197 protein-coding genes (2 of these 197 running past the window's edge) are annotated in these 230,686 nt (G+C 68.8%); 73 read left to right on the top strand and 124 right to left on the bottom strand.

The features are described from left to right. The 3 genes in view from OX958_RS14795 to OX958_RS14785 are tightly spaced (each overlapping or abutting the next) and all read left to right on the top strand, a layout consistent with a single transcriptional unit that may run on beyond the window. Positions 1 to 1,704 carry the 3' portion of a DUF4135 domain-containing protein gene (locus tag OX958_RS14795; RefSeq protein WP_270138130.1) on the top strand. It extends 549 nt beyond the left edge of the window, so the window shows 1,704 of its 2,253 coding nt (coding positions 550-2,253); its start codon lies off the left edge, out of view; its stop codon occupies positions 1,702 to 1,704. Further along, on the top strand, positions 1,701 to 2,762 hold the full coding sequence (locus tag OX958_RS14790) for a hypothetical protein (RefSeq protein ID WP_270138128.1): 1,062 nt from the start codon (positions 1,701 to 1,703) through the stop codon (positions 2,760 to 2,762). Before OX958_RS14795 ends, OX958_RS14790 begins: the two co-directional genes overlap by 4 nt. Further along, positions 2,759 to 3,730, top strand: a complete 972-nt coding sequence (locus OX958_RS14785; protein WP_270138126.1) for a JmjC domain-containing protein — start codon at positions 2,759 to 2,761, stop codon at positions 3,728 to 3,730. The genes OX958_RS14790 and OX958_RS14785 overlap by 4 nt, the downstream gene beginning before the upstream one ends. 3 nt (positions 3,731 to 3,733) lie before the next feature. Here OX958_RS14785 and OX958_RS14780 read toward each other — a convergent pair whose 3' ends face one another. The 13 genes from OX958_RS14780 to OX958_RS14720 form a co-directional block, all read right to left on the bottom strand. Then, on the bottom strand, positions 3,734 to 4,453 hold the full coding sequence (locus tag OX958_RS14780; RefSeq protein WP_270138124.1) for a prepilin peptidase: 720 nt from the start codon (positions 4,451 to 4,453) through the stop codon (positions 3,734 to 3,736). Positions 4,454 to 4,513: 60 nt separating this feature from the next. Beyond that, entirely contained in the window at positions 4,514 to 5,557 is a 1,044-nt protein-coding gene (locus OX958_RS14775) for a DUF2330 domain-containing protein (protein ID WP_270138122.1), read from the bottom strand. Positions 5,558 to 5,587: 30 nt separating this feature from the next. Then, complete coding sequence (locus OX958_RS14770; RefSeq protein ID WP_270138120.1) at positions 5,588 to 7,057, bottom strand: FAD-binding oxidoreductase; 1,470 nt, start codon at positions 7,055 to 7,057, stop codon at positions 5,588 to 5,590. Next, positions 7,044 to 7,868, bottom strand: a complete 825-nt coding sequence (locus OX958_RS14765; protein ID WP_270138118.1) for a shikimate dehydrogenase — start codon at positions 7,866 to 7,868, stop codon at positions 7,044 to 7,046. Before OX958_RS14765 ends, OX958_RS14770 begins: the two co-directional genes overlap by 14 nt. A 4-nt stretch (positions 7,869 to 7,872) precedes the next feature. Further along, entirely contained in the window at positions 7,873 to 9,060 is a 1,188-nt protein-coding gene (gene mltG, locus OX958_RS14760) for an endolytic transglycosylase MltG (RefSeq protein ID WP_270138116.1), read from the bottom strand. Between the two features lie 11 nt (positions 9,061 to 9,071). Then, on the bottom strand, positions 9,072 to 9,530 hold the full coding sequence (gene ruvX, locus OX958_RS14755) for a Holliday junction resolvase RuvX (protein ID WP_270138114.1): 459 nt from the start codon (positions 9,528 to 9,530) through the stop codon (positions 9,072 to 9,074). 178 nt (positions 9,531 to 9,708) lie between these two features. Further along, positions 9,709 to 12,384 (bottom strand): alanine--tRNA ligase, encoded by a 2,676-nt coding sequence (gene alaS, locus OX958_RS14750; protein WP_270138112.1) that lies wholly within the window; start codon positions 12,382 to 12,384, stop codon positions 9,709 to 9,711. Positions 12,385 to 12,389: 5 nt separating this feature from the next. Continuing rightward, on the bottom strand, positions 12,390 to 12,644 hold the full coding sequence (locus OX958_RS14745; RefSeq protein ID WP_270138110.1) for a DUF6167 family protein: 255 nt from the start codon (positions 12,642 to 12,644) through the stop codon (positions 12,390 to 12,392). After that, positions 12,644 to 13,063: a DUF948 domain-containing protein gene (locus OX958_RS14740; RefSeq protein WP_270138108.1), complete on the bottom strand. Its 420-nt coding sequence runs from the start codon at positions 13,061 to 13,063 to the stop codon at positions 12,644 to 12,646. The genes OX958_RS14745 and OX958_RS14740 overlap by 1 nt, the downstream gene beginning before the upstream one ends. A gap of 424 nt (positions 13,064 to 13,487) precedes the next feature. Beyond that, positions 13,488 to 14,864 carry a replication-associated recombination protein A gene (locus tag OX958_RS14735; protein WP_270138106.1) on the bottom strand — a complete coding sequence of 459 codons (1,377 nt, stop codon included), beginning with the start codon at positions 14,862 to 14,864 and terminating at the stop codon, positions 13,488 to 13,490. 1,266 nt (positions 14,865 to 16,130) lie between these two features. Further along, positions 16,131 to 18,176: an HNH endonuclease signature motif containing protein gene (locus OX958_RS14730; protein ID WP_270138104.1), complete on the bottom strand. Its 2,046-nt coding sequence runs from the start codon at positions 18,174 to 18,176 to the stop codon at positions 16,131 to 16,133. Between the two features lie 178 nt (positions 18,177 to 18,354). Further along, entirely contained in the window at positions 18,355 to 20,811 is a 2,457-nt protein-coding gene (secA2, locus tag OX958_RS14725; RefSeq protein WP_270138102.1) for an accessory Sec system translocase SecA2, read from the bottom strand. A 146-nt stretch (positions 20,812 to 20,957) separates the two neighbouring features. Continuing rightward, entirely contained in the window at positions 20,958 to 21,755 is a 798-nt protein-coding gene (locus OX958_RS14720) for a GNAT family N-acetyltransferase (RefSeq protein ID WP_270138100.1), read from the bottom strand. A gap of 97 nt (positions 21,756 to 21,852) precedes the next feature. On the opposite strand from OX958_RS14720, the gene OX958_RS14715 reads away from it, so the two are divergent. Genes OX958_RS14715 through OX958_RS14700 form a run of 4 tightly spaced genes read left to right on the top strand, consistent with a single transcriptional unit; the run spans position 21,853 to position 25,078 of the window. After that, entirely contained in the window at positions 21,853 to 22,452 is a 600-nt protein-coding gene (locus OX958_RS14715; RefSeq protein ID WP_270138098.1) for an AMIN-like domain-containing (lipo)protein, read from the top strand. A gap of 36 nt (positions 22,453 to 22,488) precedes the next feature. Beyond that, a complete protein-coding gene (locus tag OX958_RS14710) occupies positions 22,489 to 23,247 on the top strand; it encodes a DeoR/GlpR family DNA-binding transcription regulator (RefSeq protein WP_270138096.1) in 759 nt (252 codons plus the stop codon). Continuing rightward, entirely contained in the window at positions 23,244 to 24,416 is a 1,173-nt protein-coding gene (locus OX958_RS14705; RefSeq protein WP_270138094.1) for an MFS transporter, read from the top strand. The genes OX958_RS14710 and OX958_RS14705 overlap by 4 nt, the downstream gene beginning before the upstream one ends. Positions 24,417 to 24,463: 47 nt before the next feature. Then, positions 24,464 to 25,078, top strand: a complete 615-nt coding sequence (locus OX958_RS14700; RefSeq protein ID WP_270138093.1) for an AMIN-like domain-containing (lipo)protein — start codon at positions 24,464 to 24,466, stop codon at positions 25,076 to 25,078. Between the two features lie 42 nt (positions 25,079 to 25,120). Here OX958_RS14700 and OX958_RS14695 read toward each other — a convergent pair whose 3' ends face one another. The 6 genes from OX958_RS14695 to OX958_RS14670 form a co-directional block, all read right to left on the bottom strand. Beyond that, positions 25,121 to 27,148 (bottom strand): GxGYxYP domain-containing protein, encoded by a 2,028-nt coding sequence (locus OX958_RS14695; RefSeq protein ID WP_270138091.1) that lies wholly within the window; start codon positions 27,146 to 27,148, stop codon positions 25,121 to 25,123. A gap of 159 nt (positions 27,149 to 27,307) precedes the next feature. Beyond that, positions 27,308 to 27,661, bottom strand: a complete 354-nt coding sequence (locus OX958_RS14690; protein WP_270138089.1) for a GntR family transcriptional regulator — start codon at positions 27,659 to 27,661, stop codon at positions 27,308 to 27,310. A gap of 215 nt (positions 27,662 to 27,876) precedes the next feature. Then, positions 27,877 to 28,842, bottom strand: a complete 966-nt coding sequence (locus tag OX958_RS14685) for a glycoside hydrolase family 19 protein (protein WP_270138087.1) — start codon at positions 28,840 to 28,842, stop codon at positions 27,877 to 27,879. A 169-nt stretch (positions 28,843 to 29,011) separates the two neighbouring features. Then, on the bottom strand, positions 29,012 to 30,820 hold the full coding sequence (aspS, locus tag OX958_RS14680) for an aspartate--tRNA ligase (RefSeq protein ID WP_270138085.1): 1,809 nt from the start codon (positions 30,818 to 30,820) through the stop codon (positions 29,012 to 29,014). Beyond that, the gene (gene hisS, locus OX958_RS14675; protein WP_270138084.1) at positions 30,817 to 32,172 is read right to left on the bottom strand and encodes a histidine--tRNA ligase; all 1,356 of its coding nucleotides are present in this window, start codon (positions 32,170 to 32,172) and stop codon (positions 30,817 to 30,819) included. Before hisS ends, aspS begins: the two co-directional genes overlap by 4 nt. Before the next feature lie 10 nt (positions 32,173 to 32,182). After that, positions 32,183 to 32,869: an MBL fold metallo-hydrolase gene (locus OX958_RS14670; protein WP_270138082.1), complete on the bottom strand. Its 687-nt coding sequence runs from the start codon at positions 32,867 to 32,869 to the stop codon at positions 32,183 to 32,185. Positions 32,870 to 33,145: 276 nt separating this feature from the next. On the opposite strand from OX958_RS14670, the gene OX958_RS14665 reads away from it, so the two are divergent. Continuing rightward, positions 33,146 to 34,372 carry a DUF349 domain-containing protein gene (locus tag OX958_RS14665; protein ID WP_270138080.1) on the top strand — a complete coding sequence of 409 codons (1,227 nt, stop codon included), beginning with the start codon at positions 33,146 to 33,148 and terminating at the stop codon, positions 34,370 to 34,372. Positions 34,373 to 34,625: 253 nt separating this feature from the next. Continuing rightward, positions 34,626 to 35,477 (top strand): hypothetical protein, encoded by an 852-nt coding sequence (locus tag OX958_RS14660; RefSeq protein WP_270138078.1) that lies wholly within the window; start codon positions 34,626 to 34,628, stop codon positions 35,475 to 35,477. A gap of 51 nt (positions 35,478 to 35,528) precedes the next feature. Here OX958_RS14660 and infA read toward each other — a convergent pair whose 3' ends face one another. The 19 genes from infA to OX958_RS14565 all read right to left on the bottom strand — a co-directional run bounded on the left by infA (position 35,529) and on the right by OX958_RS14565 (position 54,383). Next, the gene (gene infA / locus OX958_RS14655; RefSeq protein WP_270138076.1) at positions 35,529 to 35,753 is read right to left on the bottom strand and encodes a translation initiation factor IF-1; all 225 of its coding nucleotides are present in this window, start codon (positions 35,751 to 35,753) and stop codon (positions 35,529 to 35,531) included. 2 nt (positions 35,754 to 35,755) lie between these two features. Continuing rightward, entirely contained in the window at positions 35,756 to 36,553 is a 798-nt protein-coding gene (locus OX958_RS14650) for a GNAT family N-acetyltransferase (RefSeq protein WP_270138074.1), read from the bottom strand. A gap of 458 nt (positions 36,554 to 37,011) precedes the next feature. Beyond that, positions 37,012 to 37,719, bottom strand: coding sequence for a hypothetical protein (locus OX958_RS14645; RefSeq protein WP_270138072.1), 708 nt, complete (start codon positions 37,717 to 37,719; stop codon positions 37,012 to 37,014). A 229-nt stretch (positions 37,720 to 37,948) separates the two neighbouring features. Beyond that, the gene (locus tag OX958_RS14640; protein ID WP_442913276.1) at positions 37,949 to 40,339 is read right to left on the bottom strand and encodes a RelA/SpoT family protein; all 2,391 of its coding nucleotides are present in this window, start codon (positions 40,337 to 40,339) and stop codon (positions 37,949 to 37,951) included. Between the two features lie 119 nt (positions 40,340 to 40,458). Beyond that, complete coding sequence (locus tag OX958_RS14635) at positions 40,459 to 40,998, bottom strand: adenine phosphoribosyltransferase (RefSeq protein WP_270138070.1); 540 nt, start codon at positions 40,996 to 40,998, stop codon at positions 40,459 to 40,461. A 22-nt stretch (positions 40,999 to 41,020) separates the two neighbouring features. Next, a complete protein-coding gene (gene secF, locus OX958_RS14630) occupies positions 41,021 to 42,217 on the bottom strand; it encodes a protein translocase subunit SecF (protein WP_270138068.1) in 1,197 nt (398 codons plus the stop codon). Further along, on the bottom strand, positions 42,217 to 43,977 hold the full coding sequence (gene secD, locus OX958_RS14625; RefSeq protein WP_270138066.1) for a protein translocase subunit SecD: 1,761 nt from the start codon (positions 43,975 to 43,977) through the stop codon (positions 42,217 to 42,219). The genes secF and secD overlap by 1 nt, the downstream gene beginning before the upstream one ends. Positions 43,978 to 44,060: 83 nt before the next feature. Next, entirely contained in the window at positions 44,061 to 44,510 is a 450-nt protein-coding gene (gene yajC / locus OX958_RS14620) for a preprotein translocase subunit YajC (RefSeq protein ID WP_270138064.1), read from the bottom strand. Positions 44,511 to 44,716: 206 nt separating this feature from the next. After that, positions 44,717 to 45,769 carry a Holliday junction branch migration DNA helicase RuvB gene (gene ruvB / locus OX958_RS14615; protein WP_270138062.1) on the bottom strand — a complete coding sequence of 351 codons (1,053 nt, stop codon included), beginning with the start codon at positions 45,767 to 45,769 and terminating at the stop codon, positions 44,717 to 44,719. 153 nt (positions 45,770 to 45,922) lie between these two features. Next, complete coding sequence (gene ruvA / locus OX958_RS14610; protein ID WP_270138060.1) at positions 45,923 to 46,525, bottom strand: Holliday junction branch migration protein RuvA; 603 nt, start codon at positions 46,523 to 46,525, stop codon at positions 45,923 to 45,925. A 135-nt stretch (positions 46,526 to 46,660) separates the two neighbouring features. After that, on the bottom strand, positions 46,661 to 47,272 hold the full coding sequence (ruvC, locus tag OX958_RS14605; protein WP_270138058.1) for a crossover junction endodeoxyribonuclease RuvC: 612 nt from the start codon (positions 47,270 to 47,272) through the stop codon (positions 46,661 to 46,663). An 86-nt stretch (positions 47,273 to 47,358) separates the two neighbouring features. Then, positions 47,359 to 48,528, bottom strand: coding sequence for a GNAT family N-acetyltransferase (locus OX958_RS14600; protein ID WP_270138057.1), 1,170 nt, complete (start codon positions 48,526 to 48,528; stop codon positions 47,359 to 47,361). Between the two features lie 24 nt (positions 48,529 to 48,552). Next, positions 48,553 to 49,356 (bottom strand): CPBP family intramembrane glutamic endopeptidase, encoded by an 804-nt coding sequence (locus tag OX958_RS14595; protein ID WP_270138055.1) that lies wholly within the window; start codon positions 49,354 to 49,356, stop codon positions 48,553 to 48,555. Between the two features lie 27 nt (positions 49,357 to 49,383). Continuing rightward, the gene (locus OX958_RS14590) at positions 49,384 to 49,845 is read right to left on the bottom strand and encodes a hotdog fold domain-containing protein (protein ID WP_270138053.1); all 462 of its coding nucleotides are present in this window, start codon (positions 49,843 to 49,845) and stop codon (positions 49,384 to 49,386) included. Positions 49,846 to 50,005: 160 nt separating this feature from the next. Further along, positions 50,006 to 50,767, bottom strand: a complete 762-nt coding sequence (locus OX958_RS14585) for a YebC/PmpR family DNA-binding transcriptional regulator (protein ID WP_270138051.1) — start codon at positions 50,765 to 50,767, stop codon at positions 50,006 to 50,008. A 34-nt stretch (positions 50,768 to 50,801) separates the two neighbouring features. Next, the gene (gene pdxT, locus OX958_RS14580; protein WP_270139063.1) at positions 50,802 to 51,341 is read right to left on the bottom strand and encodes a pyridoxal 5'-phosphate synthase glutaminase subunit PdxT; all 540 of its coding nucleotides are present in this window, start codon (positions 51,339 to 51,341) and stop codon (positions 50,802 to 50,804) included. A 50-nt stretch (positions 51,342 to 51,391) separates the two neighbouring features. After that, complete coding sequence (locus OX958_RS14575; protein WP_270138049.1) at positions 51,392 to 51,991, bottom strand: DUF6891 domain-containing protein; 600 nt, start codon at positions 51,989 to 51,991, stop codon at positions 51,392 to 51,394. A 46-nt stretch (positions 51,992 to 52,037) separates the two neighbouring features. Further along, positions 52,038 to 52,886, bottom strand: coding sequence for a pyridoxal 5'-phosphate synthase lyase subunit PdxS (gene pdxS / locus OX958_RS14570; protein ID WP_270139061.1), 849 nt, complete (start codon positions 52,884 to 52,886; stop codon positions 52,038 to 52,040). A gap of 141 nt (positions 52,887 to 53,027) precedes the next feature. After that, the gene (locus tag OX958_RS14565) at positions 53,028 to 54,383 is read right to left on the bottom strand and encodes an aminotransferase-like domain-containing protein (protein ID WP_270138047.1); all 1,356 of its coding nucleotides are present in this window, start codon (positions 54,381 to 54,383) and stop codon (positions 53,028 to 53,030) included. 75 nt (positions 54,384 to 54,458) lie between these two features. On the opposite strand from OX958_RS14565, the gene OX958_RS14560 reads away from it, so the two are divergent. Continuing rightward, positions 54,459 to 56,111 carry a bifunctional 3'-5' exonuclease/DNA polymerase gene (locus tag OX958_RS14560; protein ID WP_270138046.1) on the top strand — a complete coding sequence of 551 codons (1,653 nt, stop codon included), beginning with the start codon at positions 54,459 to 54,461 and terminating at the stop codon, positions 56,109 to 56,111. Here OX958_RS14560 and OX958_RS14555 read toward each other — a convergent pair. Then, positions 56,093 to 57,079 (bottom strand): sigma-70 family RNA polymerase sigma factor, encoded by a 987-nt coding sequence (locus tag OX958_RS14555; RefSeq protein ID WP_270138044.1) that lies wholly within the window; start codon positions 57,077 to 57,079, stop codon positions 56,093 to 56,095. The genes OX958_RS14560 and OX958_RS14555 overlap by 19 nt on opposite strands. Continuing rightward, positions 57,079 to 57,564 carry a hypothetical protein gene (locus OX958_RS14550; protein ID WP_270138042.1) on the bottom strand — a complete coding sequence of 162 codons (486 nt, stop codon included), beginning with the start codon at positions 57,562 to 57,564 and terminating at the stop codon, positions 57,079 to 57,081. Before OX958_RS14550 ends, OX958_RS14555 begins: the two co-directional genes overlap by 1 nt. Before the next feature lie 86 nt (positions 57,565 to 57,650). Between OX958_RS14550 and OX958_RS14545 the strand changes: the two genes are divergently transcribed. Both OX958_RS14545 and OX958_RS14540 read left to right on the top strand, forming a co-directional pair. After that, entirely contained in the window at positions 57,651 to 58,457 is an 807-nt protein-coding gene (locus OX958_RS14545) for an S-methyl-5'-thioadenosine phosphorylase (protein ID WP_270138040.1), read from the top strand. Continuing rightward, a complete protein-coding gene (locus OX958_RS14540; protein ID WP_270138038.1) occupies positions 58,454 to 59,473 on the top strand; it encodes an NAD-dependent epimerase/dehydratase family protein in 1,020 nt (339 codons plus the stop codon). Before OX958_RS14545 ends, OX958_RS14540 begins: the two co-directional genes overlap by 4 nt. A gap of 9 nt (positions 59,474 to 59,482) precedes the next feature. Here the strand turns inward: OX958_RS14540 and OX958_RS14535 are convergent, their stop codons facing one another. Then, positions 59,483 to 60,625, bottom strand: coding sequence for a sensor histidine kinase (locus OX958_RS14535; RefSeq protein ID WP_270138036.1), 1,143 nt, complete (start codon positions 60,623 to 60,625; stop codon positions 59,483 to 59,485). Beyond that, complete coding sequence (locus OX958_RS14530) at positions 60,622 to 61,320, bottom strand: response regulator transcription factor (RefSeq protein WP_270138034.1); 699 nt, start codon at positions 61,318 to 61,320, stop codon at positions 60,622 to 60,624. The genes OX958_RS14535 and OX958_RS14530 overlap by 4 nt, the downstream gene beginning before the upstream one ends. Before the next feature lie 121 nt (positions 61,321 to 61,441). Between OX958_RS14530 and OX958_RS14525 the strand changes: the two genes are divergently transcribed. The 5 genes from OX958_RS14525 to OX958_RS14505 are packed head-to-tail and all read left to right on the top strand — an operon-like array spanning position 61,442 to position 65,886. Then, positions 61,442 to 62,107 carry a glycosyltransferase family 2 protein gene (locus OX958_RS14525; protein WP_270138032.1) on the top strand — a complete coding sequence of 222 codons (666 nt, stop codon included), beginning with the start codon at positions 61,442 to 61,444 and terminating at the stop codon, positions 62,105 to 62,107. Beyond that, the gene (locus OX958_RS14520; protein ID WP_270138030.1) at positions 62,104 to 63,381 is read left to right on the top strand and encodes a DUF2064 domain-containing protein; all 1,278 of its coding nucleotides are present in this window, start codon (positions 62,104 to 62,106) and stop codon (positions 63,379 to 63,381) included. Before OX958_RS14525 ends, OX958_RS14520 begins: the two co-directional genes overlap by 4 nt. Then, positions 63,378 to 64,757, top strand: coding sequence for a glycosyltransferase 87 family protein (locus OX958_RS14515; RefSeq protein WP_270138028.1), 1,380 nt, complete (start codon positions 63,378 to 63,380; stop codon positions 64,755 to 64,757). The genes OX958_RS14520 and OX958_RS14515 overlap by 4 nt, the downstream gene beginning before the upstream one ends. Positions 64,758 to 64,762: 5 nt before the next feature. Further along, complete coding sequence (locus tag OX958_RS14510; protein ID WP_270138026.1) at positions 64,763 to 65,626, top strand: ATP-grasp domain-containing protein; 864 nt, start codon at positions 64,763 to 64,765, stop codon at positions 65,624 to 65,626. 41 nt (positions 65,627 to 65,667) lie between these two features. Beyond that, complete coding sequence (locus tag OX958_RS14505; RefSeq protein WP_270138024.1) at positions 65,668 to 65,886, top strand: hypothetical protein; 219 nt, start codon at positions 65,668 to 65,670, stop codon at positions 65,884 to 65,886. Here the strand turns inward: OX958_RS14505 and OX958_RS14500 are convergent. Together OX958_RS14500 and OX958_RS14495 are read right to left on the bottom strand one after the other, a co-directional pair. Next, entirely contained in the window at positions 65,840 to 67,297 is a 1,458-nt protein-coding gene (locus OX958_RS14500; protein WP_270138022.1) for a glycosyltransferase family 87 protein, read from the bottom strand. The two genes, OX958_RS14505 and OX958_RS14500, sit on opposite strands and share 47 nt — an antisense overlap. 70 nt (positions 67,298 to 67,367) lie before the next feature. Then, positions 67,368 to 67,532, bottom strand: coding sequence for a hypothetical protein (locus OX958_RS14495; RefSeq protein WP_270138020.1), 165 nt, complete (start codon positions 67,530 to 67,532; stop codon positions 67,368 to 67,370). A gap of 49 nt (positions 67,533 to 67,581) precedes the next feature. On the opposite strand from OX958_RS14495, the gene OX958_RS14490 reads away from it, so the two are divergent. Together OX958_RS14490 and OX958_RS14485 are read left to right on the top strand one after the other, a co-directional pair. After that, on the top strand, positions 67,582 to 67,923 hold the full coding sequence (locus OX958_RS14490) for a PadR family transcriptional regulator (RefSeq protein ID WP_270138018.1): 342 nt from the start codon (positions 67,582 to 67,584) through the stop codon (positions 67,921 to 67,923). Continuing rightward, a complete protein-coding gene (locus OX958_RS14485) occupies positions 67,920 to 68,867 on the top strand; it encodes a permease prefix domain 1-containing protein (RefSeq protein ID WP_270138016.1) in 948 nt (315 codons plus the stop codon). Before OX958_RS14490 ends, OX958_RS14485 begins: the two co-directional genes overlap by 4 nt. A 59-nt stretch (positions 68,868 to 68,926) precedes the next feature. Here OX958_RS14485 and OX958_RS14480 read toward each other — a convergent pair whose 3' ends face one another. Genes OX958_RS14480 through OX958_RS14455 form a run of 6 tightly spaced genes read right to left on the bottom strand, consistent with a single transcriptional unit; the run spans position 68,927 to position 75,713 of the window. Then, the gene (locus tag OX958_RS14480) at positions 68,927 to 69,748 is read right to left on the bottom strand and encodes a bifunctional allantoicase/(S)-ureidoglycine aminohydrolase (RefSeq protein ID WP_270138014.1); all 822 of its coding nucleotides are present in this window, start codon (positions 69,746 to 69,748) and stop codon (positions 68,927 to 68,929) included. Next, on the bottom strand, positions 69,745 to 71,088 hold the full coding sequence (gene allB, locus OX958_RS14475) for an allantoinase AllB (protein ID WP_270138012.1): 1,344 nt from the start codon (positions 71,086 to 71,088) through the stop codon (positions 69,745 to 69,747). The genes OX958_RS14480 and allB overlap by 4 nt, the downstream gene beginning before the upstream one ends. A gap of 22 nt (positions 71,089 to 71,110) precedes the next feature. Beyond that, positions 71,111 to 72,229, bottom strand: a complete 1,119-nt coding sequence (locus tag OX958_RS14470) for a glycerate kinase (RefSeq protein ID WP_270138010.1) — start codon at positions 72,227 to 72,229, stop codon at positions 71,111 to 71,113. Next, on the bottom strand, positions 72,229 to 74,004 hold the full coding sequence (gene gcl / locus OX958_RS14465; protein WP_270138008.1) for a glyoxylate carboligase: 1,776 nt from the start codon (positions 74,002 to 74,004) through the stop codon (positions 72,229 to 72,231). The genes OX958_RS14470 and gcl overlap by 1 nt, the downstream gene beginning before the upstream one ends. After that, positions 74,004 to 74,888, bottom strand: a complete 885-nt coding sequence (locus OX958_RS14460) for a 2-hydroxy-3-oxopropionate reductase (protein WP_270138006.1) — start codon at positions 74,886 to 74,888, stop codon at positions 74,004 to 74,006. The genes gcl and OX958_RS14460 overlap by 1 nt, the downstream gene beginning before the upstream one ends. A 9-nt stretch (positions 74,889 to 74,897) precedes the next feature. Continuing rightward, positions 74,898 to 75,713, bottom strand: coding sequence for a hydroxypyruvate isomerase family protein (locus OX958_RS14455; protein WP_270138004.1), 816 nt, complete (start codon positions 75,711 to 75,713; stop codon positions 74,898 to 74,900). Between the two features lie 209 nt (positions 75,714 to 75,922). Between OX958_RS14455 and OX958_RS14450 the strand changes: the two genes are divergently transcribed. The 12 genes from OX958_RS14450 (at position 75,923) to OX958_RS14395 (ending at position 90,739) form a co-directional block, all read left to right on the top strand. Then, on the top strand, positions 75,923 to 77,455 hold the full coding sequence (locus OX958_RS14450; RefSeq protein ID WP_270138002.1) for a PucR family transcriptional regulator: 1,533 nt from the start codon (positions 75,923 to 75,925) through the stop codon (positions 77,453 to 77,455). 141 nt (positions 77,456 to 77,596) lie between these two features. Further along, positions 77,597 to 79,519, top strand: a complete 1,923-nt coding sequence (gene uraD, locus OX958_RS14445; protein WP_270138000.1) for a 2-oxo-4-hydroxy-4-carboxy-5-ureidoimidazoline decarboxylase — start codon at positions 77,597 to 77,599, stop codon at positions 79,517 to 79,519. Continuing rightward, complete coding sequence (locus OX958_RS14440) at positions 79,516 to 81,048, top strand: xanthine dehydrogenase small subunit (RefSeq protein ID WP_270137998.1); 1,533 nt, start codon at positions 79,516 to 79,518, stop codon at positions 81,046 to 81,048. The genes uraD (OX958_RS14445) and OX958_RS14440 overlap by 4 nt, the downstream gene beginning before the upstream one ends. Then, positions 81,045 to 83,405, top strand: coding sequence for a xanthine dehydrogenase molybdopterin binding subunit (gene xdhB, locus OX958_RS14435; protein WP_270137997.1), 2,361 nt, complete (start codon positions 81,045 to 81,047; stop codon positions 83,403 to 83,405). Before OX958_RS14440 ends, xdhB begins: the two co-directional genes overlap by 4 nt. Before the next feature lie 8 nt (positions 83,406 to 83,413). Next, positions 83,414 to 84,250 carry a xanthine dehydrogenase accessory protein XdhC gene (gene xdhC, locus OX958_RS14430; protein WP_270137995.1) on the top strand — a complete coding sequence of 279 codons (837 nt, stop codon included), beginning with the start codon at positions 83,414 to 83,416 and terminating at the stop codon, positions 84,248 to 84,250. Next, positions 84,247 to 85,530, top strand: a complete 1,284-nt coding sequence (gene guaD, locus OX958_RS14425) for a guanine deaminase (RefSeq protein ID WP_270137993.1) — start codon at positions 84,247 to 84,249, stop codon at positions 85,528 to 85,530. The genes xdhC and guaD overlap by 4 nt, the downstream gene beginning before the upstream one ends. Further along, positions 85,527 to 86,036, top strand: a complete 510-nt coding sequence (gene uraD, locus OX958_RS14420; RefSeq protein ID WP_270137991.1) for a 2-oxo-4-hydroxy-4-carboxy-5-ureidoimidazoline decarboxylase — start codon at positions 85,527 to 85,529, stop codon at positions 86,034 to 86,036. The genes guaD and uraD (OX958_RS14420) overlap by 4 nt, the downstream gene beginning before the upstream one ends. After that, a complete protein-coding gene (uraH, locus tag OX958_RS14415) occupies positions 86,033 to 86,377 on the top strand; it encodes a hydroxyisourate hydrolase (protein WP_270137989.1) in 345 nt (114 codons plus the stop codon). Before uraD (OX958_RS14420) ends, uraH begins: the two co-directional genes overlap by 4 nt. A gap of 4 nt (positions 86,378 to 86,381) precedes the next feature. Then, positions 86,382 to 87,287, top strand: a complete 906-nt coding sequence (pucL, locus tag OX958_RS14410; RefSeq protein ID WP_270137987.1) for a factor-independent urate hydroxylase — start codon at positions 86,382 to 86,384, stop codon at positions 87,285 to 87,287. Beyond that, positions 87,284 to 88,633 (top strand): 8-oxoguanine deaminase, encoded by a 1,350-nt coding sequence (locus OX958_RS14405; RefSeq protein WP_270137985.1) that lies wholly within the window; start codon positions 87,284 to 87,286, stop codon positions 88,631 to 88,633. The genes pucL and OX958_RS14405 overlap by 4 nt, the downstream gene beginning before the upstream one ends. A 20-nt stretch (positions 88,634 to 88,653) precedes the next feature. Continuing rightward, positions 88,654 to 89,904, top strand: a complete 1,251-nt coding sequence (locus OX958_RS14400; RefSeq protein ID WP_270137983.1) for a DUF6986 family protein — start codon at positions 88,654 to 88,656, stop codon at positions 89,902 to 89,904. 70 nt (positions 89,905 to 89,974) lie between these two features. After that, positions 89,975 to 90,739, top strand: coding sequence for an IclR family transcriptional regulator (locus OX958_RS14395; RefSeq protein WP_270137981.1), 765 nt, complete (start codon positions 89,975 to 89,977; stop codon positions 90,737 to 90,739). A gap of 18 nt (positions 90,740 to 90,757) precedes the next feature. On the opposite strand, the gene OX958_RS14390 is transcribed toward OX958_RS14395, so the two are convergent. Continuing rightward, positions 90,758 to 91,807 carry a lipoate--protein ligase family protein gene (locus OX958_RS14390; protein ID WP_270137979.1) on the bottom strand — a complete coding sequence of 350 codons (1,050 nt, stop codon included), beginning with the start codon at positions 91,805 to 91,807 and terminating at the stop codon, positions 90,758 to 90,760. 191 nt (positions 91,808 to 91,998) lie between these two features. On the opposite strand from OX958_RS14390, the gene OX958_RS14385 reads away from it, so the two are divergent. Next, positions 91,999 to 93,177 (top strand): hypothetical protein, encoded by a 1,179-nt coding sequence (locus OX958_RS14385; RefSeq protein WP_270137977.1) that lies wholly within the window; start codon positions 91,999 to 92,001, stop codon positions 93,175 to 93,177. 54 nt (positions 93,178 to 93,231) lie between these two features. Here OX958_RS14385 and OX958_RS14380 read toward each other — a convergent pair whose 3' ends face one another. The 5 genes from OX958_RS14380 to OX958_RS14360 are packed head-to-tail and all read right to left on the bottom strand — an operon-like array spanning position 93,232 to position 98,596. Further along, on the bottom strand, positions 93,232 to 94,008 hold the full coding sequence (locus tag OX958_RS14380) for an enoyl-CoA hydratase (RefSeq protein WP_270137975.1): 777 nt from the start codon (positions 94,006 to 94,008) through the stop codon (positions 93,232 to 93,234). Next, the gene (gene mmsB / locus OX958_RS14375; RefSeq protein WP_270137973.1) at positions 94,005 to 94,913 is read right to left on the bottom strand and encodes a 3-hydroxyisobutyrate dehydrogenase; all 909 of its coding nucleotides are present in this window, start codon (positions 94,911 to 94,913) and stop codon (positions 94,005 to 94,007) included. The genes OX958_RS14380 and mmsB overlap by 4 nt, the downstream gene beginning before the upstream one ends. Then, positions 94,910 to 95,953: an enoyl-CoA hydratase/isomerase family protein gene (locus OX958_RS14370; RefSeq protein WP_270137971.1), complete on the bottom strand. Its 1,044-nt coding sequence runs from the start codon at positions 95,951 to 95,953 to the stop codon at positions 94,910 to 94,912. The genes mmsB and OX958_RS14370 overlap by 4 nt, the downstream gene beginning before the upstream one ends. Then, positions 95,950 to 97,092, bottom strand: a complete 1,143-nt coding sequence (locus OX958_RS14365; RefSeq protein ID WP_270137969.1) for an acyl-CoA dehydrogenase family protein — start codon at positions 97,090 to 97,092, stop codon at positions 95,950 to 95,952. The genes OX958_RS14370 and OX958_RS14365 overlap by 4 nt, the downstream gene beginning before the upstream one ends. Positions 97,093 to 97,096: 4 nt before the next feature. Next, entirely contained in the window at positions 97,097 to 98,596 is a 1,500-nt protein-coding gene (locus OX958_RS14360; protein ID WP_270137967.1) for a CoA-acylating methylmalonate-semialdehyde dehydrogenase, read from the bottom strand. A 330-nt stretch (positions 98,597 to 98,926) separates the two neighbouring features. Here OX958_RS14360 and OX958_RS14355 point away from each other — a divergent pair, with 330 nt between their 5' ends. From OX958_RS14355 to OX958_RS14335, 5 genes are read left to right on the top strand one after another with little or no spacing between them, the layout of a single operon-like run. Beyond that, positions 98,927 to 100,501 carry an ABC transporter substrate-binding protein gene (locus tag OX958_RS14355; protein WP_270137965.1) on the top strand — a complete coding sequence of 525 codons (1,575 nt, stop codon included), beginning with the start codon at positions 98,927 to 98,929 and terminating at the stop codon, positions 100,499 to 100,501. Continuing rightward, positions 100,489 to 101,475: an ABC transporter permease gene (locus tag OX958_RS14350; protein WP_270137963.1), complete on the top strand. Its 987-nt coding sequence runs from the start codon at positions 100,489 to 100,491 to the stop codon at positions 101,473 to 101,475. Before OX958_RS14355 ends, OX958_RS14350 begins: the two co-directional genes overlap by 13 nt. Further along, positions 101,472 to 102,332 carry an ABC transporter permease gene (locus tag OX958_RS14345; RefSeq protein ID WP_270137961.1) on the top strand — a complete coding sequence of 287 codons (861 nt, stop codon included), beginning with the start codon at positions 101,472 to 101,474 and terminating at the stop codon, positions 102,330 to 102,332. The genes OX958_RS14350 and OX958_RS14345 overlap by 4 nt, the downstream gene beginning before the upstream one ends. Further along, on the top strand, positions 102,329 to 103,135 hold the full coding sequence (locus OX958_RS14340; protein ID WP_270137959.1) for an ATP-binding cassette domain-containing protein: 807 nt from the start codon (positions 102,329 to 102,331) through the stop codon (positions 103,133 to 103,135). Before OX958_RS14345 ends, OX958_RS14340 begins: the two co-directional genes overlap by 4 nt. After that, on the top strand, positions 103,129 to 103,725 hold the full coding sequence (locus tag OX958_RS14335) for an ABC transporter ATP-binding protein (protein ID WP_270137957.1): 597 nt from the start codon (positions 103,129 to 103,131) through the stop codon (positions 103,723 to 103,725). Before OX958_RS14340 ends, OX958_RS14335 begins: the two co-directional genes overlap by 7 nt. Before the next feature lie 60 nt (positions 103,726 to 103,785). Here OX958_RS14335 and OX958_RS14330 read toward each other — a convergent pair whose 3' ends face one another. The 4 genes from OX958_RS14330 to OX958_RS14315 all read right to left on the bottom strand — a co-directional run bounded on the left by OX958_RS14330 (position 103,786) and on the right by OX958_RS14315 (position 109,785). Further along, positions 103,786 to 107,253, bottom strand: coding sequence for a sugar-binding protein (locus tag OX958_RS14330; RefSeq protein WP_270137955.1), 3,468 nt, complete (start codon positions 107,251 to 107,253; stop codon positions 103,786 to 103,788). Between the two features lie 8 nt (positions 107,254 to 107,261). After that, entirely contained in the window at positions 107,262 to 108,326 is a 1,065-nt protein-coding gene (locus tag OX958_RS14325) for a LacI family DNA-binding transcriptional regulator (protein WP_270137953.1), read from the bottom strand. A gap of 107 nt (positions 108,327 to 108,433) precedes the next feature. After that, positions 108,434 to 108,976: an ester cyclase gene (locus tag OX958_RS14320; protein WP_270137952.1), complete on the bottom strand. Its 543-nt coding sequence runs from the start codon at positions 108,974 to 108,976 to the stop codon at positions 108,434 to 108,436. Between the two features lie 80 nt (positions 108,977 to 109,056). Next, positions 109,057 to 109,785, bottom strand: coding sequence for a GAF and ANTAR domain-containing protein (locus tag OX958_RS14315; RefSeq protein ID WP_270137950.1), 729 nt, complete (start codon positions 109,783 to 109,785; stop codon positions 109,057 to 109,059). A 201-nt stretch (positions 109,786 to 109,986) separates the two neighbouring features. Between OX958_RS14315 and OX958_RS14310 the strand changes: the two genes are divergently transcribed. Further along, positions 109,987 to 110,235 carry a hypothetical protein gene (locus tag OX958_RS14310; protein WP_270137948.1) on the top strand — a complete coding sequence of 83 codons (249 nt, stop codon included), beginning with the start codon at positions 109,987 to 109,989 and terminating at the stop codon, positions 110,233 to 110,235. A gap of 12 nt (positions 110,236 to 110,247) precedes the next feature. On the opposite strand, the gene OX958_RS14305 is transcribed toward OX958_RS14310, so the two are convergent. The 4 genes from OX958_RS14305 to sigK all read right to left on the bottom strand — a co-directional run bounded on the left by OX958_RS14305 (position 110,248) and on the right by sigK (position 113,924). Further along, a complete protein-coding gene (locus OX958_RS14305; RefSeq protein WP_270137946.1) occupies positions 110,248 to 111,660 on the bottom strand; it encodes a serine/threonine-protein kinase in 1,413 nt (470 codons plus the stop codon). 168 nt (positions 111,661 to 111,828) lie between these two features. Then, on the bottom strand, positions 111,829 to 112,437 hold the full coding sequence (locus OX958_RS14300; protein ID WP_270137944.1) for a flavodoxin family protein: 609 nt from the start codon (positions 112,435 to 112,437) through the stop codon (positions 111,829 to 111,831). 133 nt (positions 112,438 to 112,570) lie between these two features. Next, on the bottom strand, positions 112,571 to 113,323 hold the full coding sequence (locus OX958_RS14295) for an anti-sigma factor (RefSeq protein WP_270137942.1): 753 nt from the start codon (positions 113,321 to 113,323) through the stop codon (positions 112,571 to 112,573). Further along, on the bottom strand, positions 113,310 to 113,924 hold the full coding sequence (sigK, locus tag OX958_RS14290; protein WP_270137940.1) for an ECF RNA polymerase sigma factor SigK: 615 nt from the start codon (positions 113,922 to 113,924) through the stop codon (positions 113,310 to 113,312). Before sigK ends, OX958_RS14295 begins: the two co-directional genes overlap by 14 nt. 141 nt (positions 113,925 to 114,065) lie before the next feature. Here sigK and OX958_RS14285 point away from each other — a divergent pair, with 141 nt between their 5' ends. Both OX958_RS14285 and OX958_RS14280 read left to right on the top strand, forming a co-directional pair. Further along, positions 114,066 to 114,353: a hypothetical protein gene (locus OX958_RS14285; protein WP_270137938.1), complete on the top strand. Its 288-nt coding sequence runs from the start codon at positions 114,066 to 114,068 to the stop codon at positions 114,351 to 114,353. Between the two features lie 39 nt (positions 114,354 to 114,392). Then, positions 114,393 to 115,181, top strand: coding sequence for an SDR family NAD(P)-dependent oxidoreductase (locus tag OX958_RS14280; protein WP_270137936.1), 789 nt, complete (start codon positions 114,393 to 114,395; stop codon positions 115,179 to 115,181). Between the two features lie 3 nt (positions 115,182 to 115,184). Here OX958_RS14280 and OX958_RS14275 read toward each other — a convergent pair whose 3' ends face one another. Further along, positions 115,185 to 116,288, bottom strand: a complete 1,104-nt coding sequence (locus tag OX958_RS14275) for a spore photoproduct lyase family protein (protein ID WP_270137934.1) — start codon at positions 116,286 to 116,288, stop codon at positions 115,185 to 115,187. 79 nt (positions 116,289 to 116,367) lie between these two features. Next, complete coding sequence (locus OX958_RS14270; RefSeq protein WP_270137932.1) at positions 116,368 to 117,360, bottom strand: SDR family oxidoreductase; 993 nt, start codon at positions 117,358 to 117,360, stop codon at positions 116,368 to 116,370. 35 nt (positions 117,361 to 117,395) lie between these two features. On the opposite strand from OX958_RS14270, the gene OX958_RS14265 reads away from it, so the two are divergent. The 3 genes from OX958_RS14265 to OX958_RS14255 are packed head-to-tail and all read left to right on the top strand — an operon-like array spanning position 117,396 to position 119,904. After that, positions 117,396 to 117,893 carry a MerR family transcriptional regulator gene (locus OX958_RS14265; protein WP_270137930.1) on the top strand — a complete coding sequence of 166 codons (498 nt, stop codon included), beginning with the start codon at positions 117,396 to 117,398 and terminating at the stop codon, positions 117,891 to 117,893. Between the two features lie 37 nt (positions 117,894 to 117,930). Then, positions 117,931 to 118,524 carry a dihydrofolate reductase family protein gene (locus OX958_RS14260; protein ID WP_270137928.1) on the top strand — a complete coding sequence of 198 codons (594 nt, stop codon included), beginning with the start codon at positions 117,931 to 117,933 and terminating at the stop codon, positions 118,522 to 118,524. 39 nt (positions 118,525 to 118,563) lie between these two features. After that, positions 118,564 to 119,904: a cryptochrome/photolyase family protein gene (locus OX958_RS14255; RefSeq protein WP_270137926.1), complete on the top strand. Its 1,341-nt coding sequence runs from the start codon at positions 118,564 to 118,566 to the stop codon at positions 119,902 to 119,904. A 39-nt stretch (positions 119,905 to 119,943) separates the two neighbouring features. Here OX958_RS14255 and OX958_RS14250 read toward each other — a convergent pair whose 3' ends face one another. Next, positions 119,944 to 121,023, bottom strand: coding sequence for a 1-aminocyclopropane-1-carboxylate deaminase/D-cysteine desulfhydrase (locus OX958_RS14250; protein WP_270137924.1), 1,080 nt, complete (start codon positions 121,021 to 121,023; stop codon positions 119,944 to 119,946). 75 nt (positions 121,024 to 121,098) lie between these two features. On the opposite strand from OX958_RS14250, the gene OX958_RS14245 reads away from it, so the two are divergent. Further along, the gene (locus tag OX958_RS14245) at positions 121,099 to 121,983 is read left to right on the top strand and encodes a LysR family transcriptional regulator (protein ID WP_270137922.1); all 885 of its coding nucleotides are present in this window, start codon (positions 121,099 to 121,101) and stop codon (positions 121,981 to 121,983) included. 100 nt (positions 121,984 to 122,083) lie between these two features. Here OX958_RS14245 and OX958_RS14240 read toward each other — a convergent pair whose 3' ends face one another. Both OX958_RS14240 and OX958_RS14235 read right to left on the bottom strand, forming a co-directional pair. After that, positions 122,084 to 123,640 carry an alpha/beta hydrolase gene (locus tag OX958_RS14240; protein ID WP_270137920.1) on the bottom strand — a complete coding sequence of 519 codons (1,557 nt, stop codon included), beginning with the start codon at positions 123,638 to 123,640 and terminating at the stop codon, positions 122,084 to 122,086. Positions 123,641 to 123,651: 11 nt separating this feature from the next. Continuing rightward, positions 123,652 to 124,278 (bottom strand): TetR/AcrR family transcriptional regulator, encoded by a 627-nt coding sequence (locus OX958_RS14235; protein WP_270137918.1) that lies wholly within the window; start codon positions 124,276 to 124,278, stop codon positions 123,652 to 123,654. 13 nt (positions 124,279 to 124,291) lie between these two features. On the opposite strand from OX958_RS14235, the gene OX958_RS14230 reads away from it, so the two are divergent. From OX958_RS14230 to OX958_RS14215, 4 genes are all read left to right on the top strand, one after another. Beyond that, the gene (locus tag OX958_RS14230) at positions 124,292 to 125,869 is read left to right on the top strand and encodes an alpha/beta hydrolase (RefSeq protein WP_270137916.1); all 1,578 of its coding nucleotides are present in this window, start codon (positions 124,292 to 124,294) and stop codon (positions 125,867 to 125,869) included. A 136-nt stretch (positions 125,870 to 126,005) separates the two neighbouring features. Then, positions 126,006 to 126,950 (top strand): phosphotransferase family protein, encoded by a 945-nt coding sequence (locus OX958_RS14225; protein ID WP_270137914.1) that lies wholly within the window; start codon positions 126,006 to 126,008, stop codon positions 126,948 to 126,950. A gap of 80 nt (positions 126,951 to 127,030) precedes the next feature. Next, positions 127,031 to 127,933: an aminoglycoside phosphotransferase family protein gene (locus tag OX958_RS14220; RefSeq protein WP_270137912.1), complete on the top strand. Its 903-nt coding sequence runs from the start codon at positions 127,031 to 127,033 to the stop codon at positions 127,931 to 127,933. A gap of 245 nt (positions 127,934 to 128,178) precedes the next feature. Continuing rightward, positions 128,179 to 128,868: a GAF and ANTAR domain-containing protein gene (locus tag OX958_RS14215; protein ID WP_270137910.1), complete on the top strand. Its 690-nt coding sequence runs from the start codon at positions 128,179 to 128,181 to the stop codon at positions 128,866 to 128,868. Positions 128,869 to 128,928: 60 nt separating this feature from the next. On the opposite strand, the gene OX958_RS14210 is transcribed toward OX958_RS14215, so the two are convergent. Further along, on the bottom strand, positions 128,929 to 130,407 hold the full coding sequence (locus OX958_RS14210; RefSeq protein WP_270137908.1) for an aldehyde dehydrogenase family protein: 1,479 nt from the start codon (positions 130,405 to 130,407) through the stop codon (positions 128,929 to 128,931). Continuing rightward, the gene (locus OX958_RS14205; RefSeq protein WP_270137906.1) at positions 130,404 to 131,813 is read right to left on the bottom strand and encodes an FAD-binding oxidoreductase; all 1,410 of its coding nucleotides are present in this window, start codon (positions 131,811 to 131,813) and stop codon (positions 130,404 to 130,406) included. Before OX958_RS14205 ends, OX958_RS14210 begins: the two co-directional genes overlap by 4 nt. A 188-nt stretch (positions 131,814 to 132,001) precedes the next feature. On the opposite strand from OX958_RS14205, the gene OX958_RS14200 reads away from it, so the two are divergent. Continuing rightward, positions 132,002 to 133,159 (top strand): helix-turn-helix transcriptional regulator, encoded by a 1,158-nt coding sequence (locus OX958_RS14200; RefSeq protein WP_270137904.1) that lies wholly within the window; start codon positions 132,002 to 132,004, stop codon positions 133,157 to 133,159. A gap of 30 nt (positions 133,160 to 133,189) precedes the next feature. On the opposite strand, the gene OX958_RS14195 is transcribed toward OX958_RS14200, so the two are convergent. Beyond that, positions 133,190 to 134,422 (bottom strand): serine hydrolase domain-containing protein, encoded by a 1,233-nt coding sequence (locus tag OX958_RS14195; protein ID WP_270137902.1) that lies wholly within the window; start codon positions 134,420 to 134,422, stop codon positions 133,190 to 133,192. Between the two features lie 374 nt (positions 134,423 to 134,796). On the opposite strand from OX958_RS14195, the gene OX958_RS14190 reads away from it, so the two are divergent. Beyond that, positions 134,797 to 135,762: a hypothetical protein gene (locus OX958_RS14190; RefSeq protein ID WP_270137900.1), complete on the top strand. Its 966-nt coding sequence runs from the start codon at positions 134,797 to 134,799 to the stop codon at positions 135,760 to 135,762. A 124-nt stretch (positions 135,763 to 135,886) separates the two neighbouring features. Beyond that, on the top strand, positions 135,887 to 137,086 hold the full coding sequence (locus tag OX958_RS14185) for a hypothetical protein (RefSeq protein WP_270137898.1): 1,200 nt from the start codon (positions 135,887 to 135,889) through the stop codon (positions 137,084 to 137,086). Between the two features lie 36 nt (positions 137,087 to 137,122). On the opposite strand, the gene OX958_RS14180 is transcribed toward OX958_RS14185, so the two are convergent. The 5 genes from OX958_RS14180 to OX958_RS14160 all read right to left on the bottom strand — a co-directional run bounded on the left by OX958_RS14180 (position 137,123) and on the right by OX958_RS14160 (position 142,662). After that, positions 137,123 to 137,785 carry a response regulator transcription factor gene (locus OX958_RS14180; RefSeq protein ID WP_270137896.1) on the bottom strand — a complete coding sequence of 221 codons (663 nt, stop codon included), beginning with the start codon at positions 137,783 to 137,785 and terminating at the stop codon, positions 137,123 to 137,125. Beyond that, on the bottom strand, positions 137,782 to 138,939 hold the full coding sequence (locus OX958_RS14175; protein WP_270137894.1) for a sensor histidine kinase: 1,158 nt from the start codon (positions 138,937 to 138,939) through the stop codon (positions 137,782 to 137,784). The genes OX958_RS14180 and OX958_RS14175 overlap by 4 nt, the downstream gene beginning before the upstream one ends. Further along, a complete protein-coding gene (locus OX958_RS14170) occupies positions 138,936 to 141,041 on the bottom strand; it encodes an MMPL family transporter (RefSeq protein WP_270137892.1) in 2,106 nt (701 codons plus the stop codon). Before OX958_RS14170 ends, OX958_RS14175 begins: the two co-directional genes overlap by 4 nt. A gap of 214 nt (positions 141,042 to 141,255) precedes the next feature. Then, complete coding sequence (locus OX958_RS14165) at positions 141,256 to 142,251, bottom strand: IS481 family transposase (RefSeq protein ID WP_270133500.1); 996 nt, start codon at positions 142,249 to 142,251, stop codon at positions 141,256 to 141,258. 117 nt (positions 142,252 to 142,368) lie between these two features. Next, the gene (locus OX958_RS14160; RefSeq protein WP_270137890.1) at positions 142,369 to 142,662 is read right to left on the bottom strand and encodes an ANTAR domain-containing protein; all 294 of its coding nucleotides are present in this window, start codon (positions 142,660 to 142,662) and stop codon (positions 142,369 to 142,371) included. Positions 142,663 to 142,877: 215 nt separating this feature from the next. Between OX958_RS14160 and OX958_RS14155 the strand changes: the two genes are divergently transcribed. Then, the gene (locus tag OX958_RS14155; RefSeq protein ID WP_270137889.1) at positions 142,878 to 143,588 is read left to right on the top strand and encodes a GAF and ANTAR domain-containing protein; all 711 of its coding nucleotides are present in this window, start codon (positions 142,878 to 142,880) and stop codon (positions 143,586 to 143,588) included. A 46-nt stretch (positions 143,589 to 143,634) separates the two neighbouring features. On the opposite strand, the gene OX958_RS14150 is transcribed toward OX958_RS14155, so the two are convergent. Beyond that, on the bottom strand, positions 143,635 to 144,603 hold the full coding sequence (locus OX958_RS14150) for a helix-turn-helix transcriptional regulator (RefSeq protein ID WP_270137887.1): 969 nt from the start codon (positions 144,601 to 144,603) through the stop codon (positions 143,635 to 143,637). Between the two features lie 97 nt (positions 144,604 to 144,700). Here OX958_RS14150 and OX958_RS14145 point away from each other — a divergent pair, with 97 nt between their 5' ends. Continuing rightward, complete coding sequence (locus OX958_RS14145; protein WP_270137885.1) at positions 144,701 to 145,663, top strand: alpha/beta fold hydrolase; 963 nt, start codon at positions 144,701 to 144,703, stop codon at positions 145,661 to 145,663. On the opposite strand, the gene OX958_RS14140 is transcribed toward OX958_RS14145, so the two are convergent. Continuing rightward, positions 145,646 to 146,074: a hypothetical protein gene (locus tag OX958_RS14140; RefSeq protein WP_270137883.1), complete on the bottom strand. Its 429-nt coding sequence runs from the start codon at positions 146,072 to 146,074 to the stop codon at positions 145,646 to 145,648. The two genes, OX958_RS14145 and OX958_RS14140, sit on opposite strands and share 18 nt — an antisense overlap. Before the next feature lie 86 nt (positions 146,075 to 146,160). Continuing rightward, positions 146,161 to 147,165, bottom strand: coding sequence for a LacI family DNA-binding transcriptional regulator (locus tag OX958_RS14135; protein WP_270137881.1), 1,005 nt, complete (start codon positions 147,163 to 147,165; stop codon positions 146,161 to 146,163). Between the two features lie 171 nt (positions 147,166 to 147,336). Between OX958_RS14135 and OX958_RS14130 the strand changes: the two genes are divergently transcribed. Then, positions 147,337 to 149,538, top strand: a complete 2,202-nt coding sequence (locus tag OX958_RS14130) for an RICIN domain-containing protein (RefSeq protein ID WP_270137879.1) — start codon at positions 147,337 to 147,339, stop codon at positions 149,536 to 149,538. An 86-nt stretch (positions 149,539 to 149,624) separates the two neighbouring features. Here the strand turns inward: OX958_RS14130 and OX958_RS14125 are convergent, their stop codons facing one another. From OX958_RS14125 to OX958_RS14110, 4 genes are all read right to left on the bottom strand, one after another. Then, positions 149,625 to 151,049, bottom strand: coding sequence for an aminopeptidase P family protein (locus OX958_RS14125; RefSeq protein WP_270137877.1), 1,425 nt, complete (start codon positions 151,047 to 151,049; stop codon positions 149,625 to 149,627). Between the two features lie 458 nt (positions 151,050 to 151,507). Continuing rightward, positions 151,508 to 152,194 carry an HNH endonuclease family protein gene (locus tag OX958_RS14120; protein WP_270137876.1) on the bottom strand — a complete coding sequence of 229 codons (687 nt, stop codon included), beginning with the start codon at positions 152,192 to 152,194 and terminating at the stop codon, positions 151,508 to 151,510. An 85-nt stretch (positions 152,195 to 152,279) separates the two neighbouring features. Continuing rightward, positions 152,280 to 153,131: an ABC transporter permease gene (locus OX958_RS14115; protein WP_270137874.1), complete on the bottom strand. Its 852-nt coding sequence runs from the start codon at positions 153,129 to 153,131 to the stop codon at positions 152,280 to 152,282. Beyond that, positions 153,128 to 154,096 (bottom strand): ABC transporter ATP-binding protein, encoded by a 969-nt coding sequence (locus OX958_RS14110; protein WP_270137872.1) that lies wholly within the window; start codon positions 154,094 to 154,096, stop codon positions 153,128 to 153,130. The genes OX958_RS14115 and OX958_RS14110 overlap by 4 nt, the downstream gene beginning before the upstream one ends. Before the next feature lie 96 nt (positions 154,097 to 154,192). Between OX958_RS14110 and OX958_RS14105 the strand changes: the two genes are divergently transcribed. After that, positions 154,193 to 154,894 (top strand): TetR/AcrR family transcriptional regulator, encoded by a 702-nt coding sequence (locus tag OX958_RS14105; RefSeq protein ID WP_270137870.1) that lies wholly within the window; start codon positions 154,193 to 154,195, stop codon positions 154,892 to 154,894. A gap of 1 nt (position 154,895) precedes the next feature. On the opposite strand, the gene OX958_RS14100 is transcribed toward OX958_RS14105, so the two are convergent. The 4 genes from OX958_RS14100 to OX958_RS14085 are packed head-to-tail and all read right to left on the bottom strand — an operon-like array spanning position 154,896 to position 175,800. Then, positions 154,896 to 155,333 (bottom strand): putative immunity protein, encoded by a 438-nt coding sequence (locus OX958_RS14100; RefSeq protein WP_270137868.1) that lies wholly within the window; start codon positions 155,331 to 155,333, stop codon positions 154,896 to 154,898. Positions 155,334 to 155,393: 60 nt separating this feature from the next. After that, complete coding sequence (locus OX958_RS14095) at positions 155,394 to 155,615, bottom strand: MbtH family protein (RefSeq protein ID WP_270137866.1); 222 nt, start codon at positions 155,613 to 155,615, stop codon at positions 155,394 to 155,396. Continuing rightward, positions 155,612 to 164,896: a non-ribosomal peptide synthetase gene (locus OX958_RS14090; protein ID WP_270137864.1), complete on the bottom strand. Its 9,285-nt coding sequence runs from the start codon at positions 164,894 to 164,896 to the stop codon at positions 155,612 to 155,614. Before OX958_RS14090 ends, OX958_RS14095 begins: the two co-directional genes overlap by 4 nt. After that, the gene (locus tag OX958_RS14085; protein ID WP_270137862.1) at positions 164,893 to 175,800 is read right to left on the bottom strand and encodes a non-ribosomal peptide synthetase; all 10,908 of its coding nucleotides are present in this window, start codon (positions 175,798 to 175,800) and stop codon (positions 164,893 to 164,895) included. The genes OX958_RS14090 and OX958_RS14085 overlap by 4 nt, the downstream gene beginning before the upstream one ends. A gap of 589 nt (positions 175,801 to 176,389) precedes the next feature. Between OX958_RS14085 and OX958_RS14080 the strand changes: the two genes are divergently transcribed. Then, positions 176,390 to 176,872: a winged helix-turn-helix domain-containing protein gene (locus OX958_RS14080; protein ID WP_270137860.1), complete on the top strand. Its 483-nt coding sequence runs from the start codon at positions 176,390 to 176,392 to the stop codon at positions 176,870 to 176,872. 74 nt (positions 176,873 to 176,946) lie between these two features. Here OX958_RS14080 and OX958_RS14075 read toward each other — a convergent pair whose 3' ends face one another. From OX958_RS14075 to OX958_RS14060, 4 genes are all read right to left on the bottom strand, one after another. Next, positions 176,947 to 177,666 carry a tryptophan 2,3-dioxygenase family protein gene (locus OX958_RS14075; protein WP_270137858.1) on the bottom strand — a complete coding sequence of 240 codons (720 nt, stop codon included), beginning with the start codon at positions 177,664 to 177,666 and terminating at the stop codon, positions 176,947 to 176,949. Between the two features lie 4 nt (positions 177,667 to 177,670). After that, positions 177,671 to 178,900: a pyridoxal phosphate-dependent aminotransferase gene (locus tag OX958_RS14070; protein ID WP_270137856.1), complete on the bottom strand. Its 1,230-nt coding sequence runs from the start codon at positions 178,898 to 178,900 to the stop codon at positions 177,671 to 177,673. Positions 178,901 to 178,978: 78 nt separating this feature from the next. Next, positions 178,979 to 179,725, bottom strand: a complete 747-nt coding sequence (locus OX958_RS14065; RefSeq protein WP_270137854.1) for an SDR family NAD(P)-dependent oxidoreductase — start codon at positions 179,723 to 179,725, stop codon at positions 178,979 to 178,981. Beyond that, positions 179,722 to 180,495 carry a thioesterase II family protein gene (locus tag OX958_RS14060; RefSeq protein WP_270137852.1) on the bottom strand — a complete coding sequence of 258 codons (774 nt, stop codon included), beginning with the start codon at positions 180,493 to 180,495 and terminating at the stop codon, positions 179,722 to 179,724. The genes OX958_RS14065 and OX958_RS14060 overlap by 4 nt, the downstream gene beginning before the upstream one ends. A gap of 191 nt (positions 180,496 to 180,686) precedes the next feature. On the opposite strand from OX958_RS14060, the gene OX958_RS14055 reads away from it, so the two are divergent. Then, positions 180,687 to 181,883: a cytochrome P450 gene (locus OX958_RS14055; protein WP_270137850.1), complete on the top strand. Its 1,197-nt coding sequence runs from the start codon at positions 180,687 to 180,689 to the stop codon at positions 181,881 to 181,883. Positions 181,884 to 181,916: 33 nt separating this feature from the next. Here the strand turns inward: OX958_RS14055 and OX958_RS14050 are convergent, their stop codons facing one another. Then, the gene (locus tag OX958_RS14050; RefSeq protein ID WP_270137848.1) at positions 181,917 to 183,665 is read right to left on the bottom strand and encodes a non-ribosomal peptide synthetase; all 1,749 of its coding nucleotides are present in this window, start codon (positions 183,663 to 183,665) and stop codon (positions 181,917 to 181,919) included. Positions 183,666 to 183,921: 256 nt separating this feature from the next. On the opposite strand from OX958_RS14050, the gene OX958_RS14045 reads away from it, so the two are divergent. Genes OX958_RS14045 through OX958_RS14030 form a run of 4 tightly spaced genes read left to right on the top strand, consistent with a single transcriptional unit; the run spans position 183,922 to position 187,559 of the window. Further along, a complete protein-coding gene (locus tag OX958_RS14045) occupies positions 183,922 to 185,502 on the top strand; it encodes a (2,3-dihydroxybenzoyl)adenylate synthase (protein WP_270137846.1) in 1,581 nt (526 codons plus the stop codon). 30 nt (positions 185,503 to 185,532) lie between these two features. Further along, positions 185,533 to 186,600 carry an ornithine cyclodeaminase family protein gene (locus OX958_RS14040; RefSeq protein ID WP_270137844.1) on the top strand — a complete coding sequence of 356 codons (1,068 nt, stop codon included), beginning with the start codon at positions 185,533 to 185,535 and terminating at the stop codon, positions 186,598 to 186,600. 60 nt (positions 186,601 to 186,660) lie between these two features. Next, positions 186,661 to 187,095, top strand: a complete 435-nt coding sequence (locus OX958_RS14035) for a VOC family protein (protein ID WP_270137842.1) — start codon at positions 186,661 to 186,663, stop codon at positions 187,093 to 187,095. Further along, a complete protein-coding gene (locus OX958_RS14030; protein ID WP_270137840.1) occupies positions 187,092 to 187,559 on the top strand; it encodes a GntR family transcriptional regulator in 468 nt (155 codons plus the stop codon). Before OX958_RS14035 ends, OX958_RS14030 begins: the two co-directional genes overlap by 4 nt. Before the next feature lie 15 nt (positions 187,560 to 187,574). Here the strand turns inward: OX958_RS14030 and OX958_RS35355 are convergent, their stop codons facing one another. From OX958_RS35355 to OX958_RS13985, 10 genes are all read right to left on the bottom strand, one after another. Beyond that, complete coding sequence (locus tag OX958_RS35355; protein WP_442913272.1) at positions 187,575 to 187,805, bottom strand: RICIN domain-containing protein; 231 nt, start codon at positions 187,803 to 187,805, stop codon at positions 187,575 to 187,577. An 82-nt stretch (positions 187,806 to 187,887) separates the two neighbouring features. Continuing rightward, positions 187,888 to 189,102, bottom strand: a complete 1,215-nt coding sequence (locus OX958_RS14025; RefSeq protein ID WP_270137838.1) for an acyl-CoA dehydrogenase family protein — start codon at positions 189,100 to 189,102, stop codon at positions 187,888 to 187,890. Continuing rightward, on the bottom strand, positions 189,102 to 190,427 hold the full coding sequence (locus OX958_RS14020; RefSeq protein ID WP_270137836.1) for an acyl-CoA dehydrogenase family protein: 1,326 nt from the start codon (positions 190,425 to 190,427) through the stop codon (positions 189,102 to 189,104). The genes OX958_RS14025 and OX958_RS14020 overlap by 1 nt, the downstream gene beginning before the upstream one ends. Positions 190,428 to 190,563: 136 nt before the next feature. Continuing rightward, positions 190,564 to 191,817, bottom strand: coding sequence for an RNA polymerase sigma factor (locus tag OX958_RS14015; RefSeq protein WP_270137834.1), 1,254 nt, complete (start codon positions 191,815 to 191,817; stop codon positions 190,564 to 190,566). Between the two features lie 111 nt (positions 191,818 to 191,928). Beyond that, entirely contained in the window at positions 191,929 to 193,518 is a 1,590-nt protein-coding gene (locus OX958_RS14010) for a phytoene desaturase family protein (RefSeq protein ID WP_270137832.1), read from the bottom strand. A 220-nt stretch (positions 193,519 to 193,738) separates the two neighbouring features. Next, complete coding sequence (locus tag OX958_RS14005; RefSeq protein WP_270137830.1) at positions 193,739 to 195,730, bottom strand: SUMF1/EgtB/PvdO family nonheme iron enzyme; 1,992 nt, start codon at positions 195,728 to 195,730, stop codon at positions 193,739 to 193,741. Continuing rightward, a complete protein-coding gene (locus OX958_RS14000; RefSeq protein ID WP_270137828.1) occupies positions 195,727 to 196,611 on the bottom strand; it encodes a ribokinase in 885 nt (294 codons plus the stop codon). Before OX958_RS14000 ends, OX958_RS14005 begins: the two co-directional genes overlap by 4 nt. 670 nt (positions 196,612 to 197,281) lie before the next feature. Continuing rightward, positions 197,282 to 198,364 carry a potassium channel family protein gene (locus OX958_RS13995; protein WP_442913290.1) on the bottom strand — a complete coding sequence of 361 codons (1,083 nt, stop codon included), beginning with the start codon at positions 198,362 to 198,364 and terminating at the stop codon, positions 197,282 to 197,284. Then, positions 198,330 to 199,316 (bottom strand): GNAT family N-acetyltransferase, encoded by a 987-nt coding sequence (locus tag OX958_RS13990; RefSeq protein WP_270137824.1) that lies wholly within the window; start codon positions 199,314 to 199,316, stop codon positions 198,330 to 198,332. Before OX958_RS13990 ends, OX958_RS13995 begins: the two co-directional genes overlap by 35 nt. Before the next feature lie 98 nt (positions 199,317 to 199,414). Then, the gene (locus tag OX958_RS13985; RefSeq protein WP_270137822.1) at positions 199,415 to 199,810 is read right to left on the bottom strand and encodes a hypothetical protein; all 396 of its coding nucleotides are present in this window, start codon (positions 199,808 to 199,810) and stop codon (positions 199,415 to 199,417) included. Positions 199,811 to 199,887: 77 nt separating this feature from the next. Here OX958_RS13985 and OX958_RS13980 point away from each other — a divergent pair, with 77 nt between their 5' ends. The 4 genes from OX958_RS13980 (at position 199,888) to OX958_RS13965 (ending at position 206,322) form a co-directional block, all read left to right on the top strand. Next, positions 199,888 to 200,493 carry a hypothetical protein gene (locus OX958_RS13980; RefSeq protein ID WP_270137820.1) on the top strand — a complete coding sequence of 202 codons (606 nt, stop codon included), beginning with the start codon at positions 199,888 to 199,890 and terminating at the stop codon, positions 200,491 to 200,493. Between the two features lie 348 nt (positions 200,494 to 200,841). Beyond that, complete coding sequence (locus OX958_RS13975; protein WP_270137818.1) at positions 200,842 to 201,579, top strand: ABC transporter ATP-binding protein; 738 nt, start codon at positions 200,842 to 200,844, stop codon at positions 201,577 to 201,579. A 25-nt stretch (positions 201,580 to 201,604) separates the two neighbouring features. Next, positions 201,605 to 204,385 carry an ABC transporter permease gene (locus OX958_RS13970; protein WP_270137816.1) on the top strand — a complete coding sequence of 927 codons (2,781 nt, stop codon included), beginning with the start codon at positions 201,605 to 201,607 and terminating at the stop codon, positions 204,383 to 204,385. A gap of 149 nt (positions 204,386 to 204,534) precedes the next feature. Continuing rightward, positions 204,535 to 206,322: a glycerophosphodiester phosphodiesterase family protein gene (locus OX958_RS13965; RefSeq protein WP_270137814.1), complete on the top strand. Its 1,788-nt coding sequence runs from the start codon at positions 204,535 to 204,537 to the stop codon at positions 206,320 to 206,322. Positions 206,323 to 206,373: 51 nt separating this feature from the next. Here the strand turns inward: OX958_RS13965 and OX958_RS13960 are convergent, their stop codons facing one another. Then, positions 206,374 to 207,432: a carboxylate-amine ligase gene (locus tag OX958_RS13960; RefSeq protein WP_270137812.1), complete on the bottom strand. Its 1,059-nt coding sequence runs from the start codon at positions 207,430 to 207,432 to the stop codon at positions 206,374 to 206,376. Between the two features lie 81 nt (positions 207,433 to 207,513). On the opposite strand from OX958_RS13960, the gene OX958_RS13955 reads away from it, so the two are divergent. Further along, positions 207,514 to 208,251 (top strand): HipA family kinase, encoded by a 738-nt coding sequence (locus OX958_RS13955; RefSeq protein WP_270137810.1) that lies wholly within the window; start codon positions 207,514 to 207,516, stop codon positions 208,249 to 208,251. Next, positions 208,248 to 208,628: a DUF3037 domain-containing protein gene (locus tag OX958_RS13950; protein WP_270137808.1), complete on the top strand. Its 381-nt coding sequence runs from the start codon at positions 208,248 to 208,250 to the stop codon at positions 208,626 to 208,628. The genes OX958_RS13955 and OX958_RS13950 overlap by 4 nt, the downstream gene beginning before the upstream one ends. Before the next feature lie 9 nt (positions 208,629 to 208,637). Here OX958_RS13950 and pgm read toward each other — a convergent pair whose 3' ends face one another. Both pgm and OX958_RS13940 read right to left on the bottom strand, forming a co-directional pair. Beyond that, the gene (gene pgm / locus OX958_RS13945; protein WP_270137806.1) at positions 208,638 to 210,260 is read right to left on the bottom strand and encodes a phosphoglucomutase (alpha-D-glucose-1,6-bisphosphate-dependent); all 1,623 of its coding nucleotides are present in this window, start codon (positions 210,258 to 210,260) and stop codon (positions 208,638 to 208,640) included. Between the two features lie 73 nt (positions 210,261 to 210,333). Continuing rightward, on the bottom strand, positions 210,334 to 211,830 hold the full coding sequence (locus OX958_RS13940; RefSeq protein ID WP_270139059.1) for a fused MFS/spermidine synthase: 1,497 nt from the start codon (positions 211,828 to 211,830) through the stop codon (positions 210,334 to 210,336). A 121-nt stretch (positions 211,831 to 211,951) separates the two neighbouring features. Here OX958_RS13940 and OX958_RS13935 point away from each other — a divergent pair, with 121 nt between their 5' ends. Next, a complete protein-coding gene (locus OX958_RS13935; protein WP_270137804.1) occupies positions 211,952 to 212,845 on the top strand; it encodes a hypothetical protein in 894 nt (297 codons plus the stop codon). 10 nt (positions 212,846 to 212,855) lie between these two features. On the opposite strand, the gene OX958_RS13930 is transcribed toward OX958_RS13935, so the two are convergent. From OX958_RS13930 to OX958_RS13915, 4 genes are all read right to left on the bottom strand, one after another. Further along, entirely contained in the window at positions 212,856 to 213,218 is a 363-nt protein-coding gene (locus tag OX958_RS13930; RefSeq protein ID WP_270137802.1) for an MmcQ/YjbR family DNA-binding protein, read from the bottom strand. A gap of 44 nt (positions 213,219 to 213,262) precedes the next feature. Continuing rightward, positions 213,263 to 213,925, bottom strand: coding sequence for a response regulator (locus OX958_RS13925; RefSeq protein ID WP_270137800.1), 663 nt, complete (start codon positions 213,923 to 213,925; stop codon positions 213,263 to 213,265). Continuing rightward, a complete protein-coding gene (locus tag OX958_RS13920; protein ID WP_270137799.1) occupies positions 213,925 to 215,118 on the bottom strand; it encodes a sensor histidine kinase in 1,194 nt (397 codons plus the stop codon). Before OX958_RS13920 ends, OX958_RS13925 begins: the two co-directional genes overlap by 1 nt. 91 nt (positions 215,119 to 215,209) lie before the next feature. Beyond that, entirely contained in the window at positions 215,210 to 215,758 is a 549-nt protein-coding gene (locus tag OX958_RS13915; protein WP_270137798.1) for a hypothetical protein, read from the bottom strand. Between the two features lie 296 nt (positions 215,759 to 216,054). Here OX958_RS13915 and OX958_RS13910 point away from each other — a divergent pair, with 296 nt between their 5' ends. Beyond that, positions 216,055 to 216,624 (top strand): hypothetical protein, encoded by a 570-nt coding sequence (locus tag OX958_RS13910; protein WP_270137797.1) that lies wholly within the window; start codon positions 216,055 to 216,057, stop codon positions 216,622 to 216,624. 133 nt (positions 216,625 to 216,757) lie between these two features. Here OX958_RS13910 and OX958_RS13905 read toward each other — a convergent pair whose 3' ends face one another. Then, complete coding sequence (locus OX958_RS13905; protein WP_270137796.1) at positions 216,758 to 217,261, bottom strand: hypothetical protein; 504 nt, start codon at positions 217,259 to 217,261, stop codon at positions 216,758 to 216,760. Positions 217,262 to 218,124: 863 nt separating this feature from the next. On the opposite strand from OX958_RS13905, the gene OX958_RS13900 reads away from it, so the two are divergent. Both OX958_RS13900 and OX958_RS13895 read left to right on the top strand, forming a co-directional pair. Further along, positions 218,125 to 218,556 carry a hypothetical protein gene (locus OX958_RS13900; protein ID WP_270137795.1) on the top strand — a complete coding sequence of 144 codons (432 nt, stop codon included), beginning with the start codon at positions 218,125 to 218,127 and terminating at the stop codon, positions 218,554 to 218,556. 157 nt (positions 218,557 to 218,713) lie between these two features. Further along, the gene (locus tag OX958_RS13895; RefSeq protein WP_270137794.1) at positions 218,714 to 218,977 is read left to right on the top strand and encodes a hypothetical protein; all 264 of its coding nucleotides are present in this window, start codon (positions 218,714 to 218,716) and stop codon (positions 218,975 to 218,977) included. Between the two features lie 202 nt (positions 218,978 to 219,179). Here OX958_RS13895 and pyrE read toward each other — a convergent pair whose 3' ends face one another. Then, positions 219,180 to 219,713: an orotate phosphoribosyltransferase gene (gene pyrE / locus OX958_RS13890; protein ID WP_270137793.1), complete on the bottom strand. Its 534-nt coding sequence runs from the start codon at positions 219,711 to 219,713 to the stop codon at positions 219,180 to 219,182. Positions 219,714 to 219,769: 56 nt separating this feature from the next. Next, entirely contained in the window at positions 219,770 to 221,023 is a 1,254-nt protein-coding gene (locus tag OX958_RS13885; protein ID WP_270137792.1) for an exonuclease domain-containing protein, read from the bottom strand. A 175-nt stretch (positions 221,024 to 221,198) separates the two neighbouring features. Here OX958_RS13885 and OX958_RS13880 point away from each other — a divergent pair, with 175 nt between their 5' ends. Then, on the top strand, positions 221,199 to 221,861 hold the full coding sequence (locus OX958_RS13880) for a DUF6308 family protein (protein WP_270137791.1): 663 nt from the start codon (positions 221,199 to 221,201) through the stop codon (positions 221,859 to 221,861). 129 nt (positions 221,862 to 221,990) lie between these two features. Here the strand turns inward: OX958_RS13880 and OX958_RS13875 are convergent, their stop codons facing one another. Continuing rightward, positions 221,991 to 222,629 (bottom strand): hypothetical protein, encoded by a 639-nt coding sequence (locus OX958_RS13875; RefSeq protein WP_270137789.1) that lies wholly within the window; start codon positions 222,627 to 222,629, stop codon positions 221,991 to 221,993. Between the two features lie 18 nt (positions 222,630 to 222,647). Here OX958_RS13875 and OX958_RS13870 point away from each other — a divergent pair, with 18 nt between their 5' ends. Next, on the top strand, positions 222,648 to 222,803 hold the full coding sequence (locus OX958_RS13870; protein WP_270137787.1) for a hypothetical protein: 156 nt from the start codon (positions 222,648 to 222,650) through the stop codon (positions 222,801 to 222,803). Here the strand turns inward: OX958_RS13870 and OX958_RS13865 are convergent. The 10 genes from OX958_RS13865 to OX958_RS13820 form a co-directional block, all read right to left on the bottom strand. Next, positions 222,800 to 223,291 (bottom strand): metallophosphoesterase family protein, encoded by a 492-nt coding sequence (locus tag OX958_RS13865; protein WP_270137785.1) that lies wholly within the window; start codon positions 223,289 to 223,291, stop codon positions 222,800 to 222,802. The genes OX958_RS13870 and OX958_RS13865 overlap by 4 nt on opposite strands. Positions 223,292 to 223,295: 4 nt before the next feature. After that, positions 223,296 to 224,279, bottom strand: coding sequence for an oxidoreductase (locus OX958_RS13860; RefSeq protein WP_270137784.1), 984 nt, complete (start codon positions 224,277 to 224,279; stop codon positions 223,296 to 223,298). A gap of 106 nt (positions 224,280 to 224,385) precedes the next feature. Further along, the gene (locus OX958_RS13855) at positions 224,386 to 224,748 is read right to left on the bottom strand and encodes a hypothetical protein (protein ID WP_270137782.1); all 363 of its coding nucleotides are present in this window, start codon (positions 224,746 to 224,748) and stop codon (positions 224,386 to 224,388) included. Continuing rightward, positions 224,745 to 224,969 (bottom strand): hypothetical protein, encoded by a 225-nt coding sequence (locus OX958_RS13850; RefSeq protein ID WP_270137780.1) that lies wholly within the window; start codon positions 224,967 to 224,969, stop codon positions 224,745 to 224,747. The genes OX958_RS13855 and OX958_RS13850 overlap by 4 nt, the downstream gene beginning before the upstream one ends. Before the next feature lie 225 nt (positions 224,970 to 225,194). Beyond that, the gene (locus OX958_RS13845) at positions 225,195 to 225,665 is read right to left on the bottom strand and encodes a hypothetical protein (protein ID WP_270137778.1); all 471 of its coding nucleotides are present in this window, start codon (positions 225,663 to 225,665) and stop codon (positions 225,195 to 225,197) included. After that, positions 225,658 to 226,131 (bottom strand): hypothetical protein, encoded by a 474-nt coding sequence (locus tag OX958_RS13840; protein WP_270137776.1) that lies wholly within the window; start codon positions 226,129 to 226,131, stop codon positions 225,658 to 225,660. Before OX958_RS13840 ends, OX958_RS13845 begins: the two co-directional genes overlap by 8 nt. After that, positions 226,118 to 227,425 (bottom strand): hypothetical protein, encoded by a 1,308-nt coding sequence (locus tag OX958_RS13835; RefSeq protein WP_270137775.1) that lies wholly within the window; start codon positions 227,423 to 227,425, stop codon positions 226,118 to 226,120. Before OX958_RS13835 ends, OX958_RS13840 begins: the two co-directional genes overlap by 14 nt. A gap of 2 nt (positions 227,426 to 227,427) precedes the next feature. Next, on the bottom strand, positions 227,428 to 227,688 hold the full coding sequence (locus OX958_RS13830) for a hypothetical protein (protein WP_270137773.1): 261 nt from the start codon (positions 227,686 to 227,688) through the stop codon (positions 227,428 to 227,430). Positions 227,689 to 227,704: 16 nt separating this feature from the next. Further along, positions 227,705 to 228,385 carry a hypothetical protein gene (locus OX958_RS13825; protein WP_270137772.1) on the bottom strand — a complete coding sequence of 227 codons (681 nt, stop codon included), beginning with the start codon at positions 228,383 to 228,385 and terminating at the stop codon, positions 227,705 to 227,707. Further along, on the bottom strand, positions 228,382 to 230,686 hold the 3' portion of the coding sequence (locus OX958_RS13820) for an FtsK/SpoIIIE domain-containing protein (protein WP_270137770.1). The gene runs 455 nt beyond the window's last position; only the last 2,305 of its 2,760 coding nucleotides appear in the window; its start codon lies off the right edge, out of view; it ends in the stop codon at positions 228,382 to 228,384. The genes OX958_RS13825 and OX958_RS13820 overlap by 4 nt, the downstream gene beginning before the upstream one ends.

Genomic DNA, 230,686 nt, shown 5'->3' with positions numbered 1-230,686 from the left:
CCACGGCCCGCCGATGTCGACCGGCTCTTCCTTGCTCGGCAATCGTCCGTCTTCGCGCTGCTGAACGAGCTGCCACCGGCGTCAGGGTCGATCCTGCTGCCCTTGATGGAGCAGCTGCCCGGCGACGGAACCTACTCGTGGCAAGAGTGGATCGAGCCGCCGGCTCAGTGGGGAGTACTCCGACAGCGGGCCGGCAACTCGTTGTCCGGTGCGCGGCTCGACGACGCCGGGGTCTTCTGGCATCGGGCCGGTTCCCTGACGGCGGCCTGCTTCGGATTCGGCATCACCGACCTCGCCGAAGGCAACCTGGCCGTCGGTGTCCGGCCGGGGCAACCCCAACCGCTGATGTATCCGATCGACCTGGAACTGGCCCTGGTCGAGGTGCGCAGGCTGCCCGAGACCGGCCTGGTCGGCGGCCCGGATACTCCGCATCATCATGTCGGACTGGAGAGCGAGCCTCGCTTCTGCGCTCTGGACGGCCCGACTCTCTGCCTGGTCGAAGTCGGGACCGACGCGGCCGGGCGAGCGACTGCCCTTGCCACCCGGCCGCGGTCCGCGCCCTGGGCACGGCAAGAGACTCGGACGGTGGTCGCCGACCGAGAAGGACAGCTCGGGTACGGCGCCTACCCGACCCGGTTCCTCCGCGGCATGTTCGACGCCTGGACGCTGCTGGTCGGCAACGTGCCGAAGCTGCAGGCCGTCCTCGAGCAGCCGGCCACCACCCGGGTACTGCTCCGTTCCACCTCCGGCTACACCGAGCCTCTCGACGACTTCCTGCTGACCGGCGCCGCACCGCCGGACGACTTCATCCCGGCCGAGCGCGAACAGTTCCTGCGGTACGACGTCCCGTACTTCTACCGCTCCCTGCGAGGCGGCCCACTGAAGCACTGGGATCCAGCCACCGGCGCCTCAGTCGAAACAGGGCACGAAGTCCCACCGCCACTCGACTGGGCCGGCGGGCTCACCCTGTCCCGGCTGGGTGTCGCCCTTCGCGACGCCGTCACCCCGATCGCTGAGCAGCCGATCCAGCTCATCGACGAGCACGCCCACCTCGTCGTGCGCGATCCCGAACACGGCGCGGTCGGCTTCGACTGGCCAGAGGCGAACCGGCGATTCATCTACCAGTGGCACGGACAGAAGCTCAAGCTCCGACTGTCGGCACTCGACGAACTCGCCGCGATCCGCGAGCGTCTGCTGAAGGTCGACGCCGTCGATGCGAGCTGGCGCGGACCGTGGGCCGACGGCGCGTTCCAGGACGAGGCGATCGCCGAGCGGCTGGCCAAACTGACCACAGTCGCTTCGACCTGGCTGCGACAGGTGATCGAGCAGCACGGGTGGCCAGGGCCACTGCTCGTCGGCGAGGACGCCGCCGACGCGGCCTGCCGGCTCGTTCAGCATCTTGATGACCAGGCCGATTTCCAGCGGAGTTGCCTGGAGTTGCTGACCGCAGCGGTCGACGTACCCCGCTCGCAGGTCGCCTATCTCACCGACACCCTGCGGCTGGCCGAAGACCGGCCGCAGGTCTACGGCACCAAGTTCCGGACCGTGGACGGCCGGCTGGTGCCGTGCGCGCTGGAAGACCCCGGCACCGTCGACGAACGTCGTTCGGCTGTCGGTCTCGAGCCACTGGCCGCCTACGCCGCCCGGCTACAACAGCGGTTTCCACACGCGACGACGACAACCGAGATGGCGGAGGATGCATGACCGACTGGACGACGTACGTCGCACAGCCCTGGCAGACCACAGCCCTGCGCCTGCGGGGCGATGCCTCTCCGATCAGCGGGCAAGCGGCGTACGACGCGGTGGTCGCGGCGGCCGAACCTTTCCGGCACGGTTCGAGGTTCCGGACGCTGCCCGACGTCCGCTTTCTGCGTGCACCGGGACGGGTCGGCGTGCCAGGCGAGTTGCTCCCCGGACCTACTGACACGTCGCTGCAGGAGTACCTGGGCCGGGTCGGCGCCGAGCCGTTCGTGCTGGCCGTGCGGGAACCGTTGATGCTCGGCTACCCACTCTGGTCGCAGGTCCGCGCGTTGATCGAACCGCTCTGGCAACTGATCGGCGTACCGGTCGCGCCGGTGTCCTGCGACCTGGTGGTGTCCGGCGGGCTGCCCTGGCAGCAGAGCACGCCGGGCTATCACAGTCTGGTCTGGGCACTGGACGGCCAACTGACCGCGCAGGTGGACGGGGAAACTCTGACGGGTGAGGCAGGCGACCTCCTGTCCTGGCCGCCAGGTACTGCCGAGATCAGCGGTTCGGGCTGCCTGTGGCTGCGCTTGCTGCTGCCGACCGACGGCAAACTGGCGGCCGAAGAGGTCGTCAGACTCCTGATCGCGAATCTGGAGCGTCGACGCGGAACGGCTGCCGCCCCCTATCTGCCCCTGTCCGAGGCGGACCAGGTGATGTCGCCGTACCAGGAGACAGCGGCCAGGATGGCCGAGTTGAGTCACAGCCCGGCGATCGAGCGGAGTCTGCGGGTCCAGTGGGCCAAGCGGATCAGCGCGGGAGCTTTGGAGCCTGTGCCGGCGCCTCGGCGGTCCGACCTGGTGCCTGGGCAGCGGGTCCGGTCAGTCGCGCGGGTGTATCGGCAACCCGACGACGACAAGTTCCTGTGGGCCGTCAATGGGCACGCCTTCACCGTCGGCGGTGGTGACGAACTACTGGCCGAGTTGCGCGACGGTGAGTTCGCCGTCCGCGACGACGCCTACCTGCCTTTGGTGCGGAGACTGCATGCTCTGCGAGCCGTGGAGGTGGTGACTCCGTGAGCGAACTGGCGATCACGGACAAGCTGGACTGGGCCGAGTTCGCCCAGCTCTACTGGGATCGGCGTCCGGTTTTGATCCGTGGCGTGCAACCGCCGCCCTTCGTGGCCGAGGAGGTGTTCGCTGCCGCCGTCGGCGCGCAGGAAGCCGAGTACGGCGGACAACGGGCGCCGACGGCGCAGTTCACGATCGAGCGCACCGTGCACGGCGGGAACGACCTGCTGCTGCCGGCAGCGGCCGACCGGACTTTCGATCAGTACGAGGCCCGGTTGAAGCCGGTGCTGGACGACCGCGGCTACGCGCTGATCGTCAGCGTCCTGCACGCCTTCGACCGGGAAATGTGGCAGCGGGAACGGCAATTCTTCGCCAGCCTCTGGGAACAGGTCGGACTGCCGCTCACCGGCGCGATCACGACAATGTTCCACGGGAATTACGACAACAGCCCGGTCGGTGTGCACAAGGACCGCTTCGCGACCTTCATGTTCGGTCTGCGCGAACGCAAACGGATGCGCTTCTGGGCGGAACGGCCGTGGACCGATCCGGTCAGCACAGTAGTGGACTACCAGCGGTTCCTGCCCACGTCGTTCGCGGTCGAGGTCGAGCCCGGCGACCTGCTCTACTGGCCGTCGAGCTACTACCACGTCGGCGAGAACTGTGGGCCGACGCCGGCCACCAGCGTGAACATCGGCGTACCGCGCGACGAGCACAAGGTCGAGTACGAGCTGGAAGACCTGCTGGCCGATCTGGATCCCCGCCTGCTGATGGCCGCCGGAGAACGCCTGAAGGTCCTGGCCGAGGGCATCGAAGCGCCCGCGACGGTCGAGGTCCCGGCGAGCGGCGAACTGTCCGGCCGGTTGCCGGCAGCGTTCGAGCAGGCCTTGCGGAACTGCCGGGAGCTGTCCTTGCACCAGCGGGTCGAGGAGGTGTCCAGGCACCGCTGGGAGGCCGGCGGATTCTGGCCGAGGCCATGAACCTCAGCCGACGTACCAGCGGGCCAGTGGCTCACCGGCCAGTACGCCGACGAGCGCGCCGACCAGCATGAACGGGCCGAACGGGAACAACTGCTTGCGCTGGAACACCTTCGCCGCCGTGAGGACGATCCCGATCGCCGCACCGAGGAAGAACCCGCCGTACAGACCGAGGACGAACTCGCCCCAGCCCAGCCAGCCCAGAGCCATGCTCAGCAGGCCGGACAGCCGGACGTCACCGAACCCGACGCCTCGCTTGAACACCGACCAGAGCAGGTAGAACACCCCGAAACCGATCACCCCCGCGATCGCGGCCCGGCGCAGCGATCCCCACTCCCCTGTCATCAGCGCTGCCGCAACCAATGCGACACCGACCAGCAGGTACGTCGGCCAGATGATCGCCGACGGCAGGTATCTCGTCCGGGCATCGATGTAGCCGAGCACCGCTCCGGCAACCGCCAGCACCAGCCATGCGGCCAGCCCGGCCGAGGTGCCGAGCGTCCAGCCGAGCAGTCCACCGGCAACCGCCGCTGTCGCGCCACACCAGTACGCCGCCCTGGTGGCAAAGCCCTGCCCCGCCAGCTCGGCGTACAGCGGTTTGCTGTCGCCTTCCTCCAGCACAGGCTCGGGGATGCGGCGCATCAGCCACGGGCCGAGCACGAACGCGGCCGCTCCACAGAGCACCACACCGATCCCGGCGGCGATCACCGCGTTGTCACCCGACACGATCCAGGAGCCTAGACGATCAGGAGCTGCCGATGTCCGCCGATCGAGCGTGCCTGTGGATTACCGGCGACGCACCAGGCGGCGGGCGATCACAGCGGCGCCGACTCCGATCAGGAGCACTCCGCCGAAGAGCACCGCGGCCGTGCTCAGCAGACCGTCGTTCCTGGTCACATAGCGAACTCGCTGGAACTCGTCGTCGGTAGCGGCCTGGGTGAAGACGAAGTCGTCGGTGATGCGCTCGGGCTCGCGATAGGTCACCGAGTAGGCGGTGAGGAAGGAAGAGCGGGGCGCCGCCAGGGCCGGGGAGGTCTCGCCTTCGAGGCGGCCGGCATACAGCAGCTCGGGCTTCACGTTCGGGTCAGGCAGCTTCGAGGCGTCCACCCGGTACGGCGCGGCGACGTACACGGTCACCGTCTGCGCGGTCGTCGCGCCTTTGCTCAGCCGCATCGGGTAGACGATCCGCGGCGAGGCGAAGGTCAGGCGCAGCGGCGGGGTCGAGCCGGTCATCGGTGTGCCGACGTCCTGCGGGGCGAGCTTGACCGCGACGATCTCCCACTTCTCGGCCAGGTACGGCGTCAGGTTGGTGGCCAGGCTCGCGGGTGCGGCGTACCCGTTGCTGGTCAGCCAGGCGGTCACGTCCGTGCCGCTCGAGCCGCTCAGCCGGGCGACCTCGAACGGACCGACCCGCATCTGCTCGCGAACGTTCACGCCGGCCCCCGGAGCCGTCGGAGCACCACCCTCGCCGCGGCGGCTGCCCATGATGCCCAGATCGCGGAACGGCCAGTACGTCTTGCGGGTGACGACCTTCGGCCGGGTCATCGACTGCAGCCGGGAGAACAGGTCCTCGTCGCCGAGCTCCACCTTCGCGGCCGCCGGCACCGGCATGATCCAGGCGGCCTTGCGCGACTGGCCCTGCACCGACATCGAGAGCACGATCTCTTCCTGGCTGCCGTCGTGACGGACCAGCGCGTTCTCCCCGAACACCTTGGCGCGCGAGTCGGCGTCCGGCAGGTAGCCACCGCACGCGCACGCCCAGGCAGGCGAGACACCCGCCGCCAGGAACGCGAGAACCAGCACACCGGCCACCGACCGCCACAGCTTCATGGCCCGAAGGCTAGTGCCCCAACGGTCCGTTCAAGCGATCGTGTAGGCGTTGTGGAAGAAGTTGGTGGGGTCGTACTTCTTCCTCACCGCCTGCAGCCTGGCGTAGTTGGCGCCGTAGTACGTGCTGACCGAGCGGCCGGTCTCCACGTAGTTGACGTAGCCACCGGCCGTCGACGGGCGGACCGCCTTGTGGCCGTTGCTGATGAAGGTCTGCGCCGCCTTGAGCTGAGCCGAGGTCGGATGCGCGGCCAGCCCGGTGTACCACTGGACGACGCCGACCGCGGAGCGGTGACCCCACGAGGAGCCACCCGACGGGATCTTCGCCGACTGGCCGCCCAGCGGATCCAGGATCGCCGAAGCGGGGAGCTTCACCCGGGCAGCCGCCTTCACCGCGCCCAGCAGGGCGGTGATGGTCGGCGCGCTCATCGGCTTCAGGACGTCCGACCCGGCCAGGAAACCCTGACGGGGGCTGGTCGCGCCGCCACCGAGGTAGTTGACCGCCTCCATGTGGCTGCGGACCGCGAACGACCGGGTGGCCGCCTTGGAACCGACGTACGACTCCAGCTCCGCTGCCGCGGCCGCGCCGTTGCCGGTGGTGGAGATGCCGAGCACGTGGATCGAGAGCGTTCCGTTGCTCTTGGCATCGATGTGCAGATTGCCCCAGGAGGCGATCGGGGCCGCGACGGCGAACTTCTGCCAGCCGCGGACGACGTCCGCGGCCTTGGCTTCGGGCCAGGTCAGCCGGAAGAAGCCGAGCTTCGCTGCCGGGATCGTGATCAGCCGGAACGACGTGACGATGCCGAGGTTGCCGCCACCACCACCGCGCAGCGCCCAGAACAGGTCCGGGTCGGAGGTGGCGCTGACGTTGCGGGCGACACCATCGGCGGTGATCACGCCCAGCGACTGGATCCGGTCGCAGGTCAGGCCGAACGCCCGGGTGTGCACGCCCATACCCCCGCCGAGGGTGAGACCCGCGATCCCTACCGTCGGGCAGGTGCCGGTCGGCAGGGACTTGCCGTACTTGTCGAGGAACGCGTGCACGTCGTACAGCTTGGCGCCGGCACCGACGGTGAGCACGTTGCCCGAGTAGCTCATCGAGCGCATCGCGCTGACGTCCACCACCAGGCCCTTGCTGACCGTCGAGGCTCCGACGTACGAGTGGCCGCCGCTCTTCGGTACCGAGACAAGCTTGTTCTTGCGAGCGAAGTTGATCGCCTTCTGGACGTCGGTCGCGTTGGCCGTCCGCACCACGCCGGCCGGAGCGATCGTGTCCCATCGCGGGTTGAAGAGCTGCCGGACAGTCGGGTAGCCGGGCTTGCCCGGCAGGTACACGGTGCCTTTGATGCTCTTCTGGAAGCCGGCCCAGTCGGGCCCAGCGGTCGCGCCGGCGAGGTTGCCCGCCCCGGCACCGGCCGGCAACACCTCGGCAGCGCCGGTCAGGGCGAGCGCAGCGATTGCGCCGCCCGCCTTCAGGACGGTACGGCGGTCAACTGGGCTCACGATCGTTCAGCTCCTCGCGCGCGGCGGCTCTCATCGCCGCCAAGGGCGCAGGCGACCTTCCCGTCATCATCTCCACCTGAAGGGTCGCCTGATGCACGAGCAGGTCAAGGCCGTTCAACAGCTCTGTACCGATCCGGTGCGCCACCAGCGCGAGCTGCGTCGGCCACGGGTGGTAGGCCACGTCGAAGACCACCGGGGCCACCTGGGCGAAGTGCTCCGCCCACTGGTCGACCGCACCCCCGGGCAGAGTGGAGACGCACAGATCGAAGCCACCGATCTCCTCGACCTTGCCGAAGTCGGTGGCCGACGTCTTCAGTCCCAGCTCGGCCGCGAGATCCAGCAGCCGCTCGGCCTTCGCCAGATCGCGCACGACCAGCGTCACTTCGCTGACCTTCAGTCCCCGCAGCGCGGCCAGGGTCGACGCGGCGGTCGCTCCCCCACCCAGCACGACGGCGGTGTCCGCGGCGGTGATCCCCCGCTCGGCGAAGGCCGCGATCAGACCCGGTACGTCGGTGTTGTGCGCCGAGCGGGAGCCGTCGGCCTCGAACAGCATCGTGTTCGCCGCGCCGATCAGTTCGGCGACCGGATCGACGGTGTCGACGAGGTCGAGCGCGACCCGTTTCAGCGGCATCGTCAGGGACAGCCCACGGACGTCGTCGCCCAGCGTGCTCAGGAAAGACCGCAGTTCGTCCTCGGCCACCTCGTAGGCGTCGTAGCGCCAGTCGAGCCCGAGTTCGGCGTACGCCGCCCGGTGCATGGCCGGCGACAGCGAGTGCGCGATCGGCTGCCCGAGCACCGCACATCGGGTCATCGGCTCAGCACCGGCCCTTGTGCGCCTGGCACCACGCCTGCAGCTTCTCGACGTTCTTCTGGTGCTCCTCGCCGGTGGTCGCGAAGACCGTCTCACCGGTGTCGAGGTTGACCAGCGTGAAGTACTTCCAGCTGCCCGGCGTCGGGTTCAGCGCCGCGCTGAGCAGCTCCTTGCCCGGCGAGTTGATCGGCGTCGGCGGCAGCCCGCGGTTGAGGTAGGTGTTGTACGGCGACTCGGTGTCGCGCTGCTCCTTGGAGGTGAAGACCTTGCCGTCGCGGCCGGTGATGTAATGGATGGTGGAGTCCATCTGCAGCTTGGAGTTGGACTGCAGCCGGTTGTAGATCACCCTGGCGACCTTGCCGTAGTCCTGCTTGCGGTTGGTCTCGGCGCCGATGATGCTGGCCACGATCACCGCCTGGTACGGGTCGAGCTTCTTGCGCTTGGCCGTCGCGGTCAGGTTCAGCTCCGCCGCCGCCTTGGCGAAGCCGGCCGTCGCCATCCGCAGTACCAGGTTCGCGTTCGCGTCCTTGGGGATGTCGTAGGTGCCGGGCATCAGGAAGCCCTCGGGGTCGTTCTTCGCGTAGGCCGGCAGCTTGAGGGTCTGCGGGCGGTTCATCGCGGCCTGCGCGGCGCCGGCCGGAAGCTTGACCGCCTTGGCGTTCTGCAGGGCCTTGACGATCTCGGCCTTGGTCCGGCCGGGCGGGATGGTGAAGCGGGTGACCAGCACCGACTTGGCGGTGTCGAGCAGCAGCTCGAGCGCCGACTGGGCCGACATCTCCTTCTTCAGCGTGTACGTGTTGGCCTGGATCTTCTTCGAGCGCGGATCGTCCCGGGCGACCCGCTCGAAGGCCTTGGCACTCTTCACCACGCCCTTCTTCTCCAGCGTGTCGGCGATCGCCTGCGAGCTCTGCCCGGAGGCGATCTCCACGGTGACCGTCTCCGCCGTACCGGCGCCCTCGTAGTCGGGCGCTGCGAACACCTTCTCGATCGCGTCCCGGCCCTTGCCGAAGCCGATCACCAGACCGCCGATCAGGGCACCCACGACGACCAGGGAGACCAGGCCGGCGAAGCAGCCGAAGCCGCGCCGGGCCCGGGTCTTGCGCCGGTTCGCCCGGCGTTCGACCCGGCTCTCCGGCCGCAGGCCGAGGTGGTCGTTCAGGTCTTCGGTTCGATCGCCACGGTCTTCGTTCACCGATGTTCCGTTCACAGGGGCCTCCCGGGTGGGTTGCCGGTCTCACGCTCGAAGTCGAGCGCGTGTTGCAGAATCACGACCGCCGCGGCCTGGTCCACCACGGCCCGCCGCTTGGAGCCCTTCTTACCCCGTTCCCGCAGCATCCGCTCGGCGGTGACGGTGGTGAACCGTTCGTCCACCAGCCGCAGCTCCACCGTCGAGCTCACCTTCCGCAGCAGCTCGTCGAGCTGAGCCGCCGTCGTCCGGATCTTCACCGCCGCCGGCCCTTCGCCACCGGACAACGATCGCGGCAACCCGATCACCACCTCGAACGCCTCCAGTTCGGCCACCAGGCCGGCGATCCGCTCGAGAGCACCCGCTCCCGCCTTCACAGTCTCCACCGGCGTCGCAAGGATCCCGTGCGGATCGCTGCTGGCGACACCGATCCTGGCATCACCGACGTCGAGCGCGACCCGAACCCCGCGGCGCACTAGTTTGCCCCCACTGGGGGCCAACAGCACAACCGCGAACCGCGCACGAGCCTCGCCCCGCCCCGACCACAGCGCGGATCAGCAAGGAGGGTGGCTGCGGAGCGCGCACTCCTGCTGTTGACCGCGGCGCCGCGCTGCGGAGCAGCGCGGCGCGGCGTCGTCAGGGGGCGGGAGCGGTTCACGATCCGCCGGTGACCAGGTGACCGATGGCGTGTTCGACCGCGCTGAGGGCCTTGTCCGAGCCTGCCGGGTCGGTGCCGCCGCCCTGGGCGACGTCGTCCTTGCCGCCACCTCGGCCGCCGAGCTGCTCGGCCGCGGTACGGACCAGGTCGCCGGCCTTCAGGCGCCATTCGCGGGCGATGTCGTTCAGCGCGATCACCACCGCGGGCTTGCCGTCGTTGACGCTCAGCACGGCGACGACGGCCGGCTTGTCGGCAGGCATCCGGCCGCGGACGTCGAGCGCCAGCTTGCGCAGGTCACCGCCGTTCACGCCGTCCGGCGCCCGGTGACCGACGTACGCGACACCGAAGACATCCCGCGGCGCCTTCGCCAGCTCGGCCGCGGCGGCCAGCACCTGACCGGCGCGAACCTTCTCCAGCTCCTTCTCGGCGACCCGCAGCCGCTCGGCCAGGTCGGCCACCTTCGCCGGCAGTTCCTCCGGCCGCGTCTTCAGGTTCTCCGAGAGCAGCCGGACCAGCGCCCGCTCGCGGCCCAGGTAGTGCAGCGCGTCCATCCCGACGAACGCCTCCAGCCGGCGAACTCCCGCACCGACCGACGACTCGCTCGTCACGGTCAGCGCGCCGACCTGCGAGGAGTGCTTGACGTGCGTGCCACCGCAGAGCTCACGCGACCACGGACCGCCGATCTCGACCACCCGGACCGAGTCGTCGTAGGTCTCGCCGAACAGCGCCAGCGCACCCCACTCCCGTGCCTCGGGCAGCGACATGTACTGCGCGGAGACCGACAGGTCCTGCCGGACCGCGAGGTTGGCGACCTCCTCGATCTCGCTACGGGTCGCCTGGTCCAGCGCCGACGACCAGGCGAAGTCGAGCCGCAGGTAACCGGGCTTGTTGTACGAACCGCTCTGCAACGCCGTCGGGCCGAGCACCTGCCGCAGCGCCGCGTGCACCACGTGCGTGCCGGAGTGCGCCTGGCAAGCAGAGATCCGCCACTCCTTGTCGACCTGGGCGTGCACGTCCAGGCCTGGCCGGACGGCGCCCTCGACCACCTCGACGCGGTGCACGATCAGACCCTTGACCGGCCGCTGGACGTCCAGCACCTTCAGCTTGAATCCGTCGCCGACGATCAGACCCTCGTCGGCGATCTGACCACCCGACTCCGCGTAGAACGGGGTCTTCTCCAGCACCACCTCGACGGTCTCACCCTGCTCGGCGGCAGTGGCCACGACGCCGTCGCGCAGGACGCCGCGCAGCTGCGAGTCGGTGGCGAGTTCGTCGTACCCGGTGAACTCGGTGACGCCCTTCTCGCGCAGCTCCCGGTACCCCGAGGTGTCGGCGTGGCCGGCCTTCTTCGCCCGCGCGTCGGCCTTGGCCCGGTCGCGCTGTTCCTTCATCAGCGACCGGAAGCCGTCGGTGTCGACCTGCAGCCCCTGCTCGGAGGCCATCTCGACGGTGAGGTCGATCGGGAAGCCGTAGGTGTCGTGCAGCTGGAACGCCTGGTTGCCGGCCAGATGTGCGCCGCCCTGGGCCTTCACGTTCTTCACGGCCAGGTCGAAGATGCTCGTCCCGGCGGTGAGAGTACGCCGGAAGGCCTCCTCCTCGGCGTACGCGATCTGGCTGATCCGCGGGAAGTCGGCGGCCAGTTCGGGGTACGACTTCCTCATCTGCTCCAGGCTGGTCGGCAGCAGCTCGACCAGGCTCGGGTCCTCGTAGCCGAGCAGGCGCATCGACCGGATCGAGCGGCGCAGCAGCCGGCGCAGTACGTAGCCGCCTTGCTCGTTGCCCGGGGTGACGCCGTCGCCGATCAGCATCAGCGCGCTGCGGACGTGGTCCGCGATCACCCGGAAGCGCACGTCGTCGACCTGGTCGGCGCCGTACTTGCGGCCGCTCAGCTCCGACGCCTTCTCGATCACCGGGAAGATCTCGTCGATCTCGTACATGTTGTCGACGCCCTGCAGCAGGTACGCGACCCGCTCCAGGCCCAGCCCGGTGTCGATGTTCTTCTTCGGCAGCTCGCCGAGGATCGGGTAGCCCTCCTTGCCGCCGCCCTCACCGCGGACGTTCTGCATGAAGACCAGGTTCCAGAACTCCAGGTAGCGGTCGCCCGCCTCCCAGTCCCGGTCGGCGCCGAACTGCGGGCCGCGGTCGATCAGGATCTCCGAGCACGGGCCGCACGGACCCGGGATGCCCATCGACCAGAAGTTGTCCTTCATCCCGAGCCGGACGATCCGGTCGTCGGGCAGCCCGGCGACCCGCTTCCAGATGTCGATCGCCTCGTCGTCCTCGTAGTACACCGAGGCGTACAGGACGGACTCGTCGAAGCCGTAGCCGCCGTCGGCCTGCGACTTGGTGACCAGGTCCCAGGCGTACTGGACGGCCTGCTCCTTGAAGTAGTCACCGAAGGAGAAGTTGCCGTTCATCTGGAAGAACGTGCCGTGCCGGGTGGTCTTGCCGACCTCCTCGATGTCGAGGGTCCGGACACACTTCTGCACGCTGGTGGCGCGCTGGTACGGCGGCGTCTGCTGGCCGACGAAGTACGGCACGAACTGCGCCATCCCGGCCACGTTGAACAACAGGTTCGGGTCGGGCGAGGGCAGCGGCGCGCTCGGCACCACCGTGTGGTCGCGCTCCTCGAAGTAGTTCAGGAACCGCCGGCGAACTTCACTGGTCTCCATGGGTGTTACCGGTAGTCCTCACGCTGTGTTGAAGTGTTCTGGTCTGCTGCTGTGTCGATCCCGAGCGCGTCGCGCAGCTCGGTCTCCCGCTCGGCCATCCCGGCCCGCACCTCGTCGCCGAAGTGCCGGATCGCGCTGGCCACCTTCTCGGCCGACTGCTGCAGGCTGTCCGGCGCAAGCTGCTGGGCCCGCTTCTTCAGCCGGGTGACGGCGTAGACGCCGACCGCGACCCCGATGATCAGCCACAGGATCCGCTTCATCACACCTCACCCCGCTTCTTCGCCTTGCGATCGGCCTTCATCTCGTCCTTGACCCGGCGGGACACGTCCCGGCGCTGCCCCTCGCCCAGGGCCTTGCGCACGCCGTACGTGAACGCGGCCGCCTTCACCAGCGGACCGCCAGCGGTCGCCGCGAACAAAGACGCGAGGGCCGCCGCGTTGGTTGTCACGGTGGTGGCGTTGTCGGTGATCGTGTCCACCTTCGCCAGCTGCGCGTTCGTGGTGGCGACCGTGGTGGTCACCTCGCCGAGCAGCGGCACGCTGGAGTCCGAGACGCCCTTGACCATGATCCGCGTCTCGTCGAACACCTTGCCGAGCTTCAGGATCGGATAGGCCAGCAGGCCCACCAGGATGAGCAGCGCGCAGGCCGCTATCAGCCCCGCGACTTCACCGACGCTCATGATTACGATCCGCCTTCCGTTCGACTGGCCTGTCCCGAGACCCCGGGTACCCAGGGACCTTATCGCGCAACTAGCACAGTCCTGGCCGCAGGGACACCCTCTTTGCCCGATCAGCTACTCCGACCGACCAGTGCGCTGCGTCACCGGGTGGGAAATCCTCGGTGACGGTCTTGGGGAGTCGGTGTTCAGGGGTGGGGTGGGTGGGGATGGCGCCGGAGGTTGAGTCGTCGGAGTCGGAGTTGCTACCGGAGTTTGAGCTGCGACCGGACCGGAGCCGGAGCGGAGCCAGAGTCGAGGGCCGGAGCCGCGGCCAGGCCGGATGACCTGGACGAGAGCGATTCCCGAGCCGGTGAGGTTCCACGACTCGCAGGCTGGATCTGGCTCGGACGAGTTCCCGCCGATCGGCGAATGGATCGACCCGGGTTCAGCGCTTCCGGAGGATCTGCCGGATCTTCGTCAGCGCCTCGGCGTACGCCGCCTCGCCACCGCGCCGGGTCGGCTGGTAGTAGTCCACCTTGTCGACCACATCGGGCGCGTACTGCTGACCGACCACACCGCGCGGATCGTTGTGCGAATACTGGTACGACGCTCCGTGGCCGATCTTCTTGGCACCGGCATAGTGGGCATCGCGCAGATGCGACGGCACCGGCCCCACCTTGCCGGCCCGAACATCGGCGATCGCGGCGTCGATCGCCATGATGACGGCGTTCGACTTCGGCGCCAACGCGAGCGCGACGACGGCTTGGGCGAGATTGATCCGCGCCTCGGGCATGCCGATCAACTGCACCGCTTCGGCAGCCGCGACAGCGACCCCGAGCGCGGTCGGATCCCCCATCCCGATGTCCTCACTGGCCGAGATCACCAGCCGGCGCGCGATGAACCGCGGATCCTCACCGGCCTCGATCATCCGCGCCAGGTAGTGCATCGCGGCATCGACATCCGAGCCGCGGATCGACTTGATCAGCGCCGAAGCGACGTCGTAGTGCTGATCCCCGGCCCGGTCGTACCGCACAGCAGCGCGATCGACCGCGGTCTCCAGCGTCTTGAGGTCGATCACGGCAAGCTCCGCGTCCGGATCCTTGGCCCGCGCTCCCCCGGCAGCCGCCTCGAGATACGTCAGAGCCCGGCGAGCGTCACCGCCGGCCATCCGGAGCAAATGATCCTTCGCATCGTCGTCGAGGCTGTACGCCCCGTTGAGCCCCCGCTCGTCGGTCAGCGCCCGCTCGAGCAGGACGGCGATGTCGTCGTCGGTGAGGGATTCGAGAGTCAGCATCAACGAGCGGGACAGCAGCGGTGAGATGACGGAGAAGAACGGGTTCTCGGTGGTCGCGGCGACCAGCGTCACCCACCGGTTCTCCACCCCCGGCAACAACGCGTCCTGCTGAGCCTTGGTGAACCGGTGCACCTCGTCGATGAAGAGCACGGTCTCGACCGTGTCACCGATCCGCGCCAGGTCCCGCCGCGCCCCGTCGATCACCTGCCGGACGTCCTTCACCCCCGCCGTGACCGCCGACAGTTCCACGAACTTCCGGTTGGTCGCATGCGAAACCACCGCCGCGATCGTCGTCTTCCCCGTTCCCGGCGGCCCCCACAACAACAACGACATCGGCTGATCCCCCTCGACCAACCGCCGCAACGGCGACCCCGGCGACAACAGATGCTGCTGCCCGACCAACTCGTCCAGACTCCGCGGCCGCATCCGCACCGCCAACGGCGCCGAACTGTGATCGACATCAGCCAGACTCCCACCCCCACGACTACTTGCAGGAGCACCCGGCAGATCGAACAACCCATCAGTCACCCCGCGACCCTAACCGCCCCCACCGACACTGCCCACTTTCGGGAGGCTGGGTGAGTGAGCGGGGATGGTTCAGCTGGGTGGGCTCAAGTGCATGAGCTGTGAGCGAGGCCAAGTGATTGAGCTGCTCAGGTGAGCTCCGCTGGGTGGCTCAGGTGGGGTGACCGAATATGAGTGAGCTGAGGTAGGTGGTTTGGCCCGGTCAGGTCTGGGGCGGTTGGAGGGTACCGAGCGAGCTTCGCTGGCAGCCTGCTATGTGACTGAGCCTCGAGTCGGCAACTTGAAGGATCGCGCTTGAGGGACGCCCCAGCCCCACCCCGAACATGGCGCCGACTGCGGCGCCGAACGTAACCCTGGCCCGCAGCATCAATTGATTCACGAAGGCAGCACCAAGGCGGGGTACGCGGTCGGATCGATCCTGGCAAAAGATGCTTGAACTCCGCAGAAGAAATCCCGCCTGCACGCGCAGTACGACCTCACGCTGGGTCTCGCGGTACATCGGACCGGTCCCGCAGTAGGTCGTTTGCGGCGGGTCCGCACGGTGCGGCATCAGTTGAGGTTCTGCAGTACGGGGTTGACCGTGCCACCGGATCCCCAGTACGCCGGTCTCCGCGGTACGACGCCAAACCGGCAGCGCAGCACCAGGCCAGGTCAGCTCCTGCAGTACGACATCGCGCCGGCTCGCGCAGCACGAGGTCGGGCGTCGCGGCAGGTCGCGGTGCAGTTGCCCGCAGCAGCACATCACGTCGGGCTCCCCTCGGTACTACGTCGAGGCGGGCCCGGTAGTACGACGTCGCCCTGGAGTCGCTGCGCGACGTCAACACGGGTCGGGCGGAGCTGTCGTGGCAGGCCGAGGCCGGTACCGCGGGCGCAGTGCGACTTCAACACAGGTCCCGCGCAGTGCGAGGTCAGATCTTGTCCAGTAGTACGAGACACGCGTCGGGTTCCCGAGTCCGAGGTCGAACGGGGCGAAGTCAGGGGTCGAGGTCGGGTCTCGAAGCGCGCCGTCACGTCAGCAGTCGCAATACAACCTGCAACCGGGTTTCGCAGCACGACCTCCGGTCAGGTCCCGCAGCACGACCTCCGGTCAGGTCTCGCGATAAGACGTGGCGGCGGGTCCGGGCAGTAGGTCAGGTTGAGTCGCGGTACGACGTCACGCTGGGTGCGATTGGACGGGGTTGGTCCGGACCTTGACGTGGTTGGGCGTGGGCGATCAGCGTCCGCCAGGAGGTGGGCGCTGGGGCGGCCGGGGCCGTGGTGCGGTGGGGGTCACGGGCCGGTGGATGGGGTGCCGGATTCGCCCCAGGGGTTGAGGCGGGCTACAGCCTCCGGGGTGAGCCAGGACAGACCTGCGGCGGGCGAGGCTGTCAGCGGCGCGGTGACGGCGGGAGCGACTGCCGGGGGTGTCAACGGAGTTGAGGCAGCCGGGCCGGTGGCGGGTGTGCAAGCGGGGCTGGTCATCGGGGTGTCTGGGGTGGAGCCGGTGCCGGTGGGCGCACCGTCGGGGATGGAGCCAGCACACGTGGGCGCACTGCGTGGTGTGGAGCCGGTACACGTGGGCGCACTGCGTGGGGTGGAGCCGGTACACGTGGGTATGCCGTCTGGGGCGGGGCCGGTGCCGGTGCCGGTGGGCGCATCGTCTGGGGCGGAACCGGCACATGTGGGCGCACTGCCTGGGGCGGAACCGGGACGCGTTGGTGCGCTGTCTGGGGTGGAGCCTGTCGAGGTGGGCGCGCAGTCTGCCGCAGAGCAGGTGCAGGCGAGCGGGTTATCTGGGGTGGAGTCGGTGCAGGTGGGTGGGGTGTCTGCGGTGAAGCCGGTAGACGTGGACGCACTGTTTGAGGTGGAACCGGCGCACGTCGGCTCACTGCATGGGGTAGAGCCGGTACACGTGGGTGCGCCGTCTGGGGCGGAAGCTGCGCACGTCGGCGCACTGCCGGAGGCGGAACCAGGACGCGTTGGTGCTCTGTCTGGGGCGGAACCGGCACATGTGGGCGCGCAGTCTCGTGCAGAGCCGGTACAGGTGAGCGGGTTATCTGGGCTGGAGTCGGTGCAGGTGGGTGGGGTGCCTGCGGTGGAGTTGTTCCAGGTGAGTGGGGTGGTGGGGCCGGGGTCGGTCCAGGACGGGCGGGTGACGTGGACGACGTCGTCGGTGATGGTGATGGTCCAGTGGCCGTCGTGGACTGCGGTGTGGTGGGCGCCGCAGACCAGCACCAAGTTGGTGATCGAGGTGGAACCTCCGTTGGCCCAATGGATCAGGTGATGGGCATGGCAGTTCGACGGTGGGGCGTGGCAGATCACGCAGCCCTTGTCGCGCTTGTTCAACGCACGCCGGATGGCGCCAGTGACGAAACGCTGCTCGGTGCCTACATCGAGGGGCTGGGATTTCGAGCCGAGGACGATCGGCAACACGGCGGCTTCGCAGGCGAGGCGGCGGACGGCGGAGGCGGAGAGGTTGTGGCCGAAGACCAGTTCACCGGTCGCTCCGGTAGCTCTGGGGGCTCCGGCGGCAGCGTTCTGCAGGTCTGCGAAGTCGATAGTCACCGTCAAGTGCGGAACGCCGGGGATGCCGGGTGTGGCGGTGGCGCCGGCGGCGATTTCGAGGATGGTGGTGAGGGCGTCGGCCTGGCGCTTGTCGCGCGAGCGGGGGTCGCGTTCGCCGTCGATCGTCTTGTGGGGCTTGGCGAGGCGGTGGATCTGGGTTTTCAAGAGTTCGGCGTTTTCGGCGGCGAGGTAGCCGTTGAACTTGATGCCGCCGTCGACCGGGCGCAGATTGAGGCTCTCTTCCCGGTAGGGGTCGTTGGTGGGTTCGGGGCCGTCGGTGTCGAGGCGGGCGAGGACTTGGTGGCCGAAGTCGCGCAGCTCGATCGGGGTGAGGTGGTGGGCGGCGTTGATCAGCTGTTCTTCGGCGACTCGCAGGAGGTCGGCAGGGACTGTTGGTGGGGCTTTTTCGAGGGTGGTGATGATGGTTTGGGCGTGGGCGGCGCTCAAGACAGCAGAAGAGCCAGCAGCGTCGTCGGTGTCAGGGCTGGCAGGGGCGGTCAGGGCGGCGGTGACGGCTTCGTACCGCGGCAGCTTGGCAGCCAGCTTGAGGTTGCGGCGTAGTGGTCCGGGGTCGTGGCGGTGGCGTAGCGACAACAGCTCGGTGGTGTCTTTCGCGCCGAGGTCTTTGGCGAGGCCGCGGGATTCGATTTCGGCGCCGGCTCGCCAGTACCAGGTGAGCAGGGTGGACAGGGCAGCGTTGGCTGTGTCGAGAGTGGTCAGCAGGTCGCTGTCGCTCAGGTGGCACGGTGCCGGTAGCTGCGAGATGTCCATGCCGAAGACTCTAGACACCGCCACCGACAGTTTCTGAAGCCGAAAGCCCTTATAGATAAGGGGATCCGCGACCGATCAGATTCGGTCAAGTTGTCCACAAGCAAGCCGAAGTTGTGGACAAAGCAAGAGGCCGTTAGGCCAGGTGTGGTACCTGGTCTAACGGCCTCTTACCTATGGATCAGTCCTTGATGTCCTTCTTGTCGTCATCGGCTTCGCGGAGCTCCTCGGGGAGCTCGTCGTCGTCGAGGTCGCGCAGTTCCTCCGGCAGGTCGTCCTGGTCGAAGAGCTCGGCGGGGATCTCCTCGGCCTGCGCGCCGGACTCGGGCTTGATCGCGTTGCGGAGGCGGCCGAGGATCCGGTCGGCCTCGGTGCCGAAGGGGTTGTCGTTGACCAGGTAGGTCCAGGTCGCCGTCGGGCGCGGTACGCCGGAGGCTTCCTCGTCCAGGCCCTCGGCGGTGATCTCGGCTTCCTTGAAGGTCTCGGCGGCTTCCTTCCAGGCGTCGGCCACCAGGGTGTCGAAGGAGGCGATCGCCGACTTGTTGAACTCGTCGATCGGCTTCATGTGCACGATCCCGCCGGCCAGCGAGCGCAGGTGGATGCCTTCGCGCAGGTCGGCCAGGTAGGCGAGGTGGTCGGTCCACTTGCGGTCCAGGTGGTGCAGCGCGATCTTGCGGGCCGCTGCCTTGACCGTCTCCTCGTCGAACTCCTCGACCAGTTCGTCGTACCGCTCCTTGGCCAGCTCCGCCAGCCGCTCCGCGGCCAGGTCCTCGGTCAGGACCTTCTCGCGGGTGTCCAGCAGGATCGCTCGCTGCTGTCCGGTCAGGCGGTGGTACGACCAGGTCGTCCGGTGCAGTTCGGCGTTGGCGCCGTCGGCGACGCGCTGCGCGTGCTCCAGCGTTCCGATCGCCTTGCGGTCGGTCAGGCGGCCGTTCTGGTCAGGCGAGGGACGCAGGCCCGAGGTGACGGAGTACCGGGTGACCAGCTCGTCCGCGAGGCTCGCGAAGAACAGCGAACCGCCGGGGTCGCCCTGGCGTCCGGCGCGGCCACGCAGCTGGTCGTCCAGTCGGCTGGACGCGTGCAGGCCGGTGCCGATGACATAGAGCCCGCCCAGCTCCAGCGCGCGGTCCTTATCGTGCGACTCGTCCCGCCCGCCCAGCCGGATGTCGGTACCGCGGCCGGCCATCTGGGTCGAGACGGTCACCGTGCCCGGCACACCCGCTTCGGCGATGATCGCAGCTTCCTCGGCGTCGTTCTTGGCGTTCAGTACGACGTGCGGCACCTCGGCGGCCTCGAGCAGGTCGCTCAGCTGCTCGGACTCCTCGACGCTGTGCGTCCCGATCAGGATCGGCCGCCCGGTCTCGTGCACCTCGGCGATGTGCTCGACCAGTGCCTTGTTCTTCTGCGCGACGGTCAGGTAGAGCCGGTCCGGCTCGTCGACGCGGATGTTCGGCTTGTTCGGCGGGACGACCGCAACCTCGACCTTGTAGAACTCCTGCAGCTGCTCGCCGACGACGACCGCCGTACCGGTCATGCCGCACAGGGTCGGGTAGCTGCTGACCAGCGCCTGCACGGTGATGCTGTCGAGCACCTCACCGGAGTCGCTGACCGGCACGGCCTCCTTGGCCTCGACCGCGGCCTGCAGTCCGTCGGGCCAGCGCTGCAGCTTCGCGATTCGGCCGCGGTTGTTGTTGATCAGGCTGACCTTGCCGTCGCGGACCAGGTAGTCGACGTCGCGGCGCAGCAGCACCTCGGCGTGCAGCGCGACGTTGATCTGGGTCAGCCGGTCGAGGTTCTCCTCGTCGTACAGGTTGATGCCGTCGAGGTGCTCCTCGACCTTGTCCGTGCCCTTGTCGGTCAGCGCGACGGTCCGGCCGTCACCGTCGATCTCGTAGTCGATCCCGGCGCGCAGGGTGCGGACCAGCGCGACCACGTCGTCGTCGAGCTCCTCGGTCCGGGTCGCGCCGGCCAGCACCAGCGGCACCCGGGCCTCGTCGATCAGCACCGAGTCGGCCTCGTCCACCAGCGCCACGTCGGGCTTGACGGTGACCCGGTCGGCGACGTCGTCGACCAGCCGGTCCCGCAGTACGTCGAAGCCGAGCTCGCTGACCGGGGCGTAGCAGACGTCGGCCTGGTACGCCGCGCGGCGCTCCTCCGGCGTCGACGCCTGGCCGATGTGGCTGACCGTGACGCCGAGCAGCTCGTAGACCGGGCCCATCCACTCCGAGTCGCGCTGGGCCAGGTAGTCGTTGACCGCCATCACCTGGACGCGCCGGCCGCCGATCGCGTACCCGGCGGCGGCGAAGGCACCCGCCAGCGTCTTGCCCTCACCGGTCGCCATCTCGACGATCCGGCCCTGCAGCAGCGCGAGCGCGCCGACGATCTGGCCGTCGAAGGCCCGCTCCCCGATCGCCCGCCGACCGGCCTCCCGGGCGAGCGCGAGGAACTCGATCTGGTCGCCCTCTTCGAGGCCGCCGGTCGTCCGCATCTCGGTGACGACCTCGGTGAGTTCCTCGTCCGTGAGGTCCTGCAGCGAGTCCTCAGCCTCGCTGACCGCAGTGGTCAGCTTCTCGTACGGGCCGAGGTCGATCGAGCCGGGGCGCTGCAGGAGCCGGCGGAAGCGCGAGGTGAGTTTCATGGCCATGATCTCCGAAACGTACAACCTCTACAGGTCGTTCCGCTCACTGGGGCATGTCTTGCCGTCGCGTGCAGTAGCGAGGAGGTGCCGTGCCGAGTGCCGCGCAGCACGCACGCGACGGCAAGACATGCCCCTGCCTGGGCGTGTCAGGGCTTCCATTCGTACGGCGTGGTGGTGGTGACCGCGTGCAGCCCGAGTTTCTGCAGGATCGGGCGGGAGTCCGCCGAGGCGTCGACCCGGAGGAATTCGTAGCCACGGGCCTTCGCCTTCTTCGCCCGATGCACCAGGATCGCGCTGTACAGCCCCTGCCTGCGCCACTCGGGCAGCGTGCCGCCTCCCCACAGACTGGCGAACCCGGTCCCGGGGTGGAACCGGATCCAGGCCGCCGTCAGGGCCGGCCCGTCCGGTCCCCGCAGCGCGTCCTCGATCAGCGTGACCTCCAGCCGGTCGGGGAACATTCTGTACTCCGCGGCCAGCCGCTCCTCGATCCGCTCCAGCCCGTGGTGCCACAGCGAGTCCATCAGCACCGCGATCCGGTGGAAGTCGGCCGGCTCCTCCACGTCACGCATCCGCACCTTCGACGGCAGCGCGCCCGGCCGGGCCAGGATCGCGTCCACCTCACCGAGGATCAGCGTCTCGGACTCCGCCCGAATGAAACCGGCTTGCAACAGCCGCTCGCCCAGGTCCGCCGGCTCGTCGTAGGCGTAGGTCTTCCATTCGAACTCCAGCCCGCGCTCGCGGAAGAACGCGATCTGCGCGGCGATCACCGCGTCCGGGTCGTCGCCGAGCCCGCGCGGCGTCTCGACGAACCCGCCGCCACCCTCACCTTCGAAGTACGAACGGTGCACCAGCCCGTCCAGTTCCTGCTTCCAGCCCGGGATCGTGTCGGCGTCCGGCAACCGGATCCGGCGGTGGAAGACCTCTAGCAGCTCGTCAGGTGTCATCACCGGTCATCCTGGCGGCTTCCGCGTCAACCGTCATCCCCTTTTCGGCGTCTCATCAGTAGAGCCTCTTCACAGGCAGACGGAAGGGAAGAACGTCATGACCGAGCTCAGCACCGTTCGCCACCCCGTCCGCGGCGTGCTCGCCACTGTGGCGATCGCCGCCCTCACCACCGGCGCCGCGGTCGGCGTACCGGCGCAGGCGCAGGCAGCGCCCCTCGGCGCCGAACGGGCCGGGTGGTGCGCCACCACCTGGGGTTCATTGCCGGAGGCAAGCAAGACCTGGACCGGATCGACCGTGCGGAAGGTCCGGACCGGCCGGCACGGCTGCTTCGACCGCCTGGTGATCGATCTGGCCGGCAAGCGCGCCACCGGGTACCACGTCAGCTACGTCAAGGCCGCCACTCAGGACGGTTCCGGTGCGCCGATCCGCACGCGGGGCGGCGCAGTCCTGCAGGTCGCCGTCAACGCGCCGGCGTACGACGCGGCCGGGCGGCCGACGTACCGAATGAAGAACAAGCAGGAACTGGCGGCCGTGGCCGGCTACGACACGCTTCGCCAGGTGGCGTGGGGCGGGAGTTTCGAGGGCCGGACGACGCTGGCGGTCGGCGTTCGGGCTCGCCTGCCGTTCCGGACCTATGTCCTCGCCGGCCCCGGCAGCACCACCCGGCTCGTCATCGATGTGGCTCATCACTGGTGACTTGCAGGCGAACACCAGTCGTGTTCGAATGAACAAATGAACGGTGAGGAACGGCTGAGGTTCGTCGTCGAGGAGCTGGCCCGAGCCGGCCGGGTCGGCGTCTCCGAACTGGCGCGCGACACCGGAACCTCGGAGATGACGATCCGCCGCGACCTCGATCTGCTGCAGGGCCAAGGCCTGGTACGCCGGGTCCGCGGCGGCGCGGTCGGGGTCGCGTTGCGGGGCGAGGTGATCCCGTTCGCCCTGCGGGACAAGCAGGGCAGGGAGGTCAAACGACGACTCGGAGCAGCCGTCGCCGAGCTGATCAGCGACGGCGAGGCGGTCGCGCTGGACAACGGCACGACCTGCTTGGCCGTCGCCCGTGAGCTGGCCGGCCGCGCGATCACCGTGATGCCGCTGTCGTTGCACTCGGCCGTCGTTCTGGGCGAGGCGGCCCGGACGAAGCTGATCATGCCGGGCGGCGAGGTGAGCTCACCCGAGCTGGCGTCGTACGGCGCGGCGGCCGAGGCCGGCGTCCGGGGTATCCACTTCGACACCGCGGTGATCAGCAGTTGTGCCGCACTGCCCGCGCACGGTCTCACCACCAACACCCTTGCCGACGCCGCGATGAAACGCGCGCTGATCGAGTCCTCGGCCCGAGTGCTGCTGGCCGTCGAGTCGGCCAAGCTCGAACGCACCGCGATGGTGACGGTGGCCGCACTGGAAGCCGTCGACGTGCTCGTCACCGACGAGGCGGCCGACGACGAGGCGCTGGAGGCGTTCCGCCAGGCCGACGTCGAGATCAGGTTCGCATGATCACCACGTCCGCGAATCCGATGTCCACCCGGACCGCGGCGGCCGCGGTCTTCCTGCTGTTCGTCACCAACGGGATGCTGATCGGTGGCATCGGCGGCACGCTGCCCGCGCTGCGCGAACGGCTGGACATCGACGCCTCCGGGCTCTCCTTGCTGCTGTTCTGCCTGGCCTTCTCCGCCGTCGTGTCGATGCAGGTCGGCGGCCGGCTGGCCGACCGGATCGGGGCCCGCCCGGTCGCGCTGTGCACACTGACCCTGCTGGCCCTCGGGGTCGGCACCCTCGCGTTCACGACCTCGTTGCCCGGAGCAATCATCGCGATGGTGCTGGCCGGCCTCGGCAACGGGGCGATGGACGTCGCGATGAACTCCCTCGGCGTCGAGGTCGAGCAGGCCCGGCCGAAACCGATCATGAGCCGTTTCCACGCTTTCTGGAGCGTCGGCAACCTGCTCGCGGCCGGTACCGTCGTGCTGATCGCGCGGCTGTTCGGGAAGACCGGCGGGGCCAACGTCGGTCCCGCTCTCGGCACGCTCTGCGTCACCGGCCTGCTCTCGATCGCCGTCTGCTACCGGATCGTGCCGGCCGGCCGCCGGATCGAGCACACCACCGACGGCGTCCGGACCGCGATCCCCCGGCTGGCCTGGGCGCTCGGCCTGATGGCCTTCTGCTTCGGCCTGGCCGAAGGCACCGCCATCGACTGGTCGTCGGTCCACGTCACCGACGTCGCCAGGATCGACCCGTCCACCGGCGCCCTCGGCCTGGTCGCGGTCAGCGGCTTCATGGTGATCATCCGGCTGCTCGGCGACCGGGCGGTCTCCCGGATCGGCCGCCGGGCAGTCGTCCGGATCGGCTCCGTCACCGCGATCGGCGGGTATCTGCTGACCGTCCTGGTGCAGCCGCTTCCCCTGCTGCTGATCGGCTGGGCCCTGGTCGGCGTCGGCGTCGGCCTGGTCGCACCGCAGGTGTACGCCGTGGCCGGTCACGTCGGTGGCGGCCGCATGCTCGCAATCGTGGTGACCTTCGGGTACGCCGCCTTCCTGGTCGGCCCAGCCATCATCGGCCAACTCGTCGAGCACGTCGGTATCCAGCAGGCGATGATCCTGCCGCTGGCTCTGTCGGGCTGCCTGGTCTCCGTCTCCGTCGTGCTCCCCCGCGACGAACCGGCCCCGTAACTTTCGGCCCCCGGGACGCATCTAACAAGTGTCCTAAGGGGGGCATCGTGAAATGTGTTCACGCAGAAAGGGCCGACCACCACCACCTACCGATCCGCTCCGCATTCGCAGTACTGGCAGCACTCGCCTTCGCCGCAGTACCGGCGGGAGCGGTCGCTGCTCCAGCGCACGCCGACCGGACGACCACGACCGCCACGGCTGTCGCGGGCTGCCCGACAGGCTGGGGTTCATTGCCTGAGGCAAGCACCTTCGCCGGGGCCGGCTACCTGACGAACGTCCGGACCGGCCAGCACTCCTGCTTCGACCGGATCGTGTTCGACGTCCGGGGCAAGCCGTCCTGGTACCGCGTGCACTACGTCAAGGACATCGCCACCGTGGGCGAGGGCCGGGTGATCCCGGTGCGCGGCGGCGCCAAGTTGGAGATCGTCCTGTCGGTGCCGTCGTACGACGACAACGTCGCCACCTACCGTCCGGCGGACTACGACGAACTGACCGACGTGCAGGGCTACCGGACCTTCCGGCAGGTCGTGGACGCCGGCAGCTTCGAGGGGGAAACGGTGATCGGGGTCGGCGTCCGCGCCCGTCTGCCGTTCCGCGTCTTCACGCTGACCGGGCCGGGCACCACCGGCCGAGTCGTCGTCGACGTGGCGCATCGCTGGTAGAACAGCTGGGCCTGCCGCGTGCAGCGCGGCAGGCCCAGCCTGTCAGAGCACGCGGTCGAGCAGGTCGAAGAAGGTGTTCGCGAGCACGAGCTCGTACGGGTCGCCGAGCAGGGCGGCCAGTTCCGCGATGTCCGACGGGGTCCAGTTCCACGCATTGATCCCGCCGGAGATGAACAGCGGTTTCGTGCCGTCCCACTTCGCGACCTGGACATCGAGCGCGGCCTTGTACTCCGCTGCCTTGCCGGGCGCGCTCCACTGCCCGACGACGGGCAGACCACTCTGGCGGACCGTGAGCAGGTCGCCGTCCCAGGTCTGCATGATCCCCTTCAGCGGCGTGTGCTTGGCGAACCCGCGGGCGATCTCCTCCGACAGCAGCACCCACTGGTCGTTCTCGCGGTGGCTGTAGGAATACACCACGTCCAACCCGGTCCGGCGCAACTGCGAGCCGGTCAGCTTCAGGAACTGGGTGAACTCGCTCGGCACCCACGACCCGGGATACGTGTAGCCCGCACCAGAGGGACCGCAGACCAGCAGGTCGTTGGCCGTCGCGGTCCGCTGGAAGTGGCTGTACAGACCCGGTCCGGTCTCCAGCAGGAACGGGCTGATGGTCCAGTTCGCCGGCGCCTCACCACGCTTGGGATCGTCCCAGAGCTCACGCAGGTGCCGCTGGCAGTACTGGATGTTGTCGCCCTCGCCGAACGTCAGTGTCAGGTAGACCTTGTTCTTCGGCTTGTTGATCCGCCGAACCGGCCTGACCCGGTCCGAGATCGGCGCCGTGAAGCCGGCGTGGACCGTCCCGTTCATGTAGAAGTCGGCCGCGATCACCGGCGAACCACCCTGCGACGCAAGGTCGACCCCGTCCCACTCGCCGGAGACGTCGTTGGCGAACCAGCCCATGTACGGCGCCAGCGTCGGGTACTTGGCGAAGTGCTCGACCAGCAGCTCCCCGGTCTCGCCGCCCGGGGGCAGCCAGCTGACCAGCGCCTTGGTGGCGACCACGTAGTCCCGGAAGTACGCGAACGGCTCGATCCGGGTGGGCGAGGTGTCGGTCGCGGTCACCAGGTACTGGTTCCACATCGTCGCGGTGACCACCAGGGACGTCGTACCGGCAGGTGGTTCGAAGCGGTAGATGAAGTAGCCGCCGCCGTCGCTGAAGCGGTTGGCTTCACCGCCGATGGACGAGTTGACGCCGTCGAACAGGTACGGCTCCTCCTGCGGGGTACCGACCAGGAAGTGGGCGAGCTGGGCGCCGTTCGCCTTCACGGTGATCTCGGAGACCGAGCCGCCCCAGCCGTCGTCGGTGAACGAGTCCTGGAACCTGACGTAGACGGCTTCCTTGCCGAGTTTGGCCGACACGTCGAGCTCGTAGCTACCGCGGTTCGACGAGTCGCGGATCTGCCGGGTCTCGCGGGCGATCTCCTTCCACTGCACGTTTTCCACCGCGGCCACCCGGGTCGGCGGCAGGCCGGCCAGCAACCGGTGGGTGACTCGCGGGAACAGGTTCTCGAGCTGCCATCGGTAGGTCTTGACCCGGTCGTCGTCGAACTTTCCCCGCAGGTCCTTGACGATCCGCAGTCCGTGCGCCTTGGCCTGCGCCGCGTCGGCGACGACGGCGTTCTCCAACCCGGCCAGGGTGGTCGCTACGTTCAGCGAGTCCGGGACAGCGGGATCGTGGATGATCGCGCCGCGAACCCGGTGCCGGTACTTGGCCACCAGGTCCAAGGGGTTCGCGTACGTCGTCGTGGGCAGGTGCATGTCGGCCAGCCACTTCGCGTCCGGCGTACTCTGCGTGCCGGTGTCGAAGCTGAAGTAGAGCTCCGGCCTGGTGCGGTTGACGATGCCTTGCAAGGTCGTCAGCAGCGTCTGGTCGGCACCGTTGAGTTTGCTGACGTCGCCGTAGTGCAGGTGTTTCGGTTTCGCGAAGGCCGGCAGCAGCCGGCCACCGCCGCCACTCGGGCCCGTCAGGCCCGCCGCTCTTGTCGCCGCGTCCGCCGGGAGCCCGGGAAGCAGCCCGAACCCTCCTGCCGTGACTGCGCCGGTACCCGCCAGGAACGTTCGTCTCGAGACCATCGTGACCACTCCCCTGTCGCTGACATCGCTGTCAAATGACGGTGAGGTTAGCCAGCAATGCGGTGCGTGTCGAGAGCTCGGACAACGTTGTCGGCAGATTGCTTGGAATCGTTTCCGTCCGACCGCTGCGGAGACCGGAAGCGGCCAATGCCGGCGGAGCTACCAGGCCTCGTCGAGGATCCGCGTCGCCTCGGACAACGAGAGGTTGGCCCGGCGAGCGGCCCGGGCGAAGACGGTCGCCGCCGCCCGCGTCTCCTCGTCGTCCACCTGACTGCGCGCGGCGAGCACGAACGTCCCGTTCCGTCCCCGCGTCTCCACCAGCCGATCCGCCTCGAGTTCCTTGTACGCCCGGGCCACCGTATTGGTGGCCAACCCCAGATCCCCGGCCAGCTGCCGAACGGTCGGCAGCCGCGTCCCCTGGGCCAGCTCCCCGCGCCGAATCAACGCCTCGACCTGCTGCTTCACCTGCTCGTACGGCGGCGTGGCCGCGGCCGGCTCCACCGAGATGATCATCCGGCCCTCACCACATCCAGCGAAAACGTCATCCGAGCCAGCTTCCCGTAGTCGTTGTCCCCATTGGATTGACACAAATTACCAAGGGTCAAGCTTGCTGCAGCTCGGCCGAAGTACACCGCGGTGCAGGTCTTGAGCGGCGCCGAGTACGGGTAGCCTCCGAAAGCCGGCCGGACCCCAGAGGCGGCCGGCCGGCTTCCTTCGTTGAGGAGGGGTCAGCCGAGGCCGCCGCCCACCTTGATGAGGTTGTTGAACTCGGCGGTGCTGAGCTTGCTGGTGTCGCCGCTGAGGGCGGCGGACCGGACGCAGGTGATGCCGCCAGGGACCGAGCCGGTCAGGACCCGGATGGCGTTCTGGAAGGACACGCACCGGCGCTGGTCCTCGCTGCCGTCGCCTCGCGGGTAGCCGATCGCGGCATTGACCTTGGCCATGTTGAGCTGGTCCGCGAACGGGTTGATGTTGCGGGCCTGGGTCCAGTACCAGCGGGCGATCGGCGCGCTCCACTGCAGGGAGCGGGCCAGCTCGGGGTTGCCGAGCAGGTTGATCCCGAAGTACTGGCCGGCGGGGCCGTAGTTGAAGTCGCCGGTGAGCTGGATGTAGCCGCGACCGCCGTACAGGCGGGTGTCGCCGATCTCGCGGATGTTGTACTCCAGCCGGGACTCGTGCACGAGCGTCGCCAGGAAGGCGGCCTTCCGGTACGGCGTGTTGATGGCGGCGTCGCGCATCGCCTGGTTGAGCGACGGGAGTCCGGTCTGGACGAGTGACGGATTCGCGATCCGGCTGCCGAACATCGCCTGGACCTGCGCCAGGGTGATGTCACTCGGCGGGGGCGGGGTGCCGCCGCACTCGGCGACGCCGGGGAGCTTGTCTTGCGGAATCGCGACGTACGCGACGGTGACGTAGCCGCCGAGCGCCGGAACGTGCGCCCACCAACGGCTGGAGCCGCCGGAGACGGTGACGAGGTCGCCGTACTTCTGGCAGTCCACGTCGATCGAGGTCGGGCCGGGCAGGGTGCGGACGACCGGTGCGGACAGGTACGCGTCGGCGCGGACGTTCACTCCGGTCCCATAGGTCTGGAAGACGGCGGCGTGGGCCGGGGCGGCGGTGACGAGGCCACCGGCGGTGAGCCCGGCCAGAGCCAGGGCAGCGGTGACGAGGCGGCGGATTCTTCGCTTGAGCATGACGAACTCCCGGGGCGGGGCGGCATGGGCGGGTGTCGTGACAATTTGACGCAGCTCATCGCGACAGTGTCACTTTCCACCCAAAAGGCCGAATGCTCAAGCTTTTGCACACAGGTGGTAATGCCGTGGCAGCTATCTGCCACGGCAAACGAACCAACGGACTCCTGAGCTACTGCTTGGCTTCGGCCTTGACCTCGGCCTTGGCCTCGCCCTTGACCTCGGGCTTGGCGTCCACGCCGGCCTCCTTGCGCTGAGCCGGGGTGATCGGCGCCGGCGCCGCGGTCAGCGGGTCGAATCCGCCACCGGACTTCGGGAACGCGATCACGTCGCGGATCGACTCCGTGCCGGCCAGCAGCGCGGTGATCCGGTCCCAGCCGAACGCGATCCCGCCGTGCGGCGGGGCGCCGAACTTGAACGCGTCGAGCAGGAAGCCGAACTTCTCGGTCGCCTCCTCGTCGGTCAGGCCCATCACCTTGAAGACCCGCTTCTGCACGTCCTCGCGGTGGATACGGATCGACCCACCGCCGATCTCGTTGCCGTTGCAGACGATGTCGTACGCGTACGCCAGCGCGCTGCCCGGATCGGTGTCGAAGCTGTCCAGCGAGTCCGGCTTCGGCGACGTGAACGCGTGGTGCACCGCGGTCCACGCACCCGAACCGACCGCCACGTCACCAGCGGCCGTCGCGTCGTCGGCCGGCTCGAACAGCGGCGCGTCGACGACCCACACGAACGACCAGGCCGACTCGTCGATCAGCCCACCGCGCCGGCCGATCTCCAGCCGCGCCGCGCCGAGCAGCGCCCGCGACGACTTGACCGCGCCCGCGGCGAAGAAGATGCAGTCGCCCGGCTTCGCGCCGACGTGGTCGGCCAGCCCGGCGCGCTCCTCCTCGGACAGGTTCTTGGCGACCGGACCACCGAGCTCGCCGTCCTGGCCGACCAGCACGTAGGCCAGCCCTCGTGCGCCGCGCTGCTTGGCCCACTCCTGCCACGCGTCCAGCTGCTTGCGCGGCTGGTCGGCGCCACCCGGCATCACCACGGCGCCGACGTACTGCGCCTGGAAGACCCGGAACGGCGTGCTCTTGAAGTAGTCGGTGCACTCGACCAGCTCGAGGCCCATCCGCAGGTCGGGCTTGTCGCTGCCGAACCGGGCCATCGACTCGGCGTACGTCATCCGCTGGATCGGCGTCTGGATCTCGTGCCCGGCGAGCTTCCACAGCTCGGTCAGGATCTCCTCGGACAGCGCGATGATGTCGTCCTGGTCGACGAAGCTCATCTCGATGTCGAGCTGGGTGAACTCCGGCTGCCGGTCGGCACGGAAGTCCTCGTCGCGGTAGCAGCGCGCGATCTGGAAGTAGCGCTCCATCCCGGCCACCATCAGCAGCTGCTTGAACAGCTGCGGCGACTGCGGCAGCGCGTACCACGAGCCCGGCTGCAGGCGCGCCGGGACCAGGAAGTCACGCGCGCCTTCCGGTGTCGACTTGGTCAGGGTCGGCGTCTCGATCTCGACGAAGTCGTGCCTGTCCAGCACGTCGCGAGCCGTCTTGTTCACCTTGCTGCGCAGGCGAAGTACCGAGCCCGGGCCCTGACGGCGCAGGTCGAGGTACCGGTACTTGAGCCGGACCTCCTCGTTCACCGGGGTCGCGTGGTGCTCCTCCACCGGGAACGGCAGCGGCGCGGCCTCGGAGAGGACCTCGATCTGCTCGGTGATGATCTCGATCTCGCCGGTCGGCAGGTCCGGGTTCGCGTTGCCCTCGGGCCGGGCCGCGACCGTGCCGACGATCTTCAGGCAGTACTCCGAGCGCAGGCCGCTGGCGGCCTCCTCGTCCCGGATGACCACCTGGACGGTGCCGCTGGAGTCGCGCAGGTCGATGAAGGCCACACCACCGTGATCGCGCCGCCGCGCCACCCAGCCCGCCAACGTGACGGTCTGTCCGGTGTTCCCGGCTCGCAACGAGCCGGCGGAATGGGTACGGATCACGAGTTCTCCTGAGGGGTTTCGAGCTGCGGTGTTTCGATGCTGGGTCGTACGTCCTGCGCGGGCGGTGACCAGGTGGCCGGATCGGCCTGCACCTGCTCGCCGCTGCGGATGTCCTTCACTTCAGCGCCGACCTCGGTGGCGAACCACACGAACGGAATGCCACGCCGATCGGCGAACTTGATCTGCTTGCCGAACTTCGCCGCCGCCGGCGCCACCTCGACCGGGATCCCCCGGCCGCGCAACGTCGCCGCCGTCCGCATCGCGTCGGCCCGCTCGTCTTCGTTGTTCAGGGCAATCAATACCGCGGTCGGCGTACTGCGGGAGCCCTTGACCAGACCCTGGCTGATCAACCGGGTGATCAACCGGGAGACCCCGATCGAGATCCCCACGCCCGGGTACGTCGTCTTGCCGTCGCTGGCGAGCGAGTCGTAGCGACCGCCCGAGCAGATCGAGCCGTAGGACTCGTGCCCGATCAACTGAGTCTCGTAGACCGTGCCGGTGTAGTAGTCCAGGCCGCGGGCGATCTTCAGGTCGGCGACCAGCAGGCCGGGTGCGTGCTCGTTGGCCGCGGTCATGATCGCCGCCAGCCGCTCGAGCCCCTCGTCGAGGATCTCGTGCTCGACGCCCAGCGCCCGGACCTGCTCGACGAACGACGCGTCGGTGCTGGAGATCTCGGCCAGCCGGAGCACCTGCTTGGCCGTCTCCGGCGACAGGGCCGGACCGTTCTCGGCGGTCAGCAACTGGGTGACCTTGTCCGGGCCGATCTTGTCCAGCTTGTCGACGATCCGCAGTACCGAAGCGACGTCCTCGATGCCCAGGCCGCGGTAGAACCCCTCCGGGATCTGCCGGTTGTTGACCTGGATCCGGAACGGCGGGATCGGCAGCTTGCGGAAAGCGTCGGCGATGACGAGAGGCAGCTCGACCTCGTAGTGGAACGGCAGCGTGCCGTCGCCGACGATGTCGATGTCGGCCTGCGCGAACTCGCGGTACCGGCCCTCCTGCGGCCGCTCGCCGCGCCAGACCTTCTGGATCTGGTAGCGGCGGAACGGGAACGCGAGCTTGCCGGCGTTCTCCAGCACGTACCGCGCGAACGGCACGGTCAGGTCGAAGTGCAGGCCGAGCTCCGACTTCTCGTCGGCCGCGGCGCCCAGCCGGCGAACCGCGTAGATCTCCTTGTCGGCGTCCTCGCCCTGGTTCGACAGCCGCTCGACCGGCTCGACGGCGCGGGTCTCGATCGACGCGAAACCGTGCAGCTCGAAGGTCTGCCGGATCACGTCGAGGAAGTGCTGCTCGACGATCCGGTCGCCGGGAAGGAACTCGGGGAACCCGCTGATCGGACTGATCTTGCTCATGCGGCCTTGCTCATTTCTGTGTCTCCAGGTCCTGCAGGTAAGGATTGGTCGCCTTTTCCCGGCCGATCGTGGTCTGGCCACCATGACCGGGCAGCACGACGATCTCGTCGCGCATCGGCAGGATCTTGGTGGCCAGCGTCTGCAGCATCGCCGGATGGTCGCCGCCGGGCAGATCCGTCCGGCCGATCGACCCGGCGAACAGCACGTCGCCGGAGAACAGCACCGCGGGCACGTCCTCAGGACCGAGGTACGGCGTGGTGAAGGTGACCGAGCCGCGGGTGTGACCCGGGGTGTGGTCGACGGTCAGGTCCAGGCCCGCGAGCTCGAGCCGCTGACCGTCCACCAGCTCCTGGACGTCGTCGGGCTCGGCGAACTCGTGGTCGCCACCGAGCAGCATCCGGGCGCTCTCCTGGCTGATGCCGGCCATCGGGTCGGCCAGCAGGTGCCGGTCGTCCGCGTGGATCCAGGCGGTGCTGTCGTAGGCGCCGCAGACGGGCAGCACCGAGAACATGTGGTCGATGTGCCCGTGGGTGAGGAGCACCGCGACGGGCTTCAGCTTGTTCTCCCGGACCACCTGCTCGACCCCGGCGGTGGCGTCCTGCCCCGGGTCGATCACGATGCACTCCGTGCCCTGGCCGGTGGCGACGACGTAGCAGTTCGTACCCCACGACCCCGCGGGGAACCCGGCGATGAGCACGACAGACCTTCCTGGAGCGAACTGAGGGACCTGTCAAGGCTACCGGTGACGGCGTACGGAGTACGAACCGGATTGTCCGGCCCGATCACCGGCTGCTTGTTCTGTGTCCGATTGTGATCGCATTCCCGTTGCGCAGCGGCCAGGAGTTTGTGATTGTTCAGTGATACGCGTGGGGTCAGTTGCCGACGCGCCCGTCTGGGCCCTGTGCCGCCGGATGAACCGGCGACTGACCAGAATGGGAACGAGCGCAGTGCATACCGCCGGAAGGGGCGAGTTGTGGCCGAGGAGAGCTGGGGCCGGGTAGCCGACGACGGAACGGTCTTCGTCCGGACCAAGGACGGGGAGAGGGCGGTCGGCCAGTGGCCGGACGCGAACCCCGAGGAGGCACTCGCCTTCTACACCCGCCGGTACGACGCTCTCGCGTTCGAGGTGGAGCTGCTGGAGAAGCGGGTCCAGGCCGGTACCGTCTCGCCGGACGACGCGCGGGCCGCGGTGAAGAAGGTGACCGGCGCGATCGACGAGGCGCAGGCCGTCGGCGACCTGGACGGGCTGCGGGCCCGGCTGGAGGCGCTCACCCCGCTGGTCGCCCAGCAGCGCGAGAAGAAGAAGGCCGAGCGGGCCGCGAAGGTCGAGGAGGCCCGGGCCGCGAAGACCAAGATCGCGACCGAGGCCGAGACGATCGCCGCCGGCAGCGACTGGCGGCACGGCGTCACCCGGCTGCGCGAACTGCTGGACGAGTGGAAGGCGCTCCCCCGCCTCGACAAGTCGAGTGACGACGAGCTGTGGCACCGGTTCTCCTCCGCGCGGACGACGTACACCCGGCACCGCAAGCAGCACTTCTCCGAGCTGTCCTCCAAGCGTGACGAGGCGGCCGCGGTGAAGGAGCGGCTGGCGACCGAGGCCGAGGCGCTCTCGTCGAACACCGACTGGGGCCCGACGTCCGGCCGTTTCCGCGACCTGATGCGGCAGTGGAAGGCGGCCGGCCCGGCGCCGCGCGAGGTCGACGACAAGCTGTGGGCGCGGTTCCGCAGCGCGCAGGACGCGTTCTTCGGCGCCCGCGACGCGGTCCAGGCCGAGGAGAACGAGGAGCAGGTCGCCAACCAGGCGGCCAAGGAAGCGCTGCTGGTCGAGATCGAGGCGATCCTGCCGGTCACCGACGCCAAGGCCGCCCGCGAGCAGCTCCGCGACCTGCTCGACCGCTGGGACGCGATCGGCAAGATCCCGCGGGACTCGATGCGCTCGATCGACGGCCGGCTGCGCGCCGTCGAGCAGGCGGTCAAGTCCGCCGAGGACGACGTCTGGAAGAACAGCAACCCCGAGGCCCGGGCCCGCGCCGAGGCCACGGTGAAGCAGCTCCAGTCGCTGATCACCGACCTGGAGAAGCAGGCCGCCAAGCACGAGGCCCAAGGCAACACCCGCAAGGCCGCCGAAGCCCACGAAGCCATCGCCGCCCGCCGCGAATGGCTCACCCAGGCCCAGAACGCCCTCGCCGACTTCAGCTGAGCTCTGACAGCAGCCCGCCGCCCTGGTTCGCCAGGCAGGCGGGCTGCTTGCTGTCTGTGTGCCTGGCGGACGCGGCGGCAGGCGGGCGGACTGCTTCGCCTCCGCAGCCTGTGGACAACGCAGTGCCGGCAGGTTGACTGCCTCGCCGTCGCGTCCTGTGGACAACGCGGCGCCGGGCGGCTGGAGTGCTTCGCCTTCGCGTCCTGTGGACAACGCAAAGCACGGAAGGGCTGCCTTCGGCGATCCTGTGCCGATGTCGTTTCCACCGTTCTTCGCTGGCCTTCCGTTCCGCGGGAGGCAAGCCGGCAAGAAGCTGCAGTGGCTGCTGTCCTGCGACGAGATCCGCCACCTGCTGGCCGATGTCTACGTCGCCGTCGACACCCCTGACACCCCCGAGTTGCGGTCGGCCGCCGCCGCGCTCGTTCTCCCGGAAGGCGCGATCGCTTCCGGGCAACTCGCTGCCTGGATCCATGGGATTCCCACCACCGCGCTGCGTACCGACGACAAGGTGTCGATCCACTGGACGAGCGAGGCCGCAGACACAGTCCGGGTCGCCGGTCTGACGGTGGTCAGCCCGACAGCCACCGGCGTGGAGCTTGCACTCACCCTGCCTCGCCCGTTCGCGTTGTCGGCGGTCGACGCCCTCCTGCGCTCCGGCCGAGTCGAGCGCGCGGACCTCGAAGTACTCCTGGACGACTACGCCGGACATCGCGGCATCCCTCAGGCTCGCCAGATCTTCAAGTACGCCGACTCCCGAGCGGAGTCCCCAGGTGAGTCGTGGCTGCGGCTACGCCTCCTCGACGCCGGCTTCGGGCGACCCGAACTGCAGATGCGCATCAAAGGCCCTGACCGCGACTACCGGGTCGATGTCGCCTACCCCGATCCGGTGGACAACCGGCGGCTTGGCCTCGAGTACGACTCCGACCGCTGGCACTCCCGTGACCGCCAGCAGACCCGCGACGAGAAGCGGCGTACCGACCTGGCCGGCCTCGGCTGGCACATCATCCCCGTACACCGCCCGGACCTCTGGGGCTCGTACCCCGCCCTGGAGCTGGCCGTCGGCGCCTTCCTCTGCCGCTGGCCCCGACTCCCCCGGCGCTGGTGAGCAACCGGCCGCCGCGCTCGGCAGTGGTGGGCTGCCGAGCGCGGGGGCGGCTCAGTTGCGGTAGCGGAAGACGATCCGGCCTCGGGTCAGGTCGTAGGGGCTCAGCTCGACCAGGACGCGGTCCTCGGGGAGGATCTTGATGTAGTTCTTCCGGATCTTGCCGCTGATGTGGGCGAGCACCTGGTGGCCGTTGGCCAGTTCCACCCGGAAGTTGGCGTTGCGGAGGCACTCGACGACGGTGCCCTCGACCTCGATGGCGCCTGCTGTTCTAGCCATCGTCAGACCTTTCCCGGCCGGCTGACCAGTTCCACAGTGCTGCCCGTACGCCGGGCGCCCAGCCCCTCGAACAGCGCGAGCGCCGCCGTGTTGCCCTCGTCGATCTCAGCCGTAGCCGCCTCGAAACCGGCGCGGTGCAGGCTGTTCAACACCTGGCCCAGCAAGGCACGAGCGATGCCCTGCCGTTGATCGGCGGCAAGTACCGCGATCAGCCCGATGCGTGGACGCCGCGTCATCGTCGCGACCCGAACCAGCCCGACGTACCGGCCGTCCCGCAGTGCGACCGTGTACCTCGACGGATCCAACGGTCTCGTTCCGCCCTGCCAGGGCAGCACCTCCGCCGGCATCGTCGCCCAGCCAGCAGCCGCCTCGACCTCGGCACGAATGCTTTGATCCAACTCACGAGGCAGCCCCTCGACCACTTCGGCTCCGGCCACGAACGCGACGCCCGAGGGCCCAGCCGCAGCAAACCCCTCACCTGCCGGTACGACGAATTCCAGCTCACGACGCCAGGTCGCAAACCCAGCCCGCTCCCAACTTGCCAGCAGCGCACGGTCAGCCTCGTCGACCACCGTGTACAGCGGCATCACCTGGTCGGCCAGGATCGCCGCGACGAGCCGATCGAAGACATCAGCGCGCCAACTGTCGACGCTGACGAAGATCCGGCCGTCGAGCCGGCGGGAAGCGTGACCACGGCCGACGACGAGGTCGTTCTCCACCGCATGCCACTGGTTGTCCGCGACGCGCGAGACCGTCACCGCGTGGGCGCCGACGCCCGGACTGAAAGGCAAAGAGTTCATAGGTGTTTCCTTTCGGGAGTGCCGAACTTCTCGAGGCGCTCCCGCGACACCTACATCAGTCGCCCGCCCGTGACCACGCGAACCGGAGCACCCACTGCTCTACAACGTTCATCGGTTCTCACCTCCAGGCGTACAGTCACGGACCCTACGCACGCTACCAACCCCACCGCCATACCGGCCACCCGTTATTCCCTCCGCGGAGGTACCTCGGCTTCGGGTGAGTTACCCCTGTTCGAACCCGGGGTAACCCGCCACCCGCAGGGGCAACTCCTCGCCGAGGTACCTCCCTCGCCGAGGTACCTCCCTCGCCGAGGTATCTCCCTCGCCGAGGTACCTCGGGTCCGGGTGAGTTACCCCCTGTTCGAACCGGGGGTAGCTCACCGCCCGCGGGGGTAACTCGGGGTCGACCAGGCGAGGCGGAGCGGAGCCGCGAAGCGGGGCGGAGCGGGGCGAAGCCGTCAGGCGCGGTAGCCGGCGTGGATGTGGTCGTGGTGGGTCTGGTCGCTGAAGTAGGTGGCGCCTGGTAGTTGGTAGGGGCCGCCTACGTTGTGGGAGCCGGTGGCGGCTGAGGCGCGCATGTAGTTGGTGATCAGGGTGCGTGGGGTTGCGGGATCGACCACGGCTCGGCCGTTGATCTGCCAGGTGTCGAAGGCGCGGCCGCGGGGGTGGTCGCTGGGGCGGTTGGTGCCGAAGACGTTCAGGGGGTGGCCGGAGCGGATCACGCTGACGCCGATCGTGTAGGTCTTGGCGAGAGTGAGCATCGCCGTCAGGACCGTGTCCTGGATGGTTCCCGAGCGGATGTCGGCGGCCGAGGCGGGCGGCAGGAGGATGCGACCGCTGGCGAGCACTTGCTTCGCGGCCGCGGACAGTCGAGTGGTCGCCGCGCCTGGCTTGGCAGGGAACAGCTCAGTCACTCGCCACGTCTGACCTGACCTCGACAACCGTACGTCGACGGTGGTGCCGCCGGTGACTAGCTTGCCGTTGGCAACGGAGTACACGCGGCACGGGACGAGCACACTCGCGGTGTCGGCCAGCAGACCGCCGTACTGCGCGTCGATCACCTCTACCGCTGCGTTCGGGCGGCGCAGGAGCTTCTCGACCGCCTGAACGGCAACGAGTTTCGCCGATGGCTGGATCTCCCCACGACCCGGTCGCCAGAGGGCCACCTTCGGCAACGCAGGCGTCGAAGGCGAAGGGGCAGACGATGGAGTGATCGGCGAAGGACTGGCTGAAGGCGACGACGCGGTCGGGGCCGAAGGCGTCGGCGATGTAGACGGCGTACTGGCCGGCGGGTTGCCTCGGGACGCATCGTCCGAACTGCATCCGGCCAGCGCGCCCACGCCCAGCACCAGCAGGCCGCGGCGGGTCAGCCGCGGCCTTGCACTGAAAGGCCCGCTACTGGGTGACGCGGTAGACGTCGAAGACACCCTCTACTGAGCGGACCGCCTTCAGAACATGGCCCAGGTGCGTCGGATCGCCCATCTCGAAGGTGAAGCGGGACTTGGCGATCCGGTCACGAGTGGTGGTCAGCGCGGCGGACAGGATGTTCACGTGGTAGTCCGAGAGCACCCGGGTGATGTCGGAGAGCAGACGAGCCCGGTCGAGCGCCTCCACCTGGATGGCCACCAGGAAGACCGACTGGGCGGTCGGCGCCCACTCGACCTCGACGATGCGCTCCGGCTGGGTCTGCAGGTTCTCCACGTTGGCGCAGTCGGCCCGGTGCACCGAGACTCCGGCGCCGCGGGTGACCCAACCGATGATCTCGTCGCCCGGCACCGGCGTACAGCAGCGGGCGAGTTTGGACAGTACGTCGGTGGCGCCCTTGACGATGACACCGGCGTCGCCGCGCGCGGTCCGCTTGCGGCGCTCCCGCGTGGCCGGCAACCGCAGGCCCTCGGCAAGATCCTCCGCCGCGCCCTCTTCGCCGCCGTAGGTCTCGATCAACCGCCGTACGACGGCCTGCGCGCTCACGTGGCTCTCGCCGACCGCGGCGTACAGGCCGGTCACGTCGGGATAGCGCAGCGAGTTCGCGACCGCGGTCAGCGTCTCGTGCGACAGCAGGCGCTGCAGCGGCAGGCCCTCCTTGCGCAACTGCTTGGCGATCGCGTCCTTGCCGTGCTCGATCGCCTCGTCGCGACGCTCCTTGGAGAACCAGTGCTTGATCTTGTTCCGGGCACGCGGGCTCTTGACGAACATCAGCCAGTCGCGCGACGGACCGGCACCCTGCGCCTTCGAGGTGAACACCTCGACGACGTCGCCGTTCTCCAGCGTGCTCTCCAGCGGCACCAGCCGGCCGTTCACCCGGGCGCCGATACAGCGGTGCCCGACCTCGGTGTGGATCGCGTAGGCGAAGTCGACCGGCGACGAGCCGGTCGGCAGCGACATCACGTCACCGCGCGGGGTGAAGACGTAGACCTCGGAGTTGTTGATCTCGAACCGCAGCGAGTCGAGGAACTCCGACGGGTCGGAGGTCTCCCGCTGCCAGTCGACCAGTTGCCGGACCCACGGCATCTCGTTCGGCGCGCCGACCTCGGTGGTCGGCGGGGCGCCCACCTCGGGGGACGGCGCGTTCGGGTCCTCCTTGTACTTCCAGTGCGCGGCGATACCGTACTCCGCGCGCCGGTGCATCGAGAAGGACCGGATCTGCAGCTCCACCGGCTTGCCCTGCGGGCCGATCACCGTGGTGTGCAGCGACTGGTACATGTTGAACTTCGGCATCGCGATGTAGTCCTTGAACCGGCCGGGCACCGGGTTCCACCGGGCGTGCAGCACGCCCAGTCCGGCGTAACAGTCCCGGACCGACTCGACCAGCACGCGGATGCCGACCAGGTCGTAGATGTCGCCGAACTCGCGGCCGCGGACGATCATCTTCTGGTAGATCGAGTAGTAGTGCTTCGGCCGGCCGGTGACGGTCGCCTTCACCTTGGCGGCGCGCAGGTCCTCGTGCACCTGGTCGATCACCGAGGCGAGGTACTCGTCGCGGGACGGCGCGCGCTCGGCGACCAGCCGGACGATCTCGTCGTACACCTTCGGGTGCAGGGTCGAGAAGGACAGGTCCTCGAGCTCCCACTTGATCGTGTTCATCCCGAGCCGGTGCGCCAGCGGGGCGTAGATCTCGAGCGTCTCGCGGGCGATCCGCTCCTGCTTCTCCTGCCGCAGGAAGCCCAGCGTGCGCATGTTGTGCAGCCGGTCGGCGAGCTTGATCACCAGCACCCGGATGTCCTTGGCCATCGCGACGACCATCTTGCGGATCGTCTCGGCCTGCGCGGACTCGCCGTACTTGACCTTGTCCAGCTTGGTGACGCCGTCGACCAGCATCGCGATCTCTTCGCTGAAGTCCTTGGTCAGCTCGGCGATCGTGTAGTCGGTGTCCTCGACCGTGTCGTGCAGCAGGGCCGCGCACAGGGTCGGCGCGGTCATCCCCAGCTCGGCCAGGATGGTGGCCACCGCGAGCGGGTGCGTGATGTACGCGTCGCCGCTCTTGCGGAGCTGGCCGGTGTGATGCTTCTCGGCGGTGCGGTAGGCCCGCTCGATCATCGCCAGGTCGGCCTTGGGGTGGGTCGCGCGAACGACCCGGAAGAGCGGCTCCAGCATGGGCGCCCGGTTCGGGTGCCGGGTGCCGCCGAGCCGGGCCAGCCGGGCGCGAACCCGGGCCGGCGCGATCCTGGGCGGCTGCGCCGAAGGGGGCGGCGCGGCGGCTGGAGACGGCGAAGGACTGGCCACCGGGCGGCTCGCGGGAGCGCGCGGAGGCTCGAGCGGCACCACGTCCGGTACCGCTGAAGTCATCGCCGGGTCTTCACCCACGTCGTATCCCTCCGCCGACAGGCCACCAGTCTAGGGGGAACAAGCCAACCCGGTTGACCCGGCCTGTGGACAACACGCCGAATTGATGTAACCGCTTGACCTCAGACGGTGACGAGGGTGTCGACGCGCTCCCCGGCGAGCCGGTCACGGCCCGGCAGGAAGGACAGCTCGATCAGGACCGCGGTACCGGCTACTTCGGCACCGCAGCGGCGTACCAGGCGGAGGCAGGCCTCGACCGTGCCGCCGGTGGCGAGCACGTCGTCGATCACCAGCACCCGGTCCCCTGGCGCGAAGGCGTCCTGGTGCACCTCGATGGTCGCCTCGCCGTACTCCAGCGCGTAGGACTCCTCGTACGTCGCGGCCGGCAGCTTGCCCTTCTTGCGGACCGGAACGAAACCGGCGCCCAGGGCCAGCGCGACCGGAGCGGCCAGGATGAAGCCACGGGCTTCGATCCCGACCACCTTGTCGACCACCACGTTGCCGTCGGCATCCCGGCCGAAGGCGGCCAGCGCCTCCACCACCTGGCTGAAGCCACCGTGGTCCGCCAGCAGCGGGGTGATGTCCTTGAACATCACCCCCGCCTGCGGGTAGTCCGGGATGTCGCGAATGCCGTCTTTCAGTACCTCGTCCAGCGAGCGCATCAGCAGCCTTCCGCCCTGGCCGTCACTTACCGCGCTTGGAGCGCGGCTTCCGGGACGGTTGCGGGCGGCCGGCGCCACTTGTCGGCCGCACTGGGCGGCTCGACGCGGTCGGCGTACCGGCGGTCGCGCCCGACGACTTCGGCTTATCCTGCAGCCGCGAGACGTCCGTGGCGCTGCCTCCGCCTACCACCGCGCCGGCGGCGACCGGCGTACCGGCCTTGGCCTTGCTGGTGGAGGCGGCGCGCTTGGCGAGCACCCGGCGGCGCAGCGCCTGCATGCCCGGCTCGCGCTCCTTGAACTGGGCCAGCAGCGCCGGAGCGATGAAGATCGACGAGTACGCGCCGACGGCGATACCGACGAACAGGGCCAGCGACAGGTCCTTCAGCGGGCCGGTGCCCAGCACCACGGTGCCGACGACCAGGATCGAGCCGACCGGCATCAGCGCGATCAGCGTGGTGTTGATCGAGCGGACGATGGTCTGGTTGACGGCCAGGTTGGTCGCGTCGCTGTAGGTGTAGCGGTTCGATCCGGTGATGCCGCGGGTGTTCTCGCGGACCTTGTCGAACACCACGACGGTGTCGTACAGCGAGTACCCGAGGATCGTCAGGACGCCGATCACCGTGGCCGGCGTGACGTCGAAGCCGATCAGCGCGTAGATACCGACCGTGATGAACACGTCGTGGACCAGCGCGATGATGGCCGCCGCCGAGGCCTTGGGCTCACGGAAGTAGATCCAGATCACGCCGAAGACCAGGACCAGGAAGACGATCAGCGCCAGGATCGCCTTGTTGGCGATCTGGGAACCCCACGAGGCGCCGATCTGCGAGGTGCTGACCTGCGCGGTCGGCACATTCAGTTCCTTGGCGATCGCGTCGGTGACCCGGGCGATGTCGGCCTGGTCCAGCGGCTTGGTCTGGACCCGGATCTTCTCACCGCCGATGGTGGTGACGACCGGGTCGCCGAGGTCCTTGGCATTGGTCGCCTTCACCGCGCTGGAGACGTCGGCGATCGTGTCGTCGGTGATCTTGACGCTGCTGGTCTGGTACTCCACGCCACCCTTGAACTCGATGCCGAGCGCCAGACCGCGGGCGAACAGCGCACCGAGCGAGATCACCACCAGGGCGATCGAGACCGCGAACCAGATCTTGCGCTTGCCGATGAAGTCGTAGGAGATCTCACCGCGGTGCAGCCGGGCACCGATGGTTCCGAGCTTCGACATCAGACCTCGCCTCCCACGGGCTTGCGCGTCGACTTCGCCGCCGGCCGGTCGGCCGGCCGCATCTGACCGGGCAGCCGCTCGACGCCGAGGTGTTCGGGGTCGAGGCCGGACAGCTTGTGGCCGTGACCGAAGAAGTCGGTCCGGGCCAGCAGCGTCACCAGCGGCTTGGTGAAGACGAACACGATCACCAGGTCGATCAGCGTGGTCAGGCCGAGCGTGAACGCGAAGCCCTTCACGCTGCCTACGGCGAGGATGTAGAGCACCAGCGCGGCCAGCAGCGAGATCGAGTCGGCCGCGATGATGGTGTGCTTGGCACGGGCCCAGCCGGTCTCCACCGACGACCGCAGGCTGCGGCCCTCCCGGACCTCGTCGCGCAGCCGTTCGAAATAGATGACGAACGAGTCCGCGGTGATACCGATCGCGACGATCAGACCGGCGATACCGGACAGCGTCAGGGTGAAGCCCATCGTCTTGCCCAGCAGTACGACGCAGGCGTAGGTGAGCGCCGCGGCCGCGAGCAGCGACAGCACGACCACCAGGCCGAGGCCGCGGTAGTAGAGGAAGGAGAAGATGATCACCAGGCCGAGGCCGATCAGGCCCGCGGTGATACCGGCCGACAACTGGTCGCCACCGAGCTGCGGGGAGATCGTCGCGACCTCCGAGATGTCGAAGGAGACCGGCAGCGCGCCGTACTTGAGCACGTTGGCCAGGTCGCGGGCCTCGGACTCGGTGAACGAGCCGGTGATCTGCGCCTGCCCGCCCGGGATCGGCTGGGTGACGCTCGGGGTGGAGATGGCGACGCCGTCCAGCACGATCGCGAACAGGTTCGCGCCGGCGGGCTTCTTGGAGATCGCGGTGGTGGCGTTGAGGAACTTCTCGCCGCCCTCACCGGTGAACTTCAGGTCGACCTGCCAGCCCAGTCCGCCCTGCGGGATGCCGGCGGTGGCGTCGGAGAGCTCGGTGCCCTTGAGGATCGCCGGGCCGAGCAGGTACTTGGTGGACTTGTCCTTGCTGCAGGAGACGAGCGGCTTGCCCGGCTCGTCCTTCGGCGCGGGCTTGTCACAGGTGTAGGCGGCGAACGCGGCCTGGGTCGCGGCGTCCGGCTGGTAGTTCAGCGGGTCGCCGTTGTTGACCGGCGGCGCGGGCGGCGTGGCGGCCGGGGTCGACGGCACCGGAGCCGACGGCACCGGGGTGCTCGCCTTCGCCGGGGTCGGCGTCGGGGTGGCGGCGCCCAGCACGCTGCTCCAGGCGCGGCCGTTCGGCGTGGCGCTGGTCGACGGCTTCAGCGTGGTGCTCGGCTTCGGCGGCGTACTCGGCTTCGGCGTGGTCGACGGCTTGCCGGTCGGGGTCGCCGACGGCGGGGCGGTCGGTACCGGAGCACCGGCCTGGGCGTCGTAGACGGCCCGGAAGTACAGCAGCGCGGTCTGACCGACCTGGTCGACCAGACTGTCCTGGTTGGCACCCGGTACGGCGACGGTGATGTGGTCGCTGCCGGACGTGGCGATCTCGGCCTCACCGATACCGGCACCGTTCACCCGCTGCGAGATGATGTTCTTCGCCTCGGTCAACTGCTCGGCCGTCACGTCGCCGCCACCGGCCAGCGACTTCGCCGTCAGGGTGATGGTGGTGCCACCGCGCAGGTCCAGTCCCAGCTTGGGCTCCCAGGACTTCGCGATCGCCATGATCCCGAACAACAGGACCAGGACGACGCCCAGGATGATCAGGGTCCTCCCGGGGCGGGATGTCGTCGTCGTTGCCACGTCAGATTCTTCCTTGCGCTACTGGGCGCGCCCGAGCACCACCGCGGTGCTCGCGCGCCGTACGCCGATAGGACGGGGGTGGTTCAGTTCTCGCTGTGCGTGGGGGGCAGCTTGCCCTTGTCCTGCACCTTCTCGGTCCCGGTGCCCGGTACGTCGACGGTGTCCTTGGTCTCGGCCGGCTCCACCGCGATCTGGTCGGCGGCCTCGTCCACCGGCTCGTCGGCCACCGCGTCGTCGGTCTCCTCGGGGATGACCCGGCCGATCGCGGCCTTGACGAACTGCACCAGCACGCCGTCGGAGATCTCCAGCGTCACGTACTCGTCGTCGACCTCCTCGACGATGCCGACCTGACCACTGGTGGTGATCACCTTGGTGCCCGGCTGCAGAGCGGCGACCGTGTCGGCCTGCTTCTGGCGCTGCTTGCGCTGGCTGCGGCTCATGAACCAGATCATCCCGACAATCAGGATCAGCGGGAGCAGGAGCGTGATGCCCCCACCGCCGGAGGAGGCCATCGGTGCGGCGATCAAAACCATCGGGACTCAGAATCCTTCGTCGAAGATGTAAGGGTGCCCGGCACGCCCTGCGCAAAAGCCCAGGTCGCAGCGGGATGGCCCGGATACGGGCCACCGGGGAGTCTAACCCTGGGCGGCAACAAGTGCCGCATGACAGGGGGTCACGTTTGAGTTACTCGTCACCCCTCCAACGTCGGCGCGGGACGGTTCGTGCCCGGCCGGCCGGATCATTCGTCCTCGGTGTCGAAGAGCGTGTCGGCGAAGGTCGCGCCCTTCGGGACCGCCAGGCCGAGATGCCGCCAGGCCGCCGGCGTCGCGACGCGGCCACGCGGTGTTCTGGCCAGGTAGCCCGAGCGGACCAGGAACGGTTCGGCCACCTCTTCGACCGTCTCCCGCTCCTCGCCGACCGCGACCGCCAGGGTGGACAGGCCGACCGGTCCCCCGCCGAAGCGCCGGCAGAGCGCGTCCAGCACCGAGCGGTCGAGCCGGTCGAGCCCCATCCGGTCCACCTCGTACAGCTCGAGGGCGGCCTTCGACAGCGCGATCGTGACGATCCCGTCGGCCCGGACCTCGGCGAAGTCGCGGACCCGGCGGAGCAACCGGTTCGCGATCCGGGGGGTACCGCGGGACCGGGAGGCGATCTCGGCCGCGGCCTCCTTGGTGATGTCGACCTCCAGCAGGGCCGCCGACCGGTTGACGATCTTCTCCAGTTCGGCGGAGTCGTAGAACTCCAGGTGACCGGTGAAGCCGAACCTGTCCCGCAGCGGTCCGGGCAGCAGTCCGGCCCGGGTGGTCGCGCCGACCAGGGTGAACGGCGGGATCTCCAGCGGAATCGCGGTCGCGCCGGGGCCCTTGCCGACGATCACGTCGACGCGGAAGTCCTCCATCGCCATGTACAGCAGCTCTTCGGCCGGTCGGGACATCCGGTGGATCTCGTCGAGGAACAGCACTTCGCCCTCGTTCAGCCCGGACAGGATCGCGGCCAGGTCGCCCGCGTGCTGGATGGCCGGACCGCTGGTGATCCGCAACGGCGCCGAGAGCTCCGCGGCGATGATCATCGCGAGGGTGGTCTTGCCCAGGCCGGGCGGACCGGACAGCAGGACATGGTCGGGCGCGCGGTTGCGGCCACGAGCTGCGTGCAGGACGAGTTGCAGTTGCTCGCTGACCCGGCGCTGCCCGCCGAACTCGTCGAGTGTCCGCGGCCGCAGAGCGGACTCGATCTTGCGCTCGTCGAGGTCGAGCGCGTCCGCGGAAACCAGCGGCCTGACGTTGTCGTCCATTCGCTACCTCCCCACGATCGGAGCGGAACGCCCGGCGAACCGCTGGGTCGGCTTCACCTTCACGCCTTCGTGAGCGCGCGAAGGCGGCTTCGGCGACTCCGCCTCTCCGCTGCGGGCGCCATCAGGAGCAGAGCGCTGCGTCGGGGTCATCGATTACGCCTTCGAGAGCGCGCGAAGTGCGGCGCGGAGGAGGTCGGGAACGGACGGCTCGGCGGCGTCCGCGGCCAGCGGCGACACGGCGATGACGGCGTCGTCGGCATCTCGCGCCGACCAGCCGAGGCCGACGAGGGCGGAGTGCACCTGGTCGCGCCAGGCGTCGGTCACGGCCAGCGGACGGCCGGAGACGGTGCGCGAAGGGGCGCCGATCTTGTCCTTGAGCTCCAGCACGAGCCGCTGGGCGACCTTCTTGCCGACACCGGGGATCTTCACCAGCATGGCCAGGTCCTCGGCGGCGACCGCCTGCCGGAGCTGGTCCGGGCTCAGCACGGCGAGGGCAGCCTGCGCCAGCTTCGGGCCGACGCCCGACGCGGTCTGCAGCAGCTCGAACAGCTCCTTCTCGTCCGCGTCGGCGAAGCCGTAGAGGGTCAGGGAGTCCTCGCGCACGATCATCGAGGTGGCCAGCTTGAACTCCTGCCCGGGACGCAGTGTCGCCAGCGTGCCGGGGTGGCAGTAGACCTGCAGACCGATCCCACCAACCTCGATCACACAACTGTCCAGCCCGATCGCGGCCACCGGGCCACGCACGAACGCGATCATCGCTTGCCTCCTCGCCGGGCGCCGGGGGTTTCCCCGGCCGCCATCATCGCCGACCCCGCACGCCGCGCGAGCACAGCTCCGCCATCAGCCCTGCCCGACCGTTGCAACAGTGTGCTTCGTGGGCAGGTCTCGCTGTCACCGACGGCCCTTCGGTGCTGGTGCCGCCTGAGCCGCCACGGCCGCGCGCAGTCTAGCCACCTGCAGCCGCGACTGGGCTTGGGCCAGGGCTTCCAGGTTGCCGCGACTCACGGCTGCTTCCTGCAGCCGGCTGGTCACGCCACCGCGCCAGATATGACAGATCGCCAGCGCCAGCGCGTCTGCGGCGTCGGCGGGGGTCGGCCGCTCAGGAAGCTTCAGGATCCGGGTGACCATCGTGGTCACCTGGTCCTTGTCCGCTCGGCCCGAACCGGTCACCGCGGCCTTCACCTCCGACGGGGTGTGCAGCGCCACTGGCAGCCCACGTCGCGCGGCGACCACCATCGCGACGCCGGACGCCTGGGCGGTGCCCATCACGGTGCGCACGTTCGCCTGGGCGAAGACCCGCTCGATCGCGACCGCGTCGGGCCGGTGCTCGACGATCCACTCCTCCAACTGCGCCTCGATCTGGATCAGCCGCTTGGCGACGTCCAGATCGGCCGGCGTCCGGATCACGCCGACGGCAACCATCGTCGGTGGGCGCCCAGGCGTGCCCTCGACGACGCCGAGCCCACACCGGGTGAGTCCCGGGTCGACACCGAGTACGCGCACTGGATCACCTCCGAACGTTTGTTCGACAACCCTAGACGCCGCGCCCGGACCCCACGAAATCGACACTCCGCAGGCTGTGGACGACCTCAGAAGTAGTCGAGCATGTACGACGTCGCGCCCGCGAAGGCCGTATCGATCGCCCCGTCGCCGGCAGTCGCGCCGCCCCACGCCAGCCCAGCCCGGCGCATGGTGGCGAGCGGCGTACCGGAGTAGAGGGCGGACAAGCCACGGGAGCCGAGGCGCAGGACTTCACCGGTTGAGGTGGAGGGTGTGAGCGAGCCAGAGCCACCTGAGACAGACAGGTGCCAGCGTCCGGTATTGGCGGCGAGTTCCGAGTCGTCCAGCTCCAGGTCAACCTCCAGCGAGGCTCCCGGCGCAAAGCCGCGAGCAGAGATCGCCGCTGGGGCGTCGAGCAGCCGCAGCATCCAGTGCTCGATCACTGTGTTCTTGTCGGCTTCCTTGTTGACCAGTAGATGCGCGGGGTCGTCAGGAGACATATAGGCCTCGACATCTGCCGAGATGGAAGATCCGGAGCCCACTACCGACCACAGGGCACGCGCAGTGGCTTCAGAGCCGGCTACCAACTCCTCCACGCGCAGCTTGCCGCTCTGCCAGCCGTAGACGACGAAGCCGTCCTCAGCGAGGTAGCAGAAGCTGTTCTCCTCCCCCAGCCACTCGGCCACCTTGTCCTCCGGCCAGACCAGCGGCCCACTGATCCGGGCGGCAGCATGCAATTGCCCGACAAGCTCCAGGAACCGCTTGGCGTCGGCAGGACCGGCGCGGCGGACGCTGACCTCTTTGCCGCCGAGTGACCGCAGCTCTGCCGCCGGGAACGTGTAGCGGAAGCGACCGCCTGCGAACTCGTACCCGAGGTGCCGGTAGATCACAGTCGTCGCCGGGTAGAGCGCCGACAGCGGATAGCCGTGCTCGACGCTGCGAGCGAGCACCCCGCGCATCAGCTTGCTGCCGACCCCACGCCCCCGGTACTCCGGTGCGACCACGACTCCCGCCACTCCGCCCATCGGCACCTTGCGCCCACCCCACCACTGCTGGAACGCCCAGATCCGGGCCGCGGCGACCAGTTCGTCCCCGTCGACGACACCGACGATCCGCCCGTCGTCGATGAACCCCTGCACATCCGAGAGCCACTCCTCCCGGTCACCGGCGCTCAGCAGCCCGAAAGACCTCGACCGCACCCGGTACACGTCGTCGAGGTGCTTGCTCTCAACATCCACCAACCGCAAGTCGTCAGTCACGCCCAGACCCTACGACGCCACACCTCACACCAGCGACAGCATTAGCCCGACAGCGTTGATCGCCCCGTGCACGGTGATCAGCGGCCACATCAGCCGGTACCGGCTCCACAGGTATCCCAGGAACAGTCCTTGCACCCCCTGGTTGACCAGTACCGACGCCAGGTCGATCCCTAGCTCACCACGGCCCTGCAGCGCGATATGCCAGACCGCCCAGGCGATCGACGACAGCAGGATCGCCGGCCACGGACCGAGCAGCTGCTCCCACCTTGTCTGCAGCCAACGCCGGTAGAAGTACTCCTCAAGCACACTGTTGATGAAGAACACGCCTACGACGGTCAGTACGAGCTCGATCGCGGTCAGGTCCGGCTTGGCTGGTACGGGCACCGCCAGCGGGCCCACGTAGCTCAGCCCCAGGAACGTCGCCACCGGCAGTACCGGCGCCCAGCGGACCGAGGTCGGCCAGTCGGCCGTCGGTTTACCGCCCCACCAGCGGAACACAGCCAGTGGCACGGCAAGCAGCAAGAGCGCCTTCAGTACCTCGAAGAGCCCGAGCCCAAGCACCTTCAGCAGTACTGCGAAAGCCGCCGCACACCCCAGCAGGATCCAGGCCTGCCGCCGATCAGCCGACCCGCCAGGCGCCCGGTCGAGCCGCCACGGCAGCACTCTGATCAGCAAGATGCCGACAACCGCAGGGATCCACCGCGCCCACATCGGCTGGATGCTGTCGCTGTCGGCGGTGTACCGCACATCGGTGTTGCCGGTGACCACCAGCACCAGCGCAGAACCCACCAGTACTGCGATCCCGCCCGCCAGCACCCATCTCCGCATCGGCAGGAGTCTGTCAGCCGGCAGGGTCTACTTCTTGTCGGTGACCCAGAGATTGATAGTGCCCTGTACTACGACAGTCCCGTCGTCCCTGGTCGCCTTGACCTGGACCGGCACGTCCGGGCCGGCCGCCCAGGCAGCAGGGTCGGTCTCGGCGGAGCAGGTGAGGTCCGAGGTCGACTTGGCCAGGTAGGCGACCTCCATCCCCTTCGGCAGCCAACGCTTGCCGGCTGGGACGGTCGCCTCCGCCAGCGCGCCCATCGCGGCCTCCAACCCGTTGCAGACGGCGATCGCGTGCACGGTGCCGATGTGGTTCTGCACGGCCCGCCGCTTCGGCAGGACGAGCGACGCGTAGTTGGGGCTGACCTGCACGAACCGAGGCCGCACCGACCGGAAGTACGGCGCCTTCCAGGTGAACGCCACCGAGAACAGCCTGGTACCGCCGGGGAGACCGCGGAACTTCTCCCACATCGCCAACACCTGATTCGCCATACGGCAGATGTTACCCACCGGTCACTTACCCTGTCGATGCGTTCGGCGGCGGCACCCGCGCAACCGGGGTTACCTCCGCGACTGGTGGGCTACCCCAGGTTCGTACCGGGGGTAACTCACCTCAGCCGGGGGTAACCCACAGACTCCAGCCCGGCGTCGGTCAGCTGACCTCGGCCATGACCTCGTCGGAGACGTCGAAGTTGGCGAAGACGTTCTGGACGTCGTCGCTGTCCTCGAGAGCGTCGATCAGGCGGAAGATCTTGCCGGCGCCGTCGGCGTCCAGCTCGACCGTCATCGACGGGACGAAGGAGGCGTCGGCCGACTCGTAGTCGATCCCGGCGTCCTGCAGCGCGGTCCGGACCTTGACCAGGTCGCTGGACTCGCTGATCACCTCGAAGGACTCGCCGAGGTCGTTGACCTCGTCGGCGCCGGCCTCGAGCACGGCCTCCATCACGTCGTCCTCGGAGTACGACTTGCCGTCCTGCTCCTTGTTCACCACGATGACGCCCTTGCGGTGGAACAGGTACGCGACGCTGCCCGGGTCGGCCAGCGAGCCGCCGTTGCGGGTCATCGCGGTCCGGACGTCGGCCGCGGCCCGGTTGCGGTTGTCGGTCAGGCACTCGATCAGCATCGCGACGCCGTTCGGCCCGTAGCCCTCGTACGTGATCGACTGCCAGTCCGCGCCACCCGCCTCGGCGCCGGAGCCACGCTTGACCGCGCGGTCGATGTTGTCGTTGGGGACCGACGACTTCTTCGCCTTCTGGACCGCGTCGTACAGGGTCGGGTTGCCCGCGAGGTCACCGCCGCCCGTCCGGGCGGCCACCTCGATGTTCTTGATCAGCTTCGCGAAGAGCTTGGCGCGCCTCGAGTCGATGACCGCTTTCTTGTGCTTGGTGGTGGCCCACTTGGAATGGCCTGACATCGCGAACCCAACCCTTCTACCGCCTGCAACTGACCTAGAGGTCGCGCACCAGATCGGCGAAGTAGCCGTGCAGCCGAGCGTCACCGGTCATCTCCGGATGGAACGACGTGGCCAGCAGCCGATCGTGGCGAACCGCGACGATCCTACCCGCGCCCGGGCCGGACTCCACCGTGGACAGCACCTCGACGCCCAGACCGACCCGTTCGACCCACGGTGCCCGGATGAACACCGCGTGGTACGGCGTCTCGAAGGCGGCGAAGTCGAGCTCGGCCTCGAACGAGTCCACCTGCCGCCCGAACGCGTTCCGGCGGACCGTCACGTCCAGCCCGCCGAGGGTCTCCTGGCCGGTGATGCCGCCGGTGATCTCGTTCGCCAGCATGATCATCCCGGCGCAGGTGCCGAACACCGGCATCCCGTCCGCGATCCGCTTCCGCAGCGGCTCGAACAGCTCGAACGCGCGGGCCAGCTTGTCCATCGTGGTCGACTCGCCGCCGGGCAGCACCAGGCCATCGACCTCGGCCAGCTCCGCCGGCCGGCGGACCGGGCGCCCCTCGACGCCGACCGCGGCCAGCATCGCCAGGTGCTCCCGGACGTTGCCCTGCAGGGCGAAGACGCCGATGACGGTCACAGCCGTACCCTCCGTTGCCAGTCGATGGTCACTTCGATCCGGCCCTCGTCGAAGGTGGCCGGCAGGTTCCGCTCTCGCAGCAGAGCCAGAATGTCCTCCAGCAACGGCTCCCCCGGGGCCACGTTGGCGGTGTCGGGATGCCACACCTTGAGCTCGAGCATGCCGAAGTCGACGGCGTGCCAGACGTCGGTGTCGGTGAAGAACACCAACCCTTTCGGCTCGGCCGCGGACTCCAGTACTTCGCGCGCCGCGTGGTGATCCGACGTGTACCGCACGACGACCACACCCAGCGACTCCAGCTCAGCCAGTACTGCGTCCAGCCGATCCGGACCGGTCTCGTCGGGCCACCCGGCCGCGTCTGCCTCCAGGGCGGCCAGCGCGTCGTCGATCAGCTCCGGCACGAGCACCGCCGGGTCAGCCGCCGGGGCATCCTCAGCGACTGCCTCTGTAAGAGCAGAGGCGACAGCAGCACGATCGGCATAGCCGGAGCGGACCAGCACCCGAGCAAGCCCGCGCAGCTCACGCTCAACCCGCTCCCCCAGCCCGTACGCCGCCCGTGCGACCTGCTGCTCGTCGGGCGCCGCGCCGCTCGTCATCGGGAGAGCTCGCCGGTCGCAGACCGGCGAGCGTCCTCGACCTGGATCACCAGCCGCGCTCGGCGAGCCGGTGCGGCTGGGGGATCTCGTCGACGTTGATGCCGACCATGGCCTCGCCCAGGCCGCGGGAGACCTTGGCGAGCACGTCCGGGTCGTCGTAGAAGGTGGTGGCCTTCACGATCGCCTCGGCGCGCTGGGCCGGGTTGCCGGACTTGAAGATGCCGGAGCCGACGAAGACGCCCTCGGCGCCGAGCTGCATCATCATCGCGGCGTCGGCCGGGGTGGCGATACCGCCGGCGGTGAACAGCACCACCGGGAGCTTACCGGCCTCCGCGACCTCCTTGACCAGCTCGTACGGCGCCTGCAGTTCCTTGGCCGCGACGTACAGCTCGTCCTCGGGCAGGTTCTGCAGGTGGCGGAGCTGCTGGCGGATCTGGCGCATGTGGGTGGTCGCGTTGGAGACGTCACCGGTGCCGGCCTCGCCCTTGGAGCGGATCATCGCCGCGCCCTCGGTGATCCGGCGCAGCGCCTCGCCCAGGTTGGTCGCGCCGCAGACGAACGGAACGGTGAAGTTCCACTTGTCGATGTGGTTGGCGTAGTCGGCCGGGGTGAGCACCTCCGACTCGTCGACGTAGTCGACCCCGAGGCTCTGCAGCACCTGCGCCTCGACGAAGTGACCGATCCGGGCCTTGGCCATCACCGGGATCGACACCGTGTTGATGATGGATTCGATCATGTCCGGGTCGCTCATCCGGGAGACGCCGCCCTGAGCGCGGATGTCGGCCGGGACCCGCTCCAGTGCCATCACCGCGACGGCGCCGGCGTCCTCGGCGATCTTGGCCTGCTCGGCGGTGACGACGTCCATGATGACGCCGCCCTTGAGCATCTCGGCCATCCCGCGCTTGACCTTCGCGGTACCGGTCTGCGGGGTGTTGCCGGGCTGAGTCTCGGTCTGGGTCACTGCATCCTCCTGGTCGCGGTCTGGCACCTGTCCAGCGTAGGACGAGTGGACTGACAACCTTCAGTCCACCTCAAATCAACTGGACTGACTCAGCGCCTCGCCCAACCGGGCGACGACGAGCCGGAGAGTGGCCGGTGGAGCGGTGAACGGGATCCGGATGTGCCGCCGGTCCGTCCCGTCCGGCGTGAAGAGATCACCGGCCCCCAGCAACAACCCCTGCCCTCGGGCCGCCTCCAGCACCCGGCGGGCCCGTACTTCGGTGAGCTCCAGCCACAGCGTCATTCCACCGGTCGGAGTCGACCAGGCCACGCCGTCCAGCGTCTTCAGTCCTGTCTCCAGCGCCGCCAGGTTGGACCTGAGCCGCGTCTTGCGCCGGGAGATCACCCGGTCGAGCCGCTCGACGATCGCCTGTGCCAGCAGGTCGTCCAGCGCGCTCGGCGAGACCACACTGAGCTGGGCCGAGGTGTTGATCCGCCGCCGGAGCTGCCGGCCGGTTCTGACCCAGCCGACGCGCAGACCGCCCCACACCGTCTTGCTGAGCGACCCGACGCTGACAGTGCGGGGGTAGCGGCTCAGCGGATCGGCCTGCTCGCCACCAGCCAGCCACAGCGGCCGCATGGTCTCGTCGCTGATCAAAGCAGCGTCGTACCGCCGGGCGATCTCCACCACCGCCGTACGCCGATCCGCTGGGATGCTGAGCCCGGTCGGGTTGTGGTTGTCCGCCTGCAGGTAGATGACCTTCGGCTTGTGCCGCCTGCACAGGTGAGCGAGTTGATCCGTGTCCCAGACTCCGGCCGGCCATCCGACGACGTCCAGGCGGTGGCGGCGAAGCAGATCGAAGGCTGCCGGGTACGTCGGCGATTCGGTGATCGCCACGCCAGGGCCGAGGTCCAGGCCGGCCAGTGCGGCGTTCAACCCCGCTGCGGCTCCTACTGTCAGGGTGAGCTGGCCTGGCTCGGTCGGCACGCCCTCCAGCGTCAGCCGCTCCGCGAGCGCAGTACGGAGCTCCAGTGAACCGCCGGAAGGTGGACCGTCACCACCCATCGCCTGCGGGAGCCCATCGGCGATGATCTGCGCGGCAACCTCGGCTACGTCGTGCGGCGCCGCGGTAGTAGCGAACCGCAGGTCCAGCAGTGGCTGGTCACCTGCAGACACCGTCGATGCCGGAGCAATGGGATCCAGCAGCCGATCAAGCGGCCTGACGTGAGTGCCCGATCCCCGCTTGGTCTCCAGTACGCCGTCGGCGCGCAACTGATCCAGCGCCCGTACGACGGTCACCCGGCTGAGCCCGAGTCGCTCAGCCAGCACCCGCTCCGACGGCAGCCGGGAGCCGATCGACAGGTCGCCCCGCTCGATCCGGCGCAGCACCAGGGCCTCCACCTGCTCGGTCTTGGTCCCGTCCACCGGATCCAGATCGCTCCCCCGCCACATAAGTCCAGTGTCACATGATTGGTATGACTGGCTTGTCCGGCCGGTTTTGTCGGCGGCGGATGTGAGGATCGGGGAATGGACGAGCGGTGGGCGATCGCGCCGACGGAGGGCGGTGGGGCGCTGCTGGCCGCCCTGCAGCCGGACGGGCAGCCCGCCGGGCCGGTACTACGTGAGCCGGATCTCGCCGCAGCGGTGGCGTCGCGGCCGCAGGTGAGCAGGTGGGTGTGGCGGTCGACGCCGGAGATCTACTCGCGGTTGCTCGCCGCCGGCGTGCGGGTGGAGCGTTGTTACGACGTCGAGGCGGCAGAGGTGCTGCTGCTCGGGCACGCGGGGCGACTCGGGGAGCCTCGGTCGGCGGCGGCCGCGTGGGCCAGGTTGAGCGGCAAGCCGGTGCCTGCCGATCCACCGCTGCGGTCGACGATGCCGGGTGAGCAGTCGTCGTTGTTCGAGGTGCACGAGGAGCCGGTGCCCTTCGAGGCGCTGTTGCGGGTGTACGCCGACCAGCTCCGGCGGCACCAGCAGGCGGAGTACCCGGAGCGCATGCGGCTGCTGACCGCGTCCGAGTCGTCCGGGATGCTCGTCGCCGCCGAGATGGATCGCGCCGGGTTGCCCTGGAGCGAGCCGACGCATCGGGCGCTGCTGACCGAGTTGCTCGGCGAGCGGTTCGCGGGCAGTGGCGAGCCGCGGCGGCTGACCGAGCTGGCCGATCAGATCTCCGCTGCGTTCGGCCGGCGGGTTCGGCCCGACCTGCCCAACGACGTGCTGAAGGCCCTCAAGCAGGCAGGGTTCCAGGTCACTTCGACGAGGAAGTGGGAGCTCGAGCACCTCGACCATCCGGCCATCGCGCCGCTGCTGGAGTACAAGACGCTCTACCGGATCTACACCGCCAACGGCTGGACGTGGCTGGCCGACTGGATCCACGACGGACGGTTCCGGCCCGGCTTCATCCCCGGCGGCACGGTGTCCGGGCGCTGGATCACCAACGGCGGCGGCGGGCTGCAGATCCCGCGAGTGATTCGCCGGGCAGTGATCGCCGATCCGGGCTGGCGGCTGGTCGTGGCCGACGCCTCGCAGCTGGAGCCGCGGGTGCTGGCCGCGATCTCGCGCGACCGCGGGTTGATGGAGGTGGCCGGCGATTCGGGTGACCTCTACAAGGCCGTTTCCGACAAGGCGTTCTCGGGCGATCGGGCGAAGGCCAAGCTCGCGGTGCTCGGCGCTGTCTACGGGCAGACCTCGGGCGACGGGATGAAGAACCTGGCCGCGCTGCGGAAGCGGTTCCCCCAGGCCATCGGCTACGTCGACGACGCGGCACGGGCCGGCGAGGAAGGGCGGCTGGTGCGCACCTGGCTCGGCCGCACCTGTCCACCGTCCGGCGCGCCGATCGACGACGCCCTGCTGGAGGGCCCGTCGGAGGAGCGGCAACCCGATGCCCGGCACGCCCGGGCGCGCGGCCGCTTCACCCGCAACTTCGTCGTCCAGGGCAGCGCCGCCGACTGGGCGCTGCTGATGATGGCGGCACTGCGGCAGTCGATCACCGGCCTCGAGGCGGAGCTGGTCTTCTTCCAGCACGACGAGGTGATCGTGCACTGCCCCGCCGACGAGGCCGAGCAGGTCGCCGGGGCGATCCAGGCGGCCGGCGACCTGGCCGGCCGGATCACCTTCGGCGACACTCCGACCCGGTTTCCCTTCACCACCGCGATCGTGGAGTGCTACGCCGACGCCAAGTGATCAGGCAGCCCGTAGAGCGGGAAGTCGGTCACCTCGAAGGCGGTCATTTCGGCGATCAGCCCGTCCTCGATCCGAAACACGCCGACCCCGAACGGCCGGAAGACCGTGTCACCCGGCACCCGCAGATAGGAGGCCAGCGCCGGCTGCCGGTTGAAGCCGACGACCCGGTAGCGGAAGTCGCCCCGGTAGGCCAGCCCGTCCACCGACAGGTTGGCGGCCATGATCCGCTCGGCGTCGGCACGCCCCGAGAACCAGAACGGGTACGGCGGCATCGTGATCCGGATGTCCTCGTGCATCAACGCGGCCAGTCCCGACGGGTCCGCCCGCTCGAACGCGTCCATGTACTTCGCCAGCAGCGCCTGCTCCGCCGCGGACGGGTCCCCCACCGGCGCCCACTCGGTACGCCGGGCCGGCAGGTGCTCCCGCAGTACCGGACGGGCTCGTTGCAAGGCGCTGTTGACCGAGGCGACGCTGGAGTCGAGCAGGTCGGCCGTCTCCTTGGCGGACCAGCCGAGCACGTCGCGGAAGATCAGCACCGCGCGCTGCCGCGCCGGGAGGTGCTGGATGGCGATCAGGAACGCGAGTTCGATCGTCTCGCGGCGAACCGCTGCCGCGTCGGGCTCCTGACTGCGATCCAGCAGGATGTCCGGGAACGGCTGCAGCCAGGGCAGGTCGTCCCGCGCGACGGCCTCGCCGGTCGGCCAGGACGACGGTTCGAGCTGATGCGGCAGGACGCGTTGCGGGCGGCGTACGTCGTCGATGCAGGCGTTGGTGGCGATCTTGTAGAGCCAGGCGCGGAAGGAGGACCGCCCCTCGAAGTCCGCCCGCTTGCGCCAGGCCCGCAGGAAGGTCTCCTGGACCAGGTCCTCGGCGTCGTCGTACGAGCCGAGCATGCGGTAGCAGTGCACGCGTAGCTCGTACCGGTACCGCTCGGTCTGCTCAGCGAAGTCTTCCTCGGTCACGGTCATCAGCGGCCGTCCTCCAGTTCGATCGTGGCCGGGATCGGCGCGTGACCCGCCAGCCGGAGCCATCTGACCACCCGGCGCCGCCGCAACTCGCGGGTCGACACCACGATGTCGTTGTGGAAGCGCCTGGCGAGCTGCACCCGGCGAATCGCGGTACCGAGCTCTGTTCCCCACGGCTCCACGTCGGTAACGGTTGCCCCGATCGCGCGGGTCAACGCCGACTCGGCTCGCTCGCGCTCGTCGCTGGTCGCAGTACGGGCTCGGTGGGCTGCATCCAGCAACAATAGTGACGAGGCAGGGTCGAGTACGCCGCTGCCGGCCAGCTCGGCGACCACGGCCGAGCGGCGGGCGAGCTCGGTCTCCAGAGAGGCGCGGGCGGTGGCGACCCGGTGGTTCAGGCGGTCGAGGCGGCCCGCGGTCCAGCTGCAGTAGGCGCCGAGCACGAGCAGCAGCACTCCCACCAGGATCAGCACGCCCGAGACCGTCACGAGGCCATTCGACCACCCCTTACGGAGCGCTGACGGTCCGGGCGGATCGGGTAGCCGGCGGGTCGCGGTCTTCTAGGGTCGATCGCATGGCAGAAATCGGAGTACTCGGCGGGTCCGGCTTCTACTCGTTCCTGTCCGGCGCCCGGCCGGTCGAGGTCGAGACACCGTTCGGGCCGCCGAGCGAGCTGCCGCTGGTGGGCGTGGTGGGTGGGCGCGAGGTCGCCTTCATCCCACGGCACGGCGCGGACCATCGCTTCGCGCCGCATCGGGTCAACTACCGCGCCAACCTGTGGGCGTTGCGGTCGCTCGGCGTGCGGCAGGTGCTCGGTCCGTGCGCCGTCGGTTCGCTCCGCGCGGAGCTGACGCCGGGGACGATCGTCGTACCGGATCAGTACGTCGATCGCACCTGGGGCCGCGAGCACACCGTGTACGACGGTAGCGGTGCGGCGGCCGAGGCGACGCCGGTGGTGCACGTGTCGGTGGCCGACCCGTACTGCGCCGCCGGGCGGGCAGCAGTCATTGCGGCAGGCAACGAGGTGGTTGCCGACGGCACCATGGTGGTGATCAACGGGCCACGCTTCTCGACCCGTGCCGAGTCGCGCTGGCACGCCGCCCAGGGCTGGTCGGTGGTCGGGATGACCGGCGCGCCGGAAGCGTCGATCGCGCGGGAACTCGCTGTCTGCTACACCTCGATCGCCGTCGTCACCGACCATGATGCCGGTGTCGTGACCGGCGAAGGCGTGACGCAGGAGGAGGTCTTCGCGGTCTTCGGCCGCAGCATCGAGCGGCTGAGAGGTCTGCTGACGGAAGTGGTCGCCCGGCTCCCGAAGGCCGACGAGGACTGCGCCTGCAGACACGCCTTGGACGGCACCGCCGGAGAGGATCTCTGGTGAAGGTTCTGCTGACCGGCGGCGCCGGCTTCATCGGGCGGCATGTCCAGGCCCAGTTGCTGGCGGACGGGCACGAGGTCCGGGTGCTCGACTCGCTGCGCCCGGACGTCCATCACGTCAGGCCCTCCGTCGAGGGGTTGGTCGTCGGCGACATCCGCGACGCCGAGGCTGTGGACCAAGCGTTGCACGGCGTCGACACGGTCGTGCACCTGGCGGCGAAGGTCGGCCTCGGTGTCGACCTCGACGACATGGACGACTACGTGAGCACCAACAGCCTCGGCACCGCGGTACTCCTTCGCGCTCTCGGCCGGCATCGGATCGAGCGCTTCGTCTACGCCAGCTCGATGGTCGTCTACGGCGAGGGCCACTACGAGTGCGACCGTCACGGCGTCGTCGCTCCCGGCCCGCGGCGCGTGGAGGATCTGGAGGCCGGCCAGTTCGACCCACGGTGCCCGATCTGCGCAGCGCCGCTGCGCGCCGGACTCGTCACGGAAGCCGCCCGGACAGATCCCCGCAACACCTATGCAGCCACCAAACTCCACGGTGAACACCTCGCCGCCACCTGGGCCCGCGAAACCGGCGGCCAGGCCACAGGTCTGCGTTTCCACAACGTGTACGGGCCGGGCATGCCCCGCAATACGCCGTACGCCGGGGTGGCGGCGATCTTCCGCTCCATGCTCGAGCAGGGCGAGACGCCGAAGGTCTTCGAGGACGGTGCGCAACGGCGGGACTTCATCCATGTCGCGGACATCGCGACCGCGGTGGCCGCGGCGATGGTGGCCGACGGCAAGGACTTCACTGCCTACAACGTCGGCAGTGGCACCGTGCGCACCATCGGCGACCTCGCCACCGAACTAGCTCGTGCGTACGGCGGCCCAGAGCCGATCGTCACCGGCGCCTACCGTCTGGGCGACGTCCGCCACATCACCGCGTCGTCCGAGCGGCTCCGCGATGAACTCGGCTGGAAGCCCGACTACGACCTGCGCTCCGGCCTCGAAGACCTCTTGAAGCAGCCCTAGCCCCCAGTACTACGACCCGGCGGCCACCGGCGGCAGTTCGATCTCGAACGCGCAGCCACCCTCGACGTTGGCCACCGCGATCTTCCCGTCGTGCGACTCCACCACCCCTCGGGCGATCGCCAGCCCCAGCCCGCCACCCGTGCTCCTGGAGGCCGGGTCGCGTTGCTCGTCCCCGCGCCAGCCGATGTCGAAGACGCGTTCCAGATCGTCGTCCGGAATCCCGCCGCACCCGTCGGTGACCGCCAGTCGCACCCGGCCGTCGTTCTCGCGGTCGACGGAGAGCTTCACCACCCCACCGCGCTCGGTGTGGCGGATCGCGTTGCCGACCAGGTTCGTCACCGCGCGCGTCAGCTCGTCCGCGTCCCCGTGCACCGCCAGCCGGTCGTCGTCCGCCGGAGTCGACACCGTGAGCGCCACGCCCTCCGAGCGGGCATGTTCGCAGCTCTCCCCCACCACGTCCTCGGCCAGTTCCCGCAAGCTCACCGCCGACCGCCGGCGAGGCGGCGGCGCGGCCGACAGCCGGGAGAGCTCGAACAGGTCGTCGACCAAGCCGGTCATTCGGTCGACCGTGGTCTGCATCTGCCGCAGCGCGCCCGGCACATCGTCGATCACCCCGTCCTCCAGGCCTTCCGACACTGCTCGCAGCCCGGCGAGTGGCGTCCGGAGATCGTGGGACATGAAGGCGACCAGTTCGCGCCGGCTCGCCTCCAACGCCCGCTCGCGGTCGCGGGAAGCGGCCAGCCGCTGCCGGGTCAGCTCCAGTTCGTCGGTGATGGAGGCCAGCTCCGCCGGGACGTTCGCGGTCCCCGCCACCGGTTCGTACGACGTACCGAGCTGGCGGAGCCGCCGTCCGACGTCACGCGAGCCGGCGCTGACCCAATGCCCGAGCAGCACCGACATCGCCAGTCCCAGCAGCCCGGAGAACGCGAGGGTCCAGAGCACCACCAACGAGTCGTGGGCCGAGATGAACATCGCCTGCACGCTCTGCGTGACCGCGGCCAGCGCCGCGAACATCGGCACCAGACCGGCGACGATGATCGTGACCCGCAGGGACTTCCGCCGGAACCGCCACAGCAGCACCCCGCCGACGATCCCGACCACCAGGGTCCAGCCGGTGGTCAGCGCGAAGATCGTGAGCTGGTCGCGGTTCATCCGGCCTCACCCGCGAAGCGGTAGCCGGTGCGCGGCACGGTCAGCACCAGTTTCGGGTCCGACGGATCGACCTCGATCTTCTCCCGCAGCCGCCGTACGTGCACCGTCACCGTCGACGAGTCGCCGAAGTCCCAGCCCCAGACGCGCCGCAGCAACTCGGCCTTCGTGTAGGCCTTGCCCGGATGCGCCACCAGGTAGGCCAGCAGGTCGAACTCCCGATGCGTCAACGACAGCTCCCCGCCGGCCAGCGTCGCGACCCGTGCCGCGGTGTCCACGGTGATCGGCCCGGCGGTCAGTCTGGTCGGCGTGAGATCCAGCCCCGCCAGCCGCTCCTCCCGCCGCAGCATCGCCTGCACCCGCAGGGTCAGCTCCCGCGGACTGAACGGCTTCACCACGTAGTCGTCCGCGCCGAACTCCAGCCCGACCAGCCGGTCCTCTTCCTCACCCCGCGCCGACAGCATGATCACCGCCGCGCCCTCGTCGGCGGCGCGCATCCGGCGCAGCACGTCCAGCCCGGAGAGTCCGGGAAGCATCACGTCCAGTACGACGACCGACGGCTTCCACTGCTGCCACACCTCGACCGCCATCACCCCGTCGGCGACCACGCGGGCGTCGTACCCGGCCTTGGTCAGGTACGCCGAGACGACGTTGGACACGGTCGGGTCGTCGTCCACCACGAGCACACGAGTAGCCACCGGTCGAGCGTAGATCGTCGGACCGGCCGAAAGCGCGATTCCTGCCGTCCGGGACGGGACGTAAGCGAGCGGTATCCGCTCGAAGCCCCGGAACCGGGCCGATTCTCCCTACCGTCGAAGAGTGCACCCAGTAGACGCCGCAGTCGATCTCATCCTCCCTTGCCTCAACGAGGCCGCCGCGCTGCCCTGGGTGCTCGCCCGGCTCCCGGACGGCGTACGGGCCGTTGTTGCCGACAACGGCTCCACGGACGGTTCAGCAGAGATCGCTGCCCGGCTTGGCGCGCTAGTGGTGCCCTGCGAGGTTCGCGGGTACGGCGCCGCCTGCCACGCAGGTCTACAGGCCAGTACTGCGCCAGTGGTCGCCTTCCTTGATGCAGACGCGTCTTTGGACCCCCGGCAACTCGTGCGAGTGACGGCACCGGTCTTGGCCGGCCACGTCGACCTCATGCTCGGCAGGAGGCGGCCGGTGTCGCGCAACGCGTGGCCCTGGCACCTACGGCTGGCCAATGCGGAGTTGTCACGGCGCATCAGGCGGCGTACCGGCGTAATGCTTCGCGACCTGGGTCCGATGCGAGCCGCTAGGCGGGAAGCCCTCCTGAGCCTGGAGCTGCACGATCGCCGGTCCGGCTATCCGCTGGAGACAGTGGTCAAGGCGGCCGACGCAGGCTGGCGCATCGCCGAGGTCGATGTGGACTACCTGCCGCGCTCCGGCCGCTCCAAAGTCACCGGTACGCCGCTCGGCGCGGCGCGGGCCGTGCTGGACATGTCGAAGGTGCTGTCGGCGTGAGAGCGGACACACTGATCGTCATCGCCAAGGAGCCGGTCGCCGGGCGGGTGAAGACGCGCCTGCAGACGGAGTTCACCCCGGCGGAAGCGGCGGCGCTCGCTCGCGCCTCGCTGGCCGACACACTCGCTGCGGTCCACTCCACCCCAGTGCACCGACGGGTGCTCGCGTTGGACGGCCAGGCGGGCAACTGGTTGCCTGCCGACTTCGAGGTCGTTCAGCAACGAGGCGATGGACTCGCAGAGCGGCTCGCCTGCGCCTTCGAGGACGCCTACGCCGGTACGCCGATGCTTTTGGTCGGGATGGACACTCCGCAGGTCACCCGTGAGTTGCTGGACGTCGATTGGGACGGGCACGACGCCGTACTGGGGCTGACCGAGGACGGCGGCTTCTGGTGTCTCGGATTGCCAAGGCCGGATCGGCGGGCGCTGGTCGGCGTACCGATGTCCACTGAGCACACAGGTGCTGACCAGCTCGCCCGGCTGCGGCTGCTCGGCTACGACGTGCTGCTGCTGCCGATGCTGCGGGACATGGACACACCCGAGGACGCGGCGGTGCTGGCCGAGCTCTTCCCGACGCTGCGGATGTCGCGGCTGCACCAGCGGCTGCAGCACGCGGCGCCGCCAGGGTTGCTGTTCGAGAAGGCGCTGAACGGCACCCAAGTGGTTGCCACCGGCATCGATGGTCGCAGGGTGCCGTCGTTGTGCGAGATCGACCGCTGGCAGGCGCCGGCCGACGAGGTCGACCAACTGGCGCTGAGTCGATGCGAAGGTCCGGTGCTCGATGTCGGGTGCGGCCCCGGGCGGATCGTCACCGCGCTGGCCGAGCGTGGCATCCCCGCGCTGGGCGTCGACATCTCGGCCGAGGCGGTACTCCTGACCACCAACCGAGGGGCGCCCGCGCTGCGGCGTCCGGTCCAGGAGCCACTGCCGGGCGAAGGACGTTGGGGCAGCGTCCTGCTGATGGACGGCAACATCGGCATCGGTGGCGCCCCCGAACTGCTGCTCCGCCGCTGCGCCGAGTTGGTTCGCCCGGACGGCCTGGTCCTGGTCGAGGTGGACCCCGACGACGATCTCGACGACACCGCCCCGATCGTCCTGCACACGGGCAGTCGCCGGTCGAAGCCCTTGCCCTGGGCAAGGGTCGGCACCCGCGCCGTACTGCGTCACGCGCTGGCCGTCGACCTGCTGGCCACCGAGGACTGGCGCACTCCGCACCGCGCCTTCCTGGCCTTCCGCCGCTCGCCCGCCACTGTCTCGCAGGTCGCCTACCGATGAGGTTGGTGTGGGCCGGCGTCGTAGCCGTCGGGGTCTCGGCTGGAGTAATGGCTGCTCAAGCGGCCGGGTGGTGGCCGAATCTGGTGCTGATCGTGGGATGCCTGGTGGTCGGCGGTGCCGGCTGGCTGCTGGTACGCCGGCCTGCCGGGAGGCACGCAGTACTCGGCGTGGTCGCAGTTGCCGCCATCTGCCAACTCCCGGGCCTTCTCAGCGCTCCGATCACCAGCACCGACGCCTACCGCTATGTCTGGGACGGGCGCGTGCAACTCTCCGGCAGCTCGCCCTACTCGCAGGTGCCACTGGCCGACGAACTGGCTCCGCTGCGGGACCCGGTGTTGTTCCCAGGGCTGTCCCCGGCGGATCGCTCCGGAGTGACCGGCCCTCCGCGCGTACCGCGCGATCCGGCAAGCGTCGCCGCGCTCTCCGAAGACGACCCTCGGACCAAGATCAACCGTCCGCGAGTGCCGACCATCTACCCACCCGTGGCGCAGGCCTACTTCACGACGGTCGCGCTCCTGACTCCCTGGTCGGCAGGGACTCTCGGACTCCAAGTAGCCGCAGCAGCACTCGCCGTCGCTCTGACAGTCTTGCTGGCCAAAGAACTTCAGCGAGCCGGCCGCGATCCTCGTTGGGCCCTGCTGTGGGGTTGGTCACCGATCGTGGTCCTGGAGGCCGCCAATGCCGCCCACGTCGACGTACTCGCGGCTCTCTTTGTCATCGCCGGAGTCGTCCTCGCCAGCAGGCGCCGGCCAGCGCTCGCCGGTCTGCTCCTGGGCGCCGCGGCGGCCACCAAACTCCTTCCCCTGCTTCTGCTTCCGGCCTTCACCGCCGTACGCCGCCGAGAACTCCGTACGCCGTTAGTTGCCGTTGGCACCTTCATCGCGTCCTACCTCCCGCACCTGCTTGCGGCCGGCACTCTCGTCATCGGCTTCCTCCCCGGCTACCTGACCCAGGAAGGCTTCTCCGACGGCAGCTCCCGCTCGGCGATTCTCGCGCTGGCGTTGCCTCCTGAGGCCCGCCAGCTCGTCTCCGGACTACTCGCCGTGGCCTTGGCCGTCCTCGCCCTCCGTCGCCACGGCCGAGAGCCGATCGCCGTCACCTGCTGCTGGCTGTACGGCGCCGCGCTCCTGCTCGCCACCCCCACCTACCCCTGGTACGGGCTCCCCCTGATCGCCCTGGCAGTGCTGGCCGGACGCTTCGAGTGGCTCGCCGTACCGCTGGCCGCTTACCTCGCCTACGCCGGCTTCGGCCATGGCACCCGCCAGGGGCTGATCTACCTGGCCGCCGCTGTCATCGTTGTCAGCGTCCTCACGATCCGTCACCGCTCGATCGCACCCGGCCGGTTTGACGAACGGATCGCGGCGCGCCAACACTGATCGACGTGAGCCCTCGAATCGCATTGGCGAACTCCGCCGACCACGCCGAGCCGCAGCCGGACGAACTGCACCTGGTGGCCGCCCTGCAGGCCGCCGGGCTGGATCCGGTCACGGAGGTCTGGACCGACCCGTCGGTCGACTGGTCCTGCTACGACGCGGTGCTGCTGCGCGCCGTCTGGGACTACCACCGCCGCTACCTCGAGTTCACCGAGTGGCTCGGTCAGCTCGACAAAGCCGGCGTCCAGGTGCTCAACGACGCCGATCTGGTCCGCTGGAACTCCGACAAGCGCTACCTGCTGGAGCTGCGCGAGCGCGGGGTCGCGATCGTGCCGTCCCAGGTCGCCGCCGGCGCCTGCCTGCGCGAGGTCGTCGGCGGGCTGACCGGCCAGGAGATCGTGATCAAGCCGACCGTCAGCGCGACGGCCCACCACACCGTCCGCGGTACGGCGGGCTCGGCCGAGCTCAGCACCGCGATGGAAGACCTGCCCGACGACGTCTATCTGGTGCAGCCGTTCCAGCCGGAGATTCAGACCGAAGGCGAGTGGTCGCTGATGTACTTCGGCGGCGAGTTCAGCCACGCGGTCCTCAAGCAGCCGGCCGCTGGTGACTTCCGGGCGCAGAACGACTTCGGTGGCACGGCCGAGCTGCTCGACCCGCCGGCCGTCGTCCTCGAAGGCTCGGCGGAGGCACTGGCAGCCGCCAACACCCGCCAAGCGCCCGTCTACGCCCGAGTCGACGGCATCGTCAGCAACGGCCGCTACCGCCTGATGGAGCTCGAACTGATCGAGCCCTACCTGTTCCTCCCGCTGGCCGCCGACTCGGCGACCCGCTTCGCGGCCGCCGTGGCCAACCGGGTGAACCAGCCTTAGTGCAGTAAGAAAGTGCACTAACTCTCGTCGGGCAAGCATCCTTGTACGACGAGACTGCGACTCGCTGGGAACAGCGCAAGGCGCAGGAACTCTGCCTGAGCAGTTGCCCCGTCATCGACCAGTGCCACGAGTGGGCGCGCCGCGAGAAGTTCACCGGGACGGCGGCCGGCCAGCGGCTCCTCTACGGACGTCGCCGCGGCCGGACGGACGCCGCTACACGTGGGCCGGATCGAGCTTCCGGGGTGGCGGATCCGCGATGACTCCGTCGCCCGGGTCGTTGACCAGGTCGCCCTGCCGGACCGGATCCTTCTCCGGCAGCAGGATGTCGCGGGCGACCACCAGCATCAGCCACAGCGTGCCGGCCATCCGCAGGACGACGGAGAGCCAGTAGATCTTGTCCGGCTGGTCCGGTGAGCCGGGCGCCAGGAACTGGGCCAGGTGCAGCCAGACCATCATCCAGTAGAACGTCTCGCATGCCTGCCAGATCAGCCAGTCCCGCAGCTTCGGCCGGGCCAGCGCGACCAGCGGCAGCAGCCAGAGCACGTACTGCGGCGAGTAGACCTTGTTGACCAGCAGGAACGCGGCGACCACCAGGAACGCCAGTTGCGCGAACCGCGGCGGCCGCGGTGCCATCAGGCCGAGGATCGCGATCGACAGGCACAGGCCGGCGAAGATCACGATGTTCAGCTGGTTGACGTCGGCGACCTCGTGCTTGGCCAGCTTCAGCACGTACCAGATCGAGCCGTAGTCGCTCTCGCGCTCGTCGTTGAAGACCCAGAACGACAGCCACTCGTTCTTGGCCAGCAGGTAGATGGGCGCGTTGACCAGCCCCCAGCTGAAGGCGGTGGCGACCAGCGCGAGGAACCACTGCCACAGCTTCCGGCCGCGCAGACAGACGATCAGCAACGGCCCGAGCAGCAGGAACGGATAGAACTTCGCCGCCGTGCCCAGCCCGAGCAGGATGCCGAACCAGATCGGTTTGCCCCGCGACCAGGCCCACATCGCCCCGGCCGTCAGGACGACGGCGAACAGGTCCCAGTTGATCGTGGAGGTGAAGGCGAGCACCGGCGCGGCCGCGACGTACAGGGCGACCATCGGCTGACCCCGGGCCCCGCCGGGGATCCTGGCGACCCCTCGCGCGGTGGCCATCGTCAGCCCGACGAGCAGCAGGGTGCAGAGGAACAGCAGCGCCACGTTGACGACGAAGAAGACGCCGGCCGTGTCACGTTTCTGCTCCGCGGTGAGGTCCTGCTCGGGGTCGCCGGTGATCACCCAGGTGATCTGGGCGGCGACCTCCATGAAGCCACCGGTCAGGACCGGGTACTCCAGCACCGGGTAGTTGCCGGTGTCGAGGAACGGCCGGTTGCCCTCGGCGAAACCGCGCTCCTGGTACAGGTAGCCGATGTCGGAGTAACAGAGCGCCTTGAACGGCCGCCAGTTCTGCCGGTCCCAGCCGGCGTCCATACAGGGCGCCTTCTGCAGCACCCCGAGCGCGAAGGTGATCGTGCACACCGCCAGCGCGATCCGCAGCGGCGTCCACCAGGACGAACTCAGCCGGGCAAGCCGGCCGGAGGGACCGCCGAGGCCCACAGTCAGCCGTGCGACCGCCGGTTCGACCTCAGGCCGGCGTCGCTGGGAGTCCTGGGCACTTGGTGGCGTCACGGTGGCCATCGTCTCCTATCCGCTCGACCGCCTGGCAGGCGGCGCCCGCCAGGTTACCCAGGAACTCCCCCGCCGTGTGTCACCCGCCCCGGATCAGCCGTCGGCGGTCGCACCGGAGGTTGATGCCGTGGTCGGAGTAGACCGGCGGGATCAAGATGAGCGTCTCGTCGACCGGCTGGTCGATCAGCTCGGCCCAGGCCACCCGGATCGCGCCGAGGCTCTCACGCAGGGTTGCGCACCACACTTCGGTAGACGCTGGACAGTAGTGTGTGTCGCACAGTAATGTTTCGGTCATGGCCGACGCCGAAGAACTGATTCTCAGTCAGGCCCAGGAGCTCCGTCGCGGGACGGTGGTGCTGGCCTGTCTCGCCCTGCTCGACGCGCCGCAGTACGGCTATGCCCTGCTGGTGACGCTGAACGACGCGGGCGTGACCGTCGACGGCAACACGCTGTACCCACTGCTGCGGCGGCTGGAGAAACAGGGCCTGCTGACCAGCGACTGGAACACCGACGAGTCGCGGCCGCGCAAGTTCTACCGCGTCACCCCGGAGGGCTCGCGGGTGCGGGCCGGCCTGGTGCGCGAGTGGGAGGACCTCGTCGTCTCGATCGCCCGTCTGACCAAGGAGAACCGATGAACGGGAACACGCTGACCGATCGCTACGTGCACGAGGTGGTCCGGCGGATCCCGGCCGACCAGCGCGACGACGTGGCCGAAGAACTGCGCACCACCATCGCCGACACCGCCGAGGCGCGGGACGGGGCCGACCCGGAGGTCGCCGAACGCGCGGTGCTGACCGAGATGGGCGACCCGATCCGGCTCGCCGCCAAGTACGCCGACCGCCCACTGGCGCTGATCGGGCCGGACCTCTATCCGGCCTACGTCCGGCTGCTCAAACTGCTGCTGACCACCGTGCTGCCGATCGTGGTCGCGGTCCTGGTGGTGCTCGAGGTCCTGGACAGCAACGACTTCGGCGCTGCCATCGGTTCCGCGATCGGCGGCATTCTCACCGTCGGCGGACAGATGATCGCCTGGCTGACGGTGGTGTTCGCCCTGATCGATCGCTCCCGGCACCGCGAGGCGGCGGCCGCGGAGGTCGACCGGTGGTCCCCCGACGACCTGCCCGAGCTCCGGCAGACCGAGAAGCGGGAGTCCGGCGTCGCCCTGTCCGTGGCCTGGAACGCGCTGCTGATCGCGCTGATCGTGTGGCAGCACACCGCCGAGCCGTACCGGGCCGGCAACGACCGGATCGAGGTGCTCGACCCGGCGCTGTGGTCGGGCTGGATCTGGCCGATCCTGGCCGGGCTGGCCGGCATCGTCACGCTGGACGTGATCCGCTTCGCCACCCGCGGCTGGACCATGCTGCACGCCGGCCTGTACGCCGTCGCCGAGCTCACCGCCACCCTGCCACTGGTCTGGATCCTGTCCCAGCAGCGACTGTTCAACCCGGCGTTCCTGGCCGACTTCAACAACGGCTGGACCTCGCCCGACGCCGTCTACACCGGCGCCGCGATCGCCGTGCTCCTGGTCAGCGGCTCCGAGATCCTCAGCCGGTTCCGCGAAGCCCGCAAGCAGAGCTGACCTGCCGGGTCGCGGGCTCGGCCCAGGCGGGTCAGCCCAGGCGGTTCGGCCCAGGCGGTTCAGCTCAGGCGGGGCAGCTTGGCGTGGCGGTTGACGTCCTTGTAGATGAGGTAGCGGAACCGCCCCGGCCCGCCCGCGTAGCAGGCCTGCGGACAGAAGGCGCGCAACCAGAGGTAGTCGCCCTCCTGCACCTCGACCCAGTCCTTGTTCAGCAAGTACACCGCCTTGCCCTCGAGGACGTAGATCCCGTGCTCCATCACATGAGTCTCGGGGAACGGGATCACCCCGCCCGGCTCGAACGTCACGATGTTCACGTGGAAGTCGTGCCGGACGTCGAGCGGGTCGACGAACCGCTGGGTCCGCCACCGCCCCTGCGTGCCCGGCATCTCGATCCCCTCGACGTCGACCTCGTTGGTGACGAACGCCTCCGGGGTCTCGATCCCCTCGACCCGTTCGTAGGCCTTGCGGACGAAGTGGAAGGTCGCGTTGCGGTCGCTGGTGTTGCGCAGGGTCCAGTCAGCGGCCGGCGGCACGAACGCGTAGCCGCCGGGCCCGAGCTCGTGCTTCTCACCGGCCACGGTCAGCACCAGGTCGCCCTCGACCACGAACAGCACCGCCTCGGCGCCGGGATCCGTCTCCGGCCGGTCGCTGCCACCGCCCGGACCGACCTCGACGATGTACTGCGAGAAGGTCTCGGCGAAGCCCGACAGCGGCCGCGCGATCACCCACAACCGGGTCTTCTCCCAGAACGGCAACTGGCTCGTCACGATGTCGCGCATCGTGCCGCGGGGCAGCACGGCGTACGCCTCGGTGAAGACCGCGCGATCGGTGGTCAGCTCGGTCTGCGCGGGCAGTCCACCTTGCGGGGTGTAGTACGTCATCTGTCGTCTCCTAGAGATAGCAACCGGCCTCGCGGCTCGGTGAAGAGGTCGATCGGCCGGCCGTTCAGCCAGGTACTGCGAACCACCCCGGCGAGCGCGCGTCCGGCGTACGGCGTGATGGCGTTCTTGTGGTGCAGCGCGCCCGCGTCCACCACGAGTTGCTCGTCGGGGGCGAAGACGCAGAAGTCGGCGTCGTACCCGATGTCGATGCTGCCCTTGCGCGGCAGGCCCGCCTGCGCGGCCGGCGCCTGACACATCCAGCGCGCGACGTCGACCAGGGTGAAGCCGCGCCCTCGCGCTCCGGTCCACACCGCGGGCAGGCCGACCTGCAGCGACGCGATCCCACCCCAGGCGGCGCCGAAGTCGCCGGTGTCGAGGAGCTTGAGATCCGCGGTCGACGGCGAGTGGTCGGACACGACCAGGTCGATCAGCCCGTCCCGCAGGCCCTGCCAGAGCAGCTCCCGGTTCGCGGCCTCGCGGATCGGCGGGCAGCACTTGTACTGCGTCGCGCCGTCGGGAATCTCCTCGGCGGCGAAGCTCAGGTAGTGCGGGCAGGTCTCGGCGCTGATCCGTACCCCGGCCGCCCGCGCCTCGGCCAGCAACGGCAGCACCTCGGCACTCGACACGTGAAGTATGTGCACCCGGCAACCGGTTCGGCGGGCGAGTTCGATGACCTGGGCAACGGCTTCGTTCTCCGCCGCGCGCGGTCGTGAGTGCAGGAAGTGCTGGTAGCTCGTCCCGTCCGGCGGCGGCGCATCGCCGATCCGGTGAGCGTCCTCGGCGTGCACGATCAGCAGCCCGCCGAACGAGCTGAGTTCGCGCATCGCCGCCTCGACCTCCGCCTGGTCCAGCGGCGGGAACTCGTCGACCCCCGAGTGCAGCAGGAAGCACTTGAACCCGAAGACACCGGCTTCGTGCAGCGGCCGCAGGTCCGGAACGTTGCCGGGGATCGCGCCGCCCCAGAACCCCACGTCGACGTACGCCTGGGGCCGGGCCGTCTTCCGCTTGAGCTCGAGCGCCGCCACGTCGCAGGTCGGCGGGATGCTGTTGAGCGGCATGTCGACGATCGTGGTGACGCCACCGGCCGCGGCCGCCCGGGTCGCGCTGGTGAACCCCTCCCAGTCGGTGCGGCCAGGATCGTTGACGTGCACGTGCGAGTCCACCAGCCCCGGCATCAGCACCTCGTCCTCGGCCAGTTCGACCACGAGATCGCCGTCCAGCGACGCGTCGTACGGCGCGAGGGCGACGATCCGGCCGCCCCGCACGCCCACGGCTCCGGGCGCCACCCCCGCGGTACCGACGATCCGGCGGGCCCTGACGACGAGATCCAGCGCGGTCATTCGACGCCCCTCTCCGTTGCCCTCATCGTAGGTCGGCCGCAATCCGTTCACCGAGCATTCGCAGCAACGGAACCGGATCCGCCACGCAGCGCCGTACGTCGGGCTCCAGCTCTGTCAGCGCGTACGCCTTCTCCACCCCGGCCGCCCTCAGCTGCCCGGCCTCCAGCGTGTTGACACCACAAACAGCCACCACCGGTACGCCGGCCGCCACCCCCGCCGCGGCCACACCAGCTACCGCTTTCCCTCGCAGCGTCTGCTCATCCAGCTTTCCCTCCCCGGTGACGAGAAGGTCAGCCCCACGCAGCTCCTGCCGCAACCCCACCAGTTCGAGCACAAGCTCGATGCCGGGCCGTAACTCCGCGCCCAGGACCGCCAGCGCGGCGAACCCGACTCCCCCGGCGGCGCCGGCGCCCGGCACCTCGCGCAAGTCCCGCGCGGTCTCACGCGCCACAAGTCCGGCCCAATGCGTCAATGCAGCATCAAGCCCGGCCACCTCAGCCGCACCGGCGCCCTTCTGCGGCCCGTACGTCGCAGCCGCACCACTCGGACCGGTCAGCGGATTGTCGACGTCGCAGGCAACCACAACCTCTACGCCGGCCAGCCGCGCACGCACCGCCGTCAGCTCAAGAGCCTGCGCCACAACCAAACCAGCGCCACCCTCGGCAACCTCTTCGCCCCGCGAGTCGAGCACACGAGCTCCCAGCGCCCGCACCAACCCAGCGCCTCCGTCGGTGCTCGCGCTTCCGCCGATGCCGAGGATCACCCGCGTGCAACCCGCATCAATCGCCGCAGCCATCACCTCACCGGCACCTCGCGACGACGCGCTCATCGCCGCCGGAACACCGTCAGGCAGCCGAACCAGCCCACAGACATCGGCCAATTCGACAACGGCAACCTCCCCGCGCCGGGCGAACCCGCTCCGAACCGGCTCCCCCGTCGGCCCACTGGCCACCACGGGCACCAACTCGAAGCCGGCCGCCACAGCAGCAGCCAGCGTCCCGTCGCCACCATCGGCCACCACCACCGACCGGACCACCACGTCAGGTCGCTCCCGGCGCAGGCCGTCGGCAACCGCCGCGGCCACCCCGGCACTGGAGAGCGAGCCCTTGAACTTGTCCGAGGCAACAACCACCGACAGCATCAGCTGATCGGCGCGACCGCGGTCGGTGCGTCCTCGGGCCCTGCGGCCAGCTCCTCGAACTCCGTGATCGCGGTGATCTCGGTGCCCATCGACACGTTGGTGACGCGTTCCAGGATCACCTCGACGACCACCGGCACGCGGAACTCGTCGAGCAGGGTCTTCGCCTTCTCCAGCGCCGGCAGGATCTCGTCCGGTTCGGTCACCCGCAGTGCCTTGCAGCCGAGCCCTTCGGCCACCTTCACGTGGTCGACGCCGTACCCGTTGAGCTCCGGGCTGTTGACGTTCTCGAACGACAACTGCACGCAGTAGTCCATCTCCAGCCCACGCTGCGCCTGCCGGATCAGCCCGAGGTAGGAGTTGTTCACCACCACGTGGATGTACGGGATGTTGAACTGCGCCCCGACCGCCAGCTCCTCGATCAGGAACTGGAAGTCGTAGTCCCCGGACAGCGCCACGACGGTACTGCCGGGATCGGCGACCGCGACGCCCAGCGCCGCGGGCACCGTCCAGCCCAGCGGGCCTGCCTGACCGGCGTTGATCCAGTGCCGCGGCCGGTACACGTGCAGCAGCTGCGCCGCCTGGATCTGCGACAACCCGATCGTGGAGACGTACCGCGTCTCCGGACCGAAGGCCCGGTTCATCTCCTCGTAGACCCGCTGCGGTTTGATCGGTACGACGTCGAAGTGCGTCTTGCGCTGCAGGGTCGCCTTCCGCTCCTGGCACTGCGCGACCCACTCGCTGCGATCGGCCAGCTTCCCCGCGGCGGCCCACTCGGCAGCCACCTCGGCGAAGACCTCCAGCGCCGCCCGCGCGTCGGACACGATTCCGTAGTCCGGCGCCAGCACCCGCCCGATCTGGGTCGGCTCGATGTCGACGTGCACGATCGTGCGGCCCTCGGTGTAGGTCGAGACCGACCCGGTGTGACGGTTGGCCCACCGGTTCCCGATCCCCAGCACGAAGTCGGAGGCGAGCAGCGTGGCGTTCCCGTACCGGTGCGACGTCTGCAACCCGACCATCCCGGCCGTCAGCGGGTGGTCGTCCGGGATCGCGCCCCACCCCATCAGGGTCGGTACGACGGGCACGCCGACCAGTTCGGCGAAGGCGACCAGCGAGGAGGCCGCGTCCGCGTTGATCACCCCACCACCGGCGACGATCAGCGGCCGCTCGGCGGCGTTCAGGAGGGCCAGCGTCTTCTCCGCCTGCGCGCGGGTCGCGGCGGGGCGCAGTACGGGGAGCGGCTCGTAGGTCTCGATGTCGAAGTCGATCTCGGCCAGCTGGACGTCGATCGGCAGGTCGACCAGCACCGGACCGGGCCGCCCCTCCCGCATCAGCTGAAAAGCCTTCTGGAAGGTTCCCGGCACCTGCGCCGCCTCCATCACGGTGACCGCCCACTTGGCCACCGGCTTGGCGATCGACGCGATGTCGACCGCCTGGAAGTCCTCCTTGTGCAGCTTCGCCACCGGCGCCTGCCCGGTGATGCAGAGAATCGGGACGGAGTCGGCCGACGCGGCGTACAGGCCGGTGATCATGTCGGTGCCGGCCGGGCCCGACGTACCGACGCAGATGCCGATGTTCCCCGCCGCCGCCCGGGTGTAGCCCTCGGCCATGTGCGAGGCGGCCTCGACGTGACGGGCCAGCACGTGCTTGATCCCGCCGTGTTCGCGCATCGCGCTGTAGAACGGGTTGATCGCGGCGCCGGGCAGCCCGAAGGCCTGGGTGGCACCTTCCTTCTCCAGGATCAGGACCGCGGCATCGACCGCGCGCATCCGGGCCATCAGACCGACGCCTTTCCGGACAGCCGCTCCACGCCGCGCAGCAGCGCGGAGTGGTCGAGCCCGCCGTCACCGTTGGCTCGCGCCGAGGCGACCAGCTGAGCGACCAGCGCACCCAGCGGTACGGCGACACCCGCTTCGCGCGCCGCCGCGGTGACGATGCCCATGTCCTTGTGGTGCAGGTCGATCCGGAAACCGGGCTGGAACGACCGCGTCAGCATGTTGGCCTTCTTCTGGTTCAGCACCGCCGAACCGGCCAGTCCACCACCGAGCACCTCCAGCGCGGCCTCGGTGTCGACCCCGTAGGCCTCCAGGAAGATCAGCGCTTCGGCGACCGCCTGGATGTTGGCGGCCACGATCAGCTGGTTGGCCGCCTTGACCGTTTGTCCCGAGCCGCTCGGCCCGACGTGCACCACCGTCTTGCCGACGGCGTCGAACAGCGGCTTGGCGATCGCGAAGTCGTCCGCCTCGCCACCGACCATGATCGACAGGGCCGCGTTCTTCGCGCCGGCCTCGCCGCCCGAGACGGGAGCGTCGAGCAGCCGGAAGCCGACCGCCCGCGCCTGCTCGGCCAGTTGCTGGGTGACGTCGGGGCGGATGCTGGAGAAGTCGATGATCAGCGTGCCGGTCTCGGCCAGCTGGAAGACCCCGTCGTCACCGTTGAGCACCTGCTGGACGTCCGGTGAGTCGGGCACCATCACGCAGACCACGTCGGCGCCCTTGACCGCGTCGGCGAGCGAGATCGCGCCCCGGCCACCGGCCTGCACGAGCGCTTCGTAGCGCTCCGGACTGCGATCGAACCCGGCGACGGCATGGCCGGCGTTGGCGAGGTGAACGGCCATCGGGTTGCCCATGATGCCGAGACCGATGAAGGCGATGTTCGTCATGTCTGTCTCCTAGGAAGTCGGCAGGCCGCGGCGTTCGCGCGGCAGCCAGCCGAAGCTGTCGGTGGTGGAAGTGGACGGCTTGTACTCCAGGCCGACCCAGCCGCTGTAGCCCGCGTTCTCGAGGGCGGTCAGCTGCCGGTCGAGCGGGAGCGTGCCGGTACCGGGCTCGTTGCGGCCCGGCGCGTCGGCGATCTGCACGTGAGCGATCCGGCCGGTGTGCTCGGCGATCACCCGGTCGACGTCGTCACCGTTGACCGCCAGGTGGTAGAGGTCGGCGAGCAGCCCGACATTCGGCGCCTGCACCCGGTCGATGACCGCCAGCACGTCGGCAGCGGTACGGAGCGGGTAGCGCTCAGCCCCGCTGACCGGCTCCAGCAGCACCGTCGCGTCGATCCGCGCCGCGGCCTGAGCCGCCAGCCGGAGATTGCCGACCGCGAGCTCGTCCTGCTCGGCCGCCGGGTGACCGTCCTCCCGGTTGCCGTAGAGCGCGTTGAAGGCCCGGCAGCCGAGCCGCTCACCGATCCCGAGGGTGGCGTCGATGTTGTCCCGGAACTCGTCCGACCGCTTCGGCCAGGACACCAGTCCGCGGTCGCCGCCCGGCATGTCACCGGCGAAGAAGTTCAGCCCGGCCAGCTGTACCCCGGCGTCCTGGACGGCGCTCACGAACGCGTCGGCCTCGTGGTCCGACGGCACCGCGGCGGTGAACGGCCACCAGAACTCGACCGCCTCGAAACCGGCCTCCCGGACCGCCGCCGGACGCTCCAGCAGCGGCAGCTCGGTGAAAAGGATGGAGCAGTTCACCGCAGGGCGCAGCGCGTGGCTCATGGAGTCCTTCTCTCATAATTCCGCATTGTGGAAATTTGATTCTGCTATGCGAAATGACCATAGAATGACGGCACAGAGCCCGTCAAGCACCGGCCCTCAAGCCCGGTCGCGGCCGCCCGGCGCCCGGACGGACATTCCGCGCGCGCGGGCCCGCGTTGTACGTTCCTCCAAGGACCGGCCACCGGGCCGCGCCGTCAGAGGAGACCTAAGTGCTGCTTTCCGAGCTGTTCGAACCCCCGGTCCTGCGGCTCCGGTTGCTGCACGCCGCCCGCGGCGCCTACGACCGGCCGATCGGCCGGCTGATCACCACCGACCTGCTCGAACCGGGCAACTACCTCAACGGCGGCGAGCTGGTCCTGACCGGTCTGGTCTGGCGGCGCAGCGCGGCCGACAGCGAGACGTTCGTGGCCTCGGTGTCCGAGCGGGGAGCGACCACGATCCTGGCCGGTGCCGCCCTGCTCGACGGCATCCCCGACGACCTGATCGAGGCCTGCCGCCGGCACCAGGTGACGCTGGTCGAGGTGCCCACCGAGGTCGCCTTCGCCGACGTCACCGAGTACGTCGCGGCCGCCGGCTCGGCCGATACCGGCGCCCGGTTGTCCGCCAGTCTCGTCCGCCAGCGCCAGCTCCTCTCGGCGATGGCGTCCGGCCGGTCGCTCGACGAACTGACCGCCCGGATCTCCACCGAGATCGGCCACGACTGCCGGGTCGTCACGTCCACCGGACGGCACGTCGTACCGGGTCCGGGGCCGCTCGACGAGGACACGCTGGACGCGATCACGCGGCGGTTCCTGACCGCCGATCGCACCCCGGCCGTCGCCGACGCGAGCGGTACGGCGTACAGCCTGTTCCCGATCGGTTCCGGACTGGGCAACCGGCTGACCGCCTGGCTGCTGGTCGTCGAAGGCGACCACACCCAGTGGTCCCGTGCCCATGTCGAAGCCGTGCAGGAGCTGTGTGCCATCGCCGCTCTCGACCGGGTACGCCGGGACGAGGGCCGTCTCGCGCTGCGGCCGTTGGTCGCGGACGCGCTGGCTCTGGTCGAGTCCGGCGGCTCCCAGGCCGAGGTCGCCACGCGCCTGCGGCAGGCCGGTGTGCACTCCGACCGCCCGATGGCCGTGGCCGTGGCAGAGCTGCGGGACGACGGTCCGCTGGAGATCGCGCTGACGATCCTCGAGGACGTGGCGCTCACCGTCGGCCCGGCTGTCGTCGCAACCGGCCGGGACGGGCTACTGGTCGCTCTGCTGCCGTCGTCCGCCGAACTGCCGGCCCTTCTCCGCAGGGCTTTCGGACGCATCTCCCCCGGCCTGGCCAAGGCTCGGCTCACGGTCGGAATCAGCGGCGAGACCACTGCCGACGCGCTCACCGGAGCGCTCGAAGAAGCGCGATTCGCCCAGCGGGCCGCACTGGCCGGCCGAGGACGGGTCTCGGTGGTGACCTCGGACGAGGTCGCCTCCCATGTGCTGCTGCTGGCCACCGTCCCCGACGACGTCCGCCGCACCTACGCGCATCGGGTGCTCGGCCCGGTGCTGGAACACGATCGCCGGACCCGCGCCGACCTGATCGCCACCCTCGACAAGTTCCTCGCCTGGTCAGGTTCGTGGTCGCGCACCGCCGAGGCCCTGCACCTGCACGTCAACACCGTCCGGTACCGGATCGAACGCATCGAGCAACTGACCGGTCGCGATCTGTCGCGGTTCGAGGACCGGGTGGACGTGTTCCTCGCCCTCAAGTCGCTCTGAGGGCCCGCTTTTGGAGGATCCTCCAGAACGCACCGGCCCGGAGCAGGCCAAGTTCGGAGGTTCCTCGGGTGCAATCGGCTCTCGTCTCGGCCCAAGCTGTCGTGCAGGTCAGATCCGCCGCGACTTCCTGGAAGGTGCCAGATGAAGGCAAAACCGAGCCGCGCCACCCGTCATCCCGTCGACGAGGTGCTGTCGCCTGGACGGCTCGCCGTGTACGGCACCCAGCACGTCCTGGCCTTCTACGCCGGTGCGGTGATCGTGCCGATCCTGCTGGCCAACTCGATCGGGTTGACCACCGAGCAACTGATCCACCTGATCAACGCCGACCTCTTCACCTGCGGGATCGCCTCGATCATCCAGTCGGTCGGCTTCTGGAAGGTCGGCGTCCGGCTGCCGCTGCTGCAGGGCGTGACCTTCACGGCGGTCTCGCCGATGATCGCGATCGGCCTGGCGGCCGGCGGCGGGACCAACGGCCTGCTGGTGATCTACGGCGCCGTCCTGGTGGCCGGTCTGGCCACCTTCTTCATCGCGCCGTTCTTCAGCCGGCTGATCCGGTTCTTCCCACCGGTCGTCACCGGCTCGGTGATCACGATCATCGGCCTGGCCCTGCTGCCGGTGGCCGCCGGGGACGCCACCGGTGGCGCCGGACCGAACTCGGACCCGACCAGCGGGAAGAACCTGGCCTACGCGCTCGGCACCCTCGCACTGATCGTGCTGATCCAGCGGGTCTTCAAGGGCTTCATGGCCACCGTCGCCGTACTGGCCGGGCTGGTCGTCGGCACCCTGGTCGCCTGGGCCTTCGGCGACGCGCACTTCGGCGCGGTCGGCGACGCGGCCTGGGCCGGTGTCACCACCCCGTTCTACTTCGGCTGGCCGAAGTTCTCGCTGGCCGCGATCATCTCGATGGTCGTCGTCATGCTGATCACGGCGGTGGAGACCACCGGGGACGTGTTCGCCACCGGTGAGATCGTGCAGAAGCGGATCACCCGCGACGACATCGCCCGGGCGCTGCGCGCCGACGGCCTGGCCACCACCATCGGCGGCGTCTTCAACTCCTTCCCCTACACGTGTTTCGCCGAGAACGTCGGCCTGGTCCGGCTGACCCGGGTGAAGAGCCGCTGGGTGGTCGCCTCCGCCGGCGTGATCATGATCCTGCTGGGGCTGGTCCCGAAGGCCGGCGCGATCGTCGCCGGCATCCCGCACCCGGTCCTCGGCGGCGCGGCGCTGGCCATGTTCGCCACCGTCGCCGTGGTCGGCTTCCAGACCCTGGCCAAGGTCGACTTCCACGACCACCGCAACGTCGTCATCGTCGCGACCAGCGTCGGCCTGGCGATGTACGTCACCGCCCAGCCGCAGGTGGCCCAGGCGGTGCCGGGCTGGGCCGAGATCATCTTCGGCAGCGGCATCACGCTCGGCAGCCTGACCGCGATCGGGCTCAACATCCTCTTCCACCACATCGGCAAGGACTTCGGGCCCGCGGTCGCGGGTCAGCCCAAGGGGGCCGGCCTGATCCGCCTCGACCAGGTCAACAAGATGAGCCGCGAGGAGTTCGTGCGCACCTTCGGCGACCTGTTCCAGGGCCCGGCCTGGATGGTCGAGCGGGCCTGGGAGATGCGGCCGTTCACCGACACCCACGCGCTGCGGCGGTCGTTCCAGGAGGCACTCTTCTCCGGTTCGCCCGAGGAGCAGCGGGAGCTGATCGGTTCCTACCCGCAGCTCGGTTCGCAGTTCGTCGCCGACGGCCTCGGCGGTGAGGCGTCGCTGCGGGACCAGGCGACCCGCGGCCTGACCTTCCTGGCCGAGCCCGACCGGGACGAACTGGCGGCGATCACGGCGGCGTACAAGGAGCGGTTCGGGTTCCCGCTGGTGATCTCGGTCCGGGACGCCGAGTCCTTCGACCGGATCGTCGAGCAGGGCCGCGAGCGGCTCGGCAACTGCGAGAACCAGGAGCACGCCGCGGCGTTGCTGGAGATCGCGAAGATCGCCGGCTACCGCTTCGACGACTTCCTGTCCGACGCGAACCCCATCCACAGTGCAAGGACCCGTTGGAGCAGCAAGCCATGACGACGATCAAGGTGAACGGCCAGCACGCCCCCCTCGACGGCGTACCCGTCCACACCACCGCACTGGACTGGCTGCGGGACCGCGGGCTGACCGGCGCGAAGGAGGGCTGCGCCGAAGGCGAGTGCGGCGCCTGCTCCGTCCTCGTCGCCCGCCCCGGTATCGAGAGCGCGACCGACTGGGTTGCCGTGAACGCGTGTCTCCTGCCGGTGGCCTCCCTCGACGGGCAGGAGATCGTCACCGCGGAGGGGTTGGGCAAGAGCACCGAGCTGCATCCGGTGCAGCGGGAGATGGCGGTTCGGGGCGGATCCCAGTGTGGCTTCTGTACTCCGGGCTTCGTCTGCAGCATGGCCGCCGAGTACTACCGTCCCGATCGTACTGCGCCGGCCGGCCAGCGAGCCGACGTGCCCACCAGCGGCAGCGGCACCGGCACCGGCACCGGCACCGGCACCTGCGACACCGGCGCTGGCATCGGCATCAGCACTGGCGAGCACGACCACGAGCACGGACCCAACGGCTTCGACCTGCACGCGCTCAGCGGCAACCTCTGCCGCTGCACCGGCTACCGTCCGATCCGGGACGCCGCCTACGCCCTGGGCGAACCGGCCGAGGACGACGCCCTGGCGAACCGCCGATCCACCCCGCCACCGCCCCCGGCGGCCACCCATCTGGTTGTCAATGGCAACGAGTTTCTCCGGCCGGCGCGGCTGACCGACGTACTCCACGTGCTGGCCGAGCGACCCGAGGCGCGCATCGTGGCCGGCTCGACCGACACCGGCGTCGAGGTCAACCTCCGCGGCGCCCGTCCGCCGCTGGTCGTCGCCGTCGACCGGCTTCCCGAGCTGCGGGAGTTCGAGGTCGGGACCGACGAGATCCGTCTCGGCGCCGCACTGACGCTGACCGAACTCGAGCGGCTGCTCGCCGGCCGGGTGCCGCTGCTCGCCCAACTGTTCCCGCAGTTCGCCTCCCGGCTGATCCGCAACGGCGCGACCATCGGCGGCAACCTCGGCACCGGCTCCCCGATCGGCGACACGCCCCCCGCGCTGGTGGCGCTCGGCGCCTCGCTCGTCCTGACGTCGGCTCGCGGCGAACGAACCGTGCCGCTTGCCGACTACTTCACCGGCTACCGGCAGACGGTGAAGGCACCGGACGAGCTGATCCGCGCCATCCTGCTGCCGTTGCCGTTGGCGCCGCTGACCGCCTTCCACAAGATCGCGAAGCGGCGGTTCGACGACATCTCCAGCGTCGCGATCGGCTACTGCGTCGAGGTGACCGACGGTGTCGTGCGGCAGGCACGGATCGGGCTCGGCGGCGTCGCCGCCACTCCCCTGCGCGCCCGGGCGACCGAAGACACGCTGACCGGCCGGCCGTGGACCGAGGAGACCGTCCGCGAGGCGTCCGCCGTACTGGCGGCCGAAGGAACTCCACTCGACGACCACCGCGCGAGCGCGTCGTACCGGTCGGCGATGCTCGGCCAGTCGCTGCTCCGCTTCTATGCCCAACACCTCGCCGCAGAAGGGGTCAGCGCATGAGCCACTTGTCGCAACGACCTGAGCACGGCTTCGTCGGTCTGCCGTTGCCGCACGAGAGCGCGGCGCTGCATGTGACCGGCGAGGCGCTCTACACCGACGACCTCGTCGCCCGGACGCACGGCATCCTGCACGCCTGGCCGGTGCAGTCGCCGCACGCTCACGCGCGCGTCGTGGCACTCCGGGTGAAGCCGGCGTACGACGTACCGGGGGTGGTCCGGGTGCTGACCGCCGAGGACGTACCGGGGGTGAACGACGCCGGGGTCAAGCACGACGAGCCGTTGTTCCCGGCCGAGGCGATGTTCCACGGGCATGCGATCTGCTGGGTGCTCGGGGAGTCGCTGGAGGCGGCCCGGCTCGGCGCCGCCGCAGTGGAGGTCGAGTACGAGGAACTGCCTTCGCTGGTGACGGTCCGCGAAGCGATTGCCTCAGGCAACTTCCAGGGCACCGGGCGGCACCTGGCCAGCGGCGACGTCGACGCGGCGCTGGCCGCGGCGCCGCACGTCTTCCAGGGCGAGTTCGAGTTCGCCGGGCAGGAGCACTTCTATCTGGAGACCCACTCGGCGCTGGCGCTGGTCGACGAAGGCGGTCAGATCTTCGTCCAGAGCAGCACCCAGCATCCGTCCGAGACGCAGGAGATCGTCGCTCACGTGCTCGGCGTCGCCAGTCACGCGGTGACGGTCCAGTGCCTGCGGATGGGCGGCGGGTTCGGCGGCAAGGAGATGCAGCCGCACGGGTTCGCCGCGATCGCCGCACTCGGCGCGACGTTGACCGGGCGGCCGGTGCGGCTGCGGCTCAATCGCACCCAGGACCTGACGATGTCGGGCAAGCGGCACGGCTTCCACAGCCAGTGGCGGGTGGGCTTCGACGACGACGGGCACCTGGTCGCCCTCGACGCCACTCTGACCGCCGACGGCGGCTGGAGCCTGGACCTGTCCGAGCCCGTACTGGCCAGGGCGATGTGTCACATCGACAACGGCTACCTGATCCCGAACGTCCGCGTCGACGGGCGGATCGCGCAGACGAACAAGACGTCCCAGACCGCCTTCCGCGGCTTCGGCGGACCGCAGGGCATGCTCGTGATCGAGGAGCTGCTCGGGCGGTGCGCGCCGCTGCTCGGCTACGACGCGATGGAGCTGCGGCGGCGCAATCTCTACCAGGCGCGTGACAGTACGCCGTACGGGATGCCGGTGCGTCACGCCGAGCGGCTGGAGGCCTGCTGGAGCGGGGTGCTCTCGGCCGGTGACATCGCGCGGCGGAAGGTGGAGATCGAGCAGTTCAACACGACCCACCAGCACACGAAGCGTGCGCTGGCGATGACGCCGGTGAAGTTCGGCATCTCGTTCAACCTGACCGCCTTCAACCAGGCCGGGGCGCTGGTGCACGTCTACAAGGACGGCTCGGTGCTGATCAACCACGGTGGTACCGAGATGGGTCAGGGACTGCACACCAAGATGCTGCAGGTCGCGGCCACGACGCTGGGGGTGCCGCTGGCCCGGGTGCGGCTGGCGCCGACGCGGACCGACAAGGTGCCCAACACGTCGGCCACCGCGGCCAGCTCAGGGGCCGACCTGAACGGAGCCGCGATCAAGAACGCCTGCGAGCAGATCCGCGAGCGGCTCGAACAAGTTGCCGGAGGCAAGCTCGGGATCAGCCCGCACGACGTGCGGTTCGTGAACGGCGCCGTCCACGGCCTGACCTTCGACGGCGCCGGCCTCACCTGGGAGGAGGTCGTCAGCGCCGCCTACCTCCAGCGGGTCCAGCTGTGGGCGGCCGGCTTCTACCGGACCGAGGGTCTGCACTGGGACGCCAACGCGATGCGCGGCGAGCCGTTCAAGTACTTCGCGTACGGCGTCGCGGCGGCCGAGGTCGAGGTCGACGGCTTCAGCGGCGCCTACACGCTGCGCCGGGTCGACATCGTGCACGACGTCGGCGACAGCCTCAGCCCGCTGATCGACATCGGTCAGATCGAGGGCGGCTTCGTCCAGGGCGCCGGCTGGCTGACCCTGGAGGATCTGCGCTGGGACGAGAGCGACGGCGCGAACCGGGGCCGGCTGGCGACGCAGGCGGCCAGCACGTACAAGCTGCCGAGCTTCTCCGAGATGCCTGAGATCTTCAACGTCACGCTGCTGGAGAAGGCGCACGAGGACGGTGCCGTCTACGGCTCGAAGGCGGTCGGGGAGCCACCGCTGATGCTCGCTTTCTCGGTCCGGGAGGCGCTGCGGCAGGCCGCTGCCGCGTTCGGCCCGGCCGGTACCAGCGTCGACCTCGCCTGCCCCGCGACTCCGGAGGCCGTCTACTGGGCCCTCGAAGGCGCCCGCGCCGCTCACCTTTCCGCTGCCCAGCTGAGTGGGGTGTGATGATCGAGATGGAATGGATCAGAGCAGTCCAGACTCTCCGCGAGCGACGCGAGCCCGCCGTACTGGTGACCGTCATCTCCGTTCGCGGTCACTCCCCCCGCGACGCCGGCGCGAAGATGGTCGTTTCGGCCGACGGCGTCTGGGCCACCGTCGGCGGCGGCAATCTGGAGATGGTCGCGATCGACCAGGCCCGCGCGCTGCTGGTGACCGGCACCACTGAACCCGAGGTACTGGAGTTCGCGCTGTCGGACAAGGCGCCGTACCAGCGAGCCGTCCAGTGTTGCGGTGGTGAGGTGAAGCTGCTGCTGGAGCCACTGCCGGTGGTACCGGCCGTCGCGATCTTCGGCCTCGGGCACGTCGGGCTGGAGCTGGCCCGGATCCTCGCCCGGCACGATCTCGAGCTGCACCTCGTCGACTCCCGCCCCGGGCAACTGGTCCCGGCGCGGCTGTCGGTTCTGGACGACGCCGTGGCAGGCGTGCACGTTCACCACGTACCGGTGTTGCCGGAGCTCGTCATCGGCGAGCTGCCACCCGGCACCCACGCCCTGGTGATGACCCACGACCACGCGGAGGACGCCGCCCTCTGCGACGCCGCGCTGCGGCACGGGCAGCTCGCCACCATCGGCCTGATCGGTTCCCGCGCGAAGTGGGCGCGGTTCCGGCACAAGCTCGCCGAGGACGGCAACTCGCCCGAGGCGATCGCCACGATCACCACGCCTATCGGGCTGGCCGGCCTGCCCGGCAAGGAACCGGCCGTGATCGCGGTCAGCGTGGCCGCCTGGCTGCTCCAACTGTTCGTTGCCGAGCGCAACCCCGCGCCGGTTCACCGTGAGGCAGAAGCATGACGCTGTTCAGAGGAACCTTCCTCGACACTCCGCACAACCCCTTCACCGGCGGCGCCCTGCGGGTCGCCACCGATGCCGCGCTGCTCGTCGAGGACGGGGTGATCACCGCTCGCGGGTCCTACTCCGACCTCCGCGGCGCCCATCCGGCCGAGCGCGTCGTCGATCTGACCGGCGGGCTGGTGCTGCCGGGCTTCGTCGACACGCACGTGCACTTCCCGCAGATCCGGGCGGTCGGCGGGATGGGCATGCCGCTGCTGGAGTGGCTCGACCGCTACGCGCTGCCCGAGGAGGCGCGGATGGCCGACGCGGCGTACGCGTCGAGTGTGGCCGACGAGTTCGTCCGCGGGCTCGCGGCAGCCGGTACGACGAGCGCGCTGGTCTTCGGAGCGCACTTCGCCGAAGCGGTGGACATCCTCTTCACCGCGGCTTCGCGGGTCGGGCTGCGGATCACCAGCGGGCTGGTGGTCAGCGACCGGATCATCCGCGCCGACCTGCTCACCACGCCGGAGCGTGCCTACACCGAATCGCTCGCGCTGGCTTCCCGCTGGCACGGCGTCGGCCGCAACCGGTACGCCGTGACGCCGCGCTTCTCGCTGTCCTGTACCGACGACCTGCTCGCGACCTGCCGCACGGTCCTCGACGAGATCCCGGGGGCGCTGTTCACCTCGCATCTCAACGAGAACGAGGCGGAGATCGCGACCGTCGCCGAACTGTTCGGCGGCAGCGACTACGTCAGCACGTATGACAAGCACGGCCTGGTCGATCACCGCAGCGTGCTGGCCCACAACGTGCATCCGACCGATGTGGAGCTCAAGGTGCTCGGCGACAGTGGAGCCACGGTCGCGCACTGCCCGACCAGCAACGCCGTGCTCGGGAGTGGGCTCTTCCCGCTGGGCCGGCATCTCGATCACGGCGTCAAGGTCGCGCTGGGGTCGGATGTCGGCGCCGGTACGGGCTTCTCGTTGCTGAAGGAAGGGCTGCAGGCATACTTCTGCCAGCAGTTGATGGGCGACCACGGACTCGCCCTGAACTCCGCCAACTTGTTGCATCTGGCAACGACTGCCGGGGCTTCCGCGCTCGGCCTGGCCGACGTCGGCGACCTGAGCGTGGGCAAACGCTTCGACGCTCAGCTCCTGCGGCCGGCCGACGGCTCACCGCTCGCGGTCGGCCTGGAGCACGCGGAGGATGCCGAGGACGCGCTCGCCCGGGTCTTCACCCTCGGCACACCTGCCGACGTCCAGGCGGTCTGGATCGACGGCCAACTCCTGGAGGCGCGATGAATCTCGACAGCTTCAACACAGCTCCCCCCGACCGGCTACGCCCGGTACTGGCGGCCTGCTGCGACGTACCGCGCTGGGTCGACACCGTCCTCACCTCTCGCCCGTACGCCGATGTCGACGCCCTCCTGAAGGTCGCCGACGAGGCGGCCCGAGCGCTCACCACCGACGAGGTCACCCAAGCCCTGGCCGCTCACCCGCGCATCGGCGACCGCCCTCAAGGCGACACCACCGAGGCCAACTGGTCCCGCACCGAGCAGTCGGCCGTCGGCAACGACCCGTCGGTGCGTACCGCCCTTGCAGAAGGCAACCAAGCCTACGAAGCCCGCTTCGGCCAGGTCTTCCTGATCTGCGCCACCGGCCTCACCGCCCCCCAGATCCTCACCACTCTCACCCGCCGCCTCACCAACACCCCCACCGCCGAGGCCGCCGAGGTGCACGAAGAACTCCGCAAGATCGCCCTCCTCCGCCTCACCAAAGCCCTCCCCGAAACCCAGGTCCCCGCATGAGCAGCCTCAGCACCCACGTCCTGGACACCGCCCTCGGCAAACCCGCCGCCGGCCTGCAGGTCACCCTCACCCACCTCTCCCCACCCGACCCGACTTCCCTTTCGAGCGAAATCGGAAGCGGCACGACGGACATCGACGGCCGCATCACCGAGTTCACCGACGCCGACCTGGCACCCGGCACCTACCAACTCAAGTTCGCCACCGCCGCCTACGCCCAAGCGACCAACCAGGAGACCTTCTTCCCCGAAGTCACCGTCACCTTCACGATCTCGGCCGAGCGGCACTACCACGTCCCGCTGCTGCTCAGCCCGTTCGCCTTTTCCACCTACCGAGGGAGCTGACCCGATGGCGATCCACCTGGGAGCCAACCAGTACGGCAAGGCCGAGAGCCGCGTCGTGCGGATCTACCGCGACACCGCCCGGCACCAGATCCGCGACCTCAACGTCTCCTCCGCCCTGCGCGGCCGGTTCGAGAACGCGCACACCACCGGCGACCAGTCCGAGGTGCTGCCGACCGACACCCAGAAGAACACCGCGTTCGCGTTCGCCAAGGAGAAGGGCGTCGGCGCGATCGAGGACTTCGCGCTCACCCTGGCCGACCACTTCCTCGGCGCAGCGGCGGCGGCCGACGGCGCCCGGGTGGAGATCGAGGAGTACCCGTGGGAGCGGATCTCCGTCGACGGCGCCGGCCACGACCACTCGTTCGTGCGCGGCGGCAGCGGCCTGCGTACGACGGTCGTCAACGTCGAGGGCCGCGGCGCCGACCGCAGAACTCACGTGGTCTCCGGCCTCCGCGACCTGACCCTGCTCAAGTCCACCGGTTCGGAGTTCCACGGCTTCCTGAAGGACAAGTACACCACCCTGAAGGAGACCGACGACCGGATCCTGGCCACCTCGCTGGTGGCCCGCTGGCGCTACGACCACACCGACGTCGACTGGGACAAGTCGTACGACGAGATCAAGAGCCTGCTGCTCGAACAGTTCGCCAGGATCCACAGCCTCGCCCTGCAGCAGACCCTCTACGGCATGGGCGAAGCCGTCCTCGAGCGTCACCCCGAGGTCGCCGAGATCAAGTTCTCCGCCCCGAACAAGCACCACTTCCTGGTCGACCTCAGCCCGTTCGAGGTCGAGAACCCCGGCGAGGTCTTCATCGCCGCCGACCGCCCGTACGGCCTGATCGAGGCCAGCGTGGTCCGCGACGACGCCAGCGACGCGGGAGCGGCCTGGCACGCGGTACCGGGGTTCTGTTGATCGTCATCGACAACGCGACGGTGGTCACTCTCGACCCCGACCGGCGTGAGCTGGCCACCGGCCACGTCGTTGCTGACGGCAACAGGATCGTCGCGGTCGGCGCCGGCCCCGCACCGGCGTACGACGGAGCGCGGGTGATCGACGGCAGCGGCTGTCTGGTCACCCCCGGCTTCGTCAACACCCACCAGCATCTGTACCAGTGGGTGACCCGTGGGCTGGCGGTCGACGCCACTCTCTTCGGCTGGCTGAACACTCTCTACCCGGTCTGGTCAGGGATCGGCGAGCAGTCGGTGCACGTCGCCGCTCTGGGCGCGCTGAGCCAGCTCGCCCGCACGGGCTGCACCACGGCCGCCGACCACCACTACATCTTCCCGCGGAACGGCGGCGACGTCCTCGAAGCCGAGATCTCCGCCGCCGCCGAGGTCGGGCTCAGGTTTCACCCCGCGCGCGGCTCGATGGATCTCGGCCAGAAGGACGGCGGCCTGCCGCCCGACTCCGTCGTCGAGGATCGCGATCGGATCCTCCTCGCCACGGAAGCCGCCATCGATCGCTGGCACGACCCCTCACCCGACTCGATGCTGCGGCTCGTCGTCGCCCCGTGTTCGCCCTTCAGCGTCACCGCGGACCTCATGCGGGAAGCCGCGGAACTTGCCCGCCGCAAGGGCGTCCGCCTGCACACGCACCTCGCCGAGACCACCGACGAGGCCGACTGGTGCGACGAGAGATTCAGCTGTACGCCGTCGGAGTACGCCGCCGAACTCGGCTGGACCGGCCCCGACGTGTGGTTCGCTCACGGCATCCACTTCGACGACGCGGAGATCGAACGCCTGGGCCGATCGGGCACCGGCGTCGCGCACTGTCCCAGCTCCAACGCCCGCCTCGGTGCGGGGATCGCCAGGGTCGCCGACCTGCGCGCGGCCGGTTGCCCCGTCGGGCTCGGCGTAGATGGTGCCGCCAGCAACGAAGCGGGCAGCCTTCTCGAAGAGCTCCGGCACGCCTTGCTCTTCGCCCGCGGCCGCGGCGGCCCCCAGGCCCTCGACGTCCGCACAGCTCTCGAACTCGCGACCCTGGACGGCGCCAGGATCCTCGGCCGCGACCAGGACATCGGCTCCCTGGAGGTGGGCAAACTCGCCGACCTGGCCGTCTGGCGCCTGGACACCCTTGCGCACGCAGGCATTCCCGACCCGGTCGCCGCGCTCGTTCTCGGTGCCCCACCGCCGCTGGAGCTGCTGCTCGTCAACGGCCGCCCGGTCGTCGAGCATGACACCGTCGTCACCCTCGACGAACCCGAGCTGGCGCACCAGGTCGCCAGAACTCAGCAGAAGCTCGTCGCCGCAGCAACCTGACCAACCCGAGAGGTCCCCCAGTGGAAGACGCATTCTTCGCCGAGCTGGATCGGCAACTGGCACCGGCCGACGCCGTACTGACGTCGCTCTACCCGGGAGACCGGGGCGTCCGGCAGCCGATTCACACGGTCTACGTGCCCGCCGACCGTTTCGACGCGAGCACTGTCACCGAGTGGGCGACGGAAGCCCGAGCCGCGCTGGACCAGCACGGTGGCTCGGCCGACGAACTGGCCGGGATCCTCGGCCTTCCGTCCGCTCACGCGGCCGAGGTGTACGACCGGGTCCGCGCCAAGCTGGAGCGCGAGCCGATCGAGGATCTGCGCATCGACTTCGAGGACGGCTACGGCATCAGGCCGGACGAGCAGGAGGACGCCGCCGCGATCGGCGCGGCCCGCGCCCTGACGAAACTCGTCCACGCCGGCACCGCACCGCCGTACCACGGTCTCCGGATCAAGTCCCTCGAACCGCCCAGTCGTCGACGGGGCGTCCGCACCCTCGACCTCTTCGTCGGCGAACTGGCCCGGGCAGAGGCGGTGACCGACGGATTCGTGATCACCCTGGCCAAGGTCACCTCCGTCGAGCAGATCGCAGCGATGGTGGTGGTGCTGGACGCCATCGAGTGGCAGCACCGGATTCCGCAGGGCACGCTGAAGTTCGAGATCCAGGTCGAGACCCCGCAGGCGATCCTTGCCTCGGACGGCACGACGCCCCTGCCCAACATGATCCAGGCAGCGGCAGGCCGGGTCACCGGTCTGCACTACGGCACGTACGACTACTCGGCCTCGCTAGGGGTCGCGGCGGCGTACCAGAGCATGGAGCATCCGGTCGCGGACCACGCCAAGGACGTAATGCAGCTGGCCGCGGCCGGCACCGGAGTTTTCGTCTGCGACGGTTCCACCAATGTCCTCCCGATCGGTGACAGCCACCAGGTCCACGCCGCCTGGCAACTGCACAAGCGCCTGGTACTGCGTTCGCTGGTCCGCGGCATCTACCAAGGCTGGGACATGCACCCCGCCCAGTTGCCGAGCCGCTACGTCGCGACCTACCTCTTCTACCGCGAAGGCCTGGAGACGGCGGCCGCGCGCCTGCGCGCCTACGTCGAAGGCGGCGACTCCGGCTACCTCGACGAGCCTGCGACCGCGGCTGCCCTGGCCGGCTTCGTACTCCGCGGAGTCGAGTGCGGAGCCGTCGATCCGGCAGAACTGGACCGCCTGATCGGCGTCGACGCGGCAAGCCTGGCAAAGCTCGCACGCCGTCCGCTGCGGTCCTGAGATCCCGGCTCTTCCGTCAGCTGACGCTAAACTTCCGTGATCCGGAAGTTTCGAGGAGGGTGGCAGCGTCGTGACCGAAGAGCCCGGGAGCAAGAGCCGCTCCGGCAGCGTGCAGTCCATCGAGCGTGCCTTCGGGTTGCTGGAGATGATGGCCGACGCCGGCGGCATGATGGCGCTGTCCCAACTGGCTGCCACCTCCGGGCTCCCGCTGCCGACCATCCATCGGCTGGTCCGCACGCTGGTGGACCTCGGCTACGTCCGCCAGGAACCGTCGCGGCAGTACGTTCTCGGCCCCAGGCTGATCCGCCTCGGCGAGACCTCCGGACAGATGCTGAGCGTCTGGGCGCGACCGCACCTGGCCGGACTGGTCGACGAGTTCGGCGAGTCGGCCAACCTGGCGATGCTGGACGGAGACCAGATCGTCTACCTCGCCCAGGTCCAGTCGCGACACTCGATGCGGATGTTCACCGAGGTCGGCCGCCGGGTGCTGCCGCACTGCACGGCCGTCGGCAAGGCGATCCTGTCCCGGTTGCCGGAGCCGGAGGTCCGCGAACTGCTGCGTCGTACCGGCATGCCCAAGCACACCGCGACCACGATCACCGACGCCGACGAGTTCACCACCCAGCTGCACCAGGCCGAGACCACCGGCTACGCCACCGACGAAGGCGAACAGGAGCAAGGCGTGCGCTGCGTCGCGGTACCGGTCCCCGACGCACCGTCGCGCCTGGCCCTGTCCATCTCGGGCCCGGCCGGACGGATGACCGAGGACCTCCTGCACCGCGCGGTCCCGTCGCTGATCCAGGCCGCCAAAGCCTTCTCCGACGACCTGCACTGAGGATCGCCGCGGGCCCCGTCACGGCACCCGGGTGAGCCACTCCTCGGTGCCGAACTTCGACTCTACGCGACGCTGAGCCTCGGCCAGCGTCTCGTCGTCGATGGTCGCGTCGGCGAGATCGTAGCGGCCGGCGAAGGTGCCGGCCAGCCGCTTGATCACCTCGGCCCGCTCCAGCCCGGTCTGGCTGCGGAGCGGGTCGACCCGCTTGTTGGCGCTCGTGGTGCCCTTGTCCGACAGCTTCTCGCGGCCGATCCGCAGGACCTGGACCATCTTCGCCGCGTCCATGTCGTAGGCCATCGTCACGTGGTGCAGCACCGCGCCACCGGCGAACCGCTTCTGCGCGGCGCCCGCGATCTTGCCCGCGGGTGAGGTGATGTCGTTGATCGGCTGGTACGTCGCGGCGATGCCGAGCTCGTTCAGCGCGCCGACCACCCAGTCGTCGAGGAAGGCGTACGAGTCGACGAAGGACAGCCCGGAGACCAGCGACTCGGGCACGTAGAGCGAGTACGTGATGGTGTTGCCCGGCTCGACGAACATCGCGCCGCCGCCGCTGATCCGCCGGACCACCGTCACGTCGTGTGATGCCGCTCCGGCCAGGTCGACCTCGTTGGCCAGCGACTGGAAGCTGCCGATGATCACCGCGTTCGACGCCCACTCCCAGATCCGCAGCGTCGGCGGCCGCTCCCCCGCACCGACCTGCTCGGCCAGCACCTCGTCGAGCGCCATCTGGAGCGCGGGCTCCCGCGGTACGTCGTGCACGAACTCCCAGGCGTGATCCGTCCACGCCGTCGCGCCGGTCAGCGCCCGCCGGACGGCGACCGCGACGGCCTCCGGCGAGAAGCCGATCATCTCGACCCCGTCGCCGAGCACACCCCGCACCCGGGCGGCGATCTGCGCGACCGGCGCGTCGACGGGCACGCCGGAGAGGGCACCGTTGATCCGGTCCAGCGCATCGTCGGGCTCGAGGAAGAAGTCCCCGCTGATCCGACCCCGCCGCACCACCTCGTCGGCCACGTCGAGATCGGCTACCACCAGCTTGCCACCAGGAACCTTGTATTCACCATGCACACCACTACCCAACCACCTGTCCCGCCCGGATGTTCCACTCGACCCTCGCTCACGAGCTCAGTGGCCGGTCGTTGCCGCGGTCATCGATACCGCGTGAACATGCAGGAAACCCCTCGCTTCGGCGGATCACCATTGCGCTCGGTGGGCAACCAACTGCACTCTGTGGAAACGCCCGCGTCCTGAGGAGACCGATGAGATTCCGCCCCCGCCCCGTCGTACTCGCCACGCTTTCGTCGCTGGTCCTGACTGCTGCCGCCACCAGCGGCGCCGTCGCGGGTCTGGCGCCCGACCAGCCGGCCGCCGCTCCGCTCGCCGCCGCGCCGGCGGCGACCGACACCGACGGCGACTCGCTTCCCGACGCCTGGGAGACCAACGGCTACGACGCCAACGGTGACGGTGTCGTCGACGTCGATCTGCCCGCTCTCGGCGCCTCGCCGACCAAGAAGGACCTGTTCGTCGAGATGGACTACATGAGCGGCCGGCTGGCCACCACGGCCGCCTTCGACCGGATCGTGCAGACCTTCGCCAACGCGCCGGTGAGCAACCCGGACGGCAGCAAGGGAATCAGGATCCACCTCGACGGCGGACCGGCCGCCGGCGCGGCGTACAACCTCGGCGGCGGAAACCAGGTGCCGTACGACAGCAACCTACAGCCCGCCGAGGCGCAGACCGACGCGATCAAGAAGGCCAACTTCGCGCCCGCCCGCAAGGCGATCTTCCACTACATGCTCTGGGCCGACGACTACGACAACACCTGCAGCAGCGGCAACGCCTTCGCCATCCCCAACGACACCTTCATCGTGACGATGGGCCCGAAGTGCAACTGGACCGTCACCGAGAACCGCAACGTGGGCACCTTCATCCACGAGCTCGGCCACGACCTCGGCCTGACCCACGGCGGCACCGACCACGCCAACTACAAGCCGAACTACCTCAGCGTGATGAACTACTTCTTCCAGTTCGACGGCGTACCGCGCACCAGCGGCAGCAACTGGTTCAGCTACTCCAGCTTCGCCCCGCCCGCGCTGAACGAGACCAGCCTGCGCGAGTCGGTCGGCCTGAACACCGCTACCGCCTCGACCTGGAAGACCAAGTGGAAGTGCCCGAACGGCAGCACCCGGACGTCGGGCGCCGCCAACGCCGGCATCGACTGGAACTGCGACGGCGACACCGTGGACACCACCTCCACCAGCATCAACGGCGACACCAGCAAGACGACGCTGTCGGCTCAGAACAACTGGGCCAACATCAAGTTCGGTGGCGGCGACGTCGGTGGCGGCAGCTCGCAGTCGAAGACCAGCACCCCGGCGCACGAGCTGAAGGAAATGACCCAGCAGGAGTACGACAACCTGAAGACCACCACCCGCTGATCCACGACCGGCGGACGGCCGAGCCGGCCGTCCGCCGTCGTGCTGCGGCTGAGCTCAGCGGTGGGTGAAGTCCGGCTTCCGCTTCTCCACGAAGGCCGTCATCCCCTCCGTGCGGTCGTCCAGCGCGAAGGTCGCATGGAAGGTACGGCGCTCGAACAGGATGCCTTCGGCAAGTGACGACTCGAAGGACCGGTTGACTGCCTCCTTCGCCACATAGACCGCCGGCAACGACATCCCGGCGATCTTGTGCGCCACCTCGGCCGCCTCGGCCAGCAGCGCGTCCGCCGGTACGACGCGGGACACCAGCCCCGCCCGCTCGGCCTCCTCGGCGCCGATGGTGCGACCGGTCAGGATCAGATCCATCGCCTTCGCCTTGCCGATCGCCCGGGTGAGCCGTTGCGAGCCGCCGATCCCCGGGATGACGCCGAGGGTGATCTCGGGCTGGCCGAACTTCGCCGTGTCGGCGGCGATCAGCAGATCGCAGATCATCGCCAGCTCGCACCCGCCGCCCAGCGCGTACCCACCGACCGCCGCGATCAGCGGCGTCCGGACGGCGGCGAGCCGGTCCCAGGCGGTGAACCAGTCCGACAGGTACATGTCCTGGTAGGACTGCGCCTGCATCTCCTTGATGTCGGCGCCCGCGGCGAACGCGCGCTCGGACCCGGTGATCACGATCGCACCGACCCCGCGGTCGGCGTCGAGTTCGGTGGCGGCGGCCACCACCTCGTGCATCAGCGCCTCGTTCAGCGCGTTCAGCGCCTTCGGCCGGTTCAGCGTGATCGTCGCGGTCCGCCCGTCGCGGGTGACGACGATGTTCTGGTGGTCGCTCATGCTGTGCTCCCGTCACGGATCTCGTTCACGATGGCCGAGAAGTCCAGTGCCGATCCGTTGCCGTCGGCAAACTCCCGGTAGAGGGCGGCCGCCAGCGCGCCGAGGTTGGACGTCGTACCGGTGCTCTCGGCAGCCTGTACGGCGAGGCCGAGGTCCTTCGCCATCAACGGCGCGGCGAAGCCCGGCTGGTAGTCGCGGTTGGCCGGGCTGGTCGGCACCGGGCCCGGCACCGGGCAGTTGGTGGTCAGCGCCCAGCACTGGCCGGACGCGGTCGAAGTCACGTCGTACAAGGCCTGATGGGTGAGTCCCAGCTTCTCGCCGAGGACGAAGGCCTCGCTCACGCCGATCATCGAGATGCCGAGGATCAGGTTGTTGCAGATCTTCGCGGCCTGCCCGGCCCCCGGCTCACCGCAGTGCACGATGCGGCCGGCCATCGGCTCGAGGATCCGCCGGACCGCGGCCAGGTCGTCGGCCAGCGCGCCGACCATCAGCGTCAGCGTGCCCGCCGTCGCGCCGACGACTCCACCGGACACCGGCGCGTCGAGTGCGCGGTGGCCGGCCTTCACCACCAGCGCGGCCGCCTCCCGCGCGTCGGACACGGCGATCGTCGAGCAGTCGACGAAGAACGCACCAGCCGGCGCCGCCGCCAGCAGACCGTCATCGCCCTGGTAGACCTCAAGCACGTGCCGCCCGCTCGGCAGCATCGTGATGACCACGTCGGCCTCGGCCACCGCCTCCGCCGGAGTCGCGGTGAGTACTACGCCCGCTGCGGCTGCCGCCGACCGAGCAGAGTCGAGCGGATCGTAGCCGGTGACAGTGAACCCCGCCTTGACCAGATTCGCGGCCATCGGGCCGCCCATGTTGCCCAGTCCGATGAAACCGACCGCCGTCCCCGTGATGCTCACAGCGCACTCCCCAGCTCGTCGTCACCCAGCGAAACGAAGTACGCGGCCACCGCTTCCTCCGGTACCTCGTCGATACTCGAAGGCACCCACTGCGGATTGCGGTCCTTGTCGATCACCTGCGCCCGCACGCCTTCGAGGAAGTCGTGCGATCCGTGGAAGCGCGCCGACAGCCGGTACTCCTGGTCCAGCGCCTCGCGCAGCGTCGGGAGATCCGCCGCGCTCCGCAACGCCCGCAGCGTCACCTTCACCGACGTCGGCGACTTGGCGGCGATCACTCCGGCCGTGTCCCTCGCCGCCCCGGACTCCGAGGACTCCAGCCGGGCAAGGATCTTGGACGCGTCGTCACCTTCGTAGGCAGCGTCGATCCAGTCACGATCCGCGAGCAGCGCCGACTCCGGTGCCGGTTCGGCGACGGCGGCGAGCGCGTCGGCCGGCGCCTTCGTGGCCAGCTCGGCGATCAAGGCAGGCAACCGGTCGCTGGGCACGTACCAGTCGGCCAGCCCCACGGCGATCGCGTCACCCGCCCGCACCGAACCGGCCGTCAACGCCAGATGCGTACCGAGCTCACCCGGCGCGCGCGACAGCAGATAGGTGCCACCGACATCGGGGAAGAAGCCGATCCCCGTCTCCGGCATCCCGATCTTCGACCGCTCGGTGACCACCCGCACGTCGGCGTGCGCCGACAGCCCGATCCCGCCACCCAGCACGATGCCGTCCATGATCGCGACGAACGGCTTCGGATAGTCCGCGATCGTCGCGTCCAGCCGGTACTCGTCGGCCCAGAAGTCCAGCGACGCGGTCCCACCGGCCAGGCCGTCCCGATAGAGGGAGACGATGTCGCCGCCCGCGCACAGACCGCGTTCACCACTCCCGGTCAGTACGACGGTCCGCACCTCCGCGTCATCGGCCCAGGAGCCCAGCGTCGACTGGATCAGCTTCACCATCTCGTGGGTCAGCGCGTTGATCGCCCGCGGCCGGTTGAGCACGATGTGCCCGGCCCGCCCGACCCGATCGAACAGCACCGGAGCTTCGTCGTTCATGCGGCCTCCTCGACCAGGGCTCGTCCGACGATCATCCGCATGATCTCGTTGGTTCCTTCCAGGATCTGGTGCACCCGCAGGTCGCGGACCACCTTCTCGATGCCGTACTCACTGAGGTAGCCGTACCCGCCGTGCAGTTGCAGAGCGGTGTTGGCGACGGTGAACGCCGCGTCGGTGACGAACTGCTTGGCCATGGCACACAGCTTCACAGCATCCGCGGCGCCCTCGTCGAGCGCCTTGGCCGCGTGGTGCAACAGGCACCGCGAGGCCTGCAACTCGGTCTCCATGTCGGCCAGCCGGAACAGCAACGCCTGCTGGGTGATCAACGGCGCACCGAACGCCGTCCGGGTCTGCAGGTGCCGGATCGCCTGTTCGAGCGCCCACTGCGCCCCGCCCAGCGAGCAGGCGGCGATGTTGAGCCGGCCGCCGTTGAGCCCGCGCATCGCGATCCCGAAGCCGTCCCCCTCGGCGCCCAGGCGCTGCTCGGCAGGCACCCGGACCCCGTCGAGGATCACCTGGCGGGTCGGCTGCGCGTGCCAGCCCATCTTGTGTTCGTTGGCGCCGAACGACAGGCCCGCGGCATCGCCGGGCACGATGAACGCGGTGATCCCGCGCGGCCCCGGTACGCCGGTGCGCGCCATCACGACGTACACGCTGGAGGCGCCGGCGCCGGAGATGAACTGCTTGACCCCGTCGAGCACGTACCCGTCACCGTCGCGCCGAGCGGTCGTGCGCAGAGCTCCGGCATCGGATCCCGCGTCGGGCTCGGTCAGGCAGTAGCTGCCCAGCCCCTCCATACCGGCCAGGGTCGGCACCCAGCGCCGCCGCTGTTCGCCGGTACCGGCCTGGTCGATCATCGCCGTCACCATGTTGTGGATCGAGACGTACGCCGCGATCGTGGTGTCGCCGCGGGCCAGCTCCTCGAAGATGGTGACCGCGTCGAGCCGGCCGAGACCGGACCCACCGACGTCCTCACCGACACAGATGCCGCCCAGTCCGAGGTCACCCGCCCGCCGCAGTACGTCGACCGGGAAGTGCTTGGTCCGGTCCCACTCGACCGCGTGCGGCGCGAGCTCGCTCTCGGCGAACTTGCGGACCTCCCGCGCGATCGCCTGCAGTTCCTCGTTGTCCGTGGCCATCGGGTCAGCTCATCGTCGGGATGACGAAGCTGGCACCCTCTTTGGCGCCGGACGGCCACCGCGACGTGACCGTCTTGGTCTTGGTGTAGAAGCGGAACGAGTCGGGACCGTGCTGGTTCAGGTCACCGAAACCGGACCGCTTCCAGCCGCCGAAGGTGTGGTACGCGATCGGCACCGGGATCGGCACGTTGACCCCGACCATGCCGACGTTGACCCGGGCGGTGAAGTCGCGGGCGGTGTCGCCGTCGCGGGTGAAGATCGAGACGCCGTTGCCGTACTCGTGCTCGCTCGGCAGCCGCAGCGCGTCCTCGTAGGTGTCGGCGCGCGCCACCACCAGGACCGGCCCGAAGATCTCCTCGTCGTAGATCCGCATGCCGGGCCCGACCCGGTCGAAGAGCGTCGGACCGAGGAAGAAGCCCGACTCGTGGCCGGCCAGCACGAAGTTGCGGCCGTCGACCAGCAGCTCGGCGCCCTCCTCGACACCGGCGGCGATGTAGTCGATCACCCGTTGCCGGGCCTCCGCGGTGACCAGCGGACCGTAGTCGGCCTTCTCGTCCAGGCTGTGGCCGACCGTCAGGTCGGCGATCCGCTCCTTGAGCTTCGCCACCAGGGCGTCGGCGGTCTCCTGCCCGACCGGTACGGCGACCGAGATCGCCATACAACGCTCACCGGCCGAGCCGTAACCGGCCCCGATCAGCGCGTCGGCGACGTCGTCGAGATCGGCGTCGGGCATCACGATCATGTGGTTCTTGGCGCCACCGAAGCACTGGGCCCGCTTGCCGTTCGCGGCCGCGGTCTCGTAGATGTACTGCGCGATCGGGGTCGACCCGACGAAGCCGACCGCCCGGACGCGCTCGTCCTCCAGCAGCGTGTCGACGGCTTCCTTGTCCCCGTTGACGACGTTGAACACCCCGGCCGGCAGACCCGCTTCGAGGAACAGTTCGGCGATCCGCAACGGCACCGAGGGGTCCCGCTCGGACGGCTTGAGGATGAAGGAGTTGCCGGCCGCCAAAGCAGGTCCGGCCTTCCACAGCGGAATCATCGCCGGGAAGTTGAACGGCGTGATGCCGGCCACCACCCCGAGCGGCTGGCGCAGCGAGTAGACGTCGATCCCCGTTCCGGCGCCGCTGGTGAACTCCCCCTTCAGCAGGTGCGGTCCCCCGGCGGCGAACTCGATCACCTCGAGGCCGCGCTGGATGTCGCCCTTGGCGTCGGGAACGGTCTTGCCGTGCTCACTCGACAGGGTCCGCGCCAGCGACTCCAGGTCGCGGTTGACCAGGTCGAGGAACCGCAGCAGCACCCGTGCCCGCCGCTGCGGGTTCCACGCGGCCCACTCCAGCTGAGCCCGCTCGGCGTCGTCGATCGCTGCCACGACCTCGGCCTTGCTCGCCAACGGCACCCGCGCCTGCACGGCTCCGGTATTGGGATCGAAGACGTCGGCGAACCGCCCCGAGGTCCCCGCCGCGTGCTGCCCGGCCACGAAATGGCTCAGCTCGTTACTCAACGTGTCTCTCCCGTACGTCAGGGCTCAACTACTAGGACGGCCGACTATATAGCTGGACGTCCTACTAAATCTCCGTGATCTACCGCACCCCTCCCCAGCCCACCCCCTCCCCTGCCCGCCCTCCCCACGTCGCAGAGTTACCCCAGCGAGTGGATGGTTACCCCCGGTTCGAACCGGGGGTAACCCACTACCCGCTGGGGTAGGTCTGCGGCGGGGGGCTGAGGGGTGGATTGGCAGTTGCGATCGAGTCGCATCTAGAAGTAGGTTTACCGGTCGGTGCGAGCGGCTGGAGGGTCCGTGGTGAGTGGGGGCAGGAAGTGGTCTGCAGCGGTGGCGGTACTGGCTGCGTCGGCGGTGCTGACCGCCTGCATGTCCGGTGCCGATTCCGGCAGCAGTTCCGGCGGTACGGCGGACGAGCTCCGGCTGGCGATCGGCGGTGAGTCGGAGGACGGCTATGACCCGACTCTCGGCTGGGGCCGGTACGGATCACCGTTGTTCCAGTCGACGCTGCTCGCCCGGGACGCCGAGCTCAAGGTCGTCAACGATCTCGCCACCAAGCACTCGGTCAGCGCCGACGGGCTGGTCTGGACCGTTGACCTGCGCAACGACGCCGAGTTCAGCGACGGCCGGCCGGTGACCGCCGAGGACGTCGCGTACACCTTCAGCACCGCGGCCAGAAGCGGCGGGCTGACCGATGTCACCGCGCTCGCGAAGGCAGTTGCCCTTGACAACGACACCGTCGAGCTGCGGCTCAGCCGACCGCAGAGCACCTTCGTCAACCGGCTGATCTCCCTGGGCATCGTGCCGAAACATGCCCATGGCAAGGATTATGCCCGCAAGCCGATCGGCTCCGGGCCGTTCACCTTCGTCCAGTGGGACGAGGGCCAGCAGCTGATCGTCCAGCGCAACGACGCCTACTACGGCACCAAGCCGGCCTTCCAGCGGGTCGTGTTCACCTTCACCGCGGAGGACGCCACCCTGGCGGCCGCGAAGGCGGGTCAGGTGGCGATGGCCGCCGTCCCGTCGGGGCTGGCCAGGACCACAGCGCCGGGGATGAGGCTGGTTCCGGTGCAGTCGGTCGACAACCGGGGCCTGATGTTCCCCACCGTTCCGGACACCGGCCAGAAGTCGAAGGCCGGTCTGCCGATCGGCAACGACGTCACCTCCGACCAAGCGATCCGGCAGGCGGTCAACTACGCGGTCGACCGCGACGCTCTGGTGGAAGGCGTCCTGGAGGGCTACGGCTCCCCCGCGACCGGGCCGGTCGACGGCATGCCGTGGTACGAGCCGGCCTCGGCGATCCAGGACAACGACCCGGCAAAGGCGAAGGCGATCCTGGACGCGGCGGGCTGGATCGACCGCGACGGCGTCCGCGAGCGCAACGGCGTCAAGGCGGCTTTCGCCTTGCTCTACCCGGCCGACGACACACTGCGGCAGGGACTCGCGCTGAGTGTGGCCGACATGCTCAAGCCTGTCGGCATTCAGATCAAGGCGCAGGGCGTGGCCTGGGACGTGATCGACAAGCGCAAACACGTCGACGCCGTACTGTTCGGCTGGGGCAGCCACGACCCGAGTGAGATGTACAACCTCTACTCGTCGGCGCAGGCCGGTACGGAGTACTGGAACACCGGCTTCTACTCGAACCCCGTAGTGCAGAAGAACCTCGACGCGGCGATGGCGGCGACCACCCAGGACGCCGCGACGAAGTACTGGAAGGCCGCGCAGCGCGATGCCGACGGCAACGGGTTCGGTCCGTCCGGCGATGCCGCCTGGGCCTGGCTGGTCAATCTCCAGCACACCTACTTCGTCAGCGACTGCCTGGACATCGGCAAGCCGCAGATCGAGCCGCACGGCCACGGCTGGCCGGTCACGGCCGGCATCACCGGCTGGCGATGGACTTGCTGACCAACGTTGTGGGCCGGCTGGTCAGGCTGTTGTTCCTCCTGGCGGCCGTGGCCGCGGCGTCGTTCGCGCTGATGATGGGCTCCCCGGTCGATCCGGTGGACGCCTACGTCGGCGCGGACATCGCCGCGATCGGGCCCGAGCAGCGCGCCCAGATCGCCGAGCGCTGGGGTTTGAACGACCCGCCACTCGAACGGTTCGGCAGCTGGCTGTCGCAGGTCGTCCGCGGCGATCTCGGCCAGTCGCACACCTTCAACCAACCCGTCGCCGACGTGATCGCCGGCAAGTTCCTGACCAGCCTCGCCCTGATGGCGGTCGCCTGGTGCCTGTCGGGAGTGATCGGTTTCGGCCTCGGTCTCGTCGCCGGTCTGCAACGGGGCCGGTGGGCCGACCGAGCCATCACCTGGTGGGCGTACACGCTGGCGTCGGCGCCGACCTTCTGGGTCGGGCTGCTGCTGCTCTACGCGTTCTCGGTGTCGTTGCAGTGGATGCCGGTGTGCTGCGCCGTACCGGTCGGTCAGCTTGCCGGCGAGGTCGGCATCCTCGACCGGCTGCACCACTTGCTGCTCCCGGCTGTCACGCTGAGCCTGGTCGGTATCGCGCCGGTGGTGTTGCACACCCGGCAGGCCGTCGCCGTCGCGATGTCGAGCGACTACATCGCCTTCGCCCGGGCCCAGGGTGAGAGCACCACCGGCCTGGTCGTCCACCGCGTACTCCGCAACGCCGCCGGCCCCGCCTTGCTGCTTCAGTTCAGCTCGCTGGGTGAACTCTTCGGCGGATCGCTGCTCGCCGAGCAGGTCTTCTCGTACCCCGGCCTCGGCGCGGCGACCACGGCAGCGGCCCTCGGGCAGGACGTCCCGCTCCTGCTCGGGATCGCTTTGTTCACCACCGTGTTCGTCTACACGGGCAACCAGCTGGGTGATGTTCTGCACGGACTGCTGGATCCGCGCACGCGGCAACTGGAGGTGGCCCGATGACCGATCTGGTGGTCGGTGAGGTCGAACGGCGCGGCTGGTTCGGCGACCGGCGACGCCGCACTCTCGGCTACCTCGGGCTCTCGCTGACCGTCGTCGTCGGGGTCGCGATAGCGGGCACTCTGTCGGTCGACGCGGCGGGCGGCACCGAGCTTGCCGCGCGCAACCTGAGGCCGTCGTGGCAGCATCTCTTCGGCACCGACCGCCTCGGCCGCGACATGTTCGCCCGCGTCCTGTCCGGCTTGCGACTCAGCCTTGTCGTCGGGGTCTCCGCCGCACTGGTGTCCGGCGTGCTGGCCATGGTGATGGCCTGTGCCGCGGCGGTCGGCGGGCGGGTGGTGGATCGCGCGGTCACCTGGCTGGTCGACCTCTTCCTGGCGCTTCCGCACCTGGTCCTGCTGATCCTGCTCGCCTTCGCGCTGGGCGGCGGCACCCGAGCGGTCGTCATCGCGGTGGCTGTCACGCACTGGCCGACCCTGACCCGCGTACTGCGTGGGCATGCCCGCCAGCTCGTCTCGTCGGACTACGTCGCGATGTCGCGGCAACTCGGTCGCGGCCGTTGGTGGATCGCCCGCCGGCACGTGGCGCCGCAGCTGGTCGGCCACTTCCTGGTCGGTACCGTCCTGTTGTTCCCGCACGCGATTCTGCACGAGGCCGCCCTGTCGTTCCTCGGCCTCGGCGTGGACCCTGCCGAGCCGTCGATCGGCGTACTGCTGGCGGAGTCGATGCGCTTCCTGTCGGCCGGAGCCTGGTGGCTCGCCGTACTGCCCGGTCTTTGTCTGCTGGTGATCGTCAAGCTGGTCGACGCCATCGGTGAGAACACCAGGGCCCTCCTCGATCCCCGGAGTCATCACCTGTGAGCCCGCTGCTGAGCATCAAGGAGCTGACCGTCTCGTTCGTCCAGTACGAGCGCGGCCTGCGGCGACGCGAGGTCGTCGCGCTGGCGGGAATGGACCTGACGGCCGAGCGGGGCGAAGTGGTGGCACTGGTCGGCGCTTCCGGCGCGGGCAAGACGTTGCTGGCACACGCAGTACTGGGGATGCTGCCGCCGAACGCCGCCGAGACCGGGACGATCACGTACGACGGCGTACCGCTCGATTCGGCTGCCCGAAAGAAGCTTGCCGGTCGTGAGATCGCGCTGCTGCCTCAGTCTGTCGACTACTTGGATCCGGTGGCGAAGATCGGCCGGCAGGTACGCCGTTCGGCTCAGCTCGCGGGGCATGCGGACGCCCGTCGAGTGGCCGCGACAGCGTTGGCGGGCCGCGGCCTCGGGCCTGAGGTGCTCGACCGCTATCCCCACGAGTTGTCGGGCGGCATGATCCGCCGGGTGCTGGTGTCGATGGCCACTATGGGTGACCCGCACCTGGTCATTGCCGACGAGCCGACCCCGGGTTTGCCTCCGGCCGATGTGGCCGGCGTGCTGCAGGAGTTTCGGGGGCTGGCGGACGGCGGGCGGGCCGTCGTACTGATCACTCATGAGCTTCGAGGCGCCCTCGAAGTCGCCGACAAGGTGGTGATCTGCCGGGAAGGCAGGACGATCGACACCGCCGCTCCGTCAGCCTTCACCGGTGACGGCGATGGTCTGCTCAACCCGTACACAAGAGCGTTGTGGCGGGCCCTACCAGGAAACGGCTTCAAGCTGCCGGAGGAGCAACCGTGCTGACCGCCAAGGACCTCTGGTTCCGCTACGACCGTCGCCGACCGTGGATCGTCCAGGACATCTCCCTGTCCGTCGCTCCCGGCGAGATCGTCGGCCTCTGCGGCCCGAGCGGCTCCGGCAAGAGCACCATCGGCCGCCTGCTCGCGGGCCTGCTAACTCCGGACCGGGGCGAGATCCTGCTGGACGCCGACCGCGTCGGCCCCCATCCCGTCCAACTGGTTCTGCAACACCCCGAACGCGCGATGAACCCGCAGTGGCGGGTCCGCGACATCCTCGCCGAGAGCGGCGCCGAGCCGGCCGAGCTCGAGGCCGTCGATCCCGAACTGGTCCGTCCCGAGTGGCTCGGCCGCTTCCCGCACGAGATCAGCGGCGGCGAACTCCAGCGCGTCAACCTCGCCCGCGCTCTGCTCACCGACCCGGCCTACCTCGTCGCCGACGAGATCAGCGCCAGCCTCGACCCGATCACCCAGGCCCGCATCTGGCACCTCCTGCTCGAGCAAGCCCGCACCGGTGACATCGGCGTACTGGCTATCTCGCACGACCAGGACCTCCTGGCGGCTGTCACTGATCGCGTGATCCTGCTCGACGGGTAGCCACGACGTGCCGGACCTGCGCTGCCGACTTGATCGGACGGCAGCGCAGGTCCGAATGGCTCAGCGAGTGGCGGCTGCCGGCATCTCTTTGCGCAGGGTGATGGTCACCCGGGTGGTGCCGGTCGGCACGAAGACCGTGCCGGCCGCCTCGTCGACTTGTGCGTCCTTGACCGAGACTCCTGCGACGTTGTTCTTCAGTGCCGGGAGCTCGATGCTGTGCCCTGGCACCCGATCGCCGGTCAGCTCGATCGACACCGTCCTGCCCGAGGTGGTCAGCCGGTAGCCGACCCGCTTGCCATCGGCAACCGGATAGTTGTCAATGGCAATCTTCTCGTTCTTGCGGACCCACTCGTCCGGTACGCCGCGGCCGATCACCAGCGAGCCGTCGGCCTTGGCCGCGATCAGCGAGTCGAACAGCACCTTCGTGTTGGTGGACTGGCCCCACATGTGCTGGTTCGAACCACCGCCACCGCGGGCGTGGCCGACGTCCCACGGCGACTTCGCGTCCGGGTAGTCGACACCTTCCCACCAGCCGAAGGGTCCGCTCATCGCCTGGTCGATCATGAACTGGTAGCCCTTGATCCCCAGGTCGCGGTACTTCTCGCCCCGCAGGGCCGCGCTGCCGTAGCCGGCGTTGTAGGCGCTGGAGAAGTAGCCGTGCGGGTAGCCACCGAAGTTGTAGATGGTGTCGGAGACGTCCTTGCGGCGGTCGAACCCGTGGGTGTAGGTGTCGTCGATCTTGTCGAACATCGTGCCGGTCTGCTCGGCGCCGAACAGGTAGCCGTCCCAGGCCCAGCGGCCGAACAGGAACATCGAGGCCCAGTTCGCGTCCCGGGGGTCCTTGCGCGGCCCGGTCTCGTTCGGTTCGATCATCGAGATCGGCAGGTAGTCCAGGTCGTACTGCTGCATCGTCTGGTCGATCCGGGCGGTCGCCACCCGGAGCAGGTCGTCGTACTCCGCCTTGGCCCAGGCCGCTTCCTGCGTCTCGCCGAGGGCGGTGGCCAGGTAGCGATAGGTGGTCAGCCCGGCCAGCGCGGACCAGTTGTCGATCGTCCAGTAGCCGAGCGAGTCGATCGCGAAGGTCTGCTTGATGATGCCCTTGCCGCCGTCGATCCGGTCGGTCTCGATCATGTGGGTGTTCTTCTTGATCGTCTCGAACTTGCTCCGGACGAACTCCTTGTCGCCGGTGCGCTGCAGGTACAGGGCGTACGGCCAGCTGTACTTCCACTTGGCGTCGTCGTACTGGAGCTGGGCCGGCAACGTGGCGAGGTACTCCTGCGCGTAGCTGAAGTCGCCGATCGTCAGCAGGGTGGCGACGATCCCGATCGTGTCGTGGTCGAACATCTCGTCGTAGCCGTTCTCGCCCACGTGCAGCCGCTTCGCGCCGTCGATGTCGTCGCGGATGATCAGGGTGTAGATGTAGCCCGCCTTGTAGGCGTTGACGAGCCGCTCGTCCGGCAGCTTGGTGATCTGGGCGATCGCCGCCAGCCGGTTGTTCCAGTAGCTGCGCATGTTCTTGTAGTGCTTGTTCAATGCGCCGGCCTGCTGCAGTTGCTGCGCGGAGGGCCAGTCGTAGGCGGCACCGAACCGGTCGGCGGCGACCGCGTAGTCGCGGACGACGGTCTGGCCGGCACCGATGGTGGTCACGGCCGGAGCTGCCGCGGCGTTGAGCGGGGTCAGCAGGTTCGACACCCGCGGCAGGCGCCCCTCGGCCGTCGTCGTGTTCGTGACGGTCATCCGCGAGTAGGCGACCTCGAAGCGGTTGCCGCCGATCACGACCAGATCCGCGAAGTTCTCGACCTTGGTCTGCAGGCCGTCCTTGGCGTACTCGCTGACGAAGGCGGGCAGGTACCCCTCGGCGTTCGACCACTTGATCTTGCCGGGAACGTTCGGGACGCCGAACGTGATCAGCGCGTTCCCCCGGCTGCGGAGCCGGTAGCTGCCGTCGATGAAGGCGATCGGCGCGTTCAGGTCGCCTTCCCAGCCGAACGACGAGGTGAGACCGGGATAGGTCACGTTCGTGTACTCCGCGCCGGCCGCCGAGGCCTGGGCCTCGTCGAAAGCTGCCTTGAGGAGCAGGTGAGTCAGCCGCAACTCGTTGCGGTCCGCCGTACCGTCCGCGATCAGCGCCGTCGCGGAAGCGATCTCAGCGTCCAGCTGCTGCCGCGCGGCCTCGCTGGCGGCGTTCAGGTCCGCTGCCCCGATCTGGTCCAGCAGCGCTCGCGTCAGGTCGCGGTACGCCGTCGCCGAGGTCTCCGCCTGGGTCACGCCGGCCAGCGTGACGTTGCCGGAGGCATCGATCTTGCGCTGCACCTGGGCGGTGATCCGCGCCGAGTCGCCGGCGCCGAGGGTGAGTTCGAACAGCCTGGTGACCGATCCACCGGTGCTGACCAGATCGCTGCTCACGTACGCCGGGGCCGAGGCGCCGTTCAGGTAGACGGAGACCGTCGCGGTCGAGCGCCAGGCGCCGGACACGAAGCGGACCGTACGGCCGCTCGGCGCCGCGGGAACGGTGAGGTCGTAGCCGTAGGGTGCCGTGAGATCCACGCCGACCATCGCCGGGTTGGAGCCGTCGACGAAGAAGATGCCACCCTGGCGGCTGCCCGACTGGGTGTCGGTTGGCGTTCCCTTGGTCCACGAGTAGGTCACCGGGTTGTCGTTCTGTGCTCCGATGGCGGCGCCTGCCTGCCGGTTCGCGACCGCGAGACGAGGAGTTCCAGCCGGTACGACGGCGCGACGGTTGATCGTCGATCCGTCGAGATGCAGCCAGTCGCTCGGCCCTTCGGCGGCGAGATCCATCGAGACCGGTGGCGCTGTCGCGGTGAAGCCCGGCCCGTCCACCGGTGCCATCCGTGAGAGTGCGACAGCGGACAACGACACGTTTCCGGCCGCTTGGAGCTTCTCGGTGAACCTGGTGGTGACGACAACGCCCTCACCGGGACGGATCGTCACGGTGTAACGCTTCACGGCAGGGCTGTCACTCGCGCTGATCTTCGTCGTGTACGCCGTACCGCCGCCGTCCGCCGCCGCAACGGTCACGGTGCCGCGTGCTTGCCAGACACCACCGACGAACACCAGTCGTCGGGGCGAGTCGGCAGGCGCGACAGTGATCCGGTAGCCCGCTTCGTGTGCGGTGGCGTCGCCGACCGTGGAGTTGTCGTAGTTGAAAACTCCCCCGGTGGTGATCCCGGAGGCCGACGGGGTGGCGGTTCCGTCCGACCAGCGGAAGGCCACCGGGCTGTCGCCCAGAGTGGTCTGCCCGGCCGCGGGATAGAGATTGTCGACCGTGATCGACGGAGTCACTGCCGCCTTGCGTTCGGTGGCCGTCCCGGTCAGGTGGACCCAGTCGAGCTCGCCGTACGTGGTCAGGTCCATCGCGCCGGCCGCCCCGGTACCGTTCGGGAGGGTCTCGGCGTTCACCACGAACGGGTTGGACGGCGGCGCCGATGCTGCCGGCAACGACGTCAGGGCGGGTAACAGCAGCGCCCCGGCGGTGATTGCCGCAAGCAACTTGATTCGGGTCCTCATCGGTGTCCTCACTGCCTCGGTGGTCCTGGAAGGCTGGAGCCGCGGACGATCAGTTCCGGCTCGAGCAAGACGTGGTTCGGCTGCCGGAGCTGCCCGGCGAGCAGGTTGTCGATCGACTGGATCAACTGCCGGCCGACGACGTCGATCGGTTGGTGCAGAGTGGTCAGCCCGGGGCTGACCAGGGCGGCGGTAGGTGAGTCGTCGAATCCGGTGACCGCGACCTCGGCCCCTGGACGCATTCCCCGCTCGTGCAGCGCCCGGAAGACGCCGAGCGCGAGGGTGTCGGAGGCGCAGACGAGCGCGGTGGCCGGGCGGGAGGCGTCGAGCATCCGGTGCGCGGCCTGACGGCCGGCATCGAGCGTGTCCACGACCGCGGCCTGGAGGTCCGTCTCCAGGCCGCGGTCCCGGCAACTCTCCAGCCAGCCCTCGCGGCGCTCGGCCCCGATCTCGGAGTCGGCCGGCCAGCCGATGTGACCGATCCGGCGGTGTCCCTGGGCCGCGACGTGTTCGGTGGCGGCGCGCGTCCCAGCCCGGCCGTCGACGTCGACCCAGGCGGTGCTGTCGTCGCCGTCCCAGGACCGTCCGAAGGTCGCGAACGGAACGCCCCAGGACCGCAGCGCCGCGACCCGGTCGTCGTTGCGATGCGTCTCGGCCAGCACGAAGGCGTCCACCGAGGTCTTCTTCAGCAGGTCACGGTAGGCCTTGATCTCGTCCGCCGAGCCGTCCTCGGCGTGACACAGGATCAGGTGGTAGCCGGCCGCGGCCGCAGCGGCGTTCAGTGCGTACAGGAACTCGTCCATCAGCAACGAGGCCTTGTCCGGCCGGGCCGGTCGCGTCTTGAAGGCGATCAGCGACGAGCTCCGGTTCCGCAGCGCCCGCGCCGACAGGTTCGGCTCGTAGCCCAGCTCCTCCACCGCCGCCAGGATCCGCGTCCGCGTCTCCGGGGCCACCCGCTCGGGGTTGTTGACCGCGTTGGAGACCGTCTGCGCCGACACCCCGGCCCAGCGGGCCACCTGCGCCAGAGTCACGTGCCCGTGCGGCACCGGCCCCCGGCTGGTCTCTTGCGGCGCCATCCTGCCCCTCACCACGGCCGATTATTAACGTTAAAACGATGCGCCGCACGCTACTGAGCCGCGCTGAGGCCGTCAAGACCGCAGACGCCGCCTACTGACTTTTAACACTAAGCAAACGTGGGAGGAATGGTGTCCCGCAGGCGGGGATCAGGCTCGTTGCCGCTCATCGACAACAGGCCGATGACCGCCCGGCCGAGCTTCAGCAGATCCCGCGGGTTTTTCCTGTTCAGCCCGCTCACCAGCTGCTTCAGGATGGTCAGCTGATCGAAGTAGATCCGCTCGGTGACCAGGTTGTTCTGCTCGTCGAAGACGAAGAACGCCGTCATCCGGGTCCGGTGCCGCCCACCCGTCGCCGGCACCTTGCCCAACGGCCCCAGCTGCGTCCCGCGCAGCCAGAACTCCACGATCACCGCGTCATGACTGTGCCGCAACGCGATGATCTCGTGATCCTGATCCGGAAACGCGACCCGGGTGTCCTGGTAGTAGGACCGAACCGGCCCGTCCCCGTCGTGCACCGTCATCTGCGCGATCAGTTCGTACCGCGGATGCGGAAACGTCGCCAGTACGTCGTCCCACTCCTGCCGCACCTGGTCCCGGAAGTGATCCAGCACCACCCGCTGCCGCGCCCTGAGCACTTCCTCGGAGGGCATCACGAAAGGAGAACCGCCAACCATCAAAAGCTCCGTCCCTCGACCACCCCGTTGGGCCCCGCATGCTACCGAGGAACTGGTCAGGTGGAGGTGGCGCGGAGGGTGGCGGGGGCGATGGTGCCGTCGATGACCGCGCTGGCGACGGCGCGGAGGGGTTTCTGGTGGCGGCGGGCGTAGGAGCGCATCAGGGCGAAGGCCTCGTCGACCTCGATCCTGGCTCGCTCGGACAGCATCCCCTTGGCTTGTTCCAGCAGGATTCGGCTGGTGAGAGCGGACTGGAGCTGCTCGGCCAGGAGTTGGCGCTCGCGAACAGCACGTTCCTGCAGCAGGCCGACGGTGGCGATGTCGCAGAGCGCTTGTCCGAGGGCGATCTCGGCGTCGGTGAGGGTGAGTTGTTCCCGGCAGAACAGGTTCAGCACGCCGATCACCTCGCCGCGGAGCCGCAGCGGGAGGGCGTGGGTCGACCGGAAGCCCAGCGAGGTCGCCGCCGCCTGGAAGCGGGGCCAGCGATCGGCGGTGGTCGTGAGGTCGACGTTGACCGTCCGTTCGCCGGTCGAGTAGCAGTCCAGGCAGGGACCCTCGTCGGTCTGGAGCACGAACAGCTCCAGCAGCTGGGCTTCCTCGCTGGTGGACGCCATTACCCGAAGCGCCGCTTGCTGGTCGGCCAGAATCAGGCCGGCCGCGTCGGCCGGCAGCAGTTCGGTACTGCGCTCGCACAAGGTCTGCAGAAGCTCGATGACGTCGAAATCGTCGACCAGGGTGTCGGCGAGTTCGACGAAGACCTCCGCCAGGCGTTGCTCCCTGCTCATTCCGTGCAGCCTTTCTCCACTGGACGGGCCGTCGCCCGGTCCCTCCATGATCGCCCGGACGGCGTCGCGGTAGCGCGTCTCCGAGGGTTGAAGCCACCGCGCGAGGGCACCGGACGGTCAGCCGGCCGGGTCGGAGCCGGCCCGGCCCGATCGGCGCGACGCCGGCGGCCGGCAATCCTGCACCGAAGATCTGGAGCAAACATGTCGATCCTCGACCGGTTCAAGCGTTGGCGCCTGTCGCACCAGCTGAACGAGAACGATGCGCCCTCGGACACCGACACGGCGATGACGCGCGCGCAGAGCGGTGACGGGACCGGCGGAGCCGCCGCGACCACCGGCACCGCCTCGAACGGTGAGTTCGTCGGCCGGGTTTCCGGTGACGAGACCGACGGGCAGACCGGCGCTGCCGCCCGGGCCGGCGTGAACGACGATCCGGACAGCAGGTCCTGACCGCCGAGCACCTCAGTCCTTTTGCCGGTCGGCCACGTCGTCAGTGTCGGGCGTCGTCGGAGTGCCGGCCGGCGGAGTAGTCGTCGGAGGATCCTCAGGCTCCGGCGTACTGGACGGCGACGGGGTCGGCGACGGGCTGCTCTTAGTCGGTGTGCTGGACGGCGCGGTGCGGTCCGGCGTCGGACTCGGCGTGGGGGTGTTCTTGGTCTCCGTGCCGGGCGACGGGGTGGCCGACGATGGCGGCGGGGTAGCCGACGGCTGCTGAGAAGTTGTCTGCGAGGGCTGGGGCGAGGTGCTCTGGGGCGCCTGGCTCTCGGTGCCGTACTGCGTGGGGTCGGTCGTGGGGACGCTGCTGGTTCCGGCTCCCGGCGTACCGGTGACGATGCTTGGTTCGGGGCCCACGTCCGTGGTGGCCGGCAGCTTCGTGCCGTCGTCGTTCATCAGGACTCCGGCCAGCACAGCCGCCGCTGTCGCGGCGATGGCAATGCCGCCTGCCAACAGCGCTTTTCGCCGCTTACCGTGCGCAGCGGGCTGCAACGCCGCGTCGGCTGCGACAGGAGTCTCAGCCGCGACCATCGGCGCAGTGTCGGCCGGGACGACGGGCGCGGCAGCAGCTCCGACCACCGGCGCCGCGACGAGTGTGGCCGGCGGCACAGCAACACTGCCGCCTGCGGGCTGCGCGCGCAGGGCGCCGGCCGCGATCGCCTCGGCGGTCGGGCGGTCAGCCGGATCCTTGGCGAGCATGGAGAGCAAGACGGTCTCGAACGAACCAGCCAGCTCCGGACGAGCCGAGCTGGGAGGCACCGGGGCGGTGTCGACATGCTGATAGAGAATCGCCGTCGGGTGCTCGCCGGTAAATGGCGGCTGACCGGTGACCAGTTGGTAGAGCACACAGCCGAGCGCGTAGACGTCCGCCGCAGCGGCTGCCTGACCGCCGCGGGCGCGTTCGGGCGCGAGGTACAGGGTGCTGCCGATGATCTGACCCACCGCGGTGAGGGTCGTCCCGGCCTCACCGGGAAGCTGGGCGATCCCGAAGTCCGCCACCTTCACCGTTCCGCCGGGCGCCACCAGCAGGTTGCCGGGCTTCACATCGCGATGGATCACGCCTTGCCGGTGCGCCGCGGCCAGGCCTGCGGCGCTCTGCTCGACGATGTCGATCGCCCGCGCCATCGGCAGCGGCCCCAGCTCGGCGAGCTCGGCGCCGACTGTGCGGCCCTCCACCAGCTCCATCACCAGGAAGAACTGGTCGCCCTGCTGCCCGAAGTCGTAGACGGCGACCACATGCGGATCGTTCAGCCTCGCGGCCGCTCGCGCCTCCCGCCGGAACCGCTCGGCCGCGCTCGGATCGCTGTCGGCCGGCAACATCAGCTTGACCGCGACCGGCCGCTCGAGCTGCTCGTCGACGGCACGGAAAACCTCCCCCATGCCACCCCGGCCCAGAGAAGTTCCCAGTCTGTATCGTTCCGCTACCAGCATTCCGTCATCCGTACCCCTCAACGCCGACGCCAATCACCAACGGGTCGTCGGCACTCGTCCACCCTCTCATCCGGTACCCCCGATTTTAGCGACGGCAGCCGGCCGGAATCCGTCTGGTCAGCTCGGCGGATACTGCTGGTTCTTCAGGAGCCGGGCCAGATGGGCCGAGTTCGCGGCGAGCGTCTTGGTCGCTGCCCCGGTGGTGTCGGGCTTGGGGCCGGCGTCCTTGTAGTCGACGGACCCCATCGCCTCCCCCACCCAGTACGTCGAACCGTTGGCCGCCACACTGAAGCCGACATCGTTCAGCGCCTGCAGCAACTCCGCGGTCACGTGATGCGCGCCGTCCTCGTTCCCGACCACCGCGACCGCGGCCACCTTGCCGAAGGTCAGCATCCGGCCCTCGTCGTCGGTCTCGGACAGCTCGGCGTCCAGCCGCTCCAGCACCAGCTTCGCCACACTCGACGGCTGCCCCAGCCAGATCGGCGTCGCGATCACCAGGATGTCCGCCGCCAGCATCTTCTCCCTGATCCGAGGCCATTCGTCCCCGTCCCCCTCGTCGGTGGACACGCCGAACTTCACGGTGTGATCGACGATCCGCACCACCTCCCCGTCGGTGTCGTGATCGGCCAGCGCCGTCAGCACCTCGCGCCCGAGGAACTCCGAGCTGGACGGCGCGGGAGACTTCTTCAGCGAACAACCGAGCACGAGCGCGCGAAGCGTCGTCATGCGAACTCCTCGAAGATCGGGAAACCTGTCGGCCTTGCGCCGGTTCCGGTACCCGCGACCCACCGGACGAATCACCGGCCCCGGCCCCAACTGGATGCCTACAGCAACGAAATGGGCCGGCCGGACCCCGGGATCAGGCGGTGAGCGGGACGATCACCGCGGCGGGCATCGTCGGCTGGGCCGAACCGCCCTCCGGCTCCACGGTGACGCCGAAGGCGACCTTGCCGGTCACGCCCCCGGCCAGCACCCTGGTCCGGCTCGAGGCATCGGCTCCCGCCAGGCCGACCGAATGAGCGGTCTTGGCGCTGTCGATGAGCCAGAGCTGGTACGTCTTGCCCGACGACAGGGCCGGAAGATCACTCAGTACGACGACCGCCGAGTCGCGGCTCGCCGACGCGACCACGGTGGTCCGGCCGCCGCCGGCCAGGGAGCCGTGGAAGGTCCGCGCGTCGGACTGACCGAGCACGACCGCGATCTGTTCGTTGGCGCGCTGCGTCGCGGCGTTCTTCCGGTACTGGTCGACGGCGATCCCGCCCGCACCGGCGACGATCACCAGGGCGGCCGCGAGCGCGAGCAGCGAACGCCGTCCGAACCTCTGGCGCCGACTCGACAACTCGGGCTCAGCGCCACTCTCATCGGGCTTCGGCAAGGCCGGCAACTGCTCGACCTGCGTGATCGACGCCATCAACGCTTCTCTCATGCCCGCGGGTGGCGCGACCGCGATCTCGGCGCTCAGCCTGGCGGCTGCTTCGCGGAACTCCGCGACCTCGGCGGTGCAGACCGCGCACTGCGGCAGATGCTGCTCGAACAGGATCCGCTCGTCCTCGGCCAGCGCGTCCAGCGCGTACGGCCCGGCCAGCGTGTGGACCTCTTCACTCACGATCATCACTCCCCGCGATGCCGAGACAGTCGCGCAGCCGGATCAGGCCGTCGCGCATCCGGGCTTTGACGGTCGGCACCTTTGCCTCGAGCAACGTGGCGACCTCGTTGTAGGTGTATCCCTGGTAGTACGCCAGCGTGATCGACTCGCGCTGCAGCTCCGTCAGTGAGCCGAGGCAGCGACGGACCTGCTCGACCTCCAGCCGGCTGACGACCGCGTCGGTGACCTGGTCGAAGTCGATCTCGGCGGAGCGGCTCCCGACCACGTGGTCGCGGTCGCTGGCGGCTTGTTCCGAGCGGACCCGGTCGACGGCGCGCCGGTGCGCCATCGTCAGCGCCCAGGCACTGACCGAACCCCGCGACGGGTCGTAACGGCTCGCGGTCCGCCAGATCTCGACCATCACCTCCTGGGTGACCTCCTCCGACAACGCCGGATTGCGCACCACCCGGCGTACCAGGCCGTGGACCCGGGGCGAGAGCAGGTCGAACAGCGCCCCGTAGGCCTGGGTGTCCCCGCGAGCGACCCGGGCCATCAGGTCGCCGTCCAGCGGTGTCTGCGGACTCTGGCGGGCAGCCGTCGGCCAGGGCAGACCACCGGGTTCGTTCAAGATTCAGCCTTCCTGGGCTCGGTGACGGAGGCGGTGGGTGATTCTTACCACGCCTGCTCTGCGCCGCGCGGCGACCGGACCGCGTAGAAATCCGCGCAAGGGGCACTTGGGCATCAAGTCCTAGACACCGAAGGAGGGGCCGTGACCGAATCAGTAGACATCAACGGCCATCGAATCGCGGATCTGGCGTGGGTCGTACCTCAGGCCCAGTTCGACGGCGCCTCGGTCTGTTTCCGCTGCGGCGAGCAGTTTCAGGACCGGTTCGACATCGAGGACATTCCCTGCCCGCGAGTCGCCGCGACGCACGGCCACGAACTGGTCAGAGGTCTCGACGACGACCTGCTGTACTGCCGGCTCTGTCCGCTCGTCGCCTACGACCTGCCCGATGTGATGACCGACCCGCGCTGCCCACTGCCCGTCCAGCGGTAGTCACCGGTTACGCCGGTCCGAGGTGGGTACCGCGCTCGCATGAGCGAAAATCAGCCCCTCGCGCTGGTCACCGGCGCCTCCAGCGGCATCGGCCTCGAGCTCGCGAGGCAGTTCGCCGCCCACGGACACGATCTGCTCATCGCAGCAGAGAACGATGCGATCGAGGCTGTCGCGGTCGAACTGCGGACCGCCGGCCCGGCCCCCGTCCAGGTCGAAGCGGTGCAGGTCGACCTCGCCACCTCGGACGGCGTACAGCGCCTTTACACCGCCCTCGGTGCGCGGCCACTCGGCGTGGCCGCGCTCAACGCGGGGGTCGGGTTGGGTGGCGCGTTCGCGGAGAACGACCTGGCCACCGAGCTGAAGCTGATCGACCTCAACGTGAAGTCGACCGTCCATCTCGCGAAGCTGATCCTGCCGGACCTGGTGGCGCGGAACGAGGGCCGGATCCTGATCACCTCGTCGATCGCCGCCACGATGCCCGGCTCCTTCCAGGCCGTCTACAACGCGAGCAAGTCGTTTCTGCAGTCGTTCGCCGAAGCGCTGCAGAACGAACTGTCCGACTCCGCGGTCACCGTCACCTCACTGATGCCCGGCCCGACCGAGACCAACTTCTTCCACCGCGCGGGCATGGACGACACCCCGGTCGGCAGGTCCAGCAAGGACGATCCGGCCGAGGTCGCCAAACAGGCCTACGCGGCGGTGATGGCAGGCAAGGACCGGGTGGTCGCCGAGTCGATCATGACGAAGGCACAGGAACTGGCCAACAAGGTCCTTCCGGACAAGGTCAAGGCGGCCGTCCACCGCAAGATGGCCGAGCCGGACAGCTAGCTGCTACGTCCAGTACAGAGAGCGGGCGGCCGGGAGCTGCGCGGCCAGGGCATCGGTGAACCAGGCACGCAGCTCCCGCATCTCGGTGGCCGGGTAGACGTACTTGACCGCGCCGAACTTGCCGAACTTACGGCTGCGGCGCTCGGGATCCATCTCCAGCTTCGTCCGCGGGTACCACGACTCCAGCACCTCCTTGCTGCCCGGCGTGAAGCGATGCGTGATGCACTCGACGGTGAGGTCGGCGTCGGCCGGCAACGCGTCGGCGGCTGCCGTGAGCAACTCCGTGTACTGCTCGTGCCAACCCTCCACCGGCATGATCGGAGCGATCGTCAGTCCGACCGGATAACCGGCCCGGGCGAGCGCACCCAACCCGGTGAGACGGCCGGAGACCGGATCGGTGCCGCCCTCGAAGCGGCCTGCGACGCCCTCGGCGTTCACCGAGGCGCGGATGCGTGTGCGGCCACCGTGGGGAAGGTCCAGAAGCTCGTCCACCGCGCCGAACTTGGTGGTGACCCGCAGTTGCACGGGACCGTCGAACGAGTGCGTGCCGACATGAGAGATCGCCGCAGCGAGGCTTCCGGTCACGGGCTCGATGCCGAGCGGATCGGTGTAGCAGGACGCTTCGAACGTCGTACCCTCAGCAGCGCGTGCCGCGTCGGCGGAGGTGACCCGGCCGTGGCCGACGTACGCATCCATGCCGGCCAGGATCTCGTCGAGGTCGGCGTACACGCGGGTGATCGGCGGGCCGCCCAGCGATCCGGCCAGGTAGCAGTACTGGCAGTGCGCGGGGCATCCGCGAGCCAGATCGAGTCGCCAGTCGGCGCTCGGAGCGATCGGCTGGAGCTTGCGCGCCGACGGCGGACTGACCACCACGGCGAGCGTGGCCTTCGCCCGGGCGTACACCGCGCGCTCGTCGCCGCCGCTGAGCCCGCTGATGCGGTCCGAGCGCAAGAACGTGACGTCGGTGACCCCGGCTGCTTCGACTCGGGCAAGCACTTCGCGGGTGTGCGGTCGCTCGGCGGCCGAGCGTGTGACCAGGACATGTTTCGGGGTCCAGAGCTTCGGACGGCGGGTACGGGCTGCTGTGTCCATTACTGGTTTCAACACCTGCCACTCCCCCGAGATGCCGCTGCTGATCCCTTCTGAGCCGTGACCTCGGCCACCCACCTCTGCCGCGAGGCCGGTTTCAGGCGGTCAGGCGGGCCAGAAGGCGGCCTGCGCGGGCGCCGAGACTGTCCAGTGACTCGGCGATGAGCGCGACAGGTGGTGACAGGAGCAGGGTCAGCTGGCGGCTGGTGGTTTTCGCCACCGAGTCGAAGGCGCCGTGCGAACCGTGGTCCCCGGGCAGCGGCTCGTACAGGTTGTCGGGACGGTCGGGTACCTCCGGCTCGTCCACCTGCTGGCTGTCGTAACCGGTCTTGCCCAGGAAGGCATCCAGCAGCGGCGCGGCCAGGCGGTTGCCCAGGATCGTGTAGACCGTCGGAAATCCGACCCAGATCTGCCGGCGCCGGTTGTGCGCGGCGTGCCAGATGGCCTCGGCGGCCAGTTCGGGCTGAAAGATCGGCGGGACCGGCTGCGCCTGGTGGCTCAGCTTGGAGCGCTGGATGCGGAACTGCGGGGTGTTCACCGCCGGCATCTGCACCTCGGCCAGCCGCACGTTGCTCTCGTCGTGGAGCAGCTCGCAGCGGATCGAGTCGGTGAACCCCTGCGCCGCGTGTTTGGCCCCGCAGTACGCCGACTGCAGCGGGATGCCGCGGTACGCCAGGGCCGATCCGACCTGGATGATCACGCCGCGGTCCCGCGGAACCATCCGCCGCAGCGCGGCCCGGGTCCCGTTGACGACGCCGAGGTACGTCACCTCGGTGACCCGGCGGAACTCGTCCGGCTCCAGCTCCAGGAACGGCCCGAAGACGGTGGCCATCGCATCGTTGATCCACACGTCGATCGGGCCGAGCTCTTCCTCGATCTGCTGGGCGGCCCGGTCGAGGGCCTCCGCGTCCCCCACATCAGCCTGTACGACGTACGCCCGGCTCCCGGCCATCCGCACCTCGGCAGCGGCGGCGTCGAGGCCGTCGCCCCCACGCGCGACCAGCCCCACGTCGTACCCTCGCTCGGCGAACATCCGCGCGGCGGCACGACCGATCCCCGCACTGGCTCCCGTAATTGCCACGACACTCATGCGTCGCCAGTGCCCATCCCGCCCCGGACCTAGTCATGACGTCCGGCGGTCCGCCCCGTTCCTCAGGTCGCCGGAGTCTCCAGGAGCCGGTCGAGCACGTCGGAGGCATCGTCGTAGCCGGCGTCCGAGATCCTCTGCAGCTCCGGCAGATCGCGGGCGGCGGCAGCCCGCCGGGTCAGCAGTTCGCCCGCGTGCTGACAGCCCTCGTCGAGCAGGTTGTTCAGTTCGCCGAGATCGCCCGGTACGTCGGCGTGTCGACGAAGACCATTCGCGTCTACCACAGCAAAGGGCTGCTGGCCGAGCCCGAACGCGACGCCTCCGGCTACCGCCGGTTGCCTCAGGCCACAACCATCTGCTGCCCGACGAGGTGGAGCTTCACCTCGGGCAACTCGGCGAGCGCGCTGACCGACACCGCTCTGCGGGACCTCTACCTCGAGTACGACCGGGTTCTCCGCGGTGTCGAGCTCGAGGTTCCACCGGTACTTCACCGCTGTCCAGTCGATCAAGGGCACTCCTGTTCGTTCAGAGGGTGAAACAGCCCGAACTCGCAGCTACGAGAAGGACCGAACCATGGCGATCACCGCGTTCCAGAGCGTCACCCTCGACGGAGTCATGCAGGGCCTCGGCCGGCCGGACGAGGACACCCGCGGGGACTTCACGCACGGCGGATGGGGCAACGGCTACCAGGACGAGGTGTCGATGCAGTTCGCGAGTGACGGCATGGCCGAGGGTGGCGCCTTGCTGTTCGGGCGCCGGACCTACGACGATCTGCTCGGCTTCTGGACCACCACACCCGACCCCAACCCGTTCACCGACGTACTCGTCAACACCCGCAAGTACGTGGCGTCCCGGTCGAAGGACACCGTGCTCGACCATCCGAACTCGGTCCTGCTCGCGGGCGAGGCCGCCGAGACCGTGATGGCTGTCGAGCAGGACACCGCCGAAGATCTGACCATCATGGGGTCCGGCGAAGTGGCCCGTGCCCTGCACAAGGCAGGTCTCATCGACCGGTACGTCCTGCAGATCCATCCGATCGTGCTCGGATCGGGCACCCGCCTGTTCGGCGCGGACGACCGCACCGATCTGGTGCTCGAACGATCCGTGACCACCACGACCGGTGTCGTCATCGCCCAGTACCGCGCCACCCGATCGCGAAGGTGTTGATGGGCTTTTCGCGGGGCACCGAGGGTGCGAGGTGATGAGATGACGAGTCCAGGTCCAGTGATCATGTGGTTCCGGCGGGATCTGCGGTTGGCCGGCAACCTGGCCGTCGCGCAGGCGGCCGCTGCCGGCGACGGGCGGGCGCTCGCCGTCTTCGTCCTGGATCCGCGGCTGCTGAGGGCCGCGGGCGAACGACGTCGCAACTACCTGGCCTGGTCTTTGGATGCCTTGAACAAGCAACTCGGCGGCCGTTTGGTGCTCAGATCAGGCGATCCCGCCGTAGTGCTGACACAACTGGCCGAAGAGGTATCAGCGACGCAAGTCCTCTTCACCGCCGACTTCGGACCGTACGGCGGCCGCCGCGACGCCGAAGTGACCGACGCGTTGCACGCAGGCGGAGTACGGGCCACCGCGGTCGGTTCGCCGTACGCGGTGGATCCCGGATCGGTGGTCAAGCAAGACGGTACGCCGTTCGGGGTGTTCAGCCCGTTCTTCCGGGCCTGGCAGCAGCAGGCCCGGACGGCTCCCGCATCGACGCCCGAGGTGAGCTGGGCCGAAGCGCCCACGGAGCCGCCCTTGCAACGCAGAGCACCGGAGACAGCCGGCGAAGTCGCCGCGACCGCGACCTGGCAGCGGTACTGCGCCGTCATCACCGACTACAAGCAGCGCCGCAACCGCCCCGACCTCGATGCGACCTCGCGGCTGTCGGCCGCGTTGAAGTACGGCGAGATCCATCCACTGACCATCCTCCGTGACCTCGCCGGTCAGACCACCCCCGGCGCGAAGGCCTATGTGCGGGAGCTCGCCTGGCGCGAGTTCTGCGCAGACCTGTTGTTGCGCTACCCCGACGCCGCGACCGAGCCCATCCGAACCGCCTTCACCGCGATGGCGTACGACGAACCAGGGGCGGCCTTCGACGCCTGGTGCGCGGGCCGGACCGGCTACCCGCTGGTGGATGCGGGCATGCGGCAACTACTGCACGAGGGCTACATGCACAACCGGGCCCGGATGACGACGGCTTCGTTCCTGGTCAAAGACCTGCACGTCCATTGGAAGCACGGCGCGCGCTGGTTCATGAACCAGTTGCGGGACGGCGACCTGGCGTCGAACAGTCTCAACTGGCAGTGGGTCGCCGGCTGCGGCGTCGACCCGGCCCCGTACTACCGGATCTTCAATCCGATCCTGCAGGGCAAGAAGTTCGACCCCGACGGGAGCTACGTACGCCGCTGGGTCCCCGAGCTGCGCGAGGTGCCCGCCCCGCAGATCCACGAACCGTGGCAACACCCCGCCGCCGGTGGCTATCCCGCCCCGATCGTCGACCACGCCACCGCGCGAGCCGAAGCACTGCGTCGCTACGAAGCCGTCAGGGAGCTCGGTCAGTGACCGGCCTGGGTCTGACGTCGAGCACGGCGTACGGCGGCCTCAGCTTGTGACGTCACCCACCACCGCTGGGATCTCGAACAGGTTGCCGGTGTCTCCGGTGTGGAGGAAGGCGATGTTGCTGCCGGGCTCGATCCTGCCGGTGCGTACGTGGTCGAGCAGGCCGGCGAAACCCTTGCCGGTGTAGACGGGCCCGACGAAGACGCCCTCGTGCCGGGCGAGTTCGCGGATGGCGGCGATGCTCTCGGCGGACGGCACGGCATAGTCCTCGCCGATGAAGCGCTGATCGACCTCGATCTCGGCACGGATCACCTCGTCGGCCGGGACGTCGGCGCCGAGCGTTCCGAGCACCTCCTTCACCCGCTCGACGATCACGCTCGGGCTCATCCAGCCACCCTCGTCGTACGCACAGATGGCGATCGACCGGAACCGCACCGGATGCCCGGTCATCAGCTTCGCCGCCAGCATTCCCGGCAGCGAGGTGCCGGTTCCGATGGTGTGGTAGATCAGGTCCAGCGAGACCCCCAGCGCGTCGGACTGCTCCAGCATCTCCTTGAACGTCAGCGCATGCGCGACGAAACCATCGGCGTGGGCCCCGCCGGTCGGCACCACGAGCACTCGGTGCCCCGCTGCCTCGAGCTCGGCCTGGCGGGCCTGCATCGCTTCGAGCACACGGGCTTGGTCCTCTTCGGCGTCCCAGTACGCGCCACCGTCGGTTGCGAGGAAGTGCGTCTCGACGCCCATGGTCTTGTTCAGCAACAGGTTCCCGCGGTACTCCCCGATCTCCCCGTGCCTGGTGGTGTCCCGCGTGAGATAGAGGATCGGCGTGAGACCGGCAACGCGACAGGCCGCGGCGAACTGCAGCCCGGAGTTCGTGAGGTAGACGCCCTGCGTGATGACGTGGGTGACGCCGTCCTCGACCGCCTTGCCGAGGATGAACTCCGACAGCCGGGTCTTGCTGCCGCTGATCGTTCCGGGTCCGGCGAGGTCCTCACGCTTGAGGAAGAAGTTCACCCCGTACGCCGCCGAAAGGTTCCGCAGCGCATGGAACGGGGTGGGGTAGAAGCCGACGCTCTGTCGCGGCAGCTTGCCGATGGCGGTGTCCAGTCCAAGAAGGTCCATGAGGCCAGCCTGAAGCCGCGCGATCATCAGATCAAACGAACGATCCTGCTCGCCGCATTAGCTAGGCTTATGTTCGTGCCCTGGCTTCTCGATCCCCGCCACCTACTCACACTGGAAGCCGTCGTGAGGCTCGGCTCGTTCGCCGCGGCGGCTGACGAACTGGGTTACACACAGTCGGCCGTTTCCCAGCAGATCGCCGAACTCGAACGACGCATCGGGGTCAGAGTGGTCGACCGCCGCCCGGTCCGCCCCACCGCGGCCGGCGACGTACTGCTGGCCGCGGAAGCGTCCATCCAAGCCACCATGAGCACCACCGCGGCCGAACTGGCAGCCCTCGACGAAGGCCTCACCGGGACGGTGCGCCTCGGAGCGTTCATCAGCGCAGCGGTCTCCATCGTCCCTGCGGCACTGACCCAACTGCGAAAGTCGAACCCGGGCCTCCACGTCGTACTCCGGCAACTCGAGACGGCCGACAGCTACGCGGCGCTGCTCCGCGGCGACCTCGACCTCGCGGTGACCTTCGACTACGACCGCGACCCGCAGCCAGAGCCGGAAGGAATCGTCCGTCGGCTCATCCGTACCGATCCAGTACTCATCGCCCTCCCCGCCTCACATCCGCTGGCCGGCCAGAAAACCGTCGATCCAGCTGAGGTCGATCCGGACTCCTGGATCACCACTCCGGTCACGGCACCCCACCTGAACCCGCCGGCCGATGCGTCGGGCACCCGTCCCTCGCTGGAGTTTCGGGGAGACGACTTCCGGACCGCCCTCAAACTGGTCGCCGAAGGGCTCGGCGCCGCACTCCTGCCCGAACTGGCTCTCACCGACGCACCCCCGGGAGTCATCGGCCGTCCCCTCCTCGGCGAAACCCTCACGCGGTACGTGTATCTGTGCCGCATCCAGAGCCACCGCGTCCCTGCGGCGGTCGCTCAACTCGAGGGGTACCTCGCCGTCAACTGACTCCCGGGGGGTGGTCGTAGTCGGCCACATTCTCCGCCGTCGCGCTGGTGCGGCGCAACCTCAGCAGAGCCGCGCGGCCGCTACTAGGACCAAGGCAATGTCAGTTCGTCCCCTTCGGATCGAAGGGGCGGCGGTCGGGAGTACAAGTGGTGTTGTCGGCAGGCGCTTCGAGGTCGACCAGGTAGGTCTCGACCAGCCGGTCGACGCAGGTGTTCTGCATCGAGGCGACGTGCCCCCACCCCTCGTAGGTGACCATCCGGCCACGGGGGAACAGGTCGGCGTACGGGCGGGTGTTCTTGTAGGGCGTGGCCGGGTCGTAGCGCGTGCCGACGACCATCACGGGTGCCTGGACGGTGTTGTGCCATTGGCTGCCGCGGTAGGCGTCGTGGTCCTTGATCGGGAAGAACTCGCAGTCCAGGCCGATCAGGGCGGCGTACCGGCCGAAGTGCGGTGCGATCCGGTGCTCCTTGTCCATCCAGGCGGCGTATTCACGGGGCCGGCCGGTCGACGGGCCGTCGACGCACGTCTGCATGAAGGAGCCGTGCGACGTGTACGCCTCGCTGGACGGCAGGACGGCGGCTGCCGTCGTTCGGGGAGCGGCGCCGGCGGGGCCGGCCAGCTGGGCATAGAGGTCCGCGAGGGCGCGCCAACTGGTGGGGTCGTACAGCTTCTGGAACGTCGAGGTCACCACCTCGCCGTAGTTGACCTGCACCTTCGTCCCGTCAGGACCGGTCAGCTCGCCGGGCTTCTTCGTCAGTCCTTGCAGGACACGTTCGGCGACGACCGCGGGATCGCCAAGGGCCGCGAGCGAGCACTCTTGCGGGCCGGCCTTCTTGCACTCTGCGGTGAACTGCGCGAACGCCTCGGCCCCGGCCGGCCCCTGGCCGGACCGGATCCCGAACGGGCGTGGATCCCCGTCGGAATCGGAGTAGGCGACCGGGTCGGCGGTTCCGTCGAGCACCATGCCGCGGACGTGGCTCGGGAAGTACCGCGCGTAGGTGGCTCCCAGGAACGTGCCGTAGGAGTAGCCGGCGTAGGTCAGTTTGCGGTCACCGACGGCCTGCCGGAGCAGATCCATGTCCCGTACGACGTTGGCAGTAGAGAAGTGTGCCATCCGGTCGCCTGAGCGCTTCGCGCACGCCTGGCTGAGCTTCTTGACCATCGTGAGCCCGGCCTGGAACTCGGTCTTGTTCAGCGGGATGTGAGGAGCGGTGCTGATCAGCGCCGCTTCCTCGGCGGCCGTCGGGAAGCAGGTCACCTGATCCGACTTGCCGACGCCCCGAGGGTCGAAGCCCAAGATGTCGAACCGTGCCCGCACCTTGTCCCGGTACGCCTTCTGGGCTTCCTTCTGCACGAACTCGACCCCCGAACCGCCGGGTCCGCCCGGGTTGGTGAACAGGGTGCCGATCTTGCGCGCGGGATCGCCGGCCGGCAACCGGGTCAGCGCGATGGTGGTGGTCGCTCCCCGCGGCCGGTCGTAGTCGGTCGGGACTTCGACGGTGGCGCACTGGAACGGCGCGAGCTGCGGGTCGGCCCCGCAGGTTCCCCAGTTGATCTTCGGTACCGCTGGTCCGCGAGAGGTGGCGTTCGCGACCCCTGGTACGAGCATCGCGACAGCGGTCAGCGCTGCCGTCGCCCGTAGTAGTCGTGCTGACAAGGCTTTCTCCTCTAGGTTTTCAAGGCGTCGACCGGGCCGCCGATGACGCCTCCGGTGACTTGGTGGACGGCGCGAGCCATCAGCTCGAAGGGGTCGCCGAACTCGGAAATCTTGTGGCCGTTGGCAACGAACGCGTCAGCGGCGTCGCTGACTGCACGGATTGCCGCGGTCGCCGCGGCGGCGTGGATGCGGATCTCGACGTCGTCGGTCGGCCGGTCGTGGCGCTTCGCGAGCAGCGTGATCAGCTCGCGCTCGACCTCGTCGCAAGCCATCAACCAGCCGATCCGAATGGCCGGCTCGGTCTGGCCCAACGCGGTCATTCGCACCGCGGCCACGTCGTCGGCGTGCTGCTGCGGAGTACGGACCACCCGCGGCACAGCCTCGGTGAAGTGCTCGCCGAGCGATTTGTCCCGGGGCCAGTCGCGCAGCAGCTCCAGGAACCAGTCGTTGCACGCCAGCAGGAGCGGCTCGACGCAACTTTCCTTGCTGCGGAAGTGCCGCCACAGCGTCCTGGTCGAGATCCCGACCGCCTCGGCGATCTGGTCGCCACTGGTCGCCGCCACGCCCTGCTCCCAGAACAAGCGAGCCGCCTCCCGGGAAACCTCCAGCCGTAACCGCCGCCGTCGCTCGTCGCTCATCGAACTCCTTCTCGTGTCACTTGCCGCCAGTTTGTCACTAAGTGACAGTGCATGCAACTATGAGCCGGACCCCACAACCTTCGAAAGGAACTTCATGCGTAAGGCCTTGTTGTCCGGTGTCGCGGCACTGGCGGTGACGGCGGCTGTCCTGGCGCCGGGATCGTCGAGTACGGCGGCCGTCGAGAAAGGGCTCGCCTGGGCGCCGTGCCCAGCAGATGTCTACTTCGTTCCTGGCCTCGAACGTCTCGAATGCAGCACTGTCCAGGTACCGCTGGACTATCAGAACCCCAACGGGCGGAAGATCGAGCTGGCGATCTCCCGGGTCGCGAGCACACATCCGGACAAGAAGCGTGGTGTGTTGCTGACCAACCCAGGCGGGCCAGGAAGCGCAGGCTTGTCGATGCCGGGACTGCTGACGGCGTCCTTCGTGCCGTCGCCGATGCCGCGGAGTGTTCAGGATGCCTACGACGTCGTCGGTTTCGACCCACGCGGCGTGGGCCACAGCACCCCGGTGACCTGCAACCTGACCGAGGCGCAGATCGGGATCGGCAACCTGCCGTACCCGAAGAACTCCGCCGACGTGGTCAAGCAGGCTGCGATCGCCAAGGCCGAGGCGAAGCAGTGCGCAACCTCCAGCACCGCCTACATGCTGCCGCACATGACCACTGCCAACACCGCACGGGACATGGACCGGATCCGCGAGGCGCTGGGCCAGCCCAAGATCTCCTACCTCGGCGTCTCCTACGGCACCTACCTCGGAGCCGTCTACACAACCCTCTTCCCGCAGCGCAGTGACCGGATCGTCCTCGACAGCAACCTTGGCCCGGACGGCTACGACATCAAAGCCCTGCGAGGCTTCGGTCGCGGCATGCAGGACAGGTTCCCCGACCTCGCCAAATATGCCGCGGCTCACCCCGAGCTCGGATTGGGAACCACACCAGCTCAGGTCACCGCGCACTACCACGCGACCGTCGCCAAGCTCGATCGCAAGCCCGTCGGCCCATACAACGGTTCGATCTTCCGTGGAATGATCTTCGGCAACCTGTACTCAGACGGGCAGATAAAAACCGTCGTCGAGTCCTGGCAGGCATTGGATCAAGGCAAAGAACCACCTGCACCGGCAACTTTCCCCACCGACCCGACGATCCCGGCCGACAATCTCCTCGCGGCCCGGTTCCACGTCATCTGCGGAGATTCGAGGTGGCCGACGTCGGTTCTGAGCTACCAGATCGATGTGGCCGTCGACCGGATCCGGCACCCGCTGATCGGAGCAGGCGCGGCGAACATCTCGGCCTGCGCATACTGGCCGACCAACCCCGGACCGAAGGTACGCATCTCCAGCCAGGGAACCGTCGACGTTCTGATGCTGCAGAACACCCGCGACCCCGGCACCCCCTTGGTGAACGCGCGCAAGCTGCGCCGGGCCTTCGGCGACCGCGCCAGAATGATCACCATCGACGGCGGCGGCCACGGCGCCTACGCACTCGAGGGCAACAAATGCGGCAACAACGCCGTCAACAACTACCTGCTCACCGGCAAACGCCCGGGCGACACCTTCTGCCCCGCCGAACCCGACCCGGCGACGAAATAACGCGGAGAGGACCAACTCCGGATCGCTCCTTGACCCAAGTGGTTCTCGCCTTCAGCAGTCAGCGCCGCGGCGTGACCAGACAGGATCCAGTCTGGTGCACCGCCGGCGCGGGCTGCCGGCGAATAGGCTCGCGGTCATGACCGACGGCGACTGGAGGGACAACGGGTTCAGGCAGCGGCGGCCGTCCGCGGAATCTCTCGCCTGGGTCGAGGCGTCGATGGGCCGGGGCAGTCGCGTCGTTGGCCATCGCCGGATGACCGGTGGCGTCTGCTCCGCGGTGAATCGGCTGACCGTCGAGCGACGCGGAGTGCGGACGTACGTCGTACTGCGGCAGTACCCGGCTGAGCTTGGTCTGCAGGAGCCCTTGGAACAGGAGATCGCCAACCTTGGTGTGGTGGCGGGAAGCGGGCTCCCGGTACCGGCCGTCCTGGCTGCCGATGTCACTGGTGCTTCGACGAGAGGCGCGCCTTCGTTGCTGATGACACGGTTGCCGGGGCACGTCGACCTCAGTCCGGCGAAACCTCGATCGTGGCTGACGAAGATCGCGGAGCTTGCCGTCTTGCTGCATTCCCTCGATCTGCCTGCGAAGACCTTCAAACCTTGGACCGATTCCTGGATCGCTTCTCCGGACGGGTTCCAGGTGCCGGCCGACGCACAGAAGCCGGCTGTATGGAAAACGGCGTTCGGTGCCATGTCCGGGCCACCGCCAGCGGACACCGCCGTCTTTCTGCACTGCGATCTCCTGCCCGTCAACCTGCTGTGGTCGCGCGGGCGAATCACTGGACTGACCGACTGGAACTCCATCCATCGGGGGTCACGTGCGATCGACATCGGGCACTGCCGGCGATACCTGGCGGCGCTCTACTCCCCCGAGTGGGCAGAACAGCTTCGGTCGCTCTACGAGTCGACCGCCGGCGTGGCTCTCGACCCGTGGTGGGACCTGTACGCCCTGCTGCACTATGACGACAACGCGCCGAAGTGGATCCGAGATCAAGTCGCCGGGCGTCGACCCGTCGATGCGGCCGGCATGACTTCCCGGGTCGAGGTCGCCATCGAGACAGCGCTACGGCGCCTCGGCTAGCGGGTCCAGATGACGCCGACCCAGCGCTCGCCCGACCTTTCTGTGACAGCTGAGGTGGCAGAACGCTCTAGGGTGACAATGTGAGCCTCGACATCCCCGACCAGCTCCGCATGACGGTCATAGCCGACGGGAACGAAGGCTGGCTGGACGAACTGCCAGGTGTGGTCGACTCGCTGGCCCAGGACTGGTCTCTGACGATCGGGTCCAGCTTCGCGGGCGGTCACGTCGCCCTGGTCGTCGAGGCGACGCTGGTCGACGGAACTCCGGTGATCCTCAAGATCGGTGTCCCGAACCGGGACCTCGGGCCGGAGGCCACGGCGCTACGCCTGGCGAACGGAGACGGATGCGCCAAGCTGTTGGGCGAAGACCTGGATCGACAAGCCCTGCTGCTGGAGCGCCTTGGGACTCCGATGCGCGACCTGGAGACCGACCCGGCAAGGCGCCACGACTTGCTGTGCGACATGGCAGTTCGCCTTTGGCGTCCGCTCGCTCCCGACATCGACCTTCCAACCGGCGCGCAGTTGGCCGAGCAGTACGCCGATCGGCTGCCGGCACTCTGGGAGCAGGCAGGACGACCGTGTACGCCGGCCACTGTGGCGGACGCGCTGGACTGCATGCACCGTCGGCGCCTTGCTCACGACGATCGGTCCGCCGTCCTGGTCCACGGTGACATCCACGAACTGAACGCCCTGCAGGCGGACGACGGCAGCTACAAGCTCATCGACCCACTCGGACTGCGGGCCGAACCGGCGTGCGATCTCGGCACTGTCGTGCGCTGCACCCCGGACCTCGGCGATGATCTTCGGGCGCGGACCGAGCGGCTGGCTCGCCGTACAGGCGTGGAGGCCACCGCCATCTGGGAATGGGGAACCATCCACCGCGTCATGAGCGGCGTCTACGCCTACAGTATCGGCTTCCAGCCCTTCGGTGAGCTGCTGCTGGCCGAAGCGGACCGTCTCACGGCTGGGAACTCGCGGGTTTAGACGCTCTCGCGATGGTCACAGAGACACCACGATCATCCCTGTGTCCCGGCCGGGATGGGCTGATCGAGGCCTCTGACGCGCGGCCCATGTGCGCCAGCGGCTGCCCGTCCAGCACCCTTCGGCCGTGAGGGAGTCGTGGTCGAAATCTCAACGAACCGGGAGTCGGCAGGGGCACCACAGAACGTCTGCGATTGTGCAGTGAAGCGCGAACCTCGGTGTGGACAGCTGTGGGTGGAGTTCGATCCATGACCCTGCACGCGAAACTTCTCGTGCGGCTGGTCACGCTGGCCGCCTCCGGCAAGGCCCAGGCGAGTTTGGCATCGCGGCTGGCCAGCGCCTGTCAGTCGATCCTGGGAGCCGACGGCGCGGCGATCACCGTGGAGAGCACCGTGTCGAACCGGACCACGCTGGTCACGACCGACCGCGTGATCACCACCTTGGAAGACCTCCAGGACGTCATCGGCGAAGGCCCCTGCCTCGACGCCTTCCGGCACCGGACCCACTTCGAGGTGACGGTGAACAACTGGCCCGATCCACGATGGCCCGAGTTCACCCGATCCGCGAAGCAGGCGGTCGGAGAGTTCCACCTGTACACCTTTCCGATGCGCCCCGGCCGCCAGACGATCGGCGTGATCAGCATCTACGTCGACGGCGACCGTGATCTCCCTGAACCGGTCGAGGCCGCACAGATCCTGGCCGACTATGTAGGTGAAGCCTTGCTGCAGGACCCGGCCGCCGAAGACCCCGACACCGGCCCCTGGGCTGCGCAGATCCAAATCCCACAAGCCAGCGGCATGGTCATGGCCCAACTGGCCCTCTCCCCCGCGGACGCCCTGGCGACCCTCCGCGCACATGCCTACGCGAACAGCATCACGCTGGCCGAAACCGCCCGCCGGGTCGTGACCCGCGAACTCAACTTCCGAACGCAACCCTGACCAGCCGTCCCGGGACCGGGCTCCTCGGCCGCTACTCCTGAACCGTACTGCGCGCTCTGGTCAGGAGGCGTCGATGGAGATGACCTTGATCTGGGTGTAGTCGAGTACCGCGTCAGCGCCCATCGTGCGGCCGAAACCGCTTGATTTGTAGCCGCCGAAGGGTGCTCCGATGATCCCGAACGGGAAGCTGGTGTTGACGTGCACCTGTCCCGCTTGTACCGCGGTGGCGATCCTCAGCGCACGACCGATGTCGCGGGTCCACACACAAGCGGCAAGCCCGTACTCCGTTCCGTTGGCGACCGCGATGGCTTCGGCCTCGTCGGCCACTGCGATGACGGCCAGCACCGGCCCGAAGATCTCTTCCTGAGCGATCCGCATCGAGGGGTCGACCTGGGCGAACAGGGTGGGCGCCACGAAGTAGCCGTGCTCGTTGTCCACACCTACCGGCGGGTGCGCGCCTCCCACCACGAGGCGGGCGCCCTCGGCGATGCCGAGTTTGATGTAGTCGCGTACCCGCTCGAGCTGGCGGGCGCTGGCCAGCGGGCCCATGTGGACAGGTTCGTCGTACCGGCCGATAGTGATCGCCGCGAACGCCGTGGCGAGTTTGCCGACCAGTTGGTCGTGCACCGACTGCTCCACGACGACTCTGGACCCGGCCGCGCAGATCTGGCCGGTGTTGAGGGTAATACCGGCGACGATTCCGGCAACCGCCTGGTCGAGGTCGGCGTCGGAGAAGACGAGCTGAGGTGACTTGCCGCCGAGCTCGAGCTGCAACGGGGTCAGGTTCGCCGCGCAGGCCTTCATCACGGCGCGTCCCGTTGTCTGCGAGCCGGTGAAGGTCATCCGGTCGATCCGTGGGTGTGCGGCCAGCGCGCTGCCGGCTTCGGTACCGATGCCGCTGACGACGTTGATGACCCCTGCCGGGATGCCGGCCTCCTCGGCCAGCCGCGCCAGGACGAGCGGTGCCAGCGGGGCGTCTTCGGCCGGTTTCAGTACGACGGTGTTGCCGGCGCCGATGGCGGGTGCGACTTCGTGGACGAACATCGGCGCCGGCGCGTTCCACGGCAGGATGATGCCGACTACGCCGTACGGTTCGCGCACGGTCATGGCCAGCGTGGCGGGTGCGTGGGTCGGCAGCGAGACGCCGTTGACCTTGTCGACCTGGCCGGCGACGTAGGTCAGGATCCCGGCCAGCTGTGACGGTCCCCAGGACGGGCGGCCGACGTCCATCGACTCGATCAGGTCGACCTCGGCGGCGTACTCGTCGACCTTTGCCGCCCAGTTCCTGATCAGCTCTGCCCGGACGCCCGGGCTGGTGTCGCGCCAGGACGGGAGAGCAGACTCCGCGGCCCGGACGGCGGCCTCGACGTCCTCGGCGGATCCCGCTGGAACCTGCGCCAGCCATTCGCTCGTACCGGGATTGTGGACATCGAGCAGCGCGCCGCTGCGGGCGGGCGTCCAGTGGCCGCCGATGAGGTGGGTGCCGCTCTGGTAGAGGTGGCTGGGGATGAAGCCGGCTTGGGCCTCAGCGAGAGTCATGAGGTCGGCAGGCCGTTCTGGAAGAGGGTCGGGATGGGGTGGTTCGCGATGAAGATCCGGTCCGGGTCGACGGCCGACTTGATGCCGACGAGTTGACGCCAGGTCGTGGGATCGAAGGCTTCGCGGACGTCGACGGGGTGCTCGACGAAGTTGAGGTAGGGCTGCTCGGACCCGTGCTGGGTTACTGCGGCGACTACCGCGTGGGCGGCGGCTGCTGCCTCGATGACGGCCTCCGGCGTGGGTGCGACCGTGCCGGCGAAGAGCAGGTATTCGCCAGGCAGGTGGTTGACTGCGCCGCCGCCACGTACGGGCTCCCCCAGAGCGCCGCCCAGCTGACGCAGTTCGATCGCGAACAGGCTGGGTGGTGCCGACGGTCCGGCGATTGCCAGCAGGTCGGCCAGTGCCTCGTCGCCGAAGGTCGTGAGCACGGCCGAGTCGGAGACCACGGGCAGCGGACCTTCGGGATCCAGGTGGAGGGTCAGCAAGGACTCGGCAGGAACTGAGGCGAACGTGTCCAGCTCGGGAGCCAGCGCGCGGAACGGCGCCACGAGCTCTGCACCCAGCGCGGCAGCGGTCATTGCGGCACCGTCGATGATGACGACTCGACGGCCGCGAAGGAATTCGGGGATCTCCGGCAGGGGCGGGAAGTTCATCAGCCGGAACGTCGAGGTGACGCTGTTCGGCGCGGTCGCGGTCCAGTCCCGCCAGGTTCGCAGTACGGTCTCGGCGTTGGTCTGGTCCCAGATCATCATGCCGGCGTAGACGGATTCAACCTCGATCAGTTCGAGTTCGACGGAGGTGACGACTCCGAAGTTCCCGCCGCCGCCGCGGACGGCCCAGAAGATCTCGGCGTTCTCCGCGGCGTCGGCACGAACGAGTGAACCGTCGGCGAGCACGATGTTCAGACCCGTCACTGTGTTGGCGGCCAGCCCAAGGGACCGCCCGTACCACGACAGGCCGCCGCCGAGCAGGTAGCCGACGACGCCGACGTTCGGTGCCGAGCCGTGCGGGGCGGTGAATCCGTGCTTGGCCGCAGCTTGAATGAGGTCTTCCCAGAGCACACCCGCGCCGACAGTGGCGGTGCGCCCGGCCACATCGATCTGAATGTCGCGCATCAAATCGGTCCGAAGCAGAACGGCGTCCTGCAGCGACTCCAGCGGGCCCGCGTTGTGGCCGGTGCCCTGGGCAGCAACGCGAAGACCGGTGGCTGCGGCGGCGGTCACGGCCAGTTGAACCTGCTGGGCATCGGCCGGCCGGACGACAACGGCGGGGCATTGGTCTGCCGCCAGGTTCCAGGCTGCGGCGGCACTCGGGTACAGCTCGCTGCCCGGGATGACGACGAGTCCGTCGTACAGCTCGCGGAAGGGCTGGATGCGGCCGGGGTGCTCCGTGGTCGTGCCAGACATCAGAACTACTTTCTGTAGCGGTAGTGGTCGAAGCACCAGCATCCATCGGCGTCGACCCGACAGCTATCCCGCTCAGCGAGGGTTCTGCAGCCTCTTCACCCCCCGATTGAGGGATTCGAGATTGTCACTTGGAGTTACAGATTCGCCCTGAATTGCTCTGAGACGCTGGTTCGGGGGACGCTTCAGGCGTGATCCCTCCCGAACCTCCGACCACCGCCGCCGAGGGCACGCCGGAGACAGGGATCCTGGAACCTGCCGAGATCGCCAGCGCGGGCACCGGCGGGCGCGCTCTCGAGCAGGCCTCGCGCCGGATGGGAAAGTCACTGCTCTTCGACGCGTCCTGCTGGTTCGGCACCGATCCCGCAACGATCATGCCGACCACCCCGGTCCACATCGAGAACGTTCCACCCGGCGCCTGCGAGACCTACTGGGAGACCGAGTTCTCCACCGAGGACGTCCTGATGTTCCGCGACCTCGCCCGGTCGCCCACAGGCGGTGGCAGCCTGATCACCACCACGGACGGGATGCCGACCCGCAGCCGCCGGTTCCGCGAACTGTTCGCCCCGCGCGGGTACGGCGACCACCTGCGCGCCGTCCTCCGGGTCGGCGACAACACCTGGGGAGTCGTCGACCTCTTCCGCAACGCCGGTCGCGAACCCTTCTCCGAACGCGACGTCGAACTGGTCGCGGCCCAAGGGATCGAGCTAGCTTCATCGCTGGCCGAACTCGCCACTCACCCCGACCGCAGCCTGGTCCCCGGTACTCCGGACGGCCCCGGCAACGTCATCTACGACGAAACCGGCACCCTGATCGCGCTCGACGACCAAGCCGAACGCTGGCTGGACGAACTCACCAGCGCACCGTGGCACCAACCGGTCGGCCCGCACCCGTTGATGGCCCCCATCTGGGCGTTGCTCAGCCGCGCCCGAACCATCAAGGCCGGCCACGACCATGGCCCGGCCAGCGTCCGGCTACGGACGTCGTACGGTCGCTGGCTCATCCTCGAAGCCTCTTCCCTGCGGGCGATGAGCGGCCGGCCGGGACTGATCTCCGTCACCATCTCGCCGGCGAACTCGTCCCAGATCGCCCCCATCACCGTCGAGGCCTACGGACTGACGCTGCGCGAGAAGCACGTCACCAACGCGGTCGCGCGCGGCCTGGCCAACGCCGACATCGCAGCCGAACTGCACATCTCCGTCCACACCGTGCGCGACCACCTGAAAGCCGTCTTCGCCAAACTGGACGTCACCACCAGAGGCGAACTCGTCGCCAAACTTTTCGCCGTCCACTACGCCCCTGGACTCCACGGCAAAGACGTCAAACACGTTGTCAACAAGGCAACTTGAGCTGCCTTCAGAGGGCCAGGACGCCGGCGGCTACTTCTTGGCGCACAGGGCCTTGTCGAAGAAGTCGAGGATCTTGTACTGGTGGGCTTCGTCGTTGGTGAAGGCGACGGTGACGGCACGGCCGTCGGGGGTGACCGCGGCGCGGGTCTGGAAACCGTCGGCGTCGCCGCCGTGACCGTAGGCGGTGATTCCGCAGGTGAGCTTCATCTCGATGACTCCCAGGCCGTAGCGCCACCCGGCGGGCCAGTTGGAGGTCTGGACCGACTGGCGCATCTCCGCCAGCAGGCTGGGCTTGAGCAGGCGGCCGTTCTGCAGAGCGAGCAGGAACTTGTTCACGTCACTCGGGGTGGCGATCATCTGGCCCGCGGCGCCGGCGATCGACGGGTCGAACCGGGTGATGTCGATCATCTGACCGGGAATCGGGTCGCCCGCTGCGTCCTTGGCCGGCAGGTAACCCTGCGGATGCGGCGCCCGGAGCTCGCGGTCGCCCGGCCCCGGGTAGTACGTCTCCTTCAGCCCGATCCGGTTGACGATCTTGTTCGTGACCACCTCGGCGAAGGGTCGTCCCGCCACCTTCTGCGCCACCAGACCCAGCAGTAGGTATCCGCTGTTGCTGTACGCCCACACCCTGTCCTGTCCCGGAGCGAACGTCGGTGGCTCCGTCAGCGCCGCGTCCAGCAACTCCCGGGTCTCGAAGTACCGGTCCTTGATCGGCAGGATTCCCTTGTCCATCGCGGAAATTCCGGTAGGCATCCCGCTGGTGTGGTTCAGCAGTTGCCTGATAGTGATCTTCCGGCCATCGATCGCCGCACCCTCACCGCTCCCCCGCACTACGCCCGGCAGGAACTTCTCCACCGTGTCGTCCAGCGCGAGCTTGCCCTCGCCGACCAGCTGCAGGATCGCCACCGCGGTGAACGTCTTGGTGATGCTGGCGATCCGCACGTAACCGTCCGAAGGCACCTTCGACCCCGTCCGGAGATCACCCACCCCAGCGGTGTAGTTCGTCACCCGCCCGTCCCGGTTCCGTACCGACATCAGTGCCCCGGGCAACGTTCCGTCCTTGACCAGCGCCTCCAGGTCCGCCTGCAGCGCCTTGTCGTGAACCGGTCTCGACCTGCCATCCATCGCACCCGCCGACGCCGCGTTGGTCACCGCGAATCCGGCGACTCCCACCAACGCCATCGCGGCGGCGACCACACTGCGACGCCGGCGGCGCGCGGGACCCGAGCGGGTTTCGGTCGCACGACTCAGAGTTTTCGACATGGGACACTCTCCAAAATGGACGGTTTGCACTGACACGCTCAGTGTTGTCTCGGCGCCGGCGCCCCACGATCCCCCGCACTGCACGGTTGGAGTACAGCCAGCACTACCTCCGGCGTACGACACAGCAAGGGCTCAGCCGAGGGTCAGTCCGCGCGCAGCGCGCCCAGGAAGGTGTTGAGGTCGCTCGGCGTGGAGACGAGGTGGCCGCCCAGCCCCAGCTCGGTCCATCCCGCCCGGCCGCAAGACCCGGCAGAGTATTTGCAGCTTGTTGCAATCACTTCTTGGTACAGACCTCCGGGTCGCTAGGGTGATCGGACATTTGCCGGTGCGAGAAGCCCTCGGGGGGCATCGAGTACCAAGGGAGAAACTTGCACATGAGAATTCGTCGTTTTGCTCTTGCAGTGGCTGGGCTGAGCCTGGTCACGGGGGCTGTGGCGGCCAATCAGGCCACCGCAGAGGTGCAGGGCAAGCCCCAGCCGAGCCGCCAGCAGCTGGCGGTGGAGCGGCCGAACACCAAGGCGCAGGCTGTCGCGGGAGCCTGCCGGGTGTTCGCCGGCGCTGTGACCGCCGCCGGTCAGAACGGTGGCTACCTGATCACCGCGACCAAGCCGGTGACCGCGTCGCCGTACCCGGCGTACAAGCTCTTCGGTGTCCGCGCCAGCTCGACCTGGTTCGCCTGGTCGGGTTCCGGCACCACCAAGTACTATTCGGGGCTCGTCCTGGTGAGCGGCAGCCTGTACGCCACCGCCGAGTTGTACAAGACCCCGGAATCGGAAGTTCCGGTGGTCAGCTCGAAGCGGCTCGGCACCGGCTGGAGCAGCTTCCTCTCCCTGGCGAGCTCGCGCTACGTCAACGCGGAGAACGTTGCCGAAAGCATGTTTCTCTACGGCCTGAACACGAACGGCACGCTGTACCGCTACAGCATCAACGGCCCGACCGGCCCGGTCTCGGCCGCCGGTAGCGCGCCCGGCTACAAGTCGTTCAAGTCGATCACCACGATCGCCGAGACCCCGACCTACGACACGCTGCTGGGAGTCACCAAGACCGGCGGGATCTACACCATCCACCTCCCCAAGACGCGGTTGCTGAAGGGCACCCTCAAGTTGGTCCGCACGACCGGCTTCGCGGCCTACCACCAACTGGTCGCCGAGCGCTGCGGCGACAACGGCGGCACGCTGCTGACCGGCTTCAACAACGCGGCCAACACGGCCACCGTGTACGCGCTCAGCAAGGCGAAGGGCGCGCAGACTCTCGTGAACACCATCGGTAGCGTCGCTCTGCCGCAGGACGCCACGGTCCACATGCGGTACATCACCAACACCAACCTCATCGGCGAGTGACTTCGGCCCGCTGCGCTGAGCACCACGAATACGTAGTACCGGCAGAAGCCCAGGTCACTCGACCTGGGCTTTTCCGTCGGCTCCTGGGCTGTTGCCAACGGCTGGTTCCACCTAGCATCGGGCGGTGCGTTTCCCTCATCTTCTGGCTGTCTCCCTGACCGGCCTCCTCGCGCTGGCCGGCTGTGGGAACGGTGCGACCGCTCAGCAGCCGGCTTCCGTCACCTCGACGCCGGCCGCCACGCCACCCGTCCCCTCGCAACCCATCACCGCCACCCCCTCCACGTCCGCGCCACCCTCGCCACGCACCTCGCGTACTCCGAGTCCGGCTCCGAGCCCCACAACGAGTCCGGCTAAACCCAAGCCCCCGCAAACTCTCCCCAGCCCGGGCAGCCCCAACGGTCAGGCCGCTGTCCCGGCCGACGCGAAGGCGGTCGACGCCGAGCGGCCGGATCGGGTCGTCGGGAAGGGCACCCCGGCGAGTTGCACCTCAGAAGCTGTGGTCGCGGCGGTGGCCTCCGGTGGGGTGATCACCTTCGACTGCGGCCCGGCCCCGGTCACCATCACCATGAAAGCCACCGCCAAAGTTCGCAACGACCGCGGCCCCGACGTCGTACTGGACGGCGGCGGCCGGGTGACGTTGAGCGGCGGCAACAAGCGTCGCATTCTCTACCAGAACACCTGCGACGCGGGGCAGCGCATCACCACCTCGCATTGTCAGGATCAGCCCACGCCCCGGCTGACCGTGCAGAACCTCGCCTTCACGGGCGGCGATGCGACCGGCGAAGCCGCGGAGGGCGGCGGAGGCGGCGCGATCTTCGTACGAGGTGGCCGGCTGAAGGTGGTCAACTCCCGTTTCAACGCCAACCGTTGCGACCCGACCGGCCCCGACCTCGGTGGGGCGGCCATCCGGGTGCTGTCGCAGTCGAAGAATCAGCCGGTGTACGTCGTGAACAGCACCTTCACCGGCGGACGGTGTTCCAACGGCGGCGCGTTGAGCAGCATCGGTGTCTCATGGACGGTCCTCAACAGCGTTTTCACCGGCAACCAGGCGATCGGCCGCGGAGCCAACCCGGCCAAGACCGGTACGCCGGGCGGCGGGTCGGGCGGCGCGATGTATGCCGACGGCAACAACTTCACCGTGACCATCAAGGGCAGCGTGATCCGCGACAACCAAGCCAACGAAGGCGGCGGCGCGATCTTCTTCGTCAGCAACGACCGCACCGGGACGCTCACCCTTTCGCGTTCGACCCTGAAGTCGAACCGCAGCGACGGCTTCGAAACCCAACCAGGCATCTTCTTCCTGGGCGCGAAACTCAGCCGCTGATCCCTGCTGCGCCGGGCGACGACGAGTTGCTGCCGTTCAGCGCACCCGGACCAGGCCTTGCTGGTAGGCGATGACGACCAGCTGGGCGCGGTCGCGTGCTTGCACCTTCAGCATCGCCCGGTGAATGTGCGTCCGGACCGTCAGTGGGCTCACGAACAGCCGCTCGGCAATCTCCTGGTTCGACAGCCCGTGGGCGGCCAGGGCGGTCAGCTCGCGCTCGCGGACGGTCAGGGTCGCCAACGAGCCTTGAGGCAGCGCGCCGGTGCTGCCGGGGCCGGACAGGAAGCGGTCGATGAGCGCGCGGGTGGCGCCTGGAGAGAGCAGCGCCTCCCCACCGACCACGGTCCGGATCCCGGCGAGCAGGGCGTCGGACGTGACGTCCTTGCCGAGAAACCCGCTGGCTCCCGCCTCCAGCGCGCGGGCCACGTGCTCGTCGGTCTCGAACGTCGTCAGGATCAGCACGCGGGTGCTCGCCAGTTCGGGTGTGGAGCAGATCCTTCGCGTCGCGGTCAGTCCGTCGACGACCGGCATCCGGATGTCCATCAGCACCAGGTCCGGCCGGTGCAGCTTGGCCAGGTCGGCGGCTTCCTCGCCGTTCGCGGCCTCCGCGACGACCGTCAGGTCGTCGCAGGAGTCGATCAGCATCCGGAAGGTCGAACGCAGCAGCGCCTGGTCGTCGGCGAGAAGAATCCTGATCATCGGGTCACCTGTTCTTCCTGCCAAGGGGTCAACGGGATGGTGAGCGAGACCACGTACCGGTCTGGGCCGGCCGGTCCCGCGCGGACCGACCCGCCGACCGCGAGCGCACGTTCGCGCATGCCGATCAGCCCGAAACCTTCCGTTCCCGCCGGACCGGGGCGGGTGGAGGTGTTCACCACGTGCGCCGAGAACGTGTCGTCGTCGTACGCGAGGGAGATCGTGACGACCGGTCGGGTCGCGTGTTTCGTGACGTTGGTCAGGGCTTCCTGGACGATCCGGAACGCGGTGAGTTCGACCAGCGGCGGTAGACGCCGCGGCGTACCTTCGTTGGCCACCCGAACGTCGATTCCGGCCGCTCGGCAGGCCTCGATCAGCTCCGGGAGCTGGTCGAGGCCGGGCGCCGGCGTGATGCCCGTCGAGGAGTCGTCGCCGGGATCACGCAGCAGCCCAACGGTCGCTTTGAGCTCCCGCAAGGCGGCCGACGTGGAACCGCTCAGCCCGGCGAGCAGCTCGGGCACCTGCTCCGGACGCCTGGTGAGCAGGTGGGCCGCCGTACCGGCCTGCGCGTTGGCGACGGCAAGGTGGTGCGCGACGACATCGTGCAGATCCTGCGCGATGCTCAGGCGTTGCTCGCTCAGCCGGCGGCGCACCTCGTCGTCCCGGCTGCGTTCGGCGTCCTCGGCGCGGGCTTGGACCAACCGGAAGTACGCCCGCTGGGTATGGGTCATCCGGCCGGCGAACACCGCCGGCAGCAGCCACAGGGCGACGCCGACGGTTCGCAGCAGCAACGAGCCTCCCGTCGAGTTGGCACCGCTCGCCGCTCCGCCCGCGATCACCGCGCTCACCGCGCCCGCCGTCCACCAGGCGGCCGCCTTCAGGCCGCCCTGAGCCGTCAGTCGGTACAGGCACCCGATCAGCGGAGCCAGCAACAGCGGAGTCGGCAGGTAGCCGGCCGCGCAGGCGGCGGCCTCGCAGCAGATCGCGACGACGGTGGCGGCGCGAGGACAGCGGGCGGACGCGAACAATGCCCCGCTCGCGACCAGGCTCAGCATCGCACCGGGAAGTAGTTCGTCCGGCCGGAAGATGCCTTCGGTGCTGAGGCTGGCACCGAGGACAGCGAAGAGGAACGCGACCAGTGCGGCCAACCCGTTCACCGGACCGACCCTACCTGGGCGATGGACCCGCCCTCGACGTCGACGTGGGGCAGCACCCGGTCGAGCCACCGCGGCAGCCACCAGGCCCGCTCGCCGAGCAGCTGCAGAACGGCGGGCACCAGCGTCAGGCGGACCACGAAGGCATCGAAGAAGACCGCGCAGGCCAGACCGAGACCGACCATCTTGATCAGCGGTTCGTCGGCCGCCGCGAACCCGCCGAACACCGCGATCATGATCACCGCGGCCGCGACCACCACCTTCGAGCTCTGCCGGAAACCGGTGCCGATCGCGTCGTGGGCCGGCCTGCCGTTCAGGTGCGCCTCACGCATCCGCGACACCAGGAAGACCTCGTAGTCCATCGCCAGCCCGAACACGATACCCACCATCAGGATCGGCATCAGGCTCATCACCGGCCCGGTCTGCTCGACGCCGAGCAGACCGGCTGCCCAGCCCCACTGAAAGACCGCGACGATCACTCCCAGTGCGGCGAACAGCGACAGCAGGAAGCCGAGCGCCGCCTTGACCGGAATCCAGACCGAGCGGAACACCACCAGCAGGAGCAGCACGGCAAGGCCGATCACGATCGCCACGTACGGCACGAGCGCGGACTTCGTCTTGCGCGCCATGTCGATGTCCAGCGCGGTGGTGCCGGTGATCTCGTAGCCGATCTGTTCGGCAGCCTCCACGACCGCACGCGCGGTCCGCAGGTTTCCGACCAGGTTCTCGGTGCGTTCGTCGGTCGGGCCGGTCGACGGGACCGCGGTGAGGATCGCGGTGTCGCCCGCCTGGTTGAAGGTCGGTCTCGACACCGACACCACGCCGCTGGTCGCCCTGATGCTGTCCGTCACGCTCGCCACCGCGGCCTTCGGGTCCGCGGCACCACGCGCGTCGACCACCACCGTCAGCGGACCGTTGAACCCAGGGCCGAACGCCGCTGCCCGCAGGTCGTACGCGCGTCGCTGGGTCTCCGTCACCGGCAGCGACGCGTCCCCGGGCGTGCCGAGCTGCAGAGACAAGGCCGGTACGGCGATCCCGGCCAGCAACGCGGTACCGGCCAGGGTGATCACGAGTGGGCGGCGCAGAACGAGCCGCATCCAGGGGCGCGCCACCGAACGGCGAGCGGGGAGCTGCACACCGCCACGGCGTTGCGCTCGCGCGAGGACCCGGTCCGGGGCGAAACCCAGCAACGCCGGAACCAGGGTCAGCGCCACCAGTACAGCCACCATCACCGCACCCGCGGCGGCGAGACCCATCTTCGCCAACGACGGGATACCTACCACCGAGAGGCCGGCGAGCGCGATCACCACGGTCGTCCCGGCGAAGACCACCGCCGAACCGGCCGTTCCTACCGCCCGGCCGGCCGCCTGCTCGGCGTCGTCGCGGCTGTCGTGTTCCTCCCGGAAACGGGAGACGACGAACATCGCGTAGTCGATGCCGACCGCCAGCCCCAGCATCAGGGCGAGGATGCCGCTGGTGATCGCCATCTCCAGCGGGCCGGCCACCGCCCAGACACCGAGGAACGAGACCGCCACCCCGATGATCGCCGTGATGAGCGGCAGGCCGGCCGCGACCATCGATCCGAACGTCATCAGCAGCACCACCGCGGCGATCGCGACTCCGGCGAGCTCCATCGCGCCCATCCGGGTGCCGATCTTGAGCGCCGAGCCGGACATCTCGGCCGTCAGCCCTGCGTCACGCGCCTGCTCGACCGCGCCGGCCAGCGCCGCCCGCGACTCTTCGGTCACCTCGGACGACGGGACGCCGTACGACACCGACGCGAAGCCGGTGGAACCGTCGGCGCTGATACTGCTCCCCGCCGAAGGTGGGACGATCCGCGACACCTGGCGACCGCCGGACAGCGATGTCAGCGCCGCGTCGACGGCTTTCGCGTTCTCCGCCGCCGCCAGAGTTTCACCTGGGGGAGCAACGAAGACGATGGTCGCCGACGCGCCGTCCGCGGCCGCGCCTGGGAAGCGCTCTGCGATCAGGTCGAACGCCTGCTGCGACTCGATCCCGGGCATCGTCGCCCGGGTACTGACCGGGCCTTCGGAGTTGACGGCGACCAGCACCGTCCCGCCGAGCGCGAGCAGCCACACCGCCACGACGAACCACCGTCGGCGAAAGGAAAAGCGGCCAAGACGACTGAGCATGCCTGCCATGACGCGACACTCCACTTCTCGTACGAACGTTGCGCTCAGCCTCTCGGCCAGGCCCCGGTCGCGTCGTCGTGCAGACGCAGGCTCCGGCTACGGCGATCGCCGTACGGTCGGCGGAGATCCGCGCGTTCGTGAACCCAGGTGGTGCGTCGGCCGGGAGCTAGTTGTGATGTCCAGGGAGGTTGGTCAGTCGGCTGATTGGTGGTTTGCCTCCGATGGCGGAGTGGGCTCGGTGGTGATTGTAGAAGTGGAGCCAGCCGGGTAGGGCTGTGTTGCGTTGGTTGGTTGAGTTGTAGAGCCGGGCGTAGGCCCAGCCGTCGGCCAGGGTGCGGTGGAAGCGTTCGATTTTGCCGTTGGTTTGTGGCCGGTAGGGCCGGGTGCGTTTCGGGGTGATGGCGAGTGCTGTGCAGGTGTCGTGCCAGGCGTGGGAGCGGTAGCAGGATCCGTTGTCGGACAGGACGCGTTCGACGGTGACGCCGTGGTGGGTGAACCAGGCGACGGCGCGTTGGAGTACTGCGGTGGCGGTGCTGGCTTTCTCGTTGGTGTGGATTTCGGCGTAGGCGAGGCGGGAGTGGTCGTCGATGACGGTGTGCACGAACGCGGTACCGATGTTGGGGTGGCCTTTGGCGGTGCGTCCGGTCCGTAGCGCGGTGCCGGCACGGTTTTTGTCGCCTTGTTGTTTGCCCAGGTAGCGCCAGCCGCCGCCGTCGGGAATGTTGGCGAATTTGGTGACATCGACATGGATCAGCGATCCGGGATAGTCGTGTTCGTAGCGGCGCAGGGGTTCGCCGGTGACCCGGTCGATCCGGGACAGCCGGTTGATTCGGCAGCGCACCAGTACTGCATGGACGGTGGAGGCGGGCAGGCCGAGGCGGCCGGCGATTTGTACCGGGCCGAGCCGGTGGCGCCACCGCAACCGCACGATCCGGCGTACCAGGTGTGGCGGGGTCTTGAAGGGGCTGCGGCGCGGGCGGGAGCTGCGGTCAGCCATCCCTGCAGGTCCTTCGGCGCGGTACCGCTGGGCCCATTTGCGCGCCGTTTTGGCTGCGACCATGAACATTTTCGCCGCCGCGGCACAGCTCCAGCCTTGATCGACGATCAGACGCGCGAGCCGTAGCCGGGTGCGGGGGGTCAAAGTCGCGTTAACGTGGGACACGAAGGCCTCCGGTGTGGTGAAGCGGTGAACTAGACAGCTCCACTTCACAACCGGAGGCCTTCACCTGTCACACCGACTCACCGCCGCAACACGGGACAACCTTCCTGGACATCACAGCTAGTCGGCGCGGCCTGGTTGTGGCAGGTCCTGGGTGGCGGACAGCCAGGCGGCGACCTTGACGAGCGGCAGGCCGGTGGTGGCTGCGTGGTGTTCGAGAAGCGCCCGGGCGAGGTCCGCGGTGATCTTGTAGCGCTCGATCAGCATGCCTTCGGCGACAGCGAGGATCAACACTGTGTCGGCCTGGTCGGTTCGGTCGCTGTCCGGCGACGGACTGCGCCGGTCGTGGTCGTGGTTGTCCACGGCACCGTCTGCTCTCGCGGCCAGTAGCTGGGTGGCCGGGTGATGGTTCACCGCAGACGGCACACCTTGCTGGCGATCCGAAAAGCCGACGGTCACCCTCTACCGTACGGGCGATCCACGGCACGCACCTGTCGAAGCGATCCCGGGCGCCCACGCGCCGCCGGGGTGGGCAGCGTGTCCTCGCACAAGTTCGGGGCTGAGCTCGGCAGCTGGTTGCGTCTTCACCTATTGTGAACCGAGATTGTCACGTTGCCGAGGAGTTGTTGATGAGCCCAGATCCTTCCGATGACCTGGCCGCGGTGATGACCGCGGCCGCCGCGGCGCTGCAGGCACCGATCGATCTGGACAAGACGCTCGAGCAGCTCCTGGCCAGCGCGATCGACACGGTTCCCGGAGTCTCCCAGGCGAGCTTGTCGATCACGACCCGCGACGGCCGGATCGAGACGCTCGCACCCACCGACCAGCGCGTCGTACAGGCCGACCGGCTGCAGTACGAACTGCTGGAAGGCCCGTGTCTGGAAGCAGCATTGACCGAACCGGTGGTCGAGGCGCTCGACCTGGCCACCGATCTGCGCTGGCCGCAGTACGGGCCGGCCGCCGCGAGTCTGGGATTCGGTGCGCAGATCGCGTTCCAGTTCCGGGCCGAACCCCACACCCGCGGAGCGCTGAACCTGTACGCCGACGAGCCCGCCACCCTCGATGCCGAGACCAGGGCGCTGGGCGCGTTGTTCGCCGGGCTGGTCGCGGTCGCGATGGGCTGGGCTCGCCAGGACGAGTCCATGAACCAGGCGCTGATCAGCCGCAACGTGATCGGCCAGGCGGTCGGAATCGTGATGGAGCGCTACACGATCAACCCCGAGCAGGCCTTCGCGTTCCTGGTCCGGACCTCCCAGGACAGCAACACCAAACTGAAGACGGTCGCGGAACGCATCGTCACCGACGTCATCAACAACGCCGTCACCCGCCGCACCGAATGAACACGTGGCAGAGCGAAAGCCGGAGGTGATGACTCCGAAGCGTTCGTCATGATGGCGCGGCGCTGAGGTGAGTGGCGAGCTGGCTGACGGCGTGGGCGAGTTCGGCTGGTTCTCTGACCGTCACCGGCGCGGTGAGCGCAATGCGAGCAACAGCCATCACTAGTCGGCCGAGATCCTCGCTGCGGATCTGGATGAGGCAGCAGTCCCCGTCCACCTGGATCGGGGTGTGGTCGATCCATCGGAGTACACCCTCGAGTTCGGCGAACACGGCTTGGACGGCGAGCTTGGCTTCGTGGTGGCGAGGTGTCGAGCCGATGGAGTTCGCGACGAAGGCCGCCGCATCGCCGCCGGGGATCACGCGCGGGGTGAAGTGACTGCCCGCTGGCCAGGGATTTCGGAGCCGGTCCAGACGAAACGTTCGCCAATCACGACGGTGTTGGTCCCACGCCACGAGGTACCAACGACGTCCTGCGGTGACGAGCTGGTGCGGCTCGACGAGCCGTCTGCTGCTCTCGCCGTCACCTCGCCGGTAGTCGATACGCACGTGCTCCTGATCCCGGCAGGCGGCGGCGAACACGCTGAGCGCTTCGGGGTCGACGACATCGTCGTCGGCTGCCCGGCGTAACGAGGTGACGCTCGAGTGCAGCGCCGACACCCGTCTGCGCAGCCGATGAGGCAAGAGTGATTCGATCTTCGTCAGCGCGCGCAGCGAAGCTTCTTCCATGCCGCCGATGGCAGCCTCAGCGGCGTACCGGAGCCCGACGGTGACCGCCACCGCCTCGTCGTCGTCGAGAACGAGGGGCGGCACTTGTGCGCCCGTCGCCAGTCGGTAGCCCCCGTACTTCCCCGACGTGGAATCGACCAGATAACCCAGGTCGCGCAGGCGGTCGACGTCACGGCGCACCGTGCGCTCGGTGACCTCGAGTCGTGCGGCGAGCTCGGCACCGTGCCAGAAACGATGAGTCTGAAGAAGCGACAGCAGCCGCAGCGCTCTACTGGTGGGATCGTTCCGCATTCCTTCAGTCTGCCGACGATCGAGGACTTCAGCTGTCCGCAATGCTTCCTAGGGTCTGGGCAACCGGTCGATCAGCCCTCAACCCACAGGAGCATCCGTGAATCCAACCGACTTTCCCGAGCCTGTCCTTGTCGCGGTCAACGGCGTGGAACTCGAAGTCTTCGAAGCAGGTCAGCACAATGCCGGGCAACCCATCGTGCTGTGTCACGGCTGGCCGGAGCACGCCTTCTCCTGGCGCCATCAGGTGCCCGCCCTCGTCGCAGCGGGGTACCACGTCATCGTCCCGAACCAGCGGGGGTACGGCAATTCGTCTCGCCCGGTCGAGGTCACCGCGTACGACGTCGAACACTTGTCAGGTGACCTGGTCGCGCTGCTGGACCACTACGGCTACGACGATGCCACCTTCGTAGGTCACGACTGGGGCGCGATGGTCGTCTGGGGGCTGACCTTGCTGCATCCGGGTCGCGTGAACAAGGTGATCAACCTGAGCCTGCCCTACCAGGAGCGCGGAGAGCTCCCCTGGATCGAGTTCATGGAACAGATCTTCGGCGGCGACTTCTACTTCGTCCATTTCAATCGGCAGCCCGGCGTCGCGGACGCCATCCTGGACGAGAACACGGCCCGCTTCCTGCGCAACCTGTACCGGAAGAACGAGCCCCTCAAAGCGCCCGAGCCGGGCATGGCCATGATCAACCTCGCCAGCGCAGAAGCACCGCTCGGGGAGCCCGTGATGAGCGACAGCGAGTTGGCCGTCTTCGTCTCCGCCTTCGAAAGGTCGGGGTTCACCGGGAGCATCAACTGGTACCGGAACCTCGACCGCAACTGGCATCTGCTGGCCGAGGTGGACCCGATCATCCAGCAGCCCGCCCTGATGATCTACGGCGACCGTGACGTCATTCCGAAATTCGAGAACCTGGCGAAGTTCGTGCCCACCGTGGAAACGGTCAGCCTCGACTGCGGCCACTGGATCCAGCAAGAACTGCCTGCTGAAGTGAACCAAGCGATCCTGAGCTGGCTGGAGCCGCGCGAGAAGCGGAGATCGTCAGGCCGTCGGCGGTGAGGTCGAATTGGTTGATGAGGCTGGCCGGCGGCCGTCCAACCAGGTTTCGAGGGTGTCCAAGTCGGTGACGTAGTCACGGAGGATGCGAACGTCGCTTGGCCAGGTCATCGGCTGCTTGCCCACGTGGATGGTGTCTCGGGTGACGACGAGGGAGGGCCGGCGGGACATCACGGCCACGAGCAGGCAGACGAACGAAATCAGGGACAGTCCGAGACCCAGGGAGAGGAAGAGCCGTTCCGTACCCTCCGAGTTCATTATCAGAGGTGCTACGACCACAGGGGTTCCTGAACTCAGCGCCAACAGCGGGAGCGAGCGCCGCACATTGGGCCGTTCGCGCCGCAGGAACACCACCCGCCCACGGCGTTCGAGTTCGGCCGACCACTCAGCCGCGGACAGCTCACCCATGATCATCGAGCCCCACCCCTTTCCAGCAGTCGCCCAACGGTAGCGCTGCGCAGAGTCACAGCCGGCTGTGACGACTCTCGTTCTAGCGAGTCCTAGCGGCGGACCGGACCGGTGCTGCCACGGATCACCAGAGAAGTTCGGAGGTACTGGGCGGAGTTGACCGGGGGTGCACCTTCGGCGATCGCTCGCAGCAGGAGGTTGGTTGCTTGTTGCGCCATCTCCCGGGCGGGGATTGCCACCGCGGTCAGTGCCGGGTGGGTCAGTCCGACGGGGGCGGTGTCGTCGAAGCCGATCACCGAGACGTCACCGGGCACTGACCGGCCTGACTCCTTCACCGCCTCGAGTACGCCGAGCGCCAGCAGGTCATGGGACGCAAAGATCGCCGTCAGCGATGGATCGGCGGCCAACGCCGCCTGCGCCGCGGCGAACCCACCGGCCGACGTGGCCTCCGTCGGCGCGAACACCCTGTCGTCACCGATTCGTAGCCGGTGCCGCGCGAAGGCCGACCGTAGCCCGGTCAGCCGCCGTTCGTGGGTCGGCAGTTCGACCACTGCCGCCACTCGCTTGTGGCCCAGGCTGCGGAGATGTTTTCCGGCCAGGAAGCCGGCGTGCTCGTAGTCGATGGTGACAACCGGGAGGGAGTCGGGGATCCGCGTTTCCCAGGCGCATAAGGCGATCGGGAAGCGTGGGTCCGGCAGCAAGGCGAGCGGATCGGTCAGATCGCGATCGCCGGCGATCAGCAGCGCGTCGACCAGCCGGCTGGACAGCCCGGCCAGTTGCCGTTTGGCCCGTTCGCCGTCGGCGCGGGTGGTGGCCAGTACGAGGTGGTAGCCGCGCTGGTCCAGGACGTTCTCGACCTCTTCGACGATCTCGGAGTAGAACGGACTGGCGACGGTCGGCACGATCAGCCCCACGGTCATGGTGGTGCCGGTCGCCAGCGACCGCGCCACCAGGTTCGGCTTGTACCCCAGATCGGCGATCGCGGCCCGGACCCGGGTGGCGGTGTCCGGACGGACCGCTACCCGGCCGGTGACCACGTTCGAGACGGTCTGCTTGGTGACGCCGGCCAAGGTGGCCACGTCCTGCATGGTCACCATCGGCGAACCTCATCTGTTGGACCGGTCAACTAGCTACCTCGAGTATCGGTCGCCCTTCAAGGAATCGTCAAGACAGACATCGCCAGTCAGGCAGCGATCGCTCGCCGACGCAGATCTTGTTTACCGGTCAAATGAGCCCTACTGTTCCGCTACCAGACCTGAGGAGCTCCGATGTCACCTTCCCGCCAGACAGCTCTAGTTGCCCTGTTGAGCCTGGGCCTTGCCTTCGGCGGCATCGGCCCCGCCACGTCGGCGCCACCGGCGGGCGCGTCGTACACCATCACCGTCGGAGCCAAGGGGACCTGGAGTACGCCGACCGACACCCCGGCCGGCACCTTCGTCGACAAGGACGGGACGTTCTACTTCCAGCAGTCAGCTGCCCTGTACGGCGCGTCCGACCCGCGCAAGTGGGACTTCTACACCGGCACGAACTTCGACACCGCGACCAGGTCGACGGCCATCAGCAACGCCGTCAATCCGGCCAACGCGAGCGACAAGAACAACGACACCACCTGGCGGTGCAACAACAGCCCGACCGGGCTGAAGTCGACCTACGCGCCGAGTGGGTCGGGCTACTCGCAGAGGAACTACTGCGACCTGGCCGGCGTGTGGATCGACCCGGACACCGGCGACTGGTACGGCCTGGTGCACAACGAGTTCACGCCGCAACCCTTCGGCGACGGGTTGCACTACGACGCCATCGACTACGCGGTGTCCACCAACCAGGGCAAGACCTGGACGATCAAGGACCATGCGATCACCTCGCCGTACAGCACCAAGCGCAACGACACCGCGGCGTTCCCGAACCAGACCTACTCGTACGGCGACGGCGACCAGCGGCTGTTCGTCGACACCGCCTCCGGCTACTTCTACGTCTACTACGGCTCGCGGATCGTCGACAAGTCGGGCAGCTGGAAGAACTTCCGGCAACACGTCGCCCGGGCCAAGATGTCGGCGAAGATGGCTCCCAGTTCCTGGCAGAAGTGGTACGACGGGGCCTGGACCGAGCCTGGGGTCGGCGGCCGCGAGAGCAACCTGGTGCCGGTCGACGCGAGCAACCCGAACGGTTACACGCCGCTCGCCAAGGAGTACAAGCCTTCCAGCACAGGCACGGCGGATCAGCAGGTTGCCGCCGGCACCCTGTCGCCGACCTCGCCGCTGTTCGTGATGGACATCGCGTACAACGTCTACCTCGGGTTGTACGTCGGCGAGCCACAGGCAGTACGCCAAGACGGCAAGGAGCCGCAGCACTTCTACGTCACCGACGACCTGACCAGCCAGAAGTGGTACTCGATCGGCAACACCGGCAGCTACACCACCGCTTCGTGGTACCGGTGGTTTCTCGACAGCGTGAACAAGACGAGCTCCACCATCATCGGCAAGAACTTCCGGTCGTACTGCTCCTTCGGTTGCTCCGGCGGCTCCTCCGGTGAGTACGTCAATCTGACCATTACCTCGACCTCCCCGGCCGCCGCGCCGCTCGACCTCACCAAGACCTACCGGATCGCCAACGCCGGCGGCCGGATCCTCGCCCAGCAAGCGGCCGGCACGGGCACCACTTCCGTCGGCTCGGCTTCGGGCTCGGCCCTCGAAAGCTGGTACTTCGTTGCCCTCGGCGACGGTTCCTACCAGCTGCTCAACTCTTCGACCGGTCACGCTCTCGGCGTCGACGCCGGTACGACAGCCAGCCGCGCCTGGGGCACCAAGCCGACTGTCACCGCGATCGGGGCAGGCGGTCCGACTGTCGGCCAGCAGTGGTGGCTGATCAAGAACACCGGCGGCACCCTCCGACTCGTCAACCGGTACAGCGGTCTCGTCCTGGGCCTCTCCGCTGATTCTGGGCGGCTCGCCGAAACCACCCCGCCCCGGGACTGGACCAACACGACCGGGAACTCCGTCGGCGGCAGCCGCAGCGGGGCCGAGCAGACCCTCTCCGTCACTCAGGTCGGAACTGCGCCACAGAACCTCAACGGTCTGCGTACGGTCTCCACCGGCGGAAAGGCGCTCGACAATCCCAATCACAGCACGACGGCCGGCACCCCACTCAACACCTGGACCTCCAACGGTGGCGCCAACCAGAAGTGGCAGTTCACCCAGCAGACGGACGGCTCCTACGAACTCGTCAACAGTGAGTCCGGGCTCTGCGCCGATGTCAGCGACAACGCCACCACGGCCGGCGCCAAGGTGATCCAGTGGACCTGCACGAAGACGGCCAACCAGCGCTGGAATGTCACCCGGCTAGCCAGCGGCGCGTACACCCTGGCCTCCGCCAGGAGCGGGCTGTTGCTGACCACCGCCGCCACCTCCGACGGAGCAGCGGTCACGCAGCAGGCGAACACCGGTACTGCGCTGCAGCAATGGACGATCAGCTAACCGCTTCAGGTGTGTGGTGCCAGCGGCGAAGCTGAACGGCGGCGGTACGGCCTTGATCACGCGCTCAAGGCCGTACCGCCGCAGGCTCACCCGGTCAGGGCGGCCATCCAGGACTCCACCTCGTCGGCGGTGCGAGGGAGGTCGGCGGACAGGTTCTCGTGGCCGGCATCGGTGACCAGTAGATCGTCTTCGATCCGGACGCCGATGCCGCGGAACTCCGCCGGGACCGTCAGATCGTCGGGCTGGAAGTACAGGCCTGGCTCGACCGTCAGCACCATGCCGGCCTCGAGGTGGCCATCGACGTACTGCGCGGTCGTGGCCTGGGCGCAGTCGTGGACGTCGAGCCCGAGCATGTGACCGGTGCCCGCCATCGTGTAGCGCCGTTGGAGTCCGAGCTCGTAGACCCGGTCAGCAGGACCGTCCAGGAAACCCCAGTTCACCAGGTGAGCGGCCAGTACGCGCTGGGACGCCTCGTGGAAGTCCCGGTACCGCGCGCCAGGTCCGACCGCGGCCATCCCGGCCTCCTGCGCCTCGTGGACAGCGTCGTAGATCTCGCGCTGCAAAGGCGAGAAGCGGCCACTGATCGGAAGCGTCCTGGTGACGTCGGCGGTGTACAGATCGTTGGTTTCCACGCCGGCATCGAGCAACAACAGTTCGCCCGGCCGGACCGGGCCGTCGTTGCGGACCCAGTGCATGATCGTGGCGTGCGGGCCGGCAGCGCAGATCGTGCCGTACCCGACTCCGTTGCCCTCCAATCGCGCGCGGCGGTTGAAGGTCCCCTCGATCCAGCGCTCCGAGGTGGCGATCGCGGTGGTCAGACCGCGAGCAGCGTCCTCGAATCCGCGGGTCGTGGCGGCGCAGGCGAACCGAAGCTGCTCGATCTCCCAGGGATCCTTGATCAGCCGGAGCTCGTCGAGGAACTCACCCAGCTCCGCGTCACGATCGGCAGCAGTGCCCAGTCGCTGATCCAGCGCCGCATCATGGCCCTGGTGCAGCCGGGTCGGCACCGCTGCCCTCGTCAGGTCGGCAACGAGGTCCCCGATATCGCGGCACGGCAGGCCGAGCAGCTGTTCGGCCTCCTCCAGGGCGTGCCTACGACCGACCCACAACTCACCGGTGGCAGCGTTCAGCCAGAACTCGCCGTTGTCCCGGCTCGACCGCGGCAGCAGGTACGCGACCGGCTCATGGCCACCTTCCGGAACAGGGTTGAGCACCAAGGCCGCCTCCGGCGTCTGATCACCGGTCAGGTGGGTGTAGGCGCTCGACGGGCGGAAGGCGTAGAGGTCGTCGTTCGACCTGATCTTCAAAGTGCCGGCCGGGATCACGAGCCGCTCACCGGGGAACCTCGCGGACAGCGCATCGCGCCGCACCGCGGCGTACGGCACCTGGGGGCTCGGGGCGAGGTCGAGCTGTCGGGAGTCCGCCCATCCCGTCTGCATCAGCGCGGCGAGCTCGTCCGTAGGCTTGTCGTACAGCCCGTTCCGTCGGCCTGTCGGTCTGCGATAAGTCATGCCCACCCCACTCGTCGGTCACAGCTAGCAGCGTTCACTGTAACGAACGTATTGTCGCTCTGTCAGCCGGTCAGCGTTCATCTCAGTGAACATTCTTATGCACTGGAGTTTTGTCCACCATCACCGACGGGTTCGCTTGCCGTCGCCGCGGAAGCGCAGAGCGCTCCACGCGCCCAGAGCGGGCAACCCGGCGTGGTGACCGGTCAGGAGGCCCAGCGCAGGCACCGGTCTGGACCTACTCCAGACGGGCGCGCCGCGCGAGACCGCCGGGCCACGGAGAAGCGGACCCGAAACGCTGGGCATCGCGGAGGCGTAGCCAGCGGCGCTGCTGGGTCCGCGGCGGCCTGCGACTGGTGATCTACACCGTCGATCCGCTGCGTCCTCAATCGACAGGGCCGCCGACGCGTTGTCCCTGTCGGGAAAGCGTTGGCGGCCCTGTTTGCGAACGACTGCGGCGACTACGTGCCTAGCGGCGGGGTGGGGATCGAGGTGCTGCCGCAGGAGCCGGTGAGGATGGAGGCCAAGGCAGACTTCTCGGTGGTGTCCAGGGCGAGGTTCCAGCGATACTTCACCGCGGTCCAGTGAATCGCGTAAGCACAACGGGCCGATGCGAGCGGCGGGAGCCACTGGGCCGGGTCCTTGTCGCTCTTGGACTGGTTCACGTTGTCGGTCACCGCGTCCAGGGACCATGCGTAGCCGAGGTCGTTGGCGTAGCGCTGGCGCTTGGCGGTCGTCCAGGCGTGTGCGCCCGAGTCCCAGGCTTCCTTCAGCGCAACGACATGGTCGATGTCGACGTCACTCGGATTCGTCCAGGTCGCACCGTCGTACCACGAGTTCCAGGTGCCCGAGAGGACCTTGCAGCCGGCACCGGTCGGTGGTGTCGTGGTGGATTCGGCGATAAGAACCTCTTCCCGCGTATCGCAGGTGTCACCGTCGGCGTCGACCCAATGGGGGAACAACGTCCGGTCGTAACCCGTGCCGTTCTCTGCTCGAACTGTCAGGCTCGCCAGCAGGTCGCCGGCGGTGATGTTGACTGCCGCGGCAGGCATCGCCTGCTGCGACTGAAAGACAACGGCGAGAAGAAGAAGTAGAGCGGTCGGCACGAGCCGACGGTGCAATGGGGTTGAAGCGGGGCGGGAAGCCATGATTCCTCCGAGTCATCGACTTCCCGCACGCTATCGCCGTGACTTCAGGCGCGCTCCAACTCCATCACGTTTCTGTCATCCGGAGTCAGACAGTTGCGGGCGCCTTCTCCGGCAGAGCTTCTTTCACGCTCGAGCCGGACCCGCGGCGAGCCATCCGCCGCAGTACGACGGGCGCATAGAAGAACCCGATCAAGGCCCAGACACCCAGTACGCCGATGGTCTCCAGATGCCGCCACGACTCACCGACCTCGGCGACCGCCATCTCGCCCGGCAGCAACGCCGCGCGCATCCCCAGCCCGAGCCAGTAGACCGGGAAGACCTGCCCGATCCACTGCACCCACTCGGGAAAAGCGGTGATCGGGTAGAAGATCCCAGAGATCGCGACGAGGCCCATGATCGGCAGCATCACCAGTCCGAGGCTCTGCGCACTGTTGAACACCGCACCGATCACAGCACCGATGGGCAACGTGGCGACCAAGCCCAGCGCGATGATGCCGATCAGCTTCATCCACGAGCCGACGCTGTCGACCTGAAGTCCGCTGAAAAGCAGCACCGAAGGGATGAGCACGATGAGCAGCGAAGCCACCGTGATCGCCGCCCGGCTCGCGACCTTGCTGATGAAGTAGCCGATCGTTCCGTTGGGCACCGCCTTCATCCGCAGCAGCGTGCCGTCGTCCCTGTCGGTGGTCAACGCCAGCGCCAGGCCCATCAGCCCGGTGTAGATGATGGTCATACCGAGGATGCCGGGGACGGCCTGCAGACCGATGGAGAAACTGGTCCCCGGGACCGTCTTGTCGCGCAGCGCATACATGATGCCAACAGCAACGATCCAGGGCCAGACCTCGCCCGAGAGCTCCCACGGGCTCTTGAGCTTCTTGCTGAACTCGATCCATCCGCGCGCGAAGCCCGCGCGGACGGCCACCATGGTCGGCCTCATCGGGTCACCTCCGTCAGCGTCGAGGCATCCGTCCACTGCCCGGACTCGAACTCCCGCACCAACGTCATGTACACGTCCTCCAGACTCGCTTTGTGCACCTCCAGATCGCCGATCTCCTCGCCGTACCGCGCAAAGAGTTCGCGAACGTACCGGGTGGCGTCGTCGGCCGCGTCCACGTGGAACTGACCGCCCCGGCTGTACTTGATCTCTGCCTTCCCAGCGACCTGCCGCGCCAGCTCCGCCGCCGTACCGTCGGCCATGATCCTGCCGCCGGCCAGGATGACGATCCGATCCGAGAGTTTCTCCGCCTCGGCCAGATCATGGGTCGTCAGCAGGATCGACGTCTCCCCCAGGCTCGACAGCTGATGCACCAACTCATGGAACTCCTGCCGGGCCTGCGGATCGAAGCCCACTGTCGGCTCGTCCAGGAACAGCAACTCCGGCTTCCCGACGATTCCGACCGCGACATCGAGCCGGCGCCGCTGACCGCCGGAAAGGCTGCCGATCCTCGTCGTGGCCTGCTTCTGCAGACCGACCAGCTCCATCAACTCGTCAGCGCCGTACGGTCGCGCTCGGTCGGAGGTCGAGAAGGGAACGTAGTACCGCCCGAGGTGACTCAGAAGTTCCCGGACCTGCCACGTCCCGTGGTCGCGCCAGGACTGCAGAACGATGCCGATCCGAGCACGCCACTGCTCGTCGCCGTTCGCCGGATCGACGCCGAGCACTTTGACGTCTCCTGCTGAACGGAGCCGAAAGCCTTCGAGGATCTCGATGGTCGAGGTCTTGCCCGCGCCGTTCGGCCCGAGCAGGGCCAGCACTTCGCCGCGCCGGACCTGGAGGTCAACACCACGCAGTACGTCCTTCGAGCCGTAGCGCATCCGCAGATCCGAGGTTTCGATGACGAACTCGGTCCCCACTCGCTCGGCCTCGCGCAGGGCGGCTTCCTGGGTTGCCGACACCGCCATGATTACTCCTTCTGCTGAGGGTGGTCACACGCTGCTTCACTTCTCGAACACTGTACGACAGACTCGAACTCTGTGCGAGTCGGGCTAGAATGCACCATGGATTCGATCTGGACTCGGGAGAAGGCGGCAGCACCGGCGCGAGAGACGCTCAGCCGGGAGCAGATCGTGCGTCGCGCCATGGACCTGCTGGACGCTGAAGGCCTGGCCGGGCTGAGCATGCGGAAACTCGGGGCCAAACTCGATTCAGGCGCGACCAGTCTCTACTGGCACGTGCAGACCAAGGACGACCTGATCGACCTGGTGATCGACGAGATCTACGGCGAGATCGACGTGCCGGAGCCAGAGCCGGCCGGCTGGCGTGCCGGCGTGACGCTCTTCGCCGAAAGCCTTCGCGCGACGGTGCTGCGTCACGCTTGGCTGCCGGAGGTCCTCTACAGCCGACCGCGACTCGGCCCCCACGCGATGTCGGTCGGCTCGGGAGCGATCGTCTTGTTCGGTGCGGCCGGCTTCACCGGACGCGATGTCGACAACGCGATGGGGGCAGTGATGTCCTACGTGATCGGCTCGGCCAGCTCCGAGGTCTCCGTCCGGACGACGGTCGGGGAGACGGGCCGGTCGATGGAAGACTGGGCCCGCGAGATCTCCGAGCTTTCCCAGAGCGGCGACGGCCTCGACACAGCTCCGGAGAGCCACCTGCAGTGGCCCTCCGGAACCGATCTCGACACGATGCAGGACGAGGCGTTCACCTTCGGCCTCGACAGCTTGCTCGACGGACTGCAGGCCCGCGTCGAACGGTGAATCAGGCCGGGTACGCGATCCCTGCCAGCTTCTCCGGCAGTTGCTCGCGCTGCCACTGACGTTCCTGGAACGCCGCCAAGTCCGACGCCTTCAAACCCTTGGCCTCGAGAACGGCCTTACCGACCGACTTGGCCGCGTAGTTCGCGGCATGCGGCGCATGGGTGTGCACATGCGCGGTCGCGGCGGCATGCCCGGCCGCCCGGGCCGCGGCCTGCGCGGATGCGTCGGCCACCTCCCGAGCCGCGGCATGAGCAGCGAACGCCGCCTTCCGGGCATCTGTCATCTTCAGCTCGCCACGCACCCAGGCCCGACCGGCCTCGATAGCCTTCCGAGGCCGGTCGTCGGCCGAGCCGGCGCGTTCGAAGTTCTCCAGGACGTGCTCCGCGCAGACAGCGGCCCACATCACCAACGAGCGATGGTCTTCCAGGTCTATCGCCATGCGCACACTTCTACCGGAACTGACCGACAGTATCCAACTCCTGACCGCCGGTACCCGGTGTCACCTGTCATCAGCGGCCATTGCCTCCTGCAGGCTCCGCGGCCTCATGTCGGTCCAGTTCTCCTCGATGTACTCGAGGCACTCCGCCCTGCTCGCCGGACCCAGCTTGGTCTGCCAGCCGGCCGGGATCTCGCTGAACGTGGGCCACAGCGAGTGCTGACCCTCGTCGTTCACCAGTACGAAGAATTCACCGTTCTCGTCATCGAAAGGGTTGGTGCTCATGAGTCAGCTCCTAGCTCGGGATTGGCTATCAGACGGTTGAGGTTGCGGCTGATCTCCGCCGCGTTGTCGGGCCAGTACATTTCCTGGTGCGTGCAGTCCAGGTCGATCCGCCGCACCCGCCCATCGGTGTGTTCCTGCCACAGGACGTCGAACTCGACCTCGAGCTCACGCTTCTCCCGCGTCGCCGGGTCGAGCAGCGCGTTGAAGAACACCGGATCGCCACGGAAGACGGGCGAGTCGTACTGCTGCATCAGAACGGTGTGATCGACCAGGATCGAAGAAGCGGTCTCCACCAGGAACGGGTACTCCTCCATACCGGACAAGTGGCCCATGTAGTTCGCCAGGAACTCGCGCACCATTGCCTCGTCCGGAGCGTCGAAGCGCGCGAAGTGGCTGGCCGGAACACAGTCCAGCAGGGCGAGCAGAGCGACCTCATGGCCTTGCCGCTGCAGCTCCGCCGCCATGGCGTGGGCGATCGTGCCCCCGAAGGACCAGCCGAGCAGGTAGTACGGCCCGGTCGGCTGGATCTCGAAGACGTGCGCCAGATAGTCGGCCACCATCTCCTCGATCGAGGCCGGCCGCGGCGACTTCCCGTCGAAACCCCGAGCCTGTACGCCGTACAGCGGGTGCGCCTTGTCCAAGTGAGGTGCGAACCCCATGTACGGCCAGCACAGGCCACCGCCTGGATGCAGCCACCACAACGGCGCCTTGTCACCGCCTGTGCGGATCGGCAGCACGACAGCGAACGGATCCTCGAACCCGATCTCCTCGTCACCGGCCAGGTGTGCGGCCAGCTCCGCCACTGTCGAATGCTGGAAGACCAAGCGGATCGGTACGTCGACCCCCAGTTCCTCCCGAATCCGCCAGATCAGGCGAATCACGCGCAGGGAGTGGCCGCCCAAGGCGAAGAAGTCGTCATCCACACCGATCCGGTCGATGCCCAGCACTTCAGCGAACAGACTCGCCAGAGTCTCCTCACGCGGGCTGCCAGGAGCTCGGTACTCCCCCGCCGCCGAGTCCGGCTCCGGCAGCGCGACTCGGTCGACCTTGCCGTTCGTCGTGAGCGGCATCCGATCGAGAACCACGATCTCCGCCGGAACCATGTACTCCGGGAGCCTGGCCGAGAGCTCCTGTCGCAGCTGGGACGGCAGTTTCGATGCGCGGCGGGACACCACCGGGGCGTTGGCCAGGAGCGTTCCGACCGGCGTCGTCCGGTACACGCCGTCACAGCAGACCGAGCCGCGATCGGCCAGCAGGATCGCTTCGAAGCAGTCCGCCGACTCGACCGACCAGGTGCAGTACACCACCAGGTCACGCTCAGCGGCCCACTCCTCGAGGCGGGCCGGATCGAGCGATCCCTTCGGGTCGTACGCCGCTCCCTCGCCCGCGGCCTCGCTCACGAGCCGTTCGTTCGGGACTCGGGTCAGCCGCAACCGGCCACCATGGCGTGCCAGAGCTTGCTCGATGTCCGACAGGCTCTGCACCTCAGCGCCCCATACCGCGATCGGCAGCACATCGAGACGCAACGGCGAAGCCGGCTGCTTGTGCAGCACCACCTCGTACCGGTGGCGGGTCAGCTCGTTGTGGTAGTCACCCTGCTTGAGCCGGATGTCCGCACCGGTGGCTGCCGGCTGCTTGGCTGCCCACGCGGTGAAGAAGCCCGGGTCCAGCACAAGCTCCTTCTCGCCGAGCAGCGCTCGCTCGACCGCGGCCTGTACTGCGGCCGGTGAGTCGCCGGGATACTGAGCGCGGTGCACCGCCGTACGGAAAGCACGCAAGGTCCGGTAGTTGCGGACGTCACCGACGAGGATTCGCCCGCCCGGAGCAAGCAGCTCCATGCTCGTGTCCAGGACTCTGGTCAGGTAGGCGGCGTCCGGGAAGTACTGCACCACCGAGTTGATGATGATCGTGTCGAAGAACTCTGTCGGCAGCCCGTCTCCGTCGTCAGCAGGCTGGCACCGCAAGGTGACTTTGTCGCGCAGACCCGGGTCAGCGCCGACCTGGGTCCGGAGCCGCTCGATCACCGGAGCCGAGAAGTCGGTGCCCCAGTACTCCTCCACCCGCGGCACCAGCGGGCCGAGCAGCAGACCCGAACCGACACCGATCTCGAGCACCCGCTGCGGCTGCAGCGAAACGATGCGCTGCATGACCGCGTCGCGCCAGCGTCGCATCTCGTCCAGCGGGATCGCGTCGTTCGTGTACGACCGGTTCCAGCCGGTGAAGTCGTCTCCGACTCCTTCGGCGCCGACCTCCGTCTCGCCGTACATGACGTCGTAGATCTCGCGCCACTCCTCGACCTGATCGACAGCGTCATCGTCGGACGCAGCGGTTCCGTCCGGTACGACGTAGGCCATCAGCCGCCGTTCGCCCAGACTGTCGGTCCGGACGATCGCCACAGCCTGAGCGACGCCCTCCTGACTCCGTAGCACGGCCTCCACCTCGCCGGGCTCGACCCGGAATCCGCGCAGCTTCACCTGATCGTCGACCCGGCCGGCGTATTCGACCAAGCCCTCCGAGTTCCACCGAGCGCGGTCGCCGGTCCGGTACATCCGGGCGCCGGGCCGACCGAACGGATCAGGGACGAACCGCTCACCGGTCAGTCCCGGACGGCCGAGGTACCCACGGGCGACCCCGTCTCCGGCGACATACAGCTCACCCACCACACCAGGCGGCACCAGCCGCAAATTCTCGTCCAGCAAGTACACCCGGCTGCCCTGCATCGGCTCACCGATCGGCAACGGATCGGTGCAGGACGCAAGATCTTCCACCCGGTACCGCGTCGCGAACGTCGTGATCTCGGTCGGTCCGTAGCCGTTGACGACCACGACGCCCGGACAGGTCTCGAGCACCCGGCGGACGGCAGCCGGAGACAACACGTCACCGCCGGCCCACACCTCAGCCACGTTGGCGAAACACTCGGGCTGCTGCTCGGCAACCATCGCGAACAAGCCTGCCGTCAACCAGAGACCGGTGATCTCGTGCGTCGCGATCAAGCCCGCCAACTCCGCGGTTCCCAGCCGCCCGGCAGGTGCCAGCACCGCGGTGCCGCCGGAGAGCAAGGGCGCCCACAGCTCGTAGGTGGACGCGTCGAACGTGTGCGGCGAGTGCACCAGCACGCGGCGATGAGCCGGACCGGACCAGCAACTGTCGAGAGCCAGATCGACGACGTTGCGATGCGTCGCCTCCACTCCCTTCGGCTGCCCGGTCGAACCCGAGGTGTACATGACGTAGGCGACGCTCGACTCCGCCACGAGTTGCTCGTTGAGCGGACCGTCCGGACAGGCGTCCAGTGACACGTCGCCGAACCGGAGATCGACCGTCACCGCGGGATCGACGTCCGCGAGTACGAACTCGACCCGGTCGGCCGGATCGCCGGGGTTGACCGGTACGTACGCGGCACCCGTCTTGAGCACTCCGAGAATCGTTGCTACGAGCAACGGTGACCGTTCCAGCGTCAGCGCCACGCGGCGCCCCGGTCCGGCGCCGCGCTCGCGGAGACAGTGCGCGAGGCGGTTGGTCCAACGGTCCAGTTCGGCATACGTCCACGTGTCGGTGCCCGCGACCAGCGCGATGGCGTCCGGCGTACGGGCCGCCTGTGCCGAGAACCGCTCGTGGACGGTTCCGGCCGCGAAGGTCTCGTCGCGGCCCGGTCCCGACCACCTGGTCAGCGCGGCACGCTCACCGTCGGTGACCACCTCGGCCGCCGCGATGGGCGCGCCGGGGGCGGAGACGAACTGCGTGAGCAGCTGACGCCAGCGCGAGACAAGGGTCTCGACCGTCGCGGCGTCGAACAGATCGGTCGCGTACTCCGCGACGCCGGTGAGCCGCCCGGTCCCGTCCGCCGCGTACCGCTCGGTGACGCTGAGGAACAGGTCGAAGCGGGAGGTCCCGAGGAGCACCGGCTCGTGGGACACCGTGAGCCCGTCCAGGGCGAACGCGGGCTGCGCGTTGTTCTGCAACGCCAGCGACACCTGGAACAACGGGTGGTGCGCGGTCGACCGGGCCGGGTTGAGGATCTCGACCAGGTGCTCGAACGGGATGTCCTGGTGGTCATAGGCCGCGAGGCTGGCCTCGCGCACCCTGGCGACCAGCTCCTCGAAGCTCGGATCGCCGGAGGTGTCGGTCCGCAGCACCCAGGTGTTGACGAAGAAGCCCACCAGATCCTTGAGCGCCTCGTCGGTCCGGCCGGCGATCGGCGAGCCGATCGGAACATCGGTGCCGGCGCCGAGCCTGGTCAGCAGTGCGGCCAACCCGGCTTGAAGCACCATCGACACCGTCGCGCCGGTCTCGCGGGCGAGTCGCCGAACGCCGTCACTCAGCGTTTCGTCGAACTCGAACCAGGACAGCTCGCCGGCGTGCGAGGCAACCGCCGGCCGTGGCCGGTCGGTCGGCAGCTCGATTGCCTCGGGCAACTGAGCCAGCTGCCCCGTCCAGTAGTCCAGCTGCTCGCGGTACAGGCTTCCGGAGTCGTTGCGGTCGCCGAGCAGCTCACGCTGCCAGAGGGTGTAGTCGGCGTACTGGACCGGCAACGGTTCCCACTGCGGCTCCCGGCCCTCACAACGCGCCGCATAGGCAGCGACCAGATCCTCGGCCAGCGGCCCGAGCGACCAGCCGTCGGCCGCGATGTGGTGTACGGGAACCATGAACACCGACTCGGTCGGTGACAGCCGGAACAGCCATGCCCGCAGCGGGATCTCCGTCCCGAGGTCGAACGGCTGACTGGCCGCGTTCCGCAACGCCTGAACCAGGCCGGCCTCCGCGACGGTCTCCTCATGCCACGGCACGTCGGCCGCCGAGGGATCGAGAATGTCCTGGTAAGGCTGACCGTCGGCCTCACCGAAGATCGTCCGCAGTGACTCGTGCCTGGTCACCACGTCCTGCAACGCCCGCCGCAGAGCATCGGCGTCCAACTCGCCGCTCATCCGCAAAGCGAGCGGCATGATGTACGTCGCCGACGGCCCCTCGAAGCGGTGGATGAACCACAGCCGTTGCTGCGCGAACGACAACGGCACCCGCTCCGGACGCTCGACCACCTCCAGCTTCGGCCGCAGGTCCTCTTCACCCGTCAGGTACACCGCCAGCTCGGAGACCGTCGGTGCCTGGAAAACCGCGCGGATCGGGATCTCGACCCCGTGAACTGTCCGCACCCGACTCACCAGCCGGGTGGCCAGCAGCGAGTGTCCGCCGATCGCGAAGAAGTCATCGTCGACGCCGACCCGCTCCAGCCCGAGCACTTCGGCGAAGAGAGCGCAGAGCGACTCCTCCTCGGGCGTCGTCGGCGCACGGCCACCGATCGTGGCCAGGTAGTCGGGAGCCGGCAGAGCTTTCCGGTCCAGCTTGCCGTTGGGGGTCAGCGGTACCGCGCCGATGGCGACGACGGCCGAGGGCACCATGTACTCCGGCAGCTTCTCCTGGACATACCCGCGAAGGGCGACCAGGAGGGAGCCGATGCCACGAGCGGCAGCGGGGTCGTTGACCAGAGCGCGACCATCCGTCGCCGCGACGTACGTGCCGGTGACGATCTCCAGCTGCCCGGCGGGCGCCAGCACCACGTCGTACAGGTCGACCGCTCTCGGGGACCAGGTGACGATCGCGTCCAAGCCGCGTTCCGATGCCCAGTTCTTGAGTTCCTGTGGGTCGAGCGCGGGCTGCGGTACCGGGTTCGAGTCCTCCAGGCCGAGCTCTCGGGCCGCCTTCGCCTCCGCGGCAACTCGCGCGTTGGGGATCGCGGTGATCCGCACCGCCGAATCTGTCGGGACCTGCTGGAGATCACCGGACCAGCCATGCACCGGAAGGTCGTCGACCGCGGTGAGTGCTACCGAAGACGCCTTGTGGAGGACCACTTCGTACCGGTGCCGCGTCAGCTCGTTGTGCGCGTTGCCGTCCTTCAGCCGGATGTCGACACCAGCGCCGACGCGGCTCGCCCAGAGCGCGAACCACTCGGGGTCGATCACGAGCTCCTTCTCGAGCAGCATGGCCTGCTCGACCGCCGCACGCTTCAGCGCCGGGGCCGACTCCGGATGCTGAACTCGCTGTACGCCGGTCTGCAGCAGCGCAAGGGAGGCCCTGCGCCGGATGTCACCGAGAACCAGCCGGCCGTCGTCGGCCAGCAACTCCCACGCGTTGTCCAGAACCTGCTCGAGGTACCGCTCGTTCGGGAAGTACTGCGCGACCGAGTTCAGCACGATGGTGTCGAAGGTTCCCCGCGGCAAGCCCGACAGGTCGTCGGCCGGCTGGCATCGCAACTGGACCCGGTCTTCGAGACCGGCCTGTTCCACCTGACGTCGCAGCCGCTCGACGACGGCCGGCGAGAAGTCAGTGGCCCAGTACTGCTCGACCTGACCGGCGATCGGAGCCAGCAACAGACCGGAGCCGACACCGAGTTCCAGGATGGTGCGGGGAGAGCGTGACATCACCTGTTCCACCGCGGCGTCGCGCCAGGCCCGCATCTCCTCCAGCGGGATCGAGTCACCGGTGTAGCTGGACCTCCACAGGTCGAAGTCCTCGCCCCACGCCTGATCGGCGGACTCGACATAGGCCTGGTCGTAGACCAGCTGCCACTCCTCGACCTGCTCGCTCGCCCCTTCGTCGGTGCCGATGCCGGAGAGATCCGGCGTGACGTAGCCGACCAGCCGGACGTCGCCGGGCTGGTCCTCGCGGGCGATCACGACGGCCTGGCGTACCGCAGGGTGCGACACCAGCACGTGTTCGATCTCGCCCGGCTCGACCCTGAAGCCCCGGATCTTGATCTGATGATCGGCGCGCCCGATGAACTCGAGTTCGCCCCGCACCGTCCAGCGTGCCTTGTCGCCGGCGCGGTACATCCGTGCACCCGGCGCTCCGAACGGGTTGGCGACGAACCGCTCCGCCGTCAGCCCCGGGCGGCCGTAGTACCCGCGAGCGACACCGTCACCCGCGATCCACAGATCGCCGGGAACGCCCGCCGGTACGGGCTGCAGCGACTCGTCCAGGATCAGGATCTGCGTGTTGGCGATCGGGTGGCCGATCGTGGGCGCGGCGCCGACCGAGACCGTCGCCGCGGTCGACCAGATCGTCGTCTCGGTCGGTCCGTACAGGTTGGTCACGTGATCGGCGTGCTTGCTCAGCGTCTCGGCCAAGGCTGCGGGCAGCGCCTCACCACCGGTGAGGACGCGCAGACCAGCCATTCGGACGGGATCGTGGTCGACCAGCAACTGCCACAGCGACGGCGTGGCCTGCATGATCGAGACATCGTTGGTCTCGATCAGGTCGAAGACCACGGCCGGCTGCGAGACCTGCTCCTTGTCGGCCAGCACCACCTGGGCGCCGGCCAGCAGAGGCAGGTAGAGCTCCAGCCCGGCGATGTCGAACGAGACCGTGGTGACCGCCAATAAGCGGTCTGCCGCGGTCAGGCCGAACCGGTCCTGCATCGAAGCCAGGAAGTTGACCAGTGCGCCGTGCTCGATCACCACGCCCTTCGGCGTACCGGTCGATCCGGAGGTGTAGATGGCGTACGCCGTGTTCGACAGCGCGACCGGAACTCCCGGGTCGTCCTCGGAACAGCCCGACAGGTCTGCTCCAGCGAGCCGCTCGGCGTCGAGTACCAGCACCGGTTCGCAGTCCGAGACCACGAACTGCACCCTGGTGCCCGGGTAGTCCGGGTCAACCGGGACGTACGAGCCACCGGCCTTCATGACCGCCAGCAGCGCCACCATCAGATCGACCGAACGCGGCAGCAACACCGCAACGCGGAGCTCCGGCCGGACTCCTTCACTGATCAGCCAGTGCGCCAACTGGTTCGCCCGGCGGTTCAACTCGGCGTACGTCACCGACTCCTCGCCACGGACGACAGCAACCGCGTCCGGCGTACGTCGTACCTGTTGCTCGAACTGCGCCGGGACAGTCAACTGCGGAACCGCCATGGCTGTGTCGTTCCAGCCGGTGACGAGCTGATCCCGCTCCCCCGGACTCAGCACGTCGACCTGGCCGACTCGTACCGCCGGATCCGCCACGACCTGCTCGATCACCCGGACGAACCGGGCGGCGATCTTCTCCACCGTCGACCGGTCGAACAGATCGGTCGCGTACTCGATACCGCCGACCACCGACTCGCCCGTTTCGTCAGGCGACAGGTTGAAGAACAGATCGAACTTCGCGGTGCCCGTCGACACCGGCTCCACGACCACGTCGACGCCGGGGAGCACCAGGTCGGGCCGCACGTTGTTCTGCCACGCGAACATCACCTGGAACAACGGATGGTGCGCCGTCGACCGCTCCGGCCGCAGCAACTCCACCAATCGCTCGAACGGCACATCCTGATGGTCGTACGCCGCCAGCGCCTGCTCCCGGACGCCGTCCACCAACCGCTCGAACGGCAGGTCCGGGCCTAGCTGCACCCGCAACACCCAGGTGTTGACGAAGAACCCCACCAGGTCGTTCAGTGCCTCGTCGGTCCGGCCTGCGATCGGGGAGCCGATGGTCAGGTCGTCGCCACCACCGAGGCGGTTCAGCAGCACGGACAGTGCCGCCTGGAAAACCATCGACACGGTGACACCGCGGGAACGGGCCAGCTCCTCGACACCGGCCAGCAGTTCGCCCGGCAGGCTGAATTCCAGCACGTCACCGCGATAACTCGCCACCACCGGCCGCGGCCGATCCGACGGCAACGCCAAAGGTTGCGGAATCCCTTCCAGCGCGTTCCGCCAGTAGCCGGCCTGGACCGACAGCACGCTCTGCGGATCGGTCTCGTCTCCGACCAGCTCTCGCTGCCAGAGCGCATAGTCGGAGTACTGCACCGGCAGCTCCGGCCACACCGGGACGGCGCCGGACACCCTTGCCTGATAGGCGATCGACAGGTCGCGGGCCAGCGGCGCCATCGAGCCACCGTCACCGGCGATGTGATGGATCACCAGCGCGAGGACGAAGTCCTCCGGGCCACAGCGGAAGACGGACGCCCGGATCGGTACGTCGGCCGACAGGTCGAACCGGTAGCTGGCCACCGACGCCAGCATTCCGGCCACCCCCTCCGGCTCCACGTCGATGACCGGAACATCGAGCCGAACGTCGGCGGCGGGAAGGATCCGCTGGAAGGCGTCACCCTCGGCATCCTCGACGATCAGGGTCCGCAGACTCTCGTGCCGGCCGATGACGTCGTGGATGGCGGCCACCATCGCGTCGAGATCGAGCGCACCCTTCAGCCGCAGCGCGGCCGGCAGGTTGTACGTGGCGGACGGCCCTTCGAGACGGTCGATGAACCAGAGCCTCTGCTGGGCGTACGACAGCGGGATCATGTTGGTCTTCACCTTTCGGTCATCCGGCGCAGTGGCTTCCGAACGGGGGCGGTCAGGTCCTTGCAGCGCTGGGCGAGGCCGGCGACGGTGGGCGCCGCGAACACGGTCCGGATCGGAATCTCGATCCCGACCACGGTCCGGGCCCGGGCCACCAGGCGGGTGGCCAGCAGCGAGTGGCCGCCGAGCGCGAAGAAGTCGTCGTCCACGCCGATCCGCTCGATGCCCAGCACGTCCGCGAACAGGGCGCACAACTGTTGCTCCAGCGGCGTCCCGGGCGCCCGGTAGGCCCCACCGACGAACTCGGGCCGCGGCAGGGCCGAGCGGTCGAGCTTCCCGTTCGGGGTCAGTGGCAGTTCGGCCAGCACCATCACCGCCGCCGGGATCATGTACGCCGGAAGCCGCGCGCCCACCGAGGCCCGCAGCTCGTCGGTGGCCGGAGTCCCGTCACCGGTCCGGGTCACGTAGGCGACCAGCCGGACGTCGCCCGGCTGGTCCTCCCGGGCGACCACTACGGCCTGGTGCACCGCGGGATGGTCGGTCAGCGCCGCCTCGATCTCGGCCGGCTCGATCCGGAAGCCGCGGACCTTGAGCTGGTGATCGGTCCGGCCGACGAACTCGAGTTCGTTCGCGCTGTTCCAGCGAGCCGTGTCGCCGGTGCGGTACATCCGGCTGCCCGGCTCGCCGAAGGGGTTGGCGACGAACCGCTCGGCCGTCAGCCCGGGGCGGCCGTGGTACCCGCGAGCGACACCGTCACCGGCGATCCACAGATCGCCGGGTGCACCGGCGGGCACGGGTTGCAGGGACGCGTCCAGGACGAAGACCTGGGTGTTGCCGATCGGGCGCCCGATGGTCGGCGCGGTACCCGGCACCACCTCGGCGACGGTCGACCAGATGGTTGTCTCGGTCGGCCCGTAGAGGTTGGTCACCTTCGCTGCCTGCTTGCAGACCGTTTCGGCCAGCGCGGCCGGCAGCGCCTCACCACCGGTGAGCACCCGCAGACCGGCCAGTCGTGCCGGGTCCTCGGTGACCAGCATCTGCCACAGCGACGGCGTCGCCTGCATGATCGTCACCTGGGCCCGCTCGATCAGGTCGAGGACGACCGCGGGCTGCGAGACCTGCTCCTTGCCGGCCAGGACCACGCTCGCGCCGGCCAGCAACGGCAGGAAGAGTTCCAGCCCGGCGATGTCGAAGGCGACCGTCGTGACCGCCAGCAGCCGGTCACCGGCCGACAGACTGAACTTGTCCTGCATGGACGACAGGAAGTTCACCAGCGCCCCGTGCTCGATCACGACACCCTTCGGGGTCCCGGTCGAACCAGACGTGTAGATCGTGTACGCCGTGTTCGCCATCGCGACCGGCACGAGCAGATCGTCCTCGCCGTACGCCGCCAGATCCGCGGCGGCCAGCCGTTCTTCGTCCAGGACGAGGACCGGTGCGCAGTCCGACACCACGAACTCGACCCGCGCCGCCGGGTAGTCGGGATCGACCGGTACGTATGATCCACCGGCCTTGAGGATCGCCAGCAACGCGACCACCAGATCGGTTGACCGTGGCAACAACACCGCGATCCGGGACTCGGGTCCGACGCCCTGAGCGGCCAGCCATCGGGCCAGTCGGTTCGCGCGCCGGTTCAGTTCGCCGTACGACGTGGTCCGGTCGCCGCAGCTCACGGCCGGTGCGTCCGGCGTCTCGCGTACCCGCCGCTCGAACAACGTCGTGACCGTGGCCGGCTCGACTGCCGTCGTGGTGTCGTTCAGACCGTTGAGCAGCAGGTCGCGCTCTCCCGTACTCAGCACGTCGACCGCGCCGACCCGTTGCAGCGGGTCGCTGACGACCTGCTCGACGACCCGGACGAAGCGGGCCGCGATCTCCTCGACGGTGGATCGGTCGAACAGGTCGGTCGCGTACTCGATGCCGCCGGCCACCGACCGTCCGGTGCTGTCCGGAGCCAGATTGAAGAACAGGTCGAACTTGGCCGTGCCCGTCGTGACCGGCTCGATCGACACGTCCAGGCCGGGCAGTTCGAGGTCGGGCCGCACGTTGTTCTGCCAGGCGAACATCACCTGGAACAAGGGGTGATGCGCCGTCGACCGCTCCGGCCGCAGCAGCTCGACCAGCCGCTCGAACGGCACGTCCTGGTTGTCGTACGCCGCCAGTGCCTGGCCGCGGACCTCGTCCAGCAACCCGTCGAAACCGCGATCGGGCCGCGGCCGGACCCGCAGTACCCAGGTGTTGACGAAGAACCCGATCAGGTCGTTGAGCGCGTCGTCGGTCCGGCCCGCGATCGGCGAACCGATGGTCAGGTCGTCGCCGCCGCCCATCCGGTGCAGCAGCACCGCGAGCGCTGCCTGGAAGACCATCGAGACCGTGACCCCACGAGCGCGGGCCAGCTCCTCGACGCCGGTCAGCAACTCCGGTGGCAGCGCGAAGTCCACGATTCCGCCGCGGAAGCTGGAGGCCACCGGCCGCGGCCGGTCGGTCGGCAGCGCCAGCGGCTGCGGGACACCTTCGAGTTCGTCCCGCCAGTAGGCGGCCTGCACCGACTGCAGGCTCCGCGGATCCGATTCTTCACCCAGCAGCTGCCTTTGCCACAGGGCATAGTCGGCGTACTGCACGTGCAGCTCCGGCCATCCCGGAGCATCGCCGGCCGTGCGAGCGCGGTAGGCCGCCGACAGGTCGCGAGCCAGCGGCGCCATCGAACCACCGTCGCCGGCGATGTGATGGAGAACCAGCACGAGGACGAAGTCCTCGGGGCCGCTTCGCAACAGGGTGGTTCGCAGCGGAAGATCCGCCGACAGGTCGAACTGGTAGCCCGCGACGCCGGACACCACCTCAGCCACGGCAGCAGGTTCGACGAAGCCCCGGTCCTCCCAGAACAGCTCCGCTTCTTCCGGCGGGATCACTGTCTGGTGGGGACGTCCGTCGCTCTCCCCGAAGACCGTGCGCAGGGCTTCATGGCGTGCCACCACATCCTGCAGGGATGCTCGCAGCGCCACGGCGTCCAGCCGGCCCCGGAGTCGCAGGACCTGCGGGATGTTGTAGGTCGACGACGGTCCGTCGAATCGGTCGATGAACCACAACCGCTGCTGCGCATACGAAAGCGGCAACGGCTCCGGCCGGACCGCGCGCCGCAGTTCGAGCCGGGCGCCGGTGGAACCGGTCAGCTGAGCGGCCAGCCCCGCGACGGTCGGCTCCGAGAACACCGTCCGGATCGGGATCTCCACCCCGAGCACGGCCCGGGCCCGCGCGACCAGTCTGGTGGCGAGCAGCGAGTGTCCGCCGAGCGCGAAGAAGTCGTCGTCCACCCCGACCCGCTCGACCCCGAGCACGTCCGCGAACAGGCCACACAGCACCTCCTCCTGCGGCGTACCGGGCGCGCGGTAGACGCCGCCACCGAACTCCGGCCGGGGCAGGGCCGAACGATCCAGCTTCCCGTTCGGCGTCAGCGGCAACGCGGTCAGCACGACGACCGCCGCCGGCACCATGTACGCCGGAAGCCGCCCGCCGACGAAGGTCCGCAGCTCCTCGGCCACTGGCTGGTCGTCCTCCGTCTCCGGAGTCACGTAGGCCACAAGCCGCAGATCGCCCGGCTGATCCTCCCGCGCTACGACGACCGCTTGACGCACCGTGGGATGAGCGGCCAGCGCGTACTCGATCTCGGCCGGCTCGATCCGGAAACCCCGGAGCTTGAGCTGGTGATCGACCCGTCCGACGAACTCCAGTTCGCCGTCGGCACTCCACCGCGCCTTGTCACCGGTGCGGTACATCCGCTCCCCCGGCGCGCCGAACGGGTTCGGCACGAAGCGCTCGGCGGTCAGCCCGGGACGTCCGTAGTACCCACGAGCGACCCCGGCCCCGGCGGCGTACAGCTCACCGAGGGTTCCGGGCGGGACCGGCTTGAGCCCCGGTCCGAGGAGATAGAGCTGCATGTTGCCGAGCGGGCCACCGATCGGCAGGCTCGCGCCCTGGGTCCACGACCGGCCCGCCTCCAACGTGAACGCCGTGGTGTAGAAGGTCTCGCTCGGCCCATAGGTGTTGATGATCCGTACGTCGGGCAGGACGGCTCGCGCGCGTTCGATCAGCGCGTTCGTCAACGTCTCGCCACCGAGTACGACGGTACCGACCTGCAGCCGCTCGCCGACCTGGTCGACCAGTTCGGCGAAGGCCGACGGGACGGTGCTGATCACTCCGCCCTGCCAGTGATCGCGCTCCCCGACCACCAGGACGTCCCGGACCAGTTCGACGCAGCCGCCGGAGCAGAGCGTGGCGAACAGTTCCCAGACCGAGATGTCGAAACCGACCGACGTACCGGAGAGCAGTTTCGAGCCTGGCGGCTCGGCCAGGTAGTCACGCATCCGGAGCACGGCGTTGACGAGCACCCGCTGCGTCACCGCCACGCCTTTGGGGATGCCTGTCGTCCCGGAGGTGGTCAGGACGTAGGCCAGGTTGTCCGGCCGCAACGGCCGGCCGCGATCTGCGTCGGTCGGCTCGTCCGACCTCGCGTCCGGGGTGGTCAGTACGTCTTCGAGGTAGAGCCGCGGGATGTCGGCCACCGGCACCAGGCCATCGGTGTCGGCGTCCGTCACGACGAACAGCGGCCGGGCCGACGCCAGCGCTGTCGCGACTCGTTCGCTCGGGTAGTTCGGATCGACCGGCAGATACGCCGCGCCGGCCTTGACGACGCCGAGCAGCCCGACCAGCAGATCGACCGTCCGCGGGAGCGCGACGGCGACCACGGCATCGGGGCCGACGCCACGCCTGATCAACTGGTGCGCCAGCACGTTCGCCTTCTGGTGCAGCTCCCGGTAGGTGAGCGTGCGGCCCTCCGCTTCGACAGCGACCAACTCAGGAGTGTTGCGTGCCTGTTCGGCAAGGAGGTCCGGAACCGTCACCTCCGGCAGATCCACCGCCGTCTGGTTGAGCGTCCGTACCAGTCCGTCCCGCTCGTCCTCGGTCAGTACGTCGATCTGGCGCACGGTCGTGCTCGGATCGACGGCCAACTGCCGCAGGACGCGGGTCAGCCGGTCGGCCAGTCGTTCCGCGGCAGACTCGTCGAGTACGTCGGGCTGGTACTGCAGGCTGAGACGAAGGTGCGGCTCAGCCGCTGCCAGGACGGTCGCGGCGTAGTGCGTCGCGGCGTACGGGCGGATGCCGGTGACCGCGATCCCGGCCGACGAAGTTGCCTCGGTCAGACCGGCCCGGTCGACCGGGAAGGACTCGAAGACCACGAGGGTGTCGAACAGCGTGCTCAGTCCGCTCGCGCGCTGGATGTCGCCCAGTCCGTAGTGGTTGTGATCAAGCAGGCTTGCCTGGCTGTTCTGCACCGTGGCGAGCAGGCCGGCGACGGTCGCGCCCGGCGTACAGTCGATCCGCACCGGCACGGTGTTGATGAACAGGCCGATCATCGCGTCGACCCGATCGAGGTCGGCGGGCCGTCCGGAAACGGTGGTGCCGAACAGCACCTCCTGGCGACCGGTGAGCTCTGCCATCACCAGCGCCCAGGCCACCTGGACCACGGTGTTCAGCGTCACGCCGGCTTCGGCGGCGCGCTGCGACAGCAAGCCTGAGTCCTCAGCTGAGAGGGCCAGGTCCACCTGGCCGACTCCGCTGGATCGATTCTCGCCTGCAGGCGTCGAGATGGCGGCCGAGAGCAGCGTCGGTTCCTGTACCGACCCCAGCTCGGCGGCCCAGGCCCGGGCTCCGGCATCGCGGTCGTAACGTGACAACCACTGAAGGAAGTCGCGGTAGCTCCGTTTCCGCGGCACTGCCGCTACGTCGCTGCCGGCGGCGTACAGGCGCATGAGTTCCTGCATGATCAGCGGCAACGACCATCCGTCGAACAACACGTGATGAGCCGTCAGGACCAGCTCGGCGCGATCTGGCTCGAGCGTGACCAGGGTGAAGCGCAGCAGCGGAGGTGCCGCCGGGTCGAAGTGGGTAGCGCGCTCCTCGGCCAGGATGCGATCGAACTCCACCTCGCTGCCGGCCACGCCAGTGAGATCGACGTGTTGCCAAGGCACCTGAAGCTCGTCCACCGGCACCTGCACCTTGTCACCGGTGAGGGTGGGCACGAACGCCACCCGCAGGTTCGGGTGCCGGTCTAGCAGGGATTGCGCCGCATCCCGCATGAGCGCCGGATCCACTCGCCCAGCGAGCCGGAAGACGAACTGGGTCTGATAAGCGTCGAACGTCGTACCGGCCAGCATCGCGTGGAACAGCAGGCCCGACTGCAGCGGCGTGAGCGGCCAGACGTCGGCGAGCCGGCCATAGCGCTCCTGCCAGCCGTTCAGCTCCGGCTGGGTGACGTTCACCATCGGTACGTCGGACGGCGTCAGCCCGCTGCCCCCGTTGTCGACGTTGGTCGCCAGGCTCTGCAGAGCCGCACACCAACTGCCGGCCAGCTCTTCGACCTCATCCTCGGCCAGCACGCCGGTGGCGAAGGTGAACAGGCCGACCAACTGCTCGCCGTCACTCCCCTGGCCGACCACCGCGTTGAGTTCGAGGGAGGACAACAGCGGCATCTCGGCGGCCGGCGCCGCGACCAGCTCAGGACGCTCCGGCGCGAGCGCCCAGCCTTCCCAGCTGAAGCGACCCAGATAGTTGAAGCCGATCTCGTCCGCGGGCCGGCGGCTGAGCACAACGGCCGTCTCCGGGTTCGCGAAGCGGAGCAGGCTGTAGCCGATGCCTTTCTCCGGTACCGAACGAAGTTGCTCCTTGACCGCCATCAGTGCGGCCGCCGCGGCCTGGCCACCACTCATCGCACCACGCAGGTCGACCTGTGCAACGTCCAGCCGGACCGGATGCAGCGTCGTGAACCACCCGACAGTGCGAGACAGATCGGCCCCCGGCGCAAGGCTTTCCTCACGACCATGGCCTTCCAACCGCACCACAGGGGTCCCGGTACTACGAGTAGCGTCCGCCTTGACGCGCAGGGCCAACGCCAGCGCCGTCAGCAACACCTCGTCGACACCACAGTGGTAGGCGGCGGTCACCTTGTCGAGCAGCTCCGCGGTCAGCCCGGCCGGCAGCTCGACCCGGACCGTCTTCGCAGTACGGGTGAGGTCGACCGCAGGGTCGAGTGGCCGGTTGCCGATCACTTCGGTCGGCTGGTCGAGCAGGTCCGTCCAGTGACTCAGTTCGGCGACCCGATCGGGGTCGGCCGCCTCATCAGCGAGCGCATGCAGCCACCGTCGCAGCGACGTAGTCACTGCAGGCAGGCTCGGCTCGACTCCGCTCCGGGCTGCCTGCCAGGACGTCACCAGATCAGGCAGCAGCACTCGCCACGAGACGCCGTCGATGATCAAGTGATGGGCCGCGAGCAACAACCTGGCCGACGCCGTGCCCGGCGAGTTGAACAGCACGGCCTGCAGCAACGAGCCCTGGGTGGCGTCGATCCGCCGTACGGCGTTTGTTGCCTCGGACTCCAATCGGTCCTGCCAGGCCGGTGAACTCCAGTCGCCTTCCCACTGGACCTGGGTCAGCAGCCGGGCAGCATCGATCGAGCCCGCCGGGCCGACGACCAGACCGTCGGCGTCCAGCCGCGCACGCAGTACGTCGTGGTGGTCCATAAGGTTGCCAAGGGCAACCGCCAGGGTATCGACGGTCAACTCGGCCGGCACTTCGAGCACCAGCCACTGCGCCAGTTTGCCGAGGCCGGGGCCGCGCTCGGCGATCAACTGGGCCATCGGCGGCAACGGCATCCGGCCGACGCCACCACCCTCCAGCTCTTCGAGCACCGGCGCCTCGGTCTGCTGCGCGACCGCCTCGGCCAGCGCGGCCACCGTGCGGCGTTCGAAGACGTCCCGGGGAGTCACCACGAGTCCCCGGGCCCGGGCACCGGAGACGACCTGAATGGCCCGGATGCTGTCGCCACCGATGGCGAAGAAGTCGCTGTCGAGACCGATCCGGGTCATCCCGAGCACCTCGGCGAAGACCTCCGCGAGCGCATGCTCGTCGTCGGTCCGGGGCGCCCGGAAGGGACCGCCGCCGAACTCGGGTTTCGGCAGGGCGGACCGATCCAGCTTGCCGCTCCCGCTCAGCGGGAGGCGGTCCAGGAACACGAAAGCCGCGGGGACGAGATGACTGGGAACCCTGGCGGTCAGGAAGGCCCGCAGGTCACCGGCGGTCAGGCCGGCGCTGAAGTCGAGGTCGCCGTCAGCGTTGCCGATCCCGCCGGCGGCGACCGGTACGACGTACGCGACCAACTGGGTGCCACCCTCGGCGCCACCGGTGTCCCGTGCGACGACGGCGACCTGGGCCACACCGCCGTGCTGGGACAGAGTCGCCTCGATCTCGGCGGGCTCGACCCGGAAACCACGGATCTTCACCTGCTCGTCCGCGCGGCCGGCGAACTCCAGTTCGCCCTCGCCGTTCCAGCGGGCCCGGTCACCCGTGCGGTACATCCGCGTGCCCGGCGCGCCGTACGGGCAGGGGACGAACCGCTCTGCCGTCAGCCCCGCACGATCGCGGTACCCCCGGGCCAGCCCGTCGCCGGCGATGTAGAGGTCGCCGACAGCGCCGGGGGCAACCAGTTGCAGCGAGCTGTCGAGAACGTACAGCTGGGTGTTCCAGATCGGCTTCCCGATCGGTACGACCGTTGCCTCGGGCACGCATTCCCAGGAGGTGACGTCCACGGCCGCCTCGGTCGGTCCGTAGAGGTTGTGCAGCGGCACGTGACCGAGCACCTGACGGAAACGCTCGGCCAGCTCGGGCGGCAGGGCCTCCCCGCTGCAGATGACCCGGCGTAGGCCGGAGAGCGGCTCCGGGTCCGCCAGCCGGACGAACTCCGCGAGCATGGACGGCACGAAGTGCAGCGTGGTGACCTGCTCACGCTGGATCAGCCCGGCCAGGTACGACGGGTCGCGCTGCCCGTCCGGTTTGGCGACGACGAGCCCCGCGCCGGTGATCAACGGCCAGAAGAACTCCCACACCGACACGTCGAAGGACGACGAGGTCTTCTGCAGAACGCGGTCCGACGCGTCCAGCCCGTACCGGTCCTGCATCCACAGCAGGCGGTTCACGATCGCGGCGTGCGAGACCACGACGCCCTTGGGCCGGCCGGTCGATCCCGAGGTGTAGATCATGTACGCCGGGTGCGCCGCCTCGGTGGGCAGGCACAGCTGCGGTCCGCCGTCCAGGTCCAGCTCGTCGACGACCAGCCGTTCGGCGGTACCGCTCGGCAACTGGCCGGCGACCGCAGCCGAGGTGAGCACCAGGGCCGGGTCGGCGTCGGCCAGCATCATCTCGATCCGGGCCTCGGGATAGTCCGGATCGACCGGCACGTACGCCGCGCCGGCCTTCAGGATCGCGACCAGCGCGACCACCAGCTCCAGCGACCGCGGGACGGCCACCGCGACGAACTTCTCCGGCCCCGCGCCGCGCTCGGCGAGGAGTCGCGCGAGACGACCGGAGCGCTCGCTCAGCTCTTGGTAGGTCAGTGAGGCACCTTCGAACCGGACCGCGACCGCGTCCGGACTCTCCCCCGCCTGGCGCTCGAGCAGACCGGTCAGGCTGAGATCGGAGCGAGCTGCCTGCGGACCTCGGGAGACGGAAAGGATCGCCTCCCGCTCGGCATCGGCAGGACTCACGAGCTCTGCGCTGGGATCGGCCATGGCGACGTCCAGGAAGGCGGCGAACCTGTCGGCCAGCGCGCGGACGTCGCTGCCGGAGTAGAGCGTGGCAGGAGCGTCGAAGCGGACGTACAGATCGCTGTCGGGACTGCCGTCGCCGTAGGTCGAGATCATCACCTCGTCGAGCGCGCCGAAGACACCGCCGGCGAAGCGGGCCCGGGCGTCACCGAACCGGAGTTCCTCGACCTGCGGGATGACGTTGACGATCGGGCCGAAGGGGCTCCGGCCGGAGCCCGCCTGCCCGGTCGCGCGCTGGATCAGCGAGAGCTGATGGGTGGCGTGCCGGAGCAGCGACCGGCGCTCGTCGACGATCGAGGCAGCCAGTCCCGCCAGGTTGCAGCCGCGCGGCAACGCGACCCGCAGCGGAAGAATGTTCGACAGCAGACCGGGCGCCCGCCTGGTCGCACCGATCCGGTTGTTCGCGGTGAAAGAGAGCAAAGGCCGGGTGCGGTCGGTCAGCTTCCCGACGAAGGCCGCGGCCGCGGCGACCAGCAGCTCGGGCACCGAGGTGCTCGCCGCCTTCGCTGCTTCAGCCCATCGAGCGACCACCTCGGCCCGGACGGCGCGGGTGGCGCTGGCCATCCCGAGCGGTTGTGACAGGTCGTCCCAGATGGTGACCTCAGTGTCCGTCGTGGCGGCGTGGGGAGGAGGAAGTACGCCGGTCGGTAGCTGCGCCGGCGCGGAGTCCCGCGCGACGTAGGAGACCCAGAACGACTCGTCCTGCGCGAACCGCGCCGAGGCCCGGTAGGCCTGGTCCTTGCTCAAGGCAACTGTCGCTTCGACCACCGGCTGGTCGGTCACCGGTCCGCCGGTCGACAACGCGGTGTAGATCTCCGAGATGCGTTGCGACAGCAGATTGATCAGTCCGAAGGCGTCGGTGACGATGTGGTGGAAGACCAGCACCACGAGAGACCTGGAGCTGCTCACTCGGACGGCACCCATCCGCAGCAGCAACTCCCCGGCCAGGTCGAACGGCCGGCCGACCTGCCCCGCGACGAAGTCGTGGGCCGCGCCGAGCGGATCCTGTTCGGTGCTCGTGTCGGCGAAGAACGGCGACCAGTCGCCGGCCTGCCTGACGACCTGGCGGACCTGGGTGTCGTCGCGCACGAAGTTGACCGTCAAGGGTTTGGCCTCGGCCACCGCGCGGCGCAGTGCGACCGTCAGCCGCTCGGGATCCAGAGCGCCGTCCACTTCCCACACCACGGCGACGTTGTTCGGCTCGTCCGGAGCCAGCTCCTGCGCCAGGTACATGGCCTCCTGCGCCGGCGTGACCTCCGAAGAACCCATGGACGTGTCTCCTCCTCCGTGCACCGACGAATTGCCTGGCATCCCGAGTGTTGTAACGGCAGCTGTACCGGTCAACCTGGCTGACAGACCTGCGCCAGAAACTGCATTCTGCACATTTGATCAAATGCACTTCCTTCGGCCGGAAAGGAAGCTGTGACGCTTCCGACGCGCGCTGAGTGGGTCTTTCCCGGGCAAATGCGGCATGATCGTCCCGTCCGGCATTGACGGCGGACGGTAGTTGGCCGACGACGTATGGTGGACGACGTCGGCCGAGAGAAGTGCACTGGGGAAGGAGGATAGTCACGGTCAGAACCGTTTGACGGCGCTGCACAGCCTGCTGAGGCAGGGCGATCACGCTCGCAGCCCCGGGTCTGGGGGACCCGGACGTGCCATGACACTTCTGTGTCGGCAAATCGCGGGCGCATCGTGTACAGCATTGAGTCAAACATTTGAACATCTCGGAGTCAATCATTTGAAGTGAGCATTCTGCACTCGTTCGAGTGGACCCACTTCAAGTACGGACCGCCCTGAAATACATCCGTATCGTTGAACTTTGGGGGACCTTTTGCCCAACTACTCCAAAAGCGCGGTGAAACTCGTCCGATGGCCGGTGGAAGAGGAGGCGAGGTCGCTTTGCAAAGACGAAGGGATCCCGTGTCTGCTGGTCGTCGAGGCAGGAGTCGAACCGCCGGTCTGCAGTGATCCGCGGGAGGACTGGGTCCGCCCACCCATCTCGCGGCCCGACCTCGACGCCCGGGTAGAGGCGTTGTTCAATCGGGTGTACGGCTCGCGCGTTCCCCGGCTGGACTCGGTCGGCACGCTGTACTTCGACGACCAACTGGTCACCATCTCGTCGGCGCAGATCAAACTGATGGAACTGTTCGTCGAGCGGTTCGGTGAGGTCGTCTCCCGCGACGAACTGACCGAGCGACTGAACGAGTCGTCCCCGGCACCGAGCCGGAACTCGCTCGACCTGCACATCATGAGGTTGCGCCGCCGGCTCGGCGACGTGAACCTCGCGATCAGAACGGCCTGGGGCCAGGGCTACATGCTGGAAGCGCCCGAGGCGTAGCACCAACCGACAGGGGACCATGGCTCCTGACCGCCATGGTCCCCTCAGGGCTTTACCGGCCATCCCGTCACAGCTCAGTTGGGCGTACCGGTGGGAACCAGCGCTTCGTGTACCTCGCCGCGCAGCCGGCGCAGTTGCGGGAACGGCAGCCGGATCCGGCTCGCGATGTAGCCGGCCCCCGAGCTCCCCGCCGTACCCGGGCGCTCGCCGAGCATCGCGGAGATCATCGTCAGGTGGGCGATCTTCCAGCGCCAGAACCCGTTGCCGACATCGATCAGCCCCTCGGCGACCCGGTGCAGGACGCCGGCACTCGAACCCAGCCGGCAGACCGAGCCGATCGACATCCCCTGGGCCACCGTGTAGGCCTCGAACGCCGCGTACAGTCCCTCCGGACGTTCGTCGTTGCCCAGCAGGTCGTCCAGCTGGTGGAACTGCTGGGACTGCGCGCCGCTCGCGGTGCCGAGGTAGGGACGAAACTCCGCGAAGTGCCGCAGCGGCATCTTCTCCAGCGCCACCAGCTGGTCGTGCAGAAGACCCAGGAGCCGGCCGACCCGGTCGAGGTACTCCACGCTCAGGTCGGCGTCGGAGTTGCCGTAGTCGGGACGCAGGGCGTCGGTCGCCGCGAGCAGGTCCGCCAGGATCTGCTTCAGCCAGATCTCCGAGGCCTGGTGCGCGACGATGAAGAAGTGCTCGGCCAGCACCACCTCGCGCTCGGCCGTGTCGGACGTGCGGGGCTCCTGCATGGACAGCAGCTTGTCGAGCTGGAGATAGCCGGCGTACGTGAGGCCATTCATGGCGCTACCGCACGTTCCGGTCGTTGACAAAGGCAAGCAACGAGTCCACGCCGGACCTCAGCACCTCTGGATCCACGCAGAAGGCGATCCGCACCAACTTGTCCGCCGCGGGGTCGGTGTCCATCGCCACCAGCGCGCCCCGGTCGTCGAGTCGCGGGCGCAGCCCGAAACCGGAACCCGGTACGACGGCGACCCCCCGCTCCTCCAGCAACTGCGCCGAGAACGCCTCGGCGCCGAGCCCTGTGCGGCTGATGTCCAGCATCGCGTACCAGCCCCCGGACGGCAGCTCGCGCAGCAGACCGGCGTCCCGCAAGGCGGGCAGCACGGTATCCCGGTTCTGCTGCACCAGCTTCCGGTTCACCTCTGCCGCCTCGGGCATCCGGAGCGCCGCGATGCCGCCGTACTGGACCGGTGTCGGCGGCGCGATGATGCCGGCCTCCTGCACCACCCTGATCCCGGCAGCGGCCGCGTCGTTCGCCGTCACGACATAGCCCAGCCGGTAGCCGGTCATCGCCAGACTCTTCGAGAAGGTGAAGACGCTGTGCACGATTCGCTGCTCCGCGGGCAGGTCGCGTTCGCTCGCCGCCAGCGAAAGGTGGTTGCCCTCGTACACGAAGTGCTCGTACGCCTCGTCGCTGATCACCTGCCAGCCACGCTCCCGGGCCAGTGCGAGCAGCCCGGCGAGCCGGTCGGCCTCGAGCACCGCACCGGTCGGGTTGGCCGGTGAGTTCACCAGCAGGATGCGGGTGTTCGCCCCCGAAACTTCGGCGATCGAGTCCAGGTCAGGGAAGAACCTGTCGTCCAGTGAGTAGAACACCGGACGCAGACCGGCCAGCAGACTCTGCTGCACGTGGATCGGCCAGTGCAGATCAGGAAGCAGGATCTCGGTCCCCGGCTCGGCCATCGAGAGCAGCAACGCCTGCAGCCCCTGGCAGGAGCCCGGGGTGACGAAGATCCGCGAGATCGGGGTGTCGATGCCGTTCTCCAGCTCCAGCTTCGCGGCCAGCAGCCGTCGTAGCTCCGGCAGCCCCTCGACATCCGTGTACGACGTCCGGCCGGCTCGCTGGGCCTCGGCGATCGCCTCCGCGACCTCGGCCGGCGGAGTGAAGTACGGCTCCCCGACGTGAAGCCTGGTCACCGGCGTTCCGGTGATCAGTTCACGGGCATCGGCGGCACGGAAGATCTCGTGCAGCGACGACGACGGAATGGCTGTGGCAACAGGTGGATGGCTCATCGCTTCGGTCCCCAACTCGTGGTCAGCTTCGCGGTCACTTCTCGGGTCGAGCTGTTGCTGCTCTGTCCTTCGGGCGGTCTACGTGGTGCGACCGCCGTCCACCGGGAGCAGCACCCCGGTGATCCAGCCGGCGAAGTCCGGATCCAGCAGACAGGCCACCCAGCGCGCGACCTCGTCGCCTTCGCCGAACCGGCCCATCGGCGTACCGGCGAGCAGGTTCTCGTGCAAGGCGACGGTCTGCTCCGCGGTCAGGCCCAGGTCCTGCCACATGGGGGTGTCCACCGGGCCCGGCAGGATGGCGTTGATCCGCACGTCCGGCGCGAGCTCGCGGGCCAGCGAACGGGTGAGACTGTTCAGCGCGGCCTTGCTGGCGCCGTAGAAGGAGCGGCCGGGCATCGACAGCGCACCGGCCACCGAGGAGACGTTGACGACCGAGCCGTTCTCCGCCCTCAGGTACGGCAACGCCGACCGGATCAGCTGCGCGGGGCCGCGGACGTTCACTGCCCACATCGCCTCCAGGTCCGCCGCGTCGACCTCCTCGATCCGGCCGAAGCGGGCCAGCCCCGCGTTGTTGACCAGACCGTCCACCCGGCCGAACTGTTCGACGGCCGCGGCAACGATCTCGTCACTGCTGCCGTCCGCACCGACGTCCGCGGCGACGACCGCGACCTCCGCGTCGATCCCGGCGGCGGTCTCCTTGAGGGCGGCCTCCCGGCGGCCGGCGATCGTGACCAGCGCGCCCGCACCGGCCAGGTGCTCGGCAATGGCCCTGCCGATCCCCGAACCGGCGCCGGTGACGATGACGGAGCGACCGGAGAGGCTCATGACACCGCCCGGCGCCGCAGCGCGTCGATCGGTACGTCGGCGAAGATGTCTTCGATCAGCTCACCGACTTCGTGGAAGACGTGGAAGTGCCCGCCTGCGCGACGGCGTACGGAGAACGAGCCGGTGCTGACCTCACCCCACTCGGCCAACTGCGCCTCGTCGACCAAAGGGTCGCCGATGCCGTGGTAACAGACCACCGGGCAGTCGAGCGCGATCGGCTGGGCCGGTGGCTCGTACAACTCGTTGGCCCGTACGTCGGAGCGCAGGGTCGGCAACAGGATGCTGCGAAGGTCGGCATCGGCGGCGATCTCGGGTTCGACTCCACCGAAGCCGCAGACGATCGACCAGAGCTCGTCGTCGTCCCGCAGATGAGTGTCCCCACCACCGGCCAGGCGCGGCGGCGGCGAGGCGGAGACCACAAGCCGCTCCGGTCGTACTCCGCTGCGCTGCAGGACGAGCGCGGTCTCGTAGGCCACCAACGCACCCAGGCTGTGGCCGAACAACACCGTCGCCGTCGGCTCGAGTGTCAGCAGTTCCGCACTCACCTGCGCTGCCATCCGTCGTACGTCCTCGACGGCCGGTTCGACGAATCTGTCACCACGTCCTGGGTACTGCGCGACGGCGAGTTCGGCCCGCGCGGGCAGTTCACCTGCGAAGCCGGCATAGCTCGCCGCCGAACCGCCGGCATGGGGAAAGCAGACCAGCCGCACGGCCGGTCTCGCGACAACGTGTGACCGCCGCAACCAGCTACGACCTCCGGTACGGGCCATGACCTCCACCTCGCGCTCGGCACCTGTCCATCGAAGTTCGAGCGTTGCACCTCCCCGGACGGCCGGGGCCAGAATCTTTCGGCTCTCAGTCATCCGGTGAAAGAACTACGCAAGAGACCCCGGACCGGCCGGGACTGCTTGCCAGGCTGTCGTTGCCACTCGCATCCATGGTTCGGCCGAAGGAGTCGCAGATGAGTCCCGTCGAGTTTCTCGATCTCACGGATCCGGCGACCTTCGTCCGGCACGAAGCCCGTGAGTACTGGCAGCAGGTGCGGCCGGAGCATCCCGTGTACTGGCACGACTCCCCCGGTGAACTCCCCGGCTTCTGGGTCGTCACCCGGTTCTCCGACATCCAGTCCGCGTACGGCAACGCCAAGCAACTGAGCTCCGCCCGCGGCACCGTGCTCGACGTCCTGCTGCACGGCAACGACTCGGCCAGCGGGAAGATGCTCGCCGTCACCGATCGCCCACGGCACCAGCAGTTGCGGAACCTGATGTTGCGCGCCTTCTCCCCGAGGGTGCTCGGGCCGGTGGTCGAACGGGTCGAGCAGCGCACCCGCCGACTGGTCGCCGACGTGGTCGAGCTCGGATCGTTCGACTTCGCCACCGAGGTGGCCGAACACATCCCGATGACCACCATCTGCGATCTGCTCTCGATCCCCGACGGTGACCGCGCGGAGCTGCTCAAGTGGAACAAGCTCGCGCTGTCGGCCGACTCCGAGGAGGCCGACGAGCTCGACTCGCTGATCGCCCGCAACGACATCGTCGCCTACTTCATGGACCTCGCGAAGTACCGGCGGGACAACCCCGGCGACGACGTGATCACGATGATCGCGACCACCCAGGTCGGCGGTGAACTGCTCAGCGACGAAGAGGTCGCGCTCAACTGCTACAGCCTGATCCTCGGCGGTGACGAGTCGTCGCGGATGTCGGCGATCGGCGCGGTCAAGGCACTCGCCGAGAATCCCGGCCAATGGGCCGCGCTGCGGGCCGGCGCCGTCTCGCTCGACGGCGCCGTCGAGGAGGTCCTGCGCTGGGTCACGCCGGCCATGCACTTCGCCCGGACCGCGCTCGCCGACCTGGAGATCGCGGGTCAGCCGATCCGGGCCGGCGACATCGTGACGCTGTGGAACACCTCGGCCAACGACGACGAGACGGTCTTCGCCGATCCGCGGACCTTCGACCTGGGCAGGCAACCCAACAAGCACCTGACCTTCGGCCACGGCCCGCACTTCTGTGTCGGTGCGTTCCTGGGCCGGGCCGAACTCCGGGCGCTGCTGGCCGCCCTCGCGGACTCGGTCCAGTCGATCGAGCTGGCCGGTACGCCGCCGCGGATCTACTCGAACTTCCTCTTCGGCTACAGCAGCCTGCCCACCGTCTTCCGGTGAGCAGGCCGTCAGCCTGGCCGCCGGCCGCCTGATCTAGGCGGCCTTCTCGACCACCAGCGCCAGCTCCGCGATGCTGGTCGCCTCGAACAGCGACCGCATCGGAACCTTGATCCCGAGGTCCTGCCTGATCCGGCCGGCCAGCTTCGTCGCCATCACCGAGTGTCCGCCGATGTCGAAGAAGTTCTGGTCGGCCGTCACCACCGGCAGGTCGAGCAGTTCGGCGACGATCGCGCAGAGCACCTCGTCGTACGGCGTGCCTTCCTGCCAGCCGTGCTGCTGAGCAACGGGTTCGGCGGCTCGGCTCCGCAACGCCGTCCTGTCGATCTTGCCGTTGGACGTGGTCGGGAGGTGGTCGAGCAGCGTGACCGTCGACGGCACCATGTGGTCCGGCAACGACCGGCCCACATGCCGCCGCAGCTCGAGCGCGGTGATCTGCTCCCCTGGCGAGGTCGTCACATAGGCGACGACGCGGGCATCGGCCAGGTCGCCTTCCACCGCGGCGACGGCGAGTTCGACCGCCGGGTGGCCGGCCAGAGCCGCTTCGACCTCCCCCAGCTCGACCCGGAAACCACGGACCTTCACCTGAGCGTCGGCGCGACCGGCGAACAGCAACTCCCCGTCAGCCCGACGAGATCCGCGGTCGCCCGAGCGGTACATCCGGCTTCCGGGCTCGCCCTGCGGGTCCGCCACGAAGCGAGTGGCGGTGATCCCGGGGCGATTGAGATAACCACGGGCCACGCCCGGTCCGGACAGGTACAACTCGCCTTCCGCGTCACCGTCGACCACCTGCAGTCGGTCGTCGAGCACCTGCACCGTTTCCTCGGTCCAGGCCGAACCGATCGTGATCTCGTCGTCGGCAGGGTCCACCGGGCCGCTGAGGGTCGAGCCGACGGTCACCTCGGTCGGGCCGTAGCCGTTGAACAACCGGCGCCCGGGCGCCCACTTGCGGACCAGGGTCGGCGTACAGGCATCACCGGTCGACATCACCGTGCCACCGATCAGAACTCCCTCGGCGTCGGTGACGCTCAGAGCCACCGGCGGCAGCGTCGCGTGCGTGATCTCGTGCTTGAGCAGCGTGTCCCGCAGAGGATCGCCGGGCAGGACGTCATCGGCCGAGGCCATCACCAGGGCCGCTCCCGACAGCAGCGCGAGCGTGATGTCCCAGAACGCCGCGTCGAAGCTGATCGAGGCCCACTGCAGGACGCGATCGCCGGGACCTGGGGCGATCCGCTCGGCATGAGTGGCGATCATGGCTGCCGTGCCTGCGTGGCTCACCGCGACGCCCTTCGGCGTACCGGTGGAGCCGGAGGTGTAGATCACGTACATCAGATGGGACGCGAGCAGCGGAGCCAACCGGTCGGCGTCGGTCAGATCATCGGCGGCTTCGCGCAGACACTCCGCCTGCAGCTCCGGCTGGTCGACGACGTACTCCGCCGGCTCGTCGCCCAAGCCCGGTACCTCGCTCGTCCTGACCAGCAGTGCCGGACCGGCGTCAGCGAGCATGTACGCGAGCCGATCGGCAGGATAGGTCGGGTCAAGCGGGAGATAGGCGCCGCCGGCCTTGAGCACGGCGAGCAGCACCGTGATCAGCTGATCCGAGCGCGGAACGGCCACCGCCACCAGCGAGTCGGGCCCGATGCCCAGGGCGACGAACCGTCTGGCCAGCTGGTTCGCCCGCGCGTTCAGCTCGGCGTAACTCGCACTGCTGTCGCCGAAGATCACCGCCGGCGCCTCGGGGAATCGGGCAACTGTCGACTCGAACAATTCCGGAACCGTGGACAAGACCTACTCCTTGGATCAGCCGGCGCGAGAAACGGACACCTCACCTGCCGGGGATCCTAGGAAGAGCGGCGATCGGCGACCACCCGGCTGACAGAAACCGGACAGGGCCGAGCCGATTCCCCAAGCCCACAAGGGACTCCTGTCGCGTCTCTGTCAGCCCGGTTGGCGTCCCGCGGCCGATGCCCGACGGTAAGGAACCGAGGACCTTTGTCACCCCTGACCCACGTCGAACCCCCTAGTCTGATCGGGAGCCGAGATGCTCGAAGGCTGCGTTCCCTGGCCCGGCGAACTCGCCGAGCACTATCGCCGCCAGGGCTACTGGCACGGCCGGCCGCTGGGCGAGCTGCTGCAGGAGGCGTGTTCCACCTTCGCCGACAAGGTGGCCGTCGTGTGCGGTGACCAGCGGCTCACGTACTCCGGACTCGCCGCCCGGGCCGACCTGATGGCGCGGGAGCTCGCGAGTCGCGGAATCGGCTCCCTCGACCGGGTCGTCGTCCAGCTACCCAACGTGCCGGAGTTCGCGACGGTCGTGTTCGCGCTGTTCCGGCTGGGCGCGATCCCGGTGATGGCGTTACCGGGACACCGCAAGCACGAACTCGTGCACCTGTGCTCGCACTCGGGCGCCGTCGCGTTGATCGTGATGAGCGAGTTTCGTGGGTTCGACTACCGGGAGCTCGCCCAGGAGGTCCAGCACGACGTACCGGGCGTGGAGCACCTGTTGATCGCGAACGAACTCGGTGACAGCGCACCTGAGACGCAGTACCCGGTGGTCGATCCGTCCGAGCCGGCCCTCTTCCTGCTGTCCGGTGGGACGACCGGTCTCCCCAAACTGATCCCCCGGACGCACGACGACTACGCGTACAACATGCTGGCCACCGCCGAGGCGCTGCAAGTGGACAGCACCTCGACCTACCTGGCCGTCAACCCGGTCGCCCACAACTCCGCGCTCGGCTGCCCCGGTCTCTTCGGCACGCTGCTGGCCGGTGGCAAGGTCGTGCTGGCCTCGACCCCTCGGCCCGCCGAACTGTTCGACCTCATTCGCGAGGAGCAGGTCACCTTCACGACGCTGGTGCCCGCCACCGTGCGGCTCTGGATCGACCACGCGCAACGGAACCCGGTCGACCTGTCCGCGGTGCATCTGCAGATCGGCAGCTCGAAACTCACGCCGGGCCAGGCCGAGGAAGCGCGCAAGTTCCTGAACTGCGAGCTGAGTCAGTGGTTCGGGGTCGGCGAGGGCCTGCTGACCCACACCCGGCTCGACGACCCCGACGAAGTCATCCTCAACACCGAGGGCCGCCCGATCGCCGCCGACGACGAGATCCGCGTGATCGATGACGAAGGCAACGAAGTACCGGACGGGGTCGACGGGGAGCTGGTGGCCCGCGGCCCCTACACCATCCGTGGCTACTACCGGGCGGAGCAGCAGAACCTCGGATCCTTCACCCCGGACGGCTTCTTCCGGACCGGGGATCTGGTCCGGCGCGCGCCGGACGGGAACATCGTCGTCGTCGGCCGGCTCAAGGACGTGATCAACCGGGCCGGGGACAAGGTCCCCGCCGAGGACGTCGAGGAGCAACTGGTCGCGCACCCCGGTGTCCGGGACGCTGCCGTGATCGGGGTGGAGGACGCCACCCTGGGCGAGCGCACCTACGCCTTCGTCGTACTGCGGGACGAGAGCATCGAACTGCCTGCCCTCAAGGCGTTCCTGCGCGACCGCGGTCTGGCCACCTACAAGATCCCGGACAAACTCGTGCCGGTTGCCGAACTGCCCCGCACCCCGGTGGGCAAGGCGGACAAGGTCGCTCTGCGCGCCCTGGCCGCTCGCCGGGCGTCCTGACTTTCGACACCAACCAGAGGAGTGATCTTGATGGACACCTGGCTGCTCTGCCAGGACGACATGGTGCGGCTGCTCAACGTCGTCGGACGGGATGCGCTGATGCAGCGCCTGATCGCGACGCTCGATGAAGGCTTCACCGAGCTCGGCCACGGCCGCCGCGCCGAGTCGCCCATGCGTACCGGCTTCACCCGGACCGGTGACATCCCAGGGGTCGTCGAGATCATGCCTCATCGGGACCCGGATCTCGGGGTGACCGTCAAGACCGTTTCCTACAGCCCGCGCAACGTCAACGACCACGACCTGCCGACCATCCTCGGCACCGTCTCGCGGATCGACGACAACACCGGCCGGCTGGTCGCCCTCACCGACGGCGTACTGCTCACCGCGCTCCGCACCGGCGCAGCCAGCGCCGTCGCCACCCGCCGCCTCGCACACCCCGGCTCCCAGGTCGTCGGCCTGATCGGCACCGGCGCCCAAGCCGTCACCCAGCTCCACGGCCTGAGCCTGGTGATGGACATCAACCAGGTGCTGGTCTACGACATCGAGGACGCGCACGCCAAGAGCTTCATCGCCCGGGCTGCCTTCCTCGGACTGGACATCGAACTCGCGTCACCCGAGCGGATCCTCGCGGAGTCCGACGTACTGTGCACGGCCACGTCGGTCCCCGTCGGCCAAGGCCCCGTCTTTGCTGACGGCAACCATCTTCCCCATCTGCACATCAACTCCCTCGGCGCGGACGAGATCGGCAAGACCGAACTCCCGGTCAGCCTCCTGCGGCGAGCACTGGTCTGCGTCGACCACCGCGAACAGGCCCGCCAGGAAGGCGAATGCCAGCAACTCGCCGAGGACGAGATCGGCCCGTCGCTGGCCTACCTCTGCGCGCACCCCGAGGAGTGGGCGCACCACCGCGAGTCCCTCACCGTCTTCGACTCCACCGGCGTCGCGTTCGAAGACCACCTCGCCCTCGACGTCATCCTGGCGGCCGCGGAAGAGCACGGCCTCGGCACCAAGGTGTCGATCGAATGCCACCCCGACGACGTACTGGACCCGTACTCCCTCCGCGGCTATGTCCCCGCAACGCCCCAACTGACCCACTGAAGCCAAGCGGTGGCCGGCCCTCGCGAGCCGGCCACCCACCGATCTGATCGGGAGGTACCGGTGTACAACCCCGCCGCTGGATTCCCCGGCGTAGTCGTCGAACTCGCCTACACCGACCTACCAACCGCCATCAACTGGCTCACCCGCGTCTTCGGATTCCGCGAGCTACTCCGCCAGACCGTCGACGGCACCGTCCACCACGCCGACCTCGACACCGGCGGCGGCGTCGTCATGCTCGCCAAAGCAGGCGACCGCCTCACGACCCCTCCCGCCGGCGTACCCGCTGCAGCCCAACTGATCGTCTGGGTCGACAACGTCGACAAGCACTACGCCACCTCAGTCTCCGAAGGCGCCCAGGTCCTGCACGAACCCCGCGACAAACCCTGGGGCCTACGCCAGTACCTCGCCCACGACCACGAGAACCACCTCTGGGAGTTCACCGAACACATCCGCGACGTCCCCGCCCACGACTGGGGCGCCACCACCCGGACATGATCGATCCGGCCGCCGCTGACCTGTACGACGCCATGGTCGAGCCCACCCCCTGCCGCCGCCGCCCGTCCGACTGGGACGCCGACCAAGACACCCCACTGCGCACGATCCGCGACTTGGTCCAGCAGTGCCGCACACGCTGCCCTGTCTTCGACACCTGCGCACGCTTTGCCGCGACCCAACCGCCGGTGACAGGCGTCCTGGCCGGGCGCTACCTCCCTCACGATGACGGCCGGCCCCTGGCCAAGACACTCACTGCCGAACTCGAACACCGAATTCGCGAAGGCGAGTTCCTCCCGGGCGACGTACTGCCGTCAGAAGACGACCTCTCGGCCACCACTGGTTGCGACTGGCAAACGATCAAGACGGCCTACGCGGCTCTCAGAAGAGACGGCTTCGTCAAAGTCAAGAAGGTCCGAGGAGTAGCCGTCCGAATCGTCCTCGCCACCTACGACACGGCGGCCTGACCTCTGGTAGGCCGATCACTGTGCCAAATGTGTCGCCCGCGACGACAAGGTGCAGGTGTAGAGCCGGACGCCCGCGGAAGCGCTCCCGTCCAGGCAGCGCCCGGACTGACCATGCTTGAGCGTTCCGTCCGCGTACTCGACAAATCGTTGGTAGTCACCGGCATTGCAGGTCTTGAGGACGACGCCTCCCGCGACGCTGCCGTCGAGGCACAGTCCGGTTCGGGCGTTCTTGAAGCGAGTTCCCACCGCAGCATGAGGTCACCTAGAAAGGCTGTCGGAGCCGTACCAGCCGGGCTGGCTAGGACCCTCAGAAGACTTCTGAACAAGGCTACTTGAGCTCGGCGGATGTCTTCCCGAGTAGTCTGCGCGCGATGATCAACTGCTGAATCTGCTGAGTGCCTTCGAAGATGTCGAGGATCTTGCTGTCGCGGGCCCACTTTTCCAGGAGTTCGTGTTCGGAGTAGCCGAGGCTGCTGGTGAGTTCTACGCAGCGGAGGGTGATGTCGTTGCCGACGCGGCCGGCTTTTGCTTTGGCCATCGAGGCTTGCAGGGAGTTGGGGCGGCCGTTGTCGGCCATCCAGGCGGCTTGGAGGGTGAGGAGGTAGGCGGCTTCCCAGTCGGCTTCCATCTGGAGGTACGACGCGGCGGCCGACGGCTGGAGGTGGATGGGGCGGTCGTAGTCGACCTCGACGCCGGCGGCCGACAGCAGGTCGCGGGTCAGTTCGAGGGACGCGCGGGCGCAGCCGACTGCCATCGCGGCGACCAGGGGGCGGGTGTTGTCGAAGGTCTGCATGACGCCCGCAAAACCCTTGTCCGCATCGACTTCCGGAGTACCGAGCAGGTTCTCGGCCGGCACCCGGCAGTTTTCGAAACGGATCGTGGCTGTGTCGGAGGAGCGGATGCCAAGCTTGTGTTCCAGCCGCTCGACCGTCATTCCGGGGGTGTCCTTGAAGACGACGAACGACTTGATCGCGGCCCGGCCGAGCGACTTGTCCAGCGTCGCCCAGACCACGACCGCGTCGCAGCGGCCGCCGGCGGTGACGAAGATCTTCTCCCCGTCGATGACATAGGCGTCACCGTCCAGGCGCGCCGTGGTCCGGATGTTCGCCGAGTCCGAGCCGCACCCCGGTTCGGTGATCGCCATCCCGGCCCAGACACCGTCGAAGCGCTCGAGTTGCTCGTCCGAGGCGACCGAAGCGATCGCCGAGTTGCCCAGACCCTGCCGCGGCATCGACAGCAGCAGGCCCACGTCGCCCCAGCACATCTCCATGATCGACAGCACGGACGACAGGTTGGATCCGTTCTTCACCTGGCCGTCGTCACCATCCACCTCAGTACGCCGTACGCCGCCCGCCCCGGCACCCGATCCGGTCCCGGACGCACCCAGCCCGTCGACCATCGCCGCGAGCATGTCCAGTTCCTTCGGATACGCGTGCTCGGCGAGATCGTAGGACCGCGAGTTCGGCCGCAGCATCTCGGCGGCGACCTGATGCGCCTGGTGCACGAACGCACGGAACTTCCGCGGAGTCTCGAGGTTGATCATCAGACCAGCACCGCACCTTCCATCACGCCGACGGCCCGCAGATCGCGGTACCACCGCTCCACCGGATGCTCCTTGACGAAGCCGTGCCCACCGAGCAGCTGCACCCCGTCGGTCCCGATCTGCATCCCCTTGTCGGTGCACAACCGCCGCGCCAGCGCGACCTCACGAGCGAACGGAAGCCCTTGCTCGGCACGCGATCCGGCCCGGTACGTCACCAGCCGCATCCCTTCCAGCTCGATCGCGATGTTGGCGACCATGAACGCCACCGACTGCCGATGGCTGATCGGCTCACCGAAGGCCGTGCGCTCGTTCACGTACGGCGTGACGTAGTCGAGCACCGCCTTCGCAGTACCGAGCGACAGCGCGCACCACCCCAGCCGTGACAGCCGGACGCACTCCGCGTAGTCGTCGAACGTCCCCAACTGCACCGCCGGTACGTCGTCCAGCAGAACCCGGCTGAGCGAGGCCGCCCGCAGACCCATCGACGGCTCGGCCTCGATCGTCACGCCACGATGCTCGGACTCGACCAGGAACAAGGCAGGTCCCTGATCCTCGAGCTGCGCCGCGATCACGAACACCTCGGCGTCGGCGCCTCGCGGTACCAGCGATTTCACGCCGTTCAGCAGGTAGCCGGTTCGTTGCCGCGTCGCCCTGGTTCTCAGATCGAAGGGATCGAACAGCACCCGTGGCTCGACGATCGCCAACGCGGCGGCCGGCACCGACTCGCCGGTGAAGGCAGGCAGATACGTTGCCTGCTGCGTCTCGTCACCCCACAGCGAGATCGCCGTACTGACCGCGGCCGGCGCCAGACACGCGACCGCCTGACCCATGTCGCCGTGCGCCATCGCCTCGGCGACCAGTACGCCGGTCATCGCCGATCGCTCGGTGACGATTCCGCCGAGTTCTTCCGGTACTTCGATCAGACTCAGCCCGAGGTCAGCAGACTGTGCGAGCACCTTGGCGTCCGTCGTACCGGCGACGTCCGCCTCGGCGGCCGCGGGGCGCAGTACTTCGGCGGCGTACTCGGTGACGACGCCGACCACCATCTGCTGGTCCTCGGTGGGAGTCAGGTCGAACCGGCCCGTGCCCTTGGCCGCCGGGAGCCGTGCGGGCTTGGCCAGTTCGGAGGCAGCGGTGAAGCCGCGGGTCAGCGCGCCGGCCGTCCGGAAACCTGTCCTGGTCGCCTCGAAGACGACCCGCTCGGTCTGCTTGCGCAACCCCAGCCGATCGATCGCGCTGGACTTCGCGAGCCGGTTCAGCAGCGCGACGCCGACCCCGATCGGGTCCCGCCGCCGGCTCGGTCTCGCGCTTTGCTGGGTCACCATGCAGCAACTGTAAACTGAAGTTACAACCCAAGTCACGCATACCGATTCCGGTCCGCGGACACAACGACAGGTAGTGCACCTCAATACGCCGTACACCAGGGCGCAGCCAGCGCTCAGGCGCACTACCTTGAAGGCACTACTTCCTGTCGTTGTGCACAGCGGCAGCCTTCGCCCTGAGATACCTCTGCTCAGGCAACGAGGTCGTCCGGCGAGCAGCGGCGAGATAGTGCTCACGAGCTTCCGCCGGCTTGCCGAGCCGCTCCAGCAAATGCGCCCGTACGGCGTCCAGCCGGTGGTTGTCAGCCATTCGGCTGTCCTGATCGAGCGTGCCGAGCAACTCCAGGCCCGCAGCCGGGCCCTCGACCTGGGCCAGCGCGATCGCGCGGTTGAGGGTCACCATCGGATTCGGCGCGATCTTCTCCAGCAGCACGTAGAGGGCGAGAATCTGCCGCCAATCGGTTTCGTCGGCGCTCGCAGCCTCCGAATGGATCGCCGCGATGGCCGCCTGCAGCTGGTACGAGCCGACCGTGCCGTGCGCGAGGGTTCGCAGTACGAGGGCTGCGCCCTCCTCGATGGGCTCGCGCAACCACAGACTGCGGTCCTGCTCGTCGATCGGAATCAGGCTGCCGTCGGGTTCGGTCCGGGCGGCTCGTCGCGCGTCGGTGAGCAGCATGAGCGCGAGCAGCCCCGCCACCTCCCCCTCGTCCGGCAGCAACTGATGAAGCAGCCGGGTCAGCCGGATCGCCTCCGCGGTCAGCTCGACTCGTTGCAGATCAGGCCCCGAGGTCGCCGTGTACCCCTCGTTGAAGATCAAGTAGAGCACCTGCAGTACGACGCGCAAGCGATCCGCGCGCTCGTCCTCGGGCGGCAGCACGAACCGGCTCCCGGCGTTCTTGATGCTTTTCTTCGCCCGGCTGATCCGCGGCGCCATCGTTGCCTCCGGCACCATGAAGGCCTTGGCGATCTCGGCCGTCGTCAGACCACCGACCGCACGCAGCGTGAGCGCGACTTGGGAAGCCGGCGTGACCGCTGGATGGCAGCACAGGAAGAGCAGCGTCAACGTGTCATCGGACTCCGGCGGTTGGTCCTGGTCGGCCCCCGGCGCCACCAGCTCCTCGGGCCCGGCCATCGCCGCCACCGAGTCCTCCCGGCGCCGCCGCGCACTCTCGCTGCGGAACTGGTCGGTCAGCTTGCGAGTGGCGACCGTGATCAGCCATCCCCGCGGATTCCCCGGTACGCCGTCCGCCGGCCACTGTGTCGCGGCCGCCAGCAAGGCCTCCTGAACGGCGTCCTCACACAGATCGAACTGCCCGTGCCTGCGAGCCAGGAACCCCAGGACCTGCGGCGCCAATTCGCGCAGCAGCCCCTCGACCCGATCCCCCTCGCTCACTGCGAACTCCTCTTCACAGCCCTACCTTCGCATTCCAGCGGGAGCACCTACCCGACGGCGGCGGCGGCGCGAGGGTGCGTACCGGCACTGATCGCCCCGCAGCCCGTGTTGTCAGCGTTGAAGGTGGCGGAGGGCCGCGGTGGCAGGGATGCGGGTCAGCGGGCCGAGCAGCGAGGCGTCGCGGAGAGCTGTACGCGCAGCGAGGTGGCCGCAACCTCCGTGAACGCCGGGGCCGGGGTGGATGGCGGAGCTGCCCAGGTAGAGCCCGGCGACCACAGTGCGCGGACTGCCGAGGCCGACGGTCGGGCGGAAGATCAACTGCTGGTGGAGCTGCGTGGTTCCGCCGCCGAGCGCACCGAGGCCCAGGGACGCGTTGGCCTCGATGAAGTCGCTCGGGCGTTGCAGGTCACGGGCGGTGATGAGTTCGAGGAAGCCCGGAGCGTGGCGTTCGATCGCGCGGTCCATCCGGCCGGCCAGCTTCTCCGCCTCGGCGTCGTCGGTCACCCCGCGCGGCAGATGCGAATAGGCCCAAACCGCTTCGGTACCGGCCGGCGAGCGAGAGCTGTCGGCCTTGGTGGTCTGGCCGATCAGCAGAAAAGGTGTCGTGGGCAAGCGACCCGTATCGAGGTCGGCGCCGACGTGGACCAGGTCGTCCGCAGTACCGCCGAGGTGGACGACGCCGGCCTCTCGCGCCTCGGCGGCTCGCCAGGGAATCGGTCCGCTCAGCTGGTAGTTGAGCTTGACCGTCGGGTAGTCCCATTCGAAGTTCTCGAGATCGCGTCGCAGACCGGCCGGAACGCAGGCCGGCGGCAACAGTTCGCCGTACAAGGTCTGGGCGGAGACGTCGGCGATCACGGCACGGCGTACGCCGATGGTTTCGCCGCCGGCTGTCCGTACTGCGGTGACCTGACCGGCCGAGACGTCGATCGCGGTGATCGGAGCGCCGGTGACAAGAAGCGCACCGGCCGTCTCGGCCCGGCGTACGAGGGCTTGGGAGAGCGCTCCCGAACCGCCCTGAGCGACCGGGAAGCCGACATCTTGGGCGAGCATCGCGAGCAGCCAGCCCATGGTGCCGCTGACGCTGCCGGTGAGTGGGGCGTCGGCGTGGAGAGCGTTGCCGGCGAGCAGCGCGCGGCCGCGCGGCCCCTCGAAGAGTTCCTGGCCCATGCGGTGCATCGGCATCGCCATGAAGCGAGCGAATCTGGCCAGGTCGCCGGCCGAACCGAGCCTGCGCGCCATCCGGACGCCGGGGACGACGGGAGGCCAAGAGGTGAGAAGTGCTTGCAGGAAAGGGCCGCGGATCTTGACGTAGTCCTGGTAGAGGCGCAGCCAGGCGTCGCCGTCCCGCGGGTGGTCGCGGCCGATCGAGGCGGCGGTGTCGGACGGATCGGGGTGGATGGCAACGGCGTCGTCGTCGGGCTCCAGAAGGTGAGCCAACGCCAGCGGCGCATGCGCCCAGCGGAGGCCGTGCTTCTCGAGCTCCAGCGCGCGCAGTACCGGCGAGGCGACTCCGAGCGGATAGCTGGAGCTGAACCGGTCGCTGATCCAGCCGTCGACGCTGGTCGATCGGACCGCGCCGCCGAGCTCGTCCGCGGCTTCCAGCACCAGCACGTCCCAGCCTGCGTCGGCCAAGGCGATCGCGCTCACCAGCCCGTTGGGTCCGGACCCGATCACGACGGCATCGACCATCCGAGGCAGCATGCTTTCGACCTTAGCCGGTCCCCTGCCGAGGAGGCGGCATCAAGCGTCGATCCGGCTCATCAGTTCGATGAGGGCTTTCGGCAACAGCTTCGTCAACCAATCCAGTCTGTCGGCCGATACAGCGCTCAACACCTACACGACTCTGCCCCACGCAGCGCGGCCACCTGTTCGGGAGCGCACGCCTTCGAGTGGCGCCGACCTCATCTCGGCAACCCAGAGGTCAGCCGGCGCATCGGAAGCCGATGGTCTCCGAGCGGTCGAGCCCACCACCGGTGAGCACCAGTTTGAAGCTGACCTCCGGCTCCTGCGGCCCGCCGTCGGCGTACCAGTCGGAGCCCTCGGCCACGTAGTACGAACCGCCCTTGAGGATGCAGAACCGGCTGCGTCCGTCCCGGTGCTCGCTCTCGGTCAGGTTCCAGACCAACGGCTCGGCCCTGGTGAACCGGTCCAGTCCGGCCGCGACCTGCCACTCGTCCTCGGTCGGCAACCTTCCTCCGCGCCAAGCCGCGTAGGCCCGGGCGTCCGGGAGATCGACGTACGTCACCGGTTCGTCCTCGGTCCCGGCGACGGGAGCGCCGTCGACCCAGTGCGCGAGGAACCTGTTCGCCACCTTCGGCTGGTATCGCGTCGCTCGGAGGAACTCCGCGTACTCCGCGTTGGTCACCTCGCGGATCGCGACCGAGACCGCAGAGAGCGCGATCTCGCGAGTTACCGTCCGGAGGTCGTGCAGCCGTGGAGGGGCCGGCTTCCACTCATCGACGTACGGCGCCTGGTCGTACAGCCCGGTCTCGCGCCGCCGGTGCCGAACCGTCAGAGAGCGCTCCCCGGCTGGCACCTCCACCGTCTCACCGATCGTTGCCGCACCGGAAACCTCAGGCACGGCAACCCGGACGGCAGGCGCGACCGGAAAGGCTGTGTCCTTCACATGCGGCCGCGGCGTCGTTCCGAGCCGACGAGCAGTCGCGCGGCAGCTCTGCCCGGCCGTAGCGCCGACGCGGACGATTCCCGCCACGCCACGGCCCGGGACCACCAAGTGAACGCCGTCGTCGTCCGCCGTGATCGGTACGCCGGTGGTCACGTCGTACCAGTCGCCGACCTGGTCCTCGGAGCGCAGTACGACGCCCTCGAAGTCCTCCTCGTCGCGGTTGATCAGGGTCCACAACGTCACGTCGGCCAGCTCGAACCGCGAGCCGAAGACGCCGTGCTCGCGGGCCTTGTCCGGGATCTCCGGCGTCAGCGGGATCCAGTCGCCACCGATCAGGACCGGCGAGAACGCTCTCTGGGCCGCCACCATCCGGCGCAGCGTCGCGCGATCGCGGGCATTCCAGCCGACCCAGGCCGAGAACACCGACTCCCAGACCAGGATGCCGACCCCGTTCACCCAGGCGGATTGCAGCTCGTCGCTGTGATCGCGGTGCCAGCGGCGGGTGTGGTGCATCATGTGCCGCCGCTCGAACAGGTGCGCCCGCAGTACGCCGGGCGCCCGGGTGTCCGCGGACCACTGCGCCCAGGACAACGCGTGATCGCCGATCCTTGCCAACGGCAACCTTGACTCGCTCTCCAGGGCGATCGCCGGGTTGGCCCGTTTCAACGGCCGGGTGAAAGCCGGATCGGCCTCCTTCAACGTGTCCAGGAAGGCGCCGTCGGCCCCGAACCGGGCCACCAGGGCAGCGAAGGCGTCCCCATCGGGCAGCGGCTCCCGGCGGGTGCCGACATCCCAGGGGTTGTAGTCGAAGAACACCTTCAGGCCGAGATCGTGCAGCCTGGCAACCAGTTCCTTCAGCCCCGGCACGTCGCGGTAGAAGTCGAACTGGTTGCGCGAGTCGATCCCGATCACCGGATAGGCGTGCCACAGCACCACCGCGTCGTACCCGCCGAACTCCTCGATCCCGTGCCGGACGAACCTCTCCGGTGTGAAGACGCCCTGGTCGACGTCGTAGAGCTGGTCGTCCCACAGCCAGACCAGCGCCACCGAGTACGCCGTCTGGGTCCATTCGCGACCGGGCTCCTCGTAGTGCGAGCCGCCGTCGTACGCCGTCCGGTCGTAGGCGCCCATCAGCCACTCGGCCAGCTTGCCGCGCCAGCGGGGCAGGTCGTTCGGGTCGTCGGGGGCGCCGAGGATCTTGGCGTCGTCGAGGAAGGCCAGCTCTGCTCGCAGGCCGAGATCGACCTTCGCGGGCTGATCGATCGGCCTGGGCTCGAGGGGGTTCACAGGTATACCTCCGCAAGACGCGCGTCGATGACTTCCCCGTGAGGCACCGAGGGGATCGCCCCCGCGGTCTGAACGCTCAATGAAGCAGCTACGTTAGCGCGTCGGACCGCATTCGTCAGGTCGCGGGCTGTAGTTGATTCGGCAGCGAGTGTGGCGGCGAGCACGCCACAGAAGGTGTCACCGGCCGCGGTGGTGTCGACCACCTCCACCGACACGCCCGGAATCCGGATTTCCGCGGCGCCGCGGGCAAAGATCACCGCTCCCTCGGCGCCGAGGGTGACCACTGCGGCCGGCACCCGGTCGAGCAGCGCGGCGAACTTCGCGCCGGCCACTGCCTCCGCCTCGGTCTCGTTGACCACCAGCAGATCGACGTGGGTGAGCAGCTCGTCGGAGAGTTCCGCCGCCGGGGCCGCGTTGAGGATGAAGTACGCACTCGCCTCGGCGGCGGCCCGGACCGTGGCGATCGGGATCTCCAGTTGAGAAAGGACGATTTTCGCTCCCGCGATCGCGGCCAGCGCGTCGGCCGACAGCTTCAGGTCGGCGTTGGCCGAGGGGGCCACGACGATCGAGTTCTCCCCGTCGGCGGCCACCGTGATGATCGCCGTACCGGTCGGGTTGGCGGAGGTCGAAACCAGCGAGAGGTCCACTCCGGAGCCACCGAGCGCGTCGCGGAGCAGGGCACCCCCGTCGTCGTCACCGAGCGAGGCAACGAAGGCGGTCGAGGCGCCGGCACGGGCGGAGGCGACCGCCTGGTTGGCGCCCTTGCCGCCGGGGCCGCGGGTCAGCCCGCCGGCCAGCAGCGTCTCGCCGGGTCGTGGGATCCGCGGGACGGGGAGCACCAGGTCCACGTTCGCGCTGCCCACGACTACGACCTCAGCCACGCCCAACCTCCGCCTTCCGTCCTGCCCTCCGAGCCACCACGGTCCGTGCTGCCGGCTCGCTGATCGCCACCTCGTTCGTCCCGGGCAAGCCGGCCGTCAGCCGGTCGTCGAGCGGTTCGGCCCACTCTGCCGGAATCCCCGGGACCGCGCCAAGCACGGTGCCGGTCCGGAACTTCGCGAGCACCGTCGAGGTACCGGCCGAGTTGGTGTCCCGTTCTCATCGGTTCAGTCTCTCCAACGTTTCACTCCGGTGCGCGAACCGACGCGCGTCGGCCGCCCGCAGGTCCACCCCGCGACCGCGGCCAGCACCCGGCCCGGTCTGCTCCAGATCCGTCTTGCCAGCGGCCGCGACCACTCCCCCGGTACGCCGTCCGCGTCCCGCCCGTACTTGATGCCGCCCAGCACGGCCTCCCGAACATTCCCACCCGGGAGCAGCCCGAAACCAGCGCGATCGGAAGTTCCTTTCCCGCCCCGATCGAACAAAGTTGCCTCAAGCAACATTGAAGCCGCAGTCAACCCCTGCGAACACCCCGGCGACCTCGCGCCAGTAGCTCGACTGACTAACTCCGGTCAGCTCGATCGCTGGCGACGTACGCGAAAGCTCCGGCCAGCAGGCCAGCGAAGCGGGATCGCCGCGCCCACCACTAGCCAGCTGGGCCTGAACCGGCAGCTACTCGTCCTGGTCGTCGGCACCCGGGCGCTCGGCCCAGGGGGTCTCCTTGGCCGGGCGGACGACGATGAGCTTGTCACCGGCGGCGAGCACCGACACCGACGAGTCGTAGTACCGGTGGACCTTGCCGTCGCGGACGACGGAGACCACGCGGTCGGGCACCGAGGAGGGCGCCTTGCCGACCTCGCGGCCGAGCACCGGGCGCTCGGCCACCTCGAGGCCTTCGCCGTAGGTCAGCAGGTCCTCCATCACCTCACCCAGGTTCGGGCTGACGGCGGAGAGTCCGAGCAGCCGGCCGACCGCTTCGGAGGAGGTGACGACCGCGTCGGCGCCGCTCTGCCGCAACAGGGGGACGTTGTCCTCCTCGCGGACCGCCACGACGATGTGCGCGTTCGGGTTCAGCTGGCGGACCGCGAGGGTAACCAGTACCGCGGAGTCGTCGCGGTCGGTGGTGACGATTACCTCGCGGGCGGTCATCGCCTCCGCGCGGCGCAGTACGGTCCGGTTGGTGGCGTCGCCGTGGAAGGCGGCCATCTGATCGTTGCCCGCGTCACCGATCGCCTGCGCCCGCGGGTCGATCACGACGATGTCGGCGCGCTTGACGCCGTTGCTGAGCAGGGTCTGCACCGCCGCGCGGCCCTTGGTGCCGTAGCCGATGACTACCACGTGGTCCTTCATGCGCTTCCTCCATCGTGAGTCGCGCATGATGCGGCGACCTTCGTTCGCCAGGACTTCCAGCGTCGTGCCGACCAGCACCACCAGGAACGAGATCCGCAGTGGCGTGACGACGAAGGCGTTCACCAGCCGGGCCGTCGGCGTCACCGGGGTGATGTCGCCGTAGCCGGTGGTGGTCAGCGTGACGGTGGCGTAGTAGATGCTGTCGATGAAACCGACCTCACCGTCGTAGGTGTCCTTGTAACCGTCCCGGTCGACGACCACGATGAGCACCATCAACGTCAGCAGTCCCAGCGCGATCAGCAGCCGCCGGGACAACTCCACCACCGGCGAGCGAGTGCTCGCGGGCAGATTGACGAGAAGGCCGTGCGGGTTACGACCGGGCAGGGATGGCACGGGTCTGACGATAGGGCACCGAAGGTCGATCCCCCGCATGCGACAGGCTCTGGTCGGACAGCGCGACGGTGACCATCAGATGGCCACTGTCCTGCACCACCCTGGTGCGCAACCGCAGGCCCTCGACCGTCCGTAGCATCGCGTCGTTCTCCGGCTGGACCATGCACACCACGCGATCGGCGCCGAGCTCCCGGGCCTCGCGGATCACCCTCTTCAGCAGTTGCGTACCGAGTCCGCGCCGCTGCCAGCCGTCCTCGACCAGGACGGCGATCTCCATCGCCGTACCGCTCAGTTCGTCCCAAGGAGCCGCAGTGGCCATCCCGACGACTGCTCCACCGGTTGCGGCGACGATGGAGACGCCACCGGCGGGCGCAGACAGGTGCCGCGCAGTACGGGCAGTGAGCTTGGGCATGGGGACGTGATAGCGCCTGGTGCGGCTCTCGTAGGAGCACCGGTCGTGCATGGCGACTACTGCGTCCGCATCCCCGACAGTGGCCTTCCGCAACTCCGGTACTGCGCTGCCAGGCCGCGGCGGCGCCGGAACCGGAGCAGGCTCCCGCTCGGCCAGCCGGCCGGCGATCTCGACCAGTACGTCGGCACGCGCCCACTCGGCCGGCGTGTACTGGCCGAATCCCTGCAGACTTTCCAGTTCCTCGTCGACGGACAGCGGATCGTCGATCAGCCGCAGTACTGCGCGCAGGTAGCGGGTGGGGGCGTCGTGGAGCACATCGGCCTGGCACGGGCGGACCGTGGTACCGGTGCAGCCGGCACTGGCGACCAGCGCGGTGAGATCCTCCGCGGACCAGCCGACGCCGGTGGAGACGACGAGTTCATCGACGGCGCCCGACTCGGCGGTGAAGACTTCCAGGCTCAGAATGTTGATCTCGTCCGCACCACAGCGTGCGGCGAGCTCGGCCAGCGCACCTGGCCGGTCGGCGAGTTCGGTCCTGATCTTCCAGAGCATGGGTGAGCCCTCCCTCGTGGAAACGTTCTTCCACTCTGCGGGGAAGGTGTTGCCTCCCGAGGTCCGGAGTGTTACACCCAGGTCAACCCTGCGGGGGGCTAGCTGGCCCGGCGCCGGAGCTTGGGCAGCCGGTCGGTCAGTTTGGGCTTGGCTGCGGCCAGTGCGAGAGCGTTCTCCCGCCGATCCAGGTCGGCGTGCCGCAGCAGCTCCGGATAGGCGGACTGCGCCACCGGCGGATAGGTGGTGACGATCGCGTCCCCGCTGAACACGAAGAAGACCGCCTGCCCGTCCTTGATCACCTTGAGCAACGACCCGTCCCGCACGGTCAGCGCGTGCTCGATCGCCTTCTTCCGCGCGTTCCGCTTCGCCAGCGCGGCCTGGACCGCCTGCTGGGCAGGCTCCCGCCCGTGCTTGACCGCCTCGAACGCCATCGGCCCGTACCGCACGCCGTACTTGACCACGTTCTTCGCCAACCGCCCACGTCCAGCCACCATGTCTCGACTGTACTGACTCCGCACCGACTGCGCCGGGTCGAAATGCGGAGTCGGGGGTGGTCAGGCACGATGGGCGGGTGACCGTTCCCACGCCGCGCCGGCCGATCCTGCCGGGTGCCAACCTGTTCGAGTCGTTGCCCGGGGCGCACGACCCGGCCGCGGTGGCCGAGGTCGCGCACCGGACGGCGGAGTTGCTGGTGCGCGGAGCGCGCTCGACGGAGGACGCCGAAGTGATCGCCCGGGTGGTCAAGCTGGCCGACGACTACGGCCTGGACGAACTGGCCGACCTGTGGTCGGACGCACCGGCCGATTCGCTGCCGGGCACGCTGTGGCGGCTGTACCTGCTGCGCTCCTGGGTGCACGGCAACGCCGAGGAGGTCTCCCGGGAGTACTCGACCGGCCGCAAGTACGCCGAGGTGCACGCGGTGGTCGCCGGTGTCGCCGACCCGCCCGGCCCGGCCGAGGTGCGGCAGATGGTCGACGCCGTACTGCGGGGTGTCGCGACCGGTGATTTCGCCACCACCCTGGACCGCGCCGCAGCTTTCGCCCGGATCGTGGCAACCGGCCGGGCGCACCTGGCCGAGGAGACCCACGAACAGGTCAGATCCGCTTCCCGGCTGGTCGAGATGGCCGATCAGTTGCAGACCGCGGCGCGGGCCGAACGCGCCGGCCAGCTCTGGTAGTCCGCCGATCTTCACCGGACGGTACTTGCGTCGATCTGGCCTTGGTGCTAGGCAACCGACCGGTGAGAAGTCAACAGGACAAGGGGTTTGGTCACCGGTTACACTGATGGAGGTGTCGGGCCGCGGTAGCCCCGGGTCCCAAATATAGCCGCTTCGAGCGGCCTCGCGCCGTGAGGCGCTTCCCGGTCCGGCACCCATAACTTCTCCGGCGCCCAGCGCCGGCTACGGGCCGATCTCGGGGTCCGGTCGGGGGTATCCCCCTGTCGCCACACCGCTGCGAGGTACAGACTCGGAGCCACTAGCGACGGTTTCGGGGGGACCGCTGATCAGCCAGGGAGGGCGATCGGCATGGAGGAACAGAAGGTCGTCGTACGCGCGGACGACTTGGTCCGTACGTACGGCGAGGGGGACACCGCGGTCAACGCGTTGCGGCGCGTCGGGGTGGAGATCACCGCCGGTCAGCTGACGGCGGTGATGGGCCCGTCGGGCTCGGGCAAGTCGACCCTGATGCACATCCTGGCGGGGCTGGACAAGCCGACGTCGGGGTCGGTCCAGATCGGCGGTACCGAGATCACCACCCTCGGTGACGACGACCTGACCAAGCTGCGGCGCCGGCACATCGGTTTCATCTTCCAGTTCTTCAACCTGCTGCCGATGCTGACCGCCCGGGACAACATCGTGCTGCCGCTGACGATCGCCGGCCAGAAGCCCGACCCGGAGTACTTCGACGAACTGGTCGCCCGGGTCGGCCTGACCGAGCGGCTGACCCACCGGCCGGCCGAGCTGTCCGGCGGTCAGCAGCAGCGGGTCGCGATCGCCCGCGCGCTGGTCTCCCGGCCGACGGTGATCTTCGCCGACGAGCCGACCGGCAACCTCGACTCCCGGACCAGCAACGAGATCCTGCAGCTGATGCGTGGTTCGGTCGACGAGTACGGCCAGACCACCGTGATGGTCACCCACGACGCCAAGGCGGCCGCGATGGCCGACCGGGTGCTCTACCTGGCCGACGGCGAGATCGTGAAGGAGACCGGCCGGACCGACCAGCGCGAGATCCTGCAGATCATCGACTCGCTGGACCTGCAGTGAGCAGCGAGCTGGGCCGGGTGCGGTCATGATCGGGTTCTCGTTGCGCGGCCTGCTCAGCCGCAAGCTCCGCACCGCGCTGACCGCGATCGGTGTCGTGCTCGGCGTCGCGCTGGTCTCGGGCACCTACGTGCTGACCGACTCGATCTCGAGCGCGTTCGACTCGATCTTCTCCGACAACTACCGCAACACGGACGCGGCGATCACCGGCAAGTCGGCGTTCGACGTACCGGACGAAGGAGCTGGGGCGGCACCGGCCTTCGACGAGGGGCTGCTGACGAAGGTCTCCGCGCTGCCGGAGGTCGGTGTGGCCGGCGGCTCGGTCTCCGGCGAGGCACAGCTGATCGGCAAGGACGGCAAGGTGATCGTCTTCGGCGGTGCCCCGAACATCGGCTTCAGCGTCGACGCCGACCGGCCGGAGTTCAACACCCTCGTCCTGGTGAAGGGGGCCTGGCCGGCTGCGGACCAGGTGGTGATCGACACCCAGACCGCCGCCAAGAAGGGCTTCTCCCCCGGCGACACGATCGGCGTCCAGGCTCGTGGCCAGGTCCAGCAGTTGCCGATCTCCGGACTGGTCGAGTTCGGCTCGGTGTCGTCCATCGGCGGCGCGACCTTGGCGGGTTTCCCGTTGCCGACCGCGCAGAAGCTGTTCGACAAGGCCGGCAAGCTGGACCAGGTGCTGCTCAAGGCGAAGCCCGGTACGTCGCCGCAGCAGCTGATCGAGGCCGTCCAGAAGGTGCTGCCCGAAGGTACGCAGGTGCGCTCGGCCGAGGACCAGGCCACCGAGGACGCGGCGGACACCAGTGGTTTCCTGTCCTTCTTCCGGACCTTCCTGCTGGTGTTCGGCGGGATCGCGTTGTTCGTCGGTTCGTTCGTGATCGCGAACTCGCTGTCGATCACCATCGCGCAACGGACCCGTGAGTTCGCCACCCTGCGCACGCTCGGCGCGTCCCGGCGCCAGGTGCTCACCTCGGTGGTGCTCGAAGCGCTGCTGACCGGCGTACTGGCCGCGGTGGCCGGACTGTTCCTCGGGCTGGCGATCGCGACCGGGCTGTTCAAGGTCTTCGACGCCGCCGGGCTGACGCTGCCCAACAACGGGCTGGTCTTCCGCGGCCGGACCATCGTGGTCGCACTGACGGTCGGCATCCTGGTGACCTTGCTGGCCAGCCTGCGACCGGCCTGGCGCGCGACCCGGGTGCCTCCGATCGCGGCGGTCCGCGAAGGCGCCAAGCTGCCACCCGGCCGCTTCCAGCGGTACCGCGCACTCGGGGCCGTACTGCTCACGCTGGCCGGGGTCGCGCTGGTACTTGTCGGGTTGTTCGTCGACGGGCTGAGCACCGGCAACCTGCTCGCGGCGCTGGCGATCGGAGTACTGCTGATCTTCGTCGGGATCGCGTTGTTCGCGGCCCGGCTGGTCCGGCCACTGGCGGCGGCGTCCGATCCGCTCGCGCGAGGATCGGTGCTGGTGCTGACGATCCTCGCCTGGCCGCTCTTCTCCTTGCCGTACTGGCTGCTGCGCCGCGGCTACTGGGGGCCGGGGCCAATTGGGAGGCGGGTCGGTGGGTTCGTGCTCGGCGCAGTACTGAACCCGGTGCTGCTCGTGATCGTGACCGCGATGGCCGTACGCCGGAAGGCGAGCTCTTGGCAGCCCGAGTGGCCGGCGGAGTTCCCCGGCGTACTGATCGACGGCCCGGCGGCCGGGATCGGCGGGCAGAACAGCCGACGGGATCCGGACCGGACCGCGTCGACCGCTGCCGCGCTGATGATCGGACTGGCGCTCGTCACCCTGGTGGCGACACTGGGCGCGGGAATCATCAAGCCGTTCGAGGATGCCGTCGACAAGATCTTCAGCGGCGACTACGCGGTCGCGGCCCAGAACAACTTCAGTCCGCTGCCGCCGACCGTCGCCGCCGCCGCCGGTCGCGTTCCCGGCGTCGAGGCCGTGTCCAGTGTGCGGGGAGGCCAGGGCAAGGCGTTCGACGAGACGATCCCGATCACCGCGGTAGACGGTCAGGCGCCGACCGTGCTCAGCTTCGACTGGAAGAACGGCTCGCAGGACACCCTCGGCACGCTCGGTGCCGACGGGGCGATCGTCGACGAGGAGTACGCCGCGAAGCACAGCCTGCAGGTCGGCTCGCGGCTGGCGCTGACCACCGTCACCGGCCGCGTGGTGCCGCTGACCGTCCGGGGCATCTTCACCCCGCCCGCGGGCGGATCACCGTTCGGCAACGTGACGATGTCCACCGCAACCTTCGACGCGGTCAACCCGCAGCCGCTGAACCTGTACACCTTCCTGAAGGTCGGCGGCGGCGTCACCGAAGCCAACACGAAGGCGCTCGAATCCGCCCTCGCCGAGTTCCCGAACGCCAAGGCGCAGACGCGGGAACAGTTCAAGGCGGCCCAGTCCGACGGCATCAAGAGTCTGCTCAACGTGCTCTACGTCCTGCTCGCCCTCTCGGTGCTGGTCAGCCTGTTCGGCATCGTGAACACGCTGGTGCTGACCGTCTTCGAGCGGACCCGTGAGCTCGGCATGTTGCGCGCGATCGGGCTGACCCGGCGGCAGGTGAAGCGGATGATCCGGCACGAGAGCGTGATCACCGCCCTGATCGGCGCGGTGATCGGCATCGTCCTCGGTCTCGGCCTGGCGTCGCTGCTGGCCGCCCGGCTGGACGAGGTGAGCTTCGCCGTACCGACCGGCCAGCTGGTCGTCTTCGCGGTCGTGTCGGTGGTGGTCGGCATCTTCGCCGCCATCTGGCCGGCCCGGCGGGCCGCCCGGCTGAACCCGCTGGAGGCGCTGCAGTACGAGTAGCGCGCTGTAGTCGCGGTGACTACAGGTGAGAGGCCGGCGGCGAGGGGTAACCCGCCGGCCTCTTTTCGGCTACCTTCGCGAGGGCCGGGGTATTTCTGGACGGGACACCATCGGCACCGCCTTCGCCCCTACGAAAAGGACATTCCCTCATGCGCCGCCTCCCCCGCGCGCTGCTCCCACTTGCCCTCGCCGCCGGTCTGCTCGGCCAGGCCCTGGTCGCCGTACCGGCCGGAGCCGGTCGAGGTCGCGACTTCGACATCCAGGCCCACCGCGGCGGTCTCGGGCTGACCGTGGAGAGCACGATCGCCTCCTTCTCGCGTGGCCTCGAGATCGGGGTCAGCACCCTGGAACTCGACGTCCAGATCACCGAGGACGGCCAGGCGGTCGTCACGCACGATCGCAAGGTCAGTGGCTCGAAGTGCCGTGACACTGCCCCCTACACGCCCGGCGACCCGGAGTACCCGTACGTCGGCAAGTTCGTGAACACGTTGACGCTGCAGCAGGTCAAGCAGCTCGACTGCGGCTCGCTGACGCAGCCCGCCCACCCCGGCCAGACGCCCGATCCCGGCGCCCGGATGCCCGAACTGCGCGATGTCTTCGATCTGGTCCACCGCTTCCGCGCCGACAAGGTCAAGCTGAACGTCGAGACCAAGGTCGAGGCGGGCGCGCCGAGCGAGACGGCACCGCGCGAGCAGTTCGTCCAGGTGGTCGCCCGGGAGATCCGCAAGGCGCGGATCGGCCGGCAGGTGACGATCCAGAGCTTCGACTGGGGCACGCTGATGCGGATGCGTCAGGTCGCGCCGGAGCTGCCGATCATCGCGCTGACCAACTACGACTTCCTGCAGACCGGCCAGCCGGGCAGGTCGCCGTGGCTGGGCGGTCTCGACATCGATGACTTCGGCGGCGATCTGGTGCGGGCGGCCAAGTCGTTCGGCGCGAACGCGATCTCGCCGGTGCACGGTTTCCCGCAGGACGGCAAGGTGAGCGACCCGGCGTACCGGCCGTATGTGACCACCGACATGGTCCGCTCGGCCCACCGCGCCGGGATGAAGGTCGTGCCGTGGACGGTCGACGACCCGGCCACCATGCAGTCGCTGGTCGACAAGGGCGTGGACGGCATCATCTCGGACTACCCGGACCGGGTGCGCGCGGTGGCCCGCGAGAACGGCTTCCGGCTGCCCACCACGTACGATGCTCCGGCCGTCCGTGCGCTGCCGACGGCGCACGCTCACAACGACTACGAGCACCGGCGCCCGCTGCAGGACGCGCTCGACCGTGGCTTCAACAGCGTCGAGGCGGACGTGTGGCTGGTCGACGGCGAGCTTCGGATCGCGCACGACCTGGAGGACGTCGTACCGGGCCGGACGCTGGAGAGCCTGTATCTGAAGCCGCTCGCGCAGCGGGTCAGGGAGAACCACGGCGAGGTCTATCGCCGCGGCCGGGGTTTCCAGTTGCTGATCGACATCAAGAGCGACGGACCGTCCACGTACGCCGCGATCGACCAGGCACTGCGTGAGTACCGCGGCATCAGCACGATCTTCGCCCGCGGACGCACCTACCGCGGCGCGGTCACGTCGGTCATCAGTGGCAACCGGCCACTCGATGTGATGGAGGCCCAGCAGGTCCGGTACGCCGGCTACGACGGCAGGCTGACCGACCTCAACTCCAAGCTGCCTGCTTCGCTGATGCCGTTGGTGAGCGACAACTGGTCGAAGAACTTCACCTGGCGCGGCGTCGGCCCGTTCCCGGCCGCCGAGCGCGCCAAACTGCGCTCGATCGTCAACACCGCCCACCGCGCGGGCTACCGGGTCCGCTTCTGGGAGACCCCGGACACCCCGGGAGCCGCCCGCGAGGCGGTCTGGTCGGAGCTCACCGCTGCCGGCGTCGACCACCTCAACACCGACGACCTGCACGGCCTCGAGGACTTCCTGCGCTAGACGCACACCAGGAAGAGGTGAGCGGTCGGCCCGACCAGCCGGCCGCTCATCTCACCCTGGCCGTTGGGCGGTGAGAGTGACGACGTCCGAACCGGCCGCCAAGGCTTGCCGTTGCTTGACTGCGCCGTTGCCCTCCCGGAGTACGCGCTGGATCGTCTCGGCGACCCGGTCCGCGTCGCCCATCTGCTGCAGGACGTCTGCGACATGCCTTTGCAGCAGGCCGAGCAGCTCGGCCATGGGCATCGTCCGGGCTTTCAGCACCTCCAGGCCGTTGCCGGTGATGCCATCACGAGCAGCCAGCCAGTACGCCGCCCGCAGTACCTCCGGCTCGAGCTTCGGCCCCAGACCGCCGTCGTCCAGTGCCACCATCACTAGAGCACGGATGAGCGTCGCCAGCAGCACTGTCTCGTCGACCGTCAGCGGAACGTCGCTGACCCGCACCTCGACAGTGGGAAGGTGATCGGACGGGCGTACGTCCCAGTAGACCATCCGCTCGTCCATGATGGTGCCCGTCCCGATCTGCATGGCCACCAACGCGTCGTAGTGCTCGGCCGACTCGAAGTACGGCGGCGGCCCGGAGCAGGGCCAGCGCGCCCACATGATCGAGCGCCAACTGGCGAAACCAGTGTCCTGTCCGAGGTACACCGCACTGTTGGCGGTCAGTGCCAACAGCGTCGGCAGCCACGGCCGCAGGTGGTTGCTGACCCGAATAGCGGCTTCCTTGTCCGGTACGTCGATGTGCACGTGGCAGCCGCAGACACCCTGCTCGCGAACCAGCAGACCGTACCGGGCGGCCATTTCCTCGTACCGCGGCTTCTTGGTCACCAGTTGCTCTGCCACTCCACCAGGCGGCACACCGATCGCCAGCAGTCGGGCGCCTTCATCTGCCGCGGCCTGTGCGAGTTTTGCCCGGGCGAAGGTGAGTTGCCGGTGCAGTTCTTCAGCCGTGTCACAGACAGGGGCATTGATCTCCACCTGGGCCCGAGTCAGCTCCAGTTCGACATCCACGCCCTCCGCCCCGGCCGCGACGGCCTTGCTGCGCGGCAGCGGGTCGCCGCTGGCCGACACCAGCAGCAGTTCCTCCTCGACGCCCATAGCTGGGTGACTCAAAGAACTCTCCTCCCTCACGATGCCCTTCGAGGTACCCGGCCCTCGCGTCACGGAAACGGCCGGTGCCCTAAGCTCTCCCGGGTGAGTCTGCAGACCGTTACTGCCACCAGGTACGTGTTGCCGTTGCGCGAGGGCGGCTCGTTGCCGGGCGTTGTCGAAGGCAACGACCTCGGGACCTACGTGATCAAGTTCCACGGTGCCGGGCAGGGCCCCAAGGCGCTGGTCGCCGAGGTGATCGTCGGCGAACTGTTCCGCCGGCTGGGACTGCGGGTGCCGGAGCTGAAACTGATCGAGCTCGACCCGGTGATCGGCAAGTCCGAGCCCGACGAGGAGATCCAGGACCTGGTACTGCGCAGCGCGGGTCTCAACCTCGCCGTCGACTTCCTGCCCGGCTCCTTCGGGTACGACGGGTCCAGCGGCAAGCCCGACGAGGCCACTCAGGCCAAGATCCTCTGGCTGGACGCCTACGTCGCCAACGTGGACCGCTCCTGGCGCAACACGAACCTGCTCGTCTGGCACAAGCAACTCTGGCTGATCGACCACGGAGCCGCGCTGTACTTCCATCACTCCTGGATGTCGGCCGAGAAGTTCACCGGACTCGCCTACGACGCGCAGGATCACGTGTTCCGCGACGTGGCGAACGCAGTACCGGCGATCGACGCGGAGCTGGCGGCCGCCATCACTCCCGCCCTGCTGACCGAAGTGATCGCGCTCGTCCCGGACGAGTGGATCGGCGAAGGTGACCGGGAGCGGTATCTGGGCCATCTGACCGCGAGACTCGCCGACCGGTCCGCGTGGCTGCCGGGTGGTGCGCGGTGAACCTGGTGCCCTTCGACTACGTCATCCTGCGGGCCGCACCCCGCATCCAGCGCGGCGAGTTCGTCAACGTCGGCGCGGTGATCTACTGCCGGTCGCTGGACTTCCTGGGCGCGTCCTGGGATGTCGACCCGCTCCGGTTGCGGGCCCTCGACCCGGCGGTCGACGTCGATGTCGTGTGCGCGTCCCTGGAGCACATCCGGGCGATCTGCGCGGGCGATCCGGAAGGCGGCCCGGCGGCGGCGACCAGGATCGGCGAACGCTTCCGCTGGCTCGCGGCGCCGCGCAGTACGGTGGTCCACCCGAGCCCGATCCACAGTGGGCTCACCAACGACCCCACTGCGGATCTGGACCGGCTGGTCGACGCCTTCGTGCGTTAGCGTCGTGCGTTAGCTCAGCGCCGCGGAGACCACGTCGCGGGCCTCGGCGAAGACCTCGGCGAGGTGGTCCTCGCCCTTGAAGGACTCGCCGTAGATCTTGTAGAGATCCTCGGTCCCGGACGGCCGGGCGGCGAACCAGGCCGACTCCGTGGTGACCTTCAGCCCGCCGATCGCGGCGCCGTTGCCGGGCGCGCTCGTCATCCGGTCGAGAATCGGCTCACCGGCCAGCTCTGTCGCGGTCACGGCATCGGCCGAGAGCGCCCCCAGCTTGGCCTTCTGCTCGCGACTGGCCGGAGCGTCCACCCGCGAGTAAGCCGAGGCGCCGAACTTCGACACCAGCTTGGCGTGCGCCTGGGACGGGGTCTCCCCGGTCACCGCGGTGATTTCGCTGGCCAGCAGCGCGAGCAGGATGCCGTCCTTGTCGGTCGTCCAGACAGTGCCGTCGAAGCGCAGGAAGCTCGCGCCGGCCGACTCCTCCCCGCCGAAGCCGACCGAGCCGTCGATCAGACCGGGCACGAACCACTTGAACCCGACCGGCACCTCCCACAGCCGGCGGCCGAGGTCACCGACCACGCGGTCGATCAGCGAGGACGACACCAGCGTCTTGCCGACCGCGACCTCCGGGCCCCACTGCCGGTTCGCGAACAGGTAGGAGATCGCTGCGGCCAGGTAGTGGTTGGGGTTCATCAGCCCCGCGTCCGGCGTGACGATGCCGTGCCGGTCGGAGTCGGCGTCGTTGCCGGTCGCGACGTCGTAGCGGTCCTTCTGGGCGACCAGCGAGGCCATCGCGTACGGCGACGAGCAGTCCATCCGGATCTTGCCGTCGTGGTCGAGCGTCATGAACGACCAGGCCGGGTCGACCCGGGGGTTCACCACAGTCAGGTCGAGGCGGTGCCGTTCGGCGATCGCGGCCCAGTAGTCGACGCTCGCGCCACCCAGCGGGTCGGCGCCGATCCGGACGCCGGCCGAGCGGATCGCGTCGAGGTTGAGCACGGAGGGCAGGTCGTCGACGTAGTGACCGAGGAAGTCGTACTCCCCCGCCTGCGCCCGGGCCGCCTCGAAGCCGGTACGGCGTACCTCGCGGTTGCCGCCGGCGATCAGCTCGTTCGCCCGGGCCGCGATCCAGCCGGTCGCGTCGGAGTCGGCCGGTCCGCCGTGCGGCGGGTTGTACTTGATCCCGCCGTCCCGCGGCGGGTTGTGGCTGGGCGTGATCACGATGCCGTCCGCGCCGGCGCCCGCGCCGCGGTTGAGCCGCAGGATCGCGTGGGACACGGCCGGGGTCGGCGTCAGCCGGTCGGCGCTGTCCACCAGGGTCTGCACGCCGTTGCCGGCCAGCACCTCGAGCACGGTCCGCCAAGCGGGCTCGGAGAGGCCGTGACTGTCCCGGCCGACCAGGAGCGGGCCGGAGGTGCCCTCACCCGCGCGGTACTCGCAGACGGCCTGGGTGATGGCCAGGATGTGCGCCTCGTTGAAGGCGCCGTCCAGCGACGAGCCACGGTGGCCCGACGTACCGAAGACGACCTTCTGGGCGGGGTTCTCGACGTCCGGCGTGATCCCCTCGTACGCCGCAAGCAGCGCGTCGACGTCGACGAGATCCTCGGGCTGGGCGGGCTGACCTGCGCGTGAGTGCATGTGCACATGCAACAAGCCTTCGGCGCCGATCACAACTCCACCCGTGGCGTTTCAGCGGGTGAAGTTGTGCGGCTCAGCTCGCGAACGGCGTGAGCAGCTGATCTACTGGCGCGTAGTCATCGGTGAGCAACGGCGCGTCGCCGACGAACCGCTCGATCCCGGCCGGATCGTCGAGATAGCCCGCGGTGCTGCCGAGCCGCTGCCGGATCGCTGCCCCGGGCAACGGCTGGTCGCTGGCCAGCAGCACGAAGTTGCCGCCGGCCTCGCCGGTCAGCGCGGTCGGCTTCGCGATCAGCCCGACGTGGGGGAATTCCGCCGCGATGGTGCGGAGTTCGGCCTTGAGGAAGTCCTGCGGACCGAAGTCGATGACGTTCACCAGGTAGAGCCCGTCCGCCTTCAGTACCCGGCGCGCGTCGGCGACGATCTCCCGGGTGGTCAGGTGCCAGGGCACCGCGACCCCGCCGAAGGCGTCCATCACCAGCAGGTCCCGGCTGTCCGCGGACTCCGACCGGACGCCGAGCCGCCCGTCGCGGATCTGGATGTCGAGATCGGGCCCCGGCTTCGCGCCCAGCTCCGCCTTGTCCACCTCGATCACGCCGGGATCGATCTCGTAGACCTTGTTCCGCGTACCGGGCCGGGTGGCCTTGAGGTAGTTCGGGATGGTCAGGCCGCCGGCGCCGATGTGCAGCGCCTCCAGCGGTGACTTGCCCGGCCATTTGGTGTCGATCGCCGCCACGAAGTTCTTCGCGTACTCGAACTCCAGATAGGTCGGGTCGTCGAGGTCGACATAGGAGTGGCGGAGCTGGTCGAGGTACAGCGTGCGTCCGCTCGCCCGCGCCGGGTCCTTCTCGATCCGGGCGCAGTGGTAGGCCGTCTCGACCTCGCACGGCCGCGGCGCCACCAGGGTCAGACTCGTGCCGATCAGCGCCAGCGCCAGCGGTTTGGCCGCGGCCTTGAGCCCGCGGAAGAAGATCGTCAGGGCGGCGCCCGCGAGGACCAGGAAGCCGCCGAGCCACAGCACGATCGTGCTGGTCGGGACCTTGGCCACGAAGACGAAGCCGGTCAGCACCGTGCCCGCGATCGCACCGACCGTCGCGTAGGCGGACAACCTGCCGACGACCGTGCCGGTCTGAGCCAGCGTCGACAATCTGAGCTTGGTCACCATCGGTGTCACCGCCGCGAGCAGCGAAGCCGGCAGGAACAGTGCGACCGCGACCACCAGGAAGACCACCTGGCCACCGCCACCGCGAAGTACCTCGCCGGTCCAGCGGACGGCGGGCAGGATCAGCAGCACGAGCGCGCCGGCGAGCACGATGAGCGGTCCGAGCGACCGGGTCGGCGGCACGCTGTCGGCGATCCGCCCACCCATCGCGGCTCCGGTCGCGATGGCCGCCAGAGCGACACCGATGACCGCGGTGTTGGTCTCCAGCGTCAGCCCGAGGTACGGCGCGACCAGGCGCAACGCGACCAGTTCGAGCACCATCACGGCGGCCGAACTGCCGAAGGCCAGCGCGATCGCGACCTTGTCGTTGATCCCCTTGGCCTGCACTGCCTGGGCCGTCTCTTGCATCGCATCCACCGCGCCACCCTATCGGCGCGCGGGACTGCCGATCTGTCCGGACCGGACCGCTCGTCGAACTGCCTTGTGGACAACGGCGGATCGAGGCTTCGAAACTCGTACTTTCCTAGGCATGAGCAAACGAATCGCCACCTTCTGCGGCCGGCAGATCAACGCCTCCGGACCGCTCACTCCCGACGACCTCGCGCCGAGCGTGCTGGCGGCAGGGCTGACCAGGTCAAGCAACCCAGCGACGTCCATCCGCGCCGCGCTGCGCCAGTCGCCGGTGATGGTGCAACTGCCGGACGGACGGTTCGACCACGCCCGCCGGATGCTGGACGGCGCCGCTCTCACCCATCGGGTTCGCTTTGCCACCAAGGGACGGCAAGTGCTGTATGCCGGTCCCGAGCTGGCGCTGCTCGACCAACTGCTCGTGCACGAAGGTTCACTGGCGTTGTCGGCCGGTGGCGCGGTCAGTTCGTCGTACGGCGAGTTCGGTGGCTGGTGTGGTCCGCCTGGCTGGCTCCCGGAGGCTGCCGCTGACACCTTGCTCGCTTTCCGGCTCCGCAACGGGCGAATCTCGGTCGAGCCTGTGCCCGACGAACCGTCCTTCTCGACTCCGGTGACCGAGCGTCTGCGGTCGGTGCTTCGGCGCTATCTGAGATCCGACGACGGACTCAGCCAGTGGCAGAGTCAGCACACCCTGGGCAAGCTCATGCTTCGCGCGCTGTCCGAGATTCCCGATCTGCTGATGGAGCCGCTGCCGCCACTCGACGAGATCCTGCAGCTGGGCAGCGAGCGCTGGGGACGCGATTGGCCGCTCGAGTCAGCTGAGGCGGCCCGTGGCGGCAAGCAAGTCGTGCTCGAGGACCTGCCCGCCACCTTGGTGACCGCACTGCAACGCGAGGCCTACAAACTAGGACTCGGCCTGAGCGAGCTGACCACTGCTGTTGTCCGCCGCCACCTACCGGTCCGCTCTGCCCTGCCGTCACGACACGCAGACGGCCTGGTTGTCGGCCCCGGCTGACGGCCGGGCGCTAACGGGTCTCGTCGAGGCGGGCCACCAGTGATCGGGGCGCGACGTGGCGATACGCGTCCTCGACCAGCTCGGCAAGCTGCGACCAGTCGACTTCGGGCACGTCCAGGTAGGCACCGAGCCAGCCGCGATGCCCGACGTACGGCGGACGGAAGAAGTGCTCGGGGTCGGCTGCGACCAACGCTTCTTGACTTCCTGCGGGCGCTGCACACCAGAAGGCCCGCCGGTCGTCATGGTGCCGATCCGCGAACATCACGAACGTCTTCTTCTCCCGGACGAACCAGGCCGGTTCCCCATGACTCAGTCGCTCGGTCGTCTCCGGCAAGGCCAGACACAGCTCCCGCAACCGTTCCAGTTCTTCCATCCTGGTCCCCTGTCCGGCCGGTCCGTTCGGAACTGCTTGCCGTCTCACCGGCGAGGACCGGGGGTCACCACGCCGGCCTCGTAGGCGTAGACGACGGCCTGCGCGCGGTCCCGCAGGTCCAGCTTGGTCAGGATCCGGCTGACGTGAGTCTTCACGGTCTGCTCGGCGAGCACCAGAGCGGCCGCGATCTCGCGGTTGGACTGCCCGCGAGCGACCAACCGCAAGACGTCGGTCTCCCGCGGCGTGAGCTCGGCCGCGGTCGCGGGCAGCACCGGCCGCACCTTGGCGAAGTCCTCGACCAGCCGCCGAGTGATCGACGGGGCCAGCAGCGCATCCCCGGCGGCGACCACCCGGACGGCAGCCGCCAACTCGTCGGGCGACGAATGCTTCAGCAGGAACCCGCTGGCTCCAGCACGCAACGCGTCGTACACGTACTCGTCGAGGTCGAAGGTCGTCAGCATGACCACTCGAGGCGGCTCGCCCGGCGCCACCCCCTGAAGGATCCGCCGGGTCGCCTCGAGACCGTCCATCACCGGCATCCGCACGTCCATCAGAACGACCTCCGGCCGTACCTGTTCCACGACCTCGACCGCCTCCGCCCCGTCCCCCGCCTCACCCACCACCCGCAGATCCTCGTGAGCGCCCAGCAACGCGACGAATCCAGCCCGAACGACCGCCTGGTCATCCACCACCACGACAGAGATCATCAGGCGTTCCCTCCCTTGTCCAGCGGAAGTCGGACCTCCACCAGATACCCGCCGTCCGCAGTGACCCCAGCCCAAAACTCCCCGTCCAGCAAGGCAATCCGCTCTCGCATCCCTACCACCCCATGCCCGCTGCCCGGCGCCTCCACCGGGCGGTCACCCCCGTTCGCCACACCGTTCTCCACCCTCACAGCCACCGCATCCCCAAGCCGCTCGACCTCCACCTCCACCACGGCGCCCGGCGCATGCCGCACCGCGTTGCTCACCGCTTCCTGCACGACCCGATAGACCGTCATGCCCACTGCACCTCCCACCTCCGGCCACTCCAGCGCCGCGTGCTCGGTGTGCTCGGCGTGCTCGGTGTGCTCGGCGTGCTCGGTGTGCTTGACGGACAGGCGTACGTCGGCACCAGCCCGTCGGGTCGCGGCAACCAGTTTCTCCAGATTCTCCAGCCCTGGTTGCGGTTCCAGCTCTCCACTCACCTCGGCACCGGCCGGTTCCTCGCGAAGCAACCGCAGCACGCGCCTCATCTCGGTCAGCGACGAGCGGGCGTCCTCCGCGATCTCCGCGAACTCCTCGCGGGCATCCTCCGGCAAGGCCTTCAACCGATGCGGCGCGCTGTCAGCCCGAACCACCACCACCGACAAGTGATGCGCGACGACATCGTGCAACTCCCGCGCGATCCGTGCCCGCTCCTGCCACCGAGCCCGCTCGGCCCGCTCCGCAGCACTGATTCCTTCCTGCGCCACCAATTGGCGCCGGGCCTCAGCCCGCGATCTCGACAGCTCGCCCACGGCCACGGCCACCGCGGACAACACCGCCATGGCCACCAACCCCGGCCAGGTTCCCCGACCTGGCGCCACCATCATCGCCACCACACCAACCATCTGCGTTCCGACCCACCAGGCCGCTACCGCAGACCTCGCCCGAAGCCCTCCCGCCGTCGCCCGTGCGGCGATCAGCGCCAAAACGATCGAGTGACCGAAGACAGTTGTCACCGGCCAAGGCCAAGGCTCGCTGGACGACGTCGGCGTGGAGAGGGCGGCAGTAATGGCGGCGGTCATCAGTGAAACCGGCAAAGCTACCGAAGGTTTCAGCCAAACCAGAGCCAAAGAGAAAGCGCGGGAGAGACCGAGCGCGAAAGCACCACCGATCGGCAGTTGATAGTGCTGCCCAAGGTCGGCGGTGGTCAGCACTAGAAGGACTGCCACGCCGGCGATTGCGCCGGCGCCCGCGCGGCCGGCCGGCCATCTCGAGCTCATCCGTTGACCTTAACCAGGAAATAGCTCAGAGCTGCCGAGTCCACGAACCGAACAGCAGCACGCCCGTAGCCGCCAGGAAGATTGTTGCTGGAAGCACCCATCGCGAAGTGGCCGCACCATAGAACCGCCGCACCACGGCAGCCTGCAGCAACCCGAGCCCCCGCAGGACGAAAAGCAACGCCACAACGATCGGCACCGAGATTGCCGCATGCACGGCCCATGCACCTGCTCTACTCGGCCCTCCCCACGTCCCGGCCCCGTACGGCCCGCTCTCGACCAACCCATAGAAGGGTCCGCGCACCACTGCCGTCACCAGCAACATCACCAGGAACCACCCCAACCACCCCAGCGCCAGACTCGTCCCCCACGTCACCATCGCCCGCGCCGCTCCGGGCCCGCGTTCCTTCGCACCCAAGGCCTGCGAGAGCAAGCCCGGCGCCGGCGAGGGTAGGGCCGGCGCACCGAGAAGATGAGCCAGGCGATGCCAGGTCGAGTAGGTCGCGGCGTTACGACCCCACAGCGAGCCGCCGATTGCCAGCAAACTCGCCGGAACCAGCGCTACGTCGTACAGCACGGAGCGAGTCAGCCGACTTGTCAAGCTCCGGCGACCGAATAGCGGTCCATTCGTGACTGATGTTGTGGTCCGGACGCTGTCCGTCATGGCTCCTCCTCGGTCTCAGCAACTGAGATTCAGCCTAGAAACAAGCAGGGCTGCGGACATCCATCCAGGGAGCCAATGCCATCCCCCTACCGCAGTAGGGGGTGAAATGTGATACGTATCACAGTGACCACGGTGCGTGTCGCGCAGTTACACGGTCAGTGCCGGAAGGCTCGAGCGGCGGCGCCGCGCCAACAGGAGGTTCGATCATCATGCGCATTCGGAACCTGGCGGTGACCGCCACCCTGATCCCGGTCCTGATGCTCGCGGGATGCGGCCGCGACGACTCCGCCGACGTGGCGGCATCTTCGCCTGGCGCTCACAAGGCCAACAAGTCGGGCGTCTCCGACGCAGTGGCCAACGGCTCCCAGCCGGTAGCCGACGCTCCGGCCTCGGACGACCCGATCATCAACGCGTACTACGACTACCGCGTCGCCTTCGATGTGATGATGCGCAGCGGCGGTCGCTCGACCAAACAACTCGCTCCCGTGATGACCCCGACGATGTTCACCGCGATCAGCCAGCAGGCGAAGTACTTCCGCGCCAAACGCCTGCACAACACCGGGGTCACCAAAGTGCTGTGGGCCAAGCGTGTCCTGCTGTCCAAGGGCGTCATCGTCCGGGCCTGCTACGACACCCTGCAAGCGCGCACCGTCGACAGCACCGGCAAGAACGCACTGCCCGCCGGCACACCGACCCGTTGGCTCGACCAGATGCGGGTCGAGTTGGTCGAAGGCCGTTGGATCGTCGACGGCGGCAGCACCACACCTCAAGCCTGCTGATCCACCCGCGACACCAGCCATCCCGCACTACTCACAGACGACTCCGTACCGCCGCCTTCCTGGGCACACCTCGCGGTGCGGAGCCAACTCACAGCGCGGAGAGCAGCCCCTGCTCTCCGCGCTGTCTGCTGAGTCAAGCGTGTCGAGTGGCCTGTTTGAGCAGGGACTCGACCGCCTCGTACAAGGCAGCGTCGTCAGCCGGACCCGACCAGACCAGTACCCGGGCCTTGTCGCCGAGCTTGGCTGCGACCATCTCCTGCGCCGGGGTCGGATCTCCCTGGTTCAGCAGCACGACGAGCCGGCGGCCGTCGCGTTGCAACCGGTCGAGCAGCGGCGGCAAGGTCGAGCCCCGGAACAGTCCCGGATCGCTCTTCACCTTGGTCTCCACCATCACGCCACGACCGCGGATCACCAGCAGGAAGTCCGCCCGATCACGAGCGAACTCCCGATCGTGATAGATCCGCGCCTTCGGCCAGAGCCGCTGCAGCGCGGCATCCACGTCGGCGTCGTAGCGGGCGGCCAGTCGGTTGACCTTGGAACTGGTACCGCGCGGCCGGAACTCCTCCGGTTCACGCGAACCACGACGCCGGCGCCCGAGCAGGGGCCGAAGCCATCGGTAGAACCTCGTGTCGATCATCGGCGGACCCCCTGGACCTGGCGCGACACTGAAAACAAGTCTCTCAGCACCGACTGTGACGGACCAGATCCGGACAGAGTCCACCGACGATTGTGACACCATTGCGACCAACAGTTCACTGCCTGCAACACCAAGCCCGGCAGAGGGCTAGGGACCCACCCGCAGGTGAGCAGGGCACTCGCTTTGAACGGGCGCGCACAACGCTCACACCGGCCTCGCGTGCACAGCGCTCGAACCGACGCAGTGGGCACTCCGTTCCGATGGCACCGGCGCCCACAGCGTTCGAACCGAGCGGAGTACACCGCGCACAGCGTTCGAACGAGCGGCGTACACCGCGCACAGCGCGCAAACCAAGCGGCACACCCAACGCCCGGACCGGACCCACGTGCACGGCCCTCGGACCCAAGCGGCGCACACAGCGCCCTGACTGCACCGACGTACACAGCATTGGGACCGGACCGGTGCAGCACTCGGGCCGAAGCGGCGTACACAGCGCTCTGACCGCACCGGCGCACAGCGTCGAGACCAGAGCGGCACGCACAGCACCCGGACCGGACCCACCTGCACAACCGTCGAACCGAACCAGCGCGCACAGCACTTGCGCTGACCGGCATGCACGAGACGCACGGTCAACGACTGGTGCGGGAGATGCGCGGCGGCCGGGCGACGACCGGCATGAGCACCACAGCGCTGTGGTGCGGCGACCGGCGACAGCGGCGCTCGGTCAGGCATTTGATCGCTGGCACTCCCGGTTTGATTCTCCGCTCTTCCGGTGGTGTCCAAGGCGCCAGGACGGCCCAGTGACCGGTCTGTACCGGAGAATCGGTCTGCGGCCGACGCCCCGTCCGCACTGAGGAGGTCAAGTGAGCTCGCCCCAGTGGAAGATCCACTTCAAGTCCGCGCCGAGCGAGGTCTACCGCGCCATCAGCACTCCACTCGGCCGCTCGCGCTTCTGGGCGGAGTCGGCCAAGGAGGCCGACGGGGTGATCCACTTCGTCCTGCCCGGCGGCCGGACCAGTGACGCCCCGATCGAGCGAGCCGTCCGGGACAGCCTGTACGTCGTCCGTCTGGCCGGCCACCGGGTCGCCTTCCTCCTCGCCCCGGACGAGCACCGCGGCACCGACCTCACGCTCACCGTCGAGGACGAGACCGACCCAACGCCCGGCGACCCGACGCGTACCGACCCGACGCCCTGGGTCTCGCTCCTGTTCCGGCTCAAGGCTCACGTCGACTTCGGCGCCGACCTACGCAACCACGACCCCGCCCGCACCACGGCCTATCTGGACGGCTGCTGATCAAACAGTTGCTTCAGGCAAGCAGTCTCCGGCCTCGCCGGTCCGGGCCGGTCCACCGCAAAGTGTTAACTCCGGGGACGTGATGCATACGGAACGGCGGCCTGGGAACTATGGTGATGCCAGCTCACGGGGCAGGCCGTCATGAGGAGAGAGCGCGATGTCGGAGTTCAGAATCACCCATGAGATCCACGAGGTTCATCCGGACATTCGCGAGAAGCTCACGGCGACCACGATCGAGGCGATCAACGAGTCCAGCGCCCGATCGGCCAAGGACGCGGCCCTGGTGCTGCGCAACAAGCTGGGCGAGATCGGTGTGCACATGAGCGAGGAAGCCTGCCTCGCCGCCGTCGAACGCATCCGCTCCGGCAAGTCGCTGCGCTTCGAGATCGAACGCGCCGACAGCGACGAGACCGACGCCTGACCCGGCAGCGACCACGCCCTGACGAGCGCCGCCTGCGCGCCTAGCATCCAGCGGCTTCGTCGGAGAGCAGTGTCAGTCGGCTTGCTGGAGAGCGGTTCAGACGGCTTCAGCAGTAAGCAGTCTCAGGCGACTTCGCCGGAAAGCGGTATCAGACACGGCTTCATCGGAAAGCAGCGTCAGGCGGCTTCATCGCGGAGCAGCGTCAACCAGCCAGCTCCGCCGCGGTCAGCAGAGCGACGAGCTCGAGCTCTATCTCGGCCAGCGCCTCCGCGCCGCCCTGCTGCCGGTCGATCACGCAGAGGGCGTGCGAGATCTCGGCGCCCAGCGCGCGCAGTTCTCTGGTCGACAAGACGATCTGGCCGCCCTTGGTGACCACGTCCTCGACCACCAGGACCCGGCGTCCAGCGATCTCGGCACCCTCCGCCAACTGGCAGGTCCCATACGCCTTGGCTTCCTTGCGCACAAACGCGCAGGGCAGCCCGGTACGGCGGCCGAGCGCGGTCACCACCGGGATGCCGCCCATCCCCAGGCCGGCCAGCACCTCGGTCCCAGCAGGAACCAGCGGCACCATCGCCTCGGCAATCGCGTCCAGCAGCACCGGGTCAGCCTCGAACCGGTACTTGTCGAAGTACTCGGTCGCCGTGATCCCCGACCGGAGCACGAACTCCCCGGTCAGATGCGACGCCCGGTAGATCCGCTGTCCCAGCTCGGCCCGCGACCCACCAGCACTGTCCACACCCCGCACCCTACCGAGACGCCATCGCGCCGAGACGTCCTGACACCGAGACGCCGTCACCCCGCCCTGCGTTGCTCCTCCCCGCGACTCCCCCGCGCATCCGCGGGCAACATCCGCACGAAATCCTCCACCGCAACGATCGGTACGCCGTACTCCCGCGCCGCCCGAGCCTTCGTCGACAGACTGTCCACGTCAGCCGCGACCACGAACGTCGTCTCCGGCCGGACAGCCTCCTGCGGCGAGAACCCCGCTGCGACCGCGCGATTCCACCAGACCTCCCGCGCCTCGATCATGTCGCCGGTGAAGACCACACTGCTCCCCGCCGGAAACCCTTGCGCACCAGGCCGCACCGGTACGGCGTACTGACCGCCGCTCGCGCGCAGCAACGCATCGTCGACGTCGACCACCCGTTGACCGAGCATCGCCGCGACCCGGTCGAGGTCGTTGCGTTGCTCCGGACTGCCCACGCCTTCGCTCCACAACGCCTCGGCCAAATCGGCGACGTAGACCCGGTGCAACTCGTCCACCTGCGACCGAGTGAGGCCCAGATCCGTCGCGACGTGGACGAGTTGATCCGCCCCGGTCTCGTTGATCTCCCGATCGGCCAGGATCATGTCGAGCACGGCCAGATACGAGTCGGCTTGCGGCGGGTCCGGCACCCGGGGCAACTGATCCACCAGCCGGCTCATCCAGCCGTGCCGCCCGCCCGCATGGACAGGCCGCACGGTCGCCACGCCGTCCGCACCGGGCAGTGCGGGCCAACGCCATTGCCGAACCTCTTCGTAGACCCATTGCCAAGGTGGCGGCGACGGGAACGCCTTCAGGTAGTGGCTGAAGAGTTGAGCGGTCGCCCGCGTGTCGGCGAGGGCAGAGTGCCATCCCTCGATCGAGATGCCTACCGCCGAGCAACAGGCCCCGAGCGTTCGCTTGGCACCCGGATGCAGATAGCCCGCCAACGCCATCGTGCACATCGATCGCTCGGTGATCAGCGGCACCGCATAGCCGAGCCGGGCGAACTCCGCCCGCAGGAATCCCAGATCGAACTCCACGTTGTGACCGACCACCATCCGCCCGGCCAGCAAGGACGCCAGCCGCCCCGCGATCTCCGCGAAGTCCGGCGCGGCCAGTACGTCGGCAGTCAAAATCCCGTGAATGTGTTGCGGCCCGAGATCGCGTTGCGGATTGAGCAGGGTCACCCACTCCTGCTCGAATCGGCCCTCTGCGTCCAGCAGCACGACCGCGATCTCGATCACCCGGTGCCGGTGCCCCGGCAACAGGCCGGTGGTCTCGGTGTCGATGACGGCATACATCCCCGGCTCCTCCTCCAGTCGGCTGCCTGACTGTGACAAGCCAACCACAGGCCACCGACAGTTTCCGGCCGGACGAAATCAGTTGTAACGCGGCATCGATTCCAGTCGATAGGCCGGTTGAAAGCGCGGGGGGACGCCGGAAGGCGCCGCGTGTCGGCAACAACGCGGGGGAAACATGCAGCTCACTATCGACACCAGCCTGTCCAGCAGGCTCTTGCGGATCGTCGAGGACGGGCAGGCCGTCGACGACCTGCGCGCGTACTTCGAGGACGGCCCGCCGAACACCGGCTACGTCGGCCGCTGGTTCGAGCGGATCGGAACGCCGGCCGACCAGGACGCGCATCGGAACCGCCTGACCGCCGACGACATCGTCGCGCTGTCGGCCCTCGGCATCAGGTTGCCGATCGCGGTCTCCGCCCGGCTGCTCGGCGAGGACGCCGACGAGATCGGCGAACTCCTGGCCGCGATCCCGGCCGACGCGGATCTGTGGGACGTACCGCGCTCCGGCCTGAGCCCGAAGTCGGCGGCGTACCGGCTGTTCACGAAGTTCCGGGCGATGGCCTGGAACGGTGGTGACCACGGCACGTCGGGCGTCACCGCGAGCAAGCTGCTGGCGCGCAAACGGCCGCGGCTGATCCCGATCTACGACACCCAGGTCAGCCGGCTGGTCGATCTCGGCAAGGGCGCGAGCTGGTGGATCTCACTGCAGGAGGCAGTGACTCCCGAGGTCCGCGATCATCTCGCGCACGCTCACCAGACCGCCGGACTCGGCCCACTGATCACGCCGCTGCGCACGCTCGACGTGATCCTGTGGATGCGAGCCCGGCACGCCGGCTGACCACCCGGCCGGCGGGCTGATCGGCCGACGGGCAAGTCGATCGCTGGGCTCGTCAGTCGGCGGACCAGCCAGACGGCGGACCAGCCAGTCGGGTGAGCCAGTCAGCCGGGTGAGCCAGTCAGCCGGCGGCTAGTCACTCGGCGGGATGGCCACGGCGATCTCTTCGCCCAGCGTCGCGCCGCCGATGAGGTCCAGGTCGTCACCGCTCCAGAACCGGCCCGGGTCGTACCAGTTTGGCCGGCGCCCGGCCGGAAGCAGCCCCATCTCCTCGTACGTCACGGCGACCACCTCAGCGCAGTACGCGCTCTCCAGCTTCAGCTCCCGCTCACCCTTGCGGAACTGCGGGATGCGCCCACGCACCCACCGCGACGCGAGTCGCGCCGTGGAAGGGAACGGCGTGCCGTCCAGCCGCGCGACAGTACGCAGTACTGCGTCCTCGGTCGCGCGGGTGACCGGGTACTCCAGTTGCCGCAACCAAGCCCGCTGGCCGTACTTGCGCGACCAGGTCAGCACCGCGTCCCGAAGATCATGCAGCTGTACGCCGCGCTGATGCTGGCCGGTCCACACGTCGGGTAGCGATCGCCCCAGTTCGGCATGCCACATCAGCGGTGGCAGATCGTCGAGAACGATCGCCATCCCGACGTGGTTCACCGGGCTGTTGGTGGTCAGCTGAATCGCGCGATCGGCCGCGCTGTCCCCGCGGAACAGCCAAATGTCACCCGTTCGTGTCAGTTCCGTAGCGTCGTCCAGTGTTATCCGTGTCTCCACGTCGCTAGGTTAGGGGACATGAAGGCATGGAAGGTCGTTGGACTGGCTGGGCTCGTCGGGGTCGCTGCCACGGGCGTCGTGATCGCGAGGGGCGAGCGCAAGCGTCGCGCCTACACTCCGGAAGAGGTCCGCGACCGGATCAAGACCCGGGTCAAGGAAGCTGCCAACGCCTAGAGGTTGTGCAGCACGACCTCTTCGAGCCGGCCTGACGCGATCACGGCCGTCCGGTAGGTGCAGTACGGCTGGCGCCGGCGGTCGGTCGGTGAGCCGGGGTTGAGCAGTCTGAGGCCTCGTTGCGACGTGGTGTCCCAGGGGATGTGGCTGTGCCCGAAGACGAGCACGTCCACGTCGGGGTAGGCCCGCTCGCAGCGCTCCTCGCGCCCTTTCGCCTGACCGGTCTCGTGCACGACGGCCAGCGAGACACCGTCCAGCGTCGCCCGCGCGACCTCGGGCAACCTTGCCCGGAGCAACGGTCCGTCATTGTTGCCCCAGCAGCCGATCAGCCGGTTCGCCCGCTCGCTCAGCTCGTCGAGAAGCTCGACGTTGATCCAGTCGCCCGCGTGGACGACCACGTCCGCTTCGTCGACGGCGGCCCAGACCGCCTCGGGCAGCTTCTTCGCGCGGGTCGGCAGATGCGTGTCGGAGATCAGCAGCAACCTCATACCGCTACTGTCGCACGGCCTCGATCAGCTCCTGCTCGCGAGCCGGGCTCAAGCCCGCCTTGCGTTCGCGATCCAGACCGAGCTCGCGTTCCCACGCCAGCGTGTCGATCAGGAAGTCCCGCCGCGAGCGATGTTGGAGACCCGCTGCGGCTGCCGCGGCGCCACTGCGGTTGGACCAGCCTTCGTAGCCGGGCTCGGTCAGCCACATCGCGATCGACTCCGGCCCCATGTACTGCTCGACCTTCCGCTCTTCCAGCCACTCCGGCGGTGCGAGCACCACCGGTCCGGTGTGCCCACCGATCTCGCGCGCCAACTCGATCCACTCGCCGAACGGCACGACCGGGCCCACCGTGTCGAAGGTCCCGGTCTTGCCCTGCTCGGCACAGTCCAGCAACCACGACGCCAGATCCCGTACGTCGATCACCGACGTCGGCAACTCGGGCGTGTCCGGAACGAGCAGCGGCTCCTCGGGCGCCCGCGCGGCGCGAGCCACCCAAGCACCGGCCCGATCGCTCCGATCCCCCGGTCCGCCGATCAAGCCCGCCCGCGCGATCACCAGCCGGTCGCCGACCGCCGCCACTGACGCCAACTCACAGGCGACCTTGGCCTCGCCGTACAGCTCCCGATCGACGGTTTCCAGCTCGGTCGCCGCACGCAGCGCCGCCGACTCGTCGGCCCCTGGTACGTCGAACTTCTCGTACGCGTTGCCGGACGACACGTAGGTCCAGTGTTTCGCGCTCAACGCCTCGAGGGCGGCACGCACGAACCCCGGTTGCCACGACACCTCGAAGACCGCGTCCCACTCCCGCCCCCGCACCGCGTCGTACGCGTCCGGTTGGCCTCGATCGGCAACGACCAGCGTCGCGCCCGCTGCCACCGCACCGCTCTCACCACGAGCCAAGCAGCTGACCGCATGCCCGCGAGCCAGTGCCTGAGAGGCCAGCTCTCGCCCGAGGAACGCCGTACCGCCGAGAATCAGAATGTCCACGCGCCCAAGCCAAGCAGGCGGCACGGACAATTCCCACCTTCTCTGCCGACGGCAGACAGGTGAACGGGACCGGCGCCGGAGGGAGTTCGGCGCCGGCCCGTCCGGGTCAGACCAGGTCCGCGGCGCCGGATCCGGTCGTGGTCTGCCGGCCGGACGCGAACTCGTCCGGCGGAGGCTCGGGGGCCGGATGCAACTCCGGCCAGGGCTGGGGCGGCAGATCGGCGCGCCGTGGCTGCGCGAGCTCCGGCCCCGGATCGGGATCGAGCCACTCGATCTCGGTGGCACCGTGGTGACCGTGGATCGCGATCACCGAGTCGATGCTGTCCCAGACCGTGGTGGTCGGATAGTCGCCGTACCAGCGCAGCGCGACGGCTTGGTCGGTGAACTGCACGCCTTCGGCGACGGGTCCGGTACCACTCACGCCGGAGACGTCATGATGGCGGATCATCCGGAAACGCCGGGCAGTCATTTCGGCGCGACCTCCCACAACCTCTCGCCCGGCAGCGTCAGGCCGCCGGGATCCATCGCGGGGATCGGCTCGCTGGTCACCCGCAGCCCGGCGAACCGGCGCGTCATGGCTGCGGCATAGCGGTCGGCCACGTCGGCCTCCGCCCGGTAGTCCGCGACGACGTGGTCCCCGAACCACACCCGTACGCGGCGACGTTGTTCTCCTGCCGGATCGCCGGGCATCAGTGCACCCGGCGGCCGGTCGGAGGCGTGCTGTGGCCGCCTGTCGGTGTTCCCATCAGCGGTATCGAGCAGCTCTCGTTCACTTCGATCACTTCCACTTCCCTGTGGGGATGGGTTCACTGGTAGTGACGGAGCTGTCACGGGGTCATGACGCGGATTCGCAGAAATTTTCTGGTGACGGTCCCGGAGCGTGACATCCGGCCGTGCACCCCCGTAGTACCGGCGCTACGCGACCCCGACCACCCAGTCGCGCCACTGCTCGAGATCTGGCTCGTCCATGCTCACGCCGGCAGGGAAGTCGTGCATCCCGGCCTCCGGCAGGTACGCCGCCACCAGATCAGTCACATCCCGCACCAGCAACATCGCGACCCCGGCGCCGGTCAGCTTCTCGAACACCAGCCGAGCCTCCCGCTCCTGCACCCCTTCGTCGTCCCCGTACCAGACGTCCACCTGCACCGGGTAGGCATCGATCGCCTGCACCTCCCCCGGCTCAGGATCGACCAGCACATGCCAGTTCCGATGCACCAGGAACCCGAGCGTCCCCTCCACGGTCACCGCGGCGCCCCGAAGCCCGACCTCATCGTCCCGCCCCGACGCATCCGCCACCGGCCGCAATCCCAGCAACTCCTTCAACCAGGCAGCCACCTCCGCCACCGACTGCCCGGTCCGCAGAAAGACGCTGTACTCCTCAGACATCAGTTCCCTTTCGCAGAACCCAGGGGCCCCAGGTGTCGACGTCCTCCGCATCCGGAGTCAGCCGCGGTTCGAAGTACTTGACCGGCCGGCCTGGAAGATAGGCCGCCACCAGCCACTCGACGTTGTGAACCAACAGCGCGGGCACCTCAGGCATCGCCCCGACGATCACCTCGAAGGCCAGCCGCGCTTCCTCCGCCTGCAGCGCCTTGTGTGTCCGAAGCTGCACATCGACCATCACCGGATAGGCATCCATCGCCTGCAGCACGCCCTCTTCGGACCCAAGGTAATTCGGCCCGACGAACAACCCGTACGGCGCATCAACTGCCTTCGCCTGCCCGACGAACCCCCACTCCCCCGTCTCGTCCGCCGCTCCGTTGCCCCGAGCCCCCAAGACCTCCGCCACCCGCGCCGCGACGCCCCCGACTTCGTCCTCGATCGCCAGAAAGATCTCGTCACTGTCCGACATCCACACTCCTTGGGTAACTGATCAATCGTTCGTCGCCGAGAATCACGTGGATGATCTTCGGCAGTACCACTCCCGGCTGACCGAGGCAGCGACGATACGCACGATCCGCGGCATCCACCGAGACGTTCGTCGGCCTGCCGTCGATGATCACGATGTCCGCCTGTTGTCCGCCCCGTAGCATCGCGCTCTTGAGCGCATTGGCCGACGTGCTCTCCGGAGTCTTGAACTCCACCGCGAGCCCTTCGTCGGCTCCGGTCGTGCGAACCATCCCGTCGGGGTTCTTCCGGGTCGATCCGTGGTCGGCCGGGCGGGCATCGATCCGCCACCCTTCCTGGGCGAGCCTCTCCGCGATGGCCAGTTCCTTCGGCAGGAACTCGTCGCCCGGATCGAACACACCTGCCATGAAGTCATCGCCCAGCGTCAGGGGGTGGAACGCCGGGTCGAACCCCGGAAGGTCCGCCAGCGCGACGTGGATCTCCGGTACTCCGACCTCTCCCGCGGCCGGCCCGTCACCTGGCTCAACGACAGGTTCAGGCAGTTGCACATCGACAATGACCGGTACCGCCGACGGGACAGGCTCGTCGGGGTACGTGAATTCACCCGTCACCCGATCCGCTTCGATCACCACGGTCGCCGCCACCCATGACTGCTTTCCCGACTCCTCCATCGACTTCAGCAGCTCAGCGGCAGCCTTGTCCAGCTCCACCTTGATCTCGAAGTCGCGTTCCTCCGGAGCCTCGTCCTGCTCGACGATCTCGACCTCGCCGGTCTCCGCGACCACGATCTCGAGCTCGAGCTCCTCCGGTGCCTCCCGCTGCTCATCGTCCTTCTCCTGCTTCTTCCGCAACTTCTCGAAGGCCTTCCGCGCCACCACGATCAGCGGAGCTTCCTTGCCCTCAGCATGTTCCTGCGGCTTGAACGGCAGCGACGTACGGGTCACCCGTCCCAGCAGATCTCGCCGAGCAACATCAGCCGACCCACCGGTCGCGCGGTTGCGATCCGCCGACTGCGCGTTCGGGCGGTCACTGGAGCGCGACTCCCCGACCAACCCCTCGGCCCACGCCTTGGCCTTCGGCGGTGCCATCGACAAGTAGTGAGCAGCCTGCTCACAGGCATACGCCGCCGCATCCAGTTGCTGTGCAGCGACGGTCGCCTGGCCTTTCGAGGCCGAGATCGCCAGCGCGGCGTCGTCGCGGCAGCGGGCGGCCGTTCGATGCAGGTAGGCGACCATCTGCGGTACTTCGTTCAGACACTCGACCAGTCCCTGCGCCACCCGCTGCAGGTCGGAGGGCATGGCTAGATCTGGTCGGCGTAGTTCTTGCAGCCGGCCGCGGCGATCTCCAGCGCCTCCGCTGCCTGCTCGACCGCCTTGCCCGCCGCATCGAGGATCTCGGCGATGTCGCGGTCCACGCCGGTCGCGGTCCCGGCGATCAGACTCTCCACCTGAGCGCTGTGCTGGGTGAAGCGGAGCTTGAACCCGGCCAAGCCGCCGGCTGCCTGCTTGGCCTCCGCGGAGACCTGGTGCAGCTGTTCCTTGAGCCGCTGTACGTCGGACACTTACTGCCTCTTCTTCCTAGGGGTTGCGCTTCTTCGGCAACACGATCGCAGTACCGGACACGACGACCGGCACCAGGATCGCCAGCCACCACGGCAATCCTGCAGCCATCAGGACCACTACCAGAGCCGCCCCGCCCCAGCCCCACCAACGGGCTCCGGGCAGCCGTGGCAGCCCCAGCACCCGTGACGCGGCCAGCAGAGTCACTGCCGCGATCGCAGCAGCCTCCAAGCCCACCAGCAGGGATCCCCTCGCCACACCGACCACGACGAGGCCGATCAGCACTTCGACGGCGCTGATCGTACGGCGCTTGCGACGCTCCTGCTCCGCCCGGGCCGCCTTGCGAACCTCTTCCAGCTGATCGACCGTCTCCGCGAGCTGCTTGGTGAGCCTCGCGGCGGCCGCTTCCATCTCGGTCATCCCGCGCATGTCCGGCAGCGGGATGGACGCACGCTTCCCGTCCGGCGGCAGGCCTGCGCGCTGCAGACTCTCGGCCGCCTTCTCGGCAAGAGCGTTCAGCCGGACCTCGAGCTTGCGCCCCCGCTCGGCCATCGCATCGGCCTCTGCCATCGCGGTGGCCTCCGCCTTGGACCTGTTGGCCGTCAACCGGTCCTGCGTCTGCTGTGCGTCCGCCCGCGCTCCCGCGACCTGCCGGAGCGCCCGCGCGTACGCCGTCCACTGCTCGTGCTCGGTCTTCATCGCCGCACCAGCTCCACGTACCGGTCGACCTCGTCCACGCGCAGCGGCGCGAACGGTACGACGACCTGCGCGCCCGACCCGTCCCACACCAGCGCCCGATGCGGCTCCGGCGTCCACCGCATCAACGACCCAGCCACCGCCCGTACGCCGTCCTGCGGGTGCCGCAGGAACACATGCGTCGCCACGCTGCCCCGGTCGAAGCCGAGCTGCTGGGTGCAGACGTGCATCCGGTTCCACCAGCCAAGGGTGATCAGCCCCTGCCCGGCCCCGCCTCGCACGATGTCCTGCAGCGCGTTGGCAGGGCTCTCGTAGAACCCGTCGGCATGAGTCTGCATCTTCGGTACGGCGTGCAACCCGAACCCCAGCAGGTACGTCGTACCGCCGATCTGCCCGTCCCGCACGGCGTCCCGCAGCGAGAACAGCCGCCGGACGACATCCTCGTGCTTGTCGGCAGTCTCGACCTCACACCCCAGCAGGCGCAACGTCTGGATCAGCGCGCCCTTGCCCTCGGCAACCGCCGGTGCCGAGTCCGTGCCGTCCAGGAAGATGAAGCGAGGCGGTACTGCGGCCGCTGCAGCCGCCGACACCGCCAGTCCCGTCAGCACACCCAGCGCATCGGCCGGCCCGTCTCCGAACACCAGGACGCCCGCCCCCGGCTCCGGCTGCACCTCCAGCGTCGCCGGCTCCTCGGTCACCGCGATCGGCAACCCGATCCAGGGCCGGCCGAGCTCGGGTTGCACAGCTGCGGCGGTGTCGACGAGTCGGGCCGGCTCGGCCAGGTGGAAGATGCGAGGCGGACGGGTACTACCGGACTTCAGCCACAGCTCACGCCGCAGGTCGTTCAGCACCACCTTGTCGGCGAAGCTGACCAGCACGTGCTGGTTGTCGTCCGGCGACCCGAAGTTGGCGTTCAGCACCGCCTCGCCACGGAACTGCAGCTCCGCCGCGGCCGAGTTGCCGGTCCGCAGAATCGCCTGTGAGTCGGCCGGCGTCGTCTTCAGCGCGATCCGGTAGGGCACCTGCCCGAAGATCGAATCACGCTTGGACGAAAGCTTCTTCACGCCCTCGATCGTCTGCGTCGCCAGCACCACGTGCACGCCGTACGCCCGGCCGAGGCGTACCAGCCGCTCGAGCAACCGGGAAGCCTCTTCGGCCAGCTCGTCGTCTTCTTCCAGCAGTACCTGGAACTCGTCCAGTACGGCGAGGATCCGCGGCGGCCGGTCGTCGCCGGCCGGCAGTTCGGCGATGTCCGCCACGTTGCCGTGGGACTTGAAGATCTCGCTCCGCCGGACCAGCTCGTCGGACAGGTGCCGCAGCACCGCGAGACCGAAGGCCCGGTCGCTGTGCACCCCGAGCACCCGCACCTGGGGCAGCCAGTGCTCCCGCTCACCGGCCGGTCCGAGCGCCGAGAACTCCACGCCGTGCTTGAAGTCGAGCAGGTACATCTCGAGGTCCGCCGGGTGGTAGCGCGCGGCCAGGCCATGGATCAGTACCAGCAGCAGGTTCGACTTCCCCTGCCCGACCGCGCCACCAACGAGCACGTGGGGAAGCGCCGGGTTGCCGCTGCGCAACCGCACCAGCGCGGGCGTGCGGTCGTCGTACCCGATGACGGTGCTGATCTCGTCGGTGACCGGTCGCCACCAGGTGGACCTGTCCGGCAGTGTCTGGTTGAAGTCGATGGTCGGCAGGACGGCGATCTCCGCCAGCTCGGCGACGACGTCACAGATCTTCGCGGCGATGTTCGCGTCGAAGGGCGGGTCCAGTTCGGCCGGCACGTTCGGCAGATGCGACAGTTCGACCTTCTCGTTGGCAATGGCAACGGGCTGGAGCAGCTCCAGCAGCTCCCGGGCATCGATGTCGTGCTCTCCGCTCTTCGCCGGGTCGTGATGGACCAGGAAGCAGATGCCGCGATCGGCCCCGGTCGCCGCCAGCCGGACCAGGTCGCGCTGGGCCAGTTGGTCGATCCCGTTCGGGTAGTCGAACAGCACGATCAGCCGGTACGGATCGGTGACCCGCCCGGTCTCCCGGACCAGGTCCTCGAAGTGCTTGTGGCCCAGCTGCGCCTGCCTGCTCGCACGCATCGAGGAGACGTCGACCAGCCCGGACAGCACCGTGTGCAGCTGCTCCGCGGTGTGCGTTGCCCTCGGCACCAGTTGCGGGTACTTCGTGGTCAGGTGCCCCAGCAGGCCCATCATCCCGGTCAGCCGCGGGTCGAAAGCGTCGATCCGCAGCCGGAACGGCTCGGCTGCCGCGATCAGCCGCAACGCGGTGCTCTGCAGCAGCCGGCGAGCGGACTCGTTG

It is taken from the genome of Kribbella sp. CA-293567, assembly GCF_027627575.1.
Lineage (GTDB): Bacteria > Actinomycetota > Actinomycetes > Propionibacteriales > Kribbellaceae > Kribbella.
This window is presented reverse-complemented; position numbering and strand designations above follow the sequence as displayed.

What these genes read in the sequence shown, in the direction of transcription:
- OX958_RS14790 (WP_270138128.1), top strand. Translation starts at nt 1,701, where the DNA reads ATGACCGACTGGACGACGTACGTCGCACAGCCCTGGCAGACCACAGCC.
- OX958_RS14775 (WP_270138122.1), bottom strand. Translation starts at nt 5,557, where the DNA reads ATGAAGCTGTGGCGGTCGGTGGCCGGTGTGCTGGTTCTCGCGTTCCTG.
- OX958_RS14765 (WP_270138118.1), bottom strand. Translation starts at nt 7,868, where the DNA reads ATGACCCGATGTGCGGTGCTCGGGCAGCCGATCGCGCACTCGCTGTCG.
- alaS (WP_270138112.1), bottom strand. Translation starts at nt 12,384, where the DNA reads ATGGAGACCAGTGAAGTTCGCCGGCGGTTCCTGAACTACTTCGAGGAG.
- OX958_RS14745 (WP_270138110.1), bottom strand. Translation starts at nt 12,644, where the DNA reads ATGAAGCGGATCCTGTGGCTGATCATCGGGGTCGCGGTCGGCGTCTAC.
- OX958_RS14740 (WP_270138108.1), bottom strand. Translation starts at nt 13,063, where the DNA reads ATGAGCGTCGGTGAAGTCGCGGGGCTGATAGCGGCCTGCGCGCTGCTC.
- OX958_RS14730 (WP_270138104.1), bottom strand. Translation starts at nt 18,176, where the DNA reads ATGGACATCTCGCAGCTACCGGCACCGTGCCACCTGAGCGACAGCGAC.
- secA2 (WP_270138102.1), bottom strand. Translation starts at nt 20,811, where the DNA reads ATGAAACTCACCTCGCGCTTCCGCCGGCTCCTGCAGCGCCCCGGCTCG.
- OX958_RS14720 (WP_270138100.1), bottom strand. Translation starts at nt 21,755, where the DNA reads ATGACACCTGACGAGCTGCTAGAGGTCTTCCACCGCCGGATCCGGTTG.
- OX958_RS14715 (WP_270138098.1), top strand. Translation starts at nt 21,853, where the DNA reads ATGACCGAGCTCAGCACCGTTCGCCACCCCGTCCGCGGCGTGCTCGCC.
- OX958_RS14710 (WP_270138096.1), top strand. Translation starts at nt 22,489, where the DNA reads ATGAACGGTGAGGAACGGCTGAGGTTCGTCGTCGAGGAGCTGGCCCGA.
- OX958_RS14705 (WP_270138094.1), top strand. Translation starts at nt 23,244, where the DNA reads ATGATCACCACGTCCGCGAATCCGATGTCCACCCGGACCGCGGCGGCC.
- OX958_RS14695 (WP_270138091.1), bottom strand. Translation starts at nt 27,148, where the DNA reads ATGGTCTCGAGACGAACGTTCCTGGCGGGTACCGGCGCAGTCACGGCA.
- OX958_RS14690 (WP_270138089.1), bottom strand. Translation starts at nt 27,661, where the DNA reads ATGATCATCTCGGTGGAGCCGGCCGCGGCCACGCCGCCGTACGAGCAG.
- OX958_RS14685 (WP_270138087.1), bottom strand. Translation starts at nt 28,842, where the DNA reads ATGCTCAAGCGAAGAATCCGCCGCCTCGTCACCGCTGCCCTGGCTCTG.
- hisS (WP_270138084.1), bottom strand. Translation starts at nt 32,172, where the DNA reads ATGAGCAAGATCAGTCCGATCAGCGGGTTCCCCGAGTTCCTTCCCGGC.
- OX958_RS14660 (WP_270138078.1), top strand. Translation starts at nt 34,626, where the DNA reads ATGTCGTTTCCACCGTTCTTCGCTGGCCTTCCGTTCCGCGGGAGGCAA.
- infA (WP_270138076.1), bottom strand. Translation starts at nt 35,753, where the DNA reads ATGGCTAGAACAGCAGGCGCCATCGAGGTCGAGGGCACCGTCGTCGAG.
- OX958_RS14650 (WP_270138074.1), bottom strand. Translation starts at nt 36,553, where the DNA reads ATGAACTCTTTGCCTTTCAGTCCGGGCGTCGGCGCCCACGCGGTGACG.
- OX958_RS14640 (WP_442913276.1), bottom strand. Translation starts at nt 40,339, where the DNA reads ATGACTTCAGCGGTACCGGACGTGGTGCCGCTCGAGCCTCCGCGCGCT.
- OX958_RS14635 (WP_270138070.1), bottom strand. Translation starts at nt 40,998, where the DNA reads ATGCGCTCGCTGGACGAGGTACTGAAAGACGGCATTCGCGACATCCCG.
- secF (WP_270138068.1), bottom strand. Translation starts at nt 42,217, where the DNA reads ATGTCGAAGCTCGGAACCATCGGTGCCCGGCTGCACCGCGGTGAGATC.
- yajC (WP_270138064.1), bottom strand. Translation starts at nt 44,510, where the DNA reads ATGGTTTTGATCGCCGCACCGATGGCCTCCTCCGGCGGTGGGGGCATC.
- ruvB (WP_270138062.1), bottom strand. Translation starts at nt 45,769, where the DNA reads ATGGACGACAACGTCAGGCCGCTGGTTTCCGCGGACGCGCTCGACCTC.
- ruvA (WP_270138060.1), bottom strand. Translation starts at nt 46,525, where the DNA reads ATGATCGCGTTCGTGCGTGGCCCGGTGGCCGCGATCGGGCTGGACAGT.
- OX958_RS14595 (WP_270138055.1), bottom strand. Translation starts at nt 49,356, where the DNA reads ATGCGGAGATGGGTGCTGGCGGGCGGGATCGCAGTACTGGTGGGTTCT.
- OX958_RS14590 (WP_270138053.1), bottom strand. Translation starts at nt 49,845, where the DNA reads ATGGCGAATCAGGTGTTGGCGATGTGGGAGAAGTTCCGCGGTCTCCCC.
- OX958_RS14585 (WP_270138051.1), bottom strand. Translation starts at nt 50,767, where the DNA reads ATGTCAGGCCATTCCAAGTGGGCCACCACCAAGCACAAGAAAGCGGTC.
- pdxT (WP_270139063.1), bottom strand. Translation starts at nt 51,341, where the DNA reads ATGCTGGCCGCGGTCGGCGTCGAGGGGCGCCCGGTCCGCCGGCCGGCG.
- OX958_RS14575 (WP_270138049.1), bottom strand. Translation starts at nt 51,991, where the DNA reads ATGACGAGCGGCGCGGCGCCCGACGAGCAGCAGGTCGCACGGGCGGCG.
- pdxS (WP_270139061.1), bottom strand. Translation starts at nt 52,886, where the DNA reads ATGGCCGAGATGCTCAAGGGCGGCGTCATCATGGACGTCGTCACCGCC.
- OX958_RS14565 (WP_270138047.1), bottom strand. Translation starts at nt 54,383, where the DNA reads ATGTGGCGGGGGAGCGATCTGGATCCGGTGGACGGGACCAAGACCGAG.
- OX958_RS14560 (WP_270138046.1), top strand. Translation starts at nt 54,459, where the DNA reads ATGGACGAGCGGTGGGCGATCGCGCCGACGGAGGGCGGTGGGGCGCTG.
- OX958_RS14555 (WP_270138044.1), bottom strand. Translation starts at nt 57,079, where the DNA reads ATGACCGTGACCGAGGAAGACTTCGCTGAGCAGACCGAGCGGTACCGG.
- OX958_RS14545 (WP_270138040.1), top strand. Translation starts at nt 57,651, where the DNA reads ATGGCAGAAATCGGAGTACTCGGCGGGTCCGGCTTCTACTCGTTCCTG.
- OX958_RS14535 (WP_270138036.1), bottom strand. Translation starts at nt 60,625, where the DNA reads ATGAACCGCGACCAGCTCACGATCTTCGCGCTGACCACCGGCTGGACC.
- OX958_RS14515 (WP_270138028.1), top strand. Translation starts at nt 63,378, where the DNA reads ATGAGGTTGGTGTGGGCCGGCGTCGTAGCCGTCGGGGTCTCGGCTGGA.
- OX958_RS14500 (WP_270138022.1), bottom strand. Translation starts at nt 67,297, where the DNA reads ATGGCCACCGTGACGCCACCAAGTGCCCAGGACTCCCAGCGACGCCGG.
- OX958_RS14490 (WP_270138018.1), top strand. Translation starts at nt 67,582, where the DNA reads ATGGCCGACGCCGAAGAACTGATTCTCAGTCAGGCCCAGGAGCTCCGT.
- OX958_RS14485 (WP_270138016.1), top strand. Translation starts at nt 67,920, where the DNA reads ATGAACGGGAACACGCTGACCGATCGCTACGTGCACGAGGTGGTCCGG.
- OX958_RS14480 (WP_270138014.1), bottom strand. Translation starts at nt 69,748, where the DNA reads ATGACGTACTACACCCCGCAAGGTGGACTGCCCGCGCAGACCGAGCTG.
- allB (WP_270138012.1), bottom strand. Translation starts at nt 71,088, where the DNA reads ATGACCGCGCTGGATCTCGTCGTCAGGGCCCGCCGGATCGTCGGTACC.
- OX958_RS14470 (WP_270138010.1), bottom strand. Translation starts at nt 72,229, where the DNA reads ATGCTGTCGGTGGTTGTTGCCTCGGACAAGTTCAAGGGCTCGCTCTCC.
- gcl (WP_270138008.1), bottom strand. Translation starts at nt 74,004, where the DNA reads ATGGCCCGGATGCGCGCGGTCGATGCCGCGGTCCTGATCCTGGAGAAG.
- OX958_RS14460 (WP_270138006.1), bottom strand. Translation starts at nt 74,888, where the DNA reads ATGACGAACATCGCCTTCATCGGTCTCGGCATCATGGGCAACCCGATG.
- OX958_RS14455 (WP_270138004.1), bottom strand. Translation starts at nt 75,713, where the DNA reads ATGAGCCACGCGCTGCGCCCTGCGGTGAACTGCTCCATCCTTTTCACC.
- uraD (WP_270138000.1), top strand. Translation starts at nt 77,597, where the DNA reads ATGAAGGCAAAACCGAGCCGCGCCACCCGTCATCCCGTCGACGAGGTG.
- OX958_RS14440 (WP_270137998.1), top strand. Translation starts at nt 79,516, where the DNA reads ATGACGACGATCAAGGTGAACGGCCAGCACGCCCCCCTCGACGGCGTA.
- xdhB (WP_270137997.1), top strand. Translation starts at nt 81,045, where the DNA reads ATGAGCCACTTGTCGCAACGACCTGAGCACGGCTTCGTCGGTCTGCCG.
- xdhC (WP_270137995.1), top strand. Translation starts at nt 83,414, where the DNA reads ATGGAATGGATCAGAGCAGTCCAGACTCTCCGCGAGCGACGCGAGCCC.
- guaD (WP_270137993.1), top strand. Translation starts at nt 84,247, where the DNA reads ATGACGCTGTTCAGAGGAACCTTCCTCGACACTCCGCACAACCCCTTC.
- uraD (WP_270137991.1), top strand. Translation starts at nt 85,527, where the DNA reads ATGAATCTCGACAGCTTCAACACAGCTCCCCCCGACCGGCTACGCCCG.
- uraH (WP_270137989.1), top strand. Translation starts at nt 86,033, where the DNA reads ATGAGCAGCCTCAGCACCCACGTCCTGGACACCGCCCTCGGCAAACCC.
- pucL (WP_270137987.1), top strand. Translation starts at nt 86,382, where the DNA reads ATGGCGATCCACCTGGGAGCCAACCAGTACGGCAAGGCCGAGAGCCGC.
- OX958_RS14385 (WP_270137977.1), top strand. Translation starts at nt 91,999, where the DNA reads ATGAGATTCCGCCCCCGCCCCGTCGTACTCGCCACGCTTTCGTCGCTG.
- OX958_RS14380 (WP_270137975.1), bottom strand. Translation starts at nt 94,008, where the DNA reads ATGAGCGACCACCAGAACATCGTCGTCACCCGCGACGGGCGGACCGCG.
- OX958_RS14370 (WP_270137971.1), bottom strand. Translation starts at nt 95,953, where the DNA reads ATGAACGACGAAGCTCCGGTGCTGTTCGATCGGGTCGGGCGGGCCGGG.
- OX958_RS14365 (WP_270137969.1), bottom strand. Translation starts at nt 97,092, where the DNA reads ATGGCCACGGACAACGAGGAACTGCAGGCGATCGCGCGGGAGGTCCGC.
- OX958_RS14350 (WP_270137963.1), top strand. Translation starts at nt 100,489, where the DNA reads ATGGACTTGCTGACCAACGTTGTGGGCCGGCTGGTCAGGCTGTTGTTC.
- OX958_RS14345 (WP_270137961.1), top strand. Translation starts at nt 101,472, where the DNA reads ATGACCGATCTGGTGGTCGGTGAGGTCGAACGGCGCGGCTGGTTCGGC.
- OX958_RS14330 (WP_270137955.1), bottom strand. Translation starts at nt 107,253, where the DNA reads ATGAGGACCCGAATCAAGTTGCTTGCGGCAATCACCGCCGGGGCGCTG.
- OX958_RS14325 (WP_270137953.1), bottom strand. Translation starts at nt 108,326, where the DNA reads ATGGCGCCGCAAGAGACCAGCCGGGGGCCGGTGCCGCACGGGCACGTG.
- OX958_RS14320 (WP_270137952.1), bottom strand. Translation starts at nt 108,976, where the DNA reads ATGCCCTCCGAGGAAGTGCTCAGGGCGCGGCAGCGGGTGGTGCTGGAT.
- OX958_RS14315 (WP_270137950.1), bottom strand. Translation starts at nt 109,785, where the DNA reads ATGAGCAGGGAGCAACGCCTGGCGGAGGTCTTCGTCGAACTCGCCGAC.
- OX958_RS14310 (WP_270137948.1), top strand. Translation starts at nt 109,987, where the DNA reads ATGTCGATCCTCGACCGGTTCAAGCGTTGGCGCCTGTCGCACCAGCTG.
- OX958_RS14305 (WP_270137946.1), bottom strand. Translation starts at nt 111,660, where the DNA reads ATGGGGGAGGTTTTCCGTGCCGTCGACGAGCAGCTCGAGCGGCCGGTC.
- OX958_RS14300 (WP_270137944.1), bottom strand. Translation starts at nt 112,437, where the DNA reads ATGACGACGCTTCGCGCGCTCGTGCTCGGTTGTTCGCTGAAGAAGTCT.
- OX958_RS14295 (WP_270137942.1), bottom strand. Translation starts at nt 113,323, where the DNA reads ATGATCGTGAGTGAAGAGGTCCACACGCTGGCCGGGCCGTACGCGCTG.
- OX958_RS14280 (WP_270137936.1), top strand. Translation starts at nt 114,393, where the DNA reads ATGAGCGAAAATCAGCCCCTCGCGCTGGTCACCGGCGCCTCCAGCGGC.
- OX958_RS14270 (WP_270137932.1), bottom strand. Translation starts at nt 117,360, where the DNA reads ATGAGTGTCGTGGCAATTACGGGAGCCAGTGCGGGGATCGGTCGTGCC.
- OX958_RS14265 (WP_270137930.1), top strand. Translation starts at nt 117,396, where the DNA reads ATGACGTCCGGCGGTCCGCCCCGTTCCTCAGGTCGCCGGAGTCTCCAG.
- OX958_RS14260 (WP_270137928.1), top strand. Translation starts at nt 117,931, where the DNA reads ATGGCGATCACCGCGTTCCAGAGCGTCACCCTCGACGGAGTCATGCAG.
- OX958_RS14255 (WP_270137926.1), top strand. Translation starts at nt 118,564, where the DNA reads ATGACGAGTCCAGGTCCAGTGATCATGTGGTTCCGGCGGGATCTGCGG.
- OX958_RS14250 (WP_270137924.1), bottom strand. Translation starts at nt 121,023, where the DNA reads ATGGACCTTCTTGGACTGGACACCGCCATCGGCAAGCTGCCGCGACAG.
- OX958_RS14235 (WP_270137918.1), bottom strand. Translation starts at nt 124,278, where the DNA reads ATGAGCGACGAGCGACGGCGGCGGTTACGGCTGGAGGTTTCCCGGGAG.
- OX958_RS14225 (WP_270137914.1), top strand. Translation starts at nt 126,006, where the DNA reads ATGACCGACGGCGACTGGAGGGACAACGGGTTCAGGCAGCGGCGGCCG.
- OX958_RS14215 (WP_270137910.1), top strand. Translation starts at nt 128,179, where the DNA reads ATGACCCTGCACGCGAAACTTCTCGTGCGGCTGGTCACGCTGGCCGCC.
- OX958_RS14210 (WP_270137908.1), bottom strand. Translation starts at nt 130,407, where the DNA reads ATGACTCTCGCTGAGGCCCAAGCCGGCTTCATCCCCAGCCACCTCTAC.
- OX958_RS14205 (WP_270137906.1), bottom strand. Translation starts at nt 131,813, where the DNA reads ATGTCTGGCACGACCACGGAGCACCCCGGCCGCATCCAGCCCTTCCGC.
- OX958_RS14195 (WP_270137902.1), bottom strand. Translation starts at nt 134,422, where the DNA reads ATGTCGAAAACTCTGAGTCGTGCGACCGAAACCCGCTCGGGTCCCGCG.
- OX958_RS14190 (WP_270137900.1), top strand. Translation starts at nt 134,797, where the DNA reads ATGAGAATTCGTCGTTTTGCTCTTGCAGTGGCTGGGCTGAGCCTGGTC.
- OX958_RS14180 (WP_270137896.1), bottom strand. Translation starts at nt 137,785, where the DNA reads ATGATCAGGATTCTTCTCGCCGACGACCAGGCGCTGCTGCGTTCGACC.
- OX958_RS14155 (WP_270137889.1), top strand. Translation starts at nt 142,878, where the DNA reads ATGAGCCCAGATCCTTCCGATGACCTGGCCGCGGTGATGACCGCGGCC.
- OX958_RS14150 (WP_270137887.1), bottom strand. Translation starts at nt 144,603, where the DNA reads ATGCGGAACGATCCCACCAGTAGAGCGCTGCGGCTGCTGTCGCTTCTT.
- OX958_RS14140 (WP_270137883.1), bottom strand. Translation starts at nt 146,074, where the DNA reads ATGATCATGGGTGAGCTGTCCGCGGCTGAGTGGTCGGCCGAACTCGAA.
- OX958_RS14135 (WP_270137881.1), bottom strand. Translation starts at nt 147,165, where the DNA reads ATGGTGACCATGCAGGACGTGGCCACCTTGGCCGGCGTCACCAAGCAG.
- OX958_RS14130 (WP_270137879.1), top strand. Translation starts at nt 147,337, where the DNA reads ATGTCACCTTCCCGCCAGACAGCTCTAGTTGCCCTGTTGAGCCTGGGC.
- OX958_RS14125 (WP_270137877.1), bottom strand. Translation starts at nt 151,049, where the DNA reads ATGACTTATCGCAGACCGACAGGCCGACGGAACGGGCTGTACGACAAG.
- OX958_RS14120 (WP_270137876.1), bottom strand. Translation starts at nt 152,194, where the DNA reads ATGGCTTCCCGCCCCGCTTCAACCCCATTGCACCGTCGGCTCGTGCCG.
- OX958_RS14115 (WP_270137874.1), bottom strand. Translation starts at nt 153,131, where the DNA reads ATGAGGCCGACCATGGTGGCCGTCCGCGCGGGCTTCGCGCGCGGATGG.
- OX958_RS14110 (WP_270137872.1), bottom strand. Translation starts at nt 154,096, where the DNA reads ATGGCGGTGTCGGCAACCCAGGAAGCCGCCCTGCGCGAGGCCGAGCGA.
- OX958_RS14105 (WP_270137870.1), top strand. Translation starts at nt 154,193, where the DNA reads ATGGATTCGATCTGGACTCGGGAGAAGGCGGCAGCACCGGCGCGAGAG.
- OX958_RS14100 (WP_270137868.1), bottom strand. Translation starts at nt 155,333, where the DNA reads ATGGCGATAGACCTGGAAGACCATCGCTCGTTGGTGATGTGGGCCGCT.
- OX958_RS14095 (WP_270137866.1), bottom strand. Translation starts at nt 155,615, where the DNA reads ATGAGCACCAACCCTTTCGATGACGAGAACGGTGAATTCTTCGTACTG.
- OX958_RS14085 (WP_270137862.1), bottom strand. Translation starts at nt 175,800, where the DNA reads ATGGGTTCTTCGGAGGTCACGCCGGCGCAGGAGGCCATGTACCTGGCG.
- OX958_RS14075 (WP_270137858.1), bottom strand. Translation starts at nt 177,666, where the DNA reads ATGAATGGCCTCACGTACGCCGGCTATCTCCAGCTCGACAAGCTGCTG.
- OX958_RS14070 (WP_270137856.1), bottom strand. Translation starts at nt 178,900, where the DNA reads ATGAGCCATCCACCTGTTGCCACAGCCATTCCGTCGTCGTCGCTGCAC.
- OX958_RS14065 (WP_270137854.1), bottom strand. Translation starts at nt 179,725, where the DNA reads ATGAGCCTCTCCGGTCGCTCCGTCATCGTCACCGGCGCCGGTTCGGGG.
- OX958_RS14060 (WP_270137852.1), bottom strand. Translation starts at nt 180,495, where the DNA reads ATGGCCCGTACCGGAGGTCGTAGCTGGTTGCGGCGGTCACACGTTGTC.
- OX958_RS14055 (WP_270137850.1), top strand. Translation starts at nt 180,687, where the DNA reads ATGAGTCCCGTCGAGTTTCTCGATCTCACGGATCCGGCGACCTTCGTC.
- OX958_RS14045 (WP_270137846.1), top strand. Translation starts at nt 183,922, where the DNA reads ATGCTCGAAGGCTGCGTTCCCTGGCCCGGCGAACTCGCCGAGCACTAT.
- OX958_RS14040 (WP_270137844.1), top strand. Translation starts at nt 185,533, where the DNA reads ATGGACACCTGGCTGCTCTGCCAGGACGACATGGTGCGGCTGCTCAAC.
- OX958_RS14030 (WP_270137840.1), top strand. Translation starts at nt 187,092, where the DNA reads ATGATCGATCCGGCCGCCGCTGACCTGTACGACGCCATGGTCGAGCCC.
- OX958_RS14025 (WP_270137838.1), bottom strand. Translation starts at nt 189,102, where the DNA reads ATGATCAACCTCGAGACTCCGCGGAAGTTCCGTGCGTTCGTGCACCAG.
- OX958_RS14020 (WP_270137836.1), bottom strand. Translation starts at nt 190,427, where the DNA reads ATGGTGACCCAGCAAAGCGCGAGACCGAGCCGGCGGCGGGACCCGATC.
- OX958_RS14010 (WP_270137832.1), bottom strand. Translation starts at nt 193,518, where the DNA reads ATGCTGCCTCGGATGGTCGATGCCGTCGTGATCGGGTCCGGACCCAAC.
- OX958_RS13990 (WP_270137824.1), bottom strand. Translation starts at nt 199,316, where the DNA reads ATGCTCTGGAAGATCAGGACCGAACTCGCCGACCGGCCAGGTGCGCTG.
- OX958_RS13985 (WP_270137822.1), bottom strand. Translation starts at nt 199,810, where the DNA reads ATGGTGGCTGGACGTGGGCGGTTGGCGAAGAACGTGGTCAAGTACGGC.
- OX958_RS13975 (WP_270137818.1), top strand. Translation starts at nt 200,842, where the DNA reads ATGGAGGAACAGAAGGTCGTCGTACGCGCGGACGACTTGGTCCGTACG.
- OX958_RS13970 (WP_270137816.1), top strand. Translation starts at nt 201,605, where the DNA reads ATGATCGGGTTCTCGTTGCGCGGCCTGCTCAGCCGCAAGCTCCGCACC.
- OX958_RS13965 (WP_270137814.1), top strand. Translation starts at nt 204,535, where the DNA reads ATGCGCCGCCTCCCCCGCGCGCTGCTCCCACTTGCCCTCGCCGCCGGT.
- pgm (WP_270137806.1), bottom strand. Translation starts at nt 210,260, where the DNA reads ATGCACTCACGCGCAGGTCAGCCCGCCCAGCCCGAGGATCTCGTCGAC.
- OX958_RS13940 (WP_270139059.1), bottom strand. Translation starts at nt 211,830, where the DNA reads ATGCAAGAGACGGCCCAGGCAGTGCAGGCCAAGGGGATCAACGACAAG.
- OX958_RS13935 (WP_270137804.1), top strand. Translation starts at nt 211,952, where the DNA reads ATGAGCAAACGAATCGCCACCTTCTGCGGCCGGCAGATCAACGCCTCC.
- OX958_RS13930 (WP_270137802.1), bottom strand. Translation starts at nt 213,218, where the DNA reads ATGGAAGAACTGGAACGGTTGCGGGAGCTGTGTCTGGCCTTGCCGGAG.
- OX958_RS13925 (WP_270137800.1), bottom strand. Translation starts at nt 213,925, where the DNA reads ATGATCTCTGTCGTGGTGGTGGATGACCAGGCGGTCGTTCGGGCTGGA.
- OX958_RS13910 (WP_270137797.1), top strand. Translation starts at nt 216,055, where the DNA reads ATGCGCATTCGGAACCTGGCGGTGACCGCCACCCTGATCCCGGTCCTG.
- OX958_RS13905 (WP_270137796.1), bottom strand. Translation starts at nt 217,261, where the DNA reads ATGATCGACACGAGGTTCTACCGATGGCTTCGGCCCCTGCTCGGGCGC.
- OX958_RS13895 (WP_270137794.1), top strand. Translation starts at nt 218,714, where the DNA reads ATGTCGGAGTTCAGAATCACCCATGAGATCCACGAGGTTCATCCGGAC.
- OX958_RS13885 (WP_270137792.1), bottom strand. Translation starts at nt 221,023, where the DNA reads ATGTATGCCGTCATCGACACCGAGACCACCGGCCTGTTGCCGGGGCAC.
- OX958_RS13880 (WP_270137791.1), top strand. Translation starts at nt 221,199, where the DNA reads ATGCAGCTCACTATCGACACCAGCCTGTCCAGCAGGCTCTTGCGGATC.
- OX958_RS13870 (WP_270137787.1), top strand. Translation starts at nt 222,648, where the DNA reads ATGAAGGCATGGAAGGTCGTTGGACTGGCTGGGCTCGTCGGGGTCGCT.
- OX958_RS13865 (WP_270137785.1), bottom strand. Translation starts at nt 223,291, where the DNA reads ATGAGGTTGCTGCTGATCTCCGACACGCATCTGCCGACCCGCGCGAAG.
- OX958_RS13855 (WP_270137782.1), bottom strand. Translation starts at nt 224,748, where the DNA reads ATGACTGCCCGGCGTTTCCGGATGATCCGCCATCATGACGTCTCCGGC.
- OX958_RS13850 (WP_270137780.1), bottom strand. Translation starts at nt 224,969, where the DNA reads ATGCCCGGCGATCCGGCAGGAGAACAACGTCGCCGCGTACGGGTGTGG.
- OX958_RS13845 (WP_270137778.1), bottom strand. Translation starts at nt 225,665, where the DNA reads ATGTCTGAGGAGTACAGCGTCTTTCTGCGGACCGGGCAGTCGGTGGCG.
- OX958_RS13840 (WP_270137776.1), bottom strand. Translation starts at nt 226,131, where the DNA reads ATGTCGGACAGTGACGAGATCTTTCTGGCGATCGAGGACGAAGTCGGG.
- OX958_RS13835 (WP_270137775.1), bottom strand. Translation starts at nt 227,425, where the DNA reads ATGCCCTCCGACCTGCAGCGGGTGGCGCAGGGACTGGTCGAGTGTCTG.
- OX958_RS13825 (WP_270137772.1), bottom strand. Translation starts at nt 228,385, where the DNA reads ATGAAGACCGAGCACGAGCAGTGGACGGCGTACGCGCGGGCGCTCCGG.